The sequence below is a fragment of the Pseudomonas sp. ZS1P83 genome, from assembly GCF_054897825.1.
Genome location: NZ_CM142706.1, coordinates 4,508,487 through 4,739,172, shown reverse-complemented (window position 1 = coordinate 4,739,172; position 230,686 = coordinate 4,508,487). Strand labels below are relative to the sequence as shown.

Below are 230,686 nucleotides of genomic sequence, written 5' to 3'. Positions count from 1 at the left end.
CGCCGTGTCGCCCGCCTGATGTTCGGCGCCGCTGTGCAGGTCATTGCTCAACTCGGCCAGCGTTCGGCTGCTACCGGCGACCTGTTCGGCGTTGAGACGAATGGTCCCCACCAAGTCGACCAGATAGGCGCGCAAGCGATTGAGCGACGCTTGAATGTCATGCAATTCGCGATTGGTTGCGCCCAATTCAATGTCCCTGCTGAAGTCGCCCTCGGCCCAGGTCGAGAGGGCTGGCGCGAGGTTGGTCAGGGTTTGGGCCAAGCGTCGTTGCAGGGTGTCGATGAGCAATGCGATCAACAGGATCAGGCCGATCATCACCCCTTGCATCAGCCGCACTTCGCCCTGGATCTGTCCGTGCTGGGCGCGAACCACCGGTTCCAGCCCGGCGATGGCCTGCTGTACGGCGGCGATTTTCAGGTGAGTGGCGGCGCTGAGGTCGGTGCGTTTCTGGATCTGGTCGCGTGTGCGTGCCAGTTCGGCCGGGTAACGACTGAGGAGGCTGTTCAGTTCACGTTTGAGGCCGACGCCAGCCTCTTCGGCGACGGCTTTTTCGGTGTTCTCCAGGCCCATCATCGCCGCGAAATCATCCGTGTTCGATTCACTTTTGCTCGTCACGCCCAGCAGCGGCAAGGCGTCCAGAAGCTCAGCCTGGCTGCGGATGTTGCTGACTTCTCGCTCGACATCGACGGCCAGTTCACTGCGGCCGCTGCTGACCAGTTTGTCCCGGGCCAGAGACAGTTTGCCCAAGTGCTGGGAGGCCGCGAGCAGCGGCGTCAGATACGCCGCGTTAGCGCTGGCGTATTGGCTGAGTTGATCGAGGCTGGCACCGAGTTCGCGTTCGGCTTGCAGCAACAGCGCTTGCGGATCACCGGCCAGTTTACCGGCCGCCAGCAGGTCGGTTTTGCTGAATTCTTCCAGGTTCGACAGGCTCGGGCGCAAGGTGTCGGCCAATGCCGGCGGCAAGTCGCCGAGTTCTTTTTGCAGGCCGTCGATGGCCTGGCTGGCGCTGCTCAGGCGCAGGGCATCGCCGCTGGCAAGATAGTCCTCGATGTTACGCGCGACTTCATTTTGAAATTGCTGGGACAAGCCCAGGTAACGCTCCATCAATAAATAGGGGCGCTCCAGAGCCTTTTGCGACCACCACAGTGTGGCGCCAAGGGCCACGCACACGGCGACTAAAAGGAGGGTATTGAGATTGGTCAGCAGCTTCAGGCGCATTGCGTGTCTACCAACGGCAGAATGGTAAGCGCCTGAAGTTATTGCGTTTCTGTTACAGGGTTATGACTGAATGGGTCGATTCCGATGAAAAGGTGGCACTTTGCTTTGATGTCCGCGCGGCCTGAACGCGGTTGCGTCCGGCGTCCTTCGCGCGGTACAGCGCTTCGTCTGCCTGGCTGGCCATCATCAGGCTGTCGGAGTCTTCGCACAGTTCCACCACCCCGGCGCTGAACGTGCACCAGAGGTCCTGCGGTTGGGCCGGGTAGTGAATCTCGGCAAAGCGCCTACGGATCTCGTCGAGCACTTTGTGGGCCGATTCGAGATCGGTGTCCGGCATGACGATGGCGAATTCTTCACCGCCATAACGGCCGATGAAGTCGGTCTTGCGCAAGCGCTGCTTGAGAAACAGCGCCAGGCTCTTGATCACCCGATCGCCCATAGGGTGGCCGTGGCTGTCGTTGACCCGTTTGAAGTGGTCAATGTCGAGCATCGCGAAGCTCAACGGCTTGCTCTCGCGGCGGGCGCGGAAGCTGCAGTCTTCGAGCAATTGCAGGATGTGCGTGTGGTTGTACAGCCCGGTGAGGCTGTCGCGAACCATCCGCGATTTCAAATTGCGTGCCCGTGCTGCGCGGTTGCGCACGGTCGTGATCAGGTGTCGCGGCTTGATCGGTTTGGTCAGGAAGTCGTCGCCGCCCTCGCTCATGGCGTCGAGCTGCTTGTCCAGATCATCTTCGGCGGACAGGTAAATGATCGGCACGCTGACGTAACGGTCGTTATGACGGATCACCTTAGCCAATTCAGTACCCGTGCAGGCCGGCATGTACATGTCGAGGATGATCAGGTCCGGCTGGAAGTCCGCGAGCTCGGCCATGGCCTGGATCGGTTCGATCAAGGTCCGCGTGACGATCCCGGCGCCGTTGAGCAGGCGCTCGGTGTGCAAGGCCTGGGCGCGGGAGTCGTCGATGATCAACACTTTATAAGGTTCGTACTGGGCGACGCAGGTCAGGACTTCAATCTTCTCCAGCAGGCTCGACGCTTCGAGGGTGCCGGTCAGGAATTCCTGGCCACCGGCGCGCACGGCGGCGAGGCGGGTCGGGGTATCCGTTTCGTGCAGACTGAAGAACAACAAGGGCAGCGTGTGGTCGAGGCCTTCCTGTGCTTCGGCGGCCAGTTTCAGGCCGATGCCGGGGCCGCTGAAGTCCACGTCCATGACGATTGCCGCAGGTAAGCGCTCGACCATTGAGGAGCGGAACGCCGAAACGCTGTCGAGGGCTTGAGCGCTGAGCCCAAAAAATTCTAGCTGCTTGACCAGGCGCTCGGCGCGGTCGTAATCCTGCAGCATCACATAGATTGGCTTGCGCAGGGGCGGCAGAAAGGTTTGGTCGAGCTGATCCCCATGGCGCAGGCCGGTGCGTGACAGGCGCTGCATCAAGCGATTGAGATCAGTGATCAGTCCGCTGCTCAAGCGTCCGCGATTGGCGTTGACAGCCTCCAGCGACTGACCGATGTGGCGCGCCAGTTGAGCGTGTTCAGGTTGTTCGAAGCGCTCAGCGAAACGCAGCAGGCGCAGATTGGCTTCGCTCAGTTCCGATAAGTCGGTGGTGGACCACTCGCTGCATTGCAGGCGCTGCCATATCTCAAGAATTTGACGTGCCTGATGAATTACCCGCTGGGCAAAGTGGTGCTTGAGGCGCTCACGGCTGGGGTCTTCTGGCTCGGTCATATCCTGACTACTAGTTAGGGTGCATGCTGAGATCGACTGGTGGCTCTATGCTAGCACCACTTTTCAATTACACGAGTGTCGCACGTCAATAAACTGCAAAGCGACGCTATTCAGTTTATGACCGACTGGTCGAATAGGCTCGGCGCTGTGCTTCATTTATAGTGGCCCTCGATCCCGGTCATTGTGCGGTAGCCGTTTTATGCAGGATTAATGCGCGGCAAATGAGGCACGATGCGATAGGGTTGTGGTCGAACCGATGAACTCAAGTGATTGAAAGGATATCGCCATGCTGGACTGGAAGAACCGCGCGGGCAGCGCGCCTGAACGTGCCGCTGAACCGAAATCGGCCACCCGCAGTTACTTGGGTGGCCTGTTGTTCAGCCGAGCGCTGGCCACCCTGATTGCCATTTACTTGCTGGTGGCTATTGCGCTGGGCTGGTACTGGAGCCAGGAACCTGCGCTGTTCCCGGTTCAGCAGAATGCCCAGATGGCCGCCGAGAAAGAAGGCAAGCAAATGGTCATCGGCTACACCACGGTCGAAACCCTCAAGACCGTCGCCGGTACTTTGCTGACGAAACCGGGCGGCTATATTTCCAACGACCGTTTTCCACCGGGCCTGTGGATGGACAACACGCCGAGCTGGGAATATGGCGTGCTGGTCCAGGTCCGTGACTTGACGCGTGCCTTGCGTAAAGACTTCGCCCGCTCGCAATCGCAATCTGCCGAGGACTCCGATCTGGCCAAGGCCGAGCCGCGTTTCAACTTCGACAACAGGAGCTGGGTGCTGCCATCCAGCGAGTCCGAGTACCAGGAAGGCATCAATTCCCTTAGCCGTTATCAGGCGCGCCTGTCCGATCCGTCGCAGAAAAACGCGCTGTTCTATGCCCGCGCCGACAACCTGAACAACTGGCTGGGCGATGTCGGCACCCGTCTGGGTTCGCTGTCGCAACGGCTGTCGGCCAGTGTTGGCCGGGTCAAGCTCAACACCGCGCTGAAAACTGAAGTCGTCGCTCCAGGTCAGGTGCCGCAGGTTGACGAGGAGATCGTCGAAACCCCGTGGATGCAGATCGACAATGTGTTCTACGAAGCTCGCGGTCAGGCCTGGGCCTTGTCCCACCTGCTGCGCGCCATCGAAGTCGACTTCGCCGACGTGCTGGCCAAGAAGAACGCCACGGTCAGCGTGCGCCAGATCATTCGTGAGCTGGAAGCCTCGCAAGAACCGGTCTGGAGCCCGATGATCCTTAACGGCAGTGGATTCGGCGTGCTGGCCAACCACTCGCTGGTCATGGCCAATTACATCTCCCGGGCCAATGCCGCAGTGATCGATTTGCGTCAATTGCTTAATCAGGGCTGAGTCATGGTTGATAGCTCCGTCGATAGCATGCGGGAGGCCGCCCATCGCGCGGCCTCGGATGCCGAACAGATCGCCTGGGTTGACGAGCAGGACAACCTGCTCGGCGCCTTGGTCCGCTCCGACCTGCGCGAACGCGGGCTGATCGGGCGCGGCACTTACATCATGCTGTTCAATTGCGCCGGTGAACTCTGCGTGCATCGACGCACGCTGAGCAAAGCCATTTATCCAGGTTTCTGGGACGTGGCGGCGGGGGGCATGGTGCTTGCGACCGAAACCTACGCCGAATCGGCCGCCCGCGAGCTGGAAGAAGAGCTGGGCGTGAGCGGTGTGGAACTGACCGCCCATGATCACTTTTACTTCGAAGACACCGGCAATCGACTGTGGTGTTCGGCGTTTTCGGCGGTGTGGGACGGCCCGTTGATCCTGCAACCCGAAGAAGTCCTGGAAGCGCGCTTTATCCCCGTCGATCAGGTCCTGCTGGAAATCCAGCAAAAGCCTTATTGCCCGGATTCTCTGGCCGCGTTGAAGCGGTATCTTCGGGCCCGTGGGGCGGACGTCTTATAAGAGGCTTAAATTGGCGCCGATTGGCTCTTAGCAAGTCGGCTTTTTGCCGTTACACTGCGCGACCTTTTCAAACTGAACCGGCACTCCTTTTGTAGGGGCGTCCGGTCAGTAGCGCTGCCCCTGCCTGAGTGGGGCTTCGCGGTCGATGGCACTTGACCAAGTTGCCGCGACCAGTCTTTGTCCTCCCAAGAGGATTGCCGGTGGCCAAAAAAGCCGCATCCTTCGCCGCCCTTGGTGGCCTGGTATTTTCCACTGACGCAGGTCGTCATTGCCCGGATTGCAGTAAACCGGTGGATGCCTGCATCTGCCAACAGACCGTTATCCCGGCCGGCGACGGCATCGCTCGTGTGCGTCGCGAAAGCAAGGGGCGTGGCGGCAAGACGGTGACCACCATCACGGGCGTGCCGTTGCCCGAAGAGGCGCTCAAGGACCTGGCCACCACGTTGAAAAAACGTTGCGGGACCGGCGGGGCGCTGAAAGACGGAATCATTGAAATCCAGGGCGATCATGTCGAGCTACTCTTGGCCGAGCTGATCAAACACGGTTTCAAAGCGAAGAAGTCCGGCGGCTAGCAGCCTCTGTGAAAACCACCCTCGGCTTGATCCAGTCCTGACAGCAGGTCTGGCGTCGTCTACATGGTTTTCACAGAGCCTGTTCTGACCGGTTTCTAAACTCACTGCGGTCAGCGAGGTCTATCCCCTCGTTGACGAACCGTCATTTTCATTCTTTAGACTGCGCCGGCCTGAACCCAGGCGACGCTCTATGACTTCTTTATAGGGGACTTCAATGTCCGTACGACGCACACGCAAAGACGATGGCAGCCAATGGACAGTTGCGGACAGCCGCAGTGTTTACGGGATTCGCCATTGGGGGGCCGGGTATTTCGCGATCAATGACGCCGGTCGCGTCGAAGTTCGTCCGAACGGTCCGACCAGTTCGCCTATCGACCTGTTCGAGCAAGTTGACCAGCTGCGCCAAAGCGGCCTGTCCTTGCCGTTGCTGGTGCGTTTCCCTGACATTCTGCAAGACCGCGTGCGCCAGCTGACCGGCGCGTTCGACGCCAACATCGAGCGTCTGGAATACCAGAGCAAGTACACCGCGCTGTACCCGATCAAGGTGAACCAGCAAGAAGCGGTGATCGAGAACATCATCGCGACCCAGGACGTGTCCATCGGCCTGGAAGCCGGCTCCAAGCCTGAGCTGCTGGCCGTGCTGGCCCTGGCACCGAAGGGTGGCACCATCGTCTGCAACGGTTACAAGGACCGCGAGTTCATTCGTCTGGCGCTGATGGGCCAGAAGCTTGGCCACAACGTGTTCATCGTGATCGAGAAAGAATCCGAAGTCGCGCTGGTGATCGAAGAAGCCGCCTCGCTCAAGGTCAAGCCTCAGGTTGGCCTGCGCGTGCGTCTGTCGTCCCTGGCGTCGTCCAAATGGGCAGATACCGGCGGCGAGAAATCCAAGTTCGGTCTGTCGGCGGCGCAACTGCTGTCGGTGGTCGAGCGTTTCCGCGCGGCCGGCCTGGATCAGGGCATTCGCCTGCTGCACTTCCACATGGGCTCGCAGATCGCCAACCTGGCGGACTACCAGCACGGCTTCAAGGAAGCGATTCGCTACTACGGCGAACTGCGCAACCTCGGCCTGCCGGTTGACCACATCGACGTCGGCGGCGGTTTGGGCGTGGACTACGACGGTACCCACTCGCGCAACGCCAGCTCGATCAACTACGACATGGACGATTACGCCGGTGTCGTGGTCGGGATGCTCAAGGAGTTCTGCGACGCGCAGAGCCTGCCGCACCCGAACATCTTCTCCGAGAGCGGTCGTTCCCTGACCGCTCACCACGCCATACTGGTGGTGCAGGTGACCGACGTCGAGAAGCACAACGACGACGTGCCGCAGATCGAGAACAAGGAAGCGCTGCCGGAAACCGTGCAGTGGCTGGTTGACCTGCTGGGCCCGACCGACATCGAGATGGTCACCGAAACCTACTGGCGCGCCACGCACTACATGAGCGACATCGCGACCCAGTACGCCGATGGCAAACTGACCCTGGCAGAAAAAGCCCTGGCCGAGCAATGCTACTTCGCCGTGTGCCGTCGCCTGCACAACTCGTTGAAGGCCCGTCAGCGTTCCCACCGTCAGGTGCTCGACGAACTCAACGACAAGCTGGCCGACAAGTACATCTGCAACTTCTCGGTATTCCAGAGCCTGCCGGACACCTGGGCCATCGGTCAGGTGCTGCCGATCCTGCCGCTGCACCGTCTCGACGAAGAGCCGCTGCGCCGCGCCGTGCTGCAAGATTTGACCTGCGACTCCGACGGCAAGATCAAGCAATACGTCGACGAGCAGAGCATCGAAACCAGCCTGCCGGTTCACGGTTTGAACGAAGGCGAAGACTACCTGCTGGGTATCTTCCTGGTCGGCGCCTACCAGGAAATCCTCGGCGACATGCACAACCTGTTCGGTGACACCGATTCGGTGAACATCTACCAGAACGCCGACGGCAGCGTGTACCACGCGGGTATCGAAACCCACGACACCATCGAGGACATGTTGCGTTACGTGCACTTGTCGCCGGAAGAGCTGATGACCCACTACCGCGACAAATGCGCCAGTGCGCGCATCACCGCCGCCGAGCGCACCCAGTTCCTCGATGCTCTGCGGCTGGGCCTGACCCGTTCGTCTTACCTGTCTTCTTGAGGTAAGGCACCGCTCTCATCAGGTTGTCTGAAAATGTACCGCTCGCTGCGGAAATTTCAGATGACCTGGTGGGACGCCTCCCTGATTTCACGCGAGATGACTCACATTCTTGGCCATCCAAGCGATGTGGTCTTCTTTTCGCGTAGGCCATTTCCTAAGTTGTACTTCGGCACTCTACTCGGCCAACTCTCTCGGAGAGAATCGCCTGCCGCCCCTCCTGTAGAGAATCGCCGATGTTCGATCCAGTCAACGAGCCGTCATTTCGTCTGGATGTAGAGGGTCTGCCCGACCCCTTTGAGGTCTTGGCGTTTACCGGTCGAGAAGCCATCAGCGAGCCTTTTGTGTTCGATGTGGACCTGCTCATCGATGACCTGACACTCGACCTTGCAAGCCTGCTGTACCGTCCGGCTTTTTTGCACGTCGGGCCTGCGGAAAACGGCTTCCACGGACAATTGCATGAACTTGTCCAGCACGACCATCACCCGGCTGTCAGGCTTTGCCGCATACGTCTGAGGCCGAAGCTGGCTTGCCTTTCCCTGCGCTTCAGTCAGCGAATCTTCAGCGCCCGCTCGGTACCGCAAATCCTTGATCAGGTGCTCAAGGAACACGGCATTGCCGGCAAGGATCGGCGTTTCGAGTTGAGTGGCGATTACCCGCCCCGTGACTTCTGTACGCAGTACCGGGAATCGGATCTGCAGTTTCTCCAGCGCTTGTGTGCCCAGGAACAGCTTCATTACCACTTCGAACACCGTGCGGACGCGAGCTGCGTGGTTTTCGGTGAGGGTCAGGGGCATTTTCGCCTCGGTGAACATGCACGCTTCCAGGTCGAGAGCGAGCAACCGGCAGTGCGCCAGTTCGCGCTCCAGGGCGGGCGACGAACTTCGCAAAATGCCGAAGGTCGTACGGACCTGACGTCACTGCGCAGCGGTCAGCTGATGCCGCTGTCCGGCCATCCGATTGCCGACTGGAATCATCTCTGGCTGCTGACCCATGTCGAGCATCAGGGGAGCCAGGATCCAATGGCCCACTACAGCAACCAGATCCGCGCGGTTCACTGGGAGGTGCCTTTTGTATCGCCTCACTCTGCAGCGAAACCAACGATGCACAGCCTGCAACGGGCTTGGGTGGTCGACATCGATGAATCGCCGCCCGATGCCTCCAGACCGGTTGCCGTGCAATTTGACTGGCTCTATCAGGGCGAGGGTGCGGCGCCCAGTCACTGTTGGCTGCCGTTGGCCGCTGAACTGGGGGGCGCGGCAGTCACGCAGTTGAGTGAGGGGGCTGAGGTCGTGGTGAGCTTTATCGAGGGTGATCCGGATAAGCCGTTGATCGCCGGGTTTATTCACATGCCAAAGCTTGTTGAAGAGGCTAGAACACCCGTCACGACTGATGATTGCCCGCCCATTGAAGGCCTGCAGGGGTGGCTGCAATCGGGCGAGCCCTTGATGTTGCTGTGCCTGCTGCCCGGTGGCGGCAGTTTCAGCCATTGCACACAAACGCTTTGCACCTGCCGGGCGGCGCTGCGGTTTGGCCAGAGCGGTGCGGCATGATCGCCGCGACCCCGCAATGGCTATTGCTGGATGTACCGGGTGCGCCACAGGCTCGGGCCACACTGCAACAGAAGTTTGCGCATGCCGGGTGGTTCTGGTTGTTCGAAGGCACTGAGTGGCATGCATTGCGTGAACATGGACCGGCCCTGATCGACCTTCGGACATGCCCTGTGCTGGCCGGGTTGTGCCACAGCGAAGCGCCATTCTGGCGAGGCTTGCTGGTCGCCAGTGAGACGTCGTCGTCGCAGTTGCTGGCGCATTTGCGCCGGATGCTCACGGTCACTTTCGACTCGCATCACCGGGCCTTGTTGAGTTACTACAACCCACATACCGCCAGTTACTTTTTTGATGCTTGCGATGCGCTGGAACTGAGCCGCTGGCTGGGTCCGATCAGCCAGTTGCGCTGGTTTGGCGGGACCTGGGCCGACCGCGCAGCCGGCAGTCAGGGCTGGCAACAGTTGGTCAACCCGAGGCTTGCCGTCAGCCCTTTGGCGGTTGAAGAAAACCTCAGCCCTCGTCATCGGGAAAAACTGCAAACCTGCGTGTTGGAACAGCACACTTGGCACTGGAGCAAATCTACCGGGACCGAATACCACACGCTGTGGTCCTACGTGCAGGAAGGGCTGGCGCTGGGTTTCAGCGAACGTCGGGTGCTCGATGGCTGGCTATGGCTACGCTTGCAGTACCCCGGCGCGTTCCCTGCGCTACCGTTGCCGGGCTTCACCCAACAGGAGCGTCTCGATAACCTGCGCAATCTGTGGCAGAACGATCAGCCCTGAACACGAGGTTTGACATATGGCGAGCACACTCCGGCGGCTGTTCAGCTTGGCAATCGGCGGCGTTTTACTTGCCGCGATGACGGCATGTTCGCCACTGAAGTTGCTCAATGTGCTAACCCTCAACGGAACCTTCGACAAGACCGAGGGCATTGCCTATGGCAGTGATCCGCGGCAAAAACTCGATGTGTATGTGCCGCGCCATCCCATGGAAAACGCCCCGGTCGTGGTGTTTTTCTACGGCGGCAGCTGGAACAGCGGTTCGCGCAGCGATTACGGGTTTGTCGGCGAGGCGCTGGCGTCTCGGGGGATAGTCGCGGTGCTGGCGGACTATCGGTTGTATCCGCAGGTGCGTTATCCGCTGTTCCTTGAAGATGGCGCCCAGGCTGTAGCCTGGACTCATGAACACATTCGGCAGTTTTCTGGTAATCCGCAGCGGTTGTACCTGATGGGCCATAGTTCCGGGGCCTACAACGTCGCGATGCTGGCACTGGACCCCGGATTACTGGGGGCGGTGGGCTTATCGCCACACAACCTCAGCGGCTGGATCGGCCTCGCCGGGCCTTATGATTTTCTGCCAATCAAAAATCCGGAGGTGCGTCCGGTGTTTTTCTGGCCGGACTCACCGCCGCAGTCGCAGCCGATCAATCACGTCAGTCGCGGCGCGCCGCCGGCTTTGTTGATCGCCGCGAGCGACGATGAGCTGGTCAACCCGGCCCGCAACACCGGCGGTCTGGCGCTCAAACTGCGCGAGGCGGGCGTGCCGGTGCAGGATCTGTATTACTCGCGCACCAGCCACGCCACGCTGGTGGCGACGCTGTCCCGGCCCATGCGCGGTTTGGCTCCGGTGCTGGATGAGGTCACGGCCTTCATCAAAGCCACACCGACTCAGTGAGCGTTGCCTGCGAACCAGCCGTCGCTCTTGTGCAGATACCAGGCAAACGCGCCGAGGGTCAGGCTGCGCAGCAACATGAACAACAGAAACGTTATCCACAGCCCATGGTTGCCCAAACCTTGCAGCGCCCAGGCGAACGGCAGTAACAGAATCACCGTCAGCAGCATGCCGTTGCGCATTTCCCGGGCACGGGTGGCGCCGATAAACAGCCCGTCGAGCAGGTAACTCCCGACCGCGATCAGCGGCAGTGCGGCGAGGTAGGGCAGGTAGATGAACGCTGTGTCGCGCACGCTCTGAATGTTGGTCTGCATCTCGATGAACAGATGCCCGGCGAACAAGAACAGCACGGCAAATCCCAGGCTCGCCAGCAACGACCATCCGCAGGCCACCACCAATGAGCGGCGCAAGGCCCCTCGATCGCGAGCACCGATGGCATGTCCACAAAGGGCTTCCACGGCGTGGGCCAAACCGTCCAACGCGTGTGCGGTTAGCAGCAAACCATTGAGCAGCAACGCGTTGGCGGCGACGGTGGCATCGCCCAGCCGCGCGCCTTGCACCGTGATCAGGAAAAACACCGATTGCAGCGCCAGGCTGCGGATGAAAATGTCGCGGTTGACCGCCAATAGCGGCCGCCAGCTCTGCCACAGCGCCAGCGCGGCCCAGGCGATGTGGCCGGGATAGGCGCGCAGGGCGTTGCGGGTCATCAGAAGGCCGATCAGCGCGCCGGTCCATTCGGCGATCACCGACGCTCGGGCCGCACCGACCACGCCCCAATCCAGCCCAAGGACGAACCACAGGTTCAGCGCGATATTCACCAGGTTGGTGCTGAGCAGAATGGCCAGCGGTGCCCGGGCGTTCTGAGTGCCGAGGAACCAGCCGACTAGCGCATAACTGGCCAGCGCTGCCGGCAGACCGAACAGGCGTGTGTGGAAAAACTCGCGGGTCAGCTGATCCAGCTCCGCCGACGGCTGCATGAAGTGCAGTGCGACGCCGCTCAACGGGACGCCCAGTGCTCCAAGGACAATGGCCAGGCCCATGGCCAACAACAGACCCTGCAGCAAAATCTGCCGCAACGCCGCGCCGTCCCCACGCCCGGCGGCCTGTGCGGCGAACCCGGTGGAGCCCATGCGCAGAAAACCCATGGCCCAGGCGAGAAAGGTATACAGGCTGGCCCCGACCGCGACGGCGCCCAACTGATGAGCGTGGGGCAAGTGGCCGATGACAGTACTGTCGACCAACGCCACCAGCGGTACGGAAATGTTCGAGAGAATCATGGGGGCAGCGAGCGCCCAGACTCGACGATGGGTAGGGCGGTCGCGCCAGTCGGCGATCAGGTTGGACATGCAGGCTCCTTCGGGGAGCGGGCATTGTAGCGACATGATCGTTCCCACGCTCTGCGTGGGAATGCAGCCCGGGACGCTCCGCGTCCCTGTCGGATCACTAGTGAATAATCCAGCTCAACAACCAAAGCCCCAACAGCAACCAAATGATCCCCATGATGATCGACGCATTCATGAACGCCCGAATCGCCGACCACAACAGCATCAACCCAAGAATCAACGCGATGATGCTGATGATCGACGTGTCCATGCCCAGCGCACGGGACAGCCCTTCGACAAAGTTGCTGCCGGCGTGGCTCAACAGATTGAACAAGCCACTGAGGCCGTCAACGATGAAACGGATAACCGAACCGAGTGCCTGGCCGAGCCATTCGAAAAAGCTTTCTACCTGCATGTCGTGAGCGTCCTTGATGAAAGTGGTTGAGGCTTGGGCCATCGATCACTGGGGCGAGTTCCCTGATGCCAGTATGGCGCAAAGATCCAGCTCTGTTGATGAACCCTGTAGGAGCCGAGCTTGCTCGCGATGGCGGTGTGACAGGCGACATTTATATTGGATGTGCCACCGCCATCGCGAGCAAGCTCGGCTCCTACAGGGTTAACGCCCCTTGCCTTCCCCTGTCATCCCCCCGAAGCTATACGCCTTCAGGAGAGCCCGATGAACCTTGTTGAACTGACCGAACGCCTGCACGCCATCCGTAATCGCAATGACTGGCGGCAATTTCACAGCCCGAAAAACCTGGCCATGGCCGCGAGCGTGGAGATGTCCGAGCTGGTGGAGATTTTCCAGTGGCTGACCGAAGACCAGTCGCGCCAGTTACCGGCAGACAAACTGGCCCATGCCGGGCAGGAAATCGGCGATATCGTGCTCTATCTACTGCTGCTGTGCAGCGAGTTGGGGTTGGACATGAATGAAGTGGTGCGCAGCAAGCTCGCGGACAGCGAAAAGAGGTTCAGCTGATGAGCGACCGTCATTTCGATCAGCTGGCGACCCGCTTCGCCGAAAAAATCTATGGCGGTGCCAAAGGTGCGATCCGTCTGGCGGTGCTTCAGGCCGACCTGGCCGAAACCCTGCCAGACCGACCCTTGCGCGTACTGGACATCGGCGCTGGCCTGGGCCACATGTCGTTGTGGCTGGCCCAGCGCGGTCATGAGGTCACGCTGGCCGAGCCTGCCGAGCCGATGCTCGATGGCGCCCGCCAGCGCTTTGCCGATGCAGGGCAAACAGCGACATTCATACAGGCGCCGTGGCAGGAACTGCTCGGCCAACTCACCGAACCCTACGACCTGGTGCTGTGCCACGCCGTGCTGGAATGGCTGGCCGAACCGCATGCGATCCTGCCCGTGCTGCATCAATTGACCAAGCCAGATGGCTGGTTGTCCCTGGCCTTCTACAACCGCGATGCGCTGATCTATCGCAACCTGCTCAAAGGCCATTTTCGCAAGATGCGCAAGAACGACATGGCCGGTGAAAAGCAAAGCCTGACGCCGCAGCAGCCCCTTGATCCACGTGAACTGGCGGCGCAACTTGAGGGCCTTTGGCAGGTCGAAACCCAGAGCGGGGTACGGGTTTTTCACGATTACATGCCGGTGGAATTCCAGGCCCGCGCCGAACTGGTGGATTTGCTGGAAATGGAACTGGCCCACCGTCGTCACCCAAGTTTTGCCGGGCTTGGGCGCTACTTGCACTGGATCTGTCGGCCGGTCTGATCGGAGCACGAAATGAACAGTCGATCGGGGTTATTGGTGATCTGTCTCGGGTTGGCGGCCTGTCAGGGCAGCAATCCTTATGTGGCGTCATCCAACCCCTTGCCACCCGCGCCGCCTCAGGCGGCCAACACCTTTGACCGCAGCGCCTACCCGGCACCGCCGCGCGACTACGGACGTTACCGCAGCTGGGCCTGGCTCAACGGACGCCTGCCGCCAGGCACCGCCTGGGCGGATTCGGCGCAGGTCGCCGAAGCCGTCAGCAATGCCCTCGATCAACGTGGCTTGCGCCCGCTGCACGACAATCGCCCGGCGGACCTGTTTGTCAGCGCCGACCTGCACCTGGAAACCCGCCTGCGTCAGGTTCGGGACGACTATGGTGATTACGGCGGCGGTGGTTATGGTGGTTATAACCGCTATGGCAGCGGTTACGGCATGTACAACACCGTGCCGATCGTGCGGACTTATCAGGAGCAGGTCGTGGTGGTGCGAGTTGATTTGTTTGACGCTCAGAGCGGTCAACCGGTGTGGAGTGCCAGCGCCGAAACCAGCAATCGAGGCAGCCAGAGCGAGCGAGCCGATGCGATACGGGAGGCTGTGGAAAAGGCGATGTCGGCGTATCCTCCTAGTTAGCTTCTGTCGTTAAGAAGCATTGCGCAGGTTCATGTCTTCAACCGGAGAAAAATCATGTTCCGCCCTCTCGTTTTACTGGCTGTGGCCGTGCTGCTCAGTGCCTGCGCCAGCAACCAGGTCAATCATGACTTCGATGCCAGCCGCGACTTCGCCGCCTATCGCAGCTGGAGCTGGAAAGAACCCGCCCTGCAATATCGGCCCGATGACTCACGGATCAAGAGCGACCTGACCGAACAACGCATCCGCCAATCCGTGGCCGATCAGCTGGATCAGCGTGGCCTGCGTCCGGTCGCTGCTGGAAAAAAGGGCGATTTGAGCGTGCAAACCTATCTGATCGTCGAACAGCGCCAACAACAAGTGACGACTAACTATGGCGGCGGTTGGGGTGGCCCATGGAATGGCTACTGGGGTGGGCCGATGTACAACGAAACCCGCAACATCAGCTACAAGGTAGCGATCATCCAGATCGACCTGCTCGATGGCAAGGACGGCAAACTGGTGTGGCGCGGCAGTGACGAGCAGATGCTCAGCAGCACACCGAATCCGTCTGATCGCGCCAATGCGATACGTGAAACAGTCGGGCGAATCCTCGCCAACTATCCACCGAAATAACACCACCCAACCCTGTGGAGCTGAGCTTGCTCGCGAAGGCGGCGTCACATCCAGAAAAGATGTGACTGATAGACCGTTTTCGCGAGCAAGCTTTGCTCCTACAGGTTTTTTGTTGTCTGCACTGGCATGTTGCCAGCAGCCCCGTCAAGTCTTGTCTACACTGCTGTTCACCCATGGAAGTAGCCCTCGGCTGTGCCCGGCAAAGGAGAGCGCAATGTCTTCCCGTTTGCAGTTTCGCAGCCCTTCCCGGCAACGGGGGGCGATCGGTTTGATGGCGGCGCTGACATTGGGCATGGCCCTGATGTTCTTGCTGCTCGTGGTCGACAGCGGGCGTTTGTACCTGGAAAAACGCAACCTGCAGCGCGTTGCGGACATGGCCGCCCTTGAGGCGTCCACCCGAGGGGGTGATTGCGCTGCTGGCAACACCGCCACCGTCTATGCCACCGCCAGCGCAAACCGTAATGGCTTCACCCTTCCTGACCCCAATCGCAATCTGCTGGTCGCTTGCGGCGCCTTGACCCTGGATGCCAATAACCTTCGGGTATTTGGCGCCGACCCAAGCAAGAGCGAAGCCATTCGGGTGATCGCCAGCCATCCGGTCCAACAGAGTTTCGCCGGCGGTGTCGGCGCCCTGTTCGGTGGCGCCCCACGTGGAGCGACCATTAACCTGACGGCCACCGCTGTGGCCGCATTACCGCCACCCCTGGCTTCGCTGACCATCCGCAGTACGGCGCTGAGCGTCGATACCAGCAAGTCCGCCACGCTCAACGCGCTGTTCGGTGGTTTGCTGGGCGGCAACCTGAATATCAACGCGGCGGGCTGGAACGGACTGGTGAACACCAACATCAGCCTGCTCGGTTACCTTGACCGATTGAAGGTCGACCTTAACCTCAGCGCTGCCGGGTATGACCAGGTATTGGGCAATACGATTGCCGTCAGCCAACTGATCCAGACCGCCGTCAATGTGCTGGACCCTGGCGGCACACTCGGCGCGACGGCGACAATTGGGAGTTTGCAGGCGCTCAAGGTCGCGGCTGGCACGACGACGGTGGTACTCGGTAACCTGCTGCACGTCGAGACTGGCAGCAACATTTCGGCGCTGGCGACCAATCTGAAGGTGTTCGACCTGATCGAAGCTGTCGTGCAACTGGCCAACAAGAAAAACGGCCTGGTGGCGACGTTGCCGATCAATCTGGCGGGCCTGGCGCAAATCACCGCCCGGGTGCAGGTGCTGGAGCCTCCGCAGCTGTCAGCCATCGGCAATCCGAAAAAGGCCGCGCTGGCTCCATTGGGGCCCAACCGCATCTATGTGCGAACTGCCCAGATCAGGACATTGCTGTCGATCGACTTGCCGGTGCTCAATTCCATCGTGGCGCTGATCAATGCGGTGGCTGATCTGGCAGGCCCGCTAACCAACACACTCAACGCCTTGCTCAATCTCAACCTGGTGGGAGTGCTCGATTCACTGACCTGTGCCTTGCTCGTGCCCTGTCAGACTCCCGACATCATCGTGCTGCCGCCACCGATACGTATCGACGTGGCGCTGGACGTTGCCAGCGCCAACAGCTATGTCACTGCCTACAGTTGCGTCAGTACCACCAACAAAACCCTGACCACCAACACCAGCACTTCGCTGGTAAACCTGAAGATCGGCAAGATCGATCCAGCCACCGCTTTCGGCAGCAACACCACGCCACCGGCGGTAGTGGTGCAGCCGTTGAAGGTGATCGATATCGGGGTGAAAACCTGTCTGAGGATTCTGTTCCTGCCCATCTCCTGCAATCCGCGTATCCCCGGAGTCGGTGGCGGCCTCGACATCATGGCCGACACCACCGTGGCGCAGAACGCCAACATACTCCACGTTTATTCCGCACCGGCGGCCAGTAACCTGCCGGAAATCAACCAGCCACCGTTCTATTATTCTTTCGCTACCAGCAACATCGTCAGCAGCCTGACCAACACCCTGACAAATATCCAACTCAACATGTATGGCCCGTCGGGCAGTCTGGTCGGCGTTCTGGCATCTGTTCTGAGTACAGTGAAAACCCTGTTGATCAACGCGATTGACACCGTGCTCAGCCCTTTGCTCGATACCTTGATCAACACCTTGCTCGTCAGCCTAGGGATTGATCTGAACAAGGTCGATGTCGGTGCCAACCTCAGTTGTCACTCGGGACGAGCGACGCTGGTGATCTGATCGTCGGCGGCAATCGGCAGTTCGATACAAAACCGTGCGCCCTCGACCGAGTTTCTGACGCTCAGTTTTCCGCCCATGTTCTCGACGATACCGTAACTCACCGACAACCCGAGCCCGGTACCGACACCCACGGGTTTGGTGGTGAAGAACGGCTCGAAAATCCGCTCCAGCAACCGCGGATCGATACCGCCGCCGTTGTCCTCGACCCACAGCCGTACCGACTGCGCATCATGTTCGGCGTACACCGAGATCCACGGTTTGAACTCGCGGTCGGCCTCGCGTTTACCGAGCAACGCATCCCGCGCGTTGACCATCAGATTGATCAACACCTGTTCGAGTTGATCAACATAACCGCGCACCTGCACGTCGAATCCGGTGTCGCTGACCCGCAGATCGACCCCTTTGCCACGCATCCCTTCGGCCAGCAGCGACAGCGTGCCCTCGATGGCTTGCGCCGGATTAAACGGATGCTGCTCGATCTCCGAGCGGCGGCCAAACACCCGCATGTGATCCACTACCCGTGCGGCGCGCTGGACCTGGGCATCGATGCGGTTGAGCTTGTCGGTCAGGTAATCGATTTGTGCATCGCCGTTGTTCAGGCGCTTGAGCACATTGACGATGGCCATGCGCATCACATTCAACGGCTGATTGATCTCATGGGCCAGCCCCGTGGCCATTTCGCCAAGGGTGGCCATTTTTGCACTTTGGGTGAGCTGCTGCTGGGCGCGGCGCACCTCGGTGTTGTCGCGGCCCACGGCCTGAATCTCCAGCAAGCGACCGTCCTCATCAAACACCCCGCGATCCGACCAGACCCACCAGGCATGTTCCCTTCCCGGCAGTTGCAGGTTGATTTCCGCGGTGCTGACCGGGAACTCCGGGCTTAGCTGGCCGAGCCGCTGGAGAAACGTTTCGCGCTGTTCCTGCGACATCCAGGTGCCCAGATTCACCCCTGGCAATTGCTCGGGCTGGCACTCCAGATACGTCGCCAGCGGACGGTTGCCGAAGGTCAGGGTCAGGTCGGGGCGGTAGCGGCAGATCATCGCCGGCGAGTCTTCCACCAGGATCCGGTAACGTTCTTCACTTTGTTTCACCTGCTCGGCAGCCAGGGTCGCTTCGGTGACGTCGAGCCACAGGCCGACGGCTTCCACCGGCAGGCCAAGGTCATCGCGCAGCAGTCTGGCTTCATCGAGCATCCAGTGGTAATCGCCGCGACTGTCGCGCAACCGGTAGCGGGTACGTACCGAACCTTCTCGCAATAGGCGTCGGGTGCGCTCGAAATACTGATCGCGGTCTTCGGGGTGAACCCTTTCAACCAACGTCCCTGCCGCGCAATCAGCCAGTGTCCAGCCGAGCAGCGGCAGCAGGCTGTCACTGAAAAACGTCGGCTGCAGCGCACCTTCGACATAGCGCTGCACATAGATCACCGCCGGTGAACTGGCGATCAGATTGTCCAGTCGTGCATGGGCCGCTGCAGCGTTTTGCTCCTGGTTTTTGATGTCGCTGATGTCGAGCATGAAACCCACCAATCGCCGGTTTTTGCCGACGCCCAGGACCTGTCCCTGCAGGCGATACCAGTTCGGGGTTTGTGCCAGACGCACGCACAGCAGTAACGGGGTGCCTTCGTCCTGTAAGGCTTGCAGGCGACTGCTCAGCTCTTCACGGTCGGCGGGATGCACCTGATCAAGCCAGTTGTGCAGCGGCAATCGGGCGCTCGCAAGGCTCAGGTTACTGGCCAACGACGGCGCCAATTGCACCTCGCGACTGTCGCTGAACACCTCCCACCAGCCGGTGCCGAGCAAGGCTTGCAACGACTCCAGTCGCTCCAGTTGCAGTTGGTGTCGGTGCTCGCGCAAGCGCTCCAGCAACGGGCCCGCGAGCGCGGCGGCGAGCTGCAACCAGTCGCGATCATTCATATCAGGTGCATGTTGCTGCACCGGATAAAAGCCACACAGCAACCAGGCGACCACCCCCTGAGCATCGTGATAGGGCACCGCGAACCCTTCGGCATTACCGAAGGTGCTTTGCAAACGGGGATGTTCACCGGGGAGCAGGCGTTGCGGCGCAGAGCCGTTCAGGCTGTCGAGGCCGGTGCCCAGGCGCTGAGCGTCTTGCCACAATCGGGGCGCATCAAACGCTGCGTAATGCTGATGGATCTGCCAGCCTTCCTCCTGTTCATCGAGCAAGGCCACCGCGACGCATGGAATGCGAAAGCGCTGGGTCAGGCCTTGCAATTGTTCCACAAGCACCTCGGGCAGGCGCGTCAGGCTGCACAGGCGTAACTGCTCGCCGATTTGCGCCGCGAGCAACTGGCATTGCTCGCGGCTGCGCGATTGTCGGCGTTCGAGCAGCAAGTCGCCGATGTCCAGCAACTGCAACAGCCAGGCATCGGCTAACGGCTGGACCCAACCGCGCAGGTGCAGGGGTTGTCCGCCGAGGCTGTAAAAATCCAGATCCAGCGTCTGTCCCAGCCAATCCGCAGGCGAGCCTTCAACGGCTAGGCAGCTGTGGGGCATGAGGAAATCGATTAGGTGCGGTGCTTGTGCAGCGGGCGTCTGCTGGGCCAGCACATACCGCAGCGGGCCGGTCAGGTGAATCACTCGACATTCGGCATCCAGATGCACCTGCAAACCGACACCTTGCACGCTCAGGGTGTCTGGCGTGTCCAGCGGCTGAGGCGGATGGCGGTTCAGCAGGCGGCCAAAGAGTTTGTCTGCGGAACTCAAAATTGCAGGCTCGAACTGGCGGTGAGGGTTGCCGGCAGATTGGGCACTTGGCCAATCCCCGGCAGGTTCAGAAACGGGATGACCTGCTGCAGTTTGCTGGTGGGGTAGTTGATGCTGACCTTCAACACCCCGCCCACGTAGGTGGCGCTGGCGTCGGTGGCGATATTGAAATTCAGTGCGGCGGGAATCCAGGCCAGTTGCCGGCTCAATTCCGTGGTGGCGACGGTTTTTACCGCGGTGTCGTACCCGGGGGTGCTCGGGTCCAGTGCCACGCTTCGGCGCACGGCTTCGGCGGTCGAGTGGTTGAACGATTGCATCAGTAACAGCGGCAGACTGTACGTGACAATCCCATAAAACACGGCGAAAAAGATGAGGAACACCAAAGCGAATTCAATCGCTACAGCGCCTTTTTGCTTGCGGGGGAGGCCTGTTTTCATGACTGCGTCTACCCTGACATTCACTACGTGATATCAGCATAGAATCATTCAGCCAAAACGGACGTTTTTTACGGATGCAGAGCTTTGTCCTACTGATCTGGCTGACGCTATGCGCAGCACAGGATGCTCGAGAACGGCACATCGCCAATGGCCTGACCCTTGGCGCAGGAGTGTTGGCGCTGGCCTATCTGCTGTGGACAGGCACCACCTGGCTGGGGGCCGAAGCGGGGCAGGGCGGTTGGGCGTGTTTGCTTGCGCTGGCCTTTACCTTGCCCGGTTATGCGTTCAGACGCCTGGGCGCAGGCGATGTGAAACTCATGACCGCCCTGGGGCTGGCGACGGACGGTATGCACCTGCTCGGCGTGTTCATCGGCGCCGGATTGACCCGTGTGCTCTGGCTGCTGCTGGCGCCAAGTGTCTGGCTTCATATGTCTCAGGGGCTTAGGCATCGTCTTCGATATCTGGGGCCTGGAATGTCAAAGAAACAGCCCTTTGCGCCCTTCGTGCTGGTGGGCCTTTTGCTCACACTCGCCTGGTTTCACTAGTCGCCCGTTCTATGTACAGAGTCGCAAAGTACGTCTACTTTCAAACCAGTCGTTGTACCGCCTGTGGCTATCGGTACAGGAGCGGTCAGCAGGGAGTTGCACGTGAACAAGCCTACCTCGGCAATGAAAATCCTCGTGGTCGACGATCAGCGGTTGATCGTTGAGCAGCTTTGTGAATTTCTTGAGCGCAGCGGTTATCGCTGTGTGCCTTGCGAGTCCAGCCGGCAAGCGGTTGAGCGTTTCAGTGAGGACGAGGCGATCGGCCTGGTGCTCTGTGATTTGCACATGCCCGGCCTGGACGGGATTCAGTTGGTTCAGGCGTTGCAGCGGCTATCCGGCAAGCACCGGGCGTTCGAGGCGATCATGCTCACCGAGCGCGCAGACAAACAGGATGTGATCAAGGCGTTGCGGGCCGGGTTTGCCGATTATTATCAGAAGCCGATTGATCTGGATGAGTTGCTCGACGGGATTGCGCGTCAGCAAGTGGCGTTGCAGGAGTGGAACAAGAGTGTGCAGCTGGGGCATTTGAATCAGAAGCTGCAGTATCTTTCCGAGTCGATCGATGATCTGTATCAGGATCTGGATAAGGTTCGGCGTGGGCCGCGGTTGTCGGTTTCCCCTGATGACGATGTCAGTGCTGTGGATCGGGTTGAGATTCCGGCGATTTTCAGTCATCTGTCGCCAAGGCAGTTGGAGGTGGCGCGGTTGGTGGGGAAGGGACAGACGAATTATCAGATTGCCTGTGAGTTGGGGATTACCGAGAACACGGTGAAGCTTTATGTGTCGCAGGTGTTGCGGTTGACGCATATGCACAATCGGACGCAGTTAGCGCTTGCTTTGACGCCCAGTCATCCCGGGTTGCGGCAGCGGGTCACTGCTCGCTAACAATGTGGGGGCTGGCTTGTCGGGTCGCCGCATCGCTGCGATGGCGGCCTGACAGCCGACCTATTTCATTTGGGTGTACATATCCGTTGCTGCGGTAACGGCCGCTGGCGGTTTCGCTCTTACAGCCATCCCTTTCAAGGTCTTTTGACCTTGGCGGCCTTGAGCACCCTATCTGTCGACACGTGAGCATTCACTGCCTTGCCTTCCAGCCATTCCTTGGGTTTCGGCACTTTCGGACCTCGTTTGCTTTTGGCGACGGATTTGGGCGGGATGTTTTTAGCCAGCGCCAGCAAGTGCTGAGCCAGCCCTCCTGCGCGGATTGGGATGGCTAAGTGCTCTGGCGGCAAGGCAATCTGCAGGCCCTCGTAACCGCTGCGTACTTGTACCGTCAGGTGGAAGATCGAAGCTTCCCAGTCTTCGGGCTGGGTCTGGCGATGAGCCTGTTCAACGCTGCGCTTAAGCACCGACAAGACGTTGTAAGCCAGCACGGCCGACGCAAACCCCAACAGGGCGGCCTTGGGGTTGCCCAAGGTTTTGATTTCGCTTTCCAGCACCGACTCCAGGCGCTGAAACATTCCTTCAATACTCCAGCGACGACGGTACAAATCGGCGATTTGCTCAGCGCTGATGGTCTCGGGCAAGTTGCTCCAAAACAGCAATGCGGTGTCGCCTGATTCGGTGGGGGTGTGCAGGCTCAATTCGACACGCCGCCACTGGCGCCCACCTTTTACTTCGATGGTTTGCTCGCGCACGCTGCCTGTCGCGACCGCAACAGGCTGCTGCCAGTCGCTTTCCTTAAGCAGGCGTGGATGCTTGCTTTGTTCGCGGATAATGAATGAGGCCCCGGTCTCTTCGCAGGCCTCCATGACCGGGAGCGTGCAGTAAAGTCGATCAGCCATCCACAGCTGGCCCGCGCGGGCCTTTTCCAGCAAGGGCAGCACGCTGACGCGCTCACTCGCGTAAGCATCTTCGCAGGGCTGAAGGTCGACGACCTGGTCCAGATCAGGGTCATAAACCACAACGGAAAAACCAGGCCGGGCGGCACCGCGTTCACGGCGCAAAGCGCCCAGACGTTTTTCGCTGGAAGGCAGGTGGTTGCCGTCAACAACCCGCAGTTGCCAGCCAGGCAAAATGGCCGAGCAGCCCAATTCTTCAATTGTCGGAGCCAGGCGTTGCGCACTGCCGACTACCAACGCACGCAGCAGCGCGGGCTCCGTGCGGCTGACCTTGTCATAAAGCGCAGCCAAGCTGACGGGAAGATCTTCCATCTGCCGCGCCGCGGCATGTAGCGAGGGTCGCAAACCCAGTGAAACGAGGGACATCAGCTCAACGATGGTCAAAAACAAAAGCTCACGCGGATACTGCCGTTGACGATGTTCTTCGAACACCTGATCGACCCACTCGGGCGCAACGGCCTGCTCCAAAACCAATTTGGCCATGACACTGGCCGGTGCTTTTTTCTCGAACCGCGCTACAACCTCTGCCCACATCGTCTCGTTGTCCTGACTGGAGTTTTGGGGGATTTTATCAAAGACCTTGAAAGGGATGGCTCTTACAGCGAGTCCCTTTTTCAAACGCCAAAAAGGAACCAAAAGGCTTCGCCCCGGCGTCCGGCCCCTCGCTTTGGCTCGGCGTTCCTTCGCTCCGGCATTCATCTGGGGGCATCGCCTCCGGTTGGCTTCGCTTCAACCTCCTCTCGATGTGTTCGACTGCGTCGAACGGCGCTTCGCGCCTACCCCCCAGATGAACACCTCCACTCAGCCTCCCGAAGGGGCGGACAGATCAAGATCAAGGGCTGCAGGCGAGCTAACGCTCGGCCTGTTGAGTGGTGAGAGGCGAAAGGTGTACCCGATTTATTGTGGGAGCTGGCTTGTTCGCGAAAGCGGCAGTCCAGGCACAACAAATCCCGGATCAAGACTACCCCCCCGTCCCACTGTCCACCTTCCCGCTCTCATACTGATCAAAGTACTCCGGGATCTCATGCTGATAGCTTTTTAGCCAGCGCTGCATGCTCAGCTCGCGTTCGGTCGCGGTTGAGGTTTGCGGTTTCTGGGAAGCCGCCTTGTTGCTGCTTTGCAGTTGCAGCCAGCCTTCGGTTTCCTGCTGTTGGGGCGAGGCGGGGCCGGCGTCGATGGCGTGGGTGGTAAGGGGCAGGGCCAGCAGGCCGAGGCAGTAGAGGGCGGTCGGTTTCATCAAGGTTTCTCCCTATTGAAGGGGTGATGTGGCGACGGCGGCAACCTGGTTCGTGGCCGTCGGGCCGGGTTTGCTTGGGGTCTTGAGTCTTTGTGCGCGGGCCTGGGCTTCGGTGACCTGAGCGGGGCTCAGGCCGAGGCGGCTGACCAGTTCGGCGGCGCGGCTCCAGTCGTCCTGGTAGATCAGCAGCGTCACCAGATTCAACGCCGCCAGCTGATCACTTTGCTTGAGCTCCATGGCCGTCAAAAATTCGAAGCGCGCATCCTCGACGCGTAATTGATTGAGGTACACCACGCCCAGGTCGTTGCGGATTTTCTCGTCGGTGGGCGCTAGCCGTGCGGCCCGTTGCAAATGGGCCTGGGCCAGGCCGTTGTCGCCCCTGGCGGCGGCGAGTTGGCCCAGACCGTGTTCGGCTTCGGCGGCCAGGCAACTGCCGAGCAGGCTGCGGTATAACGGTTCGGCTTCGCTGCGGCCCAGCAGTCGATAAACCTTGGCCTTGCGCAGGCGCACATCCGCCAGATTGTCGGGCAGGCTTTGCAGGTTAGCGAGGCTGGCGTGCAGTTTGCCGTCATTGGCCATGTCATCGGCGAGGTTCAGCGACAGCTGTTCATCGGAGGTCAGCTTGGCGCAACTGGCGGTGTTGGTCAGGGCGCTCCAAGGTGTCGCGCCGTTACTCGCGCAACCGCCTAATAACAACAGACTCAACCCGGCAATGATGGCTTTCATAACGTTCCCTCTAGGAAGCAAAGGCCCGGGACAGGGCGGTGAAGCCCGGGCCGGCCAGTACGATCAATAACGCCGGGAAGAGAAACAGCATCATCACGACGGACATTTTGGCGGACATCTTGGAGATGTATTCCTGCAGGCGTGTCAGGCGCCGGTCATCGAGCAGTTGCTTGAGGGCCAGCAGGGATTTCATCGCGCCGCCCCCCTGATGGATCAACTGCTGAAGGATCACACTGGTGTCGGTGAACTCATCGACGGCCAGCAAGTGAGTGACATTGTTCAGTTCTTCGCCCAGTTCCAGGCCGGAATCGACCCGAGCCAATACCAGACGCAACTCATGGGTCAGGGCTGGCAATAATTGTTTGCCTTCAATGCTCAACACTCGCAGCGACTGCTCCACCGCCATGCCCGATTCGAACAGGATGCGCAGCAGCGGAATGAAGGTGGAAATCTCGGTCGCCAACTGTTTTTGCCGGCTCTGGGCGGCTGCGGCCAAAAGGCGTTTGGGGAGCAGGTAGCCGATGCCGGTGGCAAAGGCCGGGCCGAGCCATTGGTTTTCCACGTGCGGGAAAAATACCTCCAGGATCAGCAAGCTCAGGGCCAGTGCCAACACCGGGGCGCCCACCTGGAAGGCCGCGAACAGCGAGCGTCGCCGAGCGCTGCGCCAGCCGAGGCGATTGAGCAAGGTCTGGGTTTCAATATCCAGACTGACCGAGCGTTGGCCGATCCGGCTGCTACCCAGCACCTGCAGCCAGTGACCCACACGGTCGTCATTCAGCCGTTTTCCGTCCAGCCGTCGGGCCACCTGACGAGCCCGTCGCTGCTGTTCCAGCATACTGCCGAGCAGTAATAACGTTGCGCCCAGAAACAGCAGCGCGCTGATCAGCAGAGGTATTTTCATACGCTGCGCAACATGCGCCAGAGCGCCAGGCTGCCCACCACCTGCAGGCCGAACGCTGACGCGAGCATGATTTGCCCCGAGTGGTCGTGCCACATGGCGAGCAAGTAGAGGGGGTTGGTCGCCAGGAAATAGCCGGCCAGGCCAATCGGCAAACAGCCCAGGACCCACGCGGTCACCCGGGTTTCACCGGTCATGGCCCTGAGTTGGCGCGCAGCCTGCTCGCGCTCGCGGATCATCTTGATCAGGTTCTCCAACAGCTCACTGGCATTGCCGCCATAGCGGTGATTGACCCGCAACCCGAGCGCGAACAGGCGCAGTTCATCTTTCTCATACAGTTCGGCGAGGTCCGAAGCGGCGTCCGGCAGGTTGACCCCCAGCTGCACGTTGCGCTGAACCCGGCCCATGGCATTTTTCAGCGGATCTTCGGCGGCGTCGATAGCGCCCAGCACCGCATCGACCAGGGTCCGCCCGGACTTCAGACTGCGCACGGTGTGATCGAGCATTTGTGGCAGTTGTTCGATCATGCGCTGGAGTCGGCGCTGATAACGCCAATTGACATACAGACGCAGAATCAACGGCGGCAGCAGTAACAGAGCCAGCAAGCCGACCCAGCCACCGGTAGCAAATCCGAGCAAGATGCCAAAGGCCCAGAGCAGCAGCCACATCCCCAGTCGTTCAGTGGGGCGCCCGAGGCCGGCCCGCAGAAAGGCCCGATCCAGACCGACCCTGGAGGTTTTCGTCAGCACCGGCTGCGGTTGCCCCTGGGTCAGGCGTCCCAGCACCCGCTCGGTGCCGGTCTGGCGCAAACCGCGATAAAACAGGCGGATCGACAGTCCGAGCAAGATCAGGCAAACGAGAATGAGCAGCAGCGGTTTGAGCATGCTGTGGCCTCAGTACGTAGAGGGAGAAAGTGCCGACTCACGGCGCAGTTTTTCGCCCGCGGGGTTGACCGCCTCACGCATAAAACCGAAACCGCTGCGCCGGTCGAGCCGGAACAAGGTATTGGTGACGTAGACGTCATCGCGGATGCCGATTACCTCCACCACCTCGCTGACGCAGCGGCGGCCGTCGGGCATGCGCGTCAACTGGATGACTACATCTAGCGCGGCGCAGATCATTTGCCGCAGGGTGCGTTCGGCGATGGTGCGGCCCGTCAGGCCCACCAGCGTCTCCAGGCGCAACAGCGCATCCTGGGCGTTGTTGGCGTGCACGGTGCTCATGGAGCCGTCGTGGCCGGTGTTCATTGCGGTGAGTACGTCGAGCACTTCGACGCCACGAATCTCGCCGAGGATGATCCGGTCCGGGCGCATCCGCAGGGCGTTGCGAATCAGGTCACTGGCCTTCACTTCGCCGTGGCCTTCGGCATTCGGCGGTCGGGTTTCCAGGCGCACCACGTGAGGGTGGCCCAATTGCAATTCGGCGACATCTTCGATGGTGACGAGTCGCTCGTGAGGGTTGATCAACTGGCTGAGAATGTTCAGCAGCGTGGTCTTGCCGGTGCCGGTGCCGCCGCTGATCAGGATATTGCAGCGCTTGCCCACGGCCTCCTGAATGAAGTCGAAGATTGCCTGATCGATGGTTTGCATCGCCATCAGGTCAGAGCTTTTGAGCATGTCCTTGCGAAACTTTCGAATCGACAGGCAAGGGCCGTCGAGGGCAATCGGTGGAATGATCGCGTTGACCCGGCTACCGTCGGGCAGTCGTGCATCGACCATCGGCGACGACTCATCAAGCCGTCGGCCGAGGGGCGCGAGGATCCGTTGCATAACCCGTTCGACGTGATGCGCATCGATGAAACGCAGGTCGCTTTGATGCAGTACGCCATCGCGTTCAATGAACACCCGGTGCGGGCCGTTGACCAGAATTTCCGTCACCGCGGGGTCCCGCAGCAGCACTTCCAGGGGGCCGAAACCGGTGAGTTCATCGACGATTTCTTCGGCCAGACGCTCCATTTCATACCGGGAAATCGCCAGGTGCAGCCGGGCGATGTACTCGGCAGTCTTGTCAACGACGAACTGCGAGAGCACCTGCCGCGAACCCTCCAGCAGGTTTTTCCCGGACTCCTCGATGGCGTCGATGATGTAGCGGTGCAGCACCAGTTTCAGGCCTTCGTGGTCGGTGTTGCCACTGGTTGTGCATACCGGGGCGCCGAAGAGTTTTTCACCGCTCATTGCGCACCCCTCAAGCGGTTGAACCAGCCAGACTTGGGCTTGACCAGGCTCTCGGAGCGCTTGGCCAACAGTTCCCCAAGGGTGCGCAGGCTTTGAGTCAGGCCTTCGCGGGGGGCCAGCTCAAACAGAGTCACGCCTTGGTTCTTGGCGTTAAGCCGCACTTCCGGGCTGTAGACGAGTGTCGCGATGATCTCCATGCCGAAGCTTTTGCTCAGGGTCTCGGAGTCCGGTGAGACGTTGCGCAGGTAGCGGTCCACCAGCAGTCTGGCGTGATCGAGCTTAATGCCTTTTTCACGCCACAGGTTGAGTACCGCCAGGTTGCGGCGGCAGTCGAGTACGTTCTGATCGGTGTACCACAGCAACTTGTCGCAATGGCTGACGAAGGTGCGCAACGCTTCGCTGTCCGGCTGGCCGGTGAGGTTCACCACGATGTGCTGGAAGTGTTGGCGCAGGGCGCTGAGCAGCATGTACAACTCGGCGGCACTGGTGTGTTCCAGCGGTTCATCGTGACTGGCGTAGGCGAGGATCCGCAGCCCCGCGTCGCAACGTGTGAAGGCGCTGTCGATCAGCGTCGCATCGAGGCGCCGCAAATGCCTGAGTGCATCGCCGAAGTGAAACGAACTCTCCAGACCGAGCAAGGCCAGGCTGTCGCCGCGTGGCAGGCCCAGGTCCAGCAACAATGTTTGCTGACCGCTCTTCTGCACCACTTGCGCCAAGTGGGAGGCGAGCAGCGCGCCGTCGGCGTTGCTCTGCACACCGTAGAGCACTGTCAGGCCACCGAGTTGGGTGTTCGGGGCCACCGGCGGCAGCCGTTTGCTCAGCCGTCGCACCAACCCCGCAACTTCGCTGGAACGCGAACCATAGGCCACGAAATCCCGTGCACCGGCGCGCATGGCATTGAGCACGAGTTGGTTGTCCATGCCGTCGCCCAGCACGATGATCGCCAGCATCGGTTTGGCTTCCAGGGCGCTTTCGATCAGTGCGCTTTGGGCCACCACGTGTTCGCGGTCCAGGCCGATGAACACCAGGCTGGCGAAGGTCACGTCCACCAGCGCCAGCAATTCGTCGAGGCTGCCACCTCCGGCGCTGACCACTTGGCCCAACGGGGCGAGGGCGCCTTGCAGCCACTCAAGGTCGGTGCTGTTGCGCGTGATCGCGAGGAAGGTCTGGCTCAGGTTCTGGCTCTGGCTCATTGCGATAATCCGCTGCGTTTATCGAAGTTGCCGTTTTCGAGGAAGTACAGGCGATACCAGTTGGGGTCGTAGTTGCGCAGTTTTTCACCGGGCAGCGACGGCAATTTCGCGTTGGCGGCCAATGGCTGGACCAGGTGCGGCGTGACGATCATCAGCAGTTCACGCTCTTCGCGCTTGAGCTGCGAGTTGCGAAAGAACGCGCCGATAATCGGGATATCGCCCAGCCCCGGGAACTTGCTGACCTGCGAGGCATTGTGGGTGCTGATCAAACCGCTGATGACGAAACTTTCGCCATCGGCAAGGGAAATACTGGTGTCGGTGCGGCGTATGGTGAACGCCGGAACGGTGGTGCCGCCGATGGTCACGCCGTTGTTGTAATCCAGTTCGCTGACCTCCGGCGCCACTTTGAGGACAATGCGGTCGTGACTGACCACGGTCGGCGTCAGCGTCAAGCGGATGCCGAATTCCTTGTATTCGATGGAGTAACTGTTGCTGTTGGCGCTGGGCACGGGGATTGGAATTTCACCCCCGGCCAGGAAGCTCGCGCTCTGCCCGCTGAGGGCCACCAGGCTTGGCCGTGCCAGGGTGTAGGCGAAGCCGCTGCCTTCCAGGGCGTTGACGATACCGAGGACTTTGCTGCTGCCACCGCCCCAGACAATGTTGAAACTGTCGTTGAGTAACGGAATGCTGGGCACCGCGATCCGCGGATCAATGTTGAACAGCGGCACCACGCCCGGCGTCACGGCGGTATTGGGCACCGTGCCGGGCGCACCGAAGAGGAAATTGTTGGAGCCCTTGCCGAAAATCGACGTGCCGGCCTCTTTCAGTTTGGTCCGGCTGACTTCGACGAAACGGATGTCGGTTTGTACCTGCGACGGTAGCAGGGGGTCATCAGAGGGTAACCGTGTAGCGGTGGTCATCGCCGCGGTGGCCTTGCCCTGAACGAACACCATGCTCTGGCGCGGAGCACTGGCGCAGGCGGTCCAGACCATCAGGCTGGTGGCGCCTGGGGCCACTCCGGTGAGTAAAAACGCCTGATTACCGTTGACTCGCACGTCGGCGATTTTCGGGTCACCCACCGCCACTCGAGTGATCGCCACCGGCGATTGCACCTCCTGTTGCAGCCCTTCACCGACTTCCAGCACCGCAGGCAAAGAACCCAGCGCGGCGCAGTTGCCGACGGCTGCGAACGTCACGCCGAGCGGCAGACCGCCCAGCAAAGAGACCCAGAGCAGGCCTTGGAATATGGGCATGGAACGACTGCGCATAAAGATGCGTCCTTGCTCGACTCAGGGAATGTGTTGGGTGATTTCATTGCCGCGGATGACTTCCACGCTCGATTTGCGCGGTGCTGCGCCGCGGCTCGTGGCGACAGGTTTGGGTGGGGGCGTCATGGCCAGTTGGCTGAACTGGATCAACTCGCGGTTGGCACTGGCGAGGTTGGCCGATGAATCGCTTTCGCCGGCCCAGTAACGAGCCAGACGTTTCTCATCGGCGCTGCGTACGGCCAGGCGCAACACGCCGGTCTGGGTCGCCAACATCAGGCGACTCAATAGTTGTTCGGGGACGGCAAGCAAGACGCTGTGGGCGCTGGCGCGCGATTGTTCCTGCCTGAGTTTTTCTTCGCTGCTGCGGGCCGGGCTTGCGGGTTGACCGTCGTTGGTCAACCCCATCTGTTCGCCCACCCCGAGTACCCGCAAGGCCGGCACCACCAGTTGAGCCGACGGCTGAAGGTTGTTGTTGTCCATTCGCAGAAACAGCAGCACATCGACATAGTCCCCCGGTGTCAGTTGCCCACCGGCATTGATCACTTCATCCACCGCGACGGCGAGGGCGCGTTCATCGGGACGAATCATCCGTGCCAGTCTGCCGCCGGCGTCGAAGCTTTCATCATTGAGCCAGCTACCGGCAGTGAGGGCGCGCCAAGGCGTACGGCCAATCGCTTGATCGAGGCGGGTCAGGCTGCCGGCGGGGGCGGTGCGGAGTTTTTCCAGGGCAACGTCGGCGGCAGTAATCGGCACGAGCGGCGGCACGTCATGAAGGAGTACCACCACCAGTTGGCGGGTGCTGTCTTCCACCGACGCAGGTGTCGGGGCCGCGGGCGCGGGCGCGACAACGCTGGATTGCACGACAGGCTCGGGGGCCGGTTGACGGCTGAGTGTGAGGCCCCAGTAACCGGCAATGATGGCGCCCGCCAAAAACAAACCGGCCAGGCCCAGAGTGATACGGCTGTTCATGACGGCTCTCCCTTTCCTGCTGCTTAAGACCCCCGTCACATCCAACGAGACAACTTCGCAATCAGGCAGCTATGAACATGGAACTATTTCGCTATTTGAAGGTAGCTCAGCTAGAGCGAAACGCCATTACTGGTCTGAAAATAACTAACGAAAGTACGTAGTCAGGGCGAAAATGTGCTTTTTTTGGCGTCAATGAACCAACTAGTACTTTAGTGATAATTCGTTCTTACAGTTGTGGGTACGGGGAATGCCGACAATGCTGATGCTGGCAAAGGCGAATCATGTTGCGGCCGTGCAACACCCGTCGTCGTCCAGGAGAAACGCCATGTCCTTTTCCAAGCTTGCGCAGAAGATCAAATCCGGAGCCGCGTTTTACAAAAATCTGGCCAAAGATACCGAGGGTGCTTCGGGTATCGAGTACGCGGTCGTTGCCGCGATGGTTGCACTGGTGATTGCTGGACTGAGCTCGGGCATTGAAACTGCGGTTACTACTCTTTTTACAAGTATCAAGACTGCGCTCTTATAACGAGAGCAGAGGTAACTTGCTAATGCTCCAAAGGGGTTCTACCGTCAGCGCTTAGTCCATTGCAGGTGTTGCCCATGAACGCTTCCGTACTCCCACGCCAACAGCTTCTTCTGGTCGATGATGAGGAGGACGCGTTGCTGGAGCTGGCGGAGTTGCTGGAGGGCGAGGGGTTCACTTGTTTTCCCGCGACCTCGGTCAAACTCGCGCTGCATCATCTGACGCGCAATCCCGATATTGCATTGGTGATTACGGATCTGCGGATGCCGGAGGAGAGTGGCATGTCGTTGATCAAGCGGTTGCGTGAACATACGTCCAGGCAGCATTTGCCGGTGATTGTGACGTCGGGGCATGCGGATATGGAGGATGTCAGTGACATGCTGCGGTTGCAGGTGCTGGACCTGTTTCGCAAGCCGATTTATCACGTGCGGTTGTTGGAGACGCTTAATAATCTGTTTCCGCAGCCTCAAGCGGGACTCGTTGGGACGTGACTTTTTGAGGGTGCACATCCACTGCCGAGCGATCAGGCAACAGGCCGCCAATGCCCGACCATATGTTCTAAATCGCCTGCGCCCACCAACCGCAGATCCCCACTGGCCCCTGCTGCGCTGGCCAGCAATGTCACCTCACTGGGTAACCGCACCGGTTTCCTGAACTGCACCGCAATCTCGACATTCGCCGCCGGCAGGTGATCGGCGAGCGCCGCAAGGGTTCGGGCCTTGTTCCACAATCCATGGGCGATGGCTGTAGGAAAACCGAAGAGTTTTGCGCTGACGGCACTCAGGTGAATCGGGTTGTAGTCGCCGGACACTTTGGCGTACTGCCGTCCAATGTCTGACGGCGCTTTCCAGCGGGCCACTTGCGACATCTCCAGCGTCGATGCCAACACTTCTTCGATGGGCTGGCCTTCGAGTTTGACACCGCGGCACAACATCTGGCTTTCCGCTTCCCACAGCGGCCCCAGCTGATCGTCAAGCGTCGTCACCAGATCGAACGTCGCGCCCTTTTCATGTGGCTGAAGGTTTTGCACTTGCACGCTGACCCGCACGCGATTCACGCCGCCCATTGGACGTAAGATGCGAATGCGGTTGCTCAGGTGAATCAACCCCAGCAGCGGGAACGGAAATTCCTTGGCCGTCAGCAGTTGCATTTGCAACGCGAACGCCAGGATGTGTGGATACGTGGGCGGCAGCAGGCCGTTGTCGGCAAAACCGCAGACGTTGCGATAGGCCGCCAGACGCTTCGCATCGACATTGACCCAACAGCGTAAACCCGAATCGGGCAGGGTGGTGCCGGTGATGTTGCGTCGCGTCGCTGCCCGCACGTACAACGCCGGCAGGCTCGGTTCGCGGTTGAGTGTGTGCCAATCGATGATCATGCCTAAGCCCCCAAAACACTTTGTCCGCACACGCGCAGCGCTTGCCCGGTAAACGCGCCGGTGCCCGGTTGAGCCAGCCACGCCACCGCTTCGGCAACGTCTTGCGGCAAGCCGCCCTGACCCAACGAACTCATGCGTCGTCCGGCTTCACGCAAGGCAAACGGCACGTGCGCCGTCATTTGGGTTTCGATGAACCCCGGCGCTACTGCGTTGATGCTGATGCCGCGTTCATTCAGCAACGGCGCCCAGGCCTCGGCCAACCCGATCAACCCGGCCTTGCTCGCTGCGTAATTGGTTTGCCCGCGATTGCCGGCGATGCCGCTGATGGACGCCAGCAGGATCACCCGGCCGTCGTCATGCAGGGTGCCATTGTCGAGCAGTGCCTTGGTCAGCACTTGCGGCGCATTGAGGTTGACCGCCAGCACCGCGTCCCAGAATTCCGGGGTCATGTTGGCCAGGGTTTTATCCCGCGTGATGCCGGCATTGTGCACGACGATGTCGATGCCGTCGGGCAGTTGCTCGATCAACTGCGCGGCGGCGTCGGCGGCGCAAATGTCCAGGGTAATGCTGCGCCCGCCGAGGCGTGCGGCGAGGGCCTCGAGGTCGGTTTTGGCCGGTGGTACGTCGAGCAGGATCACTTCGGCGCCGTCGCGGGCCAGCGTTTCGGCGATGGAGGCGCCAATGCCGCGTGCCGCGCCGGTGACCAGCGCCTTGCGGCCGGACAGTGGGCGAGTCCAGTCCGTCACCGGCGTGTCGCAGGTGTTCAAACGAATCACTTGCCCGGAAACGAAGGCACTTTTGGGCGAGAGGAAAAACCTTAGCGGGCCTTCCAGTTGATCCTCCGCACCTTCGCCGACATAAATCAGCTGCAAGGTGCCGCCGTTGCGCAATTCCTTGGCCAGCGACCGGCTGAAGCCTTCCACCGCACGTTGGGCGCTGGCGGCGAACGGATCGCTCAAGGTCTGCGGCGCGCGCCCCAGAATCACCAGGTGCGCGCTGTGATCGAGGTTTTTAATCAACGGCTGGAAGAACTCGCGCAGCTGTTTGAGTTGATCGGTCTGCACCAGGTCACTGGCGTCGAACACCACGGCTTTGAGTTTGGGGCCGTGGCCGGGAATCCACTCGGTGGCCAGTGATGGCTCGGTGCCGTAGCTGTAAATCGCATCGGTCAGGCGGTTGGCGAAGGCACTGACCTTTTCCGCCAGCGGGCCACCGCCTATCAACAGCGCCCCTTCAACAGGGCGCAGCCGGCCAGCTTGCCAGCGCTCCAGCCGTACCGGTGACGGCAGACCCATGGCCCCGACCAAACGTTGGCCGATGGACGAATTGGCGAAGTCGATATAGCGGTCAGACATGGAACGCGCTCCAGCAGCTGGGATTCAAAGTGTGGACCACGAATGGCGTTTAGTCGTTCGATCCACGAGATAAGGCCTACGCTCCTACAGGGGAGGGTGTTTACATTTAATTTTTTGACAGGAGCTTTTCATGACTCAGCTGCGCCGCGTTGCAATTATTGGTGGTAACCGTATTCCCTTCGCCCGTTCCAACGGGCCGTACGCCACCGCCAGTAATCAGGCGATGCTCACCGCCGCGCTCGAAGGCTTGATCGAACGCTACAACCTGCACGGTTTGCGCATGGGCGAAGTGGTCGCCGGTGCCGTCCTCAAGCTGTCGCGGGACATGAGCCTGGCACGCGAGTGCGTGCTCGGTTCGCGGTTGTCTCCCAGTACTCCGGCCTATGACATCCAGCAGGCCTGCGGCACGGGTCTTGAAGCGGCTTTGCTGGTCGCGAACAAGATTGCCCTGGGCCAGATCGAGTGCGGTATTGCCGGCGGCGTCGACACTACCTCCGACGCGCCAATTGGCGTCAATGAAGGCCTGCGCAAAATCCTTCTGCAAGCCAATAGCGCCAAGACCACCGCCGACAAACTGAAAACTTTCCTGCAACTGCGCCCCCGTCACCTGATCCCGGAACTGCCAAGTATCAGCGAACAGCGCACCGGCCTGTCCATGGGTGAGCACTGCGAGTTGATGGCCCAGACCTGGAATATTCCGCGCGCCGAACAGGACCAACTGGCGTTGGAGAGCCACCAGAAAATGGCCGCGTCCTACACCGAAGGCTGGCACAACGATTTGATGACGCCGTTCCTCGGCCTGACCCGCGACAACAACCTGCGCCCGGACCTGACCCTGGAAAAACTCGCTTCACTCAAACCGGCGTTCGAAAAAAGCGCCAAAGGCACATTGACGGCGGGTAACTCGACGCCGCTCACCGATGGCGCCTCGCTGGTGCTGCTGGGCAGTGAAGAATGGGCCAAGGAGCGTGGCCTGCCAATCCTCGCGTATTTGCGCGATGGCGAGGCGGCGGCGGTGGATTTCGTCAGCGGTGCCGAAGGGCTGTTGATGGCGCCGGTGTATGCGGTGCCGCGTTTGCTGGCGCGCAATGGCCTGACGTTGCAGGACTTCGATTACTACGAAATCCACGAGGCCTTCGCCGCGCAGGTGCTCTGCACGCTGAAGGCCTGGGAGGATCCGGACTATTGCAAAACCCGTCTCGGCCTCGATGCGCCGCTGGGTTACATCGACCGCAGCCGCCTCAACGTCAAAGGCAGTTCATTGGCGGCCGGGCATCCGTTTGCCGCTACCGGCGGGCGCATCGTCGCTAGCCTGGCGAAGTTGCTGGATGCGGCGGGGAAGGGCCGAGGGTTGATCTCGATGTGCGCCGCCGGTGGCCAAGGCGTGACGGCGATTATTGAACGCTGAGGATCACGGCGCTTTGTTGCGCCGCCAGCTGCCGGTTGCGGTTGGCGTAACGCTCGGCCATCACCGAGCAGACGATCAGCTGCAGCGGGTGGTAGATCATGATCGGCAGCAGGATCAGCCCAAGGCCCGGGTTGGCGCCGAAGATCAGCGCCGCCATTGGCGCACCGGCGGCCAGGGATTTTTTGCTGGCGCAAAACACTGCCGCGATTTCATCGGCCGGGCTGAATTTCAACGCGCGAGCGGTGCGGGTGGTCATCCACAGGATGATCGCCAGCAGGATCGCGCTGCCGATCAGCGCGCTTAGAATCACGCTGTTGCCCTGTTGCTGCCACATCCCCGAGACCATCGAATTGCAGAACGCCGCGTAGACCAACAACAGGATCACCAGCTTGTCGGCAATGTTGGTGTAGCGCTTGTGGCGGGCGAAGAACTTGCCGAAGAACGGCCGCAGCAATTGGCCAAGCACCAGTGGCAACAGCAACAGGGCGCAGAGGTCGAGCAGGGTTGCGCCCAGATCGATGCCACCAGCGCCGCTGCCAACCACGAAACTCACCAGCAACGGCGTCAGAAAAATCCCCAGCACACTGGACAGGCTCGCATTGAGAATGGCCGCCGGTACGTTACCGCCCGCGCTGCCGGTCAGGGCCACGGACGAGGAGATGGTCGAGGGCAGGGCGCAGAGGTACAAGAAACCGAGCATGAGCAGCGATGGAATGTGCGAGCCCATCAGTGTGTCACTGAGCAGCCAGATCAGCGGAAACACGGCGAAGGTGAAACCCTGAACCATCATGTGCAGCTTCCAGTTTTTCAGACCGTGAGTGATCTGCTCGCTGGACAGGTTGACCCCGTGCAGGAAGAACACCAGGAACACACCGATATTGATCACGTATTCAGCGTGCATCCCGCCACCGGTAGCGCCGAAGGTCGGGAAGAAATACGACAGCAGCGTGGCGATCAACATACCGCACAAGAACCAGTCGGTGACCACGCGTTTGAGGTGTTTAAAGGCATGCATAACCGGCACCGAATACATTTGTAAGAATTGGTGACTTAGCCTAACGTCGGCCTCATCAGCCGTCTTGCGACATAAGGCCAATCAATGCCGACTAACGGACAACTTTCCCTCGAACGGACGATTCCGACGCTGACGGCGCTGCCGCGTCCGCTCTATGCCCGTGCGGAAAGTCTCAACGCCGGTTCATGGACGCCGCCTCATCGACACAATTGGGTGCAGTTTTCCTACGCGATCAGCGGCGTTCTCGGCGTGCACACCGCCGAGGGCAGTTTCTTTGCGCCGCCGCAGTGGGGGATCTGGATTCCGGCGGATCTCGAACACCAAGTGGTGACCTCGATGCGCGCCGAAATGCGCAGCCTCTATGTACGCCGCGAGGATTGTGAGTGGGCAGACGGGCGGTGCCGGGTGCTGGTAGTGACGCCTTTGGCCCGGGAGCTGATCAAGCGTTTTTGTTTGCTGCCGGTTGAATATCCACAGGGCGACAGCCAGGAGTCGCGGCTGGTCGGCGTGTTGCTGGATCAGTTGGCACATCTGCCGGAAGTCGGCTTCTCGCTTCCGTTGCCGCGCCATGAACGGTTGCTGGGGTTGTGCAACGAGTTGATCGAAAGCCCTGAGCGGAACGTGACGTTGCAAGAGTGGGCCAAGCGGTTGGGCACCTCGGAGAAAACCTTGATGCGGCTCTTTCAGCGTGAAACCGGGTTGAGCTTTCGAGGGTGGCGCCAGCGGATGCGATTGCTGTCGTCGTTGAGTTTGCTGGAGGAGGGGGACAGCGTGACCAATGCCGCGCTGTCTTGCGGGTATGACTCGACTTCGGCGTTTATTGCGGCGTTTAAGGGGTTGTTTGGGTTTACGCCTGGAGAATTGTTTCGGCAGTATACCGCCTTCGCGGGCAAGCCTCGCTCCTACAAGGACAGCGCAAAACCCTGTAGGAGCGAGGCTTGCCCGCGAATGGCCGCGAAGCGGCCACCGGGATCTTGGCTCAGGTTTTGAAGCGCCGAACCAACCCATCCAACTCATTCGACAACCCCGCCAAACTCTGCGAATCCAGCCGCGCCGAGTTCGCCAGCTCCGCCACCAACTGCGCATCACCATGAATCTGGCTGATGTGCCGATTGATGTCTTCAGCCACCTGGTGCTGTTCTTCCGCCGCGGTAGCGATCTGGGTGTTCATGTCGCGGATCACGTCGACCGATTCGCGAATCAGCCCGAAGCTGCTGCGTGCTTCACCGATCCGCGTCACCGATTGCTGGGACACTTCCAGGCTGGCATGCATTTGCTGAGTCACCTGACTGGTGCGCTTGGCAAGGTTGCCCAGCAAACCGTCGATTTCCGCCGTGGAATCAGCAGTCCGCTTGGCCAGTGCCCGAACTTCATCGGCGACCACCGCAAAACCACGACCCTGTTCACCGGCCCGTGCCGCTTCGATGGCCGCGTTCAGCGCCAGCAGGTTGGTCTGTTCGGCAATCGAGCGAATGGTCCCGAGGATTGACTGAATGTCGTTGCTGTCGCGCTCAAGTTGTTGCATCGACTGGGCCGACTGTTCGATTTCCTGGCTCAAGCGATCGACGCTGGTCACTGCCGCATCAATCTGCTGCTGACCTTCGCGCGCCTGGCGCTGGCCGCTGTCGGCCGATTCCGCAGCCTGGCTGCAAGAGCGCGCGACTTCGTTGGCGGTGGCGACCATTTCGTGGAACGCCGTGGAGACCATGTCTACCGCTTCACGCTGACGCCCGGCCGCTTCGGCCATGTCGCTGGAGACCTGGGTCGAACTCTTGGAGGTGGCGAGGATCTTGTTCGCGGCGCCGCCAATGCTCTGAATCAGGTTGCGAATGGCCGCCAAAAACTGGTTGAACCAGTTGGCCAGTTGCGCGGTTTCGTCGCTGCCACGGATTTGCAGGTTCTTCGTCAGGTCGCCTTCACCTTGGGCGATGCCTTCCAGGCCACTGGCCACGCTGCGGATCGGCCGCACGATGAGGCTGGCGAAACTGGCGCCGACGATGGCGAAGAACACGGCCAGCACGGCGGCGATGATCGCGATCAGCCAGGTCAGTTGAGTGGCCGAACTCATTACGTCGGTTTGCTTGATCAGGCCGATAAAGGTCCAGCCCAGCTGCTCCGACGGCCAGACGTTGGCCATGTAGCGTTCGCCGTTCAGCTCGACTTCCACCAGCCCTTTGCCGGCCTTGGCCAGTTGCGCGTAGCCGTCGCCGAGGCTGCTCAACGCTTTAAAGTTGTGTTCCGGTTGCTTCGGATCGACCAGCACGGTGCCGGTGTTTTCCAGCAGCATCAGGTAGCCGGTTTCACCGAGCTTGATCTGTTTGACGATTTCGGTCAGCTGCTTGAGCGTCACGTCGATGCTGACCACGCCGCCATGGGTGCCCAATTTGTTGTCGATGGTGCGCACGGTACTGACGTAGGTCGCGTCATCCTGAGCCCAGTAATAGGCCTCAGTACGGAACGCCTTGCCCGGCTTGGCCTGGGCAGCCTTGTACCACGGGCGCTGACGCGGGTCGTAGTTGCTCAGCTTCGCATCGTCCGGCCAGGACACATATCCGCCCGCCGCGGTGCCGAGGATGGCATAGGCGTACGACGGGTGACTGTTACCCAGGTCCTGAAGGAGGCCGAAGACCTTTTTGTCCATCTCGCCTTGGGGAATGCTCTCGGCGTTGGCGCTCATGTAGGTCTTGAGGCTGTCGTCGGAATTCTTGATCAGCGGTTGGGTCGCCAGGTAATCCACGTTCTGGCTGATGCCGTCAAAGAACAGTTGCATGGCGTTGCTGACCTGACGAATTTCGCGACCACTGCCGTCGACGAAATTGTCCTTGGCATCACTGCGCAAGTTCATCACAACGAGGGTAGCGACCAGCACCACTGGCAAGCAGGCGATGATTGCAAACGCCCAGGTCAACTTCTGTTTGATGTTCATCCGCGCTCCAGATTTTTCTTGTAGACCCACGCAGTGCAGATGACTCGCGGATTATTGGCAGAACGATTGTCGGACAAATCACTTTGTCATTGATGACTTCGGCTGATGGAGGCGGAAATTGAGGCCTATTAAGAAAAATCCTACGAAGGATATGAATCGAGGTGTCAACTTCTGTCGCAAATACCCTCCCAGCCCTACTGCAACACGTGACGCTGGTTCAGCTATGATCTGGGGCGGCCGATGACGAGGGTCGGGTTTGCCTGATTAATCCGGCACAGTGTGTGCTTCTTGATGTCGATGGGAACGTTCATAGGTCGGCAACCCCTCCCCCGATTGAGTGGATTGCCGTATAACGAATGACTTTCGCGTGTTTGGTAATAAAGGACCCCCAATAAAAGCTGATGAAGACTCCAAAACGCATTGAACCCCTGATCGAGGACGGTCTGGTCGACGAGGTGCTGCGCCCACTCATGAGTGGTAAAGAAGCAGCTGTTTATGTGGTGCGCTGCGGTAACGAGCTACGCTGCGCGAAGGTCTACAAGGAGGCGAATAAACGCAGTTTCCGTCAGGCGGCCGAGTATCAGGAAGGCCGCAAGGTGCGCAACAGCCGTCAGGCTCGGGCGATGGCCAAGGGCTCCAAGTTTGGTAAGAAAGAAACCGAAGACGCCTGGCAGAATGCCGAAGTGGCGGCGTTGTTCCGTCTGGCCGGTGCTGGCGTTCGGGTCCCTCAGCCTTACGACTTCCTTGAAGGCGTGCTGCTGATGGAACTGGTGGCCGACGAGTACGGTGATGCCGCACCGCGTTTGAACGACGTGGTGCTGGAACCGGATCAGGCGCGCGAATATCACGCGTTCCTGATTTCGCAGATCGTGCTGATGTTGTGCACCGGTCTAGTGCACGGCGACCTGTCGGAGTTCAACGTATTGCTGACCCCGACTGGCCCGGTGATCATTGACCTGCCGCAAGCGGTGGACGCGGCGGGCAACAACCACGCGTTCAGCATGCTGGAGCGGGATGTTGGCAACATGGCGTCCTACTTCGGGCGGTTTGCGCCGGAGTTGAAAAAGACCAAGTACGCCAAGGAAATGTGGGCTTTGTTTGAAGCCGGTACCTTGCACCCGGCCAGCGTCTTGACCGGTGAGTTCGACGAGCCGGAAGAATTGGCCGACGTTGGCGGGATCATGCGCGAGATCGAGGCGGCACGCCTGGATGAAGAGCGCAAGCAAGCGGTGCGTGCGGCAGATGATGCACCACCGGGCAAAACCGAAGAGCCGCCTCCGCCTTGGATGCAGTGATTGGTTGATGAGAAACCCGGCTTCGGCCGGGTTTTTTTGTAGATGCCTGCCACCTGATCTCCAAACGCCGGAGATCAAATAATGTGGGAGCGAGCCTGCTCGCGAAAGCGGTGTGTCAGTTGCGTTGATGTCGACTGATACACCGCTTTCGCGAGCAGGCTCGCTCCCACAGTAGATCGTCGGTGTGCCTGTATTTTGTGTTCTCCCAACTGCTCCCCACACTCAAGGACTGAATGTGAACACCTCCACCCGCAACGCCCAACTCATCATCACCGCTCGTCTGATCTCGGACTTCGGCGCCTTCCTCAACATGGTCGCCCTGGCCACCTATGTCTACCTGCTCAGCAACAGCGCCATGAGCGTCGGCATCTTTCTCGCTAGTCGCGTGGCCGGTGGGATCTTCGCCAGCCTCATCGGCACGACGTTCTATCGCCGTTGTGTCGGGCGCCCGCCGCTGATTGCCTTCGACCTGTTGCGCGCCGGGCTGTTAGGCCTGCTGCTTGTGCTGCCGGTCACCCAGCAGGCGCTGCTGTTACCGGTGATCGCTTTCGGTCTGGGATTCGGTAACTCGATGTTCGCCATCGGCCTCAACAGCCAGTTGCCACACTTGATCGAAAACGAACACCTGCTCAAGACCAACGCCTGGATTACTTCAGCATCGTCGGCAGCAATGGTCGGTGGAAGTCTGGTGTCGGGGCTTTTAGTGGCGGCATTCGGCTTTGAAACGGTGTTTGCATTGAACGTGGTCACTTATCTGCTGGCCGCGTTGTTCATCTTGCCGCTGCGCTTTTCACAACCTGCGCCCAACGCCGAACCCACCCACGAACGGGGCGAATGGTCGACCCTGCTCCAGGGCCTGCGCAGTACACCGGTGGTGGCGGCGATGCTCGCGGTGGCCATGGCCGACACCCTTGGCAGTGCTGCGCACAACGTGGGTTTTCCGATTATTTCCAAACTGCTGACACCCGAGTCGGCCAGCACCACGCTGGGCCTGATGCTGGCGGTCTGGGCCAGCGGAAAACTCATCGGTGCACGCATCGCCAGCCGGCTGAAAGGCTCGGACAACGTGAACCTTGAGCGACGATTTTTTTTGGGTGTGTTGCTGATGTCCTGCAGCTTCATCCTGATGTTTCAGCAGCAGACCCTTTACGGGCTGCTGCTGTTCTCGCTGCCGGCGGGGCTCGGTGACGGTTTCTCGGAAGTCGGCCTGATGTCGCGTCTGCAGCGTGAACCGGACAGCCTGCGCTTGCCGATCTTCAGCTTCCTGACCCTGCTGCAAATGACCGGGTTCGGCGTCGGTATGCTGATCGCCGCACCGTTCTATTCGTGGTGGACACCGGGCGCCGTGGTGCTGTTGTTCCACGGGATTCCCCTCACCACTTTGTTGGTGGTGAAGGGGCTGGCAATCAGGGGCGAGCGGGTTGGTCGCAACAGCCCGACTCCAGGCTCTTGAGAATCGGGCAGTCGGGACGGTGATCACCGTGGCAGTGTTCGACCAGGTCCTGCAGGGTGTCGCGCAGTTGGCCGAGTTCGCGGATTTTCTGGTTCAACTCTTCGATGTGCTGACGGGCCAGCGCCTTCACGTCGGCGCTGGCTCTTTGGCGGTCCTGCCAGAGGGTCAGCAGTTTGCCGACTTCTTCCAGTGAAAACCCCAGGTCCCGGGAACGCTTGATGAATGCCAGGGTATGCAGATCATCGTCGCCGTATACCCGGTAACCGCTGTCGGTACGATGGGCGACCTTGAGCAAGCCGATGGATTCGTAATAACGAATCATCTTCGCGCTCAGGCCGCTCTGGCGGGCCGCTTGGCCGATGTTCATTGAGTGTCCTCCAGATCCTTGGGTTTCCAGGTTTTCAACAGTAACGCATTGCTCACCACGCTGACGCTCGACAACGCCATGGCCGCGCCGGCCAGCACCGGGTTGAGAAAGCCGAACGCTGCCAGCGGAATACCGATCAGGTTGTAGACGAAGGCCCAGAACAGGTTCTGACGAATCTTCGCGTAGGTCTTGCGACTGATCTCCAGCGCCGCCGGCACCAACCGTGGGTCGCCGCGCATCAGGGTGATCCCGGCGGCGTGCATTGCAACGTCGGTGCCGCCACCCATGGCGATGCCGATGTCTGCGGCGGCCAAGGCCGGTGCGTCGTTGATGCCGTCGCCGACCATCGCTACCACGCCGGTTTTCTTAAGTGTGGCAACGGTGGCCGCTTTGTCGGCTGGCAGCACTTCGGCGTGGACATCCTTGATGCCCAGCGCCTCGGCAACCACTTTGGCACTGCCGCGATTGTCGCCGGTCAGCAGGTGACTGCTGATGTTCCGTGCGCTGAGTTGTTGCACGGCTTGCAGCGCGCCGGGTTTGAGCGTGTCACCGAAGGCAAACAGGCCCAATACCCGTGGTTCGGGACGTTGCTCGATCAGCCAGGACAGGGTCCGGCCTTCGGTTTCCCACGCGGTGGCGGAGTCAGCCCATTCACCTGCGCTCAAGCCGCTCTCTTCCAACAGACGACGATTGCCCAGCGCCAATCGACGACCGGCCAGAGTGCCCGCGATGCCACGGCCGGTCAGGGATTGGCTGTCGCTGACATCGGCGACGGTCAAACTGCGTTCGGCGCAAGCGTCCAGAACCGCCTTGGCCAGCGGATGTTCACTGCCGCGTTGCAGGGCGCCAGCCATTTGCAGCAGGGCAGCTTCGTCACTGTTGATTGCGCTCAAATGAGCGATGCGCGGAGTACCCGAAGTCAGCGTGCCAGTCTTGTCGAAGACCACTGCACTGACTTCGTGCGCGCGCTCCAGCGCTTCGGCATCCTTGATCAGAATCCCATAGCGCGCCGCCACCCCGGTGCCGGCCATGATTGCCGTTGGCGTGGCCAACCCCAGGGCGCATGGGCAAGCGATTACCAATACCGCCACGGCATTGATCAGCGCCGTTTCCATCGGTGCGCCGTACAACCACCAACCGATCAAGGTTGCCAACGCGATCAGCAGAACCGTAGGGACAAACACCTGACTGACTTTATCCACCAGTTTCTGGATCGGCGCTTTCGCAGCCTGAGCGTCTTCCACCAGGCGGATGATCTGCGCCAGCACGGTTTCCGCGCCCAAGGCCAGGGTGCGAACGAGTAACCGGCCTTCGCCATTGATCGCACCGCCAGTGACTTTGTCGCCGGGTTGTTTGGGCACCGGCAGGCTTTCGCCGCTGATCAGCGCTTCGTCGGCGTGGCTCTGGCCTTCGACCACTTCGCCGTCCACCGGGAAGCGTTCACCGGGTTTGACCATCACCAGATCATTGAGGCGCAAGGCGCTGATGGCAACGTCCTGCTCGCGGCCGTCGATCACCTGAATCGCCCGTTCCGGGCGCAAGGCTTCGAGGGCGCGGATGGCACTGGTGGTCTGGCGTTTGGCGCGGCTTTCCAGGTACTTGCCCAGCAGCACCAAGGCAATCACCACCGCCGAGGCTTCGAAATACAGGTGCGGCATGCGCCCGGCGGCGGTGGCCCATTCATAGAGACTCAAGCCATAACCGGCGCTGGTGCCCAACGCGACCAGCAAATCCATGTTGCCGGCACCGGCGCGCACAGCTTTCCAGGCGGCCACATAAAACCGCGCACCGAAGATGAATTGCACCGGCGTCGCCAAGGCGAATTGCACCCAGGCAGGAAGCATCCAATGCACACCGAACGGTTGCAGCAGCATCGGTAGCACCAGCGGCGAGGCGAGGGCGATCGCCATGATCAAGGCCCAGCGCTCGCGGTGCAGGCGCTGTTGCTGATGGTCGGTTTGTGGGTGTTCAACTTCCCAGACACTGGCGCCGTAGCCAGCCTTGGTCACGGCAGCGATCAAGGTTTGCGCATCGATCTGACCGAGCAGTTCGAGGTGCGCGCGTTCGTTGGCGAGGTTGACGCTGACACTCTTGACCCCCGGCACTTTGGCCAGCGCTCGTTCGACCCGGCCGACGCAGGAAGCGCAGGTCATGCCGTCGATGCTCAGTTCCAGGCTCTGCTGTGGCACGCTGTAACCGGCCTGCTGAACCGCATCCATCAAGGCCGGCAAGCTGTCGCTGGGCGCTTGAACCCGGGCCTGTTCGGTGGCCAGGTTGACGCTGACGGCTGAGGCGCCGATGACTTTGCTCAAGGCACGCTCGACACGCCCGGCGCAACTGGCGCAGGTCATGCCGGCAATCGGCAAATCAAAAGTGGTGGATTCGGACATCGGTCGCGCTCCCTGTAGAAGATGCCCACAGGATCAACCTTGCCATGCGGGCAAGGTCAAGCGCTATCGTTCCCACGCAGAGTGGTGTGGGAACGATCGGTCTGGTGATTAATATTCGAGGGCTGTGGGTTTCAGGTACATCCCTTCCTGCGTCATCGCAATCCGGAACTTCAGCACGTCACCGGCCTTGAGCGTGATGATCTGCGAACCCGGAGCGAGCATGCCCGGGTTGCAACCCGGCGCCTGACCCGGCAGCAGTTTAAGGCGCAGAGACACATCGCCCGGCGGCAGGTTGAACGAGGTGCTTTGTTCCTGGAATAACCGCGCCGACAACTGATCCTGGATATACACGCCGATTTCACAGTTGGTCGACACTTCCAGGCGTTCGCGGGAAATGATCAGCACGCCGTAATCCTCCCCGGCCGCATTGACCGAGGGTGCGACGGCGAAAAGGCTGAGAAAGCCAAACAGGCTGAGAGCTGACCAGCGCATGGCTGAATCTCCTGATGTCGAGTCATTGATGGACGCAGCTTGGCCGAGCGCGGCGCCGATTGCCAGCCCGGCAGCTCACTTCAGAACTTGACCTTGCCATGGTGGCAAGCTCGAGACTGCACGCAACCTTACTCAAGGAGTCATCCCATGCAAGTGTTCAACGTTCAAGGCATGTCCTGCGGTCACTGCGTCAAAGCCATCACTCAGGCGCTGCAAGCCAGGGATCCTGCGGCCAGCGTGCGTATTGATCTGGCTGCGAAAGAAGTCGGCGTCGCCAGTGCGTTGACGGTCGACCAAGTGATAGCAGTGATTACCGAAGAAGGCTACGCCGCAAAACTTGCCTGAGACAAAGCGCAATCCCCTGTGGGAGCGGGCCCGCTCCCACAGGTTTTGTATTCATCCAGGGGTTTTTATTAGTTAGCGACCTAACGGAATGTTCAAGGCGTCCATGCGCGGCTAGACTATGGGGCTGCCGATCCCTGTACAACTGGATGCCTGATGAACTTTCGTACCATTTTGATTCTTGGCGCCTTGAGCGCCTTCGGTCCGCTGGCGATCGATTTCTATCTGCCGGCCTTCCCGGCGATGGCGCTCGCCTTCGGCACCGATGAAAAACACGTTCAGTTGACCCTGGCGGCGTATTTCCTGGGCTTGTCCATTGGTCAGCTGGCTTACGGCCCGGTGGCGGATCGCTTCGGGCGACGCATTCCCTTGCTGACCGGTGTCGGTCTGTTCACTGTAGCCTCCCTGGCGTGCGCCTACGCGCCGAATCTCGAATGGCTGATGGGCGCACGTTTCATTCAGGCGCTGGGAGGGTGCGCGGGGATGGTGATCGCCCGCGCGGTGGTCAGCGATAAGTGCGATGCGGTGGGTTCGGCGAAGGTCTTTTCGCAGCTGATGCTGGTCATGGGGCTGGCGCCGATTCTTGCGCCAATGCTCGGTGGGCTGTTGGTCAACACCACGGGCTGGCAGTCGATCTTTCTCGTGTTGACCGGTTTCAGTGCGCTGGCAGGGTTGGCCGTAGCGCTCGGGTTGCCGGAAAGTCTGCCGTCCTATGTACCGCGTCAACCGTTGTCCGGCGCGTTGCGTCAGTACGGTCGACTGTTGTCGGATCCGCTGTTCCTCGGCCACGCCTTGACCGGAGGCATCGCCATCGCCGGGATGTTTGCCTACATCGCCGGTTCACCGTTCGTTTTCATCAAGCTTTATGGTGTACCGGCCGAGCATTTCGGCTGGCTGTTCGGTACCAATGCGGCGGGTTTCATTCTGGTGGCGCAGGTGAATGCGCGACTGCTGGCCAAGCGTGGCCCGGCGTTTCTGCTGGTGCGCACTGTGTGGATCTACGTCGGCGCGGGTCTGGCTTTGCTGGCCGTCAGTTCGTTGCACACCGTGCAGTTATGGCCGTTGCTGATTCCGCTGTTTATCTGTATCGCCAGCCTCGGTTGCATCCTCCCCAACGCCTCGGCCTGCGCCATGAACGGGCAGGGCGCTCGCGCCGGCAGTGCGTCGGCGATGCTCGGTTGCCTGCAATTCAGCGTCGCCGCCGGGGCAGCAACACTTGTAGGCGTTTTACACGATGGCAGCGCCATGCCGATGGCCATGGTCATCAGCCTGTGTGGAATTCTGGTGGTGAGCGTGGCGATGCTCACCCGACGTTTGCAAAATGCCCGGGCACTGGCTCACGCCCAGGTCTGAGGACGAACTTAGCCAGCAGCGCGCTGCTGGTGTTCATTAATTTGATGAGGTGCTTGTAGTCGCGCTTCAAGGGTGCGGGTGAAGGCGCGAGCTTCGGCTTCGCTGCGGAATGTCACGGCGTGTTGGTCCAGGCGGACCTGCCACTGGGATTTTGCCAATTCTTTTATCAGGATCTTCATTGCTGATCTCTCCTCTCGTAAAAGATGTCACATAAAAGATTGCACCGCAGAGTTCACGATTGTAGACCCGAATACGATCGCAATTGTGACAACGGTCAACCTTCTGACTGACGGTGTCGTCCACCTCCTGGATGACACCGATGCCATCTCGTTTTAGAACCCTTCGAGGACAATCTTGCCTTTGGACGTGCCGCTTTCCAGCAGTTCATGGGCACGGCGCAGGTTCGCCGCGTTGATGGTCCCGAAGTGCTCGCCGACCGTGGTTTTCAGCGTCCCGGCGTCGATAAGAACAGCGACACGGTTAAGCAAATGGTGTTGCTCGATCATGTCCGCGGTTTCGAACAGCGAGCGGGTGTACATGAACTCCCAGTGCAACGACAGGCTCTTGCGCTTGAGCTTGGTCACGTCCAGCGCCTTCGGATCATCGATCAGTGCCAGTTTGCCTTGCGGCGCCAGCGCCTCGACCAATTGTTCCAGATGGTGATCGGTCTGGGTCAGGCTGGCGACGTGGGTCACCTGATCGAGGCCGGCGCGTTTGAGTTCTTCGCTCAATGGCTGGCTGTGATCAATCACCAGGTCGGCGCCCAGCTCACGAACCCAGCTCTGGGTTTGCGGGCGAGAAGCTGTGCCGATGACTTTCAGCCCGGTGAGCTGGCTGGCCAATTGCGTGAGGATCGACCCCACACCGCCCGCGGCACCGACGATCAGAAGGCTCTGGCCTTCATCGGTTTTACCTTCACGCACTTGCAGACGCTCGAAGAGTAATTCCCACGCGGTGATAGCGGTCAGCGGCAGCGCGGCGGCTTCGGCGAAACCGAGGGTTTTCGGCATATGGCCGACGATCCGCTCGTCTACTACGTGCAGCTCGCTGTTGCCGCCAGCGCGGGCGATGGAGCCGGCGTAGAAGACTTTGTCACCGGCCTTGAACAGCGTTACTTCACTGCCGACGGCCTTGACCACACCGGCCACGTCCCAGCCCAGCACTTTCGCCGCGCCAGATTCAGGCTGGACGTTCTGGCGGACTTTGGTGTCCACCGGGTTGACCGAGATGGCTTTGACTTCCACCAACAGGTCGCGTGGGCCGGCGACCGGCTCTGGCAGTTCGATGTCTTGCAGCGAGTTTGAATCGCTGATGGGCAAGGAGGCGTAGTAGGCAATGGCTTTCATTGGGGCTCCTGAACAGTAATAGGAAAGGCAGTAATCAGGCGATGGAGCGCAGGCGCTTGAGGTCGAAGTATTCGAGAACGTCGCCGGCCTTGGCGCGGAAGTTCTGGATATGCGCGCTGGCGTCGTGAGCTTGCAGGGCTTCGTCGCTGCTCCAGTGTTCGATCATGTAGAAGGCGTGAGGATTGGCGAGGTCCTGGTGCAAGTCGTATTGACCGCAACCGGCCTCGGCGCGGGTCGGTTCCAGCAGCGCACGCAGGTGCTGTTCGAGGGCGTCTTGCTGGCCGGCTTTGGCGATGAGGGTGGCGATAGCGGTAAAAGGCTGGGACATGTTCGACTCCGGGAGCGGGATGAATTGGATGGGACGGATGATTGGCTATTTCTCTGCAAGATAAAACCCGCTAAAAGAGCAGTCTCTTTCAATATTTTTTTGATAATCGAGGCTGAACAATGTTGCGTTTCGATGACTTGCAGTTGTTTGTCCGGGCGGCGGATCTGGGCAGTCTGTCAGCAGCGGCGCGTGGGATGGACATGTCGGCCGCGGTGGCCAGTGCGGCGTTGAAGCGCATCGAACAGCAGCTCGGCGCCCGCTTGCTCGCCCGTTCTACCCGCAGCCTGCGGCTGACCGCTGAAGGTGAGGGATTTCTCGAATACGCTCGGGCCGCCTTGAGCAATCTCGATGAGGGACGCCGTTTATTGGCCAGCGGTCAGGATCAGGTCAGCGGGATTTTGCAGCTGTCGGCGCCTTCGGACTTTGGCCGCAATCTGCTGCTTCCATGGCTGGACGAGTTTCAGCGTGAGCATCCGAAACTCACCGTGCGCCTGCTGCTGGGTGACCGCATCGCCGACCTGTTCCGCCAACCGGTGGACATTGCCCTGCGTTACGGCGAGCCGGAAGACTCAAGCCTGGTGGCGCTGCCCATCGCCCCGCAGAACCGCCGCGTCCTCTGTGCCGCCCCGAGTTACCTGGCCCGCCATGGCGAGCCGCGGCAACTGGAGCAACTGGCTCAGCACAATTGCCTGCTGTTCATGCTCGGCAGCCGGGTCCACGACCATTGGAGTTTCCATGACGGCAAGCGCGAGGTCAGCCTGACCGTCAGCGGCGATCGTTTCAGCGATGATGCCGATGTCGTGCGGCTGTGGGCCGTGGCGGGTGCCGGGATCGCCTACAAATCCTGGCTCGATGTCGCTGCCGATGTGCTGGCGGGTCGATTGAAAGTGCTCATGCCGGAACTGCTCTGTGAGCGCGCACCGCTGAATTTGCTGTGCGCCCATCGCGCACAATTGAGTAAGCCGGTGAACCTTCTGCGGGAAATGCTCGCCAGCCGATGCGCCCGGTTGAGTAGCCAATTTCCGACGTTATAGGGCCCCGATCATTAGTCGCAGGCAAATAGCGAAATTTCACTCAGGAACTATCACCACCAATGGTTTCCAAAGGGCAGGAACCGGCGGTTAACCCGCCTATACTAGCGCTCGCCTCATGTACGCACCGTCGATCTCGCAATAGCGAGTCCACATCCGAGTCAGCCAGGTCCCATGGTCAATCGCCGCGGCTTTGCGAAACCTGCGAAGCAATGGCCTGTGCGATTGGCTGGCTTTGCCCGGTTTATGGCGGTTTCCACGCCTTGGCCGACGACACATTACTGGTCAAGATGTCTCTGAGCAGTAGACGAAACGATTCAACAGGGAGTGAATACATGAAACATGCACCTTGCATCAGCCAGATCGCCACGTTGCTGGCTGACCCAAAGCGCAGCGCAATGATGTGGGCCTTGATGGACGGCTCGGCGCGGCAAACCGAAGAGTTGGCCTTGTTGGCCAGCCTGTCACCGTCTTCGGCCAGTGCTCATCTGGGGCGTTTGTCCGCCGGAGGTCTGTTGAAAGTTGAAATCCGCGGCCGCAAGCGGTTCTTCCGTCTTGCCGCACCCGAAGTGGGTGCCGCGATAGAGGCACTGGCCAGCGCCACCCTGGCCAGCACGCCTCGGGAAATCCCGGACGTTTTCAAGCGCACGGCCCCCCTTGCCAAACCTCAGGTGGCGCCGTCGTCATTATTGCGCGCCAGGCTTTGCGACGACCATCTGGGCGGCACCCTTGCCGCCGATCTTTATCAGCGTCTGCTGGATTCGGGCTGGATCGAACAGTTCGATCAGCGGGTCATGATCACTCACAAGGGCGCCACGCAATTGGCGACGCGTGGTGTGTTCATCCAGGCGCTGGCCCATCGCAACAGCAGAGTCGCTTGCGCTTGTCCGGACTGGAGCGAAAGACGCCCACACATGGGCGGATCCCTGGGTGCGGCGTTGCTGCAATTGTTCATGCAGTCCGGTTGGTTGAGCCTGCCCAACGATTCACGAGCCTTGCAGATCACCGCCGCGGGGCAGCGTGAAATCCATCGGTTCGCCAAGGAAACCGAGCTGGAAATGGCGTAATAGACGCATCGAGATCGACGTCAGAATCTTCGGGCGTCGTTCTGAGCTGCGAACAGGCCGCTTCCAGCAGTAACCGCCAGCGGCTATCGCGCACACTCGTCCTGGGACTTTCGGATCGCTGCGCGTGGGAACGATCACGCGGGAAGCCTACGGTTTGACCAACCTGGCATCCAGGCTGTTCTGCGCCAACCGCTTGGCCTGGTCCTGAGTCATACCCAAATCGGTGTACAACGCGTGGAAGTTCTCGGTGACATAACCGCCGAAGTACGCCGGGTCATCTGAGTTCACGGTCACTTTCACACCACGTTCCAGCATGTCGAGAATGTTGTGCTGCGACATGTGATCGAACACGCAGAGTTTGGTGTTCGACAACGGGCACACGGTCAACGGAATTTGCTCGTCGATAATCCGCTGCATCAAACGCTCGTCTTCGATGGCACGCACGCCATGGTCGATGCGCTGGATTTTCAGCAGGTCGAGCGCTTCCCAGATGTACTCGGGCGGGCCTTCTTCACCGGCATGGGCGACGGTCAGGAAGCCTTCGTGACGAGCGCGATCGAACACGCGCTGGAACTTGCTCGGCGGGTGACCCATTTCCGAACTGTCCAGACCGACAGCGACAAACGCATCACGGAACGGTAGCGCCTGGTTGAGGGTCGTCTCGGCTTCATCTTCGCTCAAGTGGCGCAGGAAGCTCAGGATCAAACCGCTGGTGATGCCCAGTTGCTGCTCGCCATCTTTCAGTGCGGCGGCGATGCCGTTGAGCACCACTTCGAACGGGATGCCACGGTCGGTGTGGGTCTGCGGATCGAAGAACGGTTCGGTGTGAATCACGTTCTGCGCCTTGCAACGCAACAGATAAGCCCAGGTCAGGTCGTAGAAATCCTGAGAGGTGCGCAACACGTCGGCACCCCGGTAATACAGGTCGAGAAACTCTTGCAGGTTGTTGAAGGCGTAGGCCTTGCGCAGGGTTTCGACGTCGCTCCACGGCAGGGCAATCTTGTTGCGTTCCGCCAGGGCGAACAGCAGCTCAGGCTCCAGCGAACCCTCAAGGTGCAGGTGCAGTTCTGCCTTGGGCAGGGCGTTCAGCCAGTCGTACATAGTCTTTTCTCATCAGGTACAGATGGCGTGCATTCTACAGATGCTAGTGGAAACAATTAGTAAAACCTGACCAGCCGGTTCATCCCACCGCTTCCTGTTCCCGTCGATAGGCGTAGGTGTCGGCGAAGCGCGAGAGCAGGAATTCGGCGCGGTCGATTTGCGTGGCGATGGATTGCCAGGCGGTTTGGTCAGCGCTGTAGAGCGGGGTGATGTCGATGATCGGGAGTTGGTTCATGCGCAGTCCTTAAGAACGCTGTAAGTCCAAGATGTGGGAGCGGGCTTGCTCCGGGCGGCGTTCCGACTAAAGCGGCGTGTCAGTCAACAGAGATGTTGAATGTACTGACCTCTTCGCGAGCAAGCCCGCTCCCACAGGGTTTTGTGTTTGATGCGGAATTTATTTCGGTATCTCGGCCTTCATGCCTTCGACGTAGTAGTTCATCGATGCCGTTGCTGGCCGTCGTGCCCACCGCAATTTTCTCTGTGCCTGCCTGATTCTTGATCGGTCCGGTGAACGGGTGGAATGCGCCGCTCTTGATGTCAGCAATGATCTGCTCGGCTTCGGTCTTCACCACCGCCGGCACCAGATCGCTGATCGGCAACTCAACCGTGCCTTCCTTCAAACCACCCCAGTAATCCTGCGACTTCCACGTGTGGTCGAGCACGCTTTGGGTCGCCTGCATGTAGTGCGGGATCTTCTTGGCCTTGGTCATCTTCGCCGCAAGGAAACCGCCGACGCAACGACCTTCATACGTGCGCGCCAGGTAGGTGCCGAGGTTCTTGTCCTGCTTGTAGCCCGTGGCGTGTTCGAATCAACGGACGTTTTTGCATGAAATCGAACGCCATGTTGTTGTGAGGTTGGCAAGGCCAATGCAAATTGCTGACCAACAGGACAACAAATGCCGAAACCGCGTAACGGCTTTCGCGGGCAAGCCTCGCTCCTACAGGATTTGTGCCGGTCGCGGGATTGGGGACACCACAAATCCTGTAGGAGCGAGGCTTGCCCGCGAAGAGGCCCACAAGGCCAATAAAAGTGCATCGCCTGACACGGCCGCCATCCACTGGTGCGCTAAGGTGTAACGAAACGTTAGCGCCGCCTCGCAGTCACTAGCTCATCACACTGATTTCGCTCCACACGGCAAAAAGGCCCGCAATGATCACAGTCCTCAAGCAAGAAAAGTTTTTGTTGCTTGCCCTGATCGCAGCATTCATCGCTTACCCGATGGAACACTGGATGCTGCACAACGGCCAACCCATCGCGCTGACCGCCGGCTTGGTGCTGATCGCGTTCATCGTCGCGGCCTCCATGCGCGTCGCCCATCACGCCGAGCTGCTCGCGGAAAAAGTCGGCGATCCCTACGGCACGATGATCCTGACGCTGGCCGCGGTGTTGGTGGAAGTGGTGATTCTGGCGATCATGATGAGCAACGAGGCCTCACCGACCCTGGTGCGCGACACGATTTATTCGGCGGTGATGCTCGACATCAACGGCATCCTCGGCCTGGCCGCATTGATGGGCGGCATCAAGTACGGCGAACAGTCCTACAACGACGACTCGGCGCGTAGTTACAGCGTGATGATCCTCACCGCCATGGGCGTTTCCATGGTGGTGCCGGAGTTTATTCCCGAGGCCAATTGGAAGATGTATTCGGCGTTCACCATCGGCGCGATGATCGTGCTCTACGCCCTGTTCCTGCGTATGCAGGTCGGGCCGCACAGTTATTTCTTCAGCTATAGCTACCCGGAAAAACGTCGCAAGAAAGTCCCGGAGGAAGAACCTGAGCCCATCAATCTGGGGCTGAGTATTGGGACATTGGTGTTCGGCGTGGTGGTGATCGGCGCACTGGCGGAGGTGATGTCCACGACCCTCGATCTGGGCCTGGAAGGCACGGGCGCACCGCCAGTGATCACCGCGATTCTGGTGGCGGCAATCTCGGCGGCGCCGGAAATTCTGACGGCGTTGCGGGCGGCAATGACCAACCGCATGCAGTCGGTAGTCAACATCGCCATGGGCGCGTCACTGTCGACGGTGATCCTGACCGTGCCGGTGATGGAAGCGATGGCGCTCTACACCGGCCAGCCGTTTCAGATGGCGATGACCCCGGTGCAGACCGTGATGATCTTCCTCACCCTGCTCGTCAGCGCAATCAACCTCAACGATGGCGAAACCAATGCCATCGAAGGCATGACCCATTTTGTGCTGTTTGCGACATTCATCATGTTGTCGCTGCTAGGCCTTTAAAATCTTCGCGGGCAAGTCGGATCGCGGCACCGCTCGCTCCTTGGTCCAGGGTTGTCTCACGAACTACCCAAACCCTGTGGAGCGTGGCTTGCCCGCGAAGGCGTCAGATCAGGTACCGGCGATCAACTGCCGAGCCGCCTGGCTGTGATCGGCAATCAAGCCTTTCAGATCCAGCCCTTCAACCTGCCCATCAATCACCCGCCACTTGCCACCGACCATCACCCGATCCGCCCGATCCGCGCCGCACAGCAGCAACGCGGAAACCGGATCATGGCTGCCGGAGAAGCGCAGCTCGTCGAGTTTGAACAGTGCCAGATCCGCCTGCTTGCCCACCGCCAGTTCGCCGATATCGGTACGGCCCAGCAACTGCGCCGAACCCTTGGTCGCCCAACCCAGCACCAACTCCGGAGTGATCCTCTCGGCGCCATAACGCAGTCGCTGAATGTATAGCGCCTGACGGGTTTCCAGCATCATGTTCGATGCATCGTTGGACGCCGAACCGTCCACGCCCAAGCCCAGTAACGCGCCCGCAGCGGTCAGGTCCAATGTCGGGCAAATACCGGAAGCCAGGCGCATGTTCGAACTCGGGCAATGGCAAATCCCGGTGCCGGCAGCGCCGAGGCGGGCGATTTCATCCGGGTTGAAATGGATGCCGTGAGCCAGCCAGGTGCGCGGGCCGAGCCAGCCGACGCTGTCCAGGTAATCCACGGTGCGCAGCCCGAAACGTTGCAGGCAGAAGTCTTCTTCGTCGAGAGTTTCGGCCAGATGGGTGTGCAGGCGCACGTCGAGTTTGTTCGCCAGTTCGGCGCTGGCGGACATGATTTGCGGGGTCACCGAGAACGGTGAGCAGGGCGCCAGGGCGATCTGGATTTGCGCGCCGTCGCCACGTTCGTGGTACTCGGCGATCAAGCGCTGACTGTCGTCGAGGATCACTTCGCCTTGCTGCACGGTCTGTTGCGGCGGTAGGCCACCGTCCGCTTCGCCAAGGCTCATGGAGCCGCGAGTCAGCATGGCGCGCATGCCCAGTTCGCGGACGCTCTCGACTTGTACGTCGATCGCATTTTCCAGGCCTTGCGGAAACAGGTAGTGGTGATCGGCCGCGGTGGTGCAGCCGGACAGTAGCAACTCGGCCAACGCGACTTTGCTGGCGAGGGCGAGTTTTTCAGGCGTTAGGCGTGCCCAGACCGGGTAGAGGGTTTTCAGCCAAGGGAACAACGGCTGATTGACCACCGGCGCCCAGGCTCGGGTCAGGGTTTGATAGAAGTGGTGATGGGTGTTGATCAGTCCCGGCAGGATCACATGCTCATGGGCATCGAATATGTGTCCACAGGGCGCAGAAGGTTGCTGACCAGCGCCGAGCACTTCGACGATCAAACCGTCTTGCAGCACTAAGCCGCCACGGGCATCGAGGCCATTGGCAGTGAAGATCGCGAGGGGATTTTTTAACCAGGTACGGGTCGCAGGCATGTTGGCCGGCTCCTCTGAAAGTTGGGTTCAGGGTTGCCAGCTCAGTGTTGCCCTGTCTGCTGATCCAGGGTCGTCGCGGGGACGAGGTGCGGAGTTTCGAACAAAACCGCTGCGCGGGCAAGCCCGACTCTTTCGGACCCGACGCCTGACCTGTAGGAGCGAGGCTTGCCCGCGAAGGCGGAGTGTCAGTCGACATCAATGTTGCATGACACACCGCCTTCGCGGGCAAGCCTCGCTCCTACAAGGTGTTAGGTGATTACCAGGGAATGGTTTCACCCCTGTAATTCACAAAATGATGCCCGCCCTTGCCGGTGTACGCATTCACCTGATCGACCAACCCATGCGTACTGGTGTCCACATCAATGTCCGCGCCTTCACCGCCCATGTCGGTCTTCACCCAACCCGGATGCAACGACAACACGGTGAGTTTCTGCTCGCCCAGTTGAGTGACGAAGCTGTTGGTCATGGAATTCAGCGCCGCTTTACTCGCCTTATACAACGCCAATTCCGGCGCATCCGGCATGGTCACGCTGCCCAGCACCGAACTCATGAACGCCAGCACACCGCTGTCCGGGCGGATCTGCCCGACGAAGCGCTGGGCCAGGTTGATCGGTGCCACGGCATTGGTGAAGAACAGTTGGCCGACTTCGGCCAGGGTCGCGCCGCCCGGTGTTTGAACGTCAGGCCCCTTGACCCCGGCATTCACGAACAGCAGGTCAAACACTTCGCCCTTGAGCTGTTGGCTCAGGGCGATGACTGCTTGCTGATCATCCATGTCGAGTTTTTCGATCCGCACTTTGCCCAAGGCCTGCAAGGCTTCGGCGTTCTGCGGGTTGCGCACGGTGGCGGTGACTTGCCAGCCGTCGGCCAACAGGGTTTTCACCAGACCGAGGCCCAAGCCGCGGGAGGCGCCGATGATGAGTGCGGTTTTTGCCGTAGACATAAGTGGCTTCCTTGATAAATGAGGTCAGGGATTCAATGGACAACGTTGCCCGAGCCGTTGTTGCAACTCGTGACGCAGCGCGCCGAGTTCGTCCATGCGGGTTTCGATCAGTTTGAGTTTGTCTTGCAGCAATTGCGTGACGGCGCTGTCCGGATCGGGCGACTGCCATAGCGCGGCGACGCTGTTGCCGATCTCGCCGAGCGTAAATCCCAATCGCTGGGCGGTCTTGATGTACAGCACCAGTTGCACCATGTCCGCCGGATAGTAGCGATAACCGTTGGCGCTGCGTTGCGCCGCGATCAACCCGCGCTGCTCGTAGAAACGCAGCGTGTCACGGCTGACGGCGCTGGCCTGGGCTAATTCACCGATGCGCATCATGACGTCTCGAGAGGGCTTGACCCTGGAGCATACTCCAGGCTTTAGCCTTGTTGCTCCCTGATTTTACGGAGCAAGACGGATGTGGACTTCAACGCAATATCGCCGGTTGGTGCGCGGTAGCGCCTGGTATGACTTGATCGTGACGGCGGCGTTTGCAACGCCGTGGAGTTTTGCGGCGTTGCATGGGGTGTTGGTGAGTGTGAGTCAGGCTTTCAATTTGACTGGCGAGTTACCGCCGTTTGAGCCGATGCACATGCTGATGGCCAATCTGTTGGGATCGATTGTCTGCGTGTGGGCGGTGCTGCGGATTCGGGATCCGCAGCAGGTTTATGGTCGGTATGACGCAGTCGGTAGATTTCTGTTCGCCGCTTGGCAGCTCTATGCCCTGACCCACGGTGCCAGTTCGTTGTTGGTAATTTTCTTGTTTTTTGAATTGGCGTGGGGCGTTGTTCAGGTGTTGCCTGTTCGGACGCCTTCGCGGGCAAGCCTCGCTCCTACAAGAGCGGCGCAAAACCCGTAGGAGCGAGCGGTGCGGCGGTCCGACTTGCCCGCGAAGAGGCCAGTGCAGGCGACCGCTAATGCCCGGCCTGCCACGGTTGCCCCAATGACATCGGCGCATACAACCGTGTGCGCAGCGCATCCCGGGACAACAGCACCAACACCACAATGGTCGCGACATACGGCAGCATCGCCAACAGACTCGACGGAATCGCCAGCCCCAACCTCTACTGGCACGCAATGCCCGGCCACTCGACCGCCGCGCAACACCGTGGCGCTGAGACACAACGCGCGACCTCACCGAGTTTGTGGCTGATAAACAGAATGCTGCAGCCCTCGGCGGCCAGTCGGCGCAGGGTGTCTCGCCGGAATCTGCATGGGTGACGCCGTAGATGATCTTCATCAGCGTGCTTTTACCCGCGCCGTTTTCGCCGAGCAGGGCGTGGATCTCGCCCGGCGCAATGCTCAGGTCGATGGCATCGTTGGCCAGGCAACCAGGGTAGCGCTTGCTGATTCTGCGCAGTTGCAGACGAAGTGTTTGATCGGGGATCGCGGGGTTGGGCATGACAGGCTCGGGTCGATTGAAGTGATGCCTGTGGACAAAGCAATTTCCTGGCCATTGAGTCAGGAAAATTCAAAAGCGTTACAGGTGAAGGCTTTGAAGATGGCGCCTCGCCCTATGTCGATCCCGAGGCAGGCACCACTTGAGGGCAAAGCCGTTGATCAGGCTCCGGTTTTGCTCAGAGTGTTTGATCAAAAAACGAGCAGCTGACGACAAGCCATACCGGACATGGGGCGGCGACAGTCATGAACGGGTTATCCACAGATTGCTCCACAGTATTTGTGCGCAAGCCCGAAGCTCGGGCATAAGCACTGCGTGGCTTTCTTCTAAAGGTGATAAACCGAGGTAACTGATTGTTTTTAAGTGGATTTAGTTTTTTTGATGGCGAATTGAACGAAAAGTGAGCAAAGCCCGCAAAGCCGCATGACAGAAGGGTTACAGCCGGATGTGCTCAGGTTATCCACAGCCGGGTGCACAGTAGATGTGGGCAAATGCATCGGTTCGACGAAAGGGCTGTGGACGTTCGTGGTGCGATTAATGCTGCAACAGAATGCGCCCACGGCTCAAATCCGCCAGCTGCGTTTGCAGGGTATCAATCTGGCTTTCGCCGATCGCCAATTGCAGTTCTACGCCGTTGGCCGTGAACGTTTCTTCCACAACCAATCCACCCAGCTCCGCCACCCGAAGCTTCACCAGCGGCAACTCACCAAATGCACAGGCACAACTCACCGGCACTCGACTGATCAACTCAACCTTCGCCGCGACTTGCAGGCACTTGTTGGCGCCGCCGCCATACGCCCGGGCGAGGCCACCGGTGCCGAGTTGAATGCCGCCATACCAACGAATTACCAGCACGGCGACCTGATCGCAATCCTGCGCTTCAATCGCCGCCAGAATCGGCCGGCCAGCGGTGCCGCCGGGCTCGCCATCGTCAGTGCTGCGGTAGTGGTCGCCAAGCTTCCAGGCCCAGCAATTGTGCGAGGCATTCAAATCGCTGTGCTGTTCGATGAACGCCTGGGCTTGCGCAGGGCTGCTGATCGGCGCGGCAAAGGTGATGAAGCGGCTTTTGCGAATCTCTTCGCGGTGCTCGCAAAAATCGCTGAGGGTAAAAGGCATAAGTGTCTTAGATCGTTGGCGTCAGGCCGCAGCCCTTGAGAATGATGCGGATCAGGTTGTTGCCGGCGTCTTCCATGTCTTGCTTGGTCAGCTTGGTGCGCCCGGTGACGCGGCAGATCTGCGTGGCGAAATCGGCGTAATGCTGAGTGCTGCCCCACAACAGGAAGATCAGGTTCACCGGGTCGACCGGGTCCATCTTGCCGGCATCGATCCACGCCTGGAACACGGCGGCCCGGCCCTGGAACCAGGCGCGATAATCCTGATTGAAATACTCGGTCAAGCACTCACCACCACTGATGACTTCCATGGCGAAGACCCGCGAGGCTTGCGGCTGACGACGGGAGAATTCCATCTTGGCGCGGATATATCGCGTCAGCGCTTCGCCTGGATCATCTTCAGCGGTCAGGGTGTTGAAGGTGCTGTCCCACAACTGGAGGATGTTGCTTAATACCGCCACGTACAAACCGAGTTTGTTGGTGAAGTAGTAATGCAGATTCGCCTTGGGCAAACCGGCATTCAGGGCGATGGTGTTCATGCTGGTGCCTTTGAACCCGTGACGGGCGAACTCGTCTTCGGCGGCTTTGATGATGGTCTCTTCGTTCTTCTGACGAATGCGGCTGGCAGGTTTGCCGCCGTGAGCGGGGACTTCAAAGGTCATAGGCACTTCCGAACAAGTGGGTGGGTGCAACAGTGCGTTGATAGCGTACCCACAGGCATCAGACAAGTCCTGACGCAATAAAACCTCCCCTGTAGGAGCGAAGCTTGCTCGCGAAGGCGTCTTAACATTCAACACTGAAGTTGACTGAGCCGACGCCTTCGCGAGCAAGCTTCGCTCCTACAGGCTTCGTTGGTTACTAGCGCGTCTCCGCCAGGCTCTCCAAAAAGCTTTCCAGCACCAAATGCGGGCGACGGCCCTTGCGGGTGACCGATGCGAGGCTTAGGTCATAGAACCGTGCTTCTGGTTTCAACGCACGCAATCGGCCTTGCTGCACCCAGAGACTGGCGTAGTGGTCCGGCAGGTAACCGATGTAGCGCCCGGTCAGGATCAGGAACGCCATGCCTTCACGGTCCGAGGCACTGGCGGTGCAATTGAGCGCCTGGTAATGGGCCTGGATTTCCGCTGGCAAACGAAAGGTCGGCGCAATGGCGTCCTGGCTGTTGAGACGCTCGTCGTCCAGTTGTTTATCGTCGACATAAAACAACGGATGACCGACCGCGCAATACAGGAGCGAGCGTTCGCTATAGAGCGGCTGATATTCCAGCCCCGACAACGCGCTGGCTTGCGGGACCACGCCGACATGCAATCGACCGTCGAGCACGCCTTGTTCGACTTCATTGGGCGCGATCATGCGAATCTGAATCTGCACGTCCGGACCGCGCTCCTTCAATTGCGCCAAAGCGTGGGTGATGCGCATGTGGGGGAGGGTGACCAGGTTGTCGGTCAGGCCGATAGTCAATTCGCCGCGCAAATGTTGGTGCAGGCCGTTGACCTCGGTGCGGAAACTTTCCAGCGCGCTCAATAACTGCAGCGCCGATTGGTAAACCTCGCGACCTTCTTCGGTCAGGGAAAAACCGGCGCGACCGCGTTGGCACAAGCGCAAACCGAGGCGCTGTTCCAGATCGCTCATTTGCTGGCTGATCGCCGAGCGGCCGATCCCCAGCACCGATTCCGCTGCTGAGAAGCCGCCACACTCCACCACACTGCGAAAAATCCTAAGCAGACGGATATCAAAGTCACTGACTTGCGCCAGTGGATCGGGGCGACGGCTGCTCATAGTTTAGTGGTGACCTGACTGAACGTTAGAAGAGTTGGATTTCACCGACTTTATCCCCGTGGCAATTTAGCTGCAAGAACGCTTTTCATCTCCACGCCGCTTATTGCCCTGCGAGGTTTTGCCCATGAACTTGCCTGATAACGCCCCGACTTCTCTGGCCAGCCAGCTCAAGCTCGATGCTCACTGGATGCCCTACACCGCCAACCGTAATTTCCAGCGCGATCCGCGACTGATCGTGGCGGCTGAAGGCAGTTGGCTGATAGATGACAAGGGCCGCAAAGTGTATGACTCGCTGTCCGGTCTGTGGACCTGCGGTGCAGGGCATACCCGCAAGGAAATTCAGGAAGCGGTCGCCAAGCAGTTGGGCACCCTCGATTACTCGCCAGGCTTCCAGTACGGCCATCCGCTGTCGTTCCAGCTGGCTGAGAAAATCACCGACCTGACTCCGGGCAATCTGAATCACGTGTTCTTCACTGACTCGGGTTCCGAGTGCGCTGACACGGCGGTGAAGATGGTTCGTGCTTACTGGCGTCTGAAGGGCCAGGCCACCAAGACCAAAATGATCGGCCGTGCCCGTGGTTATCACGGCGTGAACATCGCCGGCACCAGCCTCGGTGGCGTGAACGGCAACCGCAAAATGTTCGGTCAGGCGATGATGGACGTCGATCACCTGCCGCACACCTTGCTGGCGAGTAATGCCTATTCCCGTGGCATGCCGAAAGAGGGCGGTATCGCCCTGGCAGATGAACTGCTCAAATTGATTGAGCTGCATGACGCTTCGAACATAGCGGCAGTGTTTGTCGAGCCAATGGCCGGTTCGGCTGGCGTCCTGGTTCCGCCACAGGGTTACCTCAAGCGTCTGCGCGAGATCTGCGATCAGCACAACATCCTGCTGGTGTTCGACGAAGTGATCACCGGTTTCGGCCGTACCGGTTCGATGTTCGGCGCCGACAGCTTCGGCGTGACCCCGGACCTGATGTGCATCGCCAAGCAAGTCACTAACGGCGCGATTCCGATGGGCGCAGTGATTGCCAGCTCCGAGATCTACCAGACCTTCATGAACCAGGCGACGCCTGAGTACGCGGTGGAATTCCCGCACGGCTACACCTATTCCGCGCACCCGGTGGCGTGTGCCGCTGGCCTGGCAGCACTCGACCTGCTGCAAAAGGAAAACCTGGTACAGAGCGTGGCCGAAGTCGCACCGCATTTCGAAAATGCGCTGCACGGTCTGAAGGGCTCGAAAAACATCATCGACATCCGCAACTACGGCTTGGCCGGTGCGATCCAGATCGCGCCTCGTGACGGCGACGCTATCGTGCGTCCGTTCGAAGCCGGCATGGCGCTGTGGAAAGCCGGGTTCTACGTGCGCTTCGGCGGCGACACCCTGCAGTTCGGCCCAACCTTCAACAGCAAGCCCCAAGACCTTGATCGTCTGTTCGACGCGGTCGGCGAAGTGCTGAACAAGATCGACTGATTTCTCCCTCTATATAAGTACAAAACAGCAGACGCCCTCGCCGGGCGTCTGTGGACAACTTTTCAGGAGCCCCGCATGAGCCTTATCCCGCATTTGATCAATGGCGAACTGGTGACCGAAGACGGTCGCACGGCTGACGTGTTCAACCCGTCTACCGGCCAGGCGATCCACAAGCTGCCATTGGCCAGCCGCGAAACCATTCAGAAAGCTATCGACTCGGCCAAGGCTGCGTTCCCGGCCTGGCGTAACACGCCGCCGGCCAAGCGTGCTCAGGTGATGTTCCGCTTCAAGCAACTGCTGGAACAGAATGAAGCGCGTATCGCTCAATTGATCAGCGAAGAACACGGCAAGACGCTGGAAGATGCTGCCGGCGAATTGAAGCGCGGCATCGAGAACGTCGAGTTCGCTTGCGCAGCGCCGGAAATCCTCAAGGGCGAATACAGCCGTAACGTGGGCCCAAACATTGATGCCTGGTCGGACTTCCAGCCGTTGGGCGTGGTGGCCGGTATTACCCCGTTCAACTTCCCGGCCATGGTGCCGCTGTGGATGTATCCGCTGGCAATCGTCTGCGGCAACTGCTTCATCCTCAAGCCGTCCGAGCGTGACCCAAGTTCGACACTGTTGATTGCTCAATTGTTGTTGGAAGCCGGTCTGCCAAAAGGCGTGCTGAGCGTAGTGCACGGCGACAAGGCTGCGGTGGATGCGCTGATCGAAGCGCCGGAAGTCAAAGCGTTGAGCTTCGTTGGTTCGACGCCGATTGCCGAATACATCTACGCCGAAGGCACCAAGCGCGGCAAGCGCGTTCAGGCACTGGGTGGCGCGAAGAACCATGCGGTGCTGATGCCGGATGCGGATCTGGATAACGCGGTCAGCGCACTGATGGGCGCGGCCTACGGTTCTTGCGGTGAACGTTGCATGGCGATTTCGGTGGCCGTTTGCGTCGGTGACCAGGTGGCGGATGCGCTGGTGGCCAAACTGGTACCGCAGATCAAAGCGCTGAAAATCGGTGCCGGCACGACGTGTGGTCTAGACATGGGGCCGCTGGTTTCCGGCCAGGCTCGCGACAAAGTCAGTGGCTATATAGAAGACGGCGTTTCGGCGGGTGCTTCTTTAGTGGTCGATGGTCGTGGTCTGAGCGTGGCCGGTCATGAGGATGGCTTCTTCCTGGGCGGTTGCCTGTTCGACAACGTCACACCAGAGATGCGCATCTATAAAGAAGAGATCTTCGGTCCGGTGTTGTGCGTCGTTCGGGTCAACAGCCTGGAAGAAGCAATGCAGCTGATCAACGATCACGAATATGGCAACGGCACCTGCATCTTTACTCGTGATGGGGAAGCGGCGCGGTTGTTCTGCGACGAGATCGAAGTCGGCATGGTCGGCGTAAACGTACCGCTGCCGGTCCCGGTGGCTTATCACAGCTTTGGTGGCTGGAAGCGCTCGCTGTTCGGCGACCTGCATGCGTATGGTCCGGATGGTGTGCGTTTCTATACCCGTCGCAAGGCCATTACCCAGCGCTGGCCACAACGGGCGAGCCATGAAGCATCGCAATTCGCATTCCCTAGTTTGTAAGTAGACGGGAAGAAGGCCGGCCCCTTGGGGCCGGCCTTTGCGTTTCAGGGGCTTTTTTGACCTATATGACAGAATTGTGAAAATAGGTGTTGACGGCAGATTCTGGAAGTCTATAATTCGCCCCACTTCCGGCGCAGTCGAAACGGAAAACTCCTTGGTAAACAATGAGTTACGCAGTTTTCGACAGCGAGTTGCTTCAGGTCATCGAAGCCCAGAAGGAGTTGAAAGAGCGGGGTTGTTTGGCTCTTTTAACGGTTCGATCTTCTCGGTCGAAAGCGGTGTAAAAGAGGTGTTGACAGCAGCGAGTAACGCTGTAGAATTCGCCTCCCGCTAACGAGAGATCGAAAGCGCAAGTGGTTGAAGTTGCAGAGGAAACTTTGAAAACTTCTTAAAATAACCGCTTGACAGCAACAGAGGCTGCTGTAGAATGCGCGCCTCGGTTGAGACGAAAGATCTTAACCAACCGCTCTTTAACAACTGAATCAAGCAATTCGTGTGGGTGCTTGTGGAGTCAGACTGATAGTCAACAAGATTATCAGCATCACAAGTTACTCCGCGAGAAATCAAAGATGTAACCAACGATTGCTGAGCCAAGTTTAGGGTTTCTTAAAAACCCAAAGATGTTTGAACTGAAGAGTTTGATCATGGCTCAGATTGAACGCTGGCGGCAGGCCTAACACATGCAAGTCGAGCGGCAGCACGGGTACTTGTACCTGGTGGCGAGCGGCGGACGGGTGAGTAATGCCTAGGAATCTGCCTGGTAGTGGGGGATAACGCTCGGAAACGGACGCTAATACCGCATACGTCCTACGGGAGAAAGCAGGGGACCTTCGGGCCTTGCGCTATCAGATGAGCCTAGGTCGGATTAGCTAGTTGGTGAGGTAATGGCTCACCAAGGCGACGATCCGTAACTGGTCTGAGAGGATGATCAGTCACACTGGAACTGAGACACGGTCCAGACTCCTACGGGAGGCAGCAGTGGGGAATATTGGACAATGGGCGAAAGCCTGATCCAGCCATGCCGCGTGTGTGAAGAAGGTCTTCGGATTGTAAAGCACTTTAAGTTGGGAGGAAGGGCATTTACCTAATACGTAAGTGTTTTGACGTTACCGACAGAATAAGCACCGGCTAACTCTGTGCCAGCAGCCGCGGTAATACAGAGGGTGCAAGCGTTAATCGGAATTACTGGGCGTAAAGCGCGCGTAGGTGGTTCGTTAAGTTGGATGTGAAATCCCCGGGCTCAACCTGGGAACTGCATTCAAAACTGTCGAGCTAGAGTATGGTAGAGGGTGGTGGAATTTCCTGTGTAGCGGTGAAATGCGTAGATATAGGAAGGAACACCAGTGGCGAAGGCGACCACCTGGACTGATACTGACACTGAGGTGCGAAAGCGTGGGGAGCAAACAGGATTAGATACCCTGGTAGTCCACGCCGTAAACGATGTCAACTAGCCGTTGGGAGCCTTGAGCTCTTAGTGGCGCAGCTAACGCATTAAGTTGACCGCCTGGGGAGTACGGCCGCAAGGTTAAAACTCAAATGAATTGACGGGGGCCCGCACAAGCGGTGGAGCATGTGGTTTAATTCGAAGCAACGCGAAGAACCTTACCAGGCCTTGACATCCAATGAATCTGCTAGAGATAGCGGAGTGCCTTCGGGAACATTGAGACAGGTGCTGCATGGCTGTCGTCAGCTCGTGTCGTGAGATGTTGGGTTAAGTCCCGTAACGAGCGCAACCCTTGTCCTTAGTTACCAGCACGTTAAGGTGGGCACTCTAAGGAGACTGCCGGTGACAAACCGGAGGAAGGTGGGGATGACGTCAAGTCATCATGGCCCTTACGGCCTGGGCTACACACGTGCTACAATGGTCGGTACAGAGGGTTGCCAAGCCGCGAGGTGGAGCTAATCCCAGAAAACCGATCGTAGTCCGGATCGCAGTCTGCAACTCGACTGCGTGAAGTCGGAATCGCTAGTAATCGCGAATCAGAATGTCGCGGTGAATACGTTCCCGGGCCTTGTACACACCGCCCGTCACACCATGGGAGTGGGTTGCACCAGAAGTAGCTAGTCTAACCTTCGGGAGGACGGTTACCACGGTGTGATTCATGACTGGGGTGAAGTCGTAACAAGGTAGCCGTAGGGGAACCTGCGGCTGGATCACCTCCTTAATCGACGACATCAGCTGCTCCATAAGTTCCCACACGAATTGCTTGATTCATTGAAGAAGACGATAAGAAGCAGCCCGAAATTGGGTCTGTAGCTCAGTTGGTTAGAGCGCACCCCTGATAAGGGTGAGGTCGGCAGTTCGAATCTGCCCAGACCCACCAATTTTGTGTGGGAAACGCCTGTAGAAATACGGGGCCATAGCTCAGCTGGGAGAGCGCCTGCCTTGCACGCAGGAGGTCAACGGTTCGATCCCGTTTGGCTCCACCACTAACTGCTTCTGTTGTTGAAAGCTTAGAAATGAGCATTCCACCAAGACGGTGATGAATGTTGATTTCTAGTCTTTGATTAGATCGTTCTTTAAAAATTTGGGTATGTGATAGAAAGATAGACTGGACGTTACTTTCACTGGTAACGGATCAGGCTAAGGTAAAATTTGTGAGTTAAATTGCGAATTTTCGGCGAATGTCGTCTTCACAGTATAACCAGATTGCTTGGGGTTATATGGTCAAGTGAAGAAGCGCATACGGTGGATGCCTTGGCAGTCAGAGGCGATGAAAGACGTGGTAGCCTGCGAAAAGCTTCGGGGAGTCGGCAAACAGACTTTGATCCGGAGATGTCTGAATGGGGGAACCCAGCCATCATAAGATGGTTATCTTAAGCTGAATACATAGGCTTAAGAGGCGAACCAGGGGAACTGAAACATCTAAGTACCCTGAGGAAAAGAAATCAACCGAGATTCCCTTAGTAGTGGCGAGCGAACGGGGACTAGCCCTTAAGTGGCTTTGAGATTAGCGGAACGTTCTGGAAAGTACGGCCATAGTGGGTGATAGCCCTGTACGCGAAAATCTCTTAGTCATGAAATCGAGTAGGACGGAGCACGAGAAACTTTGTCTGAATATGGGGGGACCATCCTCCAAGGCTAAATACTACTGACTGACCGATAGTGAACTAGTACCGTGAGGGAAAGGCGAAAAGAACCCCGGAGAGGGGAGTGAAATAGATCCTGAAACCGTATGCGTACAAGCAGTGGGAGCCCACTTTGTTGGGTGACTGCGTACCTTTTGTATAATGGGTCAGCGACTTATTTTCAGTGGCGAGCTTAACCGAATAGGGGAGGCGTAGCGAAAGCGAGTCTTAATAGGGCGTCTAGTCGCTGGGAATAGACCCGAAACCGGGCGATCTATCCATGGGCAGGTTGAAGGTTGGGTAACACTAACTGGAGGACCGAACCGACTACCGTTGAAAAGTTAGCGGATGACCTGTGGATCGGAGTGAAAGGCTAATCAAGCTCGGAGATAGCTGGTTCTCCTCGAAAGCTATTTAGGTAGCGCCTCATGTATCACTGTAGGGGGTAGAGCACTGTTTCGGCTAGGGGGTCATCCCGACTTACCAAACCGATGCAAACTCCGAATACCTACAAGTGCCGAGCATGGGAGACACACGGCGGGTGCTAACGTCCGTCGTGAAAAGGGAAACAACCCAGACCGTCAGCTAAGGTCCCAAAGTTATGGTTAAGTGGGAAACGATGTGGGAAGGCTTAGACAGCTAGGAGGTTGGCTTAGAAGCAGCCACCCTTTAAAGAAAGCGTAATAGCTCACTAGTCGAGTCGGCCTGCGCGGAAGATGTAACGGGGCTCAAACCATACACCGAAGCTACGGGTATCACTTAGGTGATGCGGTAGAGGAGCGTTCTGTAAGCCTGTGAAGGTGAGTTGAGAAGCTTGCTGGAGGTATCAGAAGTGCGAATGCTGACATGAGTAACGACAATGGGTGTGAAAAACACCCACGCCGAAAGACCAAGGTTTCCTGCGCAACGTTAATCGACGCAGGGTTAGTCGGTCCCTAAGGCGAGGCTGAAAAGCGTAGTCGATGGAAAACAGGTTAATATTCCTGTACTTCTGGTTATTGCGATGGAGGGACGGAGAAGGCTAGGCCAGCTTGGCGTTGGTTGTCCAAGTTTAAGGTGGTAGGCTGGACTCTTAGGTAAATCCGGGAGTCTAAGGCCGAGAGCTGATGACGAGTTACCCTTTGGGTGACGAAGTGGTTGATGCCATGCTTCCAAGAAAAGCTTCTAAGCTTCAGGTAACCAGGAACCGTACCCCAAACCGACACAGGTGGTTGGGTAGAGAATACCAAGGCGCTTGAGAGAACTCGGGTGAAGGAACTAGGCAAAATGGCACCGTAACTTCGGGAGAAGGTGCGCCGGTGAGGGTGAAGCATTTACTGCGTAAGCCCATGCCGGTCGAAGATACCAGGCCGCTGCGACTGTTTATTAAAAACACAGCACTCTGCAAACACGAAAGTGGACGTATAGGGTGTGACGCCTGCCCGGTGCCGGAAGGTTAATTGATGGGGTTAGCTAACGCGAAGCTCTTGATCGAAGCCCCGGTAAACGGCGGCCGTAACTATAACGGTCCTAAGGTAGCGAAATTCCTTGTCGGGTAAGTTCCGACCTGCACGAATGGCGTAACGATGGCGGCGCTGTCTCCACCCGAGACTCAGTGAAATTGAAATCGCTGTGAAGATGCAGTGTATCCGCGGCTAGACGGAAAGACCCCGTGAACCTTTACTATAGCTTTGCACTGGACTTTGAATTTGCTTGTGTAGGATAGGTGGGAGGCTTTGAAGCGTGGACGCCAGTTCGCGTGGAGCCAACCTTGAAATACCACCCTGGCAACTTTGAGGTTCTAACTCAGGTCCGTTATCCGGATCGAGGACAGTGTATGGTGGGTAGTTTGACTGGGGCGGTCTCCTCCTAAAGAGTAACGGAGGAGTACGAAGGTGCGCTCAGACCGGTCGGAAATCGGTCGTAGAGTATAAAGGCAAAAGCGCGCTTGACTGCGAGACAGACACGTCGAGCAGGTACGAAAGTAGGTCTTAGTGATCCGGTGGTTCTGTATGGAAGGGCCATCGCTCAACGGATAAAAGGTACTCCGGGGATAACAGGCTGATACCGCCCAAGAGTTCATATCGACGGCGGTGTTTGGCACCTCGATGTCGGCTCATCACATCCTGGGGCTGAAGCCGGTCCCAAGGGTATGGCTGTTCGCCATTTAAAGTGGTACGCGAGCTGGGTTTAGAACGTCGTGAGACAGTTCGGTCCCTATCTGCCGTGGACGTTTGAGATTTGAGAGGGGCTGCTCCTAGTACGAGAGGACCGGAGTGGACGAACCTCTGGTGTTCCGGTTGTCACGCCAGTGGCATTGCCGGGTAGCTATGTTCGGAATAGATAACCGCTGAAAGCATCTAAGCGGGAAACTAGCCTCAAGATGAGATCTCACTGGGACCTTGAGTCCCCTGAAGGGCCGTCGAAGACTACGACGTTGATAGGTTGGGTGTGTAAGCGCTGTGAGGCGTTGAGCTAACCAATACTAATTGCCCGTGAGGCTTGACCATATAACACCCAAGCAATTTGCTGACCCGAGAGGGCACCAGATTGCGGTGTGTGAAGACGAAACGAACCGAAAGTTCGAGATACTCACAAAACGCCAAACTATCGCATACCCATTCGCTGGAGCGTGAACCTGCAAAGGCCCACGACCTGGCTACCGAATTTCTTGACGACCATAGAGCATTGGAACCACCTGATCCCATCCCGAACTCAGCAGTGAAACGATGCATCGCCGATGGTAGTGTGGGGTTTCCCCATGTGAGAGTAGGTCATCGTCAAGATTAAATTCCGAAACCCCTATCTGCGTATGCAGGTAGGGGTTTTGTTTTGTCCGCAGGAAAGTTCGTACAGCAATACCGGACGGCTCCCGGCTGTCACAGTCTCCCGACAATGCTAAGGTTCGGCCCTAGCTTTTGTATTTTTCCAAGGAAGCTTTTATGCCGGACGCGACGTCCCTCAGTGCTGGTTTTATGGTGGTTCACGGCAACCGCCTGGACGAGTTGCGCAGCCTGGTGGTCAGCTGGATGCGGCGTTACCCGCTGGCTCCCTTGGAAAACGAAATTGCCCTGGTACAGAGCAACGGCATCGCCCAATGGCTGAAGCTGGCACTGGCGGAAGACCCCGAAGATGACGACATGGGCGGGTGCGGAATCGCCGCAGCCATCGACGTGCAGTTGCCGGGAAGCTTCATGTGGCAGCTCTATCGCATGGTGCTTGGGCGTGACGAAATCCCGGTCAAATCCCTGCTCGATAAAGCTCCCTTGACTTGGCGTCTGATGCGCCTGCTTCCGCAGTTGATCGATCAACCGCACTTCGAACCGCTGCAGCGCTTCCTGACCCATGACACCGATTTACGCAAGCGCTATCAGTTGGCCGAGCGGTTGGCGGATTTGTTTGACCAATACCAGGTGTATCGGGCCGACTGGCTTGAAGACTGGGCAGAAGGTCGTCATCAATTACGAAATGGCAGAGGCGAAACCAAACCGCTGACCCCGGCTAACTGCTGGCAAGCAGAGTTGTGGCGCGCGCTGTTGCTGGATGTGGGTGAACAAGGCATGGCGCAAAGCCGAGCCGGCGTCCATCAACGGTTTATCGAGCGCATCAACAGCCTCGACGTAGCCCCCAGCGGTTTACCTTCTCGGGTGATCGTTTTCGGGATTTCTTCACTGCCCGCTCAAGCCCTGGAAGCACTCGCGGGGCTGGCCCGGTTCAGCCAGGTTCTGCTTTGCGTACACAACCCGTGTCGTCACCATTGGGCGGACATCGTCGCCGATAAGGACCTGTTGCGGCATCAGTACAAGCGTCAGGCTCGCAAGAGCGGAATGCCGGTTGTGCTCGATCCACAAACCCTCCATCAGCATGCCCATCCGCTACTGGCGGCGTGGGGCAAGCAGGGGCGAGACTACATCAATCTGCTCGACAGCTACGACGATCCCAACAGCTATCGCTCGGCATTCCGCGATGGTCGTATCGACCTGTTCAGCGACAGCCAGCCGCAGAACATGCTCAATCAATTGCAGGACGACATTCTTGAATTGCGTCCCTTGAATGAGACACGCGAGCGCTGGCCGGCTGTCGATCCGGCGAAGGACGAATCGATCCGTTTTCACATCGCCCACAGTGCCCAGCGCGAGGTGGAGATTCTCCACGACCAGTTGCTCGCACGCTTCAGTGCTGATCCGGACTTAAGGCCTCGCGATGTGATCGTGATGGTCCCTGACATCGACAGCTACGCACCCCATATTCGTGCGGTGTTTGCTCAGCTTGAACGCCACGACTCGCGTTTCATTCCCTTCACGCTCGCAGATCAAGGTCAACGCGGCCGTGATCCGCTACTGATTGCTATCGAGCATCTGCTCAAACTGCCCGACAGCCGTTTCCCCGTGAGCGAGATCCTCGATCTGCTGGATGTTCCTGCACTACGCGCTCGCTTCGGTGTAGAGGAACGCGATCTGCCGACCCTGCACCGTTGGATCGAAGGCGCTGGTATCCGCTGGGGCATGAATGCCAAGCAACGTGCGGGTCTCGGTCTGCCGCCGGAGCTGGAGCAAAACAGTTGGCGTTTCGGCCTGCGCCGGATGCTGCTCGGTTATGCCGTGGGCAGTGCCAGTGCCTGCGAGGGTATCGAACCCTACGACGAGATCGGTGGTCTGGATGCCGCGCTCATTGGGCCTTTGGTCGCGCTGCTGGATGCATTGGAGATTGCCCACCAGGAACTCTCTCAACCCGCTGCCCCCAAACGATGGGGCTTTCGGTTGCATGCACTGGTTCAGCTGTTCTTCCTGGCCAGTAATGAGCATGACGACTACGTGTTGGCCCAACTCGAAGAGCTGCGTGAAACCTGGCTTGAAACCTGCGAGTCAGTTGGCTTGTATGATGAACTACCGTTGACCGTGGTCCGTGAAGCCTGGCTCGCCGGTCTCGACCAGGGCCGTTTGTCCCAGCGTTTTCTGGCGGGTGCGGTTAACTTCTGCACCTTGATGCCCATGCGAGCGATCCCGTTCAAACTGGTCTGCCTGCTGGGCATGAATGACGGGGACTACCCGCGTGCACAACCGCCACTGGACTTCGACCTCATGGGCAGTGATTACCGTCCTGGCGATCGCTCCCGACGCGAAGATGACCGCTACCTGCTGTTGGAAGCCCTGTTGTCGGCACGTGATCAACTCTATATCAGTTGGGTCGGCCGCAGCATTCGCGATAACAGTGAGCGCCCCGCGTCAGTACTGATTGGCCAATTACGGGACCATCTGGCCAGCGGTTGGCGATTGCATGATGTCGACGAAGATCTGCTTGAGGCCATCACTCAGGAACATCCACTGCAACCCTTCAGCGCCCGCTACTTCCATGAAGGCGATGACCTGTTCAGCTATGCGAATGAGTGGCAGGTACTTCATCACGCCCTTGCGCAAGCGACTGATATCGAGGTCCTTGATCCCTACGTTCAGGAGGAGCCGCTGAGCCTCGGTCAATTGCAGGATTTCCTGCGTAATCCTGTGCGACATTTCTTCAGTCAGCGACTGAAGGTGTACTTCGAAGCGGCTGAAGTTCCCTTGGCTGATGAAGAGCCATTTGTACTCGACGCGTTGCAACGTTACAGCCTTAGCGACAACTTGCTCGAAGCGGCGCTGGGACATCTGGATAGCACCGATCAGGTACTGGAAGCACAGGCAAAACGTCTGCAAAACTGTGGCCTCCTGCCCATGGCCGGATTCGGCGAATGCCTTCAGCGAGAGTTGATCGAACCGTTGCCGGATCTGCTGCAGCGTTACCAGCAGCTTTTGGCGTTATGGCCGACGCCGCTCACCAACGCTCTGCCAGTGAATCTGCAGTTGCAGGGTCTGCGTCTGGAAGGTTGGCTCAGCGGCCTGCATCAACGTGCGGACGGTGGTTTGCTATCAGTCACTACAATCCCCAACAGCATCGGCTCAATCAAGTCTCGCAAATGGCATCGCCTGACGCGGCCATGGGTCAATCATCTGGTTGCCTGCGCCAGTGGGATGGCGATGACCACCGCGTTGGTGGCCAGTGATGACAGTCTGCTGCTCGGTCCGATGGAGGAGGATTCAGCCTTGCGGATTCTGGGCGACCTGTTAATGGCTTGGCAAACGGGCATGCGCCAACCGCTGCCGATTGCGGTGAAGACCGGCTTCGCATGGCTTGGTCAAACTGATCCGGCCAAAGCCCAAGCCGCAGCCCGCAAGGCTTATGAGGGCGATGGACTGACCACCGACGGCGAGCGTCGCGAAAGCCCGGCACTCGCACGGCAGTTCGCCGACTACGACACGCTTACCGCAGACGAAACGTTCCCGGATTGGTGCAACGCATTGTATCGGCCGCTGCTTGAAGCGCCTTGGCGTTCATTGAACAGCGAGGAGGCGCGCTGATGACCACTAAACCACTGGCCTTGGCATTTCCCCTGCGCGGCAGCCAACTGATCGAGGCGAGCGCCGGGACCGGCAAGACCTTCACCATTTCAGCGCTTTATCTCCGGTTGGTCCTTGGTCACGGCGCAGAGTCGAGTGGCTTCGGACGTGAACTGTTGCCGCCGCAAATCCTCGTTGTGACGTTCACCGATGCCGCGACTAAAGAATTGCGCGAACGTATCCGCACACGTCTGGCTGAAGCTGCGCGTTTTTTTCGCGATGAAACACCGGCGCCCGATAGCCTTATCGCGGAGCTTCGTGCGGAGTACCTTCCCGAGCAGTGGCCCGGGTGCGCCAACCGCCTGGATATCGCCGCGCAGTGGATGGACGAGGCGGCAGTTTCGACTATCCATAGTTGGTGCCAGCGGATGTTGCGCGAGCACGCGTTCGACAGTGGCAGCCTTTTTACACAGACCCTGGAAACCGATCACAGCGATTTGCTGGGTGAGGTCCTGCGCGACTACTGGCGGCGGTTCTGTTACCCGATGCAAGGTGATGCGCTGAACTGGGTGCGCGGCAATTGGGGCGGTCCGGCGGCATTGCTGCCGCGATTACGTGGTTTGTTCGCCAGTGAGCGAGACAGTGTTGAAGGTAAAGAGCCTGCCGACCTGATCAGGGAGTGTCTGCAAGAGCGACGGACAGCCTTGCTCGAACTCAAGATGCCCTGGCGCCAGTGGGCGGACGAAATGCTTGCCATCTGTCACCAAGGTGTTGCGAGCAAGAGTGTCGACGGTCGAAAAATGCAGGCACGCTATTTCGAGCCCTGGTTCGAAAAGATCAGGGCCTGGGCTGAAGACGAATCCCTTGAACAATTGGATATCGGCACCGGATTCACGCGCCTGACTCCTGATGGTATGGCTGAAGCCTGGAAGGGCGAAGTACCCCGTCATCCGGGACTGGATGCCATGCCCGGCCTCAAGATCAGTCTCGATGGATTGCCTACTCCTGATGCCGTCGTGTTGCAGCACGCCGCCCAGTGGGTCGGTACACGGTTCGAGGAAGAAAAGCGTCGCCGGGCGGAAATGGGCTTTGATGACATGTTGCTGCGGCTCGATGCAGCCCTCCAGTCCGATGGCGGCGAGCGCCTGGCAACCTTGATCCGCGAGCAGTTCCCGGTGGCGTTGATCGACGAGTTCCAGGACACCGACCCGGTGCAGTACCGGATTTTCGAGAGCATCTATCGCATCGAAGACAACAATCCCGAATGCGGTCTGTTCCTGATCGGCGATCCGAAGCAAGCGATCTACGCTTTCCGTGGTGCCGACATTTATACCTACCTGCGCGCTCGCCAGGCCACCGCTGGCCGTCTGCATACCCTGGGCACCAATTTCCGTTCAAGTCATGGCATGGTCAGTGCGGCAAACCATGTGTTTGTGCGTGCCGAGTCTCGCGAGACCGGACGCGGCGCGTTCCTGTTTCGTGAAAAGAATGGCGAGAACCCGGTACCGTTCCTGCCCGTCGAATCCCAGGGACGCAAAGAAGTTTTGCACATCGACGGTCAGGTTGTGCCCGCCCTCAACATTTGGCATCTATCTGCCGAGCAGCCATTGTCCGGCGCGGTTTACCGACAACAACTGGCCGCCACTTGCGCCAGTGAAATCACCGCTTTGCTCAACGGCGGCCAACAAGGTCGCGCGGGTTTCATACAGGACGGCAAGGACTTCAGAGGGCTGCTGCCAGCGGACATCGCGATCCTGGTCCGCGACGGAAAAGAAGCTCAAGCGGTGCGTGGCGAACTTTCCGCTCGTGGCGTGCGCAGCGTCTATCTGTCGGACAAGGACTCGGTGTTTGCCGCCCAGGAGGCCCACGATCTACTGACCTGGCTCAAGGCCTGCGCCGAGCCGGATGTCGAGCGTCCACTGCGAGCCGCGTTGGCCTGCATCACGCTGAACCTGTCGCTGGCTGAACTGGAACGGCTCAATCAGGACGAACTGGCCTGGGAAGCGCGGGTCATGCAGTTCCGCAGCTATCGCGAGCTCTGGCGCAAGCAGGGCGTGTTGCCCATGCTGCGGCGGTTGCTGCATGACTTCCAGCTGCCTCAGACATTGATCATGCGCAACGACGGCGAGCGGGTGCTGACCAATTTGCTGCACCTGTCCGAGTTGCTGCAACAAGCGGCCGCCGAACTCGATGGTGAGCAAGCGCTGATCCGTCATTTGTCCGAGCATCTGGCGTTGTCCGGTCAGGCCGGCGAAGAGCAGATCCTGCGTCTGGAGAGCGACGAACAACTGGTCAAAGTCGTGACCATTCACAAGTCCAAGGGGCTTGAGTATCCCTTGGTGTTCCTGCCGTTCATTTGCTCGGCGAAACCGGTGGATGGCAGCCGCCTGCCGCTGCATTACCACGACGCCACGGGCAAGGCCCAAGTGACCTTGAGGCCTACTGCCGAGTTGATTGTTCAGGCTGATGATGAGCGTCTTGCCGAGGATTTACGCTTGCTTTACGTGGCCCTGACCCGGGCGCAACACGCCTGCTGGCTTGGAGTGACTGATCTCAAGCGCGGCAATAACAACAGCTCGGTGCTGCATCTTTCTGCATTGGGCTATCTACTGGGGGGCGGTGCACCATTGGCCGACTCGGCAGGTTTGAAGCGTTGGCTGGAAGACCTGCAGCAGGACTGTCCTGCGCTGAGCTACGGTGAAATGCCTGAAGCGATTGTCGAGCACTACCATCCGCCGCACAACGATGCGACGTTGCTTGCTCCGCTGATACCCAAACGCAAGGCCAGCGAAAACTGGTGGATCGCCTCCTACAGCGCCTTGCGCATTGGCGACAGCATGAGCGTGGGCACTGATGAAGCGCCGGAGAGCCCGCAAGCGCAAAAGCTCTTCGACGACGAACGCCTCGATCCGCAAGCACCACGAGACGTGGTGGCCGGCGGCGCTGATATCCATCGATTCCCTCGTGGCCCGAACCCCGGCACCTTTCTCCATGGTTTGCTCGAATGGGCCGGCGACGAAGGTTTTGCCGCCACCCCGCAAGCGGTGGAAGACGCTATTGCCCGTCGCTGCAACCGCCGTGGTTGGGAGGGCTGGATAACCGCCCTGAACGACTGGCTGCAGCACCTGCTCGCATCCCCGCTGCATATCGGCGGCGGGCAGGCCCCCGTGGTATTTGAGCAACTGACCCAGTACCGGGTCGAGATGGAGTTCTGGTTCGCCAGCCACAAGGTCGATGTGCTCAAGCTCGATGAACTGGTGCGCCAATACACCCACAACGGCGTCGCCCGGGTGGCTGCCGAGCCGGTGTTGCTCAATGGCATGTTCAAAGGCTTCATCGACCTGACGTTCGAGCACGACGGCCGCTACTACGTCGCTGACTACAAATCCAACTGGCTGGGCGTCGATGACGCGGCCTACACCGAGCAGGCCATGGAGCAGTCGATTCTCGACAACCGTTACGACCTGCAATACGTGCTGTACCTGTTGGCCCTGCATCGCCAGCTCAAGGCGCGACTTGCCGATTACGATTACGACCGGCATGTCGGTGGTGCGCTGTACCTGTTCCTGCGCGGTACGCGCGCACCCAGCCAAGGTGTGTATTTCGCACGTCCTCCAAGAGAGCTGATCGAGCGTCTGGACCGGCTGTTCCAGGGTAAGCCAGAACCCAAGGCCGAACCCGCCTGGGAACAGGGAGTTTTGCTATGAGTCGCACCTTCGCTGATTTGCTGCCCTCTTCGTTGACAGCCGAAAGCCTGGCCGATCTGGCGCCGTTGAGTCGCGCCGATGATTTGCTGCTATTGCTGACACGCTGGGTTGAGCGCGGCTGGCTGCGAGCGCTGGACAAAGCCTTCGTCGCTTTTCTTCATGAACTTGCTCCCAGCGACGATCCTCTGGTGCTGCTGGCCGCCGCGTTGGCCAGTCATCAACTGGGCCACGGTCATGTGTGCCTGGATGTGTTCGAGACGCTCAAAGAGCCGGACTTCGCCCTGTCGCTGCCACCGGAAGGCGATCTGCAAAGTGGTGCGATGTTGCTGCCGTCGCAATTGCTTGAGTCGCTGGACGGCGCCCATTGGTGCAAGGTCCTGGCCTCCAGTAGTCTGGTCGCTTTGGCGGCCGATGGCCGTGAGGCGGCGCAGCATCGGCCATTGGTGTTATCGGGCAAACGCCTGTACCTGCGCCGCTACTGGGCTTACGAACGGCGTATCGACAACTCGCTGCGCCAACGCCTGGTGGAACACGAAACCACGCCGGATGATTTGTCCCAACGCCTCAGCCGTTTGTTCGGCCAAGCCAGGCCCGGCGAAGTGATTGACTGGCAGAAGCTCGCCTGTGCCCTCGCTACCCGCAGCGCCTTCAGCATCATCACCGGCGGCCCGGGGACCGGCAAGACGACGACGGTCGTGCGTTTGCTGGCGTTGCTCCAGGCGCCGGCGGTCGAGGCGGGCAAGCCGTTGCGCATCCGTCTCGCAGCACCCACCGGCAAGGCTGCAGCCCGACTGACGGAGTCCATCAGTCAGCAAGTCCGGACTCTGGAAGTCGATGAAGCCGTACGGGTGAAGATCCCGTCAGATGTCACCACCGTTCACCGTCTGCTCGGCAGTCGCCCCGGTACTCGACACTTCCGTCACCACGCCGGTAATCGCTTGCCGCTGGATGTGTTGGTGGTGGACGAAGCCTCGATGATCGATCTGGAAATGATGGCCAATCTGCTCGATGCGATGCCGGCCCACGCCCGCCTGGTGCTGCTCGGTGACAAGGATCAACTGGCGTCGGTGGAGGCCGGCGCCGTTCTGGGCGACCTGTGCCGCGACGCCGAGGCCGGTTGGTACAGCCCACAGACTCGCCTGTGGCTGCAAGCTGTCAGTGGTGAAAGCCTGGATGCGAGCGGTTTGCAGGAAGACACCCAAGGGACACATCCCCTGGCCCAGCAAGTGGTGATGCTGCGTCATTCACGCCGGTTCGGCGAGGGCAGCGGCATCGGTCAACTGGCTCGTTGGGTCAACCAGCAGCAACCCGAGGAAGCTCGAAAATTGTTGGCCGCTCGAAGTCATGACGACGTGTTTTCCCTGTCCCTCAAGGGGGAGCAGGACCGGGCGTTGGAGCGCTTGCTGCTTGAGGGCCATGGCGATGGACCGCAGGGTTATCGACATTACCTGAGTCTCTTGCGCGGCCTGCGACCACCGCTCGGCAGCACGTTGAATGATCCTTGCTGGACCGATTGGGCGCGCCAGGTGTTGCAGGCTTTCGACGCCTTCCAATTGTTATGCGCCGTACGCAAAGGGCCGTGGGGCGTGGAAGGTTTGAATCAACGCGTGACTGCCGCGCTGCTCAAGGCGCGGCTGATCGACAGCGACCAGCAGTGGTACGAAGGTCGGCCGGTGCTGATGACCCGCAACGATTATGGTCTGGGGTTGATGAACGGCGACATCGGCATTGCGCTCAAGCTACCGGAGCGTGATGGGCCGGAGGCCGGGACGCAGGTGTTGCGTGTGGCGTTCCCGCGCAATGATGGTCAGGGCGGCGTACGGTTTGTTCTACCGAGCCGGCTCAATGATGTCGAAACCGTGTACGCGATGACGGTGCACAAATCCCAGGGCTCGGAATTTGCCCACACGGCATTGATTCTGCCGGATGCCCTGAACCCTGTACTCACCAAGGAGCTGATCTATACCGGGATTACCCGGGCCAAAAACTGGTTCACCCTGATCGAGCCTCGTCCCGGCGTATTCGAAGAGGCAGTGCGGCGCAAGGTCAAGCGATTGAGCGGGTTGATGCTGGAACTGGAAGAGGGTGTTGAAACACGTCATTGACTGCTTTCTCTGCGCCGCGCAAAAAACGCTCGTGGTGAGCGCCGACTAATCGGCGAACAGCGTCTCCCGACTTTCACCCATCAACAGACCCTGATTCTGCTCGGTGACCGCGCGGATGTAATCCCACAACAGGGTGATCCGCTTGAGCTTGCGCAGGTCCTCTCGGCAGTACATCCAGAACTGGCGGGTGATGTTGATCTCTTGCGGCAACACCGGCAGTAACCGTGGATCCTGGGCCGCCAGGAAGCACGGCAGAATCGCCAGCGACCGGCCTTGCTGCGCGGCCACGAATTGCGCGATCACACTGGTGCTGCGCAGATTGGCACTGGCGCCCGGCAACACATTCGCCAGATACAACAGCTCCGAGCTGAACGCCAGATCGTCGACGTAACTAATGAATGAATGTTTACCCAAATCTGCCGGGCGGCGGATGGGTGGATGCTTGTCGAGATAATCCTGAGTCGCGTAGAGCTGCAATCGGTAGTCGCAGAGTTTGCAGCAGACGTACGGGCCATGCTCCGGGCGCTCCAGGGCAATGACGATGTCGGCCTCGCGCTTGGACAGGCTGATGAAGTGCGGTAACGGCAGGATGTCCACGGAGATCGCCGGGTAAGCATCGACGAAATGGCTCAGTTGCGGGGTGATGAAAAAACTGCCGAAGCCTTCGGTGCAGCCCATTCGCACATGCCCGGATAACGCCACGCCAGAGCCCGAAACCTGTTCGCAAGCCATGTGCAGCGTGCTTTCAATCGACTCGGCGTAACCGAGCAACCGCTGGCCTTCGGCGGTCAGGACAAAACCGCTGGTCCGGGATTTTTCGAACAGCAAAGTCCCCAGCGCCGCTTCCAGCGAGCTGATTCGCCGCGACACGGTGGTGTAATCGACTGCCAGGCGCTTGGCCGCGGTGCTGGCCTTGCGGGTGCGGGCGACTTCAAGGAAAAACTTGAGGTCATCCCAGTTCAACGAGCCTAACGACGTGATGTTTTTTTGCATGATGGACCGGCTTTTATGTGCGTTCTTATTAGAAGTTTGCACATCTATACTCCAAAAACAGTCCGACAACCAATTCGCGACACACGCCTCATCTCAAGGCGACTTTCCCGCCTTGGCTCCCAAGATAGCTCTCTAAATAAGAACAACGTCCCGGAGACCCAACATGAACGCATCGCTCACGCCAAACGAAACCACTGTCCAAACGGTAAAGCTGTTGATCGACGGCGAGTGGGTCGAGTCTCAGACCACCGAGTGGCACGACATCGTCAACCCGGCGACCCAGCAAGTGCTGGCGAAAGTACCGTTCGCAACCGCGCAGGAAGTCGATGCCGCGATCAGCGCCGCCCATCGCGCCTTCCAGACCTGGAAGCTGACGCCGATCGGTGCGCGGATGCGCATCATGCTCAAGCTCCAGGCGTTGATCCGCGAACACTCCAAGCGCATCGCCGTGGTGCTCAGCAACGAGCAAGGCAAAACCATCGCCGACGCTGAAGGCGATATCTTCCGCGGCCTGGAAGTGGTCGAACACGCCTGTTCCATCGGCAGCCTGCAAATGGGCGAGTTCGCCGAGAACGTCGCTGGCGGCGTCGATACCTACACCCTGCGTCAGCCAATCGGCGTCTGCGCCGGCATCACCCCGTTCAACTTCCCGGCGATGATTCCGCTGTGGATGTTCCCGATGGCCATCGCCTGCGGCAACACCTTCGTGCTCAAGCCGTCCGAACAGGACCCGATGTCGACCATGTTGCTGGTGGAACTGGCGATCGAGGCCGGCGTTCCAGCGGGCGTGCTTAACGTCGTTCATGGCGGCAAGGATGTGGTAGACGCGCTTTGCACACATACAGACATCAAGGCTGTTTCCTTTGTCGGTTCGACCGCCGTCGGCACTCACGTCTACGACCTGGCCGGCAAACACGGCAAACGCGTGCAATCGATGATGGGTGCGAAGAACCATGCCGTGGTGCTGCCGGATGCCAATCGCGTACAAGCGCTCAATGCGCTGGTGGGTGCTGGTTTCGGTGCCGCCGGGCAACGCTGCATGGCCACGTCCGTGGTGGTGCTGGTGGGCGCGGCCAAGCAATGGCTGCCAGACCTGAAAGCACTGGCACAGAAACTCACAGTGAATGCCGGCAGCGAGCCGGGCACTGATGTGGGTCCGGTGATTTCCAAACGTGCGAAGGCACGGATTCTTGATTTGATCGAAAGCGGCATCAAGGAAGGCGCCAAGCTTGAGCTGGATGGTCGCGACGTTACCGTTCCAGGCTTCGAAAAAGGCAACTTTGTCGGCCCGACCCTGTTCTCCGGCGTGAAACCCGAGATGCAGATCTACACCCAGGAAATCTTCGGTCCGGTGCTGGTGGTGCTGGAAGTCGATACCCTCGATGAAGCCATCGCACTGGTCAACGCCAACCCGTTCGGCAACGGCACGGGTCTGTTCACTCAAAGCGGGGCGGCGGCGCGTAAATTCCAGACGGAAATCGACGTCGGCCAGGTCGGCATCAACATCCCGATTCCGGTGCCGGTTCCGTTCTTCAGCTTCACCGGTTCGCGCGGGTCCAAACTCGGCGACCTCGGTCCGTATGGCAAGCAAGTGGTGCAGTTCTACACTCAGACCAAGACTGTCACCAGTCGCTGGTTCGATGACGACAGCGTCAACGACGGTGTGAACACCACCATCAACTTGCGTTAAGGAGCCGGACATGAAAATCGCTTTTGTAGGTCTCGGCAACATGGGCGCGCCGATGGCGCGCAACCTGATCAAGGCAGGTCATGCACTGAGGCTGGTCGACCTGAACAAAACCGTTCTGGCAGAGCTGGAGCAACTGGGTGGCAGCATCAGCGCTTCGGCACGTGAAGCCGCGCAAGGTGCAGAGCTGGTGATCACCATGCTGCCAGCCGCTGTGCATGTGCGCAGCGTGTGGCTGGGTGAAGACGGCGTGCTCGCAGGTATCGCCAAGGGCGTGCCGGCAGTGGATTGCAGTACCATCGATCCGCAGACGGCGCGGGATGTTGCTGCGGCGGCAGCCAAGCAAGGCGTAACCATGGCGGATGCACCGGTCTCTGGCGGTACCGGCGGTGCAGCTGCCGGGACCCTGACCTTTATGGTCGGTGCCACCCCTGAATTGTTCGCCACCCTGCAACCGGTACTGGCGCAGATGGGCCGCAACATCGTCCATTGCGGCGAAGTCGGCACCGGGCAAATCGCCAAGATCTGCAACAACCTGCTGCTGGCGATCTCCATGGTCGGCGTTAGCGAAGCGATGGCGTTGGGTGATGCGCTCGGCATTGACACAACGGTGTTGGCCGGGATCATCAACAGTTCGACCGGCCGTTGCTGGAGTTCGGAGATGTACAACCCGTGGCCGGGTATCGTCGAAACGGCGCCGGCCTCGCGTGGCTATACCGGTGGTTTCGGTGCCGAACTGATGCTCAAGGATTTGGGGCTGGCCACTGAAGCGGCACGTCAGGCGCACCAACCGGTGGTACTCGGCGCGGTGGCCCAGCAGTTGTATCAAGCGATGAGCCAGCGTGGGGAAGGTGGCAAGGACTTCTCGGCGATCATCAACAGCTATCGCAAACCCCAATAAAGGGTTTTTCCGGGAACCCGCGTCGGGCGGGTTCCCGGTTTTTTGCATCAGGCAAACACGAAATACTTGCGCACGGTTTCAACCACTTCCCACGTGCCTTTCATCCCCGGCTCAATGACGAAAATATCACCGGCACGCAAATGGATCGGCTCCTTTCCCTCAGGGGTGATGATGCAGTACCCCTCGCGGAAATCGCAGTATTCCCACTTCACATATTCCACATACCACTTGCCCGGTGTGCAGATCCAAGTGCCCATGATCTTGCTGCCGTCTTCGCTGGTGTAGGCGTTGAGGTTGACGGTGTGCGGGTCTCCTTCGAGTTTTTCCCATTTGCAGGCGTCGAGTACCGGCAGCGGGTGAGTATCGCGAAGAACGGTAATAGGTGCGGTCATGTGGACTCCGGGGCAGTGGACGAGAGAACTGAAGTCGCACCCTATAGCGCCCGCCCACCGGTCAGTTGTCTGTGCTCGACATTGAGCTGTCCAGAAACGCGCATTGCCCTCAAAGACTTTTCAGCGGGCAGTCGAATCGGCTCTGTTCGAGGCTGGCTTCGAACTCGATCAGTTGAGAGTGTTGCTGCGACAGTACGGCGATCCGCTCGCTGATGTCCTGCTTCTTGGCGGCGATAACCTGATGTGCCAGTTCCCACGGCATTTGCGGTCCTTGATGTCCGGCGAAGATCGACTGCAATTCCTTGAGCCTGAAACCCAGCTGTTGAGCGCACTTGATGAAGATCAGCAGATCGACACTTTGCTGGTCATAAACACGGTACTTTCCCAAACGTTGAGCGGCAGGCAACAGGCCGATCGATTCGTAATGGCGGATGCTCTTGATCGTCGTGCCGGAGCGTTGCGCGGCTTGGCCGATGTACATGGAAAGTCCCTTTTTTGCCGTGGTAAAGCCCGGTGCATTGTCGGCAGACTCAGCGGCTGGCGATAGCCTGGGCTTGCAGTAACCAGGCTTCTCGCTGGCCGGCACTGGCGCCGAGAATCGGGCCAAACGTGAGCGTGCGCTTGGGTTCAATGCCGCAGAAGGCCAGGGTGGTTTTGCGGATCTGATGCAGTCCGGGCATGCGATAAACCCAGCGGTAGTACCAGGGGGGCGTGTCCATGGTCACCAGCAAATGGGCGCTGCGACCGTGCAGGAGTTTGTCGGGAAAGGCTTTGCCTGCGCGGTATTTGAAAGCGAAACCCGGCAGGAACACCCGATCGAAAAAACCCTTGAGCAACGCCGGAACTCCGCCCCACCAGATCGGATAAACCAGCGTCAGGTGCTCGGCCCACATAATGTCAGCCTGGGCGCGGCGCAAGTCGGCCTCCAGCGGCTGGACCTGTTGATAACCTTCACGCAGCACCGGGTCAAAGTCCATTCTGCCCAGATACAACTGGCGCACCTCATGCCCGGCGCGCAACGCCGACTGTGCGTAACGCTCGGCGAGTGCGCCGCAGAAACTGTCGCTGGACGGATGACCGAGAATCACCAGAATTCGTTTGCCCATGGTCCCTGTCCTTGAAGATGAAACCTCAAGGGTAAAGTCTGCCCCTCAGGGGAGAGTCAAGGCGTACAGCAAGGCCTTGGCATAACGGGGCAGCGCCGCAAAGTCTTGGGCACAGAGCAGGAGTTTGCGTTGGGCCCAGGTTTCTTGCAGGACGAGGCGCTTGAAGGATTGTTCACCGCGCCAACGCTCAACCGCCGCGAGGGGCAGGATCGCCAGTCCCGCGCCCCGAGCAACCATGCGCATCACGCCATCAAAACCGTCGGCGCGGATGCGAATTTTCAGGCGTACACCTGCGTGCAGTGCCTGTTCTTCGAGGTACACCGCCAACGCGCTGTTGGCGTTCAGACCGACGTAGTCGTGGTGCAAGGTGTCGTTAAAGCTTAAAGATTCGATGTCGGCCAAAGGATGGTCGCGGGGTAGGATCAGTACCAGCGGATCGTCACAAAAAGCGCGGGTCTGTAGGCCATCGGTGTCCACGGCGTCGGACACGATACCCAGGTCTGCCGCACCTTGGCGCAGGGCGTGGGTGATGCGTGCACTGGGCAGTTCTTGCAGGTCGATGTCGAGATTGGGGTGGTCGTGCAGAAAGTCCGCGAGCAACTCCGGCAGGTATTCGGTAATCGCTGTGGTGTTGCACAAAAGTCGCACCTGACCTTTGACGCCTTTAGCGTATTCGGCCAGATCCTGCTGCATGCGTTCAGCCTGTTGCAGCAGGAGCCGGGCGTGTTGCGCCAACGCTTTTCCGGCCGGGGTCGGCGTAACACCGCGACGACCGCGTTCCAGAAACTCGGTCCCCAATGAAACTTCCATAGCGCGGATGCGCGCACTCGCCGCCGCCAGGGACAAATGGCTGCGAGCCGCGCCGGCAGTGATGTTGCCGCTGTCGAGGATGTTCAGATAGAGGCGCAGGTCAGTCAGGTCGAAGTGCATGTTGTGTCCCAAGATCATTCCCACGCTCCCGCGTGGGAATGCCTCACTGGACGCTCCGCGTCCGCTTCGGCATGTGACGCGGAGCGTCACGGGTTGCATTCCCACGCAGAGCGTGGGAACGATCAGTGCCTCTTGTCTGGCAAGAGGCTGCCTCAGTATATGGCAGATTTCCATACCGCCAATCCGGGCTCAGGATAGCGCCATGAATACACTCGCCGTGTTCTATCAAAACCTCGGTCTAGCCCTGTCAGTGATGGTCATCGCCACTTTCCTGCTGGCCGGCATGATCAAAGGTGTTATAGGTCTCGGATTGCCAACCATTGCCATGGGTTTGCTCGGTCTGGCTATGGCTCCGTCGCAGGCTGCCGCGCTGCTGATCATCCCCGCGACGCTCACAAATGTCTGGCAACTGGCATTCGGCGGGCATTTGCGTGACTTGATCAAACGGTTGTGGCCGATGTTGTTGGCGATTTTCATCGGCACCGGGGCCGGCACATTGTGGATCGGCATGGCCGGTGGTCATTGGGTCGTACGGGGGTTGGGCGCTGCCCTGTTGCTCTATGCGTTGAGCGGTTTGTTCCTGCCGACCTTGCGTGTCGGCAGTCACACCGAACGTTGGCTCGGTCCACTTTGCGGCGTGTTGACGGGCGTCATCACCTCGGCCACCGGCGTCTTCGTGATTCCGGCAGTGCCTTATCTGCAAGCGCTGGGCTTGAGTAAAGATGAACTGGTGCAGGCGCTGGGTCTGTCGTTCACGGTTTCGACCCTGGCCTTGGCCGCCGGCCTGTTATGGCGCGGCGCGCTGGGCGGTGGCGAGTTAAGTGCGTCGTTGCTGGCGCTGATCCCTGCGGTGCTCGGCCTGTTGCTGGGGCAATGGCTGCGCCAGCGGATCAGCGCCGTGCTGTTCAAACGCGTGTTCTTCATCGGCCTCGGCGTGCTTGGCGGCCACTTGCTGATCAGCGGGTAGCCGGGTCTTCGCGTGCAGGATGAAGCCTTGCATTTCACTCATCAGAACTCTCCTCAAGTCAAAATCGGCACAAGTGTATGGCAACAATCGCTTGGCGATTCGTGCGTATGGCTCAAATGAATTTTGTGAATCCAGCGCTTATTCCGCGCGAGGCAGATCGCTAAGCTGCCGCCATCGAATGCCAACCTTCTGAGACTTCTCATGAAAAAAGTTCTGTTGCTCAATGGCGGTAAAAAATTTGCCCACTCCGATGGCCGCTACAACGCGACCCTGCATGAAGCCGCTCTGAGCGTGCTGGATCGTAGCGGTGTCGACGTGAAAGCCACCTTCATCGACGAGGGTTACGACGTCGCCGAAGAAGTCGCCAAATTCCTTTGGGCCGACGTGATCATTTATCAGATGCCCGGCTGGTGGATGGGCGCGCCCTGGACCGTGAAAAAGTACATCGACGAAGTCTTCACCGAGGGCCATGGCAGCCTCTACGCCAGCGACGGCCGCACCCGTTCCGATACCTCGCAAAAGTATGGCAGCGGCGGCCTGTTGCAAGGTAAGCAGTACATGCTTTCGCTGACCTGGAACGCCCCACAGCAAGCCTTCGACGACCCGACCGACTTCTTCGAAGCCAAAGGTGTGGACGCGGTGTACTTCCCGTTCCACAAGGCCAACACCTTCCTCGGCATGACCGGCTTGCCAACATTCCTGTGCGTTGATGTGATGAAGCGTCCAAATGTCGAAGCCGATGTGGCGCGCTATGAGCAGCATTTGACCGAGGTGTTCGGCCTGCCGGCGTAAGGTTCCTTTTGCCCCGCATCCAGCTACTATCAAGCCAGTTTTGAATGAGGGGCATCCGTGAAAGCCAGATCCGACGAGTTGCAGATTTTCGTCTGCGTGATTGAATGCGGGTCGATTTCGGCTGCGGCCGAGCAGGTCGGGCAAACGCCTTCGGCGGTCAGCCGCACGTTGTCGCGGCTGGAGGCGAAACTCGATACCACGCTGATCAACCGCACCACGCGGCGCATGGACCTGACCGAGGAGGGCAAGTACTTCTTCGAGCACGCCAAGCTGATTCTCGATCAGATGGACGAGCTCGAAGAACGTCTGAGCTCACGCCAACAAACCCCATCCGGGCGTCTGCGCATCAACGCTGCCTCGCCGTTCATGTTGCACGCTATCGTGCCCTACATCGATGAGTTCCGCCGGCTCTATCCGGACATCCAATTGGAACTCAACAGCAACGATCTGATCATCGATTTGCTGGAGCAAAGCACCGACATCGCCATCCGTATCGGCACCCTGGCCGACTCGACGCTGCATGCCCGCTCGTTGGGATGCAGTCCGCTGCACATCGTCGCCAGCCCGGCTTATCTTGAACAACACGGCGTACCGGCTGAAGTGGCGGATTTGTCCGGGCACACGCTGCTGGGCTTTACCCAGAACGAAGGCCTCAACCAATGGCCGCTGCGCTACGTCCACGGTGATCGTTGGCCGATTCAGGCTTCAATCAGCGCGTCCAGCGGCGAGACGATCAGGCACTTGGCTCTGGAAGGACAAGGCATTGCTTGTCTGTCGCATTTCATGACCATCGAAGACATTCGCGCCGGCCGTTTGCAGGTGCTGCTGGCGGATTTCAACAGCGGCTATCGCCAGCCGATCAATGCGGTGTACTACCGTAACTCGCAACTTGCGCTGCGGATTCAATGCTTCCTGGACTTCATCCAGGGCAAATTGGCGGCTTATGCGAATGCGGACTTCAAAGGCTGATTTCCCTGTACCTGCTGGCGCTGAGCAAAAACGTACCGGGCGCGGTCTACTTTGTTGAAAGCGGTGAAGCGTCGTTCATCGACATGACCACTGCGATTGCCCAAGTGCTGAACCTGGGTGAGCCACAAGACTGGCCGCTGAAAGAGGCCGAAGCCGAGTGGGGTTATGAAATGGCCAACTATGGCCTGGGCTCCAATAGCCGGGCCGCCCTCAATTCCGTAACATCCGCTCCCTCTTTTCCCGCCTGTATTTTAGGTAAGCCATGAAACCCAAACGTCTGCGCGCCGATACGCTGGCCGGGCTCACCACGTCTTTCGCCCTGCTACCCGAATGCATCGCCTTCGCGCTGGTTGCCCACCTCAATCCGTTGATGGGGCTTTATGGCGCGTTCGTCATTTGCACCTTGACCGCGCTCTTCGGCGGGCGGCCGGGCATGGTGTCCGGCGCCGCCGGATCGATGGCCGTGGTGATCGTCGCGCTGGTGGTGCAGCACGGCGTGCAGTACTTGCTGGCCACCGTGTTGCTGGGTGGGTTGATCATGCTGGCGTTCGGGCTGCTGAAGCTGGGCAAGCTGGTGCGCATGGTGCCGCATCCAGTGATGCTCGGCTTCGTCAACGGCCTGGCGATCATCATTGCCTTGGCGCAATTGGAGCACTTCAAGAGCGGTGACGTCTGGCTCAGCGGCCCATCGCTGTACCTCATGGCAGGGTTGGTTGCCGTGACGATGGCCATCGTCTACTTGCTGCCGCGTTTGACGCGTGCCGTGCCGCCGGCGCTGGTGGCGATTCTGGGCGTTGGTCTGGCGGTGTATCTGCTCGGTCTGCCGACCCGCACCTTGGGCGACATGGCGCACATCGCCGGCGGCTTGCCAACCTTTGCGCTGCCAGAAATCCCTTGGACCCTGGAAACCCTGCGCATCATCGCCCCCTACGCGATATTGATGGCGTTGGTCGGCTTGCTGGAAACCCTGCTGACCCTGAACCTCACCGACGAGATCACCGAGAGCCGTGGCTTCCCGGATCGAGAGTGCGTGGCGCTGGGGGCGGCCAATATGGTCTCCGGTGTATTGGGTGGCATGGGTGGCTGCGCGATGATCGGTCAAACCGTGATTAACCTCAGTTCCGGCGGTCGCGGTCGGCTGTCCGGTGTGGTGGCCGGGGTGATGATCTTGCTGTTCATCCTCTTCCTCTCACCGCTGATCGAGCGCATTCCGCTGGCCGCATTGGTCGGGGTGATGTTCGTGGTGTCGCAGCAGACCTTTGCCTGGGCCTCGCTTCGGGTGGTAAACAAGGTGCCGCTGAACGACGTGTTGGTGATCATCGCGGTAACGGTGATTACGGTGTTCACCGATCTGGCCACTGCCGTGTTGTGCGGGATCATCATTGCGGCGCTCAACTTTGCCTGGCAACAGGCCCGCGAGCTCTATACCGACGCTCAAATCGAAGCCGATGGCAGCAAGCTCTACCACCTGCATGGCACGCTGTTCTTCGCCTCGACTACGCCTTTTCTCAACCAGTTCGACCCCGCCAACGACCCACCCGTAGTGACGATCGATTGTCGCCACCTGAGCTTCGTCGACTACTCGGCGATCGCCGCGTTGAAAACGCTGCGTGAACGCTACGCCAAGGCCGGCAAGCACCTGCGCGTGCTGCACTTGTCCGAACGCTGCAAGAAACTGCTCAAACGCGCTCGCGTGAATCACGACTGATTGATCGTTCCCACGCGCAGCAAAGGAATGCCTCAACAGACGCTCCGCGTTCGCTCTTTGGACGCAGAGCGTCCCTGGCTGCATTCCCACGCAGAGCGGGGGAACGATCAGCGAGAGGGCGATGAAAGTTCCACTATCCAACTTTCATATCCACCGACCCCGCATGCCTCTGTGCGACAACCCTTATCCCTCCACGAAAATTAGTTTCACCTTGTTTGAAAATAACGCCTCGAAATGTTTTATGAGTTTCACAACCCATTCGACGTGACCCTTTCGAGGAGTACCGCATGACACCGTCCTTCGGCTATTGGCTGCTGGTTTACGCCGCCATCGCCATCATCGCGCTGATCGTTCTGATCGCCCGTTACCGACTCAATCCGTTCATTGTCATCACCTTGGTGTCCATCGGCCTGGCGCTGCTGGCGGGGATGCCGCCGTCAGGCGTGGTGGGGGCGTACGAGGCGGGTGTCGGCAAGACGCTGGGCCATATCGCGCTGGTGGTCGCGCTGGGCACGATGCTCGGCAAGATGATGGCCGAGTCCGGCGGTGCCGAGCAGATGGCGCGTACGCTGATCGATCGCTTCGGTGAGAGAAATGCGCACTGGGCGATGGTCTGCATTGCTTTCCTGGTCGGACTGCCGCTGTTCTTCGAGGTCGGTTTTGTACTGTTGGTGCCGATTGCTTTCACCGTGGCGCGGCGCGTGGGCGTGTCGATTCTGATGGTCGGTTTGCCGATGGTTGCCGGACTCTCGGTGGTCCACGCCCTGGTGCCGCCGCACCCGGCGGCGATGCTGGCGGTGCAGGCCTATCAGGCGTCGGTGGGGCAGACCTTGCTCTACGCGATTCTGATCGGGATTCCGACCGCGATCATCGCCGGTCCTCTGTACGCCAAGTTCATCGTGCCGCGCATTCAACTGCCGGCGGAAAACCCGCTGGAGCGTCAGTTCCTCGACCGCGAGCCGCGCGACAGCCTGCCGGGTTTTGGCATCACCATGGCGACCATTCTGTTGCCAGTGGTGCTGATGCTGGTCGGTGGCTGGGCCAATCTGATCTCCACGCCGGGCAGCGGCTTCAATCAGTTTCTGTTGTTCATCGGCAATTCGGTGATCGCCTTGCTGCTGGCGACCTTGCTGAGCTTCTGGACGCTTGGTCTGGCCCAGGGCTTCAACCGAGAATCGATCCTCAAATTCACTAACGAATGCCTGGCACCGACTGCCAGCATCACTTTGCTGGTGGGGGCGGGCGGCGGCTTGAACCGGATTCTGGTGGACGCCGGTGTCACCGACCAAATCGTCAGCCTGGCCCAGGTATTCCACCTGTCGCCGCTGTTGATGGGCTGGCTGTTCGCCGCGCTGATGCGCATCGCCACCGGTTCTGCCACCGTGGCCATGACCACCGCGTCGGGGATCGTCGCGCCGGTGGCCATTGGTCTGGGGTATCCCCATCCAGAGCTGTTGGTGCTGGCGACGGGCGCGGGGTCGGTTATCTTTTCCCACGTCAATGACGGCGGCTTCTGGTTGATCAAGGAATACTTCAACATGACCGTTGCTCAGACCTTCAAGACCTGGACGGTGCTCGAGACCATTATCTCGGTGGTCGCCTTCGGTCTGACCGTGGGTCTTTCTTACCTGATTTAGCCGGAGCCGCTCGCCATGGACATCCTCTACCAGATCCGCGCCCGTCAGGATTCCTTCAGCGCAGGCGAAGGACGTATCGCGCGGCTGATGCTCGACGACGTAGGATTTGCCTCCGCCGCCAGTCTCGATCAACTGGCGCAGAGAGCAGAAGTCAGCACCGCTACGCTGTCGCGTTTTGCTCGTACGGTGGGCTGCCGCGACTTGCGCGATCTTCGCCTGCAACTGGCTCAGGCCAGCGGTGTAGGCAGTCGTTTTTTGGACCCTGCGGGTACGCCCGAGCAGTCGGCGTTTTACGGGCAGATCGTTGGCGATATCGAGTCGACTCTGCGTCAGCATCTGTTGGCGTTCGACGAGTCACGTTTCGCCGACGCGGTGAAGTTGCTGGGCAAGGCGCGGATGATTCACGCCTTCGGCATGGGCGGTTGCTCGACGTTGTGCAGTGATGAATTGCAAGTGCGGCTGGTGCGGTTCGGCTACCCGATTGCGGTGTGCCACGACCCGGTGATGATGCGTGTCACCGCCGCCAGCCTCGATGCCGAACGCGCCGTCATTGCCTGTTCGCTGACCGGCATCACGCCCGAACTGCTCGAGGCCGTCGAACTGGCGCGCAGCTACGGCGCACGAATTCTCGCCATCACCCGGGCCGACTCGCCGCTGGCGCAGTTGGCTGATGTACTGCTGCCGCTGCAAGGCGTCGAAACCTCGTTCATCTACAAACCCACGGCGGCGCGCTACGGCATGTTGCTGGCCATCGACGTGCTCGCCACCGAGCTGGCGCTGGCCAATCCTGAAGACAATCAAGAGCGTCTGCGGCGGATCAAACTCGCCTTGGACGACTACCGCGGCGGCGACGATCACTTGCCGCTGGGAGACTGACATGAAGTACGACACGCTGATCCGCAACGCCCTGATCATTGATGGCAGTAACGCCCCCGGTTATCCCGCCGACGTGGCGATTCTGAACGGCCGCATCGCGCGCATCGGCGACTTGCACGATGCCAGTGCCACCGCAGAAATCGACGCCGCCGGTCGCGTGTTGGCGCCAGGTTTCATCGACGTGCACACCCACGATGACACCGTGGTGATCCGCCAGCCGCAGATGCTGCCCAAGCTCAGCCAGGGCGTGACCACGGTGATTGTCGGCAACTGCGGGATCAGCGCTTCGCCGGTGAGTTTGCGTAGCGATCCTCCCGACCCGATGAACTTGCTCGGCACCGCAGCTGCGTTCGTTTATCCGAGGTTCAGCGACTACCGCGCAGCCGTCGAAGCGGCGAACACCACGCTGAACGTCGCCGCACTGGTCGGTCACACCGCGTTGCGCAGCAACCACCTCGACGACTTGTTCCGCACTGCCACTGCAGATGAAATTTGCGCGATGCGCGAGCAACTACGTGAAAGTCTTGAGGCCGGTGCGTTGGGCTTATCCACCGGTCTGGCCTACGCCAGTGCCTTCTCGGCGTCCACCGATGAAGTGATGCAGCTGGCCGAAGAATTGAGCGCATTTGGAGCGGTCTACACCACCCATTTGCGCAGCGAATTCGAGCCGGTGCTGGAGGCCATGGATGAGGCATTCCAGATCGGTCGTCATGCGAAAACACCGGTGATCATTTCCCACCTCAAATGCGCCGGCGCCGGTAACTGGGGGCGTAGTCCGCAACTGTTGGCCTCCCTCGAGCACGCGGCGAAAACCCACCCGGTGGGTTGCGATTGTTATCCCTATGCGGCGAGCTCCTCGACCCTGGACCTCAAGCAAGTCACCGATGCTCATCGCATCACCATCACCTGGTCCACACCTCATCCGAATGTGTGCGGCCGCGACCTGATGGACATCGCTGCCGAGTGGGGCGTGCCGTTGCTCGAAGCCGCCCGCCGACTGCAACCGGCCGGCGCGGTGTATTACGGAATGGACGAGGCCGACGTACGAAGAATCCTCGCGCATCCGCTGTCCATGATCGGCTCTGACGGACTACCGGAAGACCCGTTTCCGCATCCACGCTTGTGGGGCGCATTCCCGCGTGTGCTCGGACATTTCAGTCGAGACGTGGGGCTGTTTCCGCTGCACACCGCCGTGCACAAAATGACCGGATTGTCGGCGGCGCGATTTGGCTTGAAGGGACGTGGCGAAATCCGTGAAGGGCATTGGGCCGATCTGGTGTTGTTCGATCCTGTGACGATACGCGACGTGGCAGATTTCAATGATCCGCAACGAGCGGCCGAAGGGATTGATGGGGTTTGGGTCAACGGTGTCTTGAGTTACAGCGAAGGTCGGGCAAATGGAAGAAGGGAAGGACGGTTTCTGGCGCGGGAAGGGGATTTGCGTGACGGGTTTCAGTAAACATTTCGAGTGCTGCGTCACAGTGATGGCATATTGAGACTAAAGAAAGCCATCGCCAAGCCGAAGCGCTGACATCTCGCCCGGCTACACTCTGGGCCTTATCAGTCTGGGAGCAACGCGATGAGCTTCGGCAAAACCACTCCGATCCTGCGGATTTTCGATGAAATCAAGGCCGTGGAGTTCTACGTCGACTTCCTGGGTTTCAACATCGACTGGCAGCATCGTTTCGAACCCAACTTTCCGTTGTACCTGCAGGTTTCCCGTGGCGAATGCGTGCTGCACTTGTCCGAGCATCACGGTGACAGCACGCCCGGCTCGGCGTTGCGGATCGAGACCGATGAACTTGAGGTATTCCAGCAGCAACTGCTGGCCAAGGAATATCCGTTCGCCCGCCCACACATCCAGGCCATGCCGTGGGGCAGCCAGGACATGACCGTGACCGACCCGTTCGGGAATCGGTTGGTGTTTACCAATGCGATTAGTGTGTAAGGCCGTTCGGCAGCTTTGATCGTTCCCACGCTCTGCGTGGGAATGCAGCCCGGGACGCTCCGCGTCCCATGCCGAAGCGGACGCAGAGCGTCCATTGAGGCATTCCCACGCGGGAGCGTGGGAACGATCAGGTGTGTTACACCCGAAAGTGACTGACCATCATCTGCAACTGATTACCCAACCGCGCCAGTTCAACACTGGACGCAGCGGTTTCGTCGCTGGCGGCGGCGGTCTGTTCGGACACGTCGCGCACGTTGATGATGCTGCGGCTGATCTCTTCGGCCACGGCGCTTTGCTGCTCGGCGGCGGCAGCGATCTGCTGGTTCATCGACTGGATGTTGGACACCGTGCGAGTGATGTTTTCCAGTGACACACCGGCCTTGCGGGTCAGCGCGACGCTGCTGTCGGTCAGGGCGCGGCTGTTGTTCATCACCGCAGACACTTGTTGAGTGCCGTTCTGCAAACCGGCCACCAGGCCTTCGATTTCTTCGGTGGACTTCTGAGTGCGCTGAGCCAGGCCACGGACTTCGTCGGCAACCACCGCAAAACCACGACCGGCTTCACCGGCACGGGCCGCCTCGATGGCAGCGTTGAGCGCCAGCAGGTTGGTCTGTTCGGCCACGGCCTTGATCACGTCCATGACGCTGCCGATCTTGTCGCTTTCCTGTTGCAGCACGCTCATGGCTTCGGTGGAGCGCGCCACTTCGGTGGCCAGACGTTCGATCTGGGCGATGGCTTCGTTGACCACCTTGTCGCCTTCGCGGGCTTCGCCGTCAGCAGCGGCCGCTGCTTGGGAGGCTTCTTCGGCGTTGCGCGCGACTTCCTGCACGGTGGCGGTCATCTCGTGCATGGCGGTGGCCACCTGATCGGTTTCGATCTTCTGGCTGTTAACACCGGCGCTGGTTTGCTCGGTCACGGCCGACAGTTCTTCGGCAGCGCTGGCGATCTGGGTGACGCCGTCGCGGATGCCGCTGATCAAGTCGCGCAGGGTCACGCCCATGCGCGCGATGCCTTGTTGCAGTACGCCGAGTTCATCGCGACGAGTCACTTTGACGTCCTGGGACAGGTCTCCGCTGGCGATGCGTTCAACCACAGCCAAGGTGTCACGCAGTGGGCCGGTAATCTGACGGGTGATGATCACGGCAGCAATGATGCCCACCAGCAATGCCAGCAGGGTACTGATCAGTTGCAGGGTGCGGGCCTGGGCGCTTTCGACGTCACGGCGGTCGAGCTGAATCTGATACAGCTGGTCGCTCAGGGTCACGATGGCGGCGCCCTGGTCTGTCATTTCCTTGCGCGCCTGCACCGCATCGGTGTTCGCCGCTTTATAAGCCTGCAAGGCGTTGCGGTAATGGGTCAGCGCGGTGTCCAGCTGACCCAGGGCGTCTTGCTGAGTGTCGGCAAAATGCACGTTGAGGGGTTTGAGGCTGGCGATGGCCACGTCCAGTTGGCCGACGGCTTTTTGCTCGGTCTCGGCGTTGGTGCTCGCGGTGTAGCCGCGCACTTCATAGCGGGCCAGCAAGAACGCTTCCTTGGCGGCGGTGATGGCCTGAAATTGTTCGAAGCGTTGGTCGCTCAGAGGCATTTGCTGTACGCGGGTGTTGATGGCGTTGATCAGCGTGTTGGCGGTGTCGGCGTTGGCACCCATGGCGTCGCGAGCACTGTTACCGGTGCGGTACGCGCTGCGCATTTTGTTCAGGGACGTCTTGTAGGCATCGATGACGGCGCCTTGCTCTTTGAGCAGCTTGATGTTGTCCGGGCTCTTGAATTTCACCAGCAGTGCTTGTTGCTGAGCGGAAAACGCGTCGAGCGTGGTCTGGACGTTCTGCGCGGCAGTTTCGTCGCCGTTGGTCAGCATGTATTGCAGGCGCACTACGCGCAGCTTGGTCAGTCCCGCATTGAGCTGGGTGATGTCGCTCATCCAGTTGCTGCGGTCAATCAACCCGCCCAAGCTCGTCCAGCCGGTCAGGGCGAGGACGCAGGTCAGTGCCAGGACCAGGCCGAACCCCAGGCCCAGCTTCATGTTCACGCTGATATTGCCGAACCAGCTATTCATCAAAAGTCCTCCAGGAACGTTGTGCGTCTTGATCGTCGGTTGGCTGGAAGATTGTTGTTTTTGGTCGCCAGCAAGGTGTGTAGCAGGACTGTATCGGCAGCCATTGCGAGAGCTGAATGGATTTTGCAGGACCGATGTGTAACAAGGCCTTTGTGTAGGTCTTAAGCTTTTTTTCACATGAGTTTCACCGGCTACCGACGCCAACCTCTTTACCCTCGCGCGATCGAATGAAAGTGATGCATGCCGGCGAGGCGGCTTGATGTGGAACTGAAACTGAATCTATTCGGGGTAAAACGCTCGATTGATCTGAACAGCTTTGCCCGCTATCGCAATGCAGCTGTCGTGTTCGCCTCGGCGCTGTTGGTGATTGGGCTGACAGTTTGGGTTTTGCATCCAGCCGCTGTACCGAACCTGGCCCACGGCAATGTGGCCGGCGCCCGGGCGTTGGCGGCCGGCTGGGACAAGGGCAACGTGATTGTGCTGGTGCGTCACGTCGAACGCTGCGATCATTCCAGCGCAGCCTGCCTGAGCGGTAACGATGGCATTACCGAACGCTCGCGCAGCGTCGCGGTGGATGTTGGTGCACAGTTCGAAAAACTGGGGCTGAACAAGGCCGACATCTATAACAGCCCCATGACCCGTACCGCGCAGACCGCCGGCTACATGTTCAACAAGGTCGGGGTCGGTGAACAATGGTTGATTAATTGTAAGGGCACCATGCTGCGCGACGCTCTGGCGCACAAGGTTGCCGGACGAAACCTGATTCTGGTGACCCACAGCGAATGCATGTCGCAACTTGAGAAAGACCTTGATTTGCCGGCCGCTACGCTGGGTTATGGCGCTTCCTTGTTCATTTCGACCGAAACGCCTCAGGCACCCCGCATGCTCGGTTTCATCGAAGCCTCGGACTGGGGCTCGATGACCACCCAATGAGTTTTTCCATCATCCCTCTGGATCAGGACGCACGATGCTGACTTCTTCCCGCTACCGCTTTTACTGGGTGAACTTTGGCATTCCGCTGGCCTGTGCGGTCGTGGTTTTCCTGCTGTTCGACCTGACCAAAATCGACATCGCTTTTAGTGATCTTTTTTATGACTCGGTCACGCAGACGTTTCCGCTGGATCATGTCCATCTGTTCGAAAAGATCACCCATAAATGGGCGCGGATCATCCCTAACTGGACCGGAGAGGTTGCGATCGCCGGCGCCTTGCTGTCGTTTCTCTGGCCGCGCCTGAAGGCCGAAAAGCATTCGAAAATCATCGCGTTCCTGGAAAAAATCAAGGCCGCACCGGTGCTTCGATTTGCCAGCAAGCACCGTCGGGACTTCCTCTACGTGGTGTTTGCGTTCTCCATCAGCACCGGCGTCATCCACTACCTCAAGGGCCACACCAGCGTGTACTGCCCGGTCGAAACGACCCAGTACGCGGGGAAAATCGAGCACAAGGAGTGGTACCAGAATTTTGATCTGCTGAAAGTCGCTGGGCCCGGTCGCTGCTGGCCGGGCGGCCATGCCTCGGGCGGTTTCACCATGCTGGCGCTGTACTTCGTGGCGCGTCGTTACCGCTGGCGCTATTCCAAAGCGGTGATGTACGGCTCGCTGCTGCTCGGTTTCGTCTACGGCACGACGCGGGTTCTGCAGGGCTGGCATTACATGTCTCACACCCTCTGGTCCGGAATCTTCGTGTGGCTGGCATGTCTGCTGACGGCGCTGGCGTTCTATGGGCGAGCGCGGCTGGAGCAACCGGTGCTCCAACAGGCTGCGCAACCCATCGCTGAAACGCTCATTGATTTACCAAATAAGCCAGACGGCCGCCCCGCATAACCTTCAGCACCTTCAAGGGCGGACCGGGTTCCGCTTCTGCGGCCATCACCGCCACGTTGCCAGGTCAAAAACGCCTTTGCTCAAGGTCGCGATGGCGATCCCGGCGACCCTGGCTTCGGTGGAACCTTGCAGTTGGTGGTTGCCCAGGGCGAAGAGAAACAGCAGAGCGGCAAGCCAGAAGCAGTGAAGAGGCGGCACGTGATATCGACTTCTGGCTACCGAACGAGGGGCACTTGAGCAATACGGGGTGAATACTGAACACGTTGTGAACGGCCTTCGAAGTATTACGAGAGACGTCTGGACCAACGTTGATCCGGTGCTTCAAAGCGATCATTGATCAACGCCGTCAACACATGATCCTGCCAGCGTCCGGCGATACTCAGGTAGGCCTTGGCGTATCCCTCACGTTCAAATCCCAGACGCTCCAGCAGCCGCGCACTGCGTTCATTGCCAGGGATGTAATTGGCCATGATCCGATGCAGTGTCTGCTCATCGAACATGTAGCCGATGCCCGCTTCCAGTGCTTCCTGCATCAAGCCCTGGCCCTGATGAGATTCGTCGATGTGGTAACCGAGATAGCAGGCCTGAAACGCCCCGCGAGTGATGCCGCTGAAGTTGCAGGCGCCGATCATGTGGCCGTTACCGGGATCCAGCAGCGCGAAATGCACCGCCAGGCCGGCCTGGAAAGCGCTGGCTTGCACCTCAAGGCGCGGGCGGATGTGTTCAGGGCTGTGGTAATCGGCGGGGCGAATCGGCGACCATCGGGCGAGATGCCTCTGGTTGCGCCGGTAGAAGTCGCTTTCCAGCGCTGCCTGTTCAGGGGCGAGCACCGCCAGCGTCAAGCGTTTACAGGGCAGGGACAACAGCGGCATAGGGCGCTCCGGTTCGCGGGGATCGTCGCGCAAGCATTACGTGGCCTGCGGAAAAACTCAAACCGCCAGCGGTAACGTCACGATAAAGGTGCTGCCCTTGGCGTCACCGTCGCTCTTGCCGATGACCGTGCCGCCATGGGCTTCGACCAGCTCGCGAACCACTGTCAGGCCAATACCAAGGCCCGCACCGTTGAAGCCGATCGCGTGAACGTCCTGCACAAACGGCTCGAAGATAAACGGCAGAGCCTTGGCGGAAATACCGATGCCGTCATCGCAGATGCTCATCTGCAGCACGTCGGTTTCAGCGGTGACCGACAGCGTGACATTGCCGCCCGATGGCGTGTATTTGGCCGCGTTGCCCAGCAGGTTCCCGAGAATCTGTGTGAGGCGCACCGGGTCACCCTCCACCGCCAACGCGCACTCGGGCAGTTCAGCGGTGAAGTGCAAATGGTGAGCAGTCATCACCGGGCTGCACACGTCGATGGCCTGATGGATGATCTGCACCATGTCCACGATGCGGCAATCGAGGCGCAACTTGCCGGTGCTGGCGCGGGAGACGTCGAGCAAATCGTCCACCAGTCGCGACATGTGTTGCACCTGGTTTTCGATCAGTGCCTGCATGCGCGGCAGTTCCTCGCTGGGAACGCGCACCAGTCGTCCGGCGATCATGCTGATGGGCGTCAGCGGATTGCGCAGTTCGTGAGCCACCAGGGTGAGGATGTTGCGTTGTTGTTCGAGGGTATGTTCGGCTGAGGCTTGCAGGTCTTGCGCGCTGAGGGCCGCGATCACCAATTGCGCGTTGGCTTCGCGCATTTCCAGGAACAGTCGTTGTTCTTCTTGCGTGCGTTTTGGTTTTTCTGCATCGGACTGCGCCAGCAAAATCGCCAGCACCAATTGCTGATTTGCCTCGATCAGTTGCTCGACCTGCTGGCTATCGACCAGCCGGGTGTTGGCTTCGCTCAATTCTTTTTGCAGCGCCGCCAGCACCGCCCGTGCCTCAACAGTTTTCTGGCCCAGCAGGAAAAGTTCGCGAGCGGCAGTGGCCTTCGCTTCTTCGTTCTTGCTATCGGCCGTGCTCATGACCTTGACTCACGCATTGTCGTTTCCAAGGGACCGTTGGGTTGGCCGACCCCCGAGCAAACCTTCCTGCTCCGGTAACATCTCGCCGATATGCAAACCGTTATTGTCGATGTGGTACAGGCGCAACTCATCGGAATGGGCGCTGGCCCGCACCTTGACCACGGCCATGATGCGCAGCAAACGGCTCTGCACTTCAATGTAGCGCTGAACAATGATTGCGTCGGTGAGAAATGCCGTGCCGTAAGGGCTGAAGCGCAGGTCGGTGTAGCGGTCTTCCAGCTCTGAGGTCATCAACACGCTGACCCCGGCGCTCGTCAAAGCAGTGACCATGCGCGACAGCGACTCGCGAAAGTCTTCGCGGAAGGTCGGTGCGAGCGCCAGTTCGAAACCTGACAGCGAATCGATGACCACGCGGGTCGCTTTCAATCGGGTGATTTCGCTCAACAGCAAATGCACGATTTCGTCGATGGACAGGTCCGGGGCGCGGCTGTCCACCAGACCGACCTGTCCGCTCTCGATCAGGCCCGAAAGGGTGGCGTTCTGGGAGTGATTAGGCCGTTGTTCAAACACCGCGATCACACCGGTTTCACCATTGCGCGCGCCCTCGGCGAGGAAGGTCCCCGCCAGAATGCTTTTACCCGAGCCCGACGGCCCGGCCACCAGCAAGGAATAACCACGGGGCAGGCCGCCGCCAAGCATCTCGTCGAGCTGCGGCACGCCCATTTTCAGGCGCTTGATGGGGAACTCCGGCGGAGCTTCAACCGTGTTGAGTGCCGCAGGCGCAAAGACCTTGATCCCCGACGTCGAGATGCGGAAGGTGTGCAGCCCTGGCAGCGTCGGCTGGCCGCGCATCTTCATGATTTCCATCTTGCGCACCATGGAGTTGCTCTGAACGCTCTGGCGCAGCCAGATCAGGCCGTCGGCCACGGTGAAAATCGGGTTGGTGTCGGTTTCGGTGAAATATTCGCCAATCAGGAAGGTCGTCGCCTGCCAGGAGGTCATCAACATGCCCAATTGCTGAACGAACTGCGGCAGGTTGTTGTTGGGGTTGTCCTGGGTCTGGCTGGCCAGCACCACCGAACGGAACGAGTCGACGAACACCAGTGACGGAGAGTGAGCCTCCACCTCGCTGACGATGCGCCGCAGCACTTCGTCCAGATTCCCGGCGAGGGTGTCGTCAGCCAGGTTGATGTAGCGGATCGACTGGTTGATCGCTTCGCTGTCGAAAAAATCGAATTGCTGCTGATAACGCAGCATCTTCAGCGGCGGCTCGCCCAGTACGGTAAAGAACAGCGCCGGGCGCTCAGGTGTCGCCAGGGCGAACATCATCTGATGCGCCAGGGTGGTTTTGCCACAGCCAGGCGGGCCGGCGATCAGGTTGAACGAAAACTCCGGCAATCCACCGCCCAGCACCTCGTCCAGTCCTGGCACGCCGGTGGCCAGACGGTTGATAGTCACTTTGGTGCTCATGGCGAAATTTCCTGCGAAGGGGTGTCGCTCAAAGAAGGTTCCCACATGTCACGAAGCAAACGTTCGGTGAGCGAGGGCCCGATGAGCGTGGTCAGCAGCTCGTAAAAGGTCGTCAGCAACACATCACCGAAAAACAACGCATCGGCGTCGCTTTGCTCAACGATTACGGACTTTAGGGCAGTCAGATCCATGCCGGACGGCACTCTGTCATAGGTGCGGGCCAGACGCGGATGAGTGGAGGCGCACAGGTGGAGGCTGCGGCGATAAAGCGCTGCAACCCCTTGGTGGCCGATTATGGGCGTGAGGGCTATATCCATATCCCGCAAGGTTGAAATGATCGCTTGGGCGATCCTTGCAATGTCAGCGTTGGGGCCAACACGGTGCGCCAGAGAAGCTACGATCTGGCGGCTCTCTTCGCTTAGCGTGGACATGGCTAACTGATATCTGATGGACAGGGCTTGATGGTACACCCTATGGGGCGTTGCGAGTGATTTGCGTCAGAGGATTGCGGGAGGGCCTGAACCCCGATGAAACAAAGCAGCAGGCAAAAAAAAGCCCGCGGGAGGGCGGGCAAACCATAGTTTCTTGAATGAGCGAGCGCAATGTACCCGTTGGTGAGAGGTTGTGGGGTGAAGAAAAATTCATGTCGATGAGTTCGCCGCTTCACGCTCTGAAACACGCCTAAGGCAAATGATCAGCCGCAAAGTCCGCTTCCGAGCGCGCCCGCAAACGGCCCTTGCGGCAGGCCTGCTGGAATTGTTCGAAGTCGCGCTCATTCTGCGCGGTGTAGCTTTGCGCGTACTTGAATAGCGCGTCGGCCAGCGCATCGCCCTTGCCGATGTAGCCACTGATCTGCGCGGCGTGGCCGGACGATTTGGCATGGGCGCGGGCCAGAGCGCGGCCACAAACGCGCCCGTAGGCGGCGAAGGTATCCGCGTCGAACGTCTCGAGTTCAGCCGAGACTTTCATGTCGCGCAACTGACGCACATAGAAGTGTCGACCGCTGGGACCGGTGGTCCAGCCGAGAAACAGGTCACTGGCCGCTTGCATTAGCCGCTGTCCATCGACCACGCGCTGACCGTTATGCCGCACACGCGACTTGGTCTTCACGTAATCGGCAAGCACCGAGCGACGTGCCTCCTTGAATTGCAGGAACAGCGGGTTTTCCTGGTCATCGGTCAACAGCGCGACCAGGCAACGAGTGCCGACACTGCCCACACCGACCACCTTGAACGCCATATCGTGGGCATGAAAACGCGACAACAGCTCGCGGCGGTCGGCTTGCAGCGTGCCGGGATAGTCGCGCATGAACGCGTCGTAAAGCGGCCGCCAGTCCGACAGGCGCAGCCAGTCGTCGTCGGCATCCAGCAGCGTGGTGTTTTTGTGCAAATGGAAAATTTCCGGCAGATCATCGCGAATGATCAGTCGGCCATGTGCGTCACGTTCACTTATTTTCGGCAGCAGTTCGGCATGGGTGCGGCGTTCGGCTTTTTCGATGGCGCGCTCTACATGCTCCAGGGTCGCTTTGCTCGCTTGCTGGCGCAGGTCGTTGTAACTGATGGATTCGTACCAGGTTTCCAAGGTGCTTTGTTCGGCGCACTCGCGCATGGTCTGTTGGTAGGCGCCGACCACCTGGCGGCAGACCGTTTCTTCGACCGTGTCGCCATGGCGCAGATCGCGCGCTGCCACCACGAAACTCGCCACCAGCCGTTTCAAGTCCCACTCCCAAGGCCCGGGATGGGCTTCGTCGAAATCGGCGACGCTGAACAGCAGATTGCGTTCCGGCGTTGCGAAACCACCGAAGTTCATCAGGTGACTGTCGCCGCAGATGGGTGAAACCAGGCCCATGCTGGGTGTTCCGGCCAAGTCGTGAGCTTGCAGTAGCGCATTGCCGCGATAGAAGGTGAACGGCGACACCAACATGCGCCCGTAGCGTAACTCGACCAGCGACTTGATCCGGCCTTCACTGGACGATTTGATCAGCGGCAGCGGGTCACGATTTATCTTCCCCATGGACGCCTGCGAATTGCGGGAGCAGTTCTTGCGAGCGTCCTTGCCTTGCTTCAAGCGGTCTTTGAGGGTGGTCATGGAGGCTCGTTTGGTGGGTGTTTTTCGGATGTTTCAGAGTTGAGTGTAGAAGGGCTTGGTGTCTTCATTCGAAGTGTTTGGGCTTTGAGCGTGAGGGCGAAAAAAGGCGGCTGCGATAGTCTCGTCAGCTGCCTTTTTTATTGGAGGGTGCAGCATCGACTTCCGATGCTCGTTTCGTTAGACCGCCGAAACTTGCATCTGCGCCGCCCAACCATGCGGCGACAGTGGCTCTGTGGCCGTTGGGTATTTTTGCATTGGTAGGGCTGGTCTCTTCGCGGACAAGCCTGCTTTCACAGGGGGGGGGCGGAGGGACATGGATTGTCAAACCCCAGATGCAGCGAAACCCGCACTGGGCGGGCTTCGTTGGTGTTTCAAATGGTGGAGCCGGGGGGATTTGAACCCCCGTCCGCCAGTACTCCGCTGTCGGTACTACATGCGTAGCCGTGTCTATTAAGTTAACCCTCAGCGACCCGACGGGCAGGGTGCTTTGGGCGAGTTGTGTAAGTTTTAGCCGCTTCGTCCACAACGTACTGCACGGCGATTCTGTTCTATATGACAATCACTTCGGGTTTACAGACATCCCCTGATGATTGCTGGACCCGAAGGTACCAGGAGGGAAGGGCTAAGGCTGCTTACGCAGCGAGAGCGTATTCCCCGTAGGTTTCGTCATTGGCAACTATAGAAAGTTGCAACAGTGGATTTACGAGTTCTGTTACCAACTCGGCATGCACCTAAAGTTTCGCAACCGGCGTCGAATCCTAAACGGCCCCGAGCCCATTGCTCGGTGAATCAAAGTGAGCAACAAGCCTGCGCAGTGTACGCCAACGCGGCTCAGAAGGCCAACCCGAAGGTTGGCCACCACAAATTACGGGGTAGGTTGGTTGCGCTGTTGGTCAGCGAGTGACATTGCCTGGGTGGCCTCGGTCACGCATTTTTTGTCGTCCCCGGAGGCTTGGGAAGCTTCGGCGCTGGACATTAGTCTTTTGATCTCCATTGTGGTGTTGCCGGAGGTCGCCGGCAGTGAATTCACTTTGCTTTTGAGCTCTTGCAGCTTGCTCGTACAAAGGTTGTTGTCCGCCGAAAATACGGGAGAGGCCAACATGGCAGCAGAAATGAACAGACCTGCGAGTGCGGTACGTTTCATGGATATCTCCTTGTAATGATGGTCTCGGTGCTGCCGTATGAGCGGGCGGCTCGGCCGAGGTCGGAACATAAGCCACGATTGATGGGGCCTACTTAAAAGACTACGGCGCTGCGCAGGAATTCGGTTTTTGCAAAAAAGGCTATGAAAAAACTGTTTGATAGAAACAATCGCAGTAAAAAGGGAGCGATTGCCTCTTTTCGCTGGTGGGCCTCGCTCCTTCTGCGGAGTTGGTACGAACCCCGGATGCAACAAAACCCGCACTTGGCGGGTTTTGGTTTGCTCGTATTGGGTGGTACCAGAGGGGGCAGAAGGCCAAGCCGAAGGTTGGCATTGTGCTGGGACTATTGTTTGCCGCCGTTACTTGACTTCTGAATGGCCTGAATAGTTTGGGTGGTCTCGGCGATGCAATCATCAGTCCCTTGCTTGGTTCCTTTTGCATGATCGGCTTTGGCTTGCTTGACGCTGTCCATGACCTGTTCAGTCATCTCAGGAGGAATCTGTGCCTTGGCATTATCGATGGTTTTCAGATTGACCGCGCAGAGGTCTTCGGCGGCAAACGAGGTGGACGCCATCAGCGAGGCAGTAACGAACAGACCTAACAGTACAGAACGTTTCATGTGTATCTCCTTGAACTGAGGGTCCAGGCATCGCTGGCCGTCAGGACGGGCTGCCGAGTTTGGGTAAGGCCCGGCGTGTACCGGGCTTAATCTGTGGACTACGGCGGCACGTCAGGGTTCTATTTTTCTTCAGCGCGCCCTCGCCTGAGTCACCCGATCCACGAGATAGACCAGCCCGTGGTAGTCGATGCCGCCGTGTTGCGTAAGACCTATCTCACAGGTGCGACTGGTAGAAATCCCTTCGCTGCACTGCTGCACCGCATCCTTGAGCGTGCGTAACGAATGTGCATTCAGTTCCGGCGTGGTGAAACCCTTATCCCCGGCAAAACCACAACAGTGGATGCCCTCGGGAATGACCACGTTGTTGCTGCATTTTCGCGCCAGATCGATCAGTGCCTGGCTCTCGCCAAGGTGCTGGGTGCTGCAGGTAACGTGCACCGCGATTGGCGCTTCCTGCGGCGTGAAATCCAGACGATCCATCAAATGCGTACGAATGAAACGCACCGGGTCGTACAGGTCCAGGCGAACATCGCCAAGGTCCTGGGCCAGGCGCAAGGTGCAGGGGCTGGTGTCGCAATAAATCGGATCAAGCCCACCGCGACTGGCGTGTAACAGTGCGCCGATCAGTTCCTGGCGTTTGTGTTCGGCCTGTTCGGCGTAGCCCTTGGAGGCGAACGGCTGACCACAGCAGAGGTTGTTCAGATTGTCCGGGAAGACCACTTGGTAACCGGCCTTTTCCAGCAGCCCCCGGGTTTTGTCGTACAGCGACATTTGCTCTTTATCACTCGCCGCCGGGCCCATTACCCGCGACACGCAGGCAGCCAGGTACACCACTCGAGGGCGTTCGTCCGACACGGTCGGGCTGAAGCGAATGGCTTTTTCCGGTTGCGGCATGGCGTTGGTCCATTGCGGGACCTGACCTTTGGATAAACGCGTTAACGCTGCCGAAAGCTTTGCCAATCGTGGCGCCCCCAACAGCATCCGCGCGCCGTTGGCCACGTGCAGGGTGAAACGTGCACCTTGCAGCGCAGTGGCGAAATTACCTTCCAGCCAATGGGCGGTTTTCGTATGAGTCGCCTGACGACTGCGGAGCTTTTTCACCAGCTCGCCGGTGTTGATGCCTACAGGGCAACGTTGCGCGCAGAGGCCGGTGGCGGCACAGGTTTCGATGCCTTGGTATTCGTAAGCGGCTTCGAGTTCAGTGGTGTCCACGCCTGCGCGTTTCTTCGCCTGAATATCACGCCAGATCACGATACGCTGGCGCGGGCTCAGTGTAAGTCCTTTCGACGGGCAGACCGGTTCGCAGAAACCGCACTCGATGCATTTATCCACAATCTCGTCGGCGGCCGGCAACGGCTTCAGGTGCTTGAGATGGATCTGCGGATCCTCGCTGAGCACCACGTCCGGGTTGAGAATGCCATGAGGGTCGAGCAAACGTTTGAGCTGCCACATTAACCGGTAGGCATCGCTGCCCCATTCCAGTTCGACAAAGGGCGCCATATTGCGACCGGTGCCGTGTTCAGCCTTTAGCGAACCACCAAACTCCACCGCCACCAACTGCGCGACGTCGTCCATGAACGCCTGATAGCGTGCGACTTCTTCAGGGTTGTTGAAGCCTTGGGTGAAGACAAAGTGCAGATTACCTTCCAGGGCGTGTCCGAAAAGAATCGCTTCGTCGTAGTGATGTTTGTCGAACAACTCGATCAGCCGATTCACGCCGATGGCCAGTTGTTCCACCGGAAAGGTCACGTCTTCGATGATCACCGTGGTGCCGGTTTTGCGCACGGCGCCGACGGCGGGGAAGGTGTCCTTGCGGATCGCCCAGAGCCGGGCGTTTTCCACCGGGTCTTCGGTGAAGTCGACTTGTTTTTCCACCGGAAACGAGGTCAACGACGCCATGATGTGCGCCAGGTGTTCCTGCAACAACGGGGATGATGCGGCGCGGGATTCGATCAGCAGGGCGCAGGCATTGTTCGACAGATGCTGTACGAAAGCCGGCATGCCGGGTTTGTCCTGCACCGAGCGCAGACTGCGGCGGTCCAGCAATTCCACGGCCGACACCGGTTGGCTTTTCAGCACGCTGACGGCGTTGCAGCAGGTTTCCACGTCCGCAAACACGATCAGCGCCGAGGCCTTGTTCGGGTGGTCGATAACTGTGTCGTAAGTCACCGCGCTAATGAACCCGAGGGTGCCTTCGGAGCCCACCAGCAGGTGGCTCAAGATATCCACAGGCTCGTCGAAATCTACCAGGGCGTTGAGTGACAGGCCGGTGGTATTTTTCAGACGGTATTTATGGCGAATTTTTGCAGCCAGTTCGGCATTGGCTCGGGTCTCGCGGCCTAAGGTCGCCAGGCGTTCAAGCAGCGAAGCGTGGCTCTCACGAAACGCTGCAACACTCGCCGCATCTTCGGTATCGAGACGGCTACCGTCGGCCAGCACCAGACGAATGCCAGCCAATGTGTGATAAGTGTTTTGCGCCGTGCCGCAGCACATGCCGCTGGCATTGTTGGCGACGATGCCGCCGATCTTGCAGGCATTGATCGAGGCCGGGTCCGGACCGATCTTGCGTCCGAACGGTGCCAGCCATGCGTTGGCTTGCGCGCCGATAACGCCCGGTTGCAGACGAATTTGCGTGCCTTGGCCACGGATCTCGCGACCGTTCCAGTTATCCCCAAGGACGATCAATACCGAATCGCTGATGGCCTGGCCGGACAGGCTGGTGCCGGCTGCGCGGAACGTTACCGGGACCTGATCCCGTTGCGCCAGGTTGAGCAGCGCAACCACTTCATCTTCCGACTCGACACGGATCACCAGTTTCGGAATCAGCCGGTAGAAACTGGCGTCGGTGCCGAAGGCCAGGGTCGAAAGGGGATCGTCGAAACGTCGCTCTGGGGGAATCAGTAGCTGCGCGTCTCTCAGAAAAGTTGCCGGTAGACTCATTGGTCCTCCAGGATCAGAACCACCAGGTCTTTCGGACCGTGCGCGCCGTAAGCCAGGACTTGCTCGATGTCAGCGGTTTTCGACGGGCCGGACACCAGCAGGGCGTTGGTCGGCAGGCCTTGGGCCCACTCGAATTCCTGCTGCACCTGATAGAAGTTGTCGCGAATTTCACTGGCCTTGAGCAGGGCGAAATGCACCGGGGGCACCAGGCTCATCAACCGCGGTTCTTCCCGCGTCGGCCAGAGAATAAGACTACCCGTGGCGGCGATTGCACCGAGGGTGGTAGTCAGGCTCGCCGGGGTGTCGTTGAACAGCTCGGCTTTCCATTCTTCAACTGGACGGTCGTAGGCTTTGAGCGTGGGCAGGTCAGGATTTTTCGCCCAATGCTGAGTGACACGTTGACCGTGAGGTGTAGTCGGTGCGATCAACAGGCTCGGTATCTGACGATCCCGCAGTAACTGGGCCAGCAACTCGAGCCAACCTTCGCCGGACGTCAGATGTATTTCGGTGTGCACCGCTTCCATCAGTTTGCGCAGTTGCGGGATGCGTTGCTCAGCGGTGTAGGTGTACGGCGCTGTCACCAGTTCGACGTCGAACTCGTCAGGCACCGGTGTGGTGCCGGTCAGACTGTTCCGCAACTTGGCGAGGATATTTTGCTTGGCGCTCATCAGCTATCTCCCTGTTTGGCCAGATGCTCGCGGGCCATGTCATGCAGTGAGCGGGCAGCGGGTTTGGGTGCGCTGTGGTTTTGCGTCCACGGGCCGACGTTGCTCGGCGTGAGTGAGCGCAAGCGAGTGGCGAAAAAGCCAAACAGGCGATACAGCTTCGACGAGCTGTTGAGTTTCGCCCAGGCGTTCCAGATAAACCGCTCTTTGCGCGAGTACTTGCTGCCCTGGCCGCGCATCACTTGATGAGGGCTGTCCGGGGCTTTGACGTTCTCTTCCCGTAGGCGTCGCAGCAACGCGGGAATAGGAATTTTTACCGGGCATACTTCACCGCACGCGCCACACAGCGACGAGGCGCTCGGGTGGTCCGGGACTTTCGCCAGGCCGACCATGTGCGGGGTGACGATTTTTCCGATAGGCCCAGGGTAAACCTCCCCATAGGCGTGGCCGCCGATTCGGGTGTAGACCGGGCAATGATTCATACAAGCGCCGCAGCGGATACAGTTCAGGGTCTGGCGCAATTCGCTGTCGGCGAAGGCCTGGCTGCGACCGTTGTCGAGCAATATCAGATGCACTTCCTGAGGACCGTCGAGCTCATGCTCTTTGCGCGGTCCGGAGATCATGTTGACGTAGGTGGTGATCGGAATCCCCAGGGCCGAACGAGTCAGCAGCGACAAGAGCGGCACCACGTCGCGCAGGTTTTCCACTACTTTTTCAATGCCGGTGACGGCGATGTGCACTGGCGGCACCGTGGTGGTCATGCGGCCATTGCCTTCGTTTTCCACCAGCAGCAGGGTGCCGGTTTCGGCTACGGCGAAGTTGACGCCGGAGACGCCGATGTCCGCTTCGAAGAATTTCTGCCGCAAGACTCTGCGACCGATTTGAATGAGTTGGTCAACGTCCTTGGTGTACTCCACGCCAAGTTTGTCGTGGAACAAGGACGCGACCTGACCGGCATTCTTGTGGATCGCCGGCATAATAATGTGTGAAGGCTTTTCGTGGTCGAGCTGGACGATGTATTCGCCCATGTCCGACTCCAGGCATTCAATGCCTTGAGCCTCGAGGACATGGTTCATTTCCATCTCTTCGCTGACCATCGATTTGCCCTTGATCACTTGCCGCCCCTCGTGAGCGCGGATGATCGAGAGGACGATGCCATTGGCCTCGTCCACCGTTTCCGCCCAGTGCACTGTCACACCGTTGCGGGTCAGGTTCTGTTCAAGCTGCTCGAGCAGGTCAGGCAACTTGGATAACGCACGGGCGCGGACAGCATTGCCCAGCGCGCGCAAATGTTCTCGCTCAAAGGCATCGCTGAAGGACGCTGCCCGTTTTGTCATCAGTGAATCCATCGCAGTGCGAAAGTTATTTCGCAGTTGCTTGTCACCCAACGCCTTGTGAGCCCGGGTGCGAAAATCTTCTTCTACGGCAATCGTAGGAATAATCGCGGAAGCGTTCATTGAACACCTCCGGTTCGCTGCCAAAGGAAACTGGCCAGATGTTGGCCGCGCAACGCTTCCTTCTGTTTCTCCAGCGAGCCGTTGATGTTCATCAGGCAGCCACAGTCGGCACTCAGTACCTTGTGCGCGCCGGATTCCTTCAACGACCGGGTCTTGTCAGCCACCATCGCGCCGGAAATGTCTGGCATACGGACGCTGAAAGTCCCACCGAAGCCACAGCATTCACTTTCATGGCTGTGGTCGACTCGCTCCACGTTGCTCAACTGCGCCAATAACTCACGGCCGTGCAGGTGGGTGTTCATCTCACGACGTGCCGAACACGAGGTGTGCAGCGCCACTTTCACAGGTGTGCCGCTGTCCTTGAGCTGCACCTTGCAGACAAACAACAGGAACTCGGCCAACTCGTAGGTCCGGGCGGCCAGCGCCTGAACCTGTTTCAGCGTTTGCGGCTCATCCTTGAACAAGTCGGCATAGTGTTCGCGCAACATGCCGGCACACGATCCTGACGGCACCACCACTGGATAGTCCCCGGCAAACAGCGCCAGTTGCGAGCGCGCCACAGTCCTTGCCTGCTCGGTGTAACCCGAGGTGTAAGCCGGTTGCCCGCAGCAGCTTTGCCCTTGCGGGTACTCGACACGAATGCCTTCGCGTTCCAGCAGATGAATCGCATCCATCCCGGCTTCCGGGTAGAACAAATCCACCACGCAGGTTCCGAACAGGTAGACCCGTGACGGTTTTTTGCTGGGGTATTGCCGAGGCTCGGGCAGTGGCGGGGCGACGCGGGTCGCATTCGGCACAGCGTTATAAAATTGCTCGCTCATCAGGCGGTCTCCGGGTGGTCCCGGTTATCCGTCCATTGAGGCTGCTGAATATAGAGACGCAAGCTTTCAGCAGCCTTACAGACCGGGTTGTGAATAGCTGACGCCAGAATCGTGATCCGGCGTCGGTTTTTTCCGTGCTGCTTGTAGTTCTTAGTGCACCAGCATGCCGGTGAACCAATAGGCCTGAGCCAGGGTGATCAGGCCGACGATCGTTGCAAAGAATAGGCTGTGCTTGAGGGTGAAGCGGAACAGGTCCGATTCCTTGCCCACCAGACCGGTCGCGGCGCAGGCCACGGCGATCGATTGCGGCGAAATCATCTTGCCGGTCACGCCGCCGCTGGTGTTCGCCGCTACCAGCAACACATCGCTCACGCCGATCTGATGTGCAGTGGTCGCTTGCAGTGAGCTGAACAGCGCGTTGGACGAGGTATCGGAACCGGTCAGGAACACGCCCAACCAACCAAGGAACGGCGAGAAGAACGGGAATGCTGCACCGGTGCCTGCCAGAACCAGCGCCATGGTCGATGACATGCCCGAGTAGTTAGTGACGAAGGCAAAAGCGAGCACCATACCGATGGACAGAATCGGCCAGCGCAGCTCGTAGAAGGTCTCTCTAAAAGTGGTCAGACCAATTTTGACATTGATCTTCAAGATCAGCATCGAGATCAGCGCGGAGAAGAAAATCGCCGTGCCGGTCGCGGAAATCGGGTCGAGTTTAAATACCGCCGGAATGGCGGTCGGGGCAGCCACGATCGGTGCGACCTTGATCACCATTTGGTCCAGGTGCGGGATCGCGAAGTTGAACACCCAGCTGTACATCGACCCGCCAGCGGCAAACATTGCCTTGAAGGGTTTCAGGGTCCAGATAGTGACCAGCACGGTGAGGATCAGGAACGGTGACCAGGCTTTGAGAATTTCACCGAGGCTGTAGGGTGAAGCCGCGGTGCTGCGCGGCTGACCGAAACCGCCGGCGCTGGCGCCGACCACGGAAGCCGAGACGGCGCCGGCGATGTGTTGACCTGCGGCGCGCTTTGGCTGCCAGACTTTCAGGAACAACGTCAGGGAAATCAGGCTGGCCAGGGCCGAGGTGATGTCCGGCAGTTCCGGTCCTATGAAGTTCGACGTGAAGTATTGGGTGACGGCAAAGCTCAAACCGGCCACCAGTGCTGCCGGCCAGGTTTCCCGCACGCCGCGCAGGCCATCCATCATGAACACCAGCCAGAACGGCACGAACAACGACAGCAGCGGCAGTTGACGGCCGGTCATGGCGCCGATCTTGAAGGCGTCGATTCCGGTCACTTGCCCGGCGACGATGATCGGAATCCCCAAGGCGCCGAAGGCAACCGGCGCGGTGTTGGCGATCAGGCACAGGCCCGCGGCGTAAAGCGGGTTAAAGCCCAGTCCTACAAGCAGTGCAGCAGTAATCGCGACCGGCGCACCGAAACCGGCTGCACCTTCCAGGAACGCACCGAAGCAGAAGCCGATCAGTAGCACTTGCAGGCGCTGGTCGTCGGTGATCGACAGCACCGAGCTGCGGATCACTTCGAACTGACCACTCTTGACGGTCAGTTTGTAGAGGAACACGGCCGCCACGATGATCCACGCAATCGGCCACAGACCGTAGGCGAAGCCATAGCCGGCGGCGGCGAAGGCCATGTCGACCGGCATCTGGAAGGCGAAGATAGCGACCGCAATGGACAAGGCCAGCGTGATGCTGCCGGCCACATGTCCTTTGAGCCGGAACACAGCCAATGCCAGGAAGAAAAACACGATGGGGATAACGGCCGCGAGTGCGGACACGCCGAGACTGCCGAGCGGGGAATAGAGCTGTTGCCAGGTTTGCATATGGGGTGGCCCCTAATTGTTGTTGGTCAGGCACTGGTCAGCGTTCTTGGATAATTGGTAATACCAATTTACAATCGCTGTTGGCTAGGGTAAAAGCCTTGTAGGCGGCGTGTCAATTTGCCGTCCTAAAACTTTTGTCGAATACGCGGTGCAGAGGTCATCTGGTCCGCTCGACAAAATGCCGTCTGGCAGGTGCTGGTGTAGCCCTGATAGGCCAGAATAGAGAGCCCGGCGAGTCGTCGGGATCGTGGAGAATTGAGTTATGGGGTTTGATCAGATTCGTCAGCGCCGTTTGTCTGACGATATTGTCGAGCAACTCGAGGGGATGATTCTCGAGGGCACGCTGAAGGCGGGTGAGCGCTTGCCGGCCGAACGTGCGTTGGCCGAGCAGTTCGGTGTGTCACGCCCTTCGTTGCGCGAAGCTATTCAGAAACTGGCGGCCAAGGGCTTGCTGGTCAGTCGCCAGGGTGGCGGCAATTACGTGGTGGAGTCGCTGGGGTCAACCTTCAGTGATCCGCTGCTGCATCTGCTGGAAAGCAACCCTGAAGCGCAGCGCGATCTGCTGGAGTTTCGCCACACGTTGGAAGCCTCCTGCGCCTATTACGCAGCGTTGCGTGCGACGGATGTTGATCGCGAACGGCTGACCGCGGCCTTCAACGAATTGCAGGACTGCTATACGCGTCATGACGAAGTGAGCCGTGCGGAAGAGGGCGCGGCGGATGCGAAATTCCATCTGGCGATTGCTGAAGCTAGCCACAACGCGGTGTTGCTGCACACCATTCGTGGGTTGTTCGACCTGCTCAAGCGCAACGTGGTGACCAATATCGGTGGGATGTACAAGCAGCGCACCGAAACCCGCGACATGCTGATCACCCAGCATCGTGAGTTGTACCTGGCGATTATCGAAGGAAGGGCAGAACAGGCACGAGAAGTTTCTAGTCGACACATTTTGTATGTACAGGAAGTGCTGGAAGAGGTGCGTCAGGAAGTGCAGCGCATGGCTCGGGCGGAGCGGCGCAAGGGGATGTAGTCAGTAGGTTTGATCGTTCCCACGCTCTGCGTGGGAATGCAGCAATGGACGCTCTGCGTCCGCTTTGTGACGCGGAGCGTCACGGGATGCATGCCCACGCAGAGCGTGGGAACGATCAGAAGGCGAACTCAAGGCAAAGAGTTAATCTTCCTTGCCCTTGTTTCGCACCGCACGCTGCAACTCGCGACTGGCGTCGCGTTCGCGTTCGGTATCACGCTTGTCGTATTCCTTCTTGCCCTTGCCCAGAGCGATCTCGCACTTGACCATGTGCTTGCTCCAGTACCAGGACAGGCACACACAGGCGTAACCTTTTTGCTGCACGGCAGTGGCCAGCTTTTCCAGCTCGCGCCGGTTGAGCAGCAATTTTCGGGTGCGGGTCGGATCAGCGATGACGTGGGTGCTGGCGGTCATCAGGGGCGTAATGTGGCTGCCGAGCAGCCAAGCTTCGCCATCCTTGAGCAGCACATAACTGTCAACCAGTTGTAGCTTGCTTGCCCGCAGACTTTTTACTTCCCAGCCGGCCAGGACCAGACCAGCCTCGAACTTATGCTCGATGAAGTAATCGTGTCGCGCCTTTTTATTTTGCGCGATGGTCCCTGTTGGGTGTTTCTTCTGTTTAGCCATAGGGGCGGCATTATAGGGAGTTGCAAGCAAGTCGGCTACGGTGTCGCTACGTGCTTGAGCAGGTTGATTGAATCCCGGACAATGCGGCCTCTTTTTTTGAACGCTTGGGCGTGATAACGATGTCGACAGACAAGGTTTCTGTCCACGGCAGTTGGGCTAGCCGCTGGGTCTTCATACTCGCCGCGACCGGTTCGGCCGTGGGCCTGGGTAGTATCTGGAAATTCCCGTACATGGTCGGTGTCTATGGCGGCGGGGCCTTTGTGCTGATGTTTCTGGCCTGTATCGCGCTGATCGGTGTGCCGGTGATGTTGGCCGAAACCCTGATCGGCCGTCGTGCCCGGCAGAGCCCGGCCAACGCTTTGAAGGTATTGGCGCTGGAAGCCGGGCATTCGGCGAAGTGGTCCTGGGGCGCATTTGCCGGGATGGTCACGGCGTTGCTGATCCTGTCCTTCTATAGTGTGGTCGGCGGCTGGTCGCTGGATTACATCATCGACATGGGCCGTGGTGACTTTCAGGGTGTAACGCCTGATCAGGTCGGCGCCTACTTTGGCAACGTTATCTCTGACCCATGGCGCCTGACACTTTGGCACACGATTTTCATGCTGCTGTCGGCAGTGGTCATCGCCAAGGGCGTGGTCGCCGGCCTGGAACGTAGCCTGCGGATCATGATGCCGCTTCTCTTTGTGATGATTCTTGTGCTGCTGGGCTACAGCATGACCACCGGCCATTTCATGGAAGGTGTGCATTTTATGTTCGACTTCCACCCGGAAAAAGTACTCGACGGCTTGCTGCCCGCCATGGGCCACGCTTTTTTCTCCCTGAGCGTGGGTGTCGGCTCGATCATGATCTACGGCGCCTACATGCCGAAGAACTCGTCGATTTCCGGCACCATCGTCGGCGTGGCACTGCTCGATACCTTCGTTTCCCTGGTGGCGGGTCTGGCATTGTTTCCGATTGTGTTTGCCGCAGGCCTGAACCCGAGCGAAGGTCCTGGCCTGATGTTCGTCAGCCTGCCCTTTGCGTTTGGTAACGTAGCGTTCGGCCAGTTGATGGGCGTAGTGTTCTTCGTGCTGGTAGCGATTGCCGCCTGGAGTTCGGCGATTTCCCTGCTCGAACCCATGGTGGCTTACCTGGTTGAACGCACGAAAGTCAGCCGCGCGTGGGTCACCTTCGGGCTGGCCTTCACCTGCTGGTTCGTCGGTCTGGGCACGGTGTTCTCCTTCAATATCTGGAAGGACGCCAAATTTTTCGTGAACGAAGGCAGTTTGTTCCACCTCTATCAATGGGGTGCGGCGGGCGGAATGGATTTCTTTGGTGTGATCGATTTCTTCACCTCGCGGATCATGTTGCCACTCGGTGGTTTGTGTTTCGTGGTGTTTGCAGGCTGGGTGATGGGCCGTGAAGCGGTACGCGACGAGTTGTCGATCCGCAGCCCGGTATTGTTCGCCCTGTCCCTGTTCTTGATGCGCTATGTGGCGCCCATCGGCATTCTCGTAGTGTTTGCCGCCCAGCTGTGGAAGTGACGCTGACATGACGACACACATTCAACGTTCGGCCTTGCTGCCGTACCCGGCGCAAGCGCTGTATGACTTGGTCAACGACGTGGCGCGTTATCCGGAATTCCTGCCGTGGTGCTCGTCAGCCGAAGTGCTGGAAAGCTCTTGTGAGCATATGCGCGCGAGCGTGGGTGTGGCCAAGGGTGGCCTCAGTCAGCATTTCGTGACTCGAAATACCTTGGTGCCCGGACATTCGATTGAGATGAACCTCGAGAAGGGTCCGTTCAACCAGTTGCATGGCGTCTGGGTGTTCAAATCATTGGGGGAGAAGGCCTGCAAGATCAGCTTGGACCTGTCGTTTGATTACGCCGGGCCGATTGTTCGCGCTACCTTGGGGCCGTTGTTCAACCAGGCGGCCAATACGCTGGTGGATGCCTTCTGCCAGCGCGCAAAACAGATGCATGGTTGAGGCCGTGATCGACGTCGAGGTGGTCTATGCCGCCATTGATCGTCAGGTGCTCCAGTCGCTGACGGTGCCGGCAGGAACGACCGTGCGGGCGGCTTTGCTGATGTCAGGTGTCGGCGAGGCGTTTGCGGAGCTGGATCTGGCCGATTGCCCGGTAGGGATCTTCGGCAAAGTGGTCGCAGATCCGGACAGTCGTCCTGTCCAGGCGGGTGATCGCATCGAAATATACCGGCCATTGCTGGCTGATCCGAAAGAGGTTCGCCGGTTGCGTGCTGCCAAAGCTGCTGAGGCCAAAACCCGGAATCAGTGATTCGCTCAAATGCAGGGCAATAAAAAACCCGGACATGCCGGGTTTTTTATTGCGTCGCAAATTATTGCGGCGAAGTTTCCAGAGGTTCTGGAGTCGGGACTGGAACGGTTTCTACACCGTCGACGTCCTTCTGGATCTGATCCAGCAATGAACCTGGCTTAACCGGTTTTTCCGGTTTCGGCTTCTCGGCGTTTTCTGCTGGCGCAGCAACTGCAGTGCCGCTGTCCTTGCCGAGAATGGCTTCGTCCCGGCTCACGCCCGGCATGAAATCACCAGAGAGGCTGACAAGTTGGTCATTAGGGTTGAAGATAACGCTAATGCGTTCCTGTTGGCGTTCACCACCACCTGGTTGCAGGCTATACAAGTAATCCCAGCGATCGGCATGGAACGTGTCAGTCAGCAGAGGGTTGCCCATGATAAACCGTACTTGCCGACGGGTCATTCCCGGGCGTAACTGGTCTATCATGTCCTGCGTGACGACATTGCCCTGCTGGATGTCGATTTTGTAAACCCCGGGGAATGAACAACCGGCGAGTGCGAGCAGTCCCACAAAGGTGAAACTGGTTAGCAAGAGCTTGGTGTTTTGCATCGGTGGGCGACTTCCACTATCTTGGCTGGGACAACGTAAACGCCGATCATACCCGCATTAAGAGAAGCTGCGAAGCAGCATCGCGAGAAAGCTGACCATGGTTGAAAATAGCGAACTACGCAAAGCCGGCCTCAAAGTGACCCTTCCACGGGTCAAAATTCTGCAAATGCTCGATTCCGCCGAGCAACGCCACATGAGTGCCGAGGATGTCTACAAGGCGCTGATGGAGGCTGGTGAGGACGTCGGTCTGGCCACGGTTTACCGTGTTCTGACTCAGTTCGAGGCAGCTGGCCTTGTGGTGCGGCACAACTTCGACGGGGGCCATGCGGTCTTCGAGCTGGACGACGGCAAGCATCACGACCATATGGTCAACGTCGAGACCAGTGAAGTGATCGAATTCTTCGACGAAGAAATCGAGCGTCTGCAGAAGGCAATCGTCGACAAGTATGGCTTCGAGATGGTTGATCACAACCTTGTACTGTACGTGCGCAAGAAAAAGTAAGCATGTCGCGCGAACGTAAGGTTCGCGAAACGAGCGAAGGCGACCCCTGGGGTCGCCTTCGTGCTTTCTGTCGGTCTTAAATCTTCGCAGTGACGACCATTTTCCTGGCATGAGCCAGGGATTCCTTGGTGAGGTCGATACCTCCCAGCATTCGCGCCACTTCTTCGACGCGATCATTCTTGCTCAGTTTGGAGACGGCTGTGTGAGTAGCATCCTCGCCGCGCACTTTGTGTACGAATAGATGCTGATGACCCTGCGCCGCAACTTGCGGCAAGTGAGTGACCGTCAGGACCTGCCCGCGCTCCCCAAGTCGACGCAGCAATTGGCCGACGATCTCGGCAGTAGGGCCGCCGATGCCCACGTCCACTTCGTCGAACACCAAGGTCGGTACACGCGAGGTCTGCGCGGTGATCACTTGAATCGCCAGACTGATCCGTGACAGCTCGCCGCCGGATGCGACTTTTGCCAAGGCTTTCAGCGGTTGCCCCGGGTTGGCGCTCACGAGCAGTTCTACCTGCTCAAGTCCATTGGGCAGGAGTTCATCGCTGCTGTTGGGGCGCAGTTCGATGGAGAAACGGCCGCCGGGCATGCCCAGTCGCTGGATTTCCTGCTCCACGGCGCCAGCCAGGCTGCTCGACGCCTGATGGCGTAAATCGCTCAGCTCACGAGCCTTCTCCTGATAATGACGGGCATAGGAGGCCAGTTCATCGCTCAGTCGCTCGATGGATTCGTCGTTGGCATTCAGGGTTTCAATTTCATCCAGCAAGCGCTGCTGCATCTCGGCCACTTCGGTCGGCTGGATGCGGTGTTTGCGCGCCATGGTGTAGATCGCATCAAGGCGTTCTTCCAGGTACTGAAGACGCGCGGGATCGGCATCGAAGTTATCAAGGAAGCGGTTCAGTTCCCCCACGGCTTCTTCAACCTGGATCTGCGCACTGGTCAGCAGGCTACTGGCCTCGCCCAGGGCCCCAATCGAATTGTTGACGCTCGAAAGGCGGTTGAGGCTGGCGGTGAGGGCGTTCAGCACATTGCCGGAATCACTTTCGCTGCATTGCTCGACTACTTGCCGGCAAATGCCCAGCAGGGTTTCGGCGTTGGTCAGGTTCTTGTGTTCCTGTTCCAACTGCTCCAGCTCGTTTTCGCCGAGGCCGAGGTTTTCCAGTTCTTCGAGTTGATAGCTGAGCAATTGATGGCGAGCGCGCTGTTCGTCGCCGGAATTGGAGAGACGTTCCAGTTCCTGGCGGGTCTGGCGCCAACGTTGGGCGGCAAGGTGTACCTGACGGGCAAGGTCCGTTGCGCCGGCGTACTCGTCGAGCAGGCGGCGGTGCGTGTCGGTCTTGAGCAGTGATTGGTGTTCATGCTGACTGTGTATGTCGATCAGCAGCTCGCCCAGGGCCTTGAGATCGCCGAGGGGGCAAGGTGTGCCATTGATGTAGCCGCGCGAGCGTCCTTCGGCGGTGATCACCCGGCGCAGGATGCACGGGCCGTCACTCTCCAGGTCGCGCTCGGCCAGCCACGCGCTGGCTTCCGGAATATCGACCAGGTCGAAGGTTGCCAGGATATCGGCTTTTTCTGCGCCAGGACGGACCACGCCGCTGTCGGCGCGATCGCCCAGGGTCAGGCCTAGGGCGTCGAGCATGATCGACTTGCCGGCGCCGGTCTCCCCTGTGATCACGCTCATCCCGCGATCGAGTTCGAGATCGAGATGTTCAACGATGGCGTAGTTATGTACGGACAGATGCACCAGCATAAAGGCCGCTCCCAGGCTTTAGGTCTGGTTATTTATACAGTGTTTTGTTTCTGCCTGACAATGCCCTCCCTTAGCTCGATTTGCTTGGTCCGACGAAATCCTTAGTGCGCCCGGGAATGACAATGCAGCTGTTTTTTGTAGGGTTAATCAATAAGCGGCCCTTGAAGCTGGATTTTGCGGCCCCATATAGCTGGGCAGAAGCGCGAGTTGAGCTCGCGGACGATATTGAAAGGGGAAATCTATGGCTGACGAACAGACAGTGGATACGCAAAATCTAGACGCCGATCAGGCTGCCCAGGATTCGGGTAATGAACTGGCGGCTCGTGTTCAAGTGCTCGAAGAGCAATTGGCTGGCGCTCATGATCAGGCTTTGCGTGTAGCGGCTGACCTGCAGAACGTCCGCCGTCGCGCCGAACAGGATGTCGAAAAGGCTCACAAGTTCGCGCTGGAAAAATTCGCCGGTGACTTGTTGCCGATCATCGACAGCCTGGAGCGCGGTCTGGAGTTGTCCAATCCGGATGACGAAAGCATCCGTCCAATGCGCGAAGGCATTGAGCTGACCCTGAAAATGTTCCAGGACACCCTGAAGCGTTATCAGCTGGAAGCGATCGATCCGCATGGCGAACCGTTCAATGCCGTTCAGCATCAGGCAATGGCCATGCAGGAAAGCGCCGACGTCGAGCCGAACAGCGTGCTCAAGGTGTTCCAGAAGGGCTATCAGCTCAACGGTCGCCTGCTGCGCCCGGCCATGGTCGTGGTCAGCAAGGCTCCTGCGCCAGTTTCGCCTTCGATTGACGAGCAGGCTTGAAATTAGCCGCAAGGCCCCCATTTAGAAGTCAAGCGTTTAAGTGCTACCGCAGTTAGCCACCACTGCTGCGGCATCCAAATCCAAAGTTTCGGGAGAGTGAACATGGGCAAAATTATCGGTATCGACCTGGGGACTACCAACTCCTGCGTCTCCGTGCTGGAAAACGGCAAAGCCAAAGTTATTGAAAACGCTGAAGGCGCGCGCACCACGCCGTCGATCATCGCTTATGCCAACGATGGCGAAATTCTCGTAGGCCAGTCGGCCAAGCGTCAGGCAGTGACCAATCCGCACAACACCCTGTACGCGGTGAAGCGTTTGATCGGTCGCAAGTTCGACGAAGAAGTCGTACAGAAAGACATCAAGATGGTCCCGTACAAAATCGCCAAGGCTGACAACGGCGACGCGTGGGTTGAAGTGAACGGCCAGAAAATGTCGCCGCCACAAATCTCGGCTGAAATTCTGAAGAAAATGAAGAAGACTGCCGAAGACTACCTCGGCGAGCCAGTGACCGAAGCGGTGATCACCGTTCCGGCCTACTTCAACGACAGCCAGCGTCAAGCGACCAAAGACGCCGGCCGCATCGCGGGCCTGGACGTAAAACGTATCATCAACGAACCAACCGCAGCCGCTCTGGCTTACGGTATGGACAAGGCGAAGGGCGATCACACCGTGATCGTTTACGACTTGGGCGGCGGTACTTTCGACGTTTCCGTGATCGAAATCGCTGAAGTCGATGGCGAGCACCAGTTCGAAGTGTTGGCCACCAACGGTGACACCTTCCTGGGCGGTGAAGACTTTGACATTCGTCTGATCGACTACCTCGTTGACGAATTCAAGAAAGAAAGCGGCATGAACCTTAAGGGTGACCCGCTGGCCATGCAGCGCCTGAAAGAAGCCGCTGAAAAATCCAAGATCGAACTGTCCTCGAGCATGTCGACCGACGTGAACCTGCCGTACATCACTGCAGACGCCACCGGTCCTAAGCACTTGAACGTGAAAATCTCCCGCGCCAAGCTCGAAGCGCTGGTAGAAGACCTGGTTCAACGGACCATCGAACCTTGCCGCATCGCTCTGAAAGATTCCGGCATCGACATTGGCGCCATCAACGACGTGATCCTGGTGGGCGGTCAAACCCGTATGCCACTGGTTCAGAAGCTGGTGACCGAATTCTTCGGTAAAGAAGCACGTAAAGACGTGAACCCGGACGAAGCCGTTGCCATGGGTGCTGCTATCCAGGGCGCAGTATTGGCCGGTGACGTGAAAGACGTTCTGCTGCTCGACGTCAGCCCGCTGACCCTGGGTATCGAAACCATGGGTGGCGTGATGACTGCGCTGATCGAAAAAAACACCACGATTCCTACCAAGAAATCGCAAGTGTTCTCGACTGCCGACGACAACCAGGGCGCTGTGACCATTCACGTGCTGCAAGGTGAGCGTAAGCAAGCTGCTCAGAACAAGTCTCTGGGCAAGTTCGACCTGGCCGAGATTCCACCAGCACCACGTGGCGTGCCACAAATTGAAGTGACCTTCGACATCGACGCCAACGGCATTCTGCACGTGGGCGCCAAAGACAAGGCTACCGGCAAGACTCAGTCGATCGTGATCAAGGCTAACTCCGGTCTGTCCGAGGAAGAGATTCAGCAGATGATTCGCGATGCTGAAGCCAACGTCGACGCAGATCGCCAGTTCGAAGAGTTGGCCGCTGCTCGTAACCAGGGCGATGCGCTGGTTCACTCGACGCGCAAAATGGTCGCTGACGCTGGCGACAAAGTGACCGCTGAAGAGAAGACTGCAATCGAAGCCGCAGTAGTTGCCCTGGAAGCCGCCGTCAAAGGCGACGACAAGGCTGCTATCGACGCCAAGGTTGAAGAATTGTCGAAAGTCTCCGCGCCAGTGGCTCAGAAAATGTACGCCGAGCAGGCTCAGCCAGCTGAAGGCGCTGCACCACACGACGAAAAAGCTGAAAAGGCTGACGACGTTGTCGACGCTGAGTTTGAAGAAGTCAAAGACCACAAGTAAGTTGTTGGTCGCCCGGTTGACTGCCTTTAGGCGGTGACTGGTAGGATGTCGCCGCGCGGGAGCTTGCTCCCGCGTTGGCGTGTCTGGAGTTAGTGAATTTTTACAGCATGCGACAAGGCTCGTGTGTTGGCGGTATGGCCGGGAATGCTCCTGCTTTTCGAGCCGAAAGTACCGCATTGAATCAAAGACCAGGATCGTTGAATTGACGTGAGTTGGGTCCGGGCCTGTATTGGGGCTCAACGAGTTTGGCGAGGCTCAGGAGAGGTTTGCCGAACGTCCTTAAGAGTGCAAAGACTTATGGCAAAGCGTGACTATTACGAAGTGTTGGGTGTTGAGCGCGGCTCAAGCGAAGCGGACCTGAAAAAGGCCTACCGTCGCCTGGCGATGAAGCACCACCCGGACCGTAATCCCGATGACAAAGCGTCGGAAGATATGTTCAAAGAGGCCAACGAGGCCTACGAAGTACTGTCCGATTCCAGCAAGCGCGCGGCCTACGACCAGTATGGTCATGCCGGTGTCGACCCGAGCATGGGCGGCGGCGGTGCCGGGTTTGGCGGTCAGAACTTCTCCGATATCTTTGGTGATGTCTTCAGTGACTTCTTCGGCGGCGGTCGCGGCGGTTCTCGCGGCGGTGCTCAGCGCGGCAGCGACCTGCGTTACACCCTGGAACTGAACCTGGAAGAGGCGGTGCGCGGTACGACCGTGAATATCCGCGTTCCGACACTGGTCAACTGCAAGCCGTGCGACGGTTCGGGTGCCAAGAAAGGCTCCGCGCCTATCACCTGCCCGACTTGCGGCGGTATCGGCCAGGTGCGCATGCAGCAAGGCTTCTTCTCGGTGCAGCAAACCTGCCCGCGTTGCCATGGTCAGGGCAAGATCATTTCCGATCCGTGCGATTCCTGCCACGGCCAGGGCCGTGTCGAAGAGTACAAAACCCTCTCGGTGAAAGTGCCGGCCGGTGTCGATACCGGGGATCGCATTCGTCTGTCCGGCGAAGGTGAGGCGGGTGCTCAGGGTGGTCCGACGGGCGACCTGTACGTGGTGATCAACGTGCGCGAGCACGCGATCTTCCAGCGCGACGGCAAGCATCTGTTCTGTGAAGTGCCGATCAGCTTTGTCGATGCGGCGTTGGGCGGCGAGTTGGAGATTCCGACCCTTGACGGTCGGGTCAAACTGAAAATCCCGGAAGGGACTCAGACCGGCAAGCAGTTCCGTGTTCGCGGCAAAGGCGTTGCGCCGGTGCGTGGTGGTGGTGCTGGCGACCTGATGTGCCGTGTGGCGGTCGAAACTCCGGTCAACCTGGGTCGTCGTCAGCGCGAATTGCTCGAAGAGTTCCGCAGCTCCCTGGCGGATGACAACAGCCATTCGCCTAAAACCACCGGTTGGTTCGAAGGCGTGAAGCGCTTCTTCGGCGATTTGTAAGGAGTGAGCATGCGACGTATTGCGGTGATGGGCGCTGCCGGGCGCATGGGCAAGATTCTGGTCGAGGCGGTGCAGCAACGCGCGCCGCTGACCGGTCTGACGGCGGCCATCGTGCGCCCTGGCAGTACGCTGATTGGCGTGGATGCCGGTGAGCTGGCCTCGCTCGGGCGTATCGGCGTGCCGCTGTCAGGTCATGTGGAAGCCGTGGCTGAAGAGTTTGATGTGTTGATCGACTTCACGCTTCCGGAAGTCATGCTGAAAAACCTGGCGTTCTGTCGTAAGGCAGGCAAAGCCATGGTGATCGGCACAACCGGGCTGGATGCGGCGCAAAAGCAGTTGCTGGCCGAGGCGGGCAAAGATATTCCGATCGTGTTCGCTGCCAATTTCAGCGTGGGTGTGAACCTCTCGTTGAAGCTGCTCGACATGGCGGCTCGTGTGCTGGGTGATGAGGCGGATATCGAAATCATCGAGGCGCATCATCGGCACAAGATCGATGCGCCTTCAGGTACGGCCCTGCGCATGGGCGAAGTCATCGCAAGCGCCCTGGGTCGTGATCTGCAGAAGGTTGCGGTCTATGGTCGAGAAGGCCATACCGGCGCTCGCGAGCGTGAAACAATCGGCTTTGCCACTGTTCGCGGCGGTGATGTGGTTGGCGATCATACGGCGCTGTTCGCCTGTGAGGGTGAGCGACTGGAGATTACGCATAAAGCGTCCAGTCGCATGACCTTCGCCAAAGGCGCGGTACGTGCTGCGTTGTGGCTGGATGGTCGTGAGCCGGGTCTTTACGACATGCAAGACGTGCTCGACCTGCGTTAAGATGCGCCCGAAATCGGGTTCAAACCCAGCGTTTGAGCCCGGTTTTACAACGCCAAGCGACGTCCTGTCGCATTCCTCGGCCTTTAAGGCTCATTGGCGGTAGACCAAAAATGCCTTTTTCTGTAAGCTACAGCTTTAGTGTGTCCACTAAAAGCGCGCAGAATAATTCAGTGAAGAAGCGGGGTGACGTGTCCATACGTCACTCCGCTTTTTTACAACCTGCGATCGCCCTTTCAGGCTTTATTTACGGGAGGTCTTCTTGACTAAGCCAGCCATACTCGCCCTTGCTGATGGCAGCATTTTTCGCGGCGAAGCCATTGGAGCCGACGGTCAAACCGTTGGTGAGGTGGTGTTCAACACCGCCATGACCGGCTATCAGGAAATCCTTACCGATCCTTCCTACGCCCAACAGATCGTTACCCTGACTTACCCGCACATCGGCAACACCGGTACTACACCGGAAGACGCCGAGTCCGACCGCGTCTGGTCCGCTGGCCTGGTCATCCGTGACCTGCCACTGGTTGCGAGTAACTGGCGTAACACGATGTCCCTGTCCGATTACCTGAAAGCCAACAATGTTGTGGCGATCGCTGGTATCGACACTCGCCGCCTGACACGCATCCTGCGTGAGAAAGGCGCGCAGAACGGCTGCATCATGGCCGGTGACAACATTTCCGAAGAAGCCGCCATTGCCGCCGCTCAGGGTTTCCCTGGCCTCAAAGGCATGGACTTGGCGAAGGTTGTCAGCACCAAAGAGAAATACGAGTGGCGCTCGACTGTCTGGGATCTGAAAACCGACAGCCACGCGACCCTCTCAGCCTCTGAGCTGCCCTACCACGTGGTTGCCTACGACTACGGCGTCAAACTGAACATCCTGCGCATGCTGGTCGAGCGCGGTTGCCGCGTCACCGTGGTGCCGGCACAGACGCCAGCTGCTGAAGCCCTGGCTCTGAAACCGGACGGCGTGTTCCTGTCCAACGGCCCTGGTGATCCGGAGCCTTGCGACTATGCGATCCAGGCGATCAAAGACGTGCTGGAGACCGAGATTCCGGTCTTCGGTATCTGCCTTGGTCACCAGCTGCTGGCCCTGGCCTCCGGCGCCAAGACCCTGAAAATGGGTCACGGCCACCACGGTGCCAACCACCCGGTCCAGGATCTGGACACCGGCGTTGTGATGATCACCAGCCAGAACCACGGTTTTGCGGTAGACGAAGCCACCCTGCCAGCCAACGTTCGCGCGATTCACAAATCGCTGTTCGACGGCACCCTGCAAGGGATCGAGCGTACCGACAAGAGCGCCTTCAGCTTCCAGGGTCACCCTGAAGCCAGCCCTGGCCCGAACGACGTAGCACCACTGTTCGATCGCTTCATCAACGAAATGGCCAAGCGACGCTGATCGCTCGCCTTGATGCAGCAAAGCTTGAGGGTGGTCCCGACATCGGCGGCCCCCTCAAGGCTTCACAGATTGAACAAGACGGCTTGCCGACTGACCTGCGGATTTGAGTGACAAACCCATGCCAAAACGTACAGACATAAAAAGCATCCTGATTCTCGGCGCTGGCCCGATTGTGATCGGCCAGGCCTGTGAATTCGACTACTCCGGCGCCCAGGCCTGTAAAGCCCTGCGCGAGGAGGGTTACCGCGTCATCCTGGTGAACTCCAACCCAGCGACCATCATGACCGACCCGGACATGGCTGACGCCACCTACATCGAGCCGATCAAGTGGCAGACCGTTGCCAAGATCATCGAGAAAGAGCGTCCGGACGCGCTGCTGCCAACCATGGGTGGCCAGACCGCTCTGAACTGCGCACTGGACCTGGAGCGCGAAGGCATTCTGGAGAAGTTCGGCGTAGAGATGATCGGCGCCAACGCTGACACCATCGACAAGGCTGAAGACCGTTCGCGCTTCGACAAGGCGATGAAATCCATCGGTCTGGACTGCCCGCGTTCGGGTATCGCCCACAGCATGGAAGAGGCCAACGTGGTCCTCGAGAAGCTTGGCTTCCCGTGCATCATCCGTCCGTCCTTCACCATGGGCGGCACCGGTGGCGGTATCGCTTACAACCGTGAAGAGTTCGAAGAAATCTGCGCCCGTGGTCTGGACCTGTCGCCGACCAAAGAACTGCTGATCGACGAATCCCTGATCGGCTGGAAAGAATACGAGATGGAGGTTGTCCGTGATAAGAAGGACAACTGCATCATCGTCTGCTCCATCGAAAACTTTGACCCGATGGGTGTGCACACCGGTGACTCGATCACTGTTGCGCCAGCACAGACCCTGACGGACAAGGAATATCAGATCATGCGTAACGCCTCCCTGGCGGTACTGCGTGAGATTGGCGTGGAAACCGGTGGCTCCAACGTCCAGTTCGGCATCTGCCCGGACACCGGTCGCATGGTTGTGATCGAGATGAACCCGCGGGTATCTCGTTCCTCGGCACTGGCCTCCAAGGCCACCGGCTTCCCGATCGCCCGGGTCGCGGCCAAACTGGCAATCGGCTACACCCTCGACGAACTGCAGAACGAAATCACCGGCGGCAAGACCCCGGCGTCCTTCGAGCCGTCCATCGACTACGTCGTTACCAAGCTGCCACGCTTCGCCTTCGAGAAATTCCCGAAAGCCGACGCACGCCTCACCACTCAAATGAAGTCGGTCGGTGAAGTCATGGCCATCGGCCGGACTTTCCAGGAATCCCTGCAGAAAGCCCTGCGCGGCCTGGAAGTTGGCGTTTGCGGTCTGGACGAGAAGCTCGACCTGAGCAACCCGGAAAGCATGAGCGTGCTCAAGCGTGAGCTGACCGTGCCGGGCGCCGAGCGTATCTGGTACGTGGCTGACGCCTTCCGTGCTGGCCTGTCGGTCGAAGACATCTTCGGCATGAACATGATCGACCCGTGGTTCCTGGTGCAGATCGAAGATCTGGTCAAGGAAGAAGAGAAGGTGAAGACCCTGGGGCTGGCCAGCATCGACCGCGACATGATGTTCCGCCTCAAGCGCAAAGGCTTCTCCGACATGCGTCTGGCCAAGCTGCTGGGCGTGACCGAGAAAAACCTGCGTCGCCACCGTCACAAGCTGGAAATCTTCCCGGTCTACAAGCGCGTTGACACCTGCGCGGCCGAGTTCGCCACCGACACCGCCTACCTCTACTCGACTTACGAGGAAGAGTGCGAAGCCGCACCGTCGGGCCGCGACAAAATCATGATCCTCGGCGGCGGTCCTAACCGTATCGGCCAAGGCATCGAGTTCGACTACTGCTGCGTACACGCGGCGCTGGCCCTGCGCGCCGACGGTTACGAGACCATCATGGTCAACTGCAACCCGGAAACCGTCTCCACCGACTACGACACCTCCGATCGCCTGTACTTCGAACCAGTCACCCTGGAAGACGTGCTGGAAATCGTCCGCGTCGAGAAGCCGAAAGGCGTGATCGTCCAGTATGGCGGCCAGACCCCGTTGAAACTGGCGCGTGCCCTGGAAGAAGCTGGCGTGCCGATCATCGGCACCAGCCCTGACGCTATTGACCGTGCCGAAGACCGTGAGCGCTTCCAGCAAATGGTTGAGCGCCTGAACCTGCGCCAGCCGCCAAACGCCACCGTGCGCAGCGAAGACGAAGCGATTCGTGCCGCCGCGAAGATCGGTTACCCGCTGGTGGTTCGTCCGTCCTACGTATTGGGCGGTCGCGCAATGGAAATCGTCTACGAAGAAGAAGAGCTGAAACGCTACCTGCGCGACGCGGTGAAAGTGTCCAACGACAGCCCGGTGCTGCTCGACCACTTCCTCAACTGCGCCATCGAAATGGACGTAGATGCAGTTTGCGACGGCACCGATGTGGTGATCGGCGCGATCATGCAGCACATCGAGCAGGCCGGCGTTCACTCCGGTGACTCCGCATGCTCCCTGCCGCCGTACTCGCTGCCTGCACACATTCAGGACGAGATGCGCGAACAGGTCAAGAAAATGGCCCTGGAACTGGGCGTTGTCGGCCTGATGAACGTTCAGTTGGCGCTGCAAGGCGAAGACATCTACGTCATCGAAGTCAACCCGCGCGCTTCCCGTACCGTACCGTTCGTGTCCAAGTGCATCGGTGTTTCCCTGGCGATGATCGCGGCACGCGTGATGGCTGGTAAAACACTGAAGGAAATTGGCTTCACCAAAGAAATCATTCCGAACTTCTACAGCGTGAAAGAGGCGGTATTCCCATTCGCCAAATTCCCTGGTGTGGACCCGATCCTGGGCCCAGAGATGAAGTCCACCGGTGAAGTGATGGGCGTGGGTGACACCTTCGGTGAAGCGTTTGCCAAAGCCCAAATGGGCGCCAGCGAAGTGCTGCCGACTGGCGGTACCGCGTTCATCAGCGTGCGTGATGACGACAAGCCACTGGTTGCAGGCGTGGCCCGTGATCTGATCAACTTGGGCTTCGAAGTGGTCGCCACTGCCGGTACTGCCAAGCTGATCGAAGCCGCAGGCCTGAAAGTGCGTCGTGTGAACAAGGTGACCGAAGGTCGTCCGCACGTGGTTGACATGATCAAGAATGACGAAGTCACCCTGATCATCAACACCACCGAAGGTCGTCAGTCGATCGCTGATTCGTACTCCATTCGTCGTAATGCCTTGCAGCACAAGATCTACTGCACCACCACCATTGCTGCTGGCGAAGCCATCTGCGAAGCGCTGAAGTTCGGTCCCGAGAAGACCGTGCGCCGCTTGCAGGATCTACACGCAGGATTGAAGGCATGATCAAATACCCGATGACCGTCCAGGGCGCAAAAGCCCTGGAAGAAGAACACGCTCACCTGACCAAAGTCGTCCGTCCGAAGCTTAGCCAGGACATCGGCACGGCCCGCGAGTTGGGTGACTTGAAGGAAAACGCCGAATACCACGCTGCTCGCGAGCAGCAGGGTATGGTCGAGGCTCGGATCCGTGACATCGAAGGCCGCATGCAGAACGCGGTGATTATTGATGTCACGACCATTCCTCATACTGGCAAAGTGATCTTCGGCACCACCGTTGAAATCGCCAACGTCGAGACGGATGAGCGCGTCACTTACCACATCGTGGGTGAGGATGAAGCTGACTTCAAACTCGGCAAGATTTCGGTCGGTTCACCACTGTCCCGCGCCTTGATTGCCAAGGAAGAGGGTGACGTGGTTGCCGTGAAAACGCCGGGTGGCGTTATCGAGTACGAGATTGTCGAAGTCCGCCACCTCTGAAAGAAGGCGCCCGCTCCGTGCGGGCGCCATGCTTTGGCAGCTGACTCAGATGTTGTGGGTTGGCGGCCTGTGGCTGTTACACATCGGTCTGCTGCCGGTGCTGGGCCAGATAGGTCTGGCGCCGCTGCTGATCGACGAAATTGCAGGCATGCTGAATGCGCTGATGGTGGGTTTCGCCACAGCGTGTGTGATTTTTCAGGCTTTGGTGCTGATTCAGGCCGAGGGCCTTGTCAGTCTATGGCGCGATATTCGTGGGCAACTGCTGATGATGGCGCTGTATGCGTGTGCGATGTTTTTCGCGGTGCGCGTCGGTTGGCCGGATGCAGTGCGCTGGCAGGTGTTCAGCTATCTTGTTCTGGGCTTTTCCGGGCTGGTGCTGGTGTTGCAACCGCTGCCTGGAGGGAGTGGCAGGGTGCGCGAAGCACACCCTTGACCCTTGCCATCACTTGAAACGATGGACGTTCGACAGCTGCTTGTTGACGCTGAAGTTCTTGCGGTAAATCAGTGCCATCTTGCCGATGACTTGAACCAGATCCCCTTTGCCGACCTTGCAGAGTTCTGCAATGGTCGCCAAGCGCGATTCGCGATCAAGGATGTTGAGCTTGATTTTGATCAGCTCGTGATCCGCTAAAGCGCGTTCAAGTTCGGCTAACACACCTTCAGTCAAACCGTTGTCAGCCACAGTCAAAACTGGTTTCAGATGGTGGCCAATGGATTTGTACTGTTTCTTCTGCTCTTGAGTGAGCGGCATAATCTGACCCCTGCGTCTGATCTTGTAAAAAGCGGCGGCCAGTTTACCCGAGCGAGTCCGGGACCGCCCAGTTAATCACGACCCGTTTTATTTTCGAGGTGGCCCGTGGCCCGTTCCAAGACAAGTCTTAAATGGCTGCAAGAGCATTTCAACGACCCATTCGTCAAAATGGCGCAAAAAGATGGGTATCGTTCTCGTGCCAGCTACAAGCTGCTGGAGATCCAGGACAGAGACCGTTTGATCCGTCCAGGCATGAGCGTGATCGACCTGGGCGCCGCCCCGGGTGGCTGGTCCCAGGTGACCAGTCGTCTGATCGGTGGGCAAGGTACGCTGATTGCTTCTGACATCCTTGAAATGGACAGCATCCCTGATGTGACCTTCATTCAGGGCGACTTTACCGAGGACGCCGTGCTGGCGCAGATTCTCGAAGCTGTCGGAAAAAACGAGGTAGACCTTGTGATTTCCGATATGGCCCCCAATATGAGTGGATTGGCGTCTGTTGATATGCCGCGATCGATGTTCCTGTGCGAGTTGGCGCTGGATCTGGCGACTCGGGTGTTGAAGCCCGGTGGTGATTTCTTGATCAAGGTCTTCCAGGGTGAAGGTTTCGACGAATATCACAAAAGCGTTCGCCAGCAATTCGAGAAGGTCACGACGCGCAAGCCTAAATCGTCGCGCGATCGCTCTCGTGAGCAGTACCTGCTGGCTCGTGGTTTCCGCGGTCGCAGCGAGGAGTAAGAGGTTTTTCGACCGGGGTGATAGGTTTTTAGTATTTCGCCCCGTGAGCATTAGCGAATAGTGTGTAGAAAGTGTTTCACAAAGGGTTACAGACGGCGCCTGCCAGAGCCGTAGGTAATGTAGTAAGTTAGGCCGGTGAATATCATGCGAAGCGCGCGCCATTAGCGGAGCTTGCTTCAGAGGGTAGTTAATTGAACGATATGGCAAAGAATCTGATCCTGTGGTTGATCATCGCGGCTGTCCTGGTGACGGTGATGAACAACTTCTCCAGTCCTAACGAGCCGCAGACCCTCAACTATTCCGACTTCATCCAGCAGGTCAAGGATGGCAAGGTCGAGCGCGTAGCAGTTGACGGCTATGTGATTACCGGCAAACGCAACGATGGCGACAGCTTCAAGACCATTCGTCCTGCAATCCAGGACAACGGTCTGATCGGCGACCTCGTGGATAACCATGTTGTGGTCGAAGGCAAGCAGCCTGAGCAGCAAAGCATCTGGACTCAACTGCTGGTCGCAAGCTTCCCGATCCTGGTGATCATCGCCGTGTTCATGTTTTTCATGCGGCAGATGCAGGGCGGTGCCGGTGGCAAGGGCGGGCCGATGAGCTTCGGCAAGAGCAAAGCACGCCTGCTCTCCGAAGATCAGGTGAAAACCACCTTGGGTGACGTTGCCGGTTGCGACGAAGCCAAGGAAGAAGTCGGTGAACTGGTCGAGTTCCTGCGTGATCCGGGCAAATTCCAGCGTCTGGGCGGCCGCATTCCACGTGGCGTGCTGATGGTGGGGCCTCCGGGTACCGGTAAAACCTTGCTGGCCAAGGCGATTGCCGGCGAAGCGAAAGTGCCGTTCTTCACCATTTCCGGTTCCGATTTCGTCGAGATGTTTGTCGGTGTCGGTGCCAGCCGTGTTCGTGACATGTTTGAACAGGCCAAGAAACACGCTCCATGCATCATCTTCATCGATGAAATCGACGCCGTCGGTCGTCATCGTGGTGCCGGCATGGGTGGCGGTCATGACGAGCGCGAACAGACTCTCAACCAGTTGCTGGTAGAGATGGACGGCTTCGAAATGAATGACGGCATCATCGTCATCGCTGCAACCAACCGTCCAGACGTACTGGACCCGGCATTACTGCGTCCGGGCCGTTTCGACCGTCAGGTTGTCGTCGGTCTGCCGGATATCCGTGGTCGCGAGCAGATTCTCAAAGTTCACATGCGCAAAGTGCCAATGGGTGACGACGTCGCTCCGGCCGTGATCGCTCGCGGTACTCCTGGTTTCTCCGGTGCCGACCTGGCCAACCTGGTGAACGAGGCGTCGTTGTTTGCAGCCCGTACTGGCAAGCGCATCGTCGAAATGAAAGAGTTCGAGTTGGCCAAAGACAAGATCATGATGGGCGCTGAGCGCAAATCCATGGTCATGTCCGAGAAAGAGAAGCGGAACACTGCTTACCACGAAGCAGGCCACGCTATTGTTGGTCGCGTGGTGCCTGAGCATGATCCGGTCTACAAGGTGTCAATCATCCCGCGCGGTCGTGCGCTGGGTGTGACGATGTTCCTGCCGGAAGAAGATCGCTACAGCCTGTCCAAGCGTGCGTTGATCAGCCAGATCTGCTCGTTGTACGGCGGCCGTATTGCTGAAGAAATGACCTTGGGCTTCGACGGCGTCACCACCGGTGCGTCAAACGACATCATGCGTGCCAGTCAGATTGCACGGAACATGGTGACCAAGTGGGGCTTGTCGGAAAAACTCGGCCCGTTGATGTACGCCGAAGACGAGGGCGAAGTGTTCCTCGGTCGCGGCGGTGGTGGTCAGGGTGCAAGCTTCTCCGGTGAGACAGCCAAACTGATCGATTCCGAAGTGCGCAGCATCATTGATCAGTGCTACGGCACGGCCAAGCAGATCCTCACGGATAACCGTGACAAGCTCGACGCCATGGCCGATGCCCTGATGAAGTATGAAACGATCGATGCCGATCAGATCGACGACATCATGGCAGGTCGTACACCTCGCGAGCCTCGCGACTGGTCAGGAGACAGCACCGGTACTTCCGGAACACCTCCGACGGTGCAGGGTGAGCGTCCGGAGACACCTATCGGTGGTCCGGCTGCTGACGTTTAAGGTTTGAAATGACTTCTGTTCTGTCCTCGACCCGGTTGCCTTGCGGCAACCGGGTTCTTGATTTGGCCCGGACGCATGTCATGGGTATTCTCAATGTCACTCCCGATTCCTTCTCTGACGGTGGCCAATACAGCCAGCTCGATGCGGCCTTGCGCCATGCTGAGGCTATGGTGGCGGCCGGCGCGACCCTGATCGACGTCGGTGGCGAATCGACCCGGCCTGGTGCCAGGGTGGTTTCACCGCTGGAAGAGCTGGAGCGCGTAGCACCCATCGTCGAGCGAATTCATCGCGAACTGGACGTGATTATCTCGGTCGATACGTCCACGCCAGCCGTCATGCGCGAAACCGCACGACTTGGGGCTGGATTGATCAATGACGTGCGCTCGTTGCGGCGCGATGGCGCTCTGGATGCGGCCGCGGCCACGGGGCTGCCGGTCTGTCTGATGCATATGCTCGGTGAGCCAGGCGACATGCAGGACAATCCGCAGTATCAGGACGTCACGAAAGAGGTGGGCGAGTTTCTCGCCGCGCGCATGGCTCAGTGTGCATCGGTAGGAATTACAGCTGAGCGGATCATTCTTGATCCGGGCTTTGGTTTCGCAAAAAACTTGCAGCACAATCTAAGCTTGTTCAAGCATATGGAGGCGCTGCATGCCTTGGGGCGGCCCCTGTTGGTTGGGGTTTCGCGAAAGAGCATGATAGGTCAGGCCTTGAATCGTCCGGTTGGAGAGCGTCTGTATGGTGGTCTGGCGCTTGCGGCGCTGGCTTCGGTCAAGGGTGCGCGTATATTGCGCGTCCATGATGTGGCCGAAACCGTCGATGTGGTGAGGATGATCGCCGCAGTGGAATCAGCCGAATAAACGATGGAGTACTTATGACTAAAAAATACTTTGGCACCGACGGCATTCGTGGTCGAGTCGGCGAGTACCCGATTACTCCTGACTTCATGCTCAAGCTCGGCTGGGCTGCAGGCATGGCATTCCGCAAAATGGGCGCCTGCAAGGTATTGGTGGGCAAAGACACCCGGATCTCCGGCTATATGTTCGAATCGGCGCTCGAGGCCGGGCTTACGTCGGCAGGTGCGGATGTCATGCTCCTGGGTCCGATGCCGACACCGGCTATCGCCTACCTGACACGTACCTTCCATGCCGAAGCGGGTATCGTGATCAGTGCCTCGCACAACCCTCACGATGACAACGGCATCAAATTTTTCTCTGGAAAGGGCACCAAGCTTCCGGATGAAGTCGAGCTGATGATCGAAGAGTTGCTCGACACCCCGATGACTGTGGTTGAGTCGAGCAAGATCGGCAAGGTATCGCGAATCAACGATGCCTCGGGCCGTTATATCGAATTCTGCAAGAGCAGCGTTCCTACCGGCACCAGTTTTGCCGGGCTGAAGATCGTGATCGACTGCGCCCACGGTGCGACCTATAAAGTGGCGCCTAGTGTGTTCCGTGAGCTGGGGGCCGATGTCGTTGTGCTTTCTGCTCATCCTAATGGCCTGAACATCAATGAGAATTGCGGTTCGACCCATATGGAGCCTTTGCAAGCTGCTGTATTGGCTGAACATGCTGATTTGGGTATTGCCTTTGATGGTGATGGTGATCGAGTCCAGATGGTCGATCACACTGGCGCAGTAGTCGACGGCGATGAGTTGCTGTTCATCATTGCTCGCGATCTGCATGAGCGCGGCAAGTTGCAGGGTGGTGTAGTCGGGACGTTGATGAGTAACCTGGGGCTGGAACTGGCCCTGGCGGATCTGGCGATTCCTTTTGTGCGCGCCAATGTCGGTGACCGATATGTGATCGCCGACCTGTTGGAACGCAACTGGCTCGTAGGTGGTGAAAACTCAGGGCATATCGTCTGCTTCAATCACACCACGACGGGTGACGCGATTATTGCTGCGCTGCAGGTGCTGATGGCGCTGAAGCGTCGCTCCGAGGGTCTTGCTCAAGCCCGTCAGGCATTGCGCAAATGCCCTCAAGTGCTGATCAACGTGCGTTTCGGCGGTGGTGCAAGCCCCCTTGATCATCCCTCGGTCAAAGAGGCCAGCGAACGTGTTACCAAGGCTATGGCTGGTCGTGGTCGCGTGCTGTTGCGCAAGTCCGGGACGGAGCCGCTGGTGCGGGTCATGGTCGAAGGCGAGGACGAAACACAGGTTCGCGGCTACGCCGAAGAGTTGGCAAAACTGGTTACTGAAGTTTCTGCCTGATTTCGGCTTGCCAGCCATGATTGTGTTGGGTAACATCTGCGCCCACTTTGACCGACGAGGTACAGCATGCGTCGCCCTATGGTAGCTGGTAACTGGAAGATGCACGGTACCCGCGCCAGCGTCGCTGAGCTGATCAATGGCCTTCGTCATCTGGCCTTGCCTAGCGGTGTTGATGTCGCGGTATTCCCGCCCTGCTTGCATATCAATCAAGTGATTGATGGCTTGAAGGAAAAGTCGATTTCGGTCGGCGCGCAGAACTCTGCGGTGGAATCCATGCAAGGTGCACTGACCGGTGAAGTTGCGCCGAGTCAGTTGGTGGATGCAGGCTGTTCCTTTGTGCTTGTCGGGCACTCCGAACGCCGCCAGGTAATGGGCGAGCGAGACGAGATGCTGACTCGCAAATTCGCAGCGGCACAGGCATGTGGCTTGATTCCGGTGTTGTGCATAGGGGAAACTCTTGAGCAGCGTGAAGCCGGTAAAACTCTAGAGGTTGTCGGGCGTCAGCTGGGCAGTATTATAGAGGAGCTGGGTGTTGGTGCCTTTGCAAGGGCAGTAATCGCTTACGAGCCGGTCTGGGCCATTGGCACCGGGCTGACTGCTTCGCCGCAACAGGCGCAGGATGTGCACGCAGCCATCCGTGCTCAGTTGGCGGCAGAGAATTCTGAAATCGCACAAGGTGTGCGGCTTCTATACGGCGGCAGCGTGAAGGCGGCCAATGCGGTCGAACTGTTCGGCATGCCGGATATCGATGGGGGGCTCATTGGTGGAGCTTCCCTGAATGCAGATGAGTTCGGTGCGATTTGTCGCGCCGCGGGAAACTGAAAAAATGCTGGAAACAGTCGTAGTCGTTTTTCATCTGCTGGGCGCATTGGGCGTAGTTGCCCTGGTTTTGCTGCAGCAGGGTAAAGGTGCGGATGCTGGCGCGTCTTTCGGAGCAGGTGCTTCAAATACTGTGTTCGGAAGCCAAGGTTCCTCTACCTTTCTTAGTAAGTTTACTGCTATACTTGCCGCCGGTTTCTTCATAACCAGCTTAGGGTTAGGTTACTTTGCTAAAGAGAAGGCTCACCAGCTGACTCAAGTAGGTTTGCCAAATCCAGCAGTGTTGGAAGTTCCAAAGCAACAACCGGCTTCTGATGATGTACCGGTGCTTCAAGAGCAAAAGTCGGCTACTCCAGCGACTGACGTACCTCCAGCTCAAGAGCAAAAGTAAGAAGGGTTTCAAACGTAGTATTGCCGAGGTGGTGGAATTGGTAGACACGCAACCTTGAGGTGGTTGTGCCCATAGGGTGTAGGGGTTCGAGTCCCCTTCTCGGTACCAATTATCAGGAGAGCCCGCAGTTGCGGGCTTTCTTGTAGGTGGAAGGTTACATTGACCCTGTTAGGGATCGGTCGTATACTTCCGCCCCAGCTTTGTCGCGGGGTGGAGCAGTCTGGTAGCTCGTCGGGCTCATAACCCGAAGGTCGTCGGTTCAAATCCGGCCCCCGCAACCAGTTTAAGGAGCCCCTTTTAAGGGGCTTTTTGTTAGCTGGACACTTTCAACGCCGCTGTTCGACGGCGTTTCAAGGATGGGCGTTTCGCCCATTTTTTTATTTTGCACAGCATGCACATACATGCACGAGGGGGTTCAGGTGTCGAGCAAGCTAGAAGAGTTGCAGGCCTTGCTGGCCCCGGTGGTCGTGGCCCTAGGCTATGAATGCTGGGGTATTGAGTTTTCGGCTCAAGGTCGCCACTCAATGTTGCGCGTTTATATTGATAAAGAGGGCGGCGTGCTGGTGGACGATTGTGCCATCGTCAGCCGTCAGATCAGCGGTGTCCTGGATGTTGAAGATCCAATCGCCGTTGAATACACCCTCGAAGTTTCCTCGCCTGGCATGGAACGCCCACTGTTCACTATTGAGCAGTTTGCAAAATTTGCCGGTGAACAAGTGAAGATCAAGCTGCGCTCGCCTTTCGAAGGCCGACGCAACTTTCAGGGCCTTCTGCGCGGTGTAGAAGAGCAGGACGTCGTGGTGCTGGTAGAAGACCATGAGTTCCTGTTGCCGATCGATATGATCGACAAGGCCAACATTATTCCCAGTTTTGACTGAGACGCGGATCCCGCGGATCCAATGGCTTGCGAAAGGCGAGGCGTACGATGAGCAAAGAAGTACTGCTGGTTGTTGAGTCGGTATCCAATGAAAAGGGCGTACCGGCAAACGTAATTTTTGAAGCGCTGGAGCTGGCTCTGGCCACTGCTACCAAAAAGCGGTTCGAGGACGAAGTCGATCTGCGTGTGGAAATCAATCGCCACACGGGTGCTTACGAGACATTCCGTCGCTGGACGGTCGTCGAAGAAGCAGACCTGGACGATCCGGCCATCGAAACCTGGCCGAGCAAGGTTGCTGAAACGCATCCGGGTGCTCAGGTCGGTGATGTAGTCGAAGAAAAGATCGAATCCATTGAGTTCGGCCGCATCGCTGCACAGACTGCCAAGCAAGTCATCGTGCAGAAAGTTCGCGAAGCAGAGCGTGCTCAAGTCGTTGATGCCTATCGCGAGCGCCTGGGGGAAATCATCTCCGGCACCGTGAAGAAAGTGACCCGCGACAATGTGATCGTTGACCTGGGCAACAACGCTGAAGCGTTGCTGGCTCGTGAAGACATCATCTCTCGCGAAACCTTCCGCGTTGGCGTGCGTCTGCGTGCGCTGCTCAAGGAAATCCGCACCGAGAACCGTGGCCCTCAGCTGATTCTGTCGCGTACTGCGCCGGAAATGCTGATCGAGTTGTTCCGCATCGAAGTGCCGGAAATCGCTGAAGGCCTGATCGAAGTAATGGCTGCGTCCCGTGACCCGGGTTCGCGCGCCAAGATCGCGGTCCGTTCCAAGGACAAACGCATCGACCCGCAAGGTGCTTGCATCGGTATGCGCGGTTCGCGCGTCCAGGCAGTGTCGGGTGAGTTGGGCGGTGAGCGTGTTGATATCGTCCTGTGGGACGACAACCCGGCTCAGTTCGTGATCAATGCAATGTCGCCGGCTGAAGTGGCGGCAATTATCGTTGACGAAGATGCCCATGCAATGGACATCGCCGTTGGCGCAGACAATCTGGCTCAGGCCATCGGTCGCGGTGGTCAGAACGTGCGTCTGGCTAGCCAGTTGACTGGTTGGACCCTGAACGTGATGACCGAATCGGACATCCAGGCTAAGCAGCAAGCAGAAACCGGCGACATCCTGCGCAACTTCATCGACGAGCTGGAAGTCGACGAAGACCTGGCACAGGTGCTGGTAGATGAAGGCTTCACCAGCCTGGAAGAGATTGCCTACGTACCGTTGGAAGAAATGCTCAACATCGACGGCTTTGACGAAGAAACCGTCAACGAGCTTCGCGCTCGCGCCAAGGATCGTTTGTTGACCAAAGCCATCGCTACTGAGGAAAAGCTGGCAGACGCCCATCCGGCCGAAGACCTGCTCTCGCTTGAGGGTATGGACAAGGATTTGGCGATGGAACTGGCGGTGCGCGGCGTAATTACCCGCGAAGACCTGGCCGAGCAGTCTATTGACGATCTGCTCGACATCGACGGCATTGACGATGATCGTGCCGGCAAGTTGATCATGGCCGCCCGAGCCCACTGGTTCGAGTAATTAGGCGCGGCCTGAGGAGAGAAGTGCATGACGCAAGTCACGGTGAAACAACTGGCCGATGAGGTCAAAACACCGGTAGAGCGCCTGTTGCAGCAGATGCGTGAGGCAGGTCTGCCGCACACCGCCGCCGATGAAGGTGTGAGCGATAGTGAGAAGCAGTCTTTGCTGACTCACTTGAAGAGCAGCCACAAGGCGAAAGTGGAAGAACCGCGCAAGATTACATTGCAGCGCAAAACCACCAGCACCCTGCGTGTTGCTGGCAGCAAAAGCATCAGCGTTGAAGTACGCAAGAAGAAAGTCTTCGTACAGCGCAGCCCGGAAGAAATCGAAGCCGAGCGCAAACGCGAACTGGAAGAACGTCGCGCAGTAGACAATGCTGCACGTCAGAAGGCTGAAGAAGAAGCCAAGCGTCGCGCCGAAGAAGAAGCGCGTCGCCAGCCTGCTGCTGCGCAAACCGCTACTAACGGCGCCGTTGCAGCACCTGCTGCAGTTGCCGAGCCAGTACGCGAAAGCGCACCGGTTGTAGCCGCTGCTCCAGCACCGTCTGCTGACGTTCGCAACAAGCAGAACGAACAGCGCCGTCCGGATAAACCACGTGCCGACGATAACAATCGTCGCAGCGGTGGTGGCGACGGCGAGCGTAAAAACGCTCCGCATCGTGCCTCGGTCAAAGAGAAAGCGCCTGCTCCACGCGTTGCCCCACGTACTACCGACGAAGAAAGCGATGGCTTCCGTCGTGGTGGTCGCGGCAAGGCCAAGCTGAAAAAACGCAACGCCCACGGTTTCCAGAGCCCAACCGGCCCTGTCGTGCGTGATGTGCAGATCGGCGAGACCATCACTGTTGGCGATCTCGCCAATCAGATGTCGGTCAAGGCTGCTGAAATCATCAAGTTCATGTTCAAACTGGGTACTCCAGCGACCATCAACCAGGTGCTTGATCAGGAAACTGCTCAACTGGTAGCCGAAGAACTGGGCCACAAAGTGACCCTGGTCAGCGACACAGCCCTGGAAGATTCCCTGGCCGAGTCCCTGAAGTTTGAAGGTGAGACGTTCTCCCGTGCGCCAGTCGTGACCGTAATGGGCCACGTTGACCACGGTAAGACGTCGCTGCTCGACTATATCCGTCGTGCCAAGGTAGCTGCTGGCGAAGCCGGCGGTATCACCCAGCACATCGGTGCGTACCACGTTGAAACTGATCGCGGCATGGTCACTTTCCTCGATACCCCGGGTCACGCCGCGTTTACCGCAATGCGTGCTCGTGGTGCCAAGGCGACTGACATCGTGATCCTGGTCGTTGCAGCGGACGACGGCGTAATGCCGCAGACCATTGAAGCGGTCCAGCACGCCAAGGCTGCCGGTGTTCCACTGGTTGTTGCAGTGAACAAAATCGACAAGCCGGGCGCCGATCTCGATCGCATCCGTAGCGAACTGTCGGTTCACGGCGTGACTTCGGAAGAGTGGGGCGGCGACACCCCGTTCGTATCGGTTTCGGCGAAAGTCGGTACTGGCGTGGACGAGTTGCTCGAAGCTGTTCTGCTGCAAGCTGAAGTTCTGGAACTGAAAGCGACTCCTTCGGCTCCTGGCCGTGGCGTTGTGGTTGAATCGCGTCTCGACAAAGGTCGTGGCCCGGTTGCAACCGTTCTGGTTCAAGACGGTACCCTGCGCCAAGGCGACATGGTGCTGGTCGGTTCGAACTATGGCCGTGTACGTGCCATGCTCGACGAGAACGGCAAGCCAATCAAGGAAGCCGGTCCTTCCATCCCTGTCGAGATCCTCGGCCTGGACGGTACCCCGGACGCTGGCGACGAGATGAGCGTGCTGTCGGACGAGAAGAAAGCCCGTGAAGTGGCTCTGTTCCGTCAAGGCAAGTTCCGCGAAGTCAAACTGGCTCGCGCTCACGCCGGCAAGCTGGAAAACATCTTCGAAAACATGGGTCAGGCAGAGAAGAAGACGCTCAACATCGTCCTCAAATCCGACGTCCGTGGTTCGCTGGAAGCGTTGAACGGTGCCTTGAACGGCCTGGGTAACGACGAAGTGCAAGTGCGTGTTGTCGGTGGCGGTGTCGGTGGTATCACCGAGTCCGACGCCAACCTGGCACTGGCCTCCAACGCTGTACTGTTCGGCTTCAACGTGCGTGCCGATGCTGGCGCTCGCAAGATCGTCGAGCAGGAAGGTCTGGATATGCGTTACTACAACGTGATCTACGACATCATCGAAGACGTCAAAAAAGCCCTCACCGGTATGCTGGGCAGCGATGTTCGCGAGAACATCCTGGGTACCGCTGAAGTGCGTGACGTGTTCCGTTCGCCGAAGTTTGGCGCGATCGCCGGTTGCATGGTTATCGAAGGTGTTGTTCACCGTAACCGTCCAATCCGTGTACTGCGTGAAGACATCGTTATCTTCGAAGGCGAGCTGGAATCCCTGCGCCGCTTCAAGGATGACGCTTCCGAAGTACGTGCCGGCATGGAATGCGGTATTGGCGTCAAGAGCTACAACGACGTCAAGGCTGGCGACAAGATCGAAGTCTACGAGAAGGTTCAGGTTGCTCGCAGCCTCTAACTCGCGCACTTCAAGGGCCACGATGAGCCGCCGCATGTACATGCGCGGCACAGCGTCAGGACTCTAAACGCAACGCCCGGTCTGGCTTTTGTCAGGCCGGGCGTTTGCCGCTTTCAGACCCCACGGGTTTCACCGTGTGGCAGTAACAGGTAACAAGACATGGCAAAAGAATACAGCCGTACCCAACGTATCGGCGATCAGATGCAGCGTGAGCTGGCACAGCTGATCCGTCGTGAAGTAAAAGACCCGCGCGTTGGCCTGGTCACCATTACCGCTGTTGAAGTCAGCCGTGACGTCGGTCACGCCAAGATCTTCATCACCGTAATGGGTCAGGACAACGCCGAAGACATCGCGCAAAGCATCAAGGTGCTCAACTCCGCCGCCGGCTTCCTGCGCATGCAGTTGGCTCGCGAAATGAAGTTGCGCAGCGTTCCACAGCTGCACTTCCACTACGACGAAAGCGTCGTGCGTGGCGCGCACCTGTCGGCCCTGATCGAGCGTGCGGTGGCTGAAGACAATCAGCACCCGGTAGCGGCTGAAGCCGAAGACACCAAGGAGTAATCGGTGGCTCAGGTCAAACGTATCCGTCGTAACGTCAGCGGCATCATCCTGCTCGACAAGCCGCTGGGGTTTACCTCCAACGCGGCATTGCAGAAGGTTCGCTGGTTGCTGAACGCCGAGAAGGCCGGGCATACCGGCAGTCTTGATCCGCTGGCCACCGGGGTGCTGCCGTTGTGCTTCGGTGAGGCCACCAAGTTCTCGCAATACTTGCTCGATTCCGACAAGGCTTATGAAACCCTGGCGCAACTGGGCAAGACCACCACCACGGCCGATGCCGAAGGTGAGGTTTTGCAGGAACGCCCGGTGACCGTTGGTCGCGCCGATGTTGAAGCTGTGTTGCCGGGTTTTCGTGGGCAAATCAGTCAGATACCGCCGATGTACTCGGCGCTCAAGCGTGATGGCCAGCCGCTGTACAAGCTGGCCCGTGCAGGCGAAGTAGTGGAGCGCGAACCGCGTTCTGTTACTATTGCGCGCTTGGAATTGCTGGCCTTTGAGGGTGATACTGCGCGGCTTGCGGTGGATTGCAGCAAAGGCACCTATATCCGCACCTTGGTGGAAGATATCGGTGAGCAACTCGGTTGTGGCGCTTACGTTGCGCAATTGCGACGTACCCAGGCCGGGCCTTTCACGCTGGCTCAGACGGTCACGCTTGAAGAGTTGGAAGCGGTACATGCCGAAGGCGGCAACGAAGCGGTCGACCGCTTCCTGATGCCATCGGACAGCGGCCTGCTGGATTGGCCGCTGTTGCAGTTCTCGGAGCACAGCTCGTTCTACTGGCTTAACGGCCAACCGGTACGGGCCCCGGATGCACCGAAGTTCGGCATGGTACGGGTACAGGATCACAACGGTCGCTTCATCGGTATCGGTGAAGTGAGCGAAGACGGGCGCATCGCGCCACGTCGACTGATTCGGTCAGAATGACCGGACGAGGGTGGCTGTTAACAGGCACGGTCACTTCCTCATTTTTAGATACAGGGATTTGTCCCTGGCCTGTTGAAGCTGTTTCTTTGAAACAGTTTCCTGATAAAAGGATTGCCTCATGGCTCTCGACGTTCAAGAAAAAGCTCAAATCGTAGCTGACTACCAGCAAGCTGTTGGTGACACTGGTTCGCCAGAAGTGCAAGTTGCACTGCTGACCCACAACATCAACAAACTGCAGGGTCACTTCAAGATCAACGGTAAAGATCACCACTCCCGTCGTGGTCTGATCCGCATGGTAAACCAGCGTCGTAAGCTGCTGGACTACCTGAAAGGCAAAGACGTGAGCCGTTACAGCGCTCTGATCGGTCGCCTGGGTCTGCGTCGCTAATAAGCGATTGCGCTAGAGGTTGGTTGTCTGTCGTACGTCAGTGGGTTTCCCGCTGGCGCATGGCAGGCTCCCAGCCTCAAGTTTTATCTGGATACACGTTTTACCCTGGACAGGCGTTGGGTCGACTCCCGACATTGCCCAAGAATTTCGCAAGAAGACAAGTTCCCCAAGAGCCACAAAAGAAGGTAGGACACCGTGAACCCGGTAATCAAAAAATTCCAGTTCGGTCAGTCGACCGTTACCCTCGAGACTGGCCGTATCGCCCGTCAGGCCTCCGGCGCAGTATTGGTCACCGTTGACGACGACGTCAGCGTATTGGTGACCGTAGTCGGTGCCAAACAAGCCGATCCAGGCAAGGGCTTCTTCCCTCTGTCCGTTCACTACCAGGAAAAGACTTACGCTGCCGGTAAGATCCCTGGCGGTTTCTTCAAGCGTGAAGGCCGTCCTTCCGAGAAAGAAACCCTGACTTCCCGACTGATCGACCGTCCGATCCGTCCGCTGTTCCCAGAAGGCTTCATGAACGAAGTGCAGGTTGTCTGCACTGTCGTTTCCACCAGCAAGAAGACCGATCCGGACATCGCTGCGATGATCGGTACCTCGGCTGCGCTGGCCATCTCCGGCATTCCTTTCGATGGCCCGATCGGCGCTGCCCGCGTTGCGTTCCACGAAAGCACCGGTTACCTGCTGAACCCGACTTACGAGCAACTGAAAGCTTCGAGCCTGGACATGGTCGTTGCCGGTACTTCGGATGCCGTTCTGATGGTTGAATCGGAAGCCAAAGAGCTGACCGAAGACCAGATGCTGGGCGCGGTACTGTTTGCTCAAGACGAATTCCAGGTTGTGATCAACGCTGTTAAAGAACTGGCTGCCGAAGCTGCCAAGCCAACCTGGGCCTGGGCTCCACAACCAGAAGCTACCGCTCTGCTCGGCGCTATCCGTGCCGAGTTCGGCGACGCGATCTCCCAGGCTTACACCATCACCATCAAGGCCGACCGTTACGCTCGCCTGGGTGAGCTGAAGGACCAGGTTGTTGCCAAACTGTCCGGTGACGAAGGCCAGCCTTCTTCCAGCGAAGTCAAAGCAGCTTTCGGCGAAATCGAATACCGCACCGTTCGCGAAAACATCGTAAACGGTAAGCCACGTATCGACGGCCGCGACACCAAGACCGTACGTCCTTTGAGCATCGAAGTCGGTGTTCTGCCTAAGACCCACGGTTCGGCACTGTTCACCCGTGGCGAAACCCAGGCTCTCGTTGTTGCAACTCTGGGCACCGCCCGTGACGCACAACTGCTGGACACCCTGGAAGGCGAGAAAAAAGACCCGTTCATGCTGCACTACAACTTCCCTCCGTTCTCGGTAGGTGAGTGTGGTCGCATGGGTGGTGCTGGTCGTCGCGAAATCGGTCACGGCCGTCTGGCCCGTCGTTCGATTCAGGCCATGCTGCCTGCTGCCGACGTGTTCCCGTACACCATCCGTGTCGTGTCGGAAATCACCGAGTCCAACGGTTCGAGCTCCATGGCTTCGGTCTGTGGCGCTTCCCTGGCGCTGATGGATGCCGGCGTTCCGATGAAGGCACCGGTCGCTGGTATCGCCATGGGTCTGGTTAAAGAAGGCGAGAAATTCGCCGTCCTGACCGACATCCTGGGTGACGAAGACCACCTCGGCGACATGGACTTCAAAGTAGCGGGTACTGCCAAAGGCGTTACCGCGCTGCAGATGGACATCAAGATCAAAGGCATCACCGAAGAAATCATGGAAATCGCTCTGGGCCAAGCCCTGGAAGCGCGCCAGAACATCCTCGGTCAGATGAACCAGATCATTGCTCAGTCCCGTACCGAGCTGTCGGAAAACGCTCCGACCATGATCGCGATGAAAATCGACACCGACAAAATCCGTGATGTCATCGGTAAAGGCGGCGCGACCATTCGTGCGATCTGTGAAGAGACCAAGGCTTCGATCGACATCGAAGACGACGGCTCGATCAAGATCTTCGGCGAAACCAAGGAAGCGGCTGAAGCTGCACGTCAGCGCGTTCTGGGCATTACCGCAGAAGCTGAAATCGGCAAGATCTACGTCGGCAAGGTTGAGCGCATCGTCGACTTCGGCGCATTCGTCAACATCCTGCCTGGCAAGGACGGTCTGGTTCACATCTCGATGCTGAGCGACGCTCGCGTTGAGAAAGTGACCGACATCCTGAAAGAAGGCCAGGAAGTGGAAGTGCTGGTACTGGACGTGGACAACCGCGGCCGTATCAAGCTGTCCATCAAAGACGTAGCAGCAGCCAAGGCTTCGGGCGTTTAATCACCCCCCACGCCTGACCGCTTCAACGTAATAAAAAATGCCCTGCAGTGAAAGCTGCGGGGTATTTTTCTGCCTGCAAAAAAATGAGACGAGTCATGAAGTTGCCTGACCCCAAAGTCAGTGCTAGGTTTAGCCCACTGCCCGTGTAGCTCAGTTGGTAGAGCAGCGCACTCGTAACGCGAAGGTCGCAGGTTCGATTCCTGTCTCGGGCACGAGCGACACGTTGTTTTCAGATGATCCCGAATGGTTCTGAAGGCCAGATAAGCCGGGTTTTCCAACGGTTTTTTGCGTCAGAGAGATCCTTGATGATCCAGATCCATCTTCCATTCCTCAGATCAAAGAGAACGCCATGACCGTTAAAGAATTGACCCAAGAAGCCAGACACGAAGAAGCGCTGAAAAAGTATTTGCTGGATTCGCCCCAGCTAGCCGAAGAGATCAAGGACTTGCCCGCCGACGATCAGAAAGACCAGATCCAGTGGGCGTTCGAGGATGAGGCAGAAGCCCAGGGCTTGCAGCCGTGGGAGCTGACGCTCAAGTACACCTCAACCCCTGAAGAGTTCGAGGCGGCGCGCCTTGTTCTGCACAAGGAGGCTGCCGAGGTGTTGGGCGTCGAGTGGGAAGAGTACTGCGAGATGAATAATCTGGTGTTCTGATAAAAACGCCAGCCTCACGAGGCTGGCGTTTTTCATTCACACAGGCGTTATCAAAGGCTCAGACGCATCGACAGATCGACAGCCTTCACATCCTTGGTCATTGCGCCAATCGAGATGTAATCCACCCCGGTTTCGGCGATCGGGAGCAGCGTGCTTTCGTTGATACCGCCGCTGGCCTCCAGTTTTGCCTTGCCTGCGTTCAAACGCACGGCTTCGCGCATGTCATCCAGGCTCAACTCGTCGAGCATGATGATGTCGGCACCGGCCGCCAGGGCTTCCTTCAGCTCGTCCAGGCTTTCCACTTCGATCTCCACCGGTTTGCCCGGGGCAATCTTGTGCGCGGCTTTGATGGCCTCCGGGATGCCACCGCAGGCAGCAATATGGTTTTCCTTGATCAGGAATGCGTCGTACAGACCGATGCGGTGGTTGTGGCAACCGCCGCAGGTCACTGCGTACTTCTGCGCCAGACGCAGCCCCGGCAAGGTTTTACGGGTGTCGAGCAACTTTACCTGAGTCTCGGCAACGAAATCGGCCAGGTACTGCGCGCGCGTGGCCACGCCAGAAAGCAACTGCAGGAAGTTCAGTGCACAGCGTTCGCCTGTCAGTAGCGAGCGCGCCGGGCCTTCGAGGTGGAACAGCGCCTGATTGGGTTTCACCCGCTCGCCATCGCGCACCTGCCAGTGCACCGCCACACGTGGATCCAGCTGCCGAAACACTGCATCAACCCAAGCTGTGCCGCTGATGACGGCAGCGTCGCGGGTAATGATGGTCGCTTTGGCCAGGCGTTCGGCCGGGATCAGCTGCGCGGTGATGTCGCCGCTGCCGATGTCTTCGAGCAACGCACGGCGCACGTTGGCTTCGATTTCGGCGGTCAAATCGGCGAGACGTAGATTCGGCATAACGGACTCCACAAACAAAGTGGCCCGATTATAGGGCCATGGCGCCGGGCAACCCAAGGCATCGACGCGTTCCCATCGCTCTGAAACCTGCATTTGGTCGATTCGCCTGATCAATCGGTACTAAGTCGACGTCTTCCATAAGCGTCTATTTCAATGGGAAACGCAGAGTCTGCTGGTACAGGGGACATCTTTTGCAAGATAATCCGCCTTGCTTTTGACGTCATGACTTTGACGTAGATTGGATTGACGACTATTCGAAGACTCACTGTTTCTGGAGGCCTGAATGCACAACGACGGGAATGTAGTGCCCTTGCACAAGGTTGCTACCGACCAGGCGACTCACTCGCCGCTCGCCCGCCTGCCTGTGATTCTGCTTCAGGTTCGCGACAAGGCTGCTCAACATCTCAGGCATGGGTTGCAGGAGTTGTTCGATAACGCCGACGACACACTGTTCGAAATGGCCGACCGGGCCCGCAATGACGTCGATCAGAACCTCTTCTTCGAAGCCATGCGCGACTTGCGCCTCAAGCGCAAAAACATCGAACGCGGCGTTCTCGAACAATTCTTCGAGGCTTTTGTCAGCCTCACACAGTACGACACCCCTCAGTCTGCCTTGCCCCAGGCGCTGGCCTTCGACGCCGCGGCGGCGCTGTCCAATGACGACAGGGAGCGCAGCGTGGCAGTGGAGGCGATGGTCAGCAAAGTGCTGAGCCGCGACGGCTTCGCCCTGGACCAACTGACTGCCCGACTCAGCGCACTGCTGGGCAGGGAGCTGCTCGATCAGCGCAATCCGATGGGGCCGGCGATGCTCTGCGAGTACTTTTTGCAGGCCGGGCGCAACCTGGGAGTGGAGATCAAGGTCAAGCTGATCATCCTCAAGTTGTTCGAACGCTACGTGCTCAAAGAGGCCAATCAGCTCTACGCCGAAGCCAATCAGTTGCTGATTGCTACCGGTGTTCTGCCCGACCTCAAACCTGCCCCTGCGCGTCGGGCCAGGGATCGTGCGGCTGCCAGCGTCGGTGTTGAATCCGCGCCAGCCAGCACCCGCGCCGGTGGCCCGCCGATCGACGACAGCGTGCAGGAAGTCTTCGCCGCGTTGCAGCAATTGCTGTTTCACGTGCGGGGCAGTGTCGCGCCGACGCTTGAGGCCAGTGCCCAGACACAGCCGATTTCCACCCGCGACCTGCTGCGCCTGCTCTCGCACTTGCAGCAATACGTGCCGGCGCCGGCAGCGCAGGACGACTTCGATCTGCGAAACCAGCTCGAACTACTGCTGACGCGGGTCAGCGTCAAAAGTGGCAAGTCACGGGTTGTCGGGGTGGCTGACGAAGACGTGATCAACCTGATCGCGATGCTCTTCGAATGCATCCTCGATGACCGCAACCTGCCGGATTCGCTCAAGGCGCTGATCGGCCGTTTGCAGATCCCGATGCTGAAAGTGGCGGTGCTCGACAAAAGCTTCTTCAGCCGCAGCAGTCACCCGGCTCGGCGCCTGCTTAATGAAATCGCCACCGCAGCCATGGGGTGGGGCGAGTGCGATGACCATGAGCGCGACAGCCTGTACCTGCGCATCGAGCAAGTGGTGCAACGGTTGCTGAACGATTTTGTCGATGATCCAGCGGTTTTTTCCGAATTGCTGGCAGATTTTCTCGCCTTCACCAGCGACGAGCGCCGTCGTAGTGAGCTGCTGGAGCAACGTACCCGTGACGCCGAAGAAGGCCGTGCCAGGACTGAACTGGCCCGCCAGCGCGTCGTACAGGTGTTGAATCAGGCCTTGTCGGGCAAAGTATTGCCGCAAGGGGTGGTGGTGTTTGTCCAGGAAGCCTGGAGCAAATTGTTGCTGCTGACGTGCCTCAAGCACGGCGATCAGTCAGCCGAGTGGAACGCTGATGTGCAGACCATGGAGCAATTGATCTGGAGCGTACAACGCCATGAAGAGCCCGATGCGAGCCTGCGTTTGCTGGCACTGGTGCCGGGGTTGCTTAAATCGTTGCGCGATGGGCTGAGCAGCTCGGCATTCGATCCGTTCGCCACCAGCGAGTTTTTCAGTGAGTTGAAAGCCTTGCACGTTCAGCTGTTCGAACGTCCAGGGCAAAAGCTTGAACAGTCTGTCGATACGCCGGTAATGGTCGAAGTGCTGCAGGAAGTCGCCCTGCGAACCGCCGACGAAGGGCCGGTCGATACGGCGTCAGTGCGTTTGCCGGAGGACGACGCCGGTCTGCTTCAGGTCGATCAGTTGCGGTTGGGGTGCTGGGTCGAGTTTCAGGAAGACGAGGAAAACACCCTTCGCTGCAAGCTGGCGGCGATCATTGAAGCCACCGGCAAGTACATTTTCGTCAACCGCACCGGAATGAAAGTGCTGGAGCGCAGCCGCACCGGTCTGGCTCTGGAATTCCATCGTGGCGCAGTGCGAGCGCTGGACGACACTTTGCTGTTCGACCGGGCGCTGGAGTCGGTGATCGGTAACCTGCGGCGCCTCAATCGCGGCAAGTGATCGCGCCCCGAGGGTCTATCGCTGCATACTGGGCGCCATCACAGTCGTCGTTGAAGGAGCCTGTATGCAGTTGGACCCCGCGAGCGGTTGGTGTCAGGGTGTGCATTTATGCCCCTCGCCCAACTTCAATGCGCGCCCCACGGGCGAAATTTCCCTGCTGGTGATCCACAACATCAGTTTGCCGCCAGCGCAATTCGCCACCGGCAAGGTGCAGGAATTTTTCCAGAATCGCCTGGATGTCACGGAGCATCCCTACTTTGAAGGGATCGCCGACCTGCGTGTGTCTGCGCACTTTCTGATCGAACGTGACGGCACAGTCACTCAGTTTGTCTCTTGTCTTGAGCGTGCCTGGCATGCCGGCGTCTCGAGTTTCGAAGGGCGGGAAACCTGTAACGATTTTTCCGTGGGCATCGAACTTGAAGGCACGGATGATCTGCCGTTCACCGATGCTCAGTATCGAGCGTTGACGACTCTAACCCGGCAGCTGCAAAGCGTCTTCACGGCCATCACCGCACAGCGCATCTGTGGGCACAGCGATATCGCACCTGGGCGTAAAACCGATCCGGGACCCGCGTTCGACTGGGCACGCTATCGCGCCGCCCTGGCAAAAGAGGAACAACAATGAGTTTTCTGGTGTTGCTGTTGGCGGTCTGGATCGAGAAGTTCTCGGCCCTGCGCCATCGGGTTCAGCGCGATGGCGGTTGGCTGCGGGAGCTGGCCAAGCTTGAAACCCATTCGCGTCTGGTCAATCGTCCGTGGCTGATTTTGCTGATACTGGTGTTGTTGCCAGTGGCACTGCTGGGTTTGCTGCTGCTGGTGCTGGACCCGGTGGCTTACGGTCTGCTGGCGTTGCCGGTGCACCTGCTGGTGGTGATTTACAGTTTGGGGCGCGGCGATCTGCTGGCCGGTCTCGGGCCGTTTCGCGATGCCTGGCGCCGGGAAGACCTGCAAGCTGCCGCTCATGTGGCGGACCGCGACCTGGGTATCTGCGCCGATAACGGCGAACAACTGCTGGAACGGGTCGAAGGGCATCTGCTGTGGGAGGCTTATCAGAGCTTTTTCGCGGTAATTTTCTGGTACTTCTTGCTGGGTCCGGTCGCGGCCCTGAGCTATCGACTGTTGGCCCTGGCCGAAGAACACGGGCAGAACCCGGCCGTGGTCGAGCGCGCCGCACAACTGCGTCACGCGTTCGACTGGGTGCCGGTGCGTCTACTGGCGGCGAGTTTTGCGTTGGTCGGCAACTTTGTCGCGGTCAGCCGGGTGATGTTGCATGAGCTGCTGAACTGGAACATCAGCGCCGCCCAATTGATCGAGAAGGTCGGGCTTGTGGCCGGTGAAATTCCAGCGCCAGTGGTCGGGCCTGACGGCATCAACAGCCTCGACCGGATCTGGGAACTGCTGCTGCGCGCGGCGGTGCTCTGGTACGCCGGTTTTGCGTTGTGGACCGTTCTCCCGTAATTGCGCAGTGAACTCCATTTGTGGCGAGGGGGCTTGCCCCCGTTGGGGGCAAAGCCCCCCCGTTAACCTTAAGTTACAAAACCTCCCGCCGATTTAAGCTATACAGAGCTAGCGCCGAATAGTGGCTATCTGCTGTCGACCCGCGCCTGGCAATAAAAATAAGAAAACAAAGGGAGACCTCCAGTGAAGAGCTTGCTCTATCCCGCTGTCGCGCTGATGAACCGCCTGAGCTTTGGCATGAAGTTCAGCCTGATCAGCGTGCTGTTCCTTGTGCCGATGCTGGTGACCAACTTCTATCTGGTGCGCGATTCTTATCGAGAATTCCAGGGCACCCGCGTCGAACTGCAAAGCCTCGACCTGCTGGGTAGCAGCCTGACGTTACGGCGCGATCTGGAAACCCTGAACAATCTGGTACAGATCGACGTCACCCTCGGTCAGTCCGGCAAGGCCGGTAATGTCGAGTCGCAGATCAGCACCCTGGGACAAAGCGTGCTGAGCCGTTTGCAAGGGTTGACGGCGATGACCATCGATCCGGAACACATTGCGGTTTTCGATGCCAAGCGCGATGAAATGATCGCCGCGTTCAAGGCCCAGCAAGCGGAAAATTCCCTGCAAAGTAAAAGTGGAATGATCGGCAAGTTGCTCGGCAATGCGCAGATTTTCAGCCAGATCATCGCCAGTCAGGCCGGCCTCAGCCGCGACACTCAGAGCGACATGCGCCAGCTCAGCGAACTCATTACCAATGTCACCCCGCCCGTTACACAGCTTCTTGGCGAAGGCCGGGCGATGGGCTCTTTTTCGCTGGGGCAGGGCTTTCTCAACTCGGCATCGAGTACCCGTTTTGATGAGTTGCTGGTGCAGATCGAAAAACTGCAGGCCGAATATGCCCTGAAGTTGCAGGACGCGCTCGGTTCCAGCAAAGCAGCACGGGAAACCCTGGCTGCTCAGGCCGATAGCAGCAAGGCGTCGTTGAAAAAGGCCAGTGAACTGTTCGAAGAACAGGTCGTGATGGCCGACACGCTCGATGCGCCCTGGCAGGGCTTTTACGATCAGGTCACGGGCCTGATGGACCAGACGTACCAACTCAATGAAGCCACCCTGAAGTTTCTCGGCACCCAGTTACAGCAGCGACTGGAGCAGAACCGCACCCACATGGTCTTGCAGACCGTGGCGCTGTCGGTGGTGTTTGTGTTGATTTTTTACCTCTACGGTGGCTTCTACGCCTCGACCCGCACCACCCTCAAGCGTCTTGGCGCGGTGATGGACAAAGTCGCGGCCGGCGACATGACGGTGACCTTCAGCGCCAACAGCCGCGATGAACTGGGCGAGTTGGGTGAGGTGTTCAACGGCACCGTTAAGAAGATCCATGACCTGATCGAGCGGGTCGGCCAGACTGTCATTGAGGTCGAGCGCCAGGCCGGGCAGGTGGAGAGCGTATCAGCCCGAAGCAACCAGGCGGTGGCGGGGCAGCGCACTCAGATCGAGCAGGTCGCTACAGCCATGAACCAGATGTCGGCCACCTCGCTTGAGGTTGCACGCAGTGCCGCGGCAGCGGTCAGCAGTGCCCATAGCGTCAATGACGAGACCATCAGCGGTCGCGGTCTGGTGCAGTCTCAGCAGGGCAGCATCGCAGCCCTTGCCACTGAGATCGACCAGTCGGTGCTGGTGATCAATCAACTGGCCAGCGACAGCCAGTCCATCAGTCGCGTGCTGGAGGTGATCAAGAGCATCGCCGAACAGACCAACCTACTGGCGCTCAACGCGGCCATCGAAGCTGCTCGGGCCGGTGAGCAGGGCCGTGGTTTTGCAGTGGTGGCGGACGAGGTCCGGACCCTGGCCAAGCGCACCCAGCAATCGACCGAAGAAATCGAGCAGATGATCGCCAAACTCCATGGTGGTGTCGGCGCTGCGGTGAAGGCGATGGGGACCAGTCATCAGATGGCAAACGGCACGGTGGGGCAGTCGGAAAAGGTTCAGCAAGCGCTGGAAAACATCCTCGGCGCCGTCGGCATGATCGTCGATCAGAACCAGCAAATCGCCGCGGCGGTGGAGCAACAGACTGCTGTGGCTCACGACATTGACCAGAATATTGTCGAGATCAACCGCGCGGGTGAGCGTACCGCCGAAGGGGCGCACCAGACCGAGGATGCCAGTCGTGCGTTGTCGGCTCAGGTGGTGGAGCTCAAGCAGTTGATCAGCGCGTTCCGGGTCTGAAAACGCTCCGAAGCAGCTGTAGGAGCCGAGCTGGCTCAGCTCCTACAGTGCGAACAATCTGTAGTACTTGTTCCATTTTCCGGTCGGCAGTTTCCTGATTTCCTACCGCCTCTGGTTTTTGGTCTTTAATGAAGCAAGATTAATCACTTGAACCTGCTCCGAGGAGGCTTGGTAATGTCTGCTGCAACGATTGGAATCCAGGGGCACTGCGCGCATTGCGCAAGCACACTTGTGCTCGAGCCCTGGCAACTCAACGCCATCGCCATCAACGAATCGTTCGCCTGTTCCCACTGTCACAAAGCCTTGCGGCTGAACGATCCGAAACAGATCAAACGCTTCAAATCCCTCGATTCCCACGCGTTACTGCGTGCGAGTACGTTGATCATGGTCTGCACCGCGTTATTGGTGGCGTTGGTGATGGAATGGATCCGGATGCTCAGCGTGGTCGAGCAGCTGAATTTTTCGCTGATTGCGATCCTGGTCTATTTCATCGTCATTCATTTCGCCGAGCACCGGCAACACATCACGCTGATTCTGGAGGCCGCCAAGGCCCACGCCGACTGACTACCAGTTGAACAACGCGCAAGCATTGGCCGTGCTGACGGCGGCCAATTGCTCGGGGCTGATCGCCATGATTTGCGCCAGTGCCGAGCAGATCGCCGGCAGATGGGCCGGGCTGTTGCGTTGGCCGGGGAACATGACGGGCGCCATGTCCGGAGAATCGGTTTCCAGTACCACCGATTCAAGCGGCAAGTCGGCAAGCACACGATGCATGCGCAGGGCCTGAGGCCAGGTCGCGGCACCGCCCAGGCCCAGTTTGAACCCAAGCTTGATGTATTCGCGGGCTTCTTCTTTGCTGCCGGCGAAGGCGTGGATGATCCCCGCGCGTTTCAACTTGAACCGTTTAAGCGTGGCAATCACCGCCGCATGGCTGCGTCGCACATGAATCAGCGCCGGCAGATTGAAATCCGCTGCCAGTTGCAGCTGCGCATCGAACAACGCTTGCTGGCGCTTGCGATCGAGGGTTTCGATGAAGTAATCCAGACCGATTTCGCCCACGGCGCACAACTGCCGATGGCCAGCCAGACGGGTCAGCCAGTCGCCGAGTGCCGTCAGGTCTTCGGGGCGATGGTCATCCAGATACACCGGGTGCAAACCGAACGCCGCATGCAGGTCGGGATCGCTTTGCACCAGATCCCAGACCCGCTGCCAATTGCCCTGATAAACCCCCAGCACCACCATTCGCCGCACGCAGAGGGCGCGGCTCTCGGCCAGCAGCGCCTGACGATCCTCGTCGAAGTCCGGAAAATCCAGATGAGTGTGGCTGTCGATCAGCTCCACGATTCAGTCCTGGCGAATACGCTGCTTGAAGGTCCGCGCGATGGCCTGCACGCCGGGTTGGTAATCCGATTGCTCGATGGCGGCCAGGGCCAGTTCCAGGGCTTTATCGGCGATGAGCTGATGCTGCTGGGCCATGGCGTTGACCGGCAGCGGCAGGAAATCCAGCAACTGCGTGTCACCGAACGTGCCGAGGCGCAGCGGACGGGTTTTGAGCGGGAAATCGTGCAAGGCATCGAATACGCCCTGAAGCAGCACGTAGGACGTGGTCACCAGCGCATCCGGAAAATGGCCCAGACGCTGTAGCAATTCGTCCATCAACTGCTTGCCGCACTCACGGCTGAACGACTCGCCGTGCTCGATCAGCACCTCGCCTTTGAACCCGTCCAAAGCCTCTTTGAAACCTGCCGCCCGCTCCTGGCTGATGCTCAGTTCGGGGCGTGCGCCGATCAGTGCGATCTGCTTGGGCAGCGGGTCCAGTAGACTGCGGGTCAGTTGCAGGCTGGCCTCGCGGTCATCGCTGATCACCGAACAGAAATGCTCAGGCTCCATGACCCGGTCGATCGCGATGATCGGTATGCCTTTGGCCTGCAATTGGCGATAGCTGTCATCGCCAGCCGGCAGGCAACTGGCAACGATCAACGCATCGCAGCGTCGAGCCCGGAACAGTTGCAGCAACTGCCGTTCGCTGTCCGGCGCATCGTCGGAACTGGCGATCAGCAACTGATAGCCGCGAGCCCGGGCGCCTTGTTCCAGCAGTTTGGCGATTCGTGCGTAACTGGGGTTTTCCAGATCCGGCAGAATGAAACCCAAGGTGCGGGTGTGCCGACTGCGCAGCCCGGCAGCTTGGGGGTTGGGCGTAAAGCCATGTTGTTCGACGACCGCGCGCACGCGCTCGACGGTGGCACTGCTGATACGTTGTTGTTCTGCCTTGCCATTAATGACATAGCTGGCGGTGGTAACGGACACACCGGCCAACTGGGCGATATCACTGAGTTTCAACCCGGGATTTCCTTGTTTTTTTTCGAGCTTGCCCGACATTTTCGCCAATCCTACCCGATTCAGGCAGACGACCATTGTCGCAGCCCATCCGACAATTGGACTTCAAGGATGAGACATTATCGAGTAACGTGCCAATCATTCTAGATTAAACGTTTCAGCAGGCGTATTTTCTACGTTATGGGCTCCATTGTCGGTTCTGCCGTGAAACCGCCAAAACTGCCTCCTGAAAAGGTTTGCTTAAGCGCCTAAGCTGAATCATTCAAAACAATACCTGGCGTCACAAGGCGCCAAAAAGGAGAAAGCATGCTCGAGCTCACCATAGAGCAGATATCCATGGGCCAGTCGGCTGTGGACAAGTCCGCAGCGTTGCACCTGCTGGCCCAGCATCTGGTCGCCGATGGCCTGGTGGACGAGGGTTATCTCGCCGGGTTGCAGGCGCGCGAAGTCCAGGGCTCGACCTTTCTCGGTCAAGGTATTGCCATCCCCCACGGTACGCCGGAAACCCGCGATCAGGTGTTTTCCACCGGCGTGCGGCTGATGCAGTTCCCCGAGGGTGTGGATTGGGGGGACGGTCAGATCGTCTACCTGGCGATTGGTATTGCGGCCAAATCTGACGAACACCTGCGCCTGTTGCAACTGCTGACCCGTGCCCTCGGCGAAACCGACCTGGGCCAGGCGCTGCGCCGCGCCAGTTCCGCCGAAGCCTTGTTGAAACTGTTGCAAGGCGCGCCGCAAGAACTGGCGCTGGATGCGCAGATGATCGGCCTTGGTGTGTCCGCCGATGATTTTGAGGAATTGGTTTGGCGTGGCGCACGTTTGCTGCGTCAGGCCGACTGTGTCAGCAACGGTTTCTCTGCGGTGTTGCAACAAGTCGAAGCGCTGCCGCTGGGCGATGGCCTGTGGTGGTTGCACAGCGAGCAAACGGTCAAGCGTCCGGGTCTGGCCTTCGTCACGCCGGACAAACCCATACGCTACCTCGGCCAACCGCTCAGTGGCCTGTTCTGCCTGGCCAGTCTCGGTGAAGCCCATCAGGCGTTGCTCGAACGCCTTTGTGCGTTGCTGATCGAAGGTCGCGGCCACGAATTGGGTCGCGCCACCAGCAGCCGTAAAGTCCTCGAAGTCCTTGGCGGTGAACTGCCGGCCGATTGGCCCAGCGCTCGCATCGCGCTGGCCAACGCCCACGGATTGCATGCGCGTCCGGCGAAGATCCTCGCGCAACTGGCGAAAAGTTTTGAAGGCGAAGTTCGCGTGCGCATTGTCGACGGCCAGGACAGCGCAGTGTCAGTGAAGAGCTTGAGCAAACTGCTCAGCCTCGGCGCCCGTCGCGGTCAGGTGCTGGAATTTGTCGCCGAACCGAACATTGCCGCCGACGCCTTGCCAGCCTTGTTGGCCGCCATTGAAGAAGGCCTCGGTGAAGAAGTCGAACCGCTGCCAGCCGTGAGCCAACAGCGAGAAGTGATCGCCGATGTGGCCGAGGTGATTCTCGCGCCAGCGTCCGGCAGTCTGGTTCAGGCCATCGTCGCCGCACCGGGCATCGCCATCGGCCCGGCGCACATTCAAGTGCTGCAAACCATCGATTACCCGCTGCGCGGTGAGTCTGCCGCCATCGAGCGCGAACGCCTCAAACAGGCGTTGGTGGACGTGCGTCGCGACATCGAAGGCCTGATTGAACGCAGCAAGTCCAAGGCCATTCGCGAGATTTTCATCACTCACCAGGAAATGCTCGACGACCCGGAATTGACCGATGAAGTCGACACCCGTCTCAAGCAAGGCGAAAGCGCCGAAGCGGCGTGGATGGCAGTGATTGAAGCGGCGGCCAAACAACAGGAATCGCTGCAGGACGCGTTGCTCGCCGAGCGTGCCGCCGACTTGCGTGATATCGGTCGTCGGGTATTGGCGCAGTTGAGTGGCGTCCAAACCCCGAGCGAGCCTGAGCAACCGTACATTCTGGTGATGGATGAAGTCGGCCCGTCCGATGTCGCCCGCCTTGATCCGACCCGCGTCGCCGGCATCGTCACCGCCCGTGGCGGCGCCACTGCTCACAGCGCAATTGTCGCGCGCGCCCTCGGGATTCCAGCGCTGGTCGGCGCCGGCCCGGCCGTGTTGCTGCTGGCGCCGGGCACGCCATTGCTGATTGATGGTCAGCGCGGCCGCCTGCACGTGGACGCCGACGCGGCGACCTTGCAGCGCGCGACCGAAGAGCGCGACACCCGCGAGCAACGCCTGAAAGCGGCCGCCGAACAACGCCATCAACCGGCGCTGACCACCGACGGTCATGCGGTCGAAGTGTTCGCCAATATTGGTGAAAGCGCGGGGGTCACCAGTGCGGTGGAGCAGGGCGCCGAAGGCATTGGCCTGCTGCGCACCGAACTGATTTTCATGGCTCACTCGCAAGCGCCGGACGAGGCGACCCAAGAAGTTGAATACCGTCGCGTCCTTGATGGCCTGGCCGGTCGTCCCTTGGTCGTTCGCACCCTCGACGTCGGCGGCGACAAACCGCTGCCGTATTGGCCGATTGCGAAAGAAGAAAACCCGTTCCTCGGCGTGCGCGGCATTCGCCTGACCCTGCAACGTCCGCAGGTCATGGAAGCGCAATTGCGTGCCTTGCTTCGCGCCGCGGACAACCGTCCATTGCGGATCATGTTTCCCATGGTCGGCAGTGTCGATGAATGGCGCCAGGCGCGGGACATGACCGAACGTCTGCGTCTGGAAATTCCGGTTGCCGACCTGCAATTGGGGATCATGATTGAGGTGCCGTCGGCTGCATTGCTCGCTCCGGTACTGGCCAAAGAGGTCGACTTCTTCAGCATCGGCACCAATGACCTGACCCAATACACCCTGGCCATCGACCGTGGTCATCCAACGTTGTCGGCCCAGGCTGACGGCTTGCACCCGGCGGTGCTGCAACTGATCGACATCACCGTGCGTGCGGCGCATGCCAACGGCAAGTGGGTCGGCGTGTGCGGCGAGTTGGCGGCCGATCCGCTGGCGGTGCCGGTGCTGGTCGGTCTGGGTGTGGATGAGTTGAGTGTGTCGGGTCGCAGCATTGCCGAGGTCAAGGCGCGGATTCGCGAACTCAACCTGGCCCAGACCCAAATCCTTGCCCAGCAGGCCCTGGCCGTGGGCAGCGCAAACGAAGTGCGCGCATTAGTGGAGGCCCTGTAATGGCCAAGATCCTAACCCTGACCCTCAACCCGGCGCTGGACCTCACCGTCCAGTTGCCGGTACTTGCACCCGGTCAGGTCAACCGTAGCGACGAGATGCACACCCACGCCGCCGGTAAAGGCGTGAACGTGGCGCAGGTGCTGGCGGACCTCGGGCATCAGCTCACCGTCAGCGGCTTCCTTGGGGAGGACAACCTTCAAGCGTTCGAAACCCTGTTCGCCAAACGCGGGTTTGTCGACGCGTTCATCCGTGTTCCGGGTGAGACTCGCAGCAACATCAAACTGGCGGAAAGCGATGGGCGCATCACCGACATCAACGGTCCCGGACCCTTGGTGAGTGAAGCTGCGCAGCAGGCATTGCTCGATCGCCTCGACCAGATTGCGCCGGGGCATGACGCGGTCGTCGTTGCCGGCAGCCTGCCTCAAGGCATCAGCCCTCAATGGTTGCAGGCGTTGATTGTGCGGTTGAAAAATCTCGGTTTGAACGTGGCGCTGGACACCAGCGGTGAAGCCTTGCGGGCAGCGCTCAACGCCGGGCCATGGCTGATCAAGCCAAACACCGAAGAACTGGCCGACGCGCTGGGTTGCGAAGTGGTTTCGGTGGCTGCGCAAGCGCAAGCCGCGAGCCGCTTGCATGCTCAAGGCATCGAGCACGTGGTGATCTCCGACGGCGCCGATGGCGTGAATTGGTTCAGTGTCGGCTCGGCGATGCATGCCACGCCGCCCAAGGTCAGTGTCGTCAGCACGGTGGGCGCAGGCGATTCGTTGCTGGCCGGCATGCTCCACGGTTTGCTCAGCGCCGACACACCTGAACAGACCTTGCGCACCGCCACGGCGATTGCCGCGATGGCGGTCACTCAGATCGGTTTCGGTATTGGCGACGCCACGCAGTTGGCGCGGCTCGAACAGGGCGTGCGCATGCGCTCCCTGACAGAACAATAAGAGGGTTTGTAATGAAGTTAGCGATTGTTACTGCCTGCCCGAATGGCATGGTCACCAGTGTGTTGTGCGCCCGTTTGCTCGATGCAGCGGCTCAGCGTCAGGGCTGGAGCACCAGTGTCGAAGTCAACGATGCCGCGCACCCTGAACGTCAATTGTCGGCGGCCACGATCGAGGCGGCCGAGTGGGTGTTGCTGGTGACCAGCGCGCCGGTGGATATGTCGCGATTCGTCGGCAAACGGGTCTTCCAAACCACCCCGGCGCAAGCCTTGCAAGATGTTGAAGCGGTGCTACGGCGCGGTGCTGAAGAAGCTCTGGTTTACGTCGCCCCCGAAGCTGTCGCTGAAACGGCCGCCGTCGTTAAAAACGCCCCACGAATGGTTGCAGTCACCGCATGCCCGACCGGCGTTGCGCACACTTTCATGGCCGCTGAAGCCTTGCAGCAAGCAGCCAAGCGTCTGGGCTACGACCTGCAAGTGGAAACCCAGGGTTCGGTCGGCGCACGCAATCCGTTGAGCGCCGACGCCATTGCCGATGCTGATGTGGTGCTGCTGGCGGCGGACATCGAAGTCGCCACCGAGCGTTTCGCCGGCAAGAAGATTTACCGTTGTGGCACCGGCATCGCCCTCAAACAAGCCGAGGCGACGCTGAACAAAGCGTTGGCCGAGGGCACGCAGGAAACCGCATCGACCGGTGCCAAAGGCCCGGCCAGGCAAGAGAAAGCCGGCGTTTACAAACACCTGCTGACGGGCGTGTCGTTCATGCTGCCGATGGTGGTGGCGGGCGGTCTGATGATCGCCTTGTCGTTCGTGTTCGGCATCACGGCCTTCAAGGAGCCTGGCACGCTCGCGGCAGCCCTGATGCAGATCGGCGGCGAGACCGCGTTCAAGCTGATGGTGCCGCTGTTGGCGGGTTACATCGCCTACTCGATCGCCGACCGTCCGGGCCTGGCGCCGGGGATGATTGGCGGTCTGCTGGCAAGCACCCTGGGTGCCGGTTTTATCGGCGGGATCATTGCCGGTTTCATCGCCGGTTACGCGGCGCAGGCGATCAATCGTTATGCACGTTTGCCGCAAAGTCTTGAGGCACTGAAACCGATTCTGATCATCCCGTTGCTGGCGAGTCTGTTCACCGGTCTGGTGATGATCTACGTGGTGGGCAAACCGGTGGCCGGGATGCTCGCAGGCCTGACGCATTTCCTCGACAGCATGGGCACCACCAACGCGATTCTGCTCGGTGTGTTGCTGGGCGGGATGATGTGCGTCGACCTTGGCGGGCCAATCAACAAGGCTGCGTATGCGTTCTCCGTGGGGCTGCTGGCGTCGCAGAGTTATGCACCGATGGCCGCGACCATGGCGGCTGGCATGGTGCCGCCGATTGGCTTGGGTATCGCCACGTTTATTGCCCGACGCAAGTTCGCCCAGGCTGAGCGCGAGGCCGGGAAAGCCGCGTTGGTACTGGGGCTGTGTTTTATCTCCGAAGGCGCGATTCCGTTTGCCGCCAAGGACCCGTTGCGAGTGATCCCTGCGAGCATTGCCGGTGGTGCATTGACCGGTGCGCTGTCGATGTACTTCGGCTGCAAACTGATGGCGCCGCACGGCGGGTTGTTCGTGCTGGCGATCCCGAATGCGATCAACCATGCACTGTTGTATCTGCTGGCGATTTTGGCCGGGAGTTTGTTGACTGCGGTGGCGTATGCGCTGCTCAAGCGACCGGAAGTCGTTGAGCTGGCAATAGAGCCTGTCAGCGCCTGACACCCAACCCTGTGGGAGCAAGCCCGCTCCCACAAGGGATCTGCTGTGTTGGCAATTCACTGATGACGTTGGAGTGGGTTACTCGATACACACCAACTGCACGATGTGGTTCTCGTCTCTCAGGGTTCTGCCGGTCCAGTCTTCAAGTGTTCGCATTTGTTCTAGCGAAAGATCGTAGCCGTCAAACTCATCCTCTGGTGTATGCCAATCCATTAGTTTTGCTAGTTCCTTGTGACGGCTATTGGGTATTTCCACACTCAGGAGAAGCTCCTCACTGTGTCTGTCGAAGACCTCTATGACATGTTTCATTTTTCTTTAAATCCAGACCCTGAGTTGCGCGCCATTCAAGGCTCACTCGTAGCTGCTGAGATACAGCATTAGCTCCTTGGGAAGTTCAATCATTGCGAGATTCTCAATGGCTGCAACCTGCCCGGCGGATAGTAGATGGCTTGCCATGGCATCCTCTTCTTCATGCCAAGCCATTATCGGCATCAGGGCATCCGTGGTAACGGTCCGAGACAAATCCACCTCGAATACAGCCAAGTCACCGTTTTCAGGTATTCCGTAAATCTGAAACTTCAGTTCGTATTTCATGGCTCAACCACTCTGGTTTTATTTGCTGGCTTTGTCTGGGTCCCCGTGTCCGGATTGAACTCACCGAGGTGCTTTCCACGCTTGTTGTACTTTTCCAGCGCCCCATGTTGAGAGTCCCATTCGTAGATCGTACCGTCTTCATCTTTCCATCTATCGCGTAACCCACCGCCTTTTTTTGGAGTTTTAGGTGTTGCGCGTTTGAGCCCTGGGAACGCAGGGAAGCTGTTCGGTCTGGGGTGATAGCTGTGATCCCCCGGCAATACGCTCAGCATAATGTAGACCGGCTCTACACCTGTGTCGGCAGGGAACCAGATGATCGCACCCTGATACTCGGGCGGATGCTCCGGGTTCACTAATGCCTTGTTGGCTTGCTCGGTGGGCGGGTATACCCACACAGACGGTAGTTGCGGGGCGCCAGCCAGGGCGGGAATGCCAAGTACGTCATCGGGATTTACCGCAGGCGTCCAGGTAAGGCCAATCCCGTTGCCGATGTCAGCAACAAACTTCTCGCCTTTCTGGGCGGCCTTGATGACTGGGACAAATTCCCAGTCTTTTTTCCCGCCCGTGTAGAAGCCGTAAGCGCTGACAGAGCCGTCCGGCAATGTTTTCACATTGATGCGAACACGGGTTCTTCCCGTATCCAGCGCCGCATATTGATCGTTTTTGTAGAAGGCACTATCAGAGGAAAGATTGGTGTTTGGAATCAGCAGTGCAATTGTCCCTACCCCTGCACTCGTCGCCACAATCGCTGACTCTGATAGTAGGGTTAGCGCAAGAGAGCCGCCGAGGCGTTGAGCAATCGCGTTGCCCGCTGCCGAGCCACCCACCAGTTTCAGGGGGACTCCTTTGGCTGTGATTGCGGTACCGGTGCCAAGCACAGCCCATAACCCGTAATCGGCAAGTTTTTCGACGGGGACGAATCCGGACGGGTTGTTGTGATTGATTACGCCGTTAGGGAGGCGACAGCTTTTTGCAAACACGCAACCTTTGGTAATGGGCTTCGAATCTCGCTGAGACGGGAGTTCGTTCCTTCGGGCTTCATCTCGAGCCAATCCTTGTTCATATCGCTGAACATCTACTTGTTGGCGGCGTACTTCATTGAGGGTCGGTTTTCGGGGGCTACAGCGAGGACAGCCGCACATGATAGAAGCTTCCATACTTTTGATGAAAGGCGTCCACCTTAAAGAGGGTTTCAAGTCCTGGCTGTAGGGCTATTCTTAAATTCCATGCTCCGTTTTCCCAACGTCACCCGTCAGTGGGGGTAAGCCTCTTCTTGGAGGCTACACAACCTTGCGGCATTGCCTACAACTGCGCCAGAATCCGCCGGCTTGTGTGTCTTGTGGCCTGTCGGTAACTTGATTCTCGTCACTGATTTCCAGTGATCGGGTTTAGTCGCCCGAAGTTTTCAGCAAAGATGCACAAGCTTCCGTTCAGTCAGGTACTTCTTTATCTGTTCTTAATGGTGGCTGTGCGCAGGGCGCTTCGGCGCGCCGGCAATGCTGATTCTCACCGGTCGACTAACCTGCACACAGCCGCCACCCTTCGTTTAGTCGCGAACAGGCTGCGGCTCCCAGCGAAGAGAGTCAGCATATGCATAAGGTCACGCCTAATCCGCCAGATATTGATTCGGCTGCTGCGTCCGAATCAATCGATCCAGAAAAACTCAACCAGACCCCACGCAAGCCCAGCACAATCTTTTTTATAGCCCCGGAAATCGACAACCAAACGTTGTTGGAATATGCCTGTGAATCGCTGGCCTCAGCGAATGTCATGGCGAGTGACTTCGCGAGGTATCTGCAAGGCACGCAGTGCAACACGATGTTGGGGATTCAGCAGTCGATCATGCTGGGAGAACTGGCGGTGAACCGGGTACTGGATAATCTGGATCCGCCCGGCTAGCCGCCGGATACTGTGGGAGCGGGCTTGCTCGCGATATAGGTCTTTCAGCCAACAAGGTTGCTGAATGTAAATACGTATTCGCGAGCAAGTCGGATCGCCGCACCGCCGCTCCCACAAGGGATCTGCGGCATTGGCAGATTTTTGTCATGCCTGAGTCATGCGTACATGTTTAAGTTTTCCTTTTCAGGGAGATCACAATGAGCGAATTCGACCTCGGCCGTCGTCGTGTCTTGCAAGCCGTTGGTGCCGGGCTGTTGTTGCCAGGCCTGGCGCCGGCGGTGATCGCTTCGGTCAAGGAGCGGCCGCAACTCACCGATGGCGTGCAGTCCGGCGACGTGCTGGGTGACCGGGCGATGATCTGGAGCCGTTGCGATCGCCCGGCGCGGATGGTGGTGGAATGGGACACCCGCAGCCTGTTCAGTAACCCTCGGCGTTTTGTCTCGCCATTGGCCGCCTCCAATACTGATTTCACCGCCCGGGTCGAGCTCACTGGCTTGCCCGCCGACCAGGCGATTTTTTACCGTGTGCACTTCGAAGACGCCCAGAGCGGCGTCGCCAGCGAACCCTGGTTCGGCCATCTGCGCAGCGTGCCGCAAACCCGTCGCGACATCCGTTTCGTCTGGAGCGGTGACACCGTCGGCCAGGGCTTCGGCATCAACCCGGACATCGGCGGCATGCGCATCTACGAAGCCATGCGTTTGCGTCTGCCAGACTTCTTTATCCACAGCGGCGACACCATCTACGCCGACGGACCCGTACCTGCGCAGCTCACCACAGAGAGCGGCCGTGTGTGGCGAAACATCACCACTGAAGCCAAGAGCAAAGTCGCGGAAACCCTCGATGAATATCGCGGCAACTACCGCTACAACCTGATGGACGAAAACATCCGCCGCTTCAACGCTGAGGTCCCGCAGATTTGGCAGTGGGACGATCATGAAGTGGTGAACAATTGGTCGCCGGGCAAGCAACTCGATGAGCGCTACAAGAGTAAAGATATCCACAGCCTGGTGGGTCGCGCACGGCAGGCCTGGCTCGAATATGCGCCCATGCGTTTGCAGAGCGCTGATGGGGGCGGGCGGATTTATCGCAAGCTCAGCTACGGTCCATTGCTCGATGTGTTCGTGCTCGATATGCGCAGCTATCGCGAAGCCAACGACGACAACCTGGGTGCCGCTAAACCGTTCCTCGGCCGTGAACAACTGGACTGGCTCAAGCATGAATTAAAGGCCTCCACTGCCCAGTGGAAAGTCATCGCTGCCGACATGCCGATTGGTCTCGGCGTACCGGATGGTGAAGTCAGCCCCGGTGTGGCGCGCTGGGAAGCCGTGGCCAACGGCGATCCGGGTCCGGCCCAAGGGCGTGAACTGGAAATCGCCGAATTGTTGGGCTTCCTGCGGGCGCAGCAGGTGCGCAATTTTGTGTGGCTGACGGCGGATGTGCATTACTGCGCAGCGCACCACTACCATCCGGAGCGTGCGGCGTTTCAGGATTTCGAACCGTTCTGGGAATTTGTCGCCGGGCCTTTGAATGCGGGGAGCTTCGGGCCTAATCCTCTGGATAAAACCTTTGGTCCGCAGGTGGTGTTCGAGAAAGCACCACCGGCGCAGAACACCTCGCCGTTTGCCGGGTTTCAGTTTTTTGGTGAGGTGAATATTGAAGGGCAGACGGGGGAGATGAGCGTGGTGTTGCGGGATTTGGATGGGGTCAGTGTGTTTGAACAGCGGTTACAACCGGTCTGAGATATCAGCACATGATCGTTCCCACGCAGAGTGGGAACGATCATGCATGGAGGGTCAGTAGACGTCGCGGCGGTAGCGACCTTGCTCAATCAGCCGATCAACCTCTGCAATCCCGAGCACCTCGTTAAGCACGTGATCCACCCCCGACGCCATCCCCTGCAAACTGCCGCAGATGTAAATAACGGCACCGTCCGCCAACCACTTCTTCAACTCCCCAGCCGACCCACGCAGCCGATCCTGCACATAAATCTTCTCGGCCTGATCCCGCGAGAACGCCAGGTCCAACCTCTCCAGATCCCCCGAAATCAGCCATTCCTCAAGCTCGGCGCGGCACAGGTAGTCATGCTCCCGATGACGTTCGCCGAACAACAGCCAATGACGTTGCTGCCCATCGGCGATCCGCGCCTTGAGCAAACTGCGCAGCCCGGCCAGGCCGGTGCCGTTGCCCAGCAGGATCATCGGTACCGGCTCGGCCGGCAGGTGGAAACCGCTGTTGCGCCGTACGCGCAGGCTTAGGGTGCCGCCCACAGGCACGTGTTTGGTCAGCCAGCCGGAGCCGACGCCCAGGCTGCCATCGGGATGCAGCTCCTGACGCACGATCAGTTCGAGGATGCCGTCGGCGGCGATCGAGGCGATGGAGTATTCGCGCATGGGCAGGGGCACCAAGGCATTCACCAGTGCCTGAGCGTGCAGGCCGACCAGGTGAGTTCTGTTTTCGGGCAGTTGTCGACTGGCGAGGGCTTGCTCCAGCGGTTGCGACAGGTCATCGAGGGTCACCGTGGCCCGACCGTAAATGCCCAGGCCATCGAGGAAATGTTCGATCGCCCACGGACAGTTGCGCGGCAACACTTCCACCAGATCGCCGGCCAGCCAGCTGCTGGTGGTAGGGGCCGTGAGGCCCAGCAAGTACACACCCGAACCCGTGCTGTCAGGGTTGAGCAGTTCGCGGCGGGCCAGGGTCCAGTTGTCGTAGCTCGGCGCTTGCCAGGTGTCCACGGGCGCCTGTCCGGTCAGCAGACCGAGTTGCTGCTGCCAGTGACGCAAGGCGTAAGGGTCGCCGCTGTCGACTTCTACTGGCGCGAAGAGGGTCTTGCCGCCGTGCTCGCCCAGCCAGGTGTGCAAGCGTCGGGCGAAACCGCAGAAGTGCTGATACTGCCGATCGCCAAGCCCAAGCACGGCGTAGTTCAGGCTTTCCAGGCTCAACGCCTGGCCTAGCACCTTGCGTTCGAAGCGCCGGGCACTGTCCGGTGCTTCGCCGTCGCCGAAGGTACTGACCACGAACAGCGCATTGCCGGAATCACGCAGATCCTGCTCGCTGACATCCGCCAGCGGCTGAACCTTCACCGGCAGGCCCGCAGCCTGCAATTGCCCGGCGGTCTGCCACGCCAATTGCTCGGCGAACCCGCTCTGGCTGGCGAAGCCGATCAGCCATGCGGGATCGTCGCTACCCGGTTGCGCGAGACCTTTGCGGGCATCCTTGATCTGCTTTTTCTTGCGTCGACGATCGAGGTACAACAACCAACCGGTGACGAAAAACAGCGGCATCGTCAGCGCGGTAATTGTCAGGATAATCCGCCCGACAATGCCGAAGTAGCTGCCGACGTGCAGCGCGTAAATGCTGGTCAGCAGTTGCGCCTTGAGGCTCTTGTCGCTGTAGCGGTCATGCCGTTTGACGATGCCGCTCACCGGATCGAGGCTGATCTGGTTCTGCGCGCGGTCGTGGGGCGAGCTGCTCAAAAGGTAGAACACGGTGGCCGGCTGCCCGGCCACGGGCGGCATGCGGATGTTGTAGGCACTCAGTGCCGGACCGGCAGCGCTGTAGAGGCTGCTCCACATTGCTGCGTAATCGGCGGTGGGCGCCGGGCCGCTCGGTGCAGGGCCACGACCGCCCCGAACACGCTCGTTCTGCGGCGAGTCGGAAAGTAATTGGGTCAGGCCCTTGTTGTACCACTCATAGGACCAGGACAACCCGGTCAGCGCCGCCAGAAGGTAAAACACCAGGCACCAGGTGCCGGCCACCGAGTGCAAATCCCAGTTGAAGCTGCGGCCCTTTTTCTTCCAGTCGAGGGTCAGCCAGGCGCGCCAGCTTTTCCACTGACGTGGCCAGCGCAGGTACAGACCGGACAGGCAGAAGAACACCAGAATCAGCGTGCACGCACCGGTGATCTGCCGACCGGTATCGCCCATGGCGAGGAAACGGTGCAGTTGCAGCATCAGGCCGAAGAAGTCCTGGCCAGTGGCGTCGCCCATGAACTCGGCGGTGTACGGGTCGAAGTAGCGCATCTCTCCACGGCGCTCACCCGGTGGCTGGGTAAAGGACACCCGCGCGGCGTTGCCGCTGTCGGTCTCGACCCAGAGCATCGCGACTTTCTTGCCGGATGCACCCTCGATTTTCTCCACCAACTCAACGGGCGGAAGGACGCCAGCGACCTGCTTCTCGACCTGCAACACAGAAGGGTTCAGCGCGCGCAGGATTTCATCCTGAAACGACACAGTCGCCCCGGTGATGCCCATAAGGGCCAGGACCAGTCCAGCGCTGATGCCGAAAAACCAGTGCAACTGGAACAGGGTTTTCTTCAACACGTCGCTCGCCTTGTTCGTTCGGAAATAATCACGGCGCGCATTATGCCGTGGGTTGTCGAGAAACATTCTTTTTTACGCACAAAAGCCCCGTTCACCTGGATGAACGGGGCTTGGTCTTCACGCGTCTATCAGAAGTGGAAGTTGGCGCTCAACAGGGCGGTACGACCCGCTGCCACGTGGGCGTAGTGCGTCTGGAACACCTGGTCGAAGTAACGTTTGTCGGTCAGGTTCTGCACATTGAGTTGTAGGTCGACGTTCTTGGTCAGGCGATAGCTGGCCATTGCGTCGTAGCGCCAGTAGGAGGGGATCTCCACCGAGTTGGCGACGTTGCCGAACTGCGAGTCGACGAAGGTGGCACCGGCGCCGACGGTCAACTTGTCTGGTACCAGGTCATAGGTTGACCAGAACGTGAAGTTGTTCCGTGGGGTGCTTGGCATGTGGTTGCCTTCATCGACGGCGAGGGTGGTTTTGACCACTTCGCTTTCCATGTAGGTGTAGCCGCCGAAGACCCTCCAGTTACGGGTCAGCTTGCCGCTGTAGCTCAGTTCCAGGCCATTGACCTGCTGTTCGCCGTCCAGCACTTGAGTGGTGCCGCCGTCCGGATCGTTCATACGCGCGTTGGTTTTCTCGGTGCGAAACAGTGCGGCGGTCAGCGACAGGTCGTCACCGAAGAAGTCCCACTTGGTGCCGATTTCGTAGTTGCGGTTCTTTTCCGGGTCCAGATCGGTGTTGTTCGCCGCCAGGTCCAGGCCACCGTTGCCGCTGGTTTCACCGGACGGGTTGCTGGAGGTGGAGTAGGCCGCGTAGATGCTGCCGTTAGGCAACACGTTGTAGACCACGCCGATCTGGTAGTTGACCAGGTCGCTGGTGTTCTCACGGGAGAAATCGTTCGCTGGAGCGGTGCTGCTAGCGTTGGCGTGGCCGCTGGATTTGACCTGGTAGTTGTCGTAACGCAGGCCCAGGTTCAAGGACCATTGCTCGTTGAACTTCAGCGTGTCGAACACGTAGGCCGCAGCGGTTTTGGTGTCGGTGTCGGTGAACGCGGCGCTGTCGGTGATCGAGCCGTTCCAGCTATCTCCAGGCGTCGGGTTTTGCAGACTGGTGCAGTCGCCGGCGTTGAACAGGGCACGGTTGCAGCGGGTGCCGCTGGCGGTCGAGGTCAGGATGTACGGGCGGTTGTGGGTGTCTTGATAGGAAAACTCAAGGCCGGTGACCAGGCTGTGCTCGATGGCGCCGGTGTTGAACTTGGCACTCAGGTCAGTCTGGTTGATCCAGCCGCTGGACGTCGAGTTACGGCTTTTCGCCCCGCGATACACGCTGCCATTGACCGCGTTGCCCTTGCTGTCGTCCGGGTTGGTGACGATGTAGTCGAGGGTCGAACGGGACATGCGGAAGCTGTTCGAGACGGTCAGGGCATCATTCAGATCGTGTTCGATCTTGAGGGTGCCGCTGTCATTGCTGGTCTGGCGATAGTCGCGACCGGTGAGGCCGTAGAAGTTGTCGCGATCAACATGCACAGGTTTATCGACGTTGTACTTGCTGCGGTTGGGGCTCAAGGTCAACGGGAGGCCGTAGTCGGGCATGTCGTCAGTTTCGACGTGGTAGTAGCCGACGGTCAGGCGGGTGTCGGTACCCAGGCCGAACGCGAAGGAAGGTGCCACGCCCCAACGGCTGACGTCCACGGCATCACGGCCAGCGACATTGGCTTCGTGCTTCATCAGGTTCAGACGGAAGGCCGAGGTGTCGGTCATCTGCTGGTTTAGATCGAGGGTGGTGCGTTTGGTCTGGTCCGAGCCCCAGGTGAAGCCGCCGTTGTAGGCATTACCCAGCTTGGCGGTCTTGCTCACCAGGTTCAGGCTGCCACCGGTGGAACCCGCGCCGGTAAAGGCCGATCCCGGACCCTTGCTGACTTCGATCGATTCTACGTTGAAGATCTCGCGGCTCTGGGATGCCGGGTCGCGCATGCCGTCGATGAACACGTCGCTTTCTGCGTTGAAGCCGCGAATGATCGGACGATCGCCGGCCGGGTTGCCGCCTTCACCGGCACCGAAAGTGATACCCGGCGTGGTACGCAGCGCGTCGACCAGACTGGTGGCGCCAGTGTCGCGAATCACTTGCTGCGGAATCACCGTGACGCTTTTCGGCGTTTCGCGCAGCGGTGCCGTGTATTTCTTGGAGGCCGAGGTATCGGTCTTGTAGGAGGTCTCGTCCTGAGCTTCGCCGGTGATAGCGGTAGCGCCCAGGGAAATCACGTTGCTCGGTGCTTTGTCGTCGGTCTTTTCCGCCGCGAAAGCCATGTGGCCCGCAGAGCTGGCAGTGATCGCCATGCCAATTGCAGACGCGAGCAAACGCGGTGAATTGACCGGTAATTGTGATTGTTGGCGTGACATGAGAATTCCCCTCCCCAAGGATTTGAGGCGGCGGAATATAGGGTAAACACGTATTTGTATCAATTGCGAAACGTTACTATTTGCGACGAATTTACATTCTTTACAATTTACCCTTACGGTTTTTGGTGTCTCGTACGTCACGGGGGTTTTACAGAGTCAATAAGAATCAATACCATTGCCGTCTCTTTGTCTTCAGGTGTCTTCCCCATGCTGCTGCATATTCCCGGCGTGTTCGCGAAAGAAGAAGTGCAGCGCATCCGCGAAGCTCTGGAGCAGGCGGATTGGGCTGACGGCAAGATCACCGCCGGCTACCAGTCGGCCAAAGCCAAGCACAATCTGCAGCTGCCGGAAGGTTATCCGCTGGCCAAGGAAGTCGGCGCGGCGATGCTTGAGCGGCTGTGGAAAAATCCGCTGTTTATGTCCGCGGCGTTACCGCACAAGGTCTTCCCTCCGTTACTGAACTGCTACACGGCCGGCGGCAGTTTCGATTTTCATATCGACAACGCCGTGCGCCAGCCCAAGGGCAGCATCGAGCGGGTGCGCACCGATCTGTCGGCCACCCTGTTCTTCAGCGAGCCGGACGACTACGACGGCGGTGAACTGGAAATCCAGGACACTTTCGGCACTCAACGGGTGAAGTTGCCCGCCGGTGACATGGTCTTGTACCCCGGCACCAGCCTGCACAAGGTCAATGCCGTCACCCGCGGCACCCGATACGCCTCATTTTTCTGGACCCAAAGCCTGGTTCGCGAAGACAGCCAGCGCGCCTTGCTGTTCGAGATGGACGGAGCGATCCAGCAGCTGACCCAGGACATGCCCGATCACCCTTCGCTGATTCGCCTCACCGGCACTTACCACAACCTGTTGCGTCGCTGGGTTGAGGTGTAAGTGTCGGACTTTCGTTTACGCCGTGAGGAAGTCCTCGACGGAGATCGGCTCAAAGCGATGCTCGAGGAAAGCCCGGCACGTGCTGCCCAGGCGATTCTGCTCGCCGCCCGTGAAGGCGTGCTCGATGCTCAGGCACTGTTGGGGCAGATTCTGCTGGACGGGCAGGGCATCGAACGGGATCAGCCGCTGGCCGTGCGCTGGTTCGAGATCGCCGCCCAGGGCGGACATTTGATGGCGCGCAACATGCTCGGTCGTTGTCATGAACATGGCTGGGGTTGCGTCACCGATGCCTCGGTAGCCGCAAGGCATTATCGTCAGGCTGCTGAAGCGGGACTGGATTGGGCGATGTACAACTACGCCAATCTGCTGGCCACTGGTCGTGGAGTGATCGAGGATCACGGGCAAGCCCAGACTCTGTATCGCCGCGCCGCCAAGCTCGGTCACGCCAAATCGATGAACCTGTTGGGGCGGTATCTGGAAGAAGGTACGGGCTGTTCGGTCGATTCCGTAGCCGCGCACGACTGGTATCGCCGTTCCGCTGAAGCCGGGGATTTTCGTGGCCAGTTCAGTTACGCCAGTATCCTGATTGACCAGACAAGGATCGAGGAGTGTCTGGCATGGTATCGCCGCGCGATGCTTGGCGGAAATCTTGCGTTTCTGAAGGTTGCGACCCAGACATTGATGAGTGCGACAGACCCTCGTGTTCAGGCGTTGGCCGGGGAGTATCAACAAAGGTCGCAGTTGTTAAGCAACTCTTTAAATGTTCCTGCACCGTCTCAGTGAGTGGGAATACTATTAAGTCGATTCTTTACAACTTGCAGTGTGGGTTCGCTATTTTTATTAAGTGAATACATTTGGATGCAAGTTGGTGTTTTGAGGTTTTTGTTTTTTCGAATAGTCTTTGTTCGAGACCTAAGGGTGTTCCTGGTCTTCATTCTTTTTGAATTTTTATTTTTTGACTAATTAATGGAGTAGTTATGTCTAATGATTTTTTGTGGGGCAAAGCGTTAGAAAACGCAACGCCAGAAGAAGTAGTAAAGTTTGCCATTGAAGCACCAAAGTTGTTTGCTGACGGTTCCGTCGGAACGCTTGACGGATCCACCCGTGACTCGGGGTTATTGCTGACTAAAAAACAAATAATTGATCTGCGCAAATATGAGGCAGCCGGTCTGGCGTTGCCTTATACCTTGGAGGATGTCAGGAACTATCTGCGCTTTGGTGCCGGTCAGGACGGTGGCCCTGGACTGAATCCTGCGGACTTTTTGACCACTTTCCTGAATACCCGAAATCATGCCAGACGCTGGTCGCCACTGCGTGAGCGGATTATGTTGACTGGGCGTGGTCTCAAGGACTTTGCCGACAGCATGTTGATCTATGGCGCTTCGATGAAAGAGGTCTACAGCGAAGTAAAAGCCTCTGGCCTTTTGGAGAAGCACAACATCAAGACGCTGGAACAGTTGAAGCAACTTGAGCTTGAGCTGGGTGACAAATTTCCTGGTATTGAACTGGAAGATGACACCATCAGTACGCTTGATTACTACCTGAAGCGTATCTTTGAAAAAATCGATTTCAATCTACAAACGGTGGGAGGTATCAAGAAAGATCTTGATGTGTTTGGCTATGATCTGCGCGAACACGTCTTGCCAGGTATAAAGCTGAGAGTCGGTCTGATTGAAAGTAGTTCTTTGCCCGAAGACATTAAACAGCTGAAAGCGGTGATCGATGAGCGTGCAAATGAAATCGATATCAAAAACACCGAGTACAAGGCCGCTGTTCAAGAAGCCCTGAAAGCCGCTGCCGGAATGAATATTGTCGGGCTGGCGATGGCTATTTATATGGGGGTGGAAGCGGAAAATATCCGCGCCCGGCGCAACGAACTATACGCCCAACAAGAAAAGGACATTCAGGCGCTTGCCAGCAAGAACCAGACCCTGGGATCGCTGGCGCGGGTCAAGCTTGATCTGCAAAGCCTGATGATTGTAGCGATCGACGCCGATGTAGCCACGCAGAACCTGATGCATGTCTGGAGCGTTCTGCATCTGTGCATCAAGAACTCTACGGGCGCGGTAGGCCGTATCAATGACGCATTGAGCCTGCGGATTTTCATGACTGAATTTGAAGAAGTGGTGGGTCCATGGGAACAGATCAAATCGGATTCGGACAAGCTGATTGAGGTTTTCAAAGAGGCGGATGAAGAATACGAGCGCAATTACGGCAAAACATCGCGTGCGGTGGCATTCACCGCATCGCTTCAAGAAACTTACCCGGCACTCGACCTGGTTACGTTGAGGGTCAGCCATTCACAAATGAGCGAGCACCGCACACAAGCGCAAGTATGGCGGGTAAAGCTGAATTACCTGCCCGATCTGTTTGATCGCTTCAATCGACTCGTCCAAGGCGTCGGTCAAGGTGCCATGGAGCTGCAAACTACGGCGCTTGAAAGCAGTAATGAGCTAGAAGTCTATCTGCGACGTCTGGACAGGCTCGAGAAGGAACTGGCGGGTGAGAGTGATGAGCAAGTGATCGAAGAGATCAAGGGAGAGCGTCAACAGTTGTTGAACCATGTTGCAGACGCAATTGGCCCGCAAGGCTCTCGGCTTAGCAAATCACTGAAGGAAATCAGTGATGCGTTCGACATGCGTTTGACGCTGGGCTACATCACTGACTTTGACCGCGACGAAGAGCAAGCCAAAGCGGAACTCGTTGTACTTAAGGAAAAAATCGTTGCCCTCAAGGACGAGCGCAAGTCTGTTATCGACGCTATCGAGATTCTGGAAAAGAAAGGCATCGAGGAGCTTGGCAAGAATATCGCGCTAACTATCGATAAGGTGATTGCGCTGGGCCTGACACCACCGCAAGTCGCGGTGGTGATGCTCGCTATCGATCAGCTCAAGAAGACCATCGGGGATATCGGGGAAGGTATCCGTTTTCTGGATATGGTTCGAGAAAGTGACAAGCTGCAAGTAAAAATTGCGGCGCTCGACAAGGAAATTGATCTTCAAGACGGTGCCGTCAGTGCATCGGCCGGCAAGATCAAATACCTGCAGGCCATTCACTCGATTGAAGAACAACGCAAAGTCTACGTAGCGAGTTACCGTCCGGCGATTAGCGCTTTTGAACGGTACCTGGCCGCTACCGACAAGGATTCCTTTAGCGATGATGACGTTCGCAGCGCCACGTTCAAAGCGCAAGCGAAATTGTTCATTGCATTCCTTAATCCTGTTTCAGTCCCTAACCGCTAGGTTGGGCTGAGCATTCCATCGATCCGTGTTAATCGAGGTGCCATGCCACTCCCCGGTTAACACGGTTAGCCTAACGATACCTGATCGGTGCTATTGATGGTTTGCCATGCTTGAGGAAACACACATGCTTGATTATTTACTGGCAGAGAAGAACTTCGTTTCGCTGAAACAGTACGTTGATCTGTTAAATGCTCTACCGGATGTTTTGGCGAAAATAGAAAATTTTTCCGACGCCTTCAAGCGGTCGGGGCACTCCATGTTACAGCCACCCAATGCCCAGGCGTTGATACAGGCGGCAAGAGCTAACGCGGCCAACTGGCAGCTAATCATTTGCACTATGCCTCAGTTGGGCGCACTCGCGGCTCGGGTTGTCATGGATATCGACAGTTTCAGTCAGGAGTTCCGTCAGATGGCCGAGGACCGTGCAAAGCGCAATTTACCACTCTCGGCCATTGATCCTGGACAGTTCAGCGTGGTCAAGTCCCCTGGATGGGGAGGAGCGCCCCGCGCCAATCTGATCGATGTCATTCGGGAGCTTGCGTTACGCCTTGAGCGCTGTCGGCAGATCGCGGCTCAGTTCAAATCGACGGTACGCAGCGTCGGTGGAACGATTCATAGCATTTTTGTTCGATTCATTGAGTCACTTAGTCTGCCGATATGCGCATGCCACGGCGTGAACACCAAGATAGAAGTCTATTACGCACTGGGTCGGATCGGCCTTCCAAACATGCAGTACGATCCGGATGAGCACTATTCCGAGCAGCAGCGGCTGGAGATGGCAAGGGATCACTTGGAGCGATTGATCGGTCTTTACCGCCGCACGGGGGGGGCAGTGAACAATCTTAGCGACTTCTGTTATCGACTGACGTATATCCTGGATGAAGCCGAGAGGGAGCTTGTAACCAGTCATCCTGCGCAAACTGTGTCACGTGCCAAGTGCTCGTTGAGTCTGGTCGACCATTCGATCCTGGAGGTTAGGTCGATGTCTGAACAGCTGATTAAAATGTCGAAAAAGAAATAAAAAAAAGCCCATGACTTGTCATGGGCTTTTTGCTTTGCGGGTGCAGCACTTACACGTAAAACGACTTCAGCGGCGGGAAGCCGTTGAATTCAACCGCGCTGTAACTGGTGGTATACGCGCCCGTCGACAACCAGTACAGACGATCACCAATCGCCAGGTTCAGCGGCAAACCGTATTTGTAGTTTTCGTACATGATGTCGGCGCTGTCGCAGGTCGGGCCGGCGATGACCACTTCTTCCACTTCGCCTTTCTTCTCGGTCCAGATCGGGAACTTGATGGCTTCGTCCATGGTTTCGATCAGGCCGGAGAACTTGCCCACATCCGTGTACACCCATCGTTCAACGGCGGTACGGGATTTCCGTGCAACCAACACCACTTCGCTGACCAGGATGCCGGCGTTTGCGATCAGCGAACGGCCTGGCTCCAGAATGATTTCCGGCAGGTCGTCACCGAAATCTTCCTTGAGGAAACGGATGATTTCTTCAGCGTAGGTTTCCAGGCTGTTGGTGCGGGTGATGTAGTTGGCCGGGAAGCCGCCGCCCATGTTGATCAGCTTCAGGTGAATGCCGTCTTCTTCTTTCAGACGCTCGAAGATCACTTTGACCTTGGCGATCGCCGCGTCCCAGACGCTGATGTCGCGCTGTTGCGAGCCGACGTGGAACGAGATGCCGTACGGCACCAGGCCCAGGTCGCGGGCGAGGATCAGCAGGTCCATGGCCATGTCGGTCTGGCAGCCGAATTTGCGCGACAAAGGCCAGTCAGCGGTGGTCGAGCCTTCAGTGAGAATGCGCACGTAGACTTTCGAACCCGGTGCAGCCTTGGCGATGTTGCGCAGGTCGGCTTCGGAGTCGGTGGCATACAGACGCACGCCCTTCTCGTAGAAGTAGCGAATGTCCTTGGATTTCTTGATGGTGTTGCCGTAGCTGATGCGATCCGGGCCAACGCCCTGATTCATCACCTTGTCGAGCTCGTAGATCGAGGCGATGTCGAAGTTCGAGCCTTTCTCTTTGAGCAGGTCGATGACTTCGACGGCCGGGTTGGCCTTGACCGCGTAGTAGACCTTGGCGAATTCGAAACCGGCGCGCAGGTCGTCATAGGCCTGGCTGATCATCGCGGTGTCGATCACCACGAACGGGGTTTCTTGCTGATCGGCGAACGCCTTCATTTTCTGGAAGGTATCGCGCGCGAAATAGTCATCGACGTTGATCGACATGCTGGGAACTCCTACTGGCAAACTGAAATTAACAATGGGTGCAAATGAACGTCCTCCGTATCCCCACTTTGGTTCGCCTACTTCCCAAGGCATGTCGCCGAAAGCAAAAAGGCCACGGGAGGCGGTGCTTCCCTTGGCCTTGCTGTCTCGTCGTCAGTACTTGAGCCGGATGGATCGTTTCCAGCATGGACGTTCGGCGCGAACTTTAGGGCGTGAGGGGCTTGAGATCAACAGAAAATGTCGCGTTTTTGCACGCATCCGTCGTGCGGTCCCGGACAGTTACTGATGTAACCGACCTGCATGACAGTGTGATGTTCCCCTGGCAGGGATATTTGCGGTGGTTCAGCGGGATTTGTGGTGGCCCATTCGCGGGCAAGCCTCGCTTCTACAGGTTCGGTGTCGTGCAAAAAATGGACGCACGCCACAAATCCTGTAGGAGCGAGGCTTGCCCGCGAAGACGTCAGATCAGGCCAACGCAACTTCCGCAGGCGAAACAATGCTGGTCTTGCCGCCACGGGACTTACCGGAGCTCAAATACTCGGCAATCGATTCCTGAGTTACCTCCCCAAGGAACACCCGCTCGGCATCCATCACCGGCAGCCACGAGCGGTTGAACTCGTACATGCGCGACAGCAGGATGCGCAAATGCTCGTCGTAGGCTGCGGTGGCGTTGAATTCGCGCAGGTATTGCGCGCAGGTGCCGGTTTGACGGTGCAGGTCGCGACGTCGTACATAACCCAACGCCTTGTTCTCGCCATCCGTGACCACCACATAACGACGGTCCAGTTCGTCCATCAACTCCAGGGCTTCAGCCACGGGCGTTTCCGGGCTCACCGACGGTGCGTTGTCCGCTGCATCTTCGGCTTTCACCAGCAACAGACGTTTGAGGGTGCTGTCCTGGCCGACGAAGTTGCTGACAAAGTCATCCGCCGGGTGCGCCAGTAGCGTGTCCGGGTGATCGATCTGCAACAGTTTGCCAGCGCGGAAGATTGCGATCTTGTCGCCCAGCTTGATGGCTTCGTCGATGTCGTGGCTGACCATGATCACGGTCTTGTTCAGCGCCCGCTGCATCTCGAAGAATTCGTTCTGGATCATTTCGCGGTTGATCGGGTCGACCGCGCCGAACGGTTCGTCCATCAGCAACAACGGTGCATCCGCCGCCAGAGCACGAATTACGCCGATCCGCTGCTGTTGGCCACCGGACAATTCACGCGGGTAGCGATTCAGGTATTGCTTGGGTTCCAGCTTGATCATGCTCATCAACTCGCGGGCGCGGTCGTGGCACTTCTGTTTGTCCCAGCCCAGCAGGCGCGGAACGATGGTGATGTTTTCCTCGATGGTCATGTTCGGAAACAGACCGATCTGCTGGATCACATAACCGATGTTGCGGCGCAGGGTCACCGCGTCGAGGTCGGTGGTGTCTTCGCCGTTGATCAAAATCTTGCCCGAGGTCGGCTTTATCAGGCGGTTGATCATTTTCAGCGTGGTGCTTTTGCCGCAGCCCGATGGCCCGAGGAACACACAGATCTCGCCTTCATTGACGGTCAGGCTTACCGAGTCCACGGCTTTCACATCTTTGCCGTTGCTTTGGAAGGTCTTGCTGAGGTTTTGAAGTTCGATCATTTGAGCAATCCTTTTGGAGTCAGCGTGCGTTGCAGCCATTGCAGAAGCAGGTCGGCGAAGATGGCCAGGAGACTGACCAGCACGGCGCCGACGATCAGCATCGACATGTCGCTGCGGCTGATGGAAGCGAGAATGAGTACACCGAGGCCACCGGCGCCGATGGTCGCGGCGATGGTCATGACACCAATGTTCATGACCACGGCGGTGCGCACGCCGGCGAGGATCACGGGCACGGCGATCGGCAACTCGACCATGCGCAGGCGCTGGCCGAAGGTCATGCCGATGCCGCGCGCGGCTTCGCGAATGCCGGGTTCGACGCCGGTCAGGGCGAGGTAGGTGTTACGCATGATGGGCAGCAGCGAGTACAGAAACACCGCGGTAATCGCCGGCATCGGACCCAAGCCCTGGCCGAACTTGGAGTAGAACGGCAGCAACAGGCCGAACAGCGCAATCGATGGCACGGTCAGCAGCACCGTGGCGCTGGCTTGCAACGGACCGGCGAGGGTCGGGAAGCGCGTCATCAGGATGCCCAGCGGCACGCCGACCAGAATCGCCAGGGTCACGGCAATACCGACGAGGGTGATGTGCTGCCCGGTCAGTTGCAGGACCAATGGCCAGTCGAGATGGGAAAAGGCGTTCAGAAATTCCATGGCTTTTCCTCCTCAGTTGATAGGGTGCTGGCGCAGGAAATCTGCAGCAACGGATGAAGGGCTTTCGTGATCGACGTCGACCCGCGCATTGAGCTGGCGCATGGTGGCGTCGTCGAACAGTTCAGCCAGCGGCTTGAGTTCTTCGGCGAGTTTCGGGTGAGCGTCGAGGTAGACCTGACGCACCACCGGCGCGGCGGTGTAGTCCGGGAAGTAATGCTTGTCGTCTTCGAGCAGTTTCAGCTTGAAGGCGTTCAAACGACCGTCCGTGGTGTAGACCAGACCGGCAAACACTTGACCATTGCGCAGGGCGGTGTAGACCAGCCCGGCATCCATCTGGCGGATGTTTTTGCGGGTCAGGTTCATGCCGTAGAGGTCGACCATGCCGTCCAGACCGTCGGAACGGTTGGCGAACTCGGTGTCCAGCGCCACCAGGTGATGGGTCTTCGCCTCAGCCTGCATCACCGTGTTCAGCTCGCTGATGGTGTTGATCTGCGGGTAAGCCTTCGCGGTGTTTTCCGGCAGGGCCAGGGCGTAGGTGTTGCTGAACTTCGACGGGGTGAGCCAGATCAGGCCTTTTTTTGCGTCGAGTTCTTTCACCTTGGCGTAGGACTGAGCGCTGTCGAGCTTTTCAGTGACATGGTTGTAGGCCACCAGCGACACGCCGGTGTATTCCCACATCAAATCCAGCTGACCACTTTCGTGGGCGCTGCGAGCCAGGTTGCTGCCCAGACCGCCGGTCACCTGAGTGTCGTAACCCTTGGTGCGCAAGTATTGGGAGGTGATTTCCGCCAGTAGGGTTTGTTCGGTGAACACCCGGGCGCCGATGCGGATCACGGGGTTTTCAGCGGCTTGGGCAAATCCTGCGAACAGCAGGACGCAGCCCAATAATAAGGTCAGTCTTTTCATAAATATTCCTTTGCCGAGGCTTAAGACGGGCGCAAGCCGCGTTCGAGCCAGAGGCGGCTGGCGAGTGTCACCAGACCGTCGAGCAGCAAGGCCAGCAGGGCGGTGCAGGCCGCGCCGAGCAGCAGTTGCGGCTGATTGTTCAGGGCGATGCCAGGGAAAATCAGACTGCCCAGACTATTGGCGCCGATCAGGAACGCCAGCGGTGCAGTCCCGACGTTGATCGCCAGGGCCACGCGCACGCCGCCGATGATGATCGGCACAGCGTTCGGCAGTTCGACCCGCCACAGCACTTGAGTCGGCGTCATGCCGATGCCGACGGCCGCTTCCTTGAGCGACCCCTGGACGTTTTTCAGGCCTTCATAGGTGTTGCGCACAATCGGCAACAGCGAGGCGAGGAACAGAGCGAAAATCGCGGGGCCGCTGCCGATGCCGAGGATCCCCAGGGCGATGGCCAGTACGGCAAGAGGCGGCACGGTGTTGCCGATGTTGAAGATCTGCATGAAGCGTTCGGCGCGTCCAACCATGGTCGGGCGGCTGAGAAAGATACCGGCGGGGATGCCCACAACGAGGGCGGCCAGCATGGAGACAAGGACGAGAATCAAGTGGGCTTGCAGGTAAAACAACAAATCGTCGCGGTAATGTTCGATCGTGTTGATGCCAATCCAATGGACCAGCAGGGCCAGAAGGGCGACGACAACCGCACCTCCTATCAGCCCCTTGCCATAGCGAATAGCCACAGGCGGACTCCTTTTTTCTTTGTCGGCGAACGCAGTCCCGTGGGGCATGCCATTCCTGGCTGCCGGGATTATCAACGTTCGCGAGAAGCAGCTCTTCATGCTGATAAAACTGCATGAGATCGAGCCATAAGCGCAGCCTCGTCAGGCTAACTTGCAGATTTTTCAAACCCTGCTACGAGTGCTGTAACAGGGGAGTGGACGCCTCCACCTTTTAAAAGGTTCCATATTTAGCAGCATTTAGCCACCCTTGATGTCCCTTCACGCCCGTCTATCGCCGTTGGCGACAGGGCGAGCGGTGGTCCGTAAGGCTTGGTTTGCGCTATACTCGCCGCCCTTTTTTGAATCACCTGCCAGGCGATTTCCCATGACCAAACAGGCCGCCGAAGTCGCGAAACGCCGCACTTTCGCCATTATTTCGCACCCCGATGCCGGTAAAACCACCATCACCGAGAAGCTCTTGCTGATGGGCAAGGCGATTGCGATTGCTGGCACGGTGAAATCCCGTAAATCCGACCGCCATGCCACCTCCGACTGGATGGAAATGGAGAAACAACGGGGTATTTCCATTACCACGTCGGTCATGCAGTTCCCGTATCGCGATCACATGATCAACCTGCTCGACACCCCGGGCCACGAAGACTTCTCCGAAGACACTTACCGCACCCTGACGGCGGTTGACTCGGCATTGATGGTCCTCGACGGCGGTAAGGGTGTAGAGCCACGGACCATCGCGCTGATGGACGTCTGCCGTCTGCGTGACACGCCGATTGTCAGCTTCATCAACAAGCTTGACCGTGACATCCGCGACCCGATCGAACTGCTCGACGAAATCGAAGCGGTCCTGAAGATCAAGGCGGCGCCGATCACCTGGCCGATCGGTTGCTACCGCGACTTCAAGGGCGTTTATCACCTCGCCGACGACTACATCATCGTTTACACCGCCGGCCACGGGCACGAGCGTACCGATGTGAAAATCATCGAGAAGCTCGACTCCGATGAAGCCCGCGCGCACTTGGGCGACGAGTACGATCGCTTCGTCGATCAGCTGGAACTGGTGCAGGGCGCCTGTCACGAATTCAATCAGCAGGAATTCCTCGACGGCCAACTGACCCCGGTGTTCTTCGGTACTGCACTGGGCAACTTCGGTGTCGATCACGTGCTCGACGCCGTGGTCAACTGGGCGCCGAAGCCGCTGGCCCGTGTCGCCAACGAACGCACCGTGGAACCGGGTGAAGAGAAGTTTGCAGGCTTCGTGTTCAAGATTCAGGCGAACATGGACCCCAAACACCGCGACCGTATCGCCTTCATGCGTATCTGCTCCGGCAAATACGAAAAAGGCATGAAGATGCGCCACGTGCGCACCGGCAAAGACGTGCGGATCGGCGATGCGCTGACGTTCTTCTCCTCCGAGCGTGAGCAATTGGAAGAAGCGTTTGCCGGCGACATCATCGGCCTGCACAACCACGGCACTATCCAGATCGGCGACACCTTCACCGAAGGCGAAGTCCTGGGCTTCACCGGTATCCCGCACTTCGCCCCGGAACTGTTCCGTCGCGTGCGTCTGCGTGACCCGCTCAAGTCCAAGCAACTGCGTCAGGGTCTGCAGCAACTGGCGGAAGAAGGCGCGACCCAGGTGTTCTTCCCGACGCGCAGCAACGACATCATCCTCGGCGCCGTCGGTGTGCTGCAGTTCGATGTGGTCGCCAGCCGCTTGAAAGAGGAATACAAGGTCGAGTGCTCCTATGAGCCGATTACTGTCTATTCCGCGCGCTGGATCGATTGCAGCGATAAGAAGAAGCTCGAAGAATTCCAGATCAAGGCCGTGGAAAACCTCGCGATTGACGGCGGCGGTCACCTGACCTACCTGGCCCCGACCCGGGTCAACCTGGCACTGATGGAAGAGCGCTGGCCGGACGTGAAATTCCGTGCGACGCGAGAGCATCATTAATTTGTAGGAGCACGGCTTGCCGGCGATGGCGGTTTTGAAATCGCCATCGCGAGCAAGCTTTGCTCCTACGGGTTGTGTGGCGCACCCACTGTGAATTCAGTGGGTTTTTTTTGATCTTTGATCAGCTCCGAGCCGATCTGTGTGCGAGGCGTTTCTGTAGGTCTTTTTTCCTGACTCCGTAGCTGGGCTCTGATTTTCCGTTGCTGGAGTTTTTATCCGAGACAATGAAACCGTTGATGTCTAGTGTTCAGAGGACATTTCGCAAGCAGCGATTTCACACGCGCAGGAGCACAAGGGATCAAAGGCATGATCAGTCGGCTGACTCACCTGATTCGGTTAGATGGCTACTTCAGTCCAATGGCCTGGGTGCTTGCTGCGTTGCTCTTCATCAATCGGTTGAGCACCATGGTCAAACTGTTCATGGCGCTGTACCTGCGCCAGGAACTGGGGCTGGCGATTGAAACCGTTGGCTGGTTGTTATCCGGTTACGGCGCCGGCTTGCTGATAGGGTCAATGGTGGGTGGACTGCTGAGTGATTACTTCTCCACGGCGCGGTTCACTGCGGCGTTGTTTTTTGTCTCGGCGTGGGTACTGCTCTTGTTGGGGCTGGTCACTGACGTGCCTTTGCTGGCGGGATTGCTGCTGTTCAGCGGTGCACTCGATGGTGCGATTCGAACGCTTCATCAGCGGTTGATCATGGAATATTGCCAGGTTGCGCAGCGCGCTCGCGCACAGTCACTGAGTCGTGTTGCCAGAAACCTGGGTATGGCTGTCGCAGGGGTGGTCGGTGGGGTTCTGGCGCAGACTGATTTTCGCTGGGTGTTTTTTGCCAGTGCGATCATGACGCTGTTGGCGTTGCTCTGGTTTGTCCGCACGACATGGTATCGACCGGTTCTGATATCGGATGAGGTGTCTGAAATTGCTTCAGGCTCATGCGTCCCGTATCGAGATAAACCATTCCTTTGGTTGTTGGCGGCTTCTGTCTTGCTCGGCCTTGCCTTTGACACGGTCTACAGCATGCTGGGCAACTATTTGCTCGATTACTACCAGTTGGACATTGAAGTTATCGGGTGGCAATTTGCACTCAATGCAGTGCTGGTGGTGTTGCTGCAAATTCCTCTGTCTCATTGGAGCGAGCGGTGGGGGGCACGCCGGCAGCTAATGGCAGGCAGCGTTTTGTTGGCTTGTGGGCTCGGAATGCTGCCTTTCGGTTCCGGGCTGTTGTATGTCTGCCTATCGACGGTGATTTGGACGCTTGGCGAAGCGCTGTTCATGCCGCCCCTGAACGTGCTGGTGATGCAGCACGCACAAGCAGGAAAAAGTGGGCAATACTTCGGCCTGTTTTTCATGTGCTGGAGTGCGAGTGCGCTGCTTTCACCTGCGCTTGGAGGCCAGCTGTATGGTCATTTCGGTGGGCATAGCGTCTGGCTGGCAAGCGCGGCGCTGGCGATGTTTTCCATACCGCTGTTTTATCAAGCGACTCGCTTGTCGGAGCATCAAAGGGTTCTTCCCCCAGCACGCGGCGAGCCCGCTTCACTTAGCTGATCTGGTTATAGGCATTATTCAAAAGCAATCTCCCTGCCAACGGCATTCCGTCCATTCGTTAGCGTCCTATCTGGAGAACCGCGCTGATCGGAACTAAATTTCATTCAGCGCCAAACAGGCACTCACGCCTCACTTATGAAGGATGGAATCGGCTATGAGCATTGTTCAACGCATTGTGCTGTTGTTGAAGGTTTTGGTGATGCTGTCCGTTGGTATGTCGGCAGCGTGGGCGGAATGCACGGACCACGGTGAGCAGGCCTCGAGTGGGCAGGTGACGCACACTGCCTTGATGATCGCCAAATCCGAATCGGAACCAGGCGATCAGGGTCAGGGTGGTAGCGCGGACGATGACGACTCGACCACCGACGAACCGGACACCGAAGAGGATGAAGGAGCTTAAATGACAGACAAAAGAAAACCCCTTCTGCCGGGCTGATGCGCAAGCCAAAAGAAGGGGGTTTTTCAACTCATCAAAAGCGCGCCCCGGTGATCGAGGCGCGTTTTTTTATGCCGCGCCGTCGAGAAATTGCTCGGCGTAGTGGCACGCCACCTGGCGGCTGTCGAGCAGGCGCAGAGCAGGCTCTTCGGTGCTGCAGCGCTCGGTCGCGTACGGGCAGCGCTTGTGGAACGCGCAGCCGGATGGCGGGTTCAGCGGATTTGGCAACTCGCCGACGATCTTGATTTTCGGCTTGTTCGGGTCCGGGTGAATGGTCGGGGTGGCCGACAGCAACGCCTGGGTGTACGGGTGCAGCGGACGCTCGTAGATGTCGTTCTTCGGACCCATTTCCACAGGGCGACCGAGGTACATCACCATCACGTCATCGGCGACGTGTTGCACCACCGCCAGGTTGTGGGAGATGAACACGTAAGCGGTATTGAACTCTTGCTGCAAGTCCATGAACAGGTTCAGCACCTGTGCCTGAATCGACACGTCCAGCGCCGAAGTCGGTTCATCCGCGACCAGCACTTTAGGCTGCAACATCATCGCGCGGGCCAAGGCGATCCGCTGGCGCTGACCGCCGGAGAACATGTGCGGATAACGCTGGTAGTGCTCAGGACGCAAGCCCACCTGCTTCATCATCGCCTGAACTTTCTCGCGACGTTCGGAAGCCGACAGGTTGGTGTTGATCAGCAGCGGTTCGCCGAGCTGATCACCGACTTTTTGCCGTGGGTTCAACGACGCGTAAGGACTCTGGAACACCATCTGCACGTCTTTGCGCAGTTGCTTGCGTTCAGCCTTGTTCGCGCCGGTGACTTCCTGCCCGGCGATTTTCAAGGAGCCGGAGGACGGCTCTTCAATCAGTGTCAGGGCACGGGCCAGAGTGGATTTGCCGCAGCCCGATTCGCCAACGACAGCGAGGGTTTTGCCGGCTTCCAGTTCGAACGACACACCGTTCAAGGCGCGTACGGTCGCATGGCCTTTGAACAGGCCACGGGACACTTCGTAGTGACGGGTCAGGTCGCGGGCGGTAAGTACGACGGCCATTACGCCACCTCCTGATTCAGCGGGTAGAAGCAGCGGGCAAGGCTGTTGCTTTTCGGGTCAAGGGTTGGGCGTTGCCGACGGCAGGAATCCTGCACATACGGGCAACGCGGCGACAGCAGGCAACCCTGCGGACGGTCATAACGACCGGGAACGATGCCTGGCAGCGTCGCCAGGCGCGTGGCGCCCAGGCTGTGTTCCGGAATCGCCTTGAGCAGCGCTTCGCTGTACGGGTGCGCCGGAATGTCGAACAGCTGAGGAACCTGACCCACTTCGACCGCTTGGCCGGCGTACATCACGCACACACGCTGAGCGGTTTCGGCCACGACTGCGAGGTCGTGAGTGATCAGCACCAGGCCCATGTTCTGCTCTTTCTGCAGCGCCAACAGCAGGTCCATGATTTGCGCCTGAATCGTTACGTCCAGTGCGGTGGTCGGTTCGTCGGCGATCAGCATTTTCGGTTCGCCGGCAATCGCCATGGCGATCGCAACACGCTGGCTCATGCCACCAGACAGTTGATGCGGGTAGGCGTCCATACGGCTGGCGGCGCCCGGGATTTCAACTTTTTCCAGCAGTTCGATGGCGCGTGCGCGGGCTTGCCTGCCAGACATTTTCAGGTGCAGGCGCAGCACTTCTTCGATCTGGAAACCGACGGTGTAGCTCGGGTTCAGCGCGGTCATCGGGTCCTGGAAGACCATGGCCAGGTCTTTGCCGACGATCTTCCGACGTTGACGGTTGCTCAGTTTGAGCATGTCGTTGCCGTCGAAATTCAGCGCGTCGGCGGTGACGATCCCCGGATGTTCGATCAGGCCCATCAGCGCCATCATGGTCACGGACTTGCCGGAACCCGATTCGCCAACGATGGCCAGAACTTCGCCCTTGTCCACGGTAATGTCGAGACCGTCGACCACCGGAACGGCGTTCTTGTCGCCGAAGCGAACGTTGAGATTCTTGATTTCTAACAGTGACATTTGAATCTCCTCAGGCGGCGTTCTTGAGTTTCGGGTCCAGCGCATCGCGCAGACCGTCGCCCATCAAGTTGATTGCCAGCACGCTGAGCAAAATGGTCAAACCAGGCAGACTTACCACCCACCAGGCGCGTTCGATGTAGTCGCGAGCCGAAGCCAGCATGGTGCCCCACTCAGGGGTTGGCGGTTGAACGCCAAGGCCGAGGAAGCCCAGTGCCGCGGCATCGAGAATCGCCGAGGAGAAACTCAAGGTGGCCTGAACAATCAGCGGCGCCATGCAGTTAGGCAGCACCGTGACGAACATCAGGCGTGGCAGACCGGCACCGGCCAGGCGCGCGGCGGTTACGTAGTCGCGGTTCAGCTCGCCCATCACCGCAGCGCGGGTCAGACGAACATAGGACGGCAACGAAACCACGGCGATGGCAATAATGGTGTTGATCAGGCCAGGGCCGAGGATGGCGACAATCGCCACCGCCAGCAGCAGGGACGGCAGGGCCAGCATGATGTCCATCAGACGCATGATGGTCGGGCCGAGCAGGCGCGGGTAGAACCCGGCGAACAGACCCAACAGGATGCCCGGAATCAGCGACATCACCACCGACGACAAGCCGATCAGCAGCGACAGGCGCGAGCCGTGGATCAGACGCGACAGCAGGTCGCGACCCAGTTCATCGGTGCCGAGCAGGAACTGGATTTGCCCACCTTCCAGCCAGGACGGTGGGGTCAGCAGGAAGTCGCGGTACTGCTCGCTCGGGTTATGCGGTGCCACCCAAGGGGCGAACAGTGCGCAGAAAATCACCAGCAGCATGAACATCAGTCCGGCGACGGCGCCTTTGTTCCTGGAGAACGCGTGCCAGAATTCTTTGTATGGGGACGGGTACAGCAGGCTTTGATCGACTGCTACCGATGGAATTGAAGTGGTCATGGTCATGATGATCTCAGCGCTGATGACGGATGCGTGGGTTGGCAAAGCCGTAGAGGATGTCCACCACGAAATTGACCACAATTACCAGGCAGGCGATTAACAGGATGCCGTTCTGCACCACGGGATAATCCCGTGCGCCAATGGCTTCGATCAGCCATTTGCCTATGCCCGGCCAGGAGAAGATGGTTTCGGTCAGGACCGCACCGGCCAGCAATGTGCCGACTTGCAGGCCGACCACGGTCAGTACCGGAATCAGCGCGTTACGCAGACCGTGAACGAACACCACGCGCGACGGCGACAGGCCTTTGGCGCGGGCGGTACGGATGTAGTCTTCACGCAGCACTTCGAGCATCGAAGAACGGGTCATCCGCGCGATCACCGCCAGCGGGATGGTGCCGAGCACAATGGCCGGCAGGATCAGGTGGTGCAGCGCGTCGAAGAACGCACCGACGTCATCGGCCAGCAGCGTGTCGATGAGCATGAAGCCGGTCCGCGGCTCGATGTCATAGAGCAGGTCGATCCGCCCGGACACCGGGGTCCAGCCCAGTGACACCGAGAAGAACATGATCAGGATCAGGCCCCACCAGAAGATCGGCATCGAATATCCCGCCAGGGAGACGCCCATCACCCCGTGGTCGAACAGGGATCCTCGCTTGAGTGCCGCGATCACCCCGGCCAGAAGGCCCAGGATGCCGGCGAACAACAGGGCGGCCATGGACAGTTCCAGAGTCGCGGGGAATAGAGAGGTGAATTCGGTCCAGACGCTTTCACGGGTACGCAGGGATTCGCCGAGATCGCCGTGGGCCAGTTTGCCAATGTAATCCAGGTATTGGGCATACAGGGGTTTGTTCAGACCTAGGCGTTCCATTGCCTGAGCGTGCATTTCGGGGTCGACGCGACGTTCGCCCATCATCACTTCCACGGGGTCGCCAGGAATCATGCGAATCAGTGCGAAAGTCAGCAAGGTGATGCCGAAGAATGTGGGGATCAATAACCCCAATCGGCGGGCAATAAAACTAAACATCTTGTGGTGTACCTCATCAGCCGGTTAGGCGTGCCCGGCATTCCTGGGTCAGGAATGCCGGTAGTTTCTTATCTACTTCACCTGGGTGGTGGCGAAGTTATTAGTGGTGAGCGGGCTAATATGATAGCCCTCTACGTTGTTGCGCATTGCGGTGAACATGCGGGTGTGCGCCATGCTGATCCATGGCTGGTCCTGATTGAAAACCTCCTGGGCTTGCTCATAGAGCGCTGCGCGTTCCGACGGGTTCACTTTAGCCCGTGCTTCATCGATCAGCGTCTGGAACTTCTCATTGCACCAGCGTGCGTAGTTTTCGCCGTTTTTGGCCGCCTCGCAACTGAGCATAGGCGTCAGGAAGTTATCGGGGTCGCCGTTATCGCCCGCCCATCCGGCAGACACCATGTCGTGCTCGCCGTTTTTCGCGCGTTTGAGCATTTCGCCCCATTCCATGACGCGAATATCGACCTTGATTCCGACCTTGGCCAGATCAGCCTGCATCATCTGCGCGCCGAGCATCGGGTTTGGGTTGGTTGGACCGCCACCGTTACGGGTGAACAGGGTGAACGTGGTGCCATCCGGTACGCCGGCTTCCTTGAGCAGGGCGCGAGCCTTGTCCAGATCACGTGGCGGATTTTTCAGGTCGTGGTTGTAGCCCAGCAGGGTGTCCGGGTACGGATTGACCGCTACGGTCGCATTACCTTTGCCGAACAGCGCGTTGACGTACGCGGCCTTGTCGAAGGCGATGTCGATGGCTTTACGTACGCGCACGTCACTCATGTACTTGTGAGTGGTGTTCATGGCGATGTACGAGACGGTCATCGCGTTCAGTTCATCGACACTCAGTTTGGCGTCTTTCTTGATGCTCGGGATGTCATCCGGTTTCGGATACAGCGCGATCTGGCACTCGTTGGCTTTGAGCTTTTGCAGGCGCACGTTGTTATCGGTGGCGATGGCCAGGATCAGCGAATCAGCCGGTGGCTTGCCTCGGAAGTACTCCGGGTTGGCCTTGAAGCGGACCTGAGCGTCCTTGGCGTAACGCTGGAAGATGAACGGGCCGGTACCGACCGGTTTGTTGTTCAGGTCGCCGGTCTTGTCGGCCTTGAGCAGCTGGTCGGCATACTCGGCGGAGTAGATCGAGGAGAAGGCCATGGCGATGTCAGCCAGGAACGGCGCTTCGCGGCGGGTCAGCGTGAACGTGACCGTGTTGTCGTCGATCTTCTCGACACTTTTGAGCAGTTCTTTGAAGCCCATGCTTTCAAAGTACGGGAAGCCCACGCTCGACTTGTTGTGCCACGGGTGTTTCGGGTCCAGCTGACGCTGGAAGCTCCAGACCACGTCGTCGGCGTTCATGTCGCGTGTCGGCTTGAAGTATTCGGTGGTGTGAAACTTGACGCCTTTGCGCAGGTGGAACGTGTAGGTCAGACCGTCCTCGCTGATGTCCCAGGATTCGGCCAGTGCCGGAATCACTTCAGTGGTACCAGGCTTGAAGTCCGCCAGACGGTTGAAGATGGTTTCGGCCACTGCATCGGCGGTGACTGCAGTCGTGTACTGGACCATGTCGAAGCCTTCCGGGCTGGCTTCGGTGCAAACCACCAGGGGTTTGGCCGAGACGCCAACAGCGACACTCAGCAACGCGGCAGCGATGGCCGCACGTAGGGGAAGCATTTTCATCAAAGAACCCTCTGCAATCGGTTAAAAGGACAAAAGCCGAACAGCCGATTCATCACTGAATCAGCCGGTCGGCAGGTGCATTACAGAATGTTGAACGGGATGGTGGTCACGAGACGGAACTCGTTGATGTTGCCGTCTGCCTGGTTTTCGCTGGCACGGTGAGTGGTGTAGGTCGCGCGAATAGCGGTGGCCTTGAGTGGACCGCTCTGTACGGCATACGAAGTACCGATGCCGTATTCATAGTGGTGTTCACCATCCTGCGAGGTCACGCTGTCGTAGGCGCCACCTTTGTAGTGAGTACCGTCGATACCCCAACCGCGAGCCTGGTAGATGTTGAATTTCAGGCCTGGTACGCCGTATTCCGCCATGTTCAGACCGTAGGCGATCTGGAAGGATTTCTCGTTCGGGCCGTTGAAGTCCGACAGCAGGGAGTTGGCCAGGTAGATGCCGTTGGTTTCGTGCAGGTAGTCGAAGTACTCGTTACCGTTCACTTCCTGGTACGAGAACGTCAGGCTGTGGGCCTGGTGAGTCAGACCGAGCGACAGCGAGTAGGTGTCGTTGTCGATATCGCCCATTACCGCTTTGCCTTCGTCGACGGTTTTGTAGTAGTTCAGGCCGGTGGTCAGGCTAAGTACCGAGCTGTCGCCCAGCACGTGGCTGGCGCCGAAGTAGTACTGGTTCCACATGTCTTCGGCCTGAGTGCCCCACACGCTGGTAGTCAGGCTGGCGAATGGCTGGTAAGTGATACCAGCGGTGTTCACGTGATCGATTTCAATGATTTCGTCAGCGTATTCGGAGCGAAATTTACGCTGGCTTTCTTCAGTCCGTGGAGAGTTGCGATCAAAGGTGGCCAAGTCAAAAGTCAGGTTTTCCAGCTCTTCGCTGTGCAGGGACACACCCTGGAAGCTCGAAGGCAGAGGACGGTTACCGATGACGTCTACCTGCGGGCTGCTGAAGTTTTGACGACCGGCGGTCAGGGTGGTGTTGGAGAAACGGGCCTTGACGTTGGCCAGCCCCAGTTTGCTCCACTGGCCTTGAGCGTCGCCGCCTTCTTTGGTCAGCGTACGGTTGTAGCCAGGCTTTGCACGATCACCCGGTGCGCCACCGAAGCGAGAGGCCAGGTCTTCGCGATCACGATCCAGGGCGATGGCATTGTAGGCCGCCACTTCAGTGCTGAAGCCGACAGTGCCTTGGGTAAAGCCAGAGTTGTACTTGACGATGGTGCCCTGGACCCAGTTGATACGACGGTCTGTGTCGGTCAATACACCATTTTTGTTGTAGCTGAACTTGCTGCCTCGTTTCAGTTGCTCATTCGCATACCAGTTGCGCGTGGAACCGGTGATCGATTGGCCTTCGACAAAGCCAGTGGCTTCACTCTGGGCACTTTTCTCTTTCACGGTAACCGGGGTGAACGCCTGGCTTTGGGTTTCTGCGTACGCCGAGGCGGTTACGCTGCTGATGGCCAAGGCCAATAACGCGGTGCTGCTCAGTTTCATGGGTGAAGCTCCTTTCTTTCTTTTTTTTTAATGCCGGTTTTTTTTGGTGAACCGGCTATTTGGTTTTGAACTCATTCAAGACATGGCAAACGTTTGCTGTAGGCCGGATTGACGAATCACGGCAATACGCTTGCGTGAGGGCGGAATCCGCCCTCAGCGTTTCTGGCTAATCGATTAATTTTCTATGCTGACGCCCGAGAACACATTACGACCGAAAGGACTCACCTTGAACCCTTCGATTTTGGCGCTCAACGGCTGGTTAACCGTCGAGTGGGCGACTGGCGTCATGGGCACCTGCTGCTTGAGGTACTGCTGCGCCTGTTTGTAAAGCACGGTGCGCTGGTCGCGGTCGGTGACGACCTTGGCCTGCTTGATCAACTTGTCGTAAGCCGGATCACACCACATGGAGTAGTTGTTGCCGCCAATGGCATCGCAGCTATAAAGCGTGCCGAGCCAGTTGTCCGGGTCCCCGTTGTCACCGGTCCAGCCAATCAGGCTGATGTCGTGTTCGCCATTCTTGGTGCGCTTGATGTATTCGCCCCATTCGTAGCTGACGATCTTCACTTTGAGGCCGATTTTCGCCCAGTCAGCCTGGAGCATCTCGGCCATCAACTTGGCGTTGGGGTTGTACGGACGCTGGACCGGCATGGCCCAGAGGGTAATTTCAGTGCCTTCCTTCACGCCGGCAGCCTTGAGCAATTCCTTGGCTTTTTCTGGGTTGTAGGCGGCGTCTTTGATGGTCTCGTCGTAGGACCATTGGGTCGGTGGCATGGCGTTGACCGCCAGTTGACCTGCACCTTGGTAAACGGCGTTGAGAATGCTTTGTTTGTTCACCGCCATGTCCAGCGCCTGGCGCACTTCGAGCTGGTCAAAAGGCTTGTGACGCACGTTGTAGGCGATGTAGCCGAGGTTGAAACCGGGCTTCTCGATGAGCTTGAGTGTCGGGTCGTTCTTCAGCGCTGTCACGTCGGCAGGGCGTGGGTGCAGGGTAATCTGGCACTCGTTGGCCTTGAGCTTCTGCACGCGCACCGAGGCATCGGTGTTGATGGCGAAGATCAGGTTATCGAGCTTGACCCGGCTCGGGTCCCAGTACTGCTTGTTGCCGGTGTAACGGATGTTGGAATCTTTCTGGTAGCTCTTGAACACGAACGGCCCGGTGCCGATCGGCTTCTGGTTGATCTCGCTCGGCTTGCCTTCGGCCAGCAATTGGTCGGCGTATTCGGCGGACAAGATGGCGGCGAAGCTCATGGCGATGTTCTGGATGAACGCGGCGTCCACGCTATTGAGCGTCATGACCACGGTCAGCGGCCCGGTCTTCTCGACCTTGGCGATGTTCTTGTTCAGGCTCATCCCGTTGAAATACGGGAACTCGGTCGGATAAGCCTTACGGAAAGGTTGCTGTGGATCAAGCATGCGATTGAACGTGAACAGCACGTCATCGGCGTTGAAATCACGGCTCGGTGTGAAGTATTTGGTCGTGTGAAATTTCACCCCTTCGCGTAGGTGAAAAGTGTACTTGAGGCCGTCCTCGGAAATATCCCAGCGAGTGGCCAGGCCTGGTACGACGTTGGTGGCGCCTTTTTCGAACTCTGCCAGCCGGTTGTACAACGGCTCGGCGGCATCGTTATCGGTCGAAGTCGTGTACTGCGCGGTGTCGAAGCCAGCGGGGCTGCCTTCGGAGCAGAACACCAGACTGTTATTGGCGGCCTGGCTCATGGAAGTGGCGGCCAACAGGCCGGTGCCCAGCAATGCGGATAAAACCAAGGTATGGCGCATGACGCTCGCTCTTTATTCTTAGTGTTTTAACAATGAGCCGTCCCGTCCTGAGACGTGGAGGCCTCACTGATCCAAAACCATGACGTGCAGCAAAAACCGAGAGCCCACGCCTGCACTGGTCAGATCCCGACGGTATGAGCGATGGGTCTGGCAGTAAATGCGTAAAGTCCTAAAGACTTGTAGGAAAGGTCAACGCGTCCGACACCGCTGCCGTAATACTCAGCGGAAATGGATGTAGGTTGTTTCCTACTTTCTCGGCAGATAAAGCAACGGCGACGTCAAAAACGTCGCCGATGCAAAACCTTATTTGCTGACGCTGACGCCGTAGAAGGAGTTCAAGCCAAACGGGCTGATCTTGAAGTCCTGCACGTTGTCGCGCATGGGTTGGTACACCGTCGAGTGAGCGATAGGTGTCATTGGAACGGCGTCCTTGAGGACGTGTTGCGCCTGTTTGTACAGTTCGGTGCGCTTTGCCTGGTCGGTTGTGCGCTTGGCTTCTTTCACGATGCCGTCAAACTTCTTGTCGCACCACTTGGAGAAGTTGTTGCCGCTCAGCGAGTCGCAACCAAACAACACGTTGAGCCAGTTGTCCGGATCACCATTGTCGCCGCTCCAGCCGATGATCATCGCCTGGTTCTCGCCGCCTTTGGAGCGCTTGATGTACTCGCCCCATTCGTAGCTCTGGATCTTGACATTGAGACCGATCTTGGACCAATCGGACTGCAGCATTTCTGCCATCAGCTTGGCGTTCGGGTTGTATGGACGCTGCACCGGCATCGCCCACAGAACGATTTCGGTACCTGGTTTAACGCCGGCTTCCTTGAGCAGCTCTTTAGCTTTCTCAGGATCGTATTTGGCGTCTTTGATGGTGGTGTCGTAGGACCACTGGGTCGGCGGCATGGCGTTAACAGCCAGTTGGCCGGCGCCCTGATAAACCGAGTCAATGATCTGCGGTTTATTCACCGCCATGTCCAGCGCCTGGCGAACTTTCAGGTTGGCCAACGGGTTTGGCTCATTGCTGCCCTTGACCTTGTCCATCACGTTGTAGGCAATGTAGCCCAGGTTGAAACCGGCCTGGTCAGGCATTTTCAGGGTTTTGTCTTCCTTCAGCGCCTTTAGGTCGGCCGGACGTGGGAACAGAGTGATCTGACACTCGTTCTTCTTCAGCTTCTGAATACGCACCGACGGGTCGGTGGTGATGGCGAAGATCAGGTTGTCGATCTTGACGTCGTCAGGCTTCCAGTAGTCCTTGTTCCCGGTGTAGCGGATGTTGGAGTCTTTCTGGTAGCTCTTGAACACAAACGGGCCAGTGCCGATCGGCTTCTGGTTGATGTCGGCGGCTTTGCCTTCCTTGAGCAGCTGGGCAGCGTACTCGGCGGACTGGACGGAGGCGAAACTCATGGCCATGTTCTGGATGAACGCGGCATCAACTTCTTTGAGGGTGAACTTGACGGTTTTGTCGTCGACTTTATCGATCTTGGTGATGTTGGTGTCCATCCCCATGTCGGTGAAGTACGGGAATTCGGTCGGGTACGCTTTGCGGAACGGATCATCCTTGTTAATCATTCGATTAAAGGTGAACAGCACGTCGTCGGCGTTGAACTCACGAGTCGGCTTGAAGTACGGGGTGGTGTGGAACTTGACGCCTTCACGCAAGTGGAAGGTGTAAGTCAGGCCGTCATCGGAGATGTCCCACTTGGTCGCCAGGCCAGGAGTGACAGCGGTGCCGCCACGTTCGAACTGAGTCAAACGGTTGAACATGGTTTCTGCAGAGGCGTCGAAGTCGGTTCCGGTGGTGTACTGACCAGGATCAAAACCGGCCGGGCTCCCTTCGGAGCAAAACACCAGGTTAGTCGCCGCTTGGGCGAAAGGTGCGCTAGCTAACAAACTTGCGCCGACTAAAAACGGAATGACCGCGTGTTTAAGCATGGTGGCCTCATGATTTGTTGTCATTTTTGGAATTAGAGGACGACCTCGTGAGTCGTGCCTGCGGATACTTATGCAGGGGCCATACCCATTGCAAGATCCAGAGCGGCCACAAGTCTCAAACAGTGGTACGAACGTACCTTAATGTCGCATATGTATAAATTCAGGTGCTTTTGACCGTTTGCGCAGGTTTTTTTCGGTGCAAATCGCGCACCGACAGAGGGCGACCGGGGCGCTTGGCGCACCCGGTTGGAGCGAGGTGTTACTTATTTATACCCACACCATAGAAGGGTGTGAGGCCGAACGGGCTGATCTTGAAGTCGGTGACTTCCTTGCGCAGCGGCTGGAACACCGTTGAGTTCGCAATCGGTGTGATAGGTACTTGTTGCTTAAGGATTTGTTGTGCCTGTTGGTACAAATTGATCCGTTGCTGTTTGTCAGTGGACACTTTGGCCTGCTGAATCAATTTGTCGTACGCCGGGTCGCACCACTTGGCGTAGTTGCTACCTTTCACCGCGGCGCAGCTGTAAAGCACGCCGAGCCAGTTGTCCGGGTCACCGTTGTCGCCGGTCCAGCCGTAAATCATCGCATCGTGTTCGCCGTTCTTGGCACGCTTGATGTACTCGCCCCATTCATAGCTGACGATGTTGGCCTTGATCCCGACTTTCTCCCAATCCTGCTGGATCATCTGTGCCGACATTCGTGCGTTGGGGTTCGATGCGCGCTGCACGGTCATGGCCCACAAATTAATAGTGGTACCGGGTGCAACCCCTGCTTCTTTCAGTAGCGCCTTCGCTTTCGTCGGGTCGTGGGGTGCGTCCTTGATGCTCGGGTCATACGACCATTGAGCGGGAGGCAGGGCGTTCTGCGCCAGTTGGCCGGCACTTTGGTAAACGGCTTTGATGATCGCGGGTTTGTCGATGGCCATGTCCAGGGCCTGGCGGACCTTGAGCTGGTCCAGCGGCGGGTGGGTCACGTTATAGGCCAGGAAACCGAGGTTGAAGCCGGCTTGCTTGAGCACGGTGAGATTCGGGTCTTTCTCCATGACTTCGATGTCTGCCGGGCGCGGGTAGCCGCTGACCTGGCATTCCCCGGCCTTGAGTTTCTGCAAGCGAACGGCGGCGTCCGGGGTGATGGAGAAAATCAGGTTGTCGAGTTTTACGTCTTCGGGTTTCCAGTAGGCCTTGTTGGCGGCATAGCGGATCTGCGAGTCCTTTTGATAGCGCTTGAACACGAACGGGCCGGTGCCGACGGGTTTCTGGTTAATGTTTGCCGCTTTGCCTTCTTTTAACAGCTGCGCGCCGTATTCTGCGGATTGCACCGAGGCGAAGCTCATGGCCAGGTTTTGGATGAAGGCGGCGTCGATGTTGTTCAGGCTGAAGCGCACGGTGTGGTCGTCGATTTTGTCGACGCTCTTGATCGTTTTGTTCAGGTCCATGTCGGTGAAGTAGGGCGATTCGGCGGGGTAGGCTTTGCGGAACGCGTTTTCCGGATCGAGCAGGCGCTGAAAGGTGAACAGCACGTCGTCGGCGTTGAAGTCGCGGGTAGGGGTGAAGTAATCGGTGGTGTGGAATTTCACGCCGTCGCGCAGGTGGAACGTGTAGGTGAGACCGTCCGTGGACACTTCCCATTTTGTTGCCAGACCGGGTTCGACTTCAGTGCCGCCGCGTTTGAATTGGGTGAGGCGGTTGAAGACGGTTTCGGCGGAGGCGTCGAAGTCGGTGCCGCTGGTGTATTGGCTGGGGTCGAAGCCGGCGGGGCTGGCTTCGGAGCAGTAGACCAGGGTTGTGGCGGCTTGAGCCAGTGGTGCGGTTGTTGCGAGGGCGAGAGCGAGCAGGAGTGGTTTGACGGTGGTTCTTTCCATGGAGTCCCCGAGGGTTTGGCGGCGGTGTTTTCCTGAGGGTAGCGTTGTTGGCGGGGAGGGCGGAAATATCGTTTTTGGAGGGAGACCCCTTTGTTCGGGCATACCCCTCGGGTCATTCGGGATCTTGGCGGCCTGTAGGCGCGAGCGGTGCGGCGATCCGACTTGCCCGCGAAGGCGGCAGATAAGTCAGCACAAATCCCTGGTTAGATATAGGCGAGGGATGCATGCTCGTAAGGCAGGAACTTGAAATCCCACATGGAAGATTTGGAATGACTCGAATTGTTGAAATCCTGATGTACACCTTGAAACCGGGATCAGGATTGGATTTCCATCGAATAATGCAGGAAGTAAGCGTTCCGCTTCACTTAAAGGCGGGTGTGGATGTCGTTTCTTATGGCGGCTCTTTGCATGACGATCATAGCTATCACTTGATTCGCTCCTATGAGAGCGAGAGCCATCGCCAAGCCTCTCAAGATCTTTTTTACTCAAGTACTGACTGGAAGCAAGGTCCGAGAGCAGACATCATCAGCCGAATTGAAGTCAGTACAAAGACAGTTATGACGCTCACTCAAGACGCGATTGATGCCATCAGAGCTTCCCGTAAATCTAACCAGGGCTGATGCTCAATCAGCGTGGCCATTCACTAACAATCACGGGGTTGTCGGTGAACCGTGTGCTGGACAACATCGATCCGGCATAGTCCGCGTTATCGTTCATCGTCGCAACGCCGCCCGAAGCAGGATCGCTCCCACAGGGATCGAGTGTGTACATGGATTGTGTGCACGACACAGATCAAATGTGGGAGCGAGCCTGCTCGCGATGACGGCGGATCAATCACCACAAAGTCATCAGACCTACCCCAGCTTCCGCCAGGCAATAAAAAACGGCGATCACTTCGGTGATCGCCGTTTCTGTGTCCGTGTTATCGAATCACTGCATCAACACTTCAATCGCTCCATCCGCCGTCATGCTGACCTGGCTGGTGCCGGCTTCAACTTCCGGGGTCACTGGTGCGGAGTCCATGGCGGCGGCTTTCATCATCATTGGCCCACGCATGTACGGCTGTGGATAACCGTTGCTGTTCAGGTTCAGGTTAACGATTTTGTAACCCTTGCCACCTAAGGCGTCGGTCGCCAGTTGAGCGCGGGCCTTGAAGGCAGACACGGCTTCTTTGAGCAGAGCGTCTTCGCTGGCCTTGCGGGTTGGTGTGGCGATGGCGAAGTCCATGCCGCCCATTTTCAGTTCGGTGAGCAGTTCGCCGGTCAGTTTCGACAGCGCGGCGAAGTCGGAGCTTTCCAGGCGCAGTTCGGCGCGTTCACGCCAGCCGGTGATTTTCTGGCCCTTGGTGTCGTAGATCGGGTAGCTGTTGCGGCTGCCTTGGCGCAGGGTGATGTCTTTGACTTCTTTGGCCTGGGCCAGCGCTTTGTTCATGGTGGTGCTGACGTCGGCGGCGAGTTTGGCCGGGTCGGTGTTTTGTTCTTCGGTGTAGAGGGTCACGATCATCAGGTCGCGGGCGACTTCCTGGCTGACTTCGGCGCGCAGGGCTATCTGGTTGTAGTGCAGCTCATCGGCGGCCAGGGCCGGAAGGCTTGCAATGCTGCTGACGGTCAGGGCGAGAAGGGCGGCGCTGCGGCGGAATGTGTGCATGAAAGCTCCTTGGGCGATGCGCAGGGGTAATGTCCGAGCCTGCGTGAAACTATCAGACTCTAGCTTTAATGATCCGGTTCGCACAGTTACAACTTCTATACAGATCAACAGCTGGTGGCCCTGCGGCGAGGGGATTTAGCGGAACGCCGCACCGCCCCGTCCGGCTGCGAAGCAGTCGTAAACCAATTTGGGGCGGCTTCGCCGCCCAACGGGGATAAATCCCCTCGCCACAAAGACCTTCAGGACACTCACAAGTGTGGCCGTTTGCCGCACTTTTGCCTGCCAGCCCCCGTGCTTGGTTATACTCCGTGCGATCCGCCTGGAGCGCTCATCAGGAGAGCTCATGCTCGCCCCCGTTCAAATCACTTCCGCGACGCGCCAGAATCTTTGGCGGCTGACGTTCATACGCACGTTGGTGTTGGCCGCTCAGGCCGGTTCCGTGGGCCTGGCCTACTGGCTGGACTTGCTGCCGCTGCCCTGGTTTCAACTGGCCGCGACCCTCGGTTGCTCGATGTTGCTGTGCGCGTTCACGGCCATTCGCCTGCGCACCACATGGCCGGTTACCGAGCTCGAATACGCCGTGCAACTGGCTTGCGACCTGTTTATCCACAGTGCGTTGCTGTATTTCTCCGGCGGCTCGACCAACCCCTTCGTCTCTTACTACCTGGTGCCGCTGACCATCGCCGCCGTAACCTTGCCGTGGCGTTATTCGGTGATTCTGTCCGGTATCGCGTTGACGATGTACACCCTGCTGCTGGCGCGCTTCTATCCGTTGCAAACCTTCCCTATCGCTCGGGAAAACCTTCAGGTTTACGGGATGTGGCTGAGTTTCGCCCTGGCCGCGGCAGTCATCACGTTCTTCGCCGCGCGAATGGCCGAAGAGCTGCGCCGTCAGGAAGAGTTGCGGGCGATCCGCCGTGAAGAAGGTTTGCGTGATCAGCAATTGCTGGCCGTCGCCACTCAGGCCGCCGGTGCCGCCCATGAATTGGGTACGCCGCTGGCGACCATGAGCGTGCTGCTCAAAGAGATGCAGCAGGATCATCACGATCCAATGCTGCAGGACGATCTGAAGGTGCTGCAAGATCAGGTCAAGGCGTGCAAGCAGACCTTGCAGCAACTGGTGCGCGCCGCCGAGGCCAACCGGCGTCTGGCGGTGGAGATGCAGGACGTCACCGATTGGCTCGACGAAGCGCTGAACCGATGGCACCTGATGCGTCCGGAAGCCAGTTATCGCTTCCAGCGCTTGGGTCAAGGCACCGTTCCGCGCATGGCGCCGCCGCCGGACCTGACCCAGGCACTGCTGAATTTGCTTAACAACGCCGCCGACGCTTGCCCCGAAGGGCTGCAAGTGACGCTGGACTGGAATGCCGACGACCTGACCATCAGCATCCGCGACCACGGCGCCGGTGTGCCGCTGGCCATCGCCGAGCAGATTGGCAAGCCGTTTTTTACCACCAAGGGCAAAGGTTTCGGCCTGGGCCTGTTTTTGAGCAAGGCCAGCGTGACACGCGCCGGCGGCTCAGTGAAACTCTACAGTCATGAGGAAGGCGGCACGCTCACCGAGCTGCGCCTGCCCCGTGTCGCCCGAGGAGACGAACATGAGTGACGAGATCCAAGTCGAAGGCGAAGGCGAAGAACTGCCGCATTTGCTGCTGGTAGACGACGACGCAACTTTTACCCGGGTGATGGCCCGTGCCATGTCCCGCCGCGGCTTTCGCGTCAGCACCGCCGGTTCTGCCGAAGAAGGCCTGACCATCGCTCAGGCCGACCTGCCGGACTACGCCGCGCTGGACCTGAAAATGGACGGCGATTCCGGCCTGGTGCTGTTGCCCAAGCTACTTGAGCTGGACCCGGAAATGCGCGTAGTGATCCTCACCGGTTACTCGAGCATTGCCACCGCCGTCGAGGCGATCAAGCGCGGCGCCTGCAATTACCTGTGCAAACCGGCAGACGCCGATGACGTGTTGGCCGCGCTGCTTTCCGAGCACGCCGACCTCGACACGCTGGTGCCGGAAAACCCGATGTCGGTGGATCGCCTGCAGTGGGAGCACATCCAGCGCGTGCTGACCGAACACGAAGGCAACATCTCCGCCACTGCCCGCGCCTTGGGCATGCACCGCCGCACGCTGCAGCGCAAACTGCAGAAGCGTCCGGTCCGTCGCTGAACGGGCGCTGAACGATTATCGCCAGCCCTCGCGATAACCCGAACCGATCATCTATGATCGGTTCGTGTGTGTTCTTTTCTTTATCGAGCCTTATCCATGAATCAGAACGCTGAATATTGCGCGGTCAATGATGCTGTGCGCGGGCAGTTTTTTCGCAAAGTTTGGGCGATGATCACGCCTTACTGGCGCAGTGAAGAGAAGGGCAAGGCCTGGACGTTGCTGATCGCCGTGATCGCGCTGTCGCTGTTCAGCGTGGCGATTTCGGTGTGGATCAACAGTTGGTACAAGGACTTCTACAACGCCCTGCAGAAAAAGGACGAAGCGGCCTTCTGGCAGTTGATTTTGTATTTCTGCGGCATCGCGGCGGTGGCGATCCTTGGCGCGGTGTATCGGCTCTACCTGACACAGATGCTGACGATTCGCTGGCGGGCCTGGCTCACCGAGAAGCATTTTGCCCGCTGGCTCGGCAACAAGAATTACTACCAGCTGGAGCAGGGCGGATACACAGATAACCCGGACCAGCGGATTTCCGAAGACCTCAATAAATTCACCAGCAACACGTTGGGCCTGGGGCTCGGGTTGATTCGCAACATCGTCAGCCTCGTATCGTTCTCGATCATTCTGTGGGGCGTGTCGGGCAGTATCGAAGTGTTTGGTTTCACGATTCCCGGTTACATGTTCTGGTGCGCGCTGGTATACGCCGCCGTCGCCAGTTGGCTGACGCATTTGATTGGCCGTCGCCTGATCGGCCTCAACAACAACCAGCAACGCTTCGAAGCCGACCTGCGTTTCTCCATGGTGCGGGTTCGCGAGAATGCCGAAAGCATTGCGCTGTACAACGGCGAGCCTAATGAGAACCGCCGCTTGAGCAGCCGTTTCGGGATGGTCTGGCACAACTACTGGGACATCATGAAAGTGTCCAAGCGCCTGACCTTCTTTACTTCCGGTTATGAGCAGATCGCAGTCATTTTCCCGTTCATGGTCGCCGCGCCGCGTTACTTCACTGGCAAGATCGAGCTGGGTGAGCTGATGCAAATCAACTCGGCGTTCGCTAACGTCCAGGATAACTTCAGTTGGTTCATCACGGCGTACCAGGACCTTGCCGAATGGCGCGCCACCTGTGATCGTCTGCTGAGTTTCCGCCAGGCCATGACCGACAACGAGGAGCGTGCGCCGGCGATTGATGTGCAAAACCATGGCTCGGCGTTGAAGGTGCATAACCTTGGCCTCGACCTGGCGGATGGTCGTCACCTGCTGACCAACGCCGACATGACCGTGGAGGAGGGCGAGCGCGTCATGCTCAGCGGGCGTTCCGGCAGCGGCAAGTCGACCTTGCTGCGGGCAATGGGGCATTTGTGGCCAGCGGGTCATGGCAGCATTCGCCTGCCGTCGGCGCGGTATCTGTTCCTGCCGCAAAAGCCTTATTTGCCGATTGGCACGTTGCGTGAAGCGCTAAGTTATCCACAGTCTGGCGATACGTATCCGCACGAGCGCTACGTTCATGTGCTGGAAACCTGCCGTTTACCGCATCTGGTGTCGCGTCTTGATGAAGCGAATCACTGGCAGCGCATGCTGTCGCCGGGTGAGCAGCAGCGTCTGGCCTTTGCCCGTGCGCTGCTGTATGCACCGCAATGGCTGTACATGGACGAAGCGACCTCGGCGATGGACGAGGAGGACGAAGCGTCGCTGTATCAGGCCTTGATCGATGAGATTCCGGGATTGAGCATTGTCAGCGTCGGGCATCGCAGCAGCCTGAAGCGGTTCCATCCACGGCATGTGCGCATTGAAAATGGGCATCTGGTGGATCAAACCGTAACAGCATAAACACCCCCGCCCTTGTAGGAGCGAGCGGTGGTGATCGTACAACCGCGTTGAGCTATGATGCGGTTTCAGCCGCAACTTTCGAGAAAGACGTTCACCATGGAAAAGCCGATCGACGCACCACGCCTCCCTCGCAAGCGCCGCAGCCTCGCTCAGGAACTGGTGACGGTGCTGTCCGAGCAGATCCGCGACGGCCACCTCAAGCGTGGCGACAAGTTGCCCACCGAGTCGGCGATCATGGATGCCCACGGCGTCAGCCGCACCGTGGTGCGCGAAGCGATTTCGCGTTTGCAGGCGGCCGGGCAGGTGGAAACCCGCCATGGCATCGGCACGTTTGTGCTCGACACCCCAAGCCCGAGCGGTTTCCGTATCGACCCGGCGACTGTGGTGACGTTGCGCGATGTGCTGGCGATTCTGGAATTGCGCATCAGCCTCGAAGTGGAGTCCGCCGGCCTTGCCGCGCAACGCCGCAGCCCCGAGCAGTTGGCGTTGATGCGAGCGGCGCTGGACGCGTTGAATGAAAGTGTCTCCCATGCCAGCGATGCCGTGGCGTCCGACTTCCAGTTTCACCTGCAAATCGCCCTGGCAACGGGCAACCGCTATTTCACCGACATCATGACCCACCTGGGCACCAGCATCATTCCGCGTACACGCCTCAACTCCGCGCGCCTGGCCCATGACGATCAGCAGCACTACATGAATCGCCTGAGCCGTGAACACGAAGAAATTTACGACGCGATTGCCCGTCAGGATTCCGATGCGGCCCGGGCGGCTATGCGTTTGCACCTGACGAATAGCCGGGAGCGGCTGCGCCATGCCCATGAAGAGGCAGAGGCTCAGCGGGGGTAGGCTTTTAACTGCTCGGCGACAGAAGCATTTTTAACAACCGTTATCGCCTGGGCTTGACTACTCCACTACAGATGCAGTTGCTTTGTCAGATGTGACTTTGTTTAGCTCGTTCGGGAGCTTCACGGTGTACCAAGCGGTAGCTTTTTCGCCTACCTTGTCTGCGAAGTTGCTGTGCCGGATTCTGCTGTCAACGTAGCCTGTGTTACCAGGCTTTACAGTATGGTCTTCGCTACCAAACTGCCACGTCATGAATACCGACACGATAGTGTCTTCCGGCATACCGTTGGTATCGACGCGAACATAAATGTCTCCCGGGTTACCAGACACGGAAATCTCGCCTCCGAGATCTCGATGATGGATATCTTGATATTTCGGAGCTGGATAGTATTCGGGTTGCGTAGTCATGCTGGAATGTCCTTCTTCATGAATTGGGATCGCCTGGAATTGCTCGAGACGGTCGATACCGGCTCAAGCCAGACTCTAAGTTGAAGAGACTTCGTCATCTACTGTCAGAAATGACAGTTCAGATGAGTGGCAACTCAGTCCATTCAATCGACACACCGCTGATCGATTGGCCCAATCATTGTTTATTGCGAACTGTGGGGGCCGGCGGCATAAGCCAGTCGACCCGATCCTTTGAAGTGATCAGCATTGTTCACGCCAGTTTCACGCATTGCTTCCATGAAGACGGAGCCGGTTGAAACGCCGCCTTCGTGGTCCTATCAACACCTCCGACAACGTATCCCTAATTCGCCGTTAGCCTTGTGGCGTTGTTTCCCTGTCCTGATCGCCTAGCTAACGGCTGCCCTTGTCATCGACAAGGGAAGATTTCCAATGCCAAGAAATTACTTTTCCGACCGAAATTTGGGGTTGGCGATGAAATGCAGTTGACGGTTATTTATTAAGTTGTACGATGACCTACAACTTCGGCGCAGGCTGATGGTTTTCTCACACACATATGTCGCTACCCCAGGGTGTTCGAATAATGAATCCACAAGAACTGAAGTCCATCCTCTCTTCCGGTCTGCTGTCTTTCCCGGTTACCGATTTCAATGCTCAGGGCGACTTCCATCGCGCGGGCTACATCAAACGTCTCGAATGGCTGGCCCCATACGGCGCCTCGGCATTGTTCGCCGCGGGCGGCACCGGTGAGTTCTTCTCTCTGGCGGCCAGCGAATATTCGGAAATCATCAAGACGGCCGTCGACACCTGCGAAACCAGCGTGCCGATTCTGGCCGGCGTTGGCGGTTCGACTCGTCAAGCCATCGAATACGCACAGGAAGCCGAGCGTCTGGGCGCCAAGGGCCTGTTGCTGCTGCCGCACTACCTGACCGAAGCCAGCCAGGACGGTGTTGCCGCCCACGTTGAAGCCGTGTGCAAATCGGTGAAAATCGGCGTGGTGGTTTACAACCGCAACGTCTGCCGCCTGACCGCGCCGCTGCTGGAACGACTGGCCGAGCGTTGCCCGAACCTGATCGGCTACAAAGATGGCCTGGGCGATATCGAATTGATGGTGTCTATTCGTCGTCGCCTCGGTGATCGCTTCAGCTACCTGGGTGGTTTGCCGACCGCCGAAGTCTACGCCGCGGCTTACAAAGCCCTGGGCGTACCGGTTTACTCCTCGGCGGTGTTCAACTTCCTCCCGAAAACCGCGATGGATTTCTACCACGCCATTGAACGGGAAGATCACGCCACCGTCGGCAAGATCATCGACGACTTCTTCCTGCCGTACCTGGACATCCGTAACCGCAAAGCCGGTTACGCCGTGAGCATCGTCAAGGCCGGGGCAAAAATTGCCGGCTATGACGCAGGTCCTGTACGTGCGCCGCTGACCGATCTGACGGGCGAAGAGTACGAAATGCTCGCCGCGCTGATCGACAAGCAAGGTGCGCAGTAACAATCCCGATTAAATAAGGCCGCTGAGTGATCAGCGGCCTTTTGTGTGAGGACTTCTTTTTAAGGGGAAAGCCCGTGGCTGATTCAAAGCGTTTCGATAACTACATCGGTGGCCAATGGGTTGCCGGCACCGACTACTCCACCAACATCAACCCGTCGGAGTTGACCGACACCATTGGTGAATACGCCAAGGCTGATCTGGCTCAAGTCCATGCCGCCATCGACGCCGCTCGCGCCGCGTTCCCGGCGTGGTCGACTTCGGGCATTCAGGCACGTCACGATTCGCTGGATAAAGTCGGCACTGAAATCCTCGCCCGTCGCGAAGAACTCGGCACCTTGCTGGCCCGTGAAGAGGGCAAGACCCTGCCTGAGGCCATCGGCGAAGTCACTCGTGCCGGCAACATCTTCAAGTTCTTCGCCGGTGAATGCCTGCGCCTGTCCGGCGACTACTTGCCGTCGGTACGTCCCGGTGTGAACGTCGAAGTGACGCGCGAAGCGCTGGGTGTGGTCGGTCTGATCACGCCATGGAACTTCCCGATCGCGATCCCTGCGTGGAAAATCGCCCCGGCCCTGGCCTACGGCAACTGCGTCGTGCTCAAACCGGCCGATCTGGTGCCGGGTTGCGCCTGGGCGCTGGCCGAAATCATCTCCCGCGCAGGCTTCCCGGCTGGCGTATTCAACCTGGTGATGGGCAGCGGTCGAGTGGTTGGCGATGCCCTGGTGCAGAGCCCGAAAATCGACGGCATCAGCTTCACCGGCTCCGTGGGCGTTGGTCGTCAGATCGCCGTCAGCTGCGTGTCGCGCCAGGCCAAGGTTCAGCTGGAAATGGGTGGCAAGAACCCGCAGATCATTCTCGACGACGCCGACCTCAAGCAAGCGGTCGAGCTGTCGGTACAGAGCGCGTTCTACTCCACCGGCCAGCGTTGCACCGCCTCGAGCCGCTTCATCGTCACCGCCGGGATTCACGACAAGTTCGTCGGAGCCGTGGCCGAGCGGATGAAGTCGATCAAGGTCGGTCACGCGCTGAAAACCGGCACCGACATCGGTCCGGTGGTTTCCCAGGCTCAGCTTGAACAGGACATGAAGTACATCGACATCGGCCTGTCCGAAGGTGCGCGTCTGGTCAGCGGTGGCGGTCTGGTGACCTGCGATACCGAAGGCTATTACCTCGCGCCAACCCTGTTTGCCGACAGTGAAGCCGCGATGCGCATCAGCCGTGAAGAGATTTTCGGCCCGGTCGCCAACGTGGTTCGCGTAGCGGATTACGAGGCAGCGCTGGCGATGGCCAACGACACCGAATTCGGTCTGTCCGCGGGCATCGCCACTACATCGTTGAAGTACGCCAACCACTTCAAACGCCACTCCCAGGCCGGGATGGTGATGGTAAACCTGCCGACGGCGGGCGTGGATTACCACGTTCCATTCGGTGGGCGTAAAGGTTCATCCTATGGCTCCCGCGAGCAAGGTCGCTACGCGCAAGAGTTCTACACCGTCGTGAAGACCAGCTACATCGGCTCCTGACAGGAAACACCGCGGTATCGGCATCGATACCGCAACCCCTACAGGACACAAAAGATTCACCCGCGCATAAAAATAATCAGTGGGAGTACATCTACATGCAAGCGACCAAGCCGACCCACGTCCGCTATTTGATTTTGCTCATGCTTTTCCTGGTGACCACGATCAACTACGCCGACCGGGCCACTATCGCTATCGCGGGCTCCAGCCTGCAAAAAGACCTCGGCATCGACGCGGTTACCCTCGGTTATATCTTCTCTGCATTCGGTTGGGCCTACGTGGCCGGGCAAATTCCCGGTGGCTGGTTGCTGGACCGTTTCGGCTCGAAAAAAATCTACGCGTTGAGCATTTTCACCTGGTCGCTGTTCACCGTGTTGCAGGGCTATGTCGGTGAGTTCGGCATGTCCTCGGCGGTGGTTGCGCTGTTCATGCTGCGCTTCCTGGTGGGCCTGGCCGAAGCGCCATCCTTCCCCGGTAACGCGCGTATCGTTGCGGCCTGGTTCCCGACCGCTGAACGCGGTACGGCGTCTGCGATTTTCAACTCGGCGCAATACTTCGCCACGGTGCTGTTTGCGCCGCTGATGGGTTGGATCGTCTACAGCTTTGGCTGGCAGCACGTGTTCATTGTCATGGGCGTGATCGGCATCATCTTCTCCGGGATCTGGCTGAAGGTTATCCACAGCCCGCGTCAGCACCCGATGATCAATGATGCCGAGTTCAAACACATCGCCGACAACGGCGGCATGGTCGACCTGGACCAGGACAAAGGCAAAGGCACCAAGGCCGACGGTCCGAAGTGGGACTACATCCGCCAGCTGCTGACCAACCGCATGATGCTCGGCGTGTACCTTGGCCAATACTGCATCAACGGCATCACTTACTTCTTCCTGACCTGGTTCCCGGTGTACCTGGTGCAAGAGCGCGGCATGACCATCCTCAAGGCGGGTTTCATTGCCTCGTTGCCGGCGATCTGCGGCTTTATCGGTGGTGTGCTTGGCGGCGTGATTTCCGACTACCTGCTGCGCAAGGGGCATTCCCTGACCTTCGCCCGCAAGGCGCCGATCATTGCTGGCTTGCTGGTCTCCAGCAGCATCGTGGCCTGCAACTATGTCGATGTTGAATGGATGGTCGTCGGTTTCATGGCCCTGGCGTTCTTCGGTAAAGGCGTGGGCGCGCTGGGTTGGGCCGTGGTGTCTGACACGTCGCCGAAGCAGATCGCCGGTCTCAGCGGTGGCTTGTTCAACACCTTCGGCAACATCGCTTCGATCACCACGCCAATCGTGATCGGTTACATCATCAGCTCCACCGGTTCATTCAAATGGGCGCTGGTGTTTGTCGGTTGCAACGCACTGGTGGCGGTGTTCAGCTACCTGGTGATCGTCGGTCCGATCAAACGTGTGGTGCTCAAAGAGCCGCCAGTCAGTGGCCCTGAAACGAACAATAAATTATCTGAAGCGCATTCCTGAGGAGCGGCGTCATGCAGTTGATTGAACATTGCGACTCGCCGCGCTACATCCGCCTGCACGAGCGGGACAACGTCGTGATTGTGGTCAATGACCAAGGCGTGCCGGCCGGTACCGAATTTCCGGACGGCCTGGTCACCGTGGATTTCGTGCCACAGAGCCACAAGGTCACCCTGGAAGACATTCCCGAGGGCGGCCAGGTGATTCGTTATGGCCAGACCATTGGCTACGCGTTGCAGCCGATTCCGCGCGGCAGTTGGGTCAAGGAAGATCAACTGCGCATGCCCACCGCGCCACCGCTGGACAGCTTGCCGCTGTCCACCGAAGTGCCGGCGGCGCAGGCACCGCTGGAAGGCTTTACGTTCGAGGGTTATCGCAACGCCGACGGCACCGTCGGCACGCGCAACATTCTGGGGATTACCACGACGGTTCAGTGCGTCACTGGCGTACTCGATCATGCGGTCAAGCGCATCAAGGAGGAGTTGCTGCCCAAGTACCCGAACGTCGATGACGTGGTCGCGCTGACCCACAGCTACGGCTGCGGCGTGGCGATTACCGCGACTGACGCGTACATCCCGATCCGTACCGTGCGCAACCTGGCGCGTAACCCGAATTTGGGTGGCGAAGCGTTGGTGATCAGCCTGGGCTGCGAGAAATTGCAGGCCGGGCAGGTGATGCACGAGAACGACAGCTCGGTGGATTTGAGCGATCCGTGGCTGTACCGCTTGCAGGATTCGAGTCACGGTTTCACTGAGATGATCGAGCAGATCATGGCGTTGGCCGAGCCCCGTTTGAAGAAGCTCGATCAGCGTCGCCGGGAAACGGTGCCGGCGTCCGAGCTGATTCTTGGCATGCAGTGCGGCGGCAGCGATGCGTTTTCCGGCATCACCGCCAACCCGGCGCTGGGCTATGCCTCAGACCTGTTGCTGCGGGCGGGCGCGACGGTGTTGTTTTCCGAAGTCACCGAAGTGCGCGACGCCATTTACCTGCTGACGTCCCGTGCGGAAACCGAGGAAATCGCTCAGGAACTGGTGCGTGAAATGGACTGGTACGACCGTTACCTGGCCAAGGGCGAAGCGGATCGTAGCGCCAACACCACGCCGGGGAACAAGAAGGGCGGGTTGTCGAACATTGTCGAGAAGTCGTTGGGCTCGATCGTCAAATCCGGCAGCAGCGCGATCAACGGGGTGCTTGGCCCTGGCCAGCGTTTCAAGCGCAAAGGGCTGATCTTCTGTGCGACCCCAGCCAGTGATTTTGTCTGCGGGACGTTGCAATTGGCGGCGGGGATGAACCTGCATGTATTCACTACCGGGCGTGGTACGCCCTATGGGTTGGCGATGGCGCCGGTGGTGAAGGTGTCGACCCGGACCGAGCTGGCGCAGCGTTGGCCGGACCTGATCGACATCGATGCCGGGCGGATTGCGACCGGGCGGGCCTCGATTGAAGACCTCGGCTGGGAGTTGTTTCACTACTACCTGGATGTGGCTAGTGGGAAGCAGCAGACGTGGGCGGAGAAGCACAAGCTGCATAACGACATTACGTTGTTTAATCCGGCGCCCATCACGTAAGACCGCGTTATCGTTCTTCGCGGGCAAGCCTCGCTCCTACAAGTTCGGTGATCCTGTGTAGGAGCGAGGCTTGCCCGCGAAAGCGGTCTACCAGACGCCGGTGTCCCCAGTGGCTTATCATTAGCCCCCTAACGACGCTACCCAAGGTTGCCCCGGCATGCTGGCTATCTTCCTCGAAACCCTGAACATCACCGCGCCGGTGTTTGCCATGCTGTTTCTGGGTGCGTTACTCAAGCGCATCGACTGGATCAACGACAACTTCATCCACACAGCGTCGGCCCTGGTGTTCAACGTCACCATGCCGGCGTTGCTGTTTCTGGGCATCCTGCATGCCGACCTGCACGCTGCGTTGCAACCGGCACTGCTGATTTATTTCTCGCTCGCCACCCTGGTGAGTTTCGCCATCGCCTGGGGCTGGGCGATCTGGAAATGCCCGCGGGTAGACCGGGGGATTTACACCCAAGGCGCATTTCGCGGCAACAACGGGGTGATCGGCCTCGCACTGGCAGCGAGCATGTACGGCGACTACGGGATTTCCCTCGGGGCGATTCTCGCGGCGTTGGTGATCCTGTTTTACAACACGCTCTCGACCATTGTGCTGGCGGTTTATAGCCCGGTGATCAAGTCCGACCCTTGGAGCATCTGCAAAAGCGTGATGGTCAATCCGCTGATCATCAGCGTATTTGTGGCGGCGCCGTTTGCCTACTTCAAGATCAGCTTGCCGGGATGGCTGGAGACGTCCGGCCAATATCTGGCGCAAACCACCCTGCCATTGGCGTTGATCTGTATCGGTGGCACGCTGTCGCTGGCTGCACTGCGCAAAAGCGGCAACCTGGCGCTGAGCTCAAGCCTGGTGAAGATGATCGGCCTGCCGGTGCTGGCGACACTGGGTGCGTGGCTCTGGGGCTTTCGTGGTGTGGAGTTGGGGATTCTGTTTCTGTACTTCGGCAGCCCGACCGCCGCGGCCAGCTTTGTCATGGCCCGTCAGGCTAACGGCAACCATGAATTGGCGGCAGCGATCATCGTGATCACCACGTTGATGGCCGCGGTCACCACCAACATCGGGATCTTCTTGTTGCAATGGGGCGGGTGGATTTAGTCGGCTTTTTGGTAGCTGTCGATCACTTCCTGCGCCGCCCGAAACGCATCGATTGCCGCCGGTACACCGGCATACACCGCGCAATGCAGCAACGCTTCACGAATCTCTTCCACGGTACAGCCATTGTTCAGCGCCCCACGCACGTGACCTTTCAACTCCTGCGGGCACTTCAATGCAGTCAGCGCGGCGAGGGTGATCAGGCTGCGGGTTTTCAATGGCAAACCTTCGCGGTTCCAGACGCTGCCCCAGGCGTGCTCGTTGACGAAATCCTGCAGCGGCTGAGTGAATTCGGTGGCATTGCCCAGCGCGCGGTCGACGAAGGCGTCGCCCATCACTTGGCGGCGTACTTCAACGCCAGGCTTTCTATCATCGGTCATGGCAATTCACTCTTGTGGTGTTGGCGTCGCCAGGCGCGTAGCGACGTGAACAGCAAGAACGCCACCAGCGCCGGCAGGGCAAAAAACAGCATCAGGTGTTCAAGCTTGCCGGCCAGCGGCATGCCGGTGGTGAACGACACCACGTGCAGACCGTAAGCCAGATATAAACCCAAAAACATCAGACCTTCGGCGCGGGTCACCCGGTAACCGGAATAGAACACCGGCAGGCACAACACCGCGACGCCGAGCATCACCGGCAAGTCGAAATCCAGAGCGTTGGGCGATACCGACAGCGGCGACGGCGCGATCAACGCGGTGACGCCCAGCACGCCCAAGAGGTTGAACAGGTTGCTGCCGATCACGTTGCCCACGGCGATGTCGCGCTGACCGCGCAAGGCGGCAATCAACGAGGTGGCCAGTTCCGGCAAGGAGGTACTGACAGCGACGATGGTCAGGCCGATGATCCGCTCCGACAGCCCGAGATCGGTCGCGACCGAAACCGCCGCGCCCAACAGCAAGTGCCCGGCGTAGACCAGCATCGCCAATCCGCTGAGAATCATCAGCAAACTGCTGAGCCACGGCGCTTGCGGGACTTCGTGGGTCGTCGATTGTGGACGGGCCGAGTGCCGCGACTGGCGCAGCAGCAGGCCCAGATACAGCGCCAGTGCCGCCAGCAGCATCACGCCGTCGGCGCGAGTCAGTTCTTTGTTCCAGGCCAATACGAACACCAGCAGGCTGGCGCCGATCATCAGCGGAATATCCAGGCGCACCAGTTGCCGTGAAACCCGCAGCGGAATGATCATCGCCGAAAGTCCGAGGGTGACGAGAATGTTAAAGATGCTACTGCCGATCACGCTGCCGACGGCGATGTCGGCGTTCTGCGCCAAGGTGGCTTGCACGCTGACCGCCATCTGCGGGGCGCTGCTGCCGAGGGCGACGATGGTGAGGCCGATAATCAGCGGTCGTACATGCAGGCGCGCGGCGAAGCGCACGGCGCCACGCACCATCAGCTCGGCGCCGGCGATCAGCAACAGCAAGCCGCTGAGCAATTCAATCACGCTGATCAGGGGTAAATCGGCAAGTCCGAAAATGGTCGGCGCTCCAGCTGTCAGTCGTCGAGGGCTTGCACGCGAACCCGTGCGGTGCCGCTTCTGAGCATACCCAGTTGTTCGGCGGCCTCATGTGAAACATCGATCAGACGTCCACGGGTATGTGGCCCGCGATCGTTGATGCGCACTACACAGGATTTGTCGTTATTCAGATTGGTGACCTTCACCCGTGTGCCAAAGGGTAGCTGGCGGTGGGCGGCGGTCAGGGAATTCTTGTTGAAACGCTCGCCGCTGGCGGTGCGTTTGCCTTGGTGTTTGGCGCCGTAATAGGACGCCGTGCCGGTCTTGTCGTAGCCATGTGGATCGATGATATCGGTGCTGGCGCAACCGGCCAACAGGGAGAGCAGGGCGCAGGCACCCAGTAGACGCTTCATTAGGTGACCCTATGATCGTTCCCACGCTCCGCGTGGGAATGCAGCCCGTGACGCTCGGCGTCACAAAAGCGGACGCAGAGCGTCCAGTGAGGCGTTCCCACGCGGGAGCGCGGGAACGATCACTGTGGTTAGCCTTCGAGCTTGCTTTTCAGCAGTTCGTTGACCTGTTGCGGGTTGGCCTTGCCTTTGGAGGCTTTCATGGCCTGGCCGACGAAGAAGCCGAACATTTTGCCGCGCTTGGCTTCGTCTGCCGCGCGGTATTGTTCAACTTGTTCGGCGTTGGCCGCGAGCATCTCGTCGAGCACCGCAGAGATCGCGCCCGTGTCAGTTACTTGCTTCAGGCCGCGCTTGTCGATGATCTCGTCCGCACTGCCTTCGCCGTTGGCCATGGCTTCAAAGACCACCTTGGCGATTTTGCCGGAGATGGTGTTGTCGGATATGCGCAGCAGCATGCCGCCCAATTGCTCGGCCGAGACCGGCGACTGATCGATGTCCAGGCCCTGTTTGTTCAACAGGCTGCCCAATTCAACCATGACCCAGTTGGCCGCCAGCTTGGCGTCGCCGCCGATGCTCACGACTTTCTCGAAGTAATCGGCTTGCTCGCGGCTGGTGGCCAGGACGCTGGCGTCGTAGACCGACAGACCAAACTGCGCCTGGAAGCGCTCGCGTTTCTGCGGTGGCAATTCCGGCAGGGTGGCGCGTACGTCGTCGAGGAACGAGTCTTCGATGACCACCGGCAGCAAGTCCGGATCGGGGAAGTAGCGGTAGTCGTTAGCTTCCTCTTTGCTGCGCATCGGACGGGTTTCGTCCTTGTTCGGATCGTACAGACGGGTTTGCTGGATCACCTTGCCGCCGTCTTCGATCAATTCGATCTGACGCTGCACTTCACTGTTGATCGCCTTCTCGATGAAGCGGAACGAGTTGACGTTTTTGATCTCGCAGCGAGTGCCATATTCAACCTGGCCCTTCGGACGGATCGACACGTTGCAGTCGCAACGCAGCGAGCCTTCGGCCATGTTGCCGTCGCAGATGCCGAGGTAACGCACCAGCGCGTGGACCGTCTTGACGTAAGCCACGGCTTCCTTGGCGCTGCGCATGTCAGGCTCGGAAACGATTTCCAGCAGCGGCGTGCCAGCGCGGTTCAGGTCAATGCCGGTGGCACCGGTGAACTCTTCGTGCAGGCTTTTACCGGCGTCTTCTTCCAGGTGCGCACGGGTGACGCCGACACGTTTGATCGTGCCGTCGTCCATGGCGATGTCCAGGTGACCCTTGCCAACGATCGGCAATTCCATCTGGCTGATCTGGTAGCCCTTCGGCAGGTCCGGGTAGAAATAGTTTTTACGGGCGAACACGTTGTGCTGGCCGATCTCGGCATCAATCGCCAGACCGAACATCACCGCCATGCGCACCGCTTCCTGGTTCAGCACCGGCAATACGCCAGGCATACCGAGGTCAACCAGGCTGGCCTGGGTGTTCGGCTCGGAACCAAACGTGGTGGAACTACCGGAAAAGATTTTCGACCGGGTGGTGAGCTGGGTGTGAATCTCCAGCCCGATCACGACTTCCCATTGCATGTGTTTCTCCTCAGAAGCCGGTTGGGGTGCGGGTGTGCCAGTCAGTGTTGAGCTGATACTGGTGCGCAACGTTGAGCAAGCGGCCTTCCTGGAAATACGGGGCGAGCAGTTGCACGCCGACCGGCAAGCCATCGACAAAACCAGCAGGCATGGACAAGCCCGGCAGACCGGCGAGGTTGGCGGTGATGGTGTAGACGTCTTCCAGGTAAGCAGCAACCGGGTCGCTGTTCTTGGCGCCGAGCTTCCAGGCCGGGTTCGGCGTGGTTGGGCCGAGGATGATGTCGACCTCATTAAAGGCTGCCATGAAGTCGTTCTTGATCAAGCGACGAATCTTCTGGGCCTTCAAGTAATAGGCATCGTAGTAACCGGCCGACAACGCGTAGGCACCGACCATGATCCGGCGCTGCACTTCCGGGCCGAAACCTTCGCCACGGGAACGCTTGTACAGGTCTTCCAGGTTTTTCGGGTCTTCGCAGCGGTAGCCGAAACGCACGCCGTCGAAACGCGACAGGTTGGAAGAGGCTTCTGCCGGCGCGATCACGTAGTACGCAGGAATCGCATGCTGCATGTTCGGCAGGCTGATTTCCTTGACCACGGCGCCGAGCTTTTCCAGCTCCTTGACGCTGTTGTGGATCAGCTCGGCAATACGCGGGTCGAGACCGGCGCTGAAGTATTCCTTCGGCACGCCGATGCGCAGGCCTTGCAGCGAACCGTTGAGGCCGGCGCTGTAATCAGGCACGGGCTCGTCGATGCTGGTGGAGTCTTGCGGGTCGAAACCGGCCATGCCTTGCAGCAGTATCGCGCAGTCTTCGGCGGTGCGGGCCAGAGGGCCGCCCTGATCGAGGCTGGAGGCGTAGGCGATCATTCCCCAGCGTGAAACGCGACCGTATGTCGGTTTCAGGCCGGTAAGGTTGGTCAGTGCGGCGGGCTGACGGATCGAGCCGCCCGTGTCGGTGCCGGTGGCCGCAGGCAGCAGGCGCGCGGCAACCGCAGCCGCCGAACCGCCGGACGAACCGCCCGGTACGTGTTCCAGGTTCCACGGGTTTTTCACTGGGCCGTAGTAGCTCGACTCGTTGGCTGAACCCATGGCGAATTCGTCCATGTTGGTCTTGCCCAGGGTCACGGCCCCGGCAGCGGCCAGCTTGGCAACGACAGTGGCGTCGTACGGTGCTTTAAAGTTGTCGAGCATCTTCGAACCGCAGCTGGTGCGGATACCCTGGGTGCAGAACAGGTCTTTGTGCGCGATCGGCGCGCCGAGCAGGGCGCCGCTCTCACCCTTGGCGCGGCGTGCGTCAGCGGCTTTCGCCTGCTGGAGCGCCAGGTCTTCGGTGAGGCTGATGAAACTGTTGAGCTGCGGATCGAGCTGGGCGATACGCGCCAGCAGGGTTTTGGTCAGCTCTTCGGAAGAAAACTTTTTATCGGCGAGACCGCGGGCGATCTCGGCCAGAGTCAATTGATGCATTGCAGGCTCTTTCCCTTTAGTCGATGACTTTCGGAACCAGGTACAGGCCGTTTTCGACCGCTGGTGCGATGGACTGATAGGCCTCGCGATGATTGGTCTCGGTCACGACGTCTGCACGCAGGCGCTGGCTGGCTTCCAGTGGGTGGGCGAGCGGCTCGATACCGTCGGTATTGACCGCCTGCATTTCGTCGACCAGCCCCAGAATACTGTTCAGGGCCGAAGTAATATGTGGAAGATCGGCATCATTAAGGCCCAGACAGGCCAGATGAGCGATTTTTTCCACGTCGGAGCGTTCAAGCGCCATGGGAATCTCCAGTGGAAAACAGAACGGACGGCGTCCGTGTGTTAGATTGTCGGAACACTACCGCATTTCTACGGTCATAAGGCCGCGATTGTGGGGGTTGGTGCACAGAAAAGCGGCCAATTTAACATATTGGCGCCTTGCCCAAAATCCCTGTCGTTGTTAGAGTTTGCCGCACTTTTTTACCCACGCGTTGCCTAGGGTCCCTTTCCCATGTTCAAGAAACTGCGTGGCATGTTTTCCAGCGATCTTTCCATTGACCTGGGCACTGCCAACACCCTTATTTACGTGCGCGAGCGCGGTATCGTCCTGAATGAGCCCTCGGTTGTGGCTATTCGGACACACGGTAACCAGAAAAGTGTCGTTGCTGTCGGCACCGAGGCCAAGCGCATGCTCGGCCGTACGCCGGGCAACATTGCTGCCATTCGTCCGATGAAGGACGGCGTGATCGCCGACTTCAGCGTTTGCGAAAAGATGCTGCAGTACTTTATCAACAAGGTTCATGAAAACAGCTTCCTGCAGCCTAGCCCTCGTGTGTTGATCTGCGTTCCGTGCAAATCCACCCAGGTTGAGCGTCGTGCCATCCGTGAATCGGCCCTCGGTGCCGGTGCCCGTGAAGTGTTCCTGATCGAAGAGCCAATGGCAGCTGCGATCGGTGCCGGCCTGCCGGTTGAAGAAGCTCGCGGCTCGATGGTTGTCGATATCGGTGGTGGTACCACTGAAATCGCACTGATCTCCCTGAACGGTGTGGTTTACGCCGAATCCGTACGGGTTGGCGGCGACCGCTTCGACGAAGCGATCATCACTTACGTGCGTCGCAACTACGGCAGTCTGATCGGCGAATCCACTGCCGAGCGCATTAAGCAGGAAATCGGTACGGCCTACCCAGGTGGCGAAGTTCGCGAAGTCGACGTTCGTGGCCGTAACCTGGCCGAAGGCGTTCCTCGCGCATTCACCCTGAACTCCAATGAAGTGCTGGAAGCTCTGCAAGAGTCCCTGGCCACCATCGTTCAGGCGGTGAAAAGTGCGCTGGAGCAATCGCCTCCAGAACTGGCTTCCGATATCGCCGAGCGTGGTCTGGTGCTGACCGGTGGTGGCGCCCTACTGCGTGACCTCGACAAGTTGCTGGCGCAGGAAACCGGTCTGCCGGTGATCGTTGCCGAAGACCCGCTGACCTGCGTTGCTCGCGGCGGTGGCCGTGCATTGGAGATGATGGACAAGCACACGATGGACCTGCTGTCGAGCGAGTGATCAGACGGCGTGAAAGCTGCTGCGCTCGGCAATACTGCGTTAAAAACAGGCTCGGAATGCTCATTTACAACCCGTAAACTCCGCTTCCTCGCCTGTTTTTGCCTTGTCTTGCCTTCGCTCGCTACGCTTTCACGCCATCTGATTCTCGCCCGATGCATCTATGCTGTGAGCGCGCAGGCAGCACTTTGCAGTGCTGCCTGTTGGCGTTTATCTTCTGTCAGTCTGCATCCAGGCCGGTTTGATGCCGTATGAATAAAGAGAACATTTGCCTGGGAGGAGCGGCTTATTAAACCGCTTTTCACCAAAGGGCCTTCATTGGGCGTGCGCTTGTTGGTGCTGGTCGTGCTATCGGTCGCGCTGATGGTGGTCGATGCCCGCTTCACACTGCTCAAGCCAGTGCGTAGCCAAATGTCGCTGGTGCTGATGCAGTCCTACTGGATCACCGACCTGCCGCAGCGGCTATGGCAGGGTGTGTCCAGCCAATTTGGCAGCCGAACCGAGCTCGTCGCCGAAAACGAAAAACTCAAAACCGAAAACCTGCTGTTGCAGGGCCGCATGCAAAAGCTTGCCGCCCTCACCGAGCAGAACGTTCGGCTGCGCGAGTTGCTCAACTCCTCCGCACTGGTCAACGAGAAGGTCGAAGTGGCCGAGTTGATCGGCATGGACCCCAATCCCTTCACTCATCGCATCATCATCAATAAAGGTGAGCGTGACGGTGTGGTCCTTGGTCAGCCGGTACTTGATGCCCGCGGTCTGATGGGCCAGGTGGTCGAGTTGATGCCGTACACCTCTCGTGTGCTGTTGCTGACCGACACCACTCACAGCATTCCGGTGCAGGTGAACCGCAACGGTCTGCGGGCGATTGCCAGCGGCACCGGCAACCCGGAACGCCTGGAGTTGCGTCACGTGGCCGATACCGCCGACATTAAAGAAGGCGATCTGCTGGTCAGCTCCGGTCTGGGTCAGCGGTTCCCGGCGGGTTACCCGGTGGCGACGGTCAAGGAAGTGATTCACGATTCCGGTCAGCCGTTCGCCATTGTGCGTGCCGTTCCGACCGCCGCCTTGAACCGCAGCCGTTACCTGCTGCTGGTGTTCACCGACGGCCGCACAGCCGAAGAGCGCGCCAACGAAGCCGCCCAGGCGCAAGAGGCTCTGGACCAGCACGGAGGCGGGCCAATTATTCCAGCGACCGTGCCCAAACCTGCCATCGTTCCGGTTGCTGTTGCCGCACCAGCTGCACCAGCGGCTCCGACCGCTCCCCCTGCTGCTGCCACTCCAGCCAAACCTGTTGTCGCAACCCCGGCCAAACCTGCTGCCGCAAAACCTGCGGCTACGAAGCCACCCGCTGCCGTGAAGCCGGCTGCCAAACCGCCTGTCTCTGCGCCGGCTACCACTGGGGGACGAGAATAATGGTCGGTGCTACTGCATCCCGAAACGGCTGGATCGTCTGGCTGACCTTCGCCATCGGCATGCTGCTCAGCGTTTCGCCGCTGCCGCAATTCATGGAAATCCTCCGTCCGCTGTGGCTGGCCCTGTTGCTGGCGTTCTGGGCGTTGGCCATGCCGCAGAAAGTCGGGATGGTCACCGCGTGGTGCCTGGGTCTGGCCGAAGACGTGCTTTATGGCACGCTGCTGGGCCAGAACGCGTTGATCCTGACGCTGATCACGTATCTGGTGCTGGCCCTGCAACAGCGCCTGCGCATGTTCCCGATGTGGCAACAGAGCCTGGTGATCCTGGTGATCTTCGGCCTCGCGCAGCTTGTTCAATTATGGCTCAGCGCCCTGACCGGCAATCGTCAGCCGACGCTGGCGCTGGTCTTGCCCGCTCTGGTCAGTGCATTGCTGTGGCCGTGGATCAGCTACGGTTTGCGCGGTTTGCGTCGACGCTACAAAATCAATTAATTCGGTCAGGCATTTGCCCGCACCGGTGCCCTGCCTCGCAAATACGTTCCTTTTTTGGCGAGTGGCTGTTGTTGCCAGACAAGGCGCCGCGACGAGTCATAGCTCGCTATGGCGAGGAGCGGCAACGCAGTATGGCAACAACAGACGCCGCCAAGAAGGAACAGTATTTGTGAGGCAGGGCACTAAACAGGGAGATGTCTTGGTGAAAAAGCTCTACCTCGCCTCAGGCTCGCCGCGTCGGCGTGAACTGCTCACGCAGATCGGCGTGCCGTTCTGCGCCATCAGCGCGGACATCGATGAAACCCCTTTAAGTGATGAATCCCCGTCGGCTTACGTCGAGCGCCTGGCGCGCGGCAAAGCCGAGGCCGGACACGGGACTGTCGTGTCCGATGCAGATTTTTGCGTGCTCGGCGCCGATACCGCCGTGGTGCTGGACGGGAAAATTCTCGGCAAACCGGTTGATGAAGCGCAAGCGTGCTCCATGCTTATGATGTTGTCCGGGTGTGAACATGAAGTCCTGACGGCGATTGCGGTGCGAGAGGGTGAGCGTTGCGAGTCTCGGGTCGTGCGCAGTCTGGTGCGTTTTCGCAACATCAGTCGTGATGAAGCGGTGGCCTACTGGGCCAGCGGCGAGCCGCAGGACAAGGCCGGCGGCTACGGCATTCAAGGGCTCGGCGCAGTGTTTGTCGCCGGCCTGAATGGCAGTTACTCGGCGGTGGTCGGGTTGCCGCTGTGCGAAACCGCTGAGCTGCTCGGCCATTTCGGCATACCCTGTTGGCAAACCCTTAACGCGCGTTGAGCGTCGTACTGACAAGATGCGGCCATTATCGTGAACATGCCTGAACGAGACCCTGCCATGAGTGAAGAGATCCTGATCAACATCACGCCGATGGAATCGCGCGTGGCGGTGGTTGAAAACGGTGTTCTGCAAGAGGTCCACGTCGAGCGCACGCAAAAACGCGGGATCGTCGGCAACATCTATAAAGGCAAGGTCGTGCGGGTATTGCCGGGCATGCAGGCGGCATTCGTCGACATTGGTCTGGACCGCGCCGCGTTCATTCATGCCTCGGAAATTTCCCTGCGCGAAGGCCCTGCGGTGGAGAGCATCAGCGCTCTGGTTCACGAAGGCCAGAGCCTGGTGGTGCAAGTCACCAAGGATCCGATCGGCTCCAAAGGCGCACGCCTGACGACTCAGCTGTCGATTCCGTCGCGTTATCTGGTGTACATGCCGCGCACTGCGCACGTCGGCATTTCGTTGAAGATTGAAGACGAAGCCGAGCGCGATCGACTCAAGCAAGTGGTCACCGATTGCGTGGCCAAAGAAGGCATCAAAGAGGCCGGAGGCTTCATCCTGCGTACCGCCGCCGAAGGTGCCGGCGCCGATGAAATCCTCATGGACATCCGCTACTTGCGCCGCCTCTGGGATCAGATCAACGAACAGATCAAAACCATCAGCGCACCCAGTGTGATCTACGAAGATCTCGGCCTGGCGTTGCGCACCTTGCGTGACCTGGTGAGCCCGAAGATCGAGAAGATCCGGATCGATTCCCGGGAAACCTTCCAGAAAACCACACAGTTTGTCGCCGAACTCATGCCGGAAATCGCTGATCGTCTTGAGCATTACCCTGGCGAACGGCCGATCTTCGACCTGTACGGCGTCGAAGACGAAATCCAGAAAGCCCTCGAACGCAAAGTCCCGCTGAAGTCTGGCGGTTATCTGGTGGTCGATCCGGCAGAAGCCATGAGCACTATCGACGTCAACACCGGTGCATTCGTCGGTCATCGCAACCTCGAAGAAACCATCTTCAAGACCAACCTAGAAGCAGCAACCGCCATCGCTCGTCAGCTGCGCCTGCGCAATCTGGGCGGGATCATTATCATCGATTTCATCGACATGGCAGATGAAGAGCACCAGCGTCAGGTGCTGCGCACACTTGAGAAGCAACTGGAGCGCGATCACGCCAAGACCAACATCATCGGCATCACCGAGTTGGGCCTGGTGCAGATGACTCGCAAGCGCACCCGCGAAAGTCTTGAACAAGTGCTGTGCGAGCCGTGCAGCAGCTGTCAGGGTCGCGGCAAGCTCAAGACACCGGAAACCGTTTGCTACGAGATTTTCCGCGAAATCCTCCGAGAGGCTCGCGCCTATCAGGCGGAAGGCTATCGTGTATTGGCAAACCAGAAAGTGGTCGACCGTCTGCTCGATGAAGAATCGGGCAATGTCGCCGAGCTCGAAGGTTTTATCGGGCGCACCATTCGGTTCCAGGTGGAAACGATGTATTCCCAGGAACAATACGACGTGGTGCTGCTCTGAATCGCTGTATTTCGACCCTGCTAGAACGGCTGGCTTCAGCTTTTAGCAGTATTTTTGCCATGGGAGCCAACTGACATGGAGCGTCTGACACGCATTTTGGCCGCATTGACCCGCTGGGGTCTGGGCCTGTGCGCGTTGGTATTGGTGTTGATGGCGTTATACGTCAGCCTCGGCCGAGAGCTGACGCCGCTGGTGGCCGAGTACCGTGCCGAAGTCGAAGCCAAAGCCAGCGCTGCCTTGGGCATGCCGCTGAATATCGGCGAACTGGAAGGCAACTGGAGCGGCTTTGCGCCGATTATGCTGGCTCACGACGTGATGGTCGGCGAGGGCGCCAATGCCCTGCGTCTGGATCAGGTTCGCGCGGTGCCGGATCTGTGGGCCAGCCTGCTGGCTCGCGAAGTACGCATCGCTCACCTGGAACTCAGCGGCCTGAAGATCAGCCTCAAAGAAGGCGAGGACGGCCATTGGGCGCTGGAAGGTTTGCCGGTGCAGCAGGATCAGCCGCTGGATCCTGAAAAATTGCTCAATCGCATGCAAATGGTTCAGCAGATGTCGGTGCTCGATAGCCAGGTCACTTTGCAGCCACTGCAAGAGCAGCCTTTGACGCTGACTTACGTCGGCCTGAATCTGAAAACCGGCGCATCGCGTCAGCGACTCGACGTTCGCCTGACCCTGCCCGACGGCCAACCGGTGGCCATGAGTCTGCGCACCCGTCTACGCGCCAGCGAGTGGAAGGACGGCGAAGTGGATGCCTATCTGAGCCTGCCGCAAAGCGACTGGTCGAAATGGTTGCCTGAGCGCCTGACCCGGCAATGGAATTTCTCCGAGATCAAGGCCGGTGGCGAGCTCTGGGTGAACTGGGGTAAGGGCGCCCTGCAAAGTGGTGCGATACGCTTGAACGCGCCGCAACTCAAAGGTGCTTACGCCGAGCGCAAGCCGATCGAGATCAATAATCTGGCGCTGAACGGCTATTTCCAGCGCGGTGCCGAAGGCGTCCTGGTGACCCTGGATTCCCTGGCCATGAACCTCGGCGATACCCGCTGGGAAACGCATCTGCAACTCAAACAAAGCGCAGCGACCGACAAGGTCGGAGAGCTTTGGCATCTGCAAGCCGATCGCCTCGACCTCACCCCGATCACCCCGGTACTGAATGCCTTGGGGCCGCTGCCCGAAGGCGTGGCCACGGCCGTCGAGCGACTCAAAGTGACAGGTGGCCTGCGCAACGTGCTGATCGACATCCGGCCCAATGCCACCGACGACAGCAAGTTCAGCTTTGCCGCCAATCTGGATCGGGTCGGCTTCGATGCCTATCACGGTGCCCCGGCCGCGCGCAATGTCAGTGGCAGCATCAGCGGTGATCTGGGCGGTGGCGAGCTGCGCATGGACAGCAAGGATTTTTCCTTGCACCTGGACCCGATCTTCGCCAAGCCATGGCAGTACATTCAAGCCAATGCCCGACTGACCTGGAAACTCGACAAAGACGCCTTCACCTTGATCTCGCCGTACCTGAAGGTGCTGGGTGAAGAAGGCAAGATTGCCGGCGACTTTCTGATTCGCCTGCATTTCGATCACACCCAGGAAGACTACATGGACCTGCGGGTCGGTCTGGTGGACGGCGACGGTCGATACACCGCCAAGTACCTGCCGCAAATGCTCAGCCCGGCGCTGGACGAATGGCTGCGTACGGCCATTCTCAAAGGTGCGGTGGACGAAGGCTTCTTCCAGTACCAAGGGTCGTTAAACCACGGTGCCGCCGAGACTGCCCGCAGCATCAGTCTGTTCTTCAAGGTTCACGATGCCGAACTGGCCTTCCAGCCAGGCTGGCCACCTGTCAGCAACGTCACAGGTGACGTGTTTGTTGAAGACAGCGGCGTGCGGGTCCTGGCCAGCAAGGGTCAGTTGCTCAATACCCAGGTCAGCGACATTTACGTCAATATTCCCCATGTGCCTGCGGGGCAAAACGTCCACCTGTTCCTCGACGGTGGATTCGCCGGCGGGCTGGGCGATGGTCTGAAGATTCTCCAGGAAGCGCCGATCGGCACCGCAGCCACCTTTGCCGGTTGGGAAGGTGAGGGCGATCTGCAGGGCAAACTGAAACTGGATATTGCGCTGGCCAAAGGCGAGCAGCCGAAGATCCTCGTCGACTTCAAGACCGCCAAGGCCCGTCTGAAACTGGCCGGGCCAACCCTGGAGCTGACTCAGCTCAAGGGCGATTTCCGTTTCGACAGCACCAAGGGTTTGAGCGGACAAAACATTACCGCACGCGCCTTCGATAAACCTGTCACCGCACAGATTTACGCCGACGGCAGCCCCGGCAACCTCAAGACTCGCGTCACCGCTTCGGGGCAGGTGGAGGTCAAAAAACTTACTGATTGGCTGAGCGTTACGCAGCCGTTGCCAGTGGCCGGTGTGATCCCTTATCAGCTGCAACTGAACCTTGATGGTGCTGACAGTCAATTGATGGTCAGCTCCAACCTCAAGGGCGTAGCAATCGATTTGCCGGCGCCGTTCGGCATGGCTGCCGATGTGGGCCGCGACACCACGTTCCGCATGACCCTGCAGGGGCCGGAGCGACGCTACTGGGTCAACTACGGTGAGCTGGCGAACTTCACGTTTGCGGCACCGGCCGGCAATTTTGCCGACGGTCGTGGCGAGTTGGTCCTGGGGGGCGGCAATGCCGTGTTGCCCGGCGCCAAGGGCTTGCGAGTTCGAGGCGTACTGTCGGAACTGGATGTCGGCCCGTGGAAGGATCTGGTGGACAAGTATGCTTGCCAGGACCCGGGCGGCAGCGCCAAACAGTTGCTCAGCAGCGCGGACTTCAAGGTCGGCAAACTCAGCGGTATCGGTACCACGCTCGATCAGGTTTCCGTACAGTTGAACCGCAAACCTGTCGCGTGGGCCTTGCAACTAGACAGTCAGCAGGTCAAGGGCAGCGCCAGCCTCCCCAATGCGAAAGCCGCGCCGATTGCGATCAATCTGCAATACGTGCGTTTGCCGGCGCCAGCCCCGACGGTCCTGGCCGACGAAAACTCGCCAGATCCGCTGGCCTCGGTGGATCCGACGAAGATTCCGGCGCTGGATATCACCATCAATCAGCTGTTCCAGGGGAAGGACCTCGTCGGGGCCTGGTATCTGAAAGTCCGTCCGACCGCCAAGGGCATTGCGCTTAACACACTGGATCTGGGCCTCAAGGGCATTCTCCTGCAGGGCAGCGGCGGTTGGGAGGGCATGCCCGGTTCCAGCAGCAGTTGGTACAAAGGCCGGATCAGCGGCAAGAATCTCGCCGATGTGTTGAAGGGCTGGGGCTTTGCGCCGAGTGTCACCAGTGAAGATTTTCATATGGATGTCGATGGTCGCTGGCCCGGTTCGCCGGCCTGGCTGGCCACTAAGCGCTTCTCCGGAACCCTCGATGCTTCGCTGAATAAAGGCCAGTTTGTTGAAGTTGAGGGCAGTGCCCAGGCGTTGCGAGTGTTTGGCTTGCTGAACTTCAACTCCATCGGCCGCCGGCTGCGCCTGGACTTCTCCGACCTGTTCGGCAAAGGCTTGAGTTACGACCGGGTCAAAGGCCTGCTGGTCGCGACCAACGGCGTATACGTGACGCGTGAGCCGATCCTGATGACCGGTCCGTCGAGCAATATTGAGCTCAATGGCACCCTGGACCTGGTGGGCGATAAGGTTGATGCCAAGTTGCTGGTGACCTTGCCTGTGACCAATAACCTGCCGATTGCTGCACTGATTGTCGGCGCACCGGCTATCGGCGGCGCGCTGTTCCTGATCGACAAGCTAATCGGTGACCGCGTGGCACGTTTCGCGAGCGTCAAATACACCGTCAAGGGGCCGTGGAAAGAGCCGAAAATCACCTTCGACAAGCCTTTTTGATTTTCTTTTTGAAAACACACGCCCGGGGCCGATGGAGTAGCATGACCCTACATAGCGGCGCAGATTCCCTGTAGCCGCTGGCGAAGCCTGCGTCGGTGTACAGATTTCAAGTAAGGAAAGGCCATGTCTTTTGCGGTGATTCAAATGGTCAGCCAGAGCGATGTGCTGGCCAATCTGGCCCAGGCCCGTCGACTGCTCGAGCAGGCGGCGGCCGGTGGTGCGCAACTCGCCGTTCTGCCGGAAAACTTCGCCGCCATGGGCCGTCGCGACGTTGCCGACATTGGCCGCGCCGAAGCGTTGGGCGAAGGCCCGATCCTGCCATGGTTGAAACAGACCGCCCGCGACCTCAAGTTATGGATAGTGGCCGGCACGTTGCCGTTGCCGCCGGCAGACCAGCCGATGGCGAAGGTGCATGCCTGCTCGCTACTGGTGAATGACTACGGCGAAACCGTTGCACGGTATGACAAGTTGCACCTCTTCGACGTCGATGTGGCGGACAATCGCGGGCGTTATCGCGAATCCGATGACTATGCTTATGGCAGCGGGGTGGTGGTGGCGAACACGCCCGTCGGTCGAGTCGGGCTGACCGTGTGTTACGACCTGCGTTTCCCGGAGCTGTACAGCGAATTACGCGTTGCCGGTGCGGAGTTGATTACCGCACCGTCGGCCTTTACCGCGGTGACCGGCGCGGCGCATTGGGATGTATTGATTCGCGCGCGGGCCATCGAAACTCAATGTTATGTGCTCGCGGCCGCTCAGGGTGGAACCCATCTGGGGCCGCGAGAAACCTGGGGTCATGCGGCAATCATCGACCCGTGGGGGCGTGTGTTGGCGCAACAGGACCAAGGCGAGGCCGTGCTGCTGGCCGAACGCGATAGCAGCGAACAGGCGTCCATCAGGGCGCGGATGCCGGTGTCCAGTCACCGGCGCTTTTTCTCGCAGGGCGCCCCGCGACCTGCCTCAGAACGACGAATTTAAGGCGTAAAGCATATGAGCGAGTTGTTGTCCTCAGTCAGTGAACACCTCCTGGCGCCCGGCGGCGTAACGATCGAGAGCCTGCAAGGTGTGCTCGGCGATTTGGCCGGCCCGGGCATCGATGCCGCCGACCTGTATTTCCAGGGGCAGATCTCCGAGTCCTGGGCGTTGGAAGACGGGATCGTCAAGGAAGGCAGCTTCAACCTCGACCAAGGCGTCGGTGTGCGAGCGCAATCGGGTGAGAAAACCGGTTTTGCCTACAGCAATGCCATTACCCTCGAAGCCCTTGGCGCTGCTGCCCGTGCCGCGCGTTCGATCTCCCGCGCAGGGCAGAACGGCACGGTGCAAGCGTTCACCACTCAGGATGTCGCCCAGTTGTACGGGCCGGACAACCCGCTGGAAGTGATGACCCGTGCCGAGAAGGTCGACCTGCTCAAACGCATCGACGTCGCGACTCGCGCCCTCGATCCGCGTATCCAGCAAGTCACCGTGAGCATGGCCGGTGTCTGGGAGCGAATCCTCGTGGCTTCCACCGATGGCGGCCTGGCCGCTGATGTACGGCCGTTGGTGCGCTTTAACGTCAGCGTGATCGTCGAGCAGAACGGCCGCCGTGAGCGCGGCGGTCATGGCGGTGGCGGTCGTACCGATTACCGCTATTTCCTCGGCGATGACCGTGCCATGGGCTATGCCCGTGAAGCGTTGCGTCAGGCTCTGGTCAACCTCGAAGCTATCCCTGCGCCGGCCGGTACGTTACCGGTGGTGCTCGGTTCCGGCTGGTCCGGCGTGTTGCTGCACGAAGCCGTCGGCCACGGCCTGGAAGGCGACTTCAACCGCAAGGGCAGTTCGGCCTACAGCGGGCGCATGGGCGAGATGGTTGCGTCCAAACTTTGCACCATCGTCGATGACGGCACACTGGCCGGGCGTCGTGGCTCGTTGAGCGTCGACGATGAAGGCACGCCGACCGAGTGCACCACGCTGATCGAAAACGGCGTACTCAAAGGCTACATGCAGGACAAGCTCAACGCCCGTCTGATGGGCGTGGCCCGTACCGGTAACGGCCGTCGCGAATCCTACGCGCACCTGCCGATGCCGCGCATGACCAATACCTACATGCTGGCTGGCGAAAGCGATCCGGCAGAAATCATCGCCTCGGTGAAACGCGGCATCTACTGCGCCAACCTTGGCGGCGGTCAGGTTGACATCACCAGCGGCAAGTTCGTGTTCTCCACCAGCGAGGCGTACTTGATCGAAGACGGCAAGATTACTGCCCCGGTCAAAGGCGCGACGTTGATCGGCAACGGCCCGGAAGCCATGAGCAAGGTGTCGATGGTCGGTAACGATTTGGCGCTGGACAGCGGCGTGGGGACGTGTGGCAAAGATGGGCAGTCGGTGCCGGTGGGAGTCGGCCAGCCAACGCTGAAAATCGATGCGATCACTGTAGGTGGCACAGGATCTTGAGGAATGGAGCTTCGGGTGAACTGCAATGCAGCTCACCCGATTCGAGATTTAACGCAGACCGCGTTGAGTCTCGTCCAGCTCACGGATGTACTTGAAGATTTTACGGCTCGATGCCGGTGGCTTGTTGGTCGCCAGTTCGTGCTGGGCCTGACGGATCAGGGAGCGCAATTGCTGACGATCAGCCTCCGGGTAGTCGATGACGAACTTCTCCAGAACGCCGTCGTCGCCAGCGATCAAGCGATCGCGCCAGCGTTCCAGGCCATGGAAACGTTCGTTGTACTGCCGAGTGGAGGCATCGAGTTGATCGAGCAAAGTCAGAATGGCGTCAATGTCCTGATCGCGCATCAGTTTGCCGATGAACATAAGGTGCCGTTTACGCGCGATATTCGCGGTGTGCTTGGAAGCATCGGCCAGGGCCCGGCGCAAAGCGTCGGTCAACGGCAGTTTTGCCAGCAAGTCAGGCTTGAGTGTTGTCAGGCGCTCGCCAAGGTCAACCAGAGCATGAAGCTCGCGTTTAACCTGGGTTTTGCTTTTTTCTCCCGTATCGAGGGAGTCGTCGTAAGAATCAACCATGGTGGCAGTCCGCAAAGAAACGCCGCCATGATAACCAGTCGGGGGCCGCTTGTCCGGCCCGGTCGCTCGAAGGCCCCAGCCGAAAGCAGAATTTGAGTGGAGAACAGCATGAGTGCAGTTGAAAGCGTCGGCCCACAAGCGTTGCCGGCACTGCAAGAACAAGTCGAGCAGATCATCGCTGAAGCCAAGCGCCAGGGTGCCAGTGCCTGTGAAGTGGCGGTGTCCCTGGAGCAGGGCCTGTCGACCACGGTGCGTCAGCGTGAAGTCGAAACCGTCGAATTCCACCGCGATCAGGGTTTTGGCATCACCTTGTACGCTGGCCAGCGCAAAGGCTCGGCCAGCACGTCGGCCAGCGGTCCGGAGGCGATTCGCGAAACTGTCGCCGCCGCATTGGCCATCGCC

General features: G+C 58.9%; 190 protein-coding genes, 5 tRNA genes, 3 rRNA genes, 1 other RNA gene and 8 pseudogenes (1 of these 207 running past the window's edge). 115 read left to right on the top strand and 92 right to left on the bottom strand.

Annotated elements, in window-relative coordinates:
- Positions 1-1,270 precede the first annotated feature (1,270 nt).
- On the bottom strand, positions 1,271-2,941 hold the full coding sequence (gcbA, locus tag ACYZT0_RS22420) for a diguanylate cyclase GcbA (RefSeq protein WP_462043039.1): 1,671 nt from the start codon (positions 2,939-2,941) through the stop codon (positions 1,271-1,273).
- A 286-nt stretch (positions 2,942-3,227) separates the two neighbouring features.
- Between gcbA and ACYZT0_RS22415 the strand changes: the two genes are divergently transcribed.
- The 7 genes from ACYZT0_RS22415 to ACYZT0_RS22385 all read left to right on the top strand — a co-directional run bounded on the left by ACYZT0_RS22415 (position 3,228) and on the right by ACYZT0_RS22385 (position 10,780).
- Entirely contained in the window at positions 3,228-4,295 is a 1,068-nt protein-coding gene (locus tag ACYZT0_RS22415; protein ID WP_462043038.1) for a DUF2333 family protein, read from the top strand.
- A 3-nt stretch (positions 4,296-4,298) separates the two neighbouring features.
- Positions 4,299-4,859: an NUDIX hydrolase gene (locus ACYZT0_RS22410; protein ID WP_462043037.1), complete on the top strand. Its 561-nt coding sequence runs from the start codon at positions 4,299-4,301 to the stop codon at positions 4,857-4,859.
- Positions 4,860-5,059: 200 nt separating this feature from the next.
- Positions 5,060-5,431, top strand: a complete 372-nt coding sequence (locus ACYZT0_RS22405; protein ID WP_462043036.1) for a translation initiation factor Sui1 — start codon at positions 5,060-5,062, stop codon at positions 5,429-5,431.
- Between the two features lie 214 nt (positions 5,432-5,645).
- Entirely contained in the window at positions 5,646-7,559 is a 1,914-nt protein-coding gene (speA, locus tag ACYZT0_RS22400; RefSeq protein WP_282376795.1) for an arginine decarboxylase, read from the top strand.
- 233 nt (positions 7,560-7,792) lie between these two features.
- Positions 7,793-9,109 (top strand): contractile injection system protein, VgrG/Pvc8 family, encoded by a 1,317-nt coding sequence (locus tag ACYZT0_RS22395; protein ID WP_462043035.1) that lies wholly within the window; start codon positions 7,793-7,795, stop codon positions 9,107-9,109.
- Positions 9,106-9,888 (top strand): DUF4123 domain-containing protein, encoded by a 783-nt coding sequence (locus ACYZT0_RS22390; RefSeq protein ID WP_462043034.1) that lies wholly within the window; start codon positions 9,106-9,108, stop codon positions 9,886-9,888. The genes ACYZT0_RS22395 and ACYZT0_RS22390 overlap by 4 nt, the downstream gene beginning before the upstream one ends.
- Before the next feature lie 16 nt (positions 9,889-9,904).
- Entirely contained in the window at positions 9,905-10,780 is an 876-nt protein-coding gene (locus tag ACYZT0_RS22385) for an alpha/beta hydrolase (RefSeq protein WP_462043033.1), read from the top strand.
- On the opposite strand, the gene ACYZT0_RS22380 is transcribed toward ACYZT0_RS22385, so the two are convergent.
- Both ACYZT0_RS22380 and ACYZT0_RS22375 read right to left on the bottom strand, forming a co-directional pair.
- Positions 10,774-12,123 carry an MATE family efflux transporter gene (locus tag ACYZT0_RS22380; protein ID WP_462043032.1) on the bottom strand — a complete coding sequence of 450 codons (1,350 nt, stop codon included), beginning with the start codon at positions 12,121-12,123 and terminating at the stop codon, positions 10,774-10,776. The genes ACYZT0_RS22385 and ACYZT0_RS22380 overlap by 7 nt on opposite strands.
- 97 nt (positions 12,124-12,220) lie before the next feature.
- Positions 12,221-12,514: a hypothetical protein gene (locus ACYZT0_RS22375; protein WP_109627794.1), complete on the bottom strand. Its 294-nt coding sequence runs from the start codon at positions 12,512-12,514 to the stop codon at positions 12,221-12,223.
- A gap of 261 nt (positions 12,515-12,775) precedes the next feature.
- On the opposite strand from ACYZT0_RS22375, the gene ACYZT0_RS22370 reads away from it, so the two are divergent.
- From ACYZT0_RS22370 to ACYZT0_RS22350, 5 genes are all read left to right on the top strand, one after another.
- Positions 12,776-13,078, top strand: coding sequence for a MazG-like family protein (locus ACYZT0_RS22370; protein ID WP_462043031.1), 303 nt, complete (start codon positions 12,776-12,778; stop codon positions 13,076-13,078).
- Positions 13,078-13,827 (top strand): methyltransferase domain-containing protein, encoded by a 750-nt coding sequence (locus tag ACYZT0_RS22365; protein ID WP_462043030.1) that lies wholly within the window; start codon positions 13,078-13,080, stop codon positions 13,825-13,827. The genes ACYZT0_RS22370 and ACYZT0_RS22365 overlap by 1 nt, the downstream gene beginning before the upstream one ends.
- A gap of 12 nt (positions 13,828-13,839) precedes the next feature.
- Complete coding sequence (locus ACYZT0_RS22360) at positions 13,840-14,457, top strand: DUF4136 domain-containing protein (protein WP_462043029.1); 618 nt, start codon at positions 13,840-13,842, stop codon at positions 14,455-14,457.
- 54 nt (positions 14,458-14,511) lie between these two features.
- On the top strand, positions 14,512-15,069 hold the full coding sequence (locus ACYZT0_RS22355; RefSeq protein ID WP_462043028.1) for a DUF4136 domain-containing protein: 558 nt from the start codon (positions 14,512-14,514) through the stop codon (positions 15,067-15,069).
- 214 nt (positions 15,070-15,283) lie between these two features.
- Positions 15,284-17,266, top strand: coding sequence for a pilus assembly protein TadG-related protein (locus tag ACYZT0_RS22350; protein ID WP_462043027.1), 1,983 nt, complete (start codon positions 15,284-15,286; stop codon positions 17,264-17,266).
- Here ACYZT0_RS22350 and ACYZT0_RS22345 read toward each other — a convergent pair.
- Both ACYZT0_RS22345 and ACYZT0_RS22340 read right to left on the bottom strand, forming a co-directional pair.
- Positions 17,236-19,989 carry a PAS domain-containing sensor histidine kinase gene (locus tag ACYZT0_RS22345; protein WP_462043026.1) on the bottom strand — a complete coding sequence of 918 codons (2,754 nt, stop codon included), beginning with the start codon at positions 19,987-19,989 and terminating at the stop codon, positions 17,236-17,238. The genes ACYZT0_RS22350 and ACYZT0_RS22345 overlap by 31 nt on opposite strands.
- A complete protein-coding gene (locus tag ACYZT0_RS22340; RefSeq protein WP_462043025.1) occupies positions 19,986-20,426 on the bottom strand; it encodes a TadE/TadG family type IV pilus assembly protein in 441 nt (146 codons plus the stop codon). Before ACYZT0_RS22340 ends, ACYZT0_RS22345 begins: the two co-directional genes overlap by 4 nt.
- A gap of 74 nt (positions 20,427-20,500) precedes the next feature.
- Here ACYZT0_RS22340 and ACYZT0_RS22335 point away from each other — a divergent pair, with 74 nt between their 5' ends.
- Positions 20,501-20,971 carry a prepilin peptidase gene (locus ACYZT0_RS22335; RefSeq protein WP_462043024.1) on the top strand — a complete coding sequence of 157 codons (471 nt, stop codon included), beginning with the start codon at positions 20,501-20,503 and terminating at the stop codon, positions 20,969-20,971.
- Between the two features lie 102 nt (positions 20,972-21,073).
- Positions 21,074-21,856 carry a response regulator transcription factor gene (locus tag ACYZT0_RS22330; RefSeq protein ID WP_462043023.1) on the top strand — a complete coding sequence of 261 codons (783 nt, stop codon included), beginning with the start codon at positions 21,074-21,076 and terminating at the stop codon, positions 21,854-21,856.
- A 134-nt stretch (positions 21,857-21,990) separates the two neighbouring features.
- On the opposite strand, the gene ACYZT0_RS22325 is transcribed toward ACYZT0_RS22330, so the two are convergent.
- The 9 genes from ACYZT0_RS22325 to cpaB form a co-directional block, all read right to left on the bottom strand.
- Entirely contained in the window at positions 21,991-23,295 is a 1,305-nt protein-coding gene (locus ACYZT0_RS22325; RefSeq protein WP_462046622.1) for an IS4 family transposase, read from the bottom strand.
- Positions 23,296-23,773: 478 nt separating this feature from the next.
- Entirely contained in the window at positions 23,774-24,049 is a 276-nt protein-coding gene (locus tag ACYZT0_RS22320; RefSeq protein WP_462043022.1) for a DUF3613 domain-containing protein, read from the bottom strand.
- 12 nt (positions 24,050-24,061) lie between these two features.
- A complete protein-coding gene (locus ACYZT0_RS22315; protein WP_462043021.1) occupies positions 24,062-24,775 on the bottom strand; it encodes a hypothetical protein in 714 nt (237 codons plus the stop codon).
- A gap of 10 nt (positions 24,776-24,785) precedes the next feature.
- On the bottom strand, positions 24,786-25,676 hold the full coding sequence (locus ACYZT0_RS22310) for a type II secretion system F family protein (RefSeq protein WP_462043020.1): 891 nt from the start codon (positions 25,674-25,676) through the stop codon (positions 24,786-24,788).
- A complete protein-coding gene (locus ACYZT0_RS22305; protein WP_462043019.1) occupies positions 25,673-26,557 on the bottom strand; it encodes a type II secretion system F family protein in 885 nt (294 codons plus the stop codon). The genes ACYZT0_RS22310 and ACYZT0_RS22305 overlap by 4 nt, the downstream gene beginning before the upstream one ends.
- 9 nt (positions 26,558-26,566) lie before the next feature.
- On the bottom strand, positions 26,567-27,847 hold the full coding sequence (locus tag ACYZT0_RS22300; RefSeq protein ID WP_462043018.1) for a CpaF family protein: 1,281 nt from the start codon (positions 27,845-27,847) through the stop codon (positions 26,567-26,569).
- Positions 27,844-29,040, bottom strand: a complete 1,197-nt coding sequence (locus ACYZT0_RS22295) for an AAA family ATPase (RefSeq protein WP_462043017.1) — start codon at positions 29,038-29,040, stop codon at positions 27,844-27,846. Before ACYZT0_RS22295 ends, ACYZT0_RS22300 begins: the two co-directional genes overlap by 4 nt.
- Positions 29,037-30,308 (bottom strand): type II and III secretion system protein family protein, encoded by a 1,272-nt coding sequence (locus ACYZT0_RS22290; RefSeq protein WP_462043016.1) that lies wholly within the window; start codon positions 30,306-30,308, stop codon positions 29,037-29,039. The genes ACYZT0_RS22295 and ACYZT0_RS22290 overlap by 4 nt, the downstream gene beginning before the upstream one ends.
- A 21-nt stretch (positions 30,309-30,329) precedes the next feature.
- Positions 30,330-31,277 carry a Flp pilus assembly protein CpaB gene (gene cpaB, locus ACYZT0_RS22285; RefSeq protein WP_462043015.1) on the bottom strand — a complete coding sequence of 316 codons (948 nt, stop codon included), beginning with the start codon at positions 31,275-31,277 and terminating at the stop codon, positions 30,330-30,332.
- A gap of 325 nt (positions 31,278-31,602) precedes the next feature.
- Here cpaB and ACYZT0_RS22280 point away from each other — a divergent pair, with 325 nt between their 5' ends.
- Positions 31,603-31,803, top strand: a complete 201-nt coding sequence (locus tag ACYZT0_RS22280; RefSeq protein ID WP_462043014.1) for a Flp family type IVb pilin — start codon at positions 31,603-31,605, stop codon at positions 31,801-31,803.
- Between the two features lie 74 nt (positions 31,804-31,877).
- The gene (locus tag ACYZT0_RS22275; RefSeq protein WP_462043013.1) at positions 31,878-32,291 is read left to right on the top strand and encodes a response regulator; all 414 of its coding nucleotides are present in this window, start codon (positions 31,878-31,880) and stop codon (positions 32,289-32,291) included.
- Positions 32,292-32,323: 32 nt separating this feature from the next.
- Here ACYZT0_RS22275 and ACYZT0_RS22270 read toward each other — a convergent pair whose 3' ends face one another.
- Both ACYZT0_RS22270 and ACYZT0_RS22265 read right to left on the bottom strand, forming a co-directional pair.
- The gene (locus ACYZT0_RS22270; RefSeq protein ID WP_462043012.1) at positions 32,324-33,178 is read right to left on the bottom strand and encodes a MaoC family dehydratase; all 855 of its coding nucleotides are present in this window, start codon (positions 33,176-33,178) and stop codon (positions 32,324-32,326) included.
- A gap of 2 nt (positions 33,179-33,180) precedes the next feature.
- Positions 33,181-34,533, bottom strand: a complete 1,353-nt coding sequence (locus tag ACYZT0_RS22265; RefSeq protein WP_462043011.1) for a 3-oxoacyl-ACP reductase — start codon at positions 34,531-34,533, stop codon at positions 33,181-33,183.
- Between the two features lie 130 nt (positions 34,534-34,663).
- Between ACYZT0_RS22265 and ACYZT0_RS22260 the strand changes: the two genes are divergently transcribed.
- A complete protein-coding gene (locus ACYZT0_RS22260) occupies positions 34,664-35,941 on the top strand; it encodes an acetyl-CoA C-acetyltransferase (protein WP_462043010.1) in 1,278 nt (425 codons plus the stop codon).
- On the opposite strand, the gene ACYZT0_RS22255 is transcribed toward ACYZT0_RS22260, so the two are convergent.
- Positions 35,928-36,956, bottom strand: a complete 1,029-nt coding sequence (locus ACYZT0_RS22255) for a bile acid:sodium symporter family protein (protein WP_462043009.1) — start codon at positions 36,954-36,956, stop codon at positions 35,928-35,930. The genes ACYZT0_RS22260 and ACYZT0_RS22255 overlap by 14 nt on opposite strands.
- A gap of 84 nt (positions 36,957-37,040) precedes the next feature.
- Here ACYZT0_RS22255 and ACYZT0_RS22250 point away from each other — a divergent pair.
- Positions 37,041-37,829, top strand: a pseudogene (locus ACYZT0_RS22250) (AraC family transcriptional regulator); the annotation flags it as partial.
- A gap of 106 nt (positions 37,830-37,935) precedes the next feature.
- Here the strand turns inward: ACYZT0_RS22250 and ACYZT0_RS22245 are convergent.
- Together ACYZT0_RS22245 and ACYZT0_RS22240 are read right to left on the bottom strand one after the other, a co-directional pair.
- Positions 37,936-38,664: a methyl-accepting chemotaxis protein gene (locus ACYZT0_RS22245; RefSeq protein ID WP_462046621.1), complete on the bottom strand. Its 729-nt coding sequence runs from the start codon at positions 38,662-38,664 to the stop codon at positions 37,936-37,938.
- Between the two features lie 129 nt (positions 38,665-38,793).
- Positions 38,794-39,801, bottom strand: a pseudogene (locus ACYZT0_RS22240) (cache domain-containing protein); the annotation flags it as partial.
- 482 nt (positions 39,802-40,283) lie between these two features.
- On the opposite strand from ACYZT0_RS22240, the gene ACYZT0_RS22235 reads away from it, so the two are divergent.
- Together ACYZT0_RS22235 and ACYZT0_RS22230 are read left to right on the top strand one after the other, a co-directional pair.
- Complete coding sequence (locus ACYZT0_RS22235) at positions 40,284-41,177, top strand: PA4780 family RIO1-like protein kinase (RefSeq protein WP_123369234.1); 894 nt, start codon at positions 40,284-40,286, stop codon at positions 41,175-41,177.
- Between the two features lie 235 nt (positions 41,178-41,412).
- A complete protein-coding gene (locus tag ACYZT0_RS22230) occupies positions 41,413-42,630 on the top strand; it encodes an MFS transporter (protein WP_462043008.1) in 1,218 nt (405 codons plus the stop codon).
- Here ACYZT0_RS22230 and cueR read toward each other — a convergent pair.
- From cueR to ACYZT0_RS22215, 3 genes are all read right to left on the bottom strand, one after another.
- Positions 42,584-42,997 carry a Cu(I)-responsive transcriptional regulator gene (gene cueR / locus ACYZT0_RS22225; RefSeq protein ID WP_462043007.1) on the bottom strand — a complete coding sequence of 138 codons (414 nt, stop codon included), beginning with the start codon at positions 42,995-42,997 and terminating at the stop codon, positions 42,584-42,586. The two genes, ACYZT0_RS22230 and cueR, sit on opposite strands and share 47 nt — an antisense overlap.
- A complete protein-coding gene (locus tag ACYZT0_RS22220; protein WP_462043006.1) occupies positions 42,994-45,387 on the bottom strand; it encodes a heavy metal translocating P-type ATPase in 2,394 nt (797 codons plus the stop codon). The genes cueR and ACYZT0_RS22220 overlap by 4 nt, the downstream gene beginning before the upstream one ends.
- Before the next feature lie 108 nt (positions 45,388-45,495).
- Positions 45,496-45,879 (bottom strand): hypothetical protein, encoded by a 384-nt coding sequence (locus ACYZT0_RS22215; protein ID WP_462043005.1) that lies wholly within the window; start codon positions 45,877-45,879, stop codon positions 45,496-45,498.
- A gap of 147 nt (positions 45,880-46,026) precedes the next feature.
- On the opposite strand from ACYZT0_RS22215, the gene ACYZT0_RS22210 reads away from it, so the two are divergent.
- Both ACYZT0_RS22210 and ACYZT0_RS22205 read left to right on the top strand, forming a co-directional pair.
- Entirely contained in the window at positions 46,027-46,224 is a 198-nt protein-coding gene (locus ACYZT0_RS22210; RefSeq protein WP_462043004.1) for a heavy-metal-associated domain-containing protein, read from the top strand.
- Positions 46,225-46,377: 153 nt separating this feature from the next.
- Entirely contained in the window at positions 46,378-47,574 is a 1,197-nt protein-coding gene (locus ACYZT0_RS22205; protein ID WP_462043003.1) for a multidrug effflux MFS transporter, read from the top strand.
- Positions 47,575-47,582: 8 nt separating this feature from the next.
- On the opposite strand, the gene ACYZT0_RS22200 is transcribed toward ACYZT0_RS22205, so the two are convergent.
- The 3 genes from ACYZT0_RS22200 to ACYZT0_RS22190 form a co-directional block, all read right to left on the bottom strand.
- Positions 47,583-47,753 carry a hypothetical protein gene (locus ACYZT0_RS22200; protein ID WP_282376845.1) on the bottom strand — a complete coding sequence of 57 codons (171 nt, stop codon included), beginning with the start codon at positions 47,751-47,753 and terminating at the stop codon, positions 47,583-47,585.
- A gap of 153 nt (positions 47,754-47,906) precedes the next feature.
- Positions 47,907-48,920 (bottom strand): zinc-binding alcohol dehydrogenase family protein, encoded by a 1,014-nt coding sequence (locus ACYZT0_RS22195; RefSeq protein WP_462043002.1) that lies wholly within the window; start codon positions 48,918-48,920, stop codon positions 47,907-47,909.
- A gap of 34 nt (positions 48,921-48,954) precedes the next feature.
- Entirely contained in the window at positions 48,955-49,248 is a 294-nt protein-coding gene (locus ACYZT0_RS22190; protein ID WP_462043001.1) for a putative quinol monooxygenase, read from the bottom strand.
- 119 nt (positions 49,249-49,367) lie between these two features.
- Here ACYZT0_RS22190 and ACYZT0_RS22185 point away from each other — a divergent pair, with 119 nt between their 5' ends.
- Positions 49,368-50,282: a LysR family transcriptional regulator gene (locus ACYZT0_RS22185; protein WP_462043000.1), complete on the top strand. Its 915-nt coding sequence runs from the start codon at positions 49,368-49,370 to the stop codon at positions 50,280-50,282.
- Positions 50,283-50,614: 332 nt separating this feature from the next.
- On the top strand, positions 50,615-51,346 hold the full coding sequence (locus tag ACYZT0_RS22180; RefSeq protein WP_462042999.1) for an ArsR/SmtB family transcription factor: 732 nt from the start codon (positions 50,615-50,617) through the stop codon (positions 51,344-51,346).
- A gap of 147 nt (positions 51,347-51,493) precedes the next feature.
- Here ACYZT0_RS22180 and ACYZT0_RS22175 read toward each other — a convergent pair whose 3' ends face one another.
- The 3 genes and pseudogenes from ACYZT0_RS22175 to ACYZT0_RS22165 all read right to left on the bottom strand — a co-directional run.
- Positions 51,494-52,447, bottom strand: coding sequence for an adenosine deaminase (locus tag ACYZT0_RS22175; RefSeq protein ID WP_462042998.1), 954 nt, complete (start codon positions 52,445-52,447; stop codon positions 51,494-51,496).
- A 79-nt stretch (positions 52,448-52,526) separates the two neighbouring features.
- Positions 52,527-52,682 carry a hypothetical protein gene (locus ACYZT0_RS22170; RefSeq protein ID WP_462046661.1) on the bottom strand — a complete coding sequence of 52 codons (156 nt, stop codon included), beginning with the start codon at positions 52,680-52,682 and terminating at the stop codon, positions 52,527-52,529.
- A 159-nt stretch (positions 52,683-52,841) separates the two neighbouring features.
- Positions 52,842-53,256 (bottom strand): annotated as a pseudogene (locus tag ACYZT0_RS22165) (hypothetical protein); the annotation flags it as partial.
- Positions 53,257-53,597: 341 nt separating this feature from the next.
- On the opposite strand from ACYZT0_RS22165, the gene ACYZT0_RS22160 reads away from it, so the two are divergent.
- A complete protein-coding gene (locus ACYZT0_RS22160) occupies positions 53,598-54,686 on the top strand; it encodes a calcium:cation antiporter (RefSeq protein WP_462042997.1) in 1,089 nt (362 codons plus the stop codon).
- A gap of 108 nt (positions 54,687-54,794) precedes the next feature.
- Here ACYZT0_RS22160 and ACYZT0_RS22155 read toward each other — a convergent pair whose 3' ends face one another.
- From ACYZT0_RS22155 to ACYZT0_RS22145, 3 genes are all read right to left on the bottom strand, one after another.
- Positions 54,795-56,153, bottom strand: coding sequence for an 8-oxoguanine deaminase (locus ACYZT0_RS22155; RefSeq protein WP_462042996.1), 1,359 nt, complete (start codon positions 56,151-56,153; stop codon positions 54,795-54,797).
- A 256-nt stretch (positions 56,154-56,409) separates the two neighbouring features.
- Positions 56,410-57,096 (bottom strand): SDR family oxidoreductase, encoded by a 687-nt coding sequence (locus tag ACYZT0_RS22150; protein ID WP_462042995.1) that lies wholly within the window; start codon positions 57,094-57,096, stop codon positions 56,410-56,412.
- 24 nt (positions 57,097-57,120) lie between these two features.
- Positions 57,121-57,471, bottom strand: a complete 351-nt coding sequence (locus tag ACYZT0_RS22145; RefSeq protein ID WP_462046620.1) for a MerR family transcriptional regulator — start codon at positions 57,469-57,471, stop codon at positions 57,121-57,123.
- A gap of 82 nt (positions 57,472-57,553) precedes the next feature.
- Here ACYZT0_RS22145 and ACYZT0_RS22140 point away from each other — a divergent pair, with 82 nt between their 5' ends.
- Positions 57,554-57,994: a hypothetical protein gene (locus tag ACYZT0_RS22140; protein ID WP_462042994.1), complete on the top strand. Its 441-nt coding sequence runs from the start codon at positions 57,554-57,556 to the stop codon at positions 57,992-57,994.
- A 55-nt stretch (positions 57,995-58,049) separates the two neighbouring features.
- Here ACYZT0_RS22140 and ACYZT0_RS22135 read toward each other — a convergent pair.
- The 5 genes and pseudogenes from ACYZT0_RS22135 to ACYZT0_RS22115 form a co-directional block, all read right to left on the bottom strand.
- Positions 58,050-58,196, bottom strand: a pseudogene (locus ACYZT0_RS22135) (ABC transporter permease); the annotation flags it as partial.
- Position 58,197: 1 nt separating this feature from the next.
- Positions 58,198-58,537, bottom strand: a pseudogene (locus ACYZT0_RS22130) (ATP-binding cassette domain-containing protein); the annotation flags it as partial.
- A 531-nt stretch (positions 58,538-59,068) separates the two neighbouring features.
- Entirely contained in the window at positions 59,069-59,650 is a 582-nt protein-coding gene (locus ACYZT0_RS22125; RefSeq protein WP_462042993.1) for an IMPACT family protein, read from the bottom strand.
- Between the two features lie 7 nt (positions 59,651-59,657).
- Positions 59,658-60,308 carry a TetR/AcrR family transcriptional regulator gene (locus ACYZT0_RS22120; RefSeq protein ID WP_462042992.1) on the bottom strand — a complete coding sequence of 217 codons (651 nt, stop codon included), beginning with the start codon at positions 60,306-60,308 and terminating at the stop codon, positions 59,658-59,660.
- 196 nt (positions 60,309-60,504) lie between these two features.
- Positions 60,505-61,425, bottom strand: a complete 921-nt coding sequence (locus tag ACYZT0_RS22115; RefSeq protein WP_462042991.1) for a LysR family transcriptional regulator — start codon at positions 61,423-61,425, stop codon at positions 60,505-60,507.
- A 124-nt stretch (positions 61,426-61,549) separates the two neighbouring features.
- Here ACYZT0_RS22115 and aptA point away from each other — a divergent pair, with 124 nt between their 5' ends.
- The 10 genes from aptA to recD all read left to right on the top strand — a co-directional run bounded on the left by aptA (position 61,550) and on the right by recD (position 79,699).
- Positions 61,550-62,899, top strand: coding sequence for an omega-aminotransferase AptA (gene aptA, locus ACYZT0_RS22110; RefSeq protein WP_462042990.1), 1,350 nt, complete (start codon positions 61,550-61,552; stop codon positions 62,897-62,899).
- 75 nt (positions 62,900-62,974) lie between these two features.
- Positions 62,975-64,468 carry a CoA-acylating methylmalonate-semialdehyde dehydrogenase gene (locus tag ACYZT0_RS22105; protein WP_462042989.1) on the top strand — a complete coding sequence of 498 codons (1,494 nt, stop codon included), beginning with the start codon at positions 62,975-62,977 and terminating at the stop codon, positions 64,466-64,468.
- A gap of 626 nt (positions 64,469-65,094) precedes the next feature.
- Positions 65,095-66,633, top strand: a 16S ribosomal RNA gene (locus tag ACYZT0_RS22100).
- Positions 66,634-66,715: 82 nt separating this feature from the next.
- A tRNA-Ile gene (locus ACYZT0_RS22095) sits at positions 66,716-66,792 on the top strand.
- Positions 66,793-66,822: 30 nt separating this feature from the next.
- Positions 66,823-66,898, top strand: a tRNA-Ala gene (locus tag ACYZT0_RS22090).
- Between the two features lie 236 nt (positions 66,899-67,134).
- A 23S ribosomal RNA gene (locus ACYZT0_RS22085) occupies positions 67,135-70,026 on the top strand.
- Between the two features lie 160 nt (positions 70,027-70,186).
- Positions 70,187-70,302 (top strand): 5S ribosomal RNA (rrf, locus tag ACYZT0_RS22080).
- The 16S, 23S and 5S rRNA genes sit together here with 2 tRNA genes alongside, the layout of an rRNA operon.
- A 156-nt stretch (positions 70,303-70,458) precedes the next feature.
- On the top strand, positions 70,459-73,908 hold the full coding sequence (gene recC / locus ACYZT0_RS22075; RefSeq protein WP_462042988.1) for an exodeoxyribonuclease V subunit gamma: 3,450 nt from the start codon (positions 70,459-70,461) through the stop codon (positions 73,906-73,908).
- Positions 73,908-77,594, top strand: coding sequence for an exodeoxyribonuclease V subunit beta (gene recB, locus ACYZT0_RS22070; RefSeq protein ID WP_462042987.1), 3,687 nt, complete (start codon positions 73,908-73,910; stop codon positions 77,592-77,594). Before recC ends, recB begins: the two co-directional genes overlap by 1 nt.
- A complete protein-coding gene (gene recD, locus ACYZT0_RS22065; protein ID WP_462042986.1) occupies positions 77,591-79,699 on the top strand; it encodes an exodeoxyribonuclease V subunit alpha in 2,109 nt (702 codons plus the stop codon). The genes recB and recD overlap by 4 nt, the downstream gene beginning before the upstream one ends.
- Before the next feature lie 45 nt (positions 79,700-79,744).
- On the opposite strand, the gene ACYZT0_RS22060 is transcribed toward recD, so the two are convergent.
- Positions 79,745-80,692: a LysR family transcriptional regulator gene (locus ACYZT0_RS22060; RefSeq protein WP_462042985.1), complete on the bottom strand. Its 948-nt coding sequence runs from the start codon at positions 80,690-80,692 to the stop codon at positions 79,745-79,747.
- A 163-nt stretch (positions 80,693-80,855) separates the two neighbouring features.
- Here ACYZT0_RS22060 and ACYZT0_RS22055 point away from each other — a divergent pair, with 163 nt between their 5' ends.
- Positions 80,856-82,382: a CoA-acylating methylmalonate-semialdehyde dehydrogenase gene (locus tag ACYZT0_RS22055; protein WP_462042984.1), complete on the top strand. Its 1,527-nt coding sequence runs from the start codon at positions 80,856-80,858 to the stop codon at positions 82,380-82,382.
- Positions 82,383-82,392: 10 nt separating this feature from the next.
- Positions 82,393-83,280: a 3-hydroxyisobutyrate dehydrogenase gene (mmsB, locus tag ACYZT0_RS22050; RefSeq protein ID WP_462042983.1), complete on the top strand. Its 888-nt coding sequence runs from the start codon at positions 82,393-82,395 to the stop codon at positions 83,278-83,280.
- 47 nt (positions 83,281-83,327) lie between these two features.
- On the opposite strand, the gene ACYZT0_RS22045 is transcribed toward mmsB, so the two are convergent.
- The 4 genes from ACYZT0_RS22045 to ACYZT0_RS22030 form a co-directional block, all read right to left on the bottom strand.
- Complete coding sequence (locus ACYZT0_RS22045) at positions 83,328-83,672, bottom strand: cupin domain-containing protein (RefSeq protein ID WP_007946320.1); 345 nt, start codon at positions 83,670-83,672, stop codon at positions 83,328-83,330.
- Positions 83,673-83,781: 109 nt separating this feature from the next.
- Positions 83,782-84,153, bottom strand: coding sequence for a MerR family transcriptional regulator (locus tag ACYZT0_RS22040; protein WP_462042982.1), 372 nt, complete (start codon positions 84,151-84,153; stop codon positions 83,782-83,784).
- A 49-nt stretch (positions 84,154-84,202) separates the two neighbouring features.
- The gene (locus ACYZT0_RS22035) at positions 84,203-84,778 is read right to left on the bottom strand and encodes an NAD(P)H-dependent oxidoreductase (RefSeq protein WP_462042981.1); all 576 of its coding nucleotides are present in this window, start codon (positions 84,776-84,778) and stop codon (positions 84,203-84,205) included.
- 45 nt (positions 84,779-84,823) lie between these two features.
- The gene (locus ACYZT0_RS22030) at positions 84,824-85,708 is read right to left on the bottom strand and encodes a LysR substrate-binding domain-containing protein (protein ID WP_462046619.1); all 885 of its coding nucleotides are present in this window, start codon (positions 85,706-85,708) and stop codon (positions 84,824-84,826) included.
- A 202-nt stretch (positions 85,709-85,910) separates the two neighbouring features.
- Between ACYZT0_RS22030 and ACYZT0_RS22025 the strand changes: the two genes are divergently transcribed.
- The 9 genes and pseudogenes from ACYZT0_RS22025 to ACYZT0_RS21985 all read left to right on the top strand — a co-directional run bounded on the left by ACYZT0_RS22025 (position 85,911) and on the right by ACYZT0_RS21985 (position 94,605).
- Positions 85,911-86,675, top strand: a complete 765-nt coding sequence (locus ACYZT0_RS22025; protein ID WP_462042980.1) for a sulfite exporter TauE/SafE family protein — start codon at positions 85,911-85,913, stop codon at positions 86,673-86,675.
- A gap of 201 nt (positions 86,676-86,876) precedes the next feature.
- Positions 86,877-87,467, top strand: coding sequence for an NAD(P)H-dependent oxidoreductase (locus ACYZT0_RS22020; RefSeq protein ID WP_462042979.1), 591 nt, complete (start codon positions 86,877-86,879; stop codon positions 87,465-87,467).
- 57 nt (positions 87,468-87,524) lie between these two features.
- On the top strand, positions 87,525-88,436 hold the full coding sequence (locus ACYZT0_RS22015) for a LysR substrate-binding domain-containing protein (RefSeq protein WP_462042978.1): 912 nt from the start codon (positions 87,525-87,527) through the stop codon (positions 88,434-88,436).
- A 2-nt stretch (positions 88,437-88,438) separates the two neighbouring features.
- Positions 88,439-88,639, top strand: a pseudogene (locus tag ACYZT0_RS22010) (NAD-dependent epimerase/dehydratase family protein); the annotation flags it as partial.
- Positions 88,640-88,698: 59 nt separating this feature from the next.
- Positions 88,699-90,144, top strand: coding sequence for a SulP family inorganic anion transporter (locus tag ACYZT0_RS22005; RefSeq protein ID WP_462042977.1), 1,446 nt, complete (start codon positions 88,699-88,701; stop codon positions 90,142-90,144).
- 287 nt (positions 90,145-90,431) lie between these two features.
- Positions 90,432-91,781 carry a GntT/GntP/DsdX family permease gene (locus tag ACYZT0_RS22000; protein WP_462042976.1) on the top strand — a complete coding sequence of 450 codons (1,350 nt, stop codon included), beginning with the start codon at positions 90,432-90,434 and terminating at the stop codon, positions 91,779-91,781.
- A 15-nt stretch (positions 91,782-91,796) separates the two neighbouring features.
- Positions 91,797-92,657, top strand: a complete 861-nt coding sequence (locus tag ACYZT0_RS21995; protein ID WP_462042975.1) for a MurR/RpiR family transcriptional regulator — start codon at positions 91,797-91,799, stop codon at positions 92,655-92,657.
- Position 92,658: 1 nt separating this feature from the next.
- A complete protein-coding gene (locus ACYZT0_RS21990) occupies positions 92,659-94,116 on the top strand; it encodes an N-acyl-D-amino-acid deacylase family protein (protein ID WP_462042974.1) in 1,458 nt (485 codons plus the stop codon).
- 120 nt (positions 94,117-94,236) lie between these two features.
- A complete protein-coding gene (locus ACYZT0_RS21985) occupies positions 94,237-94,605 on the top strand; it encodes a glyoxalase superfamily protein (protein ID WP_462042973.1) in 369 nt (122 codons plus the stop codon).
- A 136-nt stretch (positions 94,606-94,741) separates the two neighbouring features.
- On the opposite strand, the gene ACYZT0_RS21980 is transcribed toward ACYZT0_RS21985, so the two are convergent.
- A complete protein-coding gene (locus ACYZT0_RS21980; RefSeq protein WP_415760824.1) occupies positions 94,742-95,446 on the bottom strand; it encodes a methyl-accepting chemotaxis protein in 705 nt (234 codons plus the stop codon).
- Positions 95,447-95,647: 201 nt separating this feature from the next.
- Positions 95,648-96,526, bottom strand: a pseudogene (locus ACYZT0_RS21975) (methyl-accepting chemotaxis protein); the annotation flags it as partial.
- 396 nt (positions 96,527-96,922) lie between these two features.
- Here ACYZT0_RS21975 and pmrG point away from each other — a divergent pair.
- Both pmrG and ACYZT0_RS21965 read left to right on the top strand, forming a co-directional pair.
- Positions 96,923-97,594 carry a lipopolysaccharide core heptose(II)-phosphate phosphatase PmrG gene (gene pmrG / locus ACYZT0_RS21970; protein ID WP_462042972.1) on the top strand — a complete coding sequence of 224 codons (672 nt, stop codon included), beginning with the start codon at positions 96,923-96,925 and terminating at the stop codon, positions 97,592-97,594.
- 34 nt (positions 97,595-97,628) lie between these two features.
- Entirely contained in the window at positions 97,629-98,483 is an 855-nt protein-coding gene (locus tag ACYZT0_RS21965) for a phosphatase PAP2 family protein (RefSeq protein WP_462042971.1), read from the top strand.
- A 45-nt stretch (positions 98,484-98,528) separates the two neighbouring features.
- On the opposite strand, the gene ACYZT0_RS21960 is transcribed toward ACYZT0_RS21965, so the two are convergent.
- The 14 genes from ACYZT0_RS21960 to ACYZT0_RS21895 form a co-directional block, all read right to left on the bottom strand.
- Entirely contained in the window at positions 98,529-98,681 is a 153-nt protein-coding gene (locus ACYZT0_RS21960) for a hypothetical protein (RefSeq protein ID WP_462046660.1), read from the bottom strand.
- Positions 98,682-98,767: 86 nt separating this feature from the next.
- A complete protein-coding gene (gene rimJ / locus ACYZT0_RS21955; protein WP_462042970.1) occupies positions 98,768-99,355 on the bottom strand; it encodes a ribosomal protein S5-alanine N-acetyltransferase in 588 nt (195 codons plus the stop codon).
- Between the two features lie 57 nt (positions 99,356-99,412).
- Positions 99,413-100,435, bottom strand: coding sequence for a sensor histidine kinase (locus ACYZT0_RS21950; RefSeq protein WP_462042969.1), 1,023 nt, complete (start codon positions 100,433-100,435; stop codon positions 99,413-99,415).
- A 9-nt stretch (positions 100,436-100,444) separates the two neighbouring features.
- Positions 100,445-101,905 carry an ATPase domain-containing protein gene (locus ACYZT0_RS21945; protein WP_462042968.1) on the bottom strand — a complete coding sequence of 487 codons (1,461 nt, stop codon included), beginning with the start codon at positions 101,903-101,905 and terminating at the stop codon, positions 100,445-100,447.
- Positions 101,902-102,336 carry a hypothetical protein gene (locus ACYZT0_RS21940; RefSeq protein ID WP_462042967.1) on the bottom strand — a complete coding sequence of 145 codons (435 nt, stop codon included), beginning with the start codon at positions 102,334-102,336 and terminating at the stop codon, positions 101,902-101,904. Before ACYZT0_RS21940 ends, ACYZT0_RS21945 begins: the two co-directional genes overlap by 4 nt.
- 250 nt (positions 102,337-102,586) lie before the next feature.
- The gene (locus ACYZT0_RS21935; protein ID WP_462042966.1) at positions 102,587-103,993 is read right to left on the bottom strand and encodes a DUF2252 domain-containing protein; all 1,407 of its coding nucleotides are present in this window, start codon (positions 103,991-103,993) and stop codon (positions 102,587-102,589) included.
- A 376-nt stretch (positions 103,994-104,369) separates the two neighbouring features.
- Positions 104,370-104,763: a transfer-messenger RNA gene (gene ssrA, locus ACYZT0_RS21930) on the bottom strand.
- A 95-nt stretch (positions 104,764-104,858) separates the two neighbouring features.
- A complete protein-coding gene (locus ACYZT0_RS21925; protein WP_449643144.1) occupies positions 104,859-105,137 on the bottom strand; it encodes a hypothetical protein in 279 nt (92 codons plus the stop codon).
- 341 nt (positions 105,138-105,478) lie between these two features.
- Positions 105,479-105,754, bottom strand: a complete 276-nt coding sequence (locus ACYZT0_RS21920) for a hypothetical protein (RefSeq protein ID WP_462042964.1) — start codon at positions 105,752-105,754, stop codon at positions 105,479-105,481.
- Between the two features lie 129 nt (positions 105,755-105,883).
- Positions 105,884-108,694: an FAD-binding and (Fe-S)-binding domain-containing protein gene (locus ACYZT0_RS21915; protein ID WP_462042963.1), complete on the bottom strand. Its 2,811-nt coding sequence runs from the start codon at positions 108,692-108,694 to the stop codon at positions 105,884-105,886.
- Positions 108,691-109,362 (bottom strand): LutC/YkgG family protein, encoded by a 672-nt coding sequence (locus tag ACYZT0_RS21910; RefSeq protein WP_462042962.1) that lies wholly within the window; start codon positions 109,360-109,362, stop codon positions 108,691-108,693. The genes ACYZT0_RS21915 and ACYZT0_RS21910 overlap by 4 nt, the downstream gene beginning before the upstream one ends.
- A complete protein-coding gene (locus ACYZT0_RS21905; RefSeq protein WP_462042961.1) occupies positions 109,362-110,816 on the bottom strand; it encodes a LutB/LldF family L-lactate oxidation iron-sulfur protein in 1,455 nt (484 codons plus the stop codon). Before ACYZT0_RS21905 ends, ACYZT0_RS21910 begins: the two co-directional genes overlap by 1 nt.
- Positions 110,813-111,637, bottom strand: a complete 825-nt coding sequence (locus ACYZT0_RS21900; RefSeq protein ID WP_462042960.1) for a (Fe-S)-binding protein — start codon at positions 111,635-111,637, stop codon at positions 110,813-110,815. Before ACYZT0_RS21900 ends, ACYZT0_RS21905 begins: the two co-directional genes overlap by 4 nt.
- A gap of 150 nt (positions 111,638-111,787) precedes the next feature.
- Positions 111,788-113,482, bottom strand: a complete 1,695-nt coding sequence (locus ACYZT0_RS21895; RefSeq protein ID WP_462042959.1) for a lactate permease LctP family transporter — start codon at positions 113,480-113,482, stop codon at positions 111,788-111,790.
- A gap of 262 nt (positions 113,483-113,744) precedes the next feature.
- Here ACYZT0_RS21895 and ACYZT0_RS21890 point away from each other — a divergent pair, with 262 nt between their 5' ends.
- On the top strand, positions 113,745-114,512 hold the full coding sequence (locus tag ACYZT0_RS21890) for a GntR family transcriptional regulator (protein WP_149630764.1): 768 nt from the start codon (positions 113,745-113,747) through the stop codon (positions 114,510-114,512).
- A 141-nt stretch (positions 114,513-114,653) separates the two neighbouring features.
- On the opposite strand, the gene smpB is transcribed toward ACYZT0_RS21890, so the two are convergent.
- Positions 114,654-115,136, bottom strand: a complete 483-nt coding sequence (gene smpB / locus ACYZT0_RS21885; protein ID WP_462042958.1) for an SsrA-binding protein SmpB — start codon at positions 115,134-115,136, stop codon at positions 114,654-114,656.
- 119 nt (positions 115,137-115,255) lie between these two features.
- On the opposite strand from smpB, the gene ACYZT0_RS21880 reads away from it, so the two are divergent.
- From ACYZT0_RS21880 to ACYZT0_RS21870, 3 genes are read left to right on the top strand one after another with little or no spacing between them, the layout of a single operon-like run.
- Positions 115,256-116,659: a sodium-dependent transporter gene (locus ACYZT0_RS21880; RefSeq protein ID WP_462042957.1), complete on the top strand. Its 1,404-nt coding sequence runs from the start codon at positions 115,256-115,258 to the stop codon at positions 116,657-116,659.
- A gap of 7 nt (positions 116,660-116,666) precedes the next feature.
- Positions 116,667-117,101: a type II toxin-antitoxin system RatA family toxin gene (locus ACYZT0_RS21875; protein WP_462042956.1), complete on the top strand. Its 435-nt coding sequence runs from the start codon at positions 116,667-116,669 to the stop codon at positions 117,099-117,101.
- The gene (locus ACYZT0_RS21870) at positions 117,094-117,408 is read left to right on the top strand and encodes an RnfH family protein (RefSeq protein WP_462042955.1); all 315 of its coding nucleotides are present in this window, start codon (positions 117,094-117,096) and stop codon (positions 117,406-117,408) included. The genes ACYZT0_RS21875 and ACYZT0_RS21870 overlap by 8 nt, the downstream gene beginning before the upstream one ends.
- 61 nt (positions 117,409-117,469) lie before the next feature.
- On the opposite strand, the gene ACYZT0_RS21865 is transcribed toward ACYZT0_RS21870, so the two are convergent.
- Positions 117,470-117,997: an outer membrane protein assembly factor BamE gene (locus tag ACYZT0_RS21865; RefSeq protein ID WP_462042954.1), complete on the bottom strand. Its 528-nt coding sequence runs from the start codon at positions 117,995-117,997 to the stop codon at positions 117,470-117,472.
- 97 nt (positions 117,998-118,094) lie between these two features.
- On the opposite strand from ACYZT0_RS21865, the gene fur reads away from it, so the two are divergent.
- The gene (fur, locus tag ACYZT0_RS21860) at positions 118,095-118,499 is read left to right on the top strand and encodes a ferric iron uptake transcriptional regulator (protein ID WP_003197684.1); all 405 of its coding nucleotides are present in this window, start codon (positions 118,095-118,097) and stop codon (positions 118,497-118,499) included.
- Between the two features lie 76 nt (positions 118,500-118,575).
- Here the strand turns inward: fur and recN are convergent, their stop codons facing one another.
- Complete coding sequence (gene recN, locus ACYZT0_RS21855; RefSeq protein WP_462042953.1) at positions 118,576-120,249, bottom strand: DNA repair protein RecN; 1,674 nt, start codon at positions 120,247-120,249, stop codon at positions 118,576-118,578.
- Between the two features lie 241 nt (positions 120,250-120,490).
- Here recN and grpE point away from each other — a divergent pair, with 241 nt between their 5' ends.
- The 8 genes from grpE (at position 120,491) to ACYZT0_RS21815 (ending at position 130,956) form a co-directional block, all read left to right on the top strand.
- Positions 120,491-121,057, top strand: coding sequence for a nucleotide exchange factor GrpE (gene grpE, locus ACYZT0_RS21850; protein WP_131060792.1), 567 nt, complete (start codon positions 120,491-120,493; stop codon positions 121,055-121,057).
- Between the two features lie 102 nt (positions 121,058-121,159).
- Positions 121,160-123,076: a molecular chaperone DnaK gene (gene dnaK, locus ACYZT0_RS21845; protein WP_462042952.1), complete on the top strand. Its 1,917-nt coding sequence runs from the start codon at positions 121,160-121,162 to the stop codon at positions 123,074-123,076.
- Between the two features lie 297 nt (positions 123,077-123,373).
- The gene (gene dnaJ, locus ACYZT0_RS21840) at positions 123,374-124,498 is read left to right on the top strand and encodes a molecular chaperone DnaJ (protein ID WP_462042951.1); all 1,125 of its coding nucleotides are present in this window, start codon (positions 123,374-123,376) and stop codon (positions 124,496-124,498) included.
- Positions 124,499-124,507: 9 nt separating this feature from the next.
- Positions 124,508-125,314 carry a 4-hydroxy-tetrahydrodipicolinate reductase gene (dapB, locus tag ACYZT0_RS21835; protein ID WP_462042950.1) on the top strand — a complete coding sequence of 269 codons (807 nt, stop codon included), beginning with the start codon at positions 124,508-124,510 and terminating at the stop codon, positions 125,312-125,314.
- Between the two features lie 259 nt (positions 125,315-125,573).
- On the top strand, positions 125,574-126,710 hold the full coding sequence (gene carA, locus ACYZT0_RS21830; protein ID WP_462042949.1) for a glutamine-hydrolyzing carbamoyl-phosphate synthase small subunit: 1,137 nt from the start codon (positions 125,574-125,576) through the stop codon (positions 126,708-126,710).
- Positions 126,711-126,828: 118 nt separating this feature from the next.
- A complete protein-coding gene (carB, locus tag ACYZT0_RS21825) occupies positions 126,829-130,050 on the top strand; it encodes a carbamoyl-phosphate synthase large subunit (protein ID WP_462042948.1) in 3,222 nt (1,073 codons plus the stop codon).
- On the top strand, positions 130,047-130,523 hold the full coding sequence (gene greA / locus ACYZT0_RS21820; protein ID WP_282374966.1) for a transcription elongation factor GreA: 477 nt from the start codon (positions 130,047-130,049) through the stop codon (positions 130,521-130,523). Before carB ends, greA begins: the two co-directional genes overlap by 4 nt.
- A 28-nt stretch (positions 130,524-130,551) precedes the next feature.
- Positions 130,552-130,956: an MFS transporter gene (locus tag ACYZT0_RS21815; protein ID WP_462042947.1), complete on the top strand. Its 405-nt coding sequence runs from the start codon at positions 130,552-130,554 to the stop codon at positions 130,954-130,956.
- A 9-nt stretch (positions 130,957-130,965) separates the two neighbouring features.
- Here ACYZT0_RS21815 and ACYZT0_RS21810 read toward each other — a convergent pair whose 3' ends face one another.
- Positions 130,966-131,274 carry a YhbY family RNA-binding protein gene (locus ACYZT0_RS21810; protein WP_282374969.1) on the bottom strand — a complete coding sequence of 103 codons (309 nt, stop codon included), beginning with the start codon at positions 131,272-131,274 and terminating at the stop codon, positions 130,966-130,968.
- Between the two features lie 105 nt (positions 131,275-131,379).
- Here ACYZT0_RS21810 and rlmE point away from each other — a divergent pair, with 105 nt between their 5' ends.
- From rlmE to ACYZT0_RS21725, 17 genes are all read left to right on the top strand, one after another.
- A complete protein-coding gene (gene rlmE, locus ACYZT0_RS21805) occupies positions 131,380-132,012 on the top strand; it encodes a 23S rRNA (uridine(2552)-2'-O)-methyltransferase RlmE (RefSeq protein ID WP_282374971.1) in 633 nt (210 codons plus the stop codon).
- A 200-nt stretch (positions 132,013-132,212) separates the two neighbouring features.
- Positions 132,213-134,126, top strand: coding sequence for an ATP-dependent zinc metalloprotease FtsH (gene ftsH, locus ACYZT0_RS21800; protein ID WP_462042946.1), 1,914 nt, complete (start codon positions 132,213-132,215; stop codon positions 134,124-134,126).
- Positions 134,127-134,134: 8 nt separating this feature from the next.
- Positions 134,135-134,986: a dihydropteroate synthase gene (gene folP, locus ACYZT0_RS21795; RefSeq protein ID WP_462042945.1), complete on the top strand. Its 852-nt coding sequence runs from the start codon at positions 134,135-134,137 to the stop codon at positions 134,984-134,986.
- Positions 134,987-135,000: 14 nt separating this feature from the next.
- The gene (glmM, locus tag ACYZT0_RS21790) at positions 135,001-136,338 is read left to right on the top strand and encodes a phosphoglucosamine mutase (RefSeq protein ID WP_462042944.1); all 1,338 of its coding nucleotides are present in this window, start codon (positions 135,001-135,003) and stop codon (positions 136,336-136,338) included.
- A gap of 66 nt (positions 136,339-136,404) precedes the next feature.
- Positions 136,405-137,160 carry a triose-phosphate isomerase gene (gene tpiA / locus ACYZT0_RS21785; RefSeq protein ID WP_462042943.1) on the top strand — a complete coding sequence of 252 codons (756 nt, stop codon included), beginning with the start codon at positions 136,405-136,407 and terminating at the stop codon, positions 137,158-137,160.
- Between the two features lie 4 nt (positions 137,161-137,164).
- Positions 137,165-137,548 (top strand): preprotein translocase subunit SecG, encoded by a 384-nt coding sequence (gene secG / locus ACYZT0_RS21780; RefSeq protein ID WP_017336473.1) that lies wholly within the window; start codon positions 137,165-137,167, stop codon positions 137,546-137,548.
- Between the two features lie 22 nt (positions 137,549-137,570).
- Positions 137,571-137,656, top strand: a tRNA-Leu gene (locus ACYZT0_RS21775).
- 96 nt (positions 137,657-137,752) lie between these two features.
- Positions 137,753-137,829 (top strand) — tRNA-Met (locus ACYZT0_RS21770).
- Positions 137,830-137,967: 138 nt separating this feature from the next.
- Positions 137,968-138,426 carry a ribosome maturation factor RimP gene (rimP, locus tag ACYZT0_RS21765; RefSeq protein ID WP_462046618.1) on the top strand — a complete coding sequence of 153 codons (459 nt, stop codon included), beginning with the start codon at positions 137,968-137,970 and terminating at the stop codon, positions 138,424-138,426.
- A gap of 47 nt (positions 138,427-138,473) precedes the next feature.
- On the top strand, positions 138,474-139,955 hold the full coding sequence (gene nusA, locus ACYZT0_RS21760; RefSeq protein ID WP_008024459.1) for a transcription termination factor NusA: 1,482 nt from the start codon (positions 138,474-138,476) through the stop codon (positions 139,953-139,955).
- A 27-nt stretch (positions 139,956-139,982) separates the two neighbouring features.
- Positions 139,983-142,514 carry a translation initiation factor IF-2 gene (infB, locus tag ACYZT0_RS21755; protein WP_462042942.1) on the top strand — a complete coding sequence of 844 codons (2,532 nt, stop codon included), beginning with the start codon at positions 139,983-139,985 and terminating at the stop codon, positions 142,512-142,514.
- Positions 142,515-142,673: 159 nt separating this feature from the next.
- A complete protein-coding gene (rbfA, locus tag ACYZT0_RS21750; RefSeq protein WP_008149016.1) occupies positions 142,674-143,075 on the top strand; it encodes a 30S ribosome-binding factor RbfA in 402 nt (133 codons plus the stop codon).
- 3 nt (positions 143,076-143,078) lie between these two features.
- Complete coding sequence (gene truB, locus ACYZT0_RS21745; RefSeq protein WP_449643169.1) at positions 143,079-143,996, top strand: tRNA pseudouridine(55) synthase TruB; 918 nt, start codon at positions 143,079-143,081, stop codon at positions 143,994-143,996.
- A 118-nt stretch (positions 143,997-144,114) separates the two neighbouring features.
- Positions 144,115-144,384 carry a 30S ribosomal protein S15 gene (gene rpsO / locus ACYZT0_RS21740; RefSeq protein ID WP_282374990.1) on the top strand — a complete coding sequence of 90 codons (270 nt, stop codon included), beginning with the start codon at positions 144,115-144,117 and terminating at the stop codon, positions 144,382-144,384.
- 195 nt (positions 144,385-144,579) lie between these two features.
- Entirely contained in the window at positions 144,580-146,685 is a 2,106-nt protein-coding gene (gene pnp, locus ACYZT0_RS21735; RefSeq protein WP_462042941.1) for a polyribonucleotide nucleotidyltransferase, read from the top strand.
- 139 nt (positions 146,686-146,824) lie between these two features.
- A tRNA-Thr gene (locus tag ACYZT0_RS21730) sits at positions 146,825-146,897 on the top strand.
- A 137-nt stretch (positions 146,898-147,034) separates the two neighbouring features.
- Positions 147,035-147,340, top strand: a complete 306-nt coding sequence (locus ACYZT0_RS21725; RefSeq protein WP_462042940.1) for a DUF6388 family protein — start codon at positions 147,035-147,037, stop codon at positions 147,338-147,340.
- A gap of 50 nt (positions 147,341-147,390) precedes the next feature.
- Here ACYZT0_RS21725 and nadC read toward each other — a convergent pair whose 3' ends face one another.
- On the bottom strand, positions 147,391-148,239 hold the full coding sequence (nadC, locus tag ACYZT0_RS21720; protein WP_462042939.1) for a carboxylating nicotinate-nucleotide diphosphorylase: 849 nt from the start codon (positions 148,237-148,239) through the stop codon (positions 147,391-147,393).
- A gap of 283 nt (positions 148,240-148,522) precedes the next feature.
- On the opposite strand from nadC, the gene ACYZT0_RS21715 reads away from it, so the two are divergent.
- From ACYZT0_RS21715 to ACYZT0_RS21695, 5 genes are all read left to right on the top strand, one after another.
- Positions 148,523-150,733 carry a DUF1631 domain-containing protein gene (locus ACYZT0_RS21715; RefSeq protein WP_462042938.1) on the top strand — a complete coding sequence of 737 codons (2,211 nt, stop codon included), beginning with the start codon at positions 148,523-148,525 and terminating at the stop codon, positions 150,731-150,733.
- A gap of 64 nt (positions 150,734-150,797) precedes the next feature.
- Entirely contained in the window at positions 150,798-151,358 is a 561-nt protein-coding gene (ampD, locus tag ACYZT0_RS21710; RefSeq protein ID WP_462042937.1) for a 1,6-anhydro-N-acetylmuramyl-L-alanine amidase AmpD, read from the top strand.
- Positions 151,355-152,191 carry a regulatory signaling modulator protein AmpE gene (ampE, locus tag ACYZT0_RS21705; RefSeq protein WP_462042936.1) on the top strand — a complete coding sequence of 279 codons (837 nt, stop codon included), beginning with the start codon at positions 151,355-151,357 and terminating at the stop codon, positions 152,189-152,191. The genes ampD and ampE overlap by 4 nt, the downstream gene beginning before the upstream one ends.
- 183 nt (positions 152,192-152,374) lie before the next feature.
- Complete coding sequence (locus ACYZT0_RS21700; protein ID WP_462042935.1) at positions 152,375-154,405, top strand: methyl-accepting chemotaxis protein; 2,031 nt, start codon at positions 152,375-152,377, stop codon at positions 154,403-154,405.
- A gap of 174 nt (positions 154,406-154,579) precedes the next feature.
- Positions 154,580-154,969, top strand: coding sequence for a hypothetical protein (locus ACYZT0_RS21695; RefSeq protein WP_462042934.1), 390 nt, complete (start codon positions 154,580-154,582; stop codon positions 154,967-154,969).
- Here the strand turns inward: ACYZT0_RS21695 and ACYZT0_RS21690 are convergent, their stop codons facing one another.
- On the bottom strand, positions 154,970-155,746 hold the full coding sequence (locus ACYZT0_RS21690) for a TatD family hydrolase (protein ID WP_462042933.1): 777 nt from the start codon (positions 155,744-155,746) through the stop codon (positions 154,970-154,972).
- Positions 155,747-155,749: 3 nt separating this feature from the next.
- Positions 155,750-156,745, bottom strand: coding sequence for a catabolite repressor/activator (gene cra, locus ACYZT0_RS21685; RefSeq protein ID WP_462042932.1), 996 nt, complete (start codon positions 156,743-156,745; stop codon positions 155,750-155,752).
- A gap of 303 nt (positions 156,746-157,048) precedes the next feature.
- Between cra and ptsP the strand changes: the two genes are divergently transcribed.
- From ptsP to ACYZT0_RS21670, 3 genes are read left to right on the top strand one after another with little or no spacing between them, the layout of a single operon-like run.
- Positions 157,049-159,910, top strand: a complete 2,862-nt coding sequence (gene ptsP / locus ACYZT0_RS21680; protein WP_462042931.1) for a phosphoenolpyruvate--protein phosphotransferase — start codon at positions 157,049-157,051, stop codon at positions 159,908-159,910.
- Entirely contained in the window at positions 159,910-160,851 is a 942-nt protein-coding gene (gene pfkB, locus ACYZT0_RS21675) for a 1-phosphofructokinase (RefSeq protein WP_462042930.1), read from the top strand. The genes ptsP and pfkB overlap by 1 nt, the downstream gene beginning before the upstream one ends.
- Before the next feature lie 11 nt (positions 160,852-160,862).
- Positions 160,863-162,602, top strand: a complete 1,740-nt coding sequence (locus ACYZT0_RS21670; protein ID WP_462042929.1) for a PTS fructose-like transporter subunit IIB — start codon at positions 160,863-160,865, stop codon at positions 162,600-162,602.
- Positions 162,603-162,680: 78 nt separating this feature from the next.
- On the opposite strand, the gene ACYZT0_RS21665 is transcribed toward ACYZT0_RS21670, so the two are convergent.
- The 3 genes and pseudogenes from ACYZT0_RS21665 to ACYZT0_RS21655 form a co-directional block, all read right to left on the bottom strand.
- The gene (locus tag ACYZT0_RS21665) at positions 162,681-162,911 is read right to left on the bottom strand and encodes a DUF7683 domain-containing protein (RefSeq protein WP_462042928.1); all 231 of its coding nucleotides are present in this window, start codon (positions 162,909-162,911) and stop codon (positions 162,681-162,683) included.
- A gap of 42 nt (positions 162,912-162,953) precedes the next feature.
- Positions 162,954-163,196 carry a pyocin S6 family toxin immunity protein gene (locus ACYZT0_RS21660; RefSeq protein WP_449643182.1) on the bottom strand — a complete coding sequence of 81 codons (243 nt, stop codon included), beginning with the start codon at positions 163,194-163,196 and terminating at the stop codon, positions 162,954-162,956.
- Positions 163,193-164,197, bottom strand: a pseudogene (locus ACYZT0_RS21655) (colicin E3/pyocin S6 family cytotoxin); the annotation flags it as partial. The gene ACYZT0_RS21660 and the pseudogene ACYZT0_RS21655, both read right to left, overlap by 4 nt.
- Before the next feature lie 589 nt (positions 164,198-164,786).
- On the opposite strand from ACYZT0_RS21655, the gene ACYZT0_RS21650 reads away from it, so the two are divergent.
- Positions 164,787-165,095: a DUF6124 family protein gene (locus tag ACYZT0_RS21650; protein ID WP_449643184.1), complete on the top strand. Its 309-nt coding sequence runs from the start codon at positions 164,787-164,789 to the stop codon at positions 165,093-165,095.
- 197 nt (positions 165,096-165,292) lie between these two features.
- Entirely contained in the window at positions 165,293-166,834 is a 1,542-nt protein-coding gene (locus tag ACYZT0_RS21645) for an alkaline phosphatase D family protein (protein WP_462042927.1), read from the top strand.
- Positions 166,835-166,888: 54 nt separating this feature from the next.
- Here ACYZT0_RS21645 and ACYZT0_RS21640 read toward each other — a convergent pair whose 3' ends face one another.
- Positions 166,889-169,417 carry a PepSY domain-containing protein gene (locus tag ACYZT0_RS21640; RefSeq protein WP_462042926.1) on the bottom strand — a complete coding sequence of 843 codons (2,529 nt, stop codon included), beginning with the start codon at positions 169,415-169,417 and terminating at the stop codon, positions 166,889-166,891.
- 128 nt (positions 169,418-169,545) lie between these two features.
- Positions 169,546-171,807 (bottom strand): TonB-dependent receptor, encoded by a 2,262-nt coding sequence (locus ACYZT0_RS21635; protein WP_462042925.1) that lies wholly within the window; start codon positions 171,805-171,807, stop codon positions 169,546-169,548.
- Between the two features lie 207 nt (positions 171,808-172,014).
- On the opposite strand from ACYZT0_RS21635, the gene ACYZT0_RS21630 reads away from it, so the two are divergent.
- The 4 genes from ACYZT0_RS21630 (at position 172,015) to ACYZT0_RS21615 (ending at position 176,958) form a co-directional block, all read left to right on the top strand.
- Positions 172,015-172,695 (top strand): Fe2+-dependent dioxygenase, encoded by a 681-nt coding sequence (locus ACYZT0_RS21630; RefSeq protein WP_462042924.1) that lies wholly within the window; start codon positions 172,015-172,017, stop codon positions 172,693-172,695.
- Complete coding sequence (locus ACYZT0_RS21625; protein ID WP_462042923.1) at positions 172,696-173,478, top strand: tetratricopeptide repeat protein; 783 nt, start codon at positions 172,696-172,698, stop codon at positions 173,476-173,478.
- A 194-nt stretch (positions 173,479-173,672) separates the two neighbouring features.
- On the top strand, positions 173,673-175,937 hold the full coding sequence (locus tag ACYZT0_RS21620; protein ID WP_462042922.1) for an alpha-xenorhabdolysin family binary toxin subunit A: 2,265 nt from the start codon (positions 173,673-173,675) through the stop codon (positions 175,935-175,937).
- 124 nt (positions 175,938-176,061) lie between these two features.
- Positions 176,062-176,958, top strand: a complete 897-nt coding sequence (locus ACYZT0_RS21615) for a hypothetical protein (protein ID WP_462042921.1) — start codon at positions 176,062-176,064, stop codon at positions 176,956-176,958.
- Positions 176,959-177,007: 49 nt separating this feature from the next.
- Here the strand turns inward: ACYZT0_RS21615 and ACYZT0_RS21610 are convergent, their stop codons facing one another.
- From ACYZT0_RS21610 to ACYZT0_RS21590, 5 genes are all read right to left on the bottom strand, one after another.
- Entirely contained in the window at positions 177,008-178,171 is a 1,164-nt protein-coding gene (locus ACYZT0_RS21610; RefSeq protein WP_462042920.1) for a type III PLP-dependent enzyme, read from the bottom strand.
- Between the two features lie 465 nt (positions 178,172-178,636).
- Entirely contained in the window at positions 178,637-179,794 is a 1,158-nt protein-coding gene (locus ACYZT0_RS21605; RefSeq protein ID WP_214380653.1) for an osmoprotectant ABC transporter ATP-binding protein OsmV, read from the bottom strand.
- The gene (locus ACYZT0_RS21600; protein ID WP_131062971.1) at positions 179,791-180,444 is read right to left on the bottom strand and encodes an ABC transporter permease; all 654 of its coding nucleotides are present in this window, start codon (positions 180,442-180,444) and stop codon (positions 179,791-179,793) included. The genes ACYZT0_RS21605 and ACYZT0_RS21600 overlap by 4 nt, the downstream gene beginning before the upstream one ends.
- A 12-nt stretch (positions 180,445-180,456) precedes the next feature.
- On the bottom strand, positions 180,457-181,350 hold the full coding sequence (locus ACYZT0_RS21595) for a glycine betaine ABC transporter substrate-binding protein (protein ID WP_462042919.1): 894 nt from the start codon (positions 181,348-181,350) through the stop codon (positions 180,457-180,459).
- Between the two features lie 20 nt (positions 181,351-181,370).
- Complete coding sequence (locus ACYZT0_RS21590) at positions 181,371-182,087, bottom strand: ABC transporter permease (protein WP_054049992.1); 717 nt, start codon at positions 182,085-182,087, stop codon at positions 181,371-181,373.
- Positions 182,088-182,451: 364 nt separating this feature from the next.
- Between ACYZT0_RS21590 and ACYZT0_RS21585 the strand changes: the two genes are divergently transcribed.
- From ACYZT0_RS21585 to ACYZT0_RS21575, 3 genes are all read left to right on the top strand, one after another.
- The gene (locus ACYZT0_RS21585; protein WP_462042918.1) at positions 182,452-184,035 is read left to right on the top strand and encodes a peptide chain release factor 3; all 1,584 of its coding nucleotides are present in this window, start codon (positions 182,452-182,454) and stop codon (positions 184,033-184,035) included.
- Between the two features lie 306 nt (positions 184,036-184,341).
- Complete coding sequence (locus ACYZT0_RS21580) at positions 184,342-185,580, top strand: MFS transporter (RefSeq protein ID WP_462042917.1); 1,239 nt, start codon at positions 184,342-184,344, stop codon at positions 185,578-185,580.
- Positions 185,581-185,734: 154 nt separating this feature from the next.
- Positions 185,735-185,980 (top strand): hypothetical protein, encoded by a 246-nt coding sequence (locus ACYZT0_RS21575; RefSeq protein WP_462042916.1) that lies wholly within the window; start codon positions 185,735-185,737, stop codon positions 185,978-185,980.
- 105 nt (positions 185,981-186,085) lie between these two features.
- Here ACYZT0_RS21575 and ACYZT0_RS21570 read toward each other — a convergent pair whose 3' ends face one another.
- From ACYZT0_RS21570 to ACYZT0_RS21530, 9 genes are all read right to left on the bottom strand, one after another.
- The gene (locus tag ACYZT0_RS21570) at positions 186,086-187,066 is read right to left on the bottom strand and encodes a peptide ABC transporter ATP-binding protein (RefSeq protein WP_282375031.1); all 981 of its coding nucleotides are present in this window, start codon (positions 187,064-187,066) and stop codon (positions 186,086-186,088) included.
- Positions 187,066-188,034, bottom strand: a complete 969-nt coding sequence (locus ACYZT0_RS21565) for an ABC transporter ATP-binding protein (RefSeq protein WP_462042915.1) — start codon at positions 188,032-188,034, stop codon at positions 187,066-187,068. Before ACYZT0_RS21565 ends, ACYZT0_RS21570 begins: the two co-directional genes overlap by 1 nt.
- Positions 188,035-188,044: 10 nt before the next feature.
- On the bottom strand, positions 188,045-188,956 hold the full coding sequence (locus ACYZT0_RS21560; RefSeq protein WP_462046617.1) for an ABC transporter permease subunit: 912 nt from the start codon (positions 188,954-188,956) through the stop codon (positions 188,045-188,047).
- A 13-nt stretch (positions 188,957-188,969) separates the two neighbouring features.
- Complete coding sequence (locus ACYZT0_RS21555; RefSeq protein ID WP_462042914.1) at positions 188,970-189,980, bottom strand: ABC transporter permease subunit; 1,011 nt, start codon at positions 189,978-189,980, stop codon at positions 188,970-188,972.
- 72 nt (positions 189,981-190,052) lie between these two features.
- A complete protein-coding gene (locus tag ACYZT0_RS21550) occupies positions 190,053-191,648 on the bottom strand; it encodes an ABC transporter substrate-binding protein (protein ID WP_462042913.1) in 1,596 nt (531 codons plus the stop codon).
- Positions 191,649-191,728: 80 nt separating this feature from the next.
- Complete coding sequence (locus tag ACYZT0_RS21545; protein WP_462042912.1) at positions 191,729-193,144, bottom strand: OprD family porin; 1,416 nt, start codon at positions 193,142-193,144, stop codon at positions 191,729-191,731.
- Between the two features lie 174 nt (positions 193,145-193,318).
- Positions 193,319-194,920 carry an ABC transporter substrate-binding protein gene (locus ACYZT0_RS21540; protein ID WP_462042911.1) on the bottom strand — a complete coding sequence of 534 codons (1,602 nt, stop codon included), beginning with the start codon at positions 194,918-194,920 and terminating at the stop codon, positions 193,319-193,321.
- Between the two features lie 303 nt (positions 194,921-195,223).
- A complete protein-coding gene (locus ACYZT0_RS21535) occupies positions 195,224-196,849 on the bottom strand; it encodes an ABC transporter substrate-binding protein (protein ID WP_462042910.1) in 1,626 nt (541 codons plus the stop codon).
- Between the two features lie 259 nt (positions 196,850-197,108).
- A complete protein-coding gene (locus ACYZT0_RS21530; RefSeq protein WP_462042909.1) occupies positions 197,109-198,710 on the bottom strand; it encodes an ABC transporter substrate-binding protein in 1,602 nt (533 codons plus the stop codon).
- 269 nt (positions 198,711-198,979) lie between these two features.
- Here ACYZT0_RS21530 and ACYZT0_RS21525 point away from each other — a divergent pair, with 269 nt between their 5' ends.
- Positions 198,980-199,330, top strand: coding sequence for an NIPSNAP family protein (locus ACYZT0_RS21525; protein WP_462042908.1), 351 nt, complete (start codon positions 198,980-198,982; stop codon positions 199,328-199,330).
- Between the two features lie 310 nt (positions 199,331-199,640).
- Here the strand turns inward: ACYZT0_RS21525 and ACYZT0_RS21520 are convergent, their stop codons facing one another.
- Positions 199,641-200,357 (bottom strand): SIMPL domain-containing protein, encoded by a 717-nt coding sequence (locus ACYZT0_RS21520; RefSeq protein ID WP_462042907.1) that lies wholly within the window; start codon positions 200,355-200,357, stop codon positions 199,641-199,643.
- A 343-nt stretch (positions 200,358-200,700) separates the two neighbouring features.
- Between ACYZT0_RS21520 and ACYZT0_RS21515 the strand changes: the two genes are divergently transcribed.
- The 4 genes from ACYZT0_RS21515 to ACYZT0_RS21500 all read left to right on the top strand — a co-directional run bounded on the left by ACYZT0_RS21515 (position 200,701) and on the right by ACYZT0_RS21500 (position 205,192).
- The gene (locus ACYZT0_RS21515; RefSeq protein ID WP_462042906.1) at positions 200,701-201,963 is read left to right on the top strand and encodes an ATP-binding protein; all 1,263 of its coding nucleotides are present in this window, start codon (positions 200,701-200,703) and stop codon (positions 201,961-201,963) included.
- Complete coding sequence (locus ACYZT0_RS21510) at positions 201,956-202,522, top strand: response regulator transcription factor (protein WP_449643206.1); 567 nt, start codon at positions 201,956-201,958, stop codon at positions 202,520-202,522. The genes ACYZT0_RS21515 and ACYZT0_RS21510 overlap by 8 nt, the downstream gene beginning before the upstream one ends.
- A 96-nt stretch (positions 202,523-202,618) precedes the next feature.
- Complete coding sequence (locus ACYZT0_RS21505) at positions 202,619-204,346, top strand: ABC transporter ATP-binding protein/permease (RefSeq protein ID WP_462042905.1); 1,728 nt, start codon at positions 202,619-202,621, stop codon at positions 204,344-204,346.
- Between the two features lie 96 nt (positions 204,347-204,442).
- On the top strand, positions 204,443-205,192 hold the full coding sequence (locus tag ACYZT0_RS21500; protein WP_462042904.1) for a FadR/GntR family transcriptional regulator: 750 nt from the start codon (positions 204,443-204,445) through the stop codon (positions 205,190-205,192).
- 57 nt (positions 205,193-205,249) lie between these two features.
- On the opposite strand, the gene ACYZT0_RS21495 is transcribed toward ACYZT0_RS21500, so the two are convergent.
- Positions 205,250-205,597 (bottom strand): hypothetical protein, encoded by a 348-nt coding sequence (locus ACYZT0_RS21495; RefSeq protein WP_462042903.1) that lies wholly within the window; start codon positions 205,595-205,597, stop codon positions 205,250-205,252.
- A gap of 580 nt (positions 205,598-206,177) precedes the next feature.
- Between ACYZT0_RS21495 and kdgD the strand changes: the two genes are divergently transcribed.
- The 5 genes from kdgD (at position 206,178) to ACYZT0_RS21470 (ending at position 212,736) form a co-directional block, all read left to right on the top strand.
- Positions 206,178-207,089: a 5-dehydro-4-deoxyglucarate dehydratase gene (kdgD, locus tag ACYZT0_RS21490; protein ID WP_462042902.1), complete on the top strand. Its 912-nt coding sequence runs from the start codon at positions 206,178-206,180 to the stop codon at positions 207,087-207,089.
- 74 nt (positions 207,090-207,163) lie between these two features.
- Positions 207,164-208,609: an aldehyde dehydrogenase family protein gene (locus ACYZT0_RS21485; protein ID WP_462042901.1), complete on the top strand. Its 1,446-nt coding sequence runs from the start codon at positions 207,164-207,166 to the stop codon at positions 208,607-208,609.
- 26 nt (positions 208,610-208,635) lie between these two features.
- Positions 208,636-210,072, top strand: coding sequence for an MFS transporter (locus ACYZT0_RS21480; RefSeq protein ID WP_462046616.1), 1,437 nt, complete (start codon positions 208,636-208,638; stop codon positions 210,070-210,072).
- Positions 210,073-210,083: 11 nt separating this feature from the next.
- On the top strand, positions 210,084-211,637 hold the full coding sequence (gene garD / locus ACYZT0_RS21475; protein ID WP_462042900.1) for a galactarate dehydratase: 1,554 nt from the start codon (positions 210,084-210,086) through the stop codon (positions 211,635-211,637).
- A gap of 157 nt (positions 211,638-211,794) precedes the next feature.
- Positions 211,795-212,736, top strand: coding sequence for an AEC family transporter (locus ACYZT0_RS21470; RefSeq protein WP_462042899.1), 942 nt, complete (start codon positions 211,795-211,797; stop codon positions 212,734-212,736).
- Here the strand turns inward: ACYZT0_RS21470 and ACYZT0_RS21465 are convergent.
- The 6 genes from ACYZT0_RS21465 to gatC all read right to left on the bottom strand — a co-directional run bounded on the left by ACYZT0_RS21465 (position 212,733) and on the right by gatC (position 217,936).
- The gene (locus ACYZT0_RS21465; RefSeq protein ID WP_449643215.1) at positions 212,733-213,113 is read right to left on the bottom strand and encodes a carboxymuconolactone decarboxylase family protein; all 381 of its coding nucleotides are present in this window, start codon (positions 213,111-213,113) and stop codon (positions 212,733-212,735) included. The two genes, ACYZT0_RS21470 and ACYZT0_RS21465, sit on opposite strands and share 4 nt — an antisense overlap.
- Complete coding sequence (locus ACYZT0_RS21460; protein WP_462042898.1) at positions 213,110-214,171, bottom strand: calcium/sodium antiporter; 1,062 nt, start codon at positions 214,169-214,171, stop codon at positions 213,110-213,112. The genes ACYZT0_RS21465 and ACYZT0_RS21460 overlap by 4 nt, the downstream gene beginning before the upstream one ends.
- A gap of 50 nt (positions 214,172-214,221) precedes the next feature.
- Positions 214,222-214,596: a septal ring lytic transglycosylase RlpA family protein gene (locus tag ACYZT0_RS21455; protein WP_462042897.1), complete on the bottom strand. Its 375-nt coding sequence runs from the start codon at positions 214,594-214,596 to the stop codon at positions 214,222-214,224.
- Positions 214,597-214,724: 128 nt separating this feature from the next.
- On the bottom strand, positions 214,725-216,170 hold the full coding sequence (gene gatB / locus ACYZT0_RS21450) for an Asp-tRNA(Asn)/Glu-tRNA(Gln) amidotransferase subunit GatB (RefSeq protein WP_462042896.1): 1,446 nt from the start codon (positions 216,168-216,170) through the stop codon (positions 214,725-214,727).
- Positions 216,171-216,180: 10 nt separating this feature from the next.
- Entirely contained in the window at positions 216,181-217,632 is a 1,452-nt protein-coding gene (gene gatA, locus ACYZT0_RS21445) for an Asp-tRNA(Asn)/Glu-tRNA(Gln) amidotransferase subunit GatA (RefSeq protein ID WP_462042895.1), read from the bottom strand.
- A 16-nt stretch (positions 217,633-217,648) separates the two neighbouring features.
- On the bottom strand, positions 217,649-217,936 hold the full coding sequence (gene gatC, locus ACYZT0_RS21440) for an Asp-tRNA(Asn)/Glu-tRNA(Gln) amidotransferase subunit GatC (RefSeq protein ID WP_007901429.1): 288 nt from the start codon (positions 217,934-217,936) through the stop codon (positions 217,649-217,651).
- A 210-nt stretch (positions 217,937-218,146) separates the two neighbouring features.
- Here gatC and mreB point away from each other — a divergent pair, with 210 nt between their 5' ends.
- The 8 genes from mreB to tldD all read left to right on the top strand — a co-directional run bounded on the left by mreB (position 218,147) and on the right by tldD (position 229,711).
- On the top strand, positions 218,147-219,184 hold the full coding sequence (mreB, locus tag ACYZT0_RS21435; RefSeq protein ID WP_002555108.1) for a rod shape-determining protein MreB: 1,038 nt from the start codon (positions 218,147-218,149) through the stop codon (positions 219,182-219,184).
- Between the two features lie 285 nt (positions 219,185-219,469).
- Complete coding sequence (mreC, locus tag ACYZT0_RS21430; protein WP_462046615.1) at positions 219,470-220,594, top strand: rod shape-determining protein MreC; 1,125 nt, start codon at positions 219,470-219,472, stop codon at positions 220,592-220,594.
- Positions 220,594-221,085 carry a rod shape-determining protein MreD gene (gene mreD, locus ACYZT0_RS21425; protein WP_046045842.1) on the top strand — a complete coding sequence of 164 codons (492 nt, stop codon included), beginning with the start codon at positions 220,594-220,596 and terminating at the stop codon, positions 221,083-221,085. The genes mreC and mreD overlap by 1 nt, the downstream gene beginning before the upstream one ends.
- 202 nt (positions 221,086-221,287) lie before the next feature.
- Positions 221,288-221,884, top strand: a complete 597-nt coding sequence (locus ACYZT0_RS21420) for a Maf family protein (RefSeq protein WP_462042894.1) — start codon at positions 221,288-221,290, stop codon at positions 221,882-221,884.
- Positions 221,885-221,941: 57 nt separating this feature from the next.
- Positions 221,942-223,399, top strand: a complete 1,458-nt coding sequence (rng, locus tag ACYZT0_RS21415; RefSeq protein WP_462042893.1) for a ribonuclease G — start codon at positions 221,942-221,944, stop codon at positions 223,397-223,399.
- Positions 223,400-223,474: 75 nt separating this feature from the next.
- Positions 223,475-227,278: a YhdP family protein gene (locus ACYZT0_RS21410; RefSeq protein WP_462042892.1), complete on the top strand. Its 3,804-nt coding sequence runs from the start codon at positions 223,475-223,477 to the stop codon at positions 227,276-227,278.
- Positions 227,279-227,401: 123 nt separating this feature from the next.
- On the top strand, positions 227,402-228,256 hold the full coding sequence (locus ACYZT0_RS21405) for a carbon-nitrogen hydrolase family protein (RefSeq protein WP_462042891.1): 855 nt from the start codon (positions 227,402-227,404) through the stop codon (positions 228,254-228,256).
- A 12-nt stretch (positions 228,257-228,268) separates the two neighbouring features.
- Complete coding sequence (gene tldD / locus ACYZT0_RS21400; protein WP_462042890.1) at positions 228,269-229,711, top strand: metalloprotease TldD; 1,443 nt, start codon at positions 228,269-228,271, stop codon at positions 229,709-229,711.
- 48 nt (positions 229,712-229,759) lie between these two features.
- On the opposite strand, the gene yjgA is transcribed toward tldD, so the two are convergent.
- Positions 229,760-230,284 (bottom strand): ribosome biogenesis factor YjgA, encoded by a 525-nt coding sequence (gene yjgA, locus ACYZT0_RS21395; protein ID WP_462042889.1) that lies wholly within the window; start codon positions 230,282-230,284, stop codon positions 229,760-229,762.
- A 108-nt stretch (positions 230,285-230,392) separates the two neighbouring features.
- On the opposite strand from yjgA, the gene pmbA reads away from it, so the two are divergent.
- On the top strand, positions 230,393-230,686 hold the 5' end (the start) of the coding sequence (gene pmbA, locus ACYZT0_RS21390; RefSeq protein WP_462042888.1) for a metalloprotease PmbA. 1,053 nt of this gene lie beyond the right edge of the window; the window shows 294 of its 1,347 coding nt (coding positions 1-294); it begins with the start codon at positions 230,393-230,395; its stop codon lies off the right edge, out of view.

Coding starts and splice junctions, on each gene's coding strand:
- gcbA (WP_462043039.1), bottom strand. CDS start 2,941: ATGACCGAGCCAGAAGACCCCAGCCGTGAGCGCCTCAAGCACCACTTT.
- ACYZT0_RS22415 (WP_462043038.1), top strand. CDS start 3,228: ATGCTGGACTGGAAGAACCGCGCGGGCAGCGCGCCTGAACGTGCCGCT.
- ACYZT0_RS22410 (WP_462043037.1), top strand. CDS start 4,299: ATGGTTGATAGCTCCGTCGATAGCATGCGGGAGGCCGCCCATCGCGCG.
- speA (WP_282376795.1), top strand. CDS start 5,646: ATGTCCGTACGACGCACACGCAAAGACGATGGCAGCCAATGGACAGTT.
- ACYZT0_RS22395 (WP_462043035.1), top strand. CDS start 7,793: ATGTTCGATCCAGTCAACGAGCCGTCATTTCGTCTGGATGTAGAGGGT.
- ACYZT0_RS22390 (WP_462043034.1), top strand. CDS start 9,106: ATGATCGCCGCGACCCCGCAATGGCTATTGCTGGATGTACCGGGTGCG.
- ACYZT0_RS22385 (WP_462043033.1), top strand. CDS start 9,905: ATGGCGAGCACACTCCGGCGGCTGTTCAGCTTGGCAATCGGCGGCGTT.
- ACYZT0_RS22380 (WP_462043032.1), bottom strand. CDS start 12,123: ATGTCCAACCTGATCGCCGACTGGCGCGACCGCCCTACCCATCGTCGA.
- ACYZT0_RS22375 (WP_109627794.1), bottom strand. CDS start 12,514: ATGCAGGTAGAAAGCTTTTTCGAATGGCTCGGCCAGGCACTCGGTTCG.
- ACYZT0_RS22370 (WP_462043031.1), top strand. CDS start 12,776: ATGAACCTTGTTGAACTGACCGAACGCCTGCACGCCATCCGTAATCGC.
- ACYZT0_RS22365 (WP_462043030.1), top strand. CDS start 13,078: ATGAGCGACCGTCATTTCGATCAGCTGGCGACCCGCTTCGCCGAAAAA.
- ACYZT0_RS22360 (WP_462043029.1), top strand. CDS start 13,840: ATGAACAGTCGATCGGGGTTATTGGTGATCTGTCTCGGGTTGGCGGCC.
- ACYZT0_RS22355 (WP_462043028.1), top strand. CDS start 14,512: ATGTTCCGCCCTCTCGTTTTACTGGCTGTGGCCGTGCTGCTCAGTGCC.
- ACYZT0_RS22350 (WP_462043027.1), top strand. CDS start 15,284: ATGTCTTCCCGTTTGCAGTTTCGCAGCCCTTCCCGGCAACGGGGGGCG.
- ACYZT0_RS22340 (WP_462043025.1), bottom strand. CDS start 20,426: ATGAAAACAGGCCTCCCCCGCAAGCAAAAAGGCGCTGTAGCGATTGAA.
- ACYZT0_RS22335 (WP_462043024.1), top strand. CDS start 20,501: ATGCAGAGCTTTGTCCTACTGATCTGGCTGACGCTATGCGCAGCACAG.
- ACYZT0_RS22325 (WP_462046622.1), bottom strand. CDS start 23,295: ATGGCCAAATTGGTTTTGGAGCAGGCCGTTGCGCCCGAGTGGGTCGAT.
- ACYZT0_RS22320 (WP_462043022.1), bottom strand. CDS start 24,049: ATGAAACCGACCGCCCTCTACTGCCTCGGCCTGCTGGCCCTGCCCCTT.
- ACYZT0_RS22315 (WP_462043021.1), bottom strand. CDS start 24,775: ATGAAAGCCATCATTGCCGGGTTGAGTCTGTTGTTATTAGGCGGTTGC.
- ACYZT0_RS22310 (WP_462043020.1), bottom strand. CDS start 25,676: ATGAAAATACCTCTGCTGATCAGCGCGCTGCTGTTTCTGGGCGCAACG.
- ACYZT0_RS22305 (WP_462043019.1), bottom strand. CDS start 26,557: ATGCTCAAACCGCTGCTGCTCATTCTCGTTTGCCTGATCTTGCTCGGA.
- ACYZT0_RS22300 (WP_462043018.1), bottom strand. CDS start 27,847: ATGAGCGGTGAAAAACTCTTCGGCGCCCCGGTATGCACAACCAGTGGC.
- ACYZT0_RS22295 (WP_462043017.1), bottom strand. CDS start 29,040: ATGAGCCAGAGCCAGAACCTGAGCCAGACCTTCCTCGCGATCACGCGC.
- ACYZT0_RS22290 (WP_462043016.1), bottom strand. CDS start 30,308: ATGCGCAGTCGTTCCATGCCCATATTCCAAGGCCTGCTCTGGGTCTCT.
- cpaB (WP_462043015.1), bottom strand. CDS start 31,277: ATGAACAGCCGTATCACTCTGGGCCTGGCCGGTTTGTTTTTGGCGGGC.
- ACYZT0_RS22280 (WP_462043014.1), top strand. CDS start 31,603: ATGTCCTTTTCCAAGCTTGCGCAGAAGATCAAATCCGGAGCCGCGTTT.
- ACYZT0_RS22275 (WP_462043013.1), top strand. CDS start 31,878: ATGAACGCTTCCGTACTCCCACGCCAACAGCTTCTTCTGGTCGATGAT.
- ACYZT0_RS22270 (WP_462043012.1), bottom strand. CDS start 33,178: ATGATCATCGATTGGCACACACTCAACCGCGAACCGAGCCTGCCGGCG.
- ACYZT0_RS22265 (WP_462043011.1), bottom strand. CDS start 34,533: ATGTCTGACCGCTATATCGACTTCGCCAATTCGTCCATCGGCCAACGT.
- ACYZT0_RS22260 (WP_462043010.1), top strand. CDS start 34,664: ATGACTCAGCTGCGCCGCGTTGCAATTATTGGTGGTAACCGTATTCCC.
- ACYZT0_RS22255 (WP_462043009.1), bottom strand. CDS start 36,956: ATGCATGCCTTTAAACACCTCAAACGCGTGGTCACCGACTGGTTCTTG.
- ACYZT0_RS22245 (WP_462046621.1), bottom strand. CDS start 38,664: ATGGTCTCCACGGCGTTCCACGAAATGGTCGCCACCGCCAACGAAGTC.
- ACYZT0_RS22235 (WP_123369234.1), top strand. CDS start 40,284: ATGAAGACTCCAAAACGCATTGAACCCCTGATCGAGGACGGTCTGGTC.
- cueR (WP_462043007.1), bottom strand. CDS start 42,997: ATGAACATCGGCCAAGCGGCCCGCCAGAGCGGCCTGAGCGCGAAGATG.
- ACYZT0_RS22220 (WP_462043006.1), bottom strand. CDS start 45,387: ATGTCCGAATCCACCACTTTTGATTTGCCGATTGCCGGCATGACCTGC.
- ACYZT0_RS22215 (WP_462043005.1), bottom strand. CDS start 45,879: ATGCGCTGGTCAGCTCTCAGCCTGTTTGGCTTTCTCAGCCTTTTCGCC.
- ACYZT0_RS22210 (WP_462043004.1), top strand. CDS start 46,027: ATGCAAGTGTTCAACGTTCAAGGCATGTCCTGCGGTCACTGCGTCAAA.
- ACYZT0_RS22205 (WP_462043003.1), top strand. CDS start 46,378: ATGAACTTTCGTACCATTTTGATTCTTGGCGCCTTGAGCGCCTTCGGT.
- ACYZT0_RS22200 (WP_282376845.1), bottom strand. CDS start 47,753: ATGAAGATCCTGATAAAAGAATTGGCAAAATCCCAGTGGCAGGTCCGC.
- ACYZT0_RS22195 (WP_462043002.1), bottom strand. CDS start 48,920: ATGAAAGCCATTGCCTACTACGCCTCCTTGCCCATCAGCGATTCAAAC.
- ACYZT0_RS22190 (WP_462043001.1), bottom strand. CDS start 49,248: ATGTCCCAGCCTTTTACCGCTATCGCCACCCTCATCGCCAAAGCCGGC.
- ACYZT0_RS22185 (WP_462043000.1), top strand. CDS start 49,368: ATGTTGCGTTTCGATGACTTGCAGTTGTTTGTCCGGGCGGCGGATCTG.
- ACYZT0_RS22180 (WP_462042999.1), top strand. CDS start 50,615: ATGAAACATGCACCTTGCATCAGCCAGATCGCCACGTTGCTGGCTGAC.
- ACYZT0_RS22175 (WP_462042998.1), bottom strand. CDS start 52,447: ATGTACGACTGGCTGAACGCCCTGCCCAAGGCAGAACTGCACCTGCAC.
- ACYZT0_RS22170 (WP_462046661.1), bottom strand. CDS start 52,682: ATGAACCAACTCCCGATCATCGACATCACCCCGCTCTACAGCGCTGAC.
- ACYZT0_RS22160 (WP_462042997.1), top strand. CDS start 53,598: ATGATCACAGTCCTCAAGCAAGAAAAGTTTTTGTTGCTTGCCCTGATC.
- ACYZT0_RS22155 (WP_462042996.1), bottom strand. CDS start 56,153: ATGCCTGCGACCCGTACCTGGTTAAAAAATCCCCTCGCGATCTTCACT.
- ACYZT0_RS22150 (WP_462042995.1), bottom strand. CDS start 57,096: ATGTCTACGGCAAAAACCGCACTCATCATCGGCGCCTCCCGCGGCTTG.
- ACYZT0_RS22145 (WP_462046620.1), bottom strand. CDS start 57,471: ATGCGCATCGGTGAATTAGCCCAGGCCAGCGCCGTCAGCCGTGACACG.
- ACYZT0_RS22140 (WP_462042994.1), top strand. CDS start 57,554: ATGTGGACTTCAACGCAATATCGCCGGTTGGTGCGCGGTAGCGCCTGG.
- ACYZT0_RS22125 (WP_462042993.1), bottom strand. CDS start 59,650: ATGCCTTTTACCCTCAGCGATTTTTGCGAGCACCGCGAAGAGATTCGC.
- ACYZT0_RS22120 (WP_462042992.1), bottom strand. CDS start 60,308: ATGACCTTTGAAGTCCCCGCTCACGGCGGCAAACCTGCCAGCCGCATT.
- ACYZT0_RS22115 (WP_462042991.1), bottom strand. CDS start 61,425: ATGAGCAGCCGTCGCCCCGATCCACTGGCGCAAGTCAGTGACTTTGAT.
- aptA (WP_462042990.1), top strand. CDS start 61,550: ATGAACTTGCCTGATAACGCCCCGACTTCTCTGGCCAGCCAGCTCAAG.
- ACYZT0_RS22105 (WP_462042989.1), top strand. CDS start 62,975: ATGAGCCTTATCCCGCATTTGATCAATGGCGAACTGGTGACCGAAGAC.
- recC (WP_462042988.1), top strand. CDS start 70,459: ATGCCGGACGCGACGTCCCTCAGTGCTGGTTTTATGGTGGTTCACGGC.
- recB (WP_462042987.1), top strand. CDS start 73,908: ATGACCACTAAACCACTGGCCTTGGCATTTCCCCTGCGCGGCAGCCAA.
- recD (WP_462042986.1), top strand. CDS start 77,591: ATGAGTCGCACCTTCGCTGATTTGCTGCCCTCTTCGTTGACAGCCGAA.
- ACYZT0_RS22060 (WP_462042985.1), bottom strand. CDS start 80,692: ATGCAAAAAAACATCACGTCGTTAGGCTCGTTGAACTGGGATGACCTC.
- ACYZT0_RS22055 (WP_462042984.1), top strand. CDS start 80,856: ATGAACGCATCGCTCACGCCAAACGAAACCACTGTCCAAACGGTAAAG.
- mmsB (WP_462042983.1), top strand. CDS start 82,393: ATGAAAATCGCTTTTGTAGGTCTCGGCAACATGGGCGCGCCGATGGCG.
- ACYZT0_RS22045 (WP_007946320.1), bottom strand. CDS start 83,672: ATGACCGCACCTATTACCGTTCTTCGCGATACTCACCCGCTGCCGGTA.
- ACYZT0_RS22040 (WP_462042982.1), bottom strand. CDS start 84,153: ATGTACATCGGCCAAGCCGCGCAACGCTCCGGCACGACGATCAAGAGC.
- ACYZT0_RS22035 (WP_462042981.1), bottom strand. CDS start 84,778: ATGGGCAAACGAATTCTGGTGATTCTCGGTCATCCGTCCAGCGACAGT.
- ACYZT0_RS22030 (WP_462046619.1), bottom strand. CDS start 85,708: ATGCACTTCGACCTGACTGACCTGCGCCTCTATCTGAACATCCTCGAC.
- ACYZT0_RS22025 (WP_462042980.1), top strand. CDS start 85,911: ATGAATACACTCGCCGTGTTCTATCAAAACCTCGGTCTAGCCCTGTCA.
- ACYZT0_RS22020 (WP_462042979.1), top strand. CDS start 86,877: ATGAAAAAAGTTCTGTTGCTCAATGGCGGTAAAAAATTTGCCCACTCC.
- ACYZT0_RS22005 (WP_462042977.1), top strand. CDS start 88,699: ATGAAACCCAAACGTCTGCGCGCCGATACGCTGGCCGGGCTCACCACG.
- ACYZT0_RS22000 (WP_462042976.1), top strand. CDS start 90,432: ATGACACCGTCCTTCGGCTATTGGCTGCTGGTTTACGCCGCCATCGCC.
- ACYZT0_RS21995 (WP_462042975.1), top strand. CDS start 91,797: ATGGACATCCTCTACCAGATCCGCGCCCGTCAGGATTCCTTCAGCGCA.
- ACYZT0_RS21990 (WP_462042974.1), top strand. CDS start 92,659: ATGAAGTACGACACGCTGATCCGCAACGCCCTGATCATTGATGGCAGT.
- ACYZT0_RS21985 (WP_462042973.1), top strand. CDS start 94,237: ATGAGCTTCGGCAAAACCACTCCGATCCTGCGGATTTTCGATGAAATC.
- ACYZT0_RS21980 (WP_415760824.1), bottom strand. CDS start 95,446: ATGACCGCCACCGTGCAGGAAGTCGCGCGCAACGCCGAAGAAGCCTCC.
- ACYZT0_RS21965 (WP_462042971.1), top strand. CDS start 97,629: ATGCTGACTTCTTCCCGCTACCGCTTTTACTGGGTGAACTTTGGCATT.
- rimJ (WP_462042970.1), bottom strand. CDS start 99,355: ATGCCGCTGTTGTCCCTGCCCTGTAAACGCTTGACGCTGGCGGTGCTC.
- ACYZT0_RS21950 (WP_462042969.1), bottom strand. CDS start 100,435: ATGAGCACGGCCGATAGCAAGAACGAAGAAGCGAAGGCCACTGCCGCT.
- ACYZT0_RS21945 (WP_462042968.1), bottom strand. CDS start 101,905: ATGAGCACCAAAGTGACTATCAACCGTCTGGCCACCGGCGTGCCAGGA.
- ACYZT0_RS21940 (WP_462042967.1), bottom strand. CDS start 102,336: ATGTCCACGCTAAGCGAAGAGAGCCGCCAGATCGTAGCTTCTCTGGCG.
- ACYZT0_RS21935 (WP_462042966.1), bottom strand. CDS start 103,993: ATGACCACCCTCAAAGACCGCTTGAAGCAAGGCAAGGACGCTCGCAAG.
- ACYZT0_RS21925 (WP_449643144.1), bottom strand. CDS start 105,137: ATGAAACGTACCGCACTCGCAGGTCTGTTCATTTCTGCTGCCATGTTG.
- ACYZT0_RS21920 (WP_462042964.1), bottom strand. CDS start 105,754: ATGAAACGTTCTGTACTGTTAGGTCTGTTCGTTACTGCCTCGCTGATG.
- ACYZT0_RS21915 (WP_462042963.1), bottom strand. CDS start 108,694: ATGAGTCTACCGGCAACTTTTCTGAGAGACGCGCAGCTACTGATTCCC.
- ACYZT0_RS21910 (WP_462042962.1), bottom strand. CDS start 109,362: ATGAGCGCCAAGCAAAATATCCTCGCCAAGTTGCGGAACAGTCTGACC.
- ACYZT0_RS21905 (WP_462042961.1), bottom strand. CDS start 110,816: ATGAACGCTTCCGCGATTATTCCTACGATTGCCGTAGAAGAAGATTTT.
- ACYZT0_RS21900 (WP_462042960.1), bottom strand. CDS start 111,637: ATGAGCGAGCAATTTTATAACGCTGTGCCGAATGCGACCCGCGTCGCC.
- ACYZT0_RS21895 (WP_462042959.1), bottom strand. CDS start 113,482: ATGCAAACCTGGCAACAGCTCTATTCCCCGCTCGGCAGTCTCGGCGTG.
- ACYZT0_RS21890 (WP_149630764.1), top strand. CDS start 113,745: ATGGGGTTTGATCAGATTCGTCAGCGCCGTTTGTCTGACGATATTGTC.
- smpB (WP_462042958.1), bottom strand. CDS start 115,136: ATGGCTAAACAGAAGAAACACCCAACAGGGACCATCGCGCAAAATAAA.
- ACYZT0_RS21880 (WP_462042957.1), top strand. CDS start 115,256: ATGTCGACAGACAAGGTTTCTGTCCACGGCAGTTGGGCTAGCCGCTGG.
- ACYZT0_RS21875 (WP_462042956.1), top strand. CDS start 116,667: ATGACGACACACATTCAACGTTCGGCCTTGCTGCCGTACCCGGCGCAA.
- ACYZT0_RS21870 (WP_462042955.1), top strand. CDS start 117,094: ATGGTTGAGGCCGTGATCGACGTCGAGGTGGTCTATGCCGCCATTGAT.
- ACYZT0_RS21865 (WP_462042954.1), bottom strand. CDS start 117,997: ATGCAAAACACCAAGCTCTTGCTAACCAGTTTCACCTTTGTGGGACTG.
- fur (WP_003197684.1), top strand. CDS start 118,095: ATGGTTGAAAATAGCGAACTACGCAAAGCCGGCCTCAAAGTGACCCTT.
- recN (WP_462042953.1), bottom strand. CDS start 120,249: ATGCTGGTGCATCTGTCCGTACATAACTACGCCATCGTTGAACATCTC.
- grpE (WP_131060792.1), top strand. CDS start 120,491: ATGGCTGACGAACAGACAGTGGATACGCAAAATCTAGACGCCGATCAG.
- dnaK (WP_462042952.1), top strand. CDS start 121,160: ATGGGCAAAATTATCGGTATCGACCTGGGGACTACCAACTCCTGCGTC.
- dnaJ (WP_462042951.1), top strand. CDS start 123,374: ATGGCAAAGCGTGACTATTACGAAGTGTTGGGTGTTGAGCGCGGCTCA.
- dapB (WP_462042950.1), top strand. CDS start 124,508: ATGCGACGTATTGCGGTGATGGGCGCTGCCGGGCGCATGGGCAAGATT.
- carB (WP_462042948.1), top strand. CDS start 126,829: ATGCCAAAACGTACAGACATAAAAAGCATCCTGATTCTCGGCGCTGGC.
- greA (WP_282374966.1), top strand. CDS start 130,047: ATGATCAAATACCCGATGACCGTCCAGGGCGCAAAAGCCCTGGAAGAA.
- ACYZT0_RS21815 (WP_462042947.1), top strand. CDS start 130,552: ATGCTTTGGCAGCTGACTCAGATGTTGTGGGTTGGCGGCCTGTGGCTG.
- ACYZT0_RS21810 (WP_282374969.1), bottom strand. CDS start 131,274: ATGCCGCTCACTCAAGAGCAGAAGAAACAGTACAAATCCATTGGCCAC.
- ftsH (WP_462042946.1), top strand. CDS start 132,213: ATGGCAAAGAATCTGATCCTGTGGTTGATCATCGCGGCTGTCCTGGTG.
- folP (WP_462042945.1), top strand. CDS start 134,135: ATGACTTCTGTTCTGTCCTCGACCCGGTTGCCTTGCGGCAACCGGGTT.
- glmM (WP_462042944.1), top strand. CDS start 135,001: ATGACTAAAAAATACTTTGGCACCGACGGCATTCGTGGTCGAGTCGGC.
- tpiA (WP_462042943.1), top strand. CDS start 136,405: ATGCGTCGCCCTATGGTAGCTGGTAACTGGAAGATGCACGGTACCCGC.
- secG (WP_017336473.1), top strand. CDS start 137,165: ATGCTGGAAACAGTCGTAGTCGTTTTTCATCTGCTGGGCGCATTGGGC.
- nusA (WP_008024459.1), top strand. CDS start 138,474: ATGAGCAAAGAAGTACTGCTGGTTGTTGAGTCGGTATCCAATGAAAAG.
- infB (WP_462042942.1), top strand. CDS start 139,983: ATGACGCAAGTCACGGTGAAACAACTGGCCGATGAGGTCAAAACACCG.
- rbfA (WP_008149016.1), top strand. CDS start 142,674: ATGGCAAAAGAATACAGCCGTACCCAACGTATCGGCGATCAGATGCAG.
- rpsO (WP_282374990.1), top strand. CDS start 144,115: ATGGCTCTCGACGTTCAAGAAAAAGCTCAAATCGTAGCTGACTACCAG.
- ACYZT0_RS21725 (WP_462042940.1), top strand. CDS start 147,035: ATGACCGTTAAAGAATTGACCCAAGAAGCCAGACACGAAGAAGCGCTG.
- nadC (WP_462042939.1), bottom strand. CDS start 148,239: ATGCCGAATCTACGTCTCGCCGATTTGACCGCCGAAATCGAAGCCAAC.
- ACYZT0_RS21715 (WP_462042938.1), top strand. CDS start 148,523: ATGCACAACGACGGGAATGTAGTGCCCTTGCACAAGGTTGCTACCGAC.
- ampD (WP_462042937.1), top strand. CDS start 150,798: ATGCAGTTGGACCCCGCGAGCGGTTGGTGTCAGGGTGTGCATTTATGC.
- ampE (WP_462042936.1), top strand. CDS start 151,355: ATGAGTTTTCTGGTGTTGCTGTTGGCGGTCTGGATCGAGAAGTTCTCG.
- ACYZT0_RS21695 (WP_462042934.1), top strand. CDS start 154,580: ATGTCTGCTGCAACGATTGGAATCCAGGGGCACTGCGCGCATTGCGCA.
- ptsP (WP_462042931.1), top strand. CDS start 157,049: ATGCTCGAGCTCACCATAGAGCAGATATCCATGGGCCAGTCGGCTGTG.
- pfkB (WP_462042930.1), top strand. CDS start 159,910: ATGGCCAAGATCCTAACCCTGACCCTCAACCCGGCGCTGGACCTCACC.
- ACYZT0_RS21670 (WP_462042929.1), top strand. CDS start 160,863: ATGAAGTTAGCGATTGTTACTGCCTGCCCGAATGGCATGGTCACCAGT.
- ACYZT0_RS21665 (WP_462042928.1), bottom strand. CDS start 162,911: ATGAAACATGTCATAGAGGTCTTCGACAGACACAGTGAGGAGCTTCTC.
- ACYZT0_RS21660 (WP_449643182.1), bottom strand. CDS start 163,196: ATGAAATACGAACTGAAGTTTCAGATTTACGGAATACCTGAAAACGGT.
- ACYZT0_RS21650 (WP_449643184.1), top strand. CDS start 164,787: ATGCATAAGGTCACGCCTAATCCGCCAGATATTGATTCGGCTGCTGCG.
- ACYZT0_RS21645 (WP_462042927.1), top strand. CDS start 165,293: ATGAGCGAATTCGACCTCGGCCGTCGTCGTGTCTTGCAAGCCGTTGGT.
- ACYZT0_RS21635 (WP_462042925.1), bottom strand. CDS start 171,807: ATGTCACGCCAACAATCACAATTACCGGTCAATTCACCGCGTTTGCTC.
- ACYZT0_RS21630 (WP_462042924.1), top strand. CDS start 172,015: ATGCTGCTGCATATTCCCGGCGTGTTCGCGAAAGAAGAAGTGCAGCGC.
- ACYZT0_RS21620 (WP_462042922.1), top strand. CDS start 173,673: ATGTCTAATGATTTTTTGTGGGGCAAAGCGTTAGAAAACGCAACGCCA.
- ACYZT0_RS21615 (WP_462042921.1), top strand. CDS start 176,062: ATGCTTGATTATTTACTGGCAGAGAAGAACTTCGTTTCGCTGAAACAG.
- ACYZT0_RS21610 (WP_462042920.1), bottom strand. CDS start 178,171: ATGTCGATCAACGTCGATGACTATTTCGCGCGCGATACCTTCCAGAAA.
- ACYZT0_RS21605 (WP_214380653.1), bottom strand. CDS start 179,794: ATGATCGAACTTCAAAACCTCAGCAAGACCTTCCAAAGCAACGGCAAA.
- ACYZT0_RS21600 (WP_131062971.1), bottom strand. CDS start 180,444: ATGGAATTTCTGAACGCCTTTTCCCATCTCGACTGGCCATTGGTCCTG.
- ACYZT0_RS21595 (WP_462042919.1), bottom strand. CDS start 181,350: ATGAAAAGACTGACCTTATTATTGGGCTGCGTCCTGCTGTTCGCAGGA.
- ACYZT0_RS21585 (WP_462042918.1), top strand. CDS start 182,452: ATGACCAAACAGGCCGCCGAAGTCGCGAAACGCCGCACTTTCGCCATT.
- ACYZT0_RS21580 (WP_462042917.1), top strand. CDS start 184,342: ATGATCAGTCGGCTGACTCACCTGATTCGGTTAGATGGCTACTTCAGT.
- ACYZT0_RS21575 (WP_462042916.1), top strand. CDS start 185,735: ATGAGCATTGTTCAACGCATTGTGCTGTTGTTGAAGGTTTTGGTGATG.
- ACYZT0_RS21570 (WP_282375031.1), bottom strand. CDS start 187,066: ATGGCCGTCGTACTTACCGCCCGCGACCTGACCCGTCACTACGAAGTG.
- ACYZT0_RS21565 (WP_462042915.1), bottom strand. CDS start 188,034: ATGTCACTGTTAGAAATCAAGAATCTCAACGTTCGCTTCGGCGACAAG.
- ACYZT0_RS21560 (WP_462046617.1), bottom strand. CDS start 188,956: ATGACCACTTCAATTCCATCGGTAGCAGTCGATCAAAGCCTGCTGTAC.
- ACYZT0_RS21555 (WP_462042914.1), bottom strand. CDS start 189,980: ATGTTTAGTTTTATTGCCCGCCGATTGGGGTTATTGATCCCCACATTC.
- ACYZT0_RS21550 (WP_462042913.1), bottom strand. CDS start 191,648: ATGAAAATGCTTCCCCTACGTGCGGCCATCGCTGCCGCGTTGCTGAGT.
- ACYZT0_RS21545 (WP_462042912.1), bottom strand. CDS start 193,144: ATGAAACTGAGCAGCACCGCGTTATTGGCCTTGGCCATCAGCAGCGTA.
- ACYZT0_RS21540 (WP_462042911.1), bottom strand. CDS start 194,920: ATGCGCCATACCTTGGTTTTATCCGCATTGCTGGGCACCGGCCTGTTG.
- ACYZT0_RS21535 (WP_462042910.1), bottom strand. CDS start 196,849: ATGCTTAAACACGCGGTCATTCCGTTTTTAGTCGGCGCAAGTTTGTTA.
- ACYZT0_RS21530 (WP_462042909.1), bottom strand. CDS start 198,710: ATGGAAAGAACCACCGTCAAACCACTCCTGCTCGCTCTCGCCCTCGCA.
- ACYZT0_RS21525 (WP_462042908.1), top strand. CDS start 198,980: ATGACTCGAATTGTTGAAATCCTGATGTACACCTTGAAACCGGGATCA.
- ACYZT0_RS21520 (WP_462042907.1), bottom strand. CDS start 200,357: ATGCACACATTCCGCCGCAGCGCCGCCCTTCTCGCCCTGACCGTCAGC.
- ACYZT0_RS21515 (WP_462042906.1), top strand. CDS start 200,701: ATGCTCGCCCCCGTTCAAATCACTTCCGCGACGCGCCAGAATCTTTGG.
- ACYZT0_RS21510 (WP_449643206.1), top strand. CDS start 201,956: ATGAGTGACGAGATCCAAGTCGAAGGCGAAGGCGAAGAACTGCCGCAT.
- ACYZT0_RS21505 (WP_462042905.1), top strand. CDS start 202,619: ATGAATCAGAACGCTGAATATTGCGCGGTCAATGATGCTGTGCGCGGG.
- ACYZT0_RS21500 (WP_462042904.1), top strand. CDS start 204,443: ATGGAAAAGCCGATCGACGCACCACGCCTCCCTCGCAAGCGCCGCAGC.
- ACYZT0_RS21495 (WP_462042903.1), bottom strand. CDS start 205,597: ATGACTACGCAACCCGAATACTATCCAGCTCCGAAATATCAAGATATC.
- kdgD (WP_462042902.1), top strand. CDS start 206,178: ATGAATCCACAAGAACTGAAGTCCATCCTCTCTTCCGGTCTGCTGTCT.
- garD (WP_462042900.1), top strand. CDS start 210,084: ATGCAGTTGATTGAACATTGCGACTCGCCGCGCTACATCCGCCTGCAC.
- ACYZT0_RS21470 (WP_462042899.1), top strand. CDS start 211,795: ATGCTGGCTATCTTCCTCGAAACCCTGAACATCACCGCGCCGGTGTTT.
- ACYZT0_RS21465 (WP_449643215.1), bottom strand. CDS start 213,113: ATGACCGATGATAGAAAGCCTGGCGTTGAAGTACGCCGCCAAGTGATG.
- ACYZT0_RS21455 (WP_462042897.1), bottom strand. CDS start 214,596: ATGAAGCGTCTACTGGGTGCCTGCGCCCTGCTCTCCCTGTTGGCCGGT.
- gatB (WP_462042896.1), bottom strand. CDS start 216,170: ATGCAATGGGAAGTCGTGATCGGGCTGGAGATTCACACCCAGCTCACC.
- gatA (WP_462042895.1), bottom strand. CDS start 217,632: ATGCATCAATTGACTCTGGCCGAGATCGCCCGCGGTCTCGCCGATAAA.
- gatC (WP_007901429.1), bottom strand. CDS start 217,936: ATGGCGCTTGAACGCTCCGACGTGGAAAAAATCGCTCATCTGGCCTGT.
- mreB (WP_002555108.1), top strand. CDS start 218,147: ATGTTCAAGAAACTGCGTGGCATGTTTTCCAGCGATCTTTCCATTGAC.
- mreD (WP_046045842.1), top strand. CDS start 220,594: ATGGTCGGTGCTACTGCATCCCGAAACGGCTGGATCGTCTGGCTGACC.
- rng (WP_462042893.1), top strand. CDS start 221,942: ATGAGTGAAGAGATCCTGATCAACATCACGCCGATGGAATCGCGCGTG.
- ACYZT0_RS21410 (WP_462042892.1), top strand. CDS start 223,475: ATGGAGCGTCTGACACGCATTTTGGCCGCATTGACCCGCTGGGGTCTG.
- ACYZT0_RS21405 (WP_462042891.1), top strand. CDS start 227,402: ATGTCTTTTGCGGTGATTCAAATGGTCAGCCAGAGCGATGTGCTGGCC.
- tldD (WP_462042890.1), top strand. CDS start 228,269: ATGAGCGAGTTGTTGTCCTCAGTCAGTGAACACCTCCTGGCGCCCGGC.
- yjgA (WP_462042889.1), bottom strand. CDS start 230,284: ATGGTTGATTCTTACGACGACTCCCTCGATACGGGAGAAAAAAGCAAA.